Here is a 230,686-nt window from a genome sequence, read left to right as displayed (position 1 = left end):
ATCAACAACCACGTCGCCATCGAAGAGGCGCTGGGGGCCGAGACCTACGCCAGGATTCTCTACGACGCCGGCTACAAGTCCGCCTGGCACTGGTGCGAGAAGGAAGCCGAGCTGCACGGTCTCGAGGGTGTGGCGGTCTTCGAACACTACATGAAGCGCCTGTCGCAGCGCGGCTGGGGGCTGTTCATCACCGAGGCGATCGATCTCGACGCCGGCACCGCCAAGGTGCGCCTGGAACACTCCTGTTTCGTCTATCAGCTGGGCAAGACCGGCAAGAAGGAAGAGTACATGTTCACCGGCTGGTTCGCCGGCGCCATGGACCAGGTCCTCGAGGCCCGCGGCAGCAGCCTGCGCACCCGTGCCGAGCAGACCCAGAGCGGGGCCGAGGCGGGCTGCGAGGTTGGCTACTTCGAAGTGACGCCACGCTGACGGCGGCGCCGACACACCCCGCGACAGCGACCCATAATTCAAGCAATTCCGTGTACTGAAGAACTCTTGGCGGCCGCGCCCCACCCGGCGCGGTGCGAGTTCGAGGAGATGACCGGCCATGGCCCATGAAGCGCTATTCAAGCCGATTCAAATCGGCAAGCTGACGATCCGCAACCGTGTGGTCAGTACCGCCCACGCCGAGGTGCATGCCACCGACGGCGGCATGACCACCGATCGCTACGTCAAGTATTACGAAGAGAAGTCGAAAGGTGGCTGTGGTCTCTGCATCTGCGGCGGTTCCTCGCCGGTCTCCATCGACAGCCCGCAGCAGTGGTGGAGCTCGGTCAACGTCTCCACCGATCGCATCATTCCGTATTTCCAGAATCTCGCCGATGCGGTGCACAAGCATGGCGGCAAGATCATGATTCAGATCACCCACATGGGGCGGCGTTCGCGCTGGGACGGCCACAACTGGTCGACCCTGGTCTCGCCCTCCGGGATCCGTGAGCCGGTTCACCGCGCTACCTGCAAGACCATCGAAGAAGAAGAGATCTGGCGCATCATCGGTGATTTCGCCCAGGGCGCACGCCGGGTCAAGGAGGGCGGACTCGACGGCTGCGAACTCTCCGCGGTCCACCAGCACCTGATCGACCAGTTCTGGAGCCCGCGCGTCAACAAGCGTACCGACCAGTGGGGCGGCAGCTTCGAGAATCGCATGCGCTTCGGCATGGAAGTGCTCAAGGCGGTGCGTGCCGAAGTCGGTGACGATTTCTGTGTCGGCATGCGCATCTGCGGCGACGAGTTCCATCCCGATGGTCTCTCCCACGACGACATGAAGCAGATCGCCGCCTACTACGATGCCACCGGCATGGTCGACTTCTTCGGCGTGATCGGCTCCGGCTGCGATACCCACGACACCCTGGCCAACGTCATTCCCAACATGTCCTATCCGCCGGAGCCGTTTCTGCACCTGGCGGCGGGCATCAAGGAGGTGGTCTCGGTCCCGGTCATCCACGCCCAGAACATCAAGGATCCGACCCAGGCCGAGCGTATTCTCGAGGGCGGCTACGTCGACCTGGTGGGGATGACCCGGGCGCACATCGCCGACCCGCACATCATCGCCAAGATCAAGAACGGCCAGACCGACCAGATCCGTCAGTGTGTGGGCGCCAACTACTGCATCGACCGCCAGTACCAGGGCCTCGACGTGCTCTGTATCCAGAACGCGGCGACCTCGCGCGAGTACATGGGCCTGCCGCACATCATCGAGAAAACCAGCGGACCCCGTCGCCGCGTGGTGGTGGTCGGCGGCGGCCCCGGCGGCATGGAGGCGGCCCGCGTCAGCGCCGAGCGCGGCCACGACGTGACCCTGATTGAAGCCCAGCCCCAGCTCGGCGGCCAGGTCACCCTTGCTGCGCGGGCACCGCAGCGCGACCAGATCGCCGGTATCACCCGCTGGTACGAGATGGAGCTGTCGCGCCTCGGCGTCGATGTCCAGCTCGACACCCGCGCCGACGATTCGATGGTGCGCGACCTGCAGCCCGATCTGGTGGTGCTGGCCAACGGCGGTCATCCGTTCCTCGAGCAGGTGCCTGAGTGGGGCTACTCGGAAAATCCTGAGGAGAGCCTGGCGGTCAGCAGCTGGGACATCCTCAGCGGCAAGGTCGAGCCGGGTAAAAACGTGCTGGTCTATGACACCATGTGCGAGTTCAGTGGCATGTCCACCGCCGACTATCTCGCCAGCAAGGGCGCCACGGTGGAGATCGTCACCGACGACACCAAGCCCGGTGTGGCGATCGGTGGCACCACCTTCCCGACCTACTACCGCAGCCTCTATCAGCAGTCGGTGGTGATGACCGGCGACCTGGGGCTGCACAAGGTCTACCGCGAAGGTGACAAGCTGGTGGCGCTGTTCGAGAACGAGTACACCGGCGAGCACGAGGAGCGGGTGGTCGATCAGGTGGTGATCGAGAACGGCGTGCGTCCGGACGAGTCGCTCTACTATGCGCTCAAGTCGCGTTCGCGCAACCACGGCCAGATCGATGTCGAGGCGCTGTATGCGATCGCGCCCCAGCCGACCCTGGCCGAGAGCGGCGAGTTCGCGCTGTTCCGGATCGGTGACTGTGTGGCGCAGCGCAATACGCATGCGGCGATATACGATGCCTTGCGGCTGTGCATGCACTTTTAGTGCAAAGCGATTGCGCTCGCTCAGGCATTGTTGAAGTCCGGCTCGCCATGCTCATGGACAAACACGTCCACTCCGCTGGCTCGCCGTCCTTCGCCGCGCCTGAGCGTCGCTCATGACGCTTTCTCTAGCCTGGTGATCAGGGCGGTACGCGCTTTTTCGACCGCCTCTCGCCAACCCGATCCGATACGCTTTCATGGTCGGTGCGATTTCCGGAGAAGTCCGATGCTGCAGACGCTACTCCCCATTCTGATCTTTGCCGCGCTGGCGGTGGGTGCGGCGGGCGCGGTGCGCCGCATCCGGCTGTGGCGCCAGGGGCGGCGCACGCCGATGCGTTGGCATCGGCTCGTGCTGATGCCCAAGCGCTATCTCAACGACCTGCACCATGTGGTCGCCCGCGACAAGGCGATCGCGCACACCCACGTGGCCACCGCCGGGGGCTTCGTCGCTGCCATGGCGCTGGCGCTGGTGGTCCACGGCTTCGGCTGGCGCAACCCGATTCTGGGCGGGCTGCTGCTGGCGGCGAGCCTGTGCATGTTCATCGGCGCGCTGGCGGTCAACCGCCGGCGTATCGATCCGCCGGCCAAGCTCTCCAAGGGGCCGTGGCAGCGGCTGTCGAAGAGTCTGCTGGCCTACTCGGTGGGCATGTTCCTGGTCAGCCTGCCGCTGGTGGGCGTGGCGCCGACCGTACTGGGTGGCGGCGTGCTGGCGCTGATCCTGCTGGCACTGGTCGCCTGGGGCCTGGCCGAGATGCTGATCGGCATGGGCTGGGGCGGGCCGATGAAGCACGCCTTCGCCGGTACCTTCCATCTGGCCTTCCATCGCCGCCCCGAGCGGTTCGACGATCAGCACCGCGACGTGGCGCACGATGTGCATCGTGGCAGCCGCTCCACCGCGCTCTTCCCGCTCGATCTCACGGCGAAGACGCTGGGCGTGGAGAAGCCCGCCGATTTCCAGTGGGAGCAACTGCTCGGTTTCGACGCCTGCGTCCAGTGCGGCCGCTGCCAGAATGTCTGCCCGGCCTACGCCGCCGGCCAGCCGCTCAACCCCAAGAAGCTGATCCAGGACATGGTCGTGGGCATGGCCGGCGGCAGTGACGCCCGCTATGCCGGCTCCGGTTATCCCGGCATCGAGGTCGGCAAGCACCATGGTGGGCCAACTGATGCCATCGTGCCGCAGCTGGTCGAGGCGCAGACGCTGTGGGCGTGCACCACGTGCCGCGCCTGTGTCGAAGAGTGCCCGATGATGATCGAGCACGTGGATGCCATCGTCGACATGCGCCGCTTCATCACTCTGGAGCGGGGCGAGACCCCAGAGAAGGGTGCCGCGGCGATCGACAATCTGATCGCCACCGACAACCCCGGCGGGCTCGACAACGCCTCGCGCCTGGACTGGGCGGCGGACCTCGATATCCCGCGTATCCAGCAGCGCCCGGAAGGAGTCGATGTGCTGCTGTGGCTGGGCGACGGCGCCTTCGACATGCGCAACCAGCGCACCCTGCGCTCGCTGGTCAAGATCCTGCGCGCCGCCGAGGTCGACTTCGCCGTGCTGGGTGACGAAGAGCGCGACAGCGGCGACGTCGCCCGCCGACTGGGTGACGAGGCCACCTTCCAGCGCCTCGCCGAGCGCAATATCGCCACGCTGTCGCGCTACCGCTTCCAGCGCATCGTCACCGCCGACCCGCACAGCTTCCATGTGCTGGGTCGCGAGTATGGCGCCTTCGGCGGCGACTACGTGGTCAAGCACCACTCGACCTTCATTGCCGAGCTGTTCGACGCCGGCCGGCTCAGCGTCAAGGCCGCCGAGCCGGGCGAGACGGTGACCTATCACGACCCCTGCTATCTGGGCCGCTACAACGGTGAGTTCGCCGCGCCGCGCCAGGTGCTCGCCGCGCTCGGCGTCGAGGTCGCCGAGATGGAGCGCTCCGGCTACCGCTCGCGCTGCTGTGGCGGCGGTGGCGGTGCCGCGCTCTCCGACGTGCCGGGCAAGGCGCGTATCCCCGACATGCGCATGGAGGACGTGCGCGAGACCGGGGCGACCACCGTGGCCGTGGCCTGCCCCCAGTGCACCGCAATGCTCGAGGGCGTGGTCGAGCCGCGGCCCCAGGTCAAGGATCTCGCCGAGCTGGTCGCCGCCGCACTGGCCGAGCCGGCTGCGGCGCCGACCGCGCGTAACAGCACCGAAGCCCCTGAGGAGGTTCCGGCATGAGTGTCAGACGACTCGACCCGCACGCCGAACGCGCTCGGCGCAATCGGCTGCATCCGCGTCATCTCGAATTCGCACGGCCAGCTTGGCGCTGGACCAGTGCCGACGGCGTGACCCGGATCAACCCTCACGCCCTGGGCGCGATCGGCCCCAACGGCATCAAGCGCATCGACCGCAGCGGCGCCAGCGTCGAGGCGGCGGCAGGTGGTACCCAGGCCAGCGCCGAGCCGAGCCGGCGCCAGGTCACTATCGACACGCCCACGGCGTATGTCGCGGTGGTGCCGGAGTTGCCGGAAGGGCGCCTGAGCGATCACGACCGCGACTTGCTCGGACTGGCGCGCCAGCTGGCCGAGGCCCGCGGCGGTGCCGAGACGGGGGTGGCCGTGGTTGCGGTCACCTTCCAGGCCGAGGTCGCCGGGCTCGAGGAGGCCGGCGCCGACCGCCGGATCGATCTGTCGTCCCAGGTCGACGCCGACAGCTACGCGCCGGAGGCACGCCTGGCGGCGCTCGCAGCGGTGGAAACCGCACTCGCCCCGGCGCACTGGATCTTTGCCGACGACTTCCCCGGTGGTGGCGATCTCGGCCGGCGCCTGGCCGCGCGGTTGGCGCTTGCCGGCGACGCTGCGGCACGCGCGGCGCGTGCGGCGACCCGGGTGTGGCAGTTCGCCGATGGCCAGACGCTCTCCCGCGCCGGCGACCGCCAGGACATCCAGCGCGACGTGGCGCGGGTGCTGCTGGCACTGCCGGAGTGCGCCGAACCGGTCAGCGACACCCGCCATGCGGCGACGCTGCTGGATCTCGACGCCTCGGCGGGTGATGCGTCAGCGGCGCCGGGTGTCATCGACCGCGGCCGGGTCGCGGTGGACCCGCAGCAGATCCCGCTGGCCCAGGCGCCCTTCATTCTCTCCGCCGGCCGCGGTGTCAGCGACTGGGAGGGCTACCATCACGCCGCCAAGGTGCTGGGTGCCAGCGAGGGTGCCTCGCGGGTGGCCGTCGATGACGGCTACATGCCGCGCGCGCGCCAGGTCGGCGCCACCGGTACCTTCGTCAGCGCGAGCTGCTATGTCGCGGTGGGGATCTCCGGCGCGGTACAGCACCTGCAGGGCATCACCAAGTGTCAGCGGGTGGTAGCGATCAACAGCGACCCGAGCTGCGACATGGTCAAGCGTGCCGACTTCGCCATCATCGGCGATGGTGATGCGGTGCTGGCGGCGGTCTGTTCCCAGCTGGGCCAACCCCAACCCCAACCCGAGAGCGGCGACAGCCGGCACGAGGAGGTGCGCCATGACGCAGCCTGAGCGCAGCGCCAGCGCGGCCGGTGAGGCCAGGGTCGTCGCGCTGGTCTCCAGCGGCCGGCATCCGGTCTCCGGGCGCGCCGGACGGGCGCGGGAGGATGCCCGCGCGGTGGAGATGGGGCTGGCACTGGCGGGGGCCTCGCTGCATCTGGCCCACGCCGGCGATGCCGAGGATGCGGCGCTGCCGGAGTACCTGGGCATGTTCCACGGTCTCGAGGGTGCCGGCGGGCCCGGCGAGCTCTCGCTGCTGCCAATGGCCGCCGGCGACGACGCCGTGCCGCTGCTGGCGAACTGGCTCGAGGCCTATGGCGCCAACCTGGTGCTGACCGGGCAGCGCGCCGAGTGCGGCGAGGGTTCGGGCCTGCTGCCCTATCTGCTGGCCGAGCGGCTGGGCTGGGCGGTGGCCACCGGCGTCGCCGCGATCGAGCACTACGCGGGCGACCGCGTCACCGTGCTGCAGGCGCTACCCCAGGGTCAGCGACGGCGGCTCGAAGTGCGTCTGCCATGCCTGCTGTGCGTCGATGGCGTGGCACCGATGCCGCGCCAGAGCGCTTTCGGCCCGTCCCGGCGCGGGCGGGTGGAGGCGGTGGCGAATGTCACGGCCGAGCCCGATACGCTGCAGGCGGCGTGGCAGTGGCAGCCGGCCCGCGCGCGGCCCAAGCGTCTCAAAGTGGTCAAATCGACCAATGCGCGGGATCGCTTCAAGGCGGCCGCGGCCAAGTCCTCCGCGTCGGGTGGCCAGGTATTGACCGACCTCTCGCCGGAGGAGGCCGCCGAGAAGCTGATCGATTATCTGCGTCGGGAGCGCATCCTGACTGCTCCCTCTGGGGAGTAAATCGTTGAGGACAATCGGGCCAACCGATTGGTACCGGCTGGCCCGATTGTTTTCGTGATTTGGAGATACCGCTGGCTATTCAGGCTTGTCGGCACCTAGAAGAGCAGCACGAGAGAAATGGCAATCCCGGTCGCGATCATGATCATCGCGCAAAAGCCCATGATGTCACGCGCTTTCAACCCCGCGATGGCCAGCACCGGTAGCGCCCAGAATGGCTGGATGAGGTTGGTCAGCGTGTCGCCCCAGACGAAGCCCATGACCACGTCCGGAAAATAGGCGTTCAGCGACTGCGAGGCCTCGGCGAGAATGGGACCCTGGACGGCCCACTGTCCGCCGCCCGACGGAATGAAAATGTTGATGAACCCTGCCGACAGGAAACTCAAAAAAGGCAGCGTATCGGCCGATGAGATATTGACGAAAAACTGCGCAATACTACTGCCAAGTCCGGATGAATTCATCATCCCCATGATGCCGGCATAGAAGGGAAATTGGATCAGAATTCCCGATATGCCCTGGGTCGAGTCATCGAGCGCCTTGAGAAAGCTCTGAACGTTGGCGTGCAGCGCCAGACCCAGGAAAATGAGAATGAAAATGACCAGATTGAGATTGAGACCACCTCCGTTGGCGACATAGAGCGAAAGGCAGGCCGCGCCAAGTGCCGCGGATATCCAAGCCAGGGTTCTGGACCGTTCGAGGCGCTCGGCGGGGCGAAGATCTCTCGCGGAACGTGTCTCTCTTATCACTGCCTCGGTCTGTTCGACGTTCAAGGTGACGGGCTTGTCGATGCCTCGCATCAGTAGTCGGCAGGTCAGCGGCATGACGATAAGAACGGCGATCATTATCTTGATGTTTAACCAGCCGAAGATCGTTTCAGTGGTAGAAATCAGTCCGATCTGGTCTTCCAGGAAATTGCCCGGTGTGGCGATCAACAGCGGCGCCGAACCCGAGAGCCCCGCGTGGAAGGTGATAAAGCCCGCGTAGGCGCTTGCCACCAGTAGGCGGTAATCGACGCCCTCGACGCGGGCCGATAGCTGGCGGGCCAGTATGGCCCCCGCGACGAGTCCCATGCCCCAGTTGAGCCAGCAGATAATCAGCGTGGATAGGCTGACGGTGATGATGGCGCGCCCGGGCGTCTTGGCAATGCTGGCCAGGCGATCGACCAGGCGTTCGAACAGCGGCGTCTTGGCGACGGCAAAACCCGCGACCAGGATCAGTGTCATCTGCATGGCGAAGCTCAACAGATTCCAGAACCCACCCTGCCAGTAGTCCAGCATCGCCAGTGGGGTCTGACCTTCGAACGCAATACCGCAGAAGAAAACCAGTAGCGTGATGAGCAATACCAGTACGAAAGGGTCTGGCATGTAGCGGTCGAAGAGCGTCACGAACGCCTGGGTCAATGGTTTGATCATTTCTCGATCCTTGTCTCGACTACGAGAGGTTTGATTGTGGTTGTTAGAAGGGTCTTTCTGGTTGTGGCGGGTACGGCGCATTTTTTCCCGTTCATTGTTATTGGTGTCGGTATCTGCACTGTCCTCTACTAAACGGCAAGCGTGATAGGCGTCAGCGGAATGGCCTGGCAGGTGAGGCATTGATTCTCTTCGAGCTGTGTCTCCTGAAGGTGGGCGGTTTTTCCACTGACGATATGGCACAGGCAGCTTTCGCACTGGCCGACGCGGCATCCATTGGGTAGCGAAATACCATGCGCCGTCGCCGCATCGAGCAGCGAGCCCATTTCCGGTCGCCATACGAATTCGCGATCGCTACCAGCCAGCCGCACGGTCTGAGATTCGAGTCCATCGGGAATCGTGGCCGGCGATTTGAATGATTCCGCCACGATATCGAACGCCGGAATTCCCAGCGCCTGCATGGCTTTTTTCGCCGCGCGGGTGAACGCGGGGGAGCCGCAGATATAGACGAGGGGCCTGCGTGAGACCCACGATGCGACGCTCCCGAAATCAATGCGCCCGTGGTGTGAGAAATGCTCGCCGAGGCGATCCGACGCCAGCGGGGCGGAGTATGCACTCGTTCGCTTCAGACCGGGCAACTCGGCGTCCAGCGCCTTCAATCGCCGGGCAAAGGGGTGCGCCTGCGAGTTGCGACAGCCGTGCAACAGGTGGATATCGCTCGTGCTGCCCTCGCAGGCGAGCCGCGCCAACACGCTCACGAACGGCGTGATACCGATACCGGCAGCCAGAAAGATGAGCGGGCGTCCGGTGGCGAACGTGGGCGGATTGAACGCACCGCGAGGGGAACCCAGTTGCAGACGTCTACCCAACTCGAGCCGATGAATGGCCGTGGAGACCGAGGTGCCAGCCTGTGTCCCGGCGTCGCCGCCTTGACGCCGCACGCCGATGGACAAGGTAGCGGCCGGCAGCCCCGAGCCAGTCAGCGAGTAGGCGCGCGTCGGGCCGTTTTCATCAAGCCTCAACGGCACGTATTGTCCGGGGAGGAAGGCAGGCAGGGGTTGGCCGTTACAGGGTTCGAGCTCGAGCGCCACGGTATCCTCACTTTCTACACGTCTGGCCGTGACCGTAAAGTCCCGCCAGCCGCCCCAGTTTCCCGCATTGGCGCTGGTATGCGCTCGAATCTGGCAGGAGACCGCCCGCAGCGGTACCGAGCCACTGATGGGGTCGCGTGCGTGATCGCTCAATACCGCGTTGATGTTTCGGGTGCCGGGGCCTGCGACCGGAGTCGCCGGACGATTGAAGGCCTCCGAGGACTGCCACCAGCCGAATTCCGCGATGACCACGCGATCATCCAGCCGTTGGTTGAGCTTTACGCGCAGTTCCGCTTGTCCGGCGTTCGTCTCGATCACGGCCCAATCCCCCTCCTCGAGCCCACGGGAGCTGGCCAATGCCGGGCTGATCTCGACACCGGGGTCGGGGGATTTCTTGCGCAGTGAAGCGATGTGGCGGTGCGACGTATGCACGAACCAGCCTGACTTGGCCGTGGTCAAGGTGAGAGGGTATCGCGCATTGTCACTCTCGTTGGCGGCGTCGCTTTCAAGGTGAGTGGCGACCGGCGGGTAGTGCACGTCGAACAGTCGCTCAGAGTAGAGCTCCACCAGCCCGGATTCGGTGGGAAAACCCTTCAGGCGGTCTGTCGAATCCGACTGACGGTATTTGTACAGTGGCGCTTGCTGGGGAAACCGTTTGCCACCCGGACACCGGCGCAGTTGCTCGACGGAGATGCCCAGCGGTTCCAGTTGCCAGTTCCAGCCGGTTTCGATGTCGCCGTTGAAGAACGCTTCCGCGTGGCCCAACCGCGTGGCGAGTTCCAAGGCGATGTCGTAGTCGGAGCGCGCATCGAACTCACAGTCGATGGCCTTCTGGCGGAACTGGATCGTTTCCACTGCGGCCTGATCGATCTCGAAGCCGATCTTGAGCGCGTCACGCTCGGCCGGGAGGTTGACCGGTAGCACGATGTCGGCGCACTCAGCGGTCGGGTTCATGAAGATGTCGGCGTGCACGTGGAAGTCGAGAGCGTGCAGGGCGCGAAGATTGCTGGCGGCATCGGCCTGAGAGGCGACGAAATTGGTTCCGAAACTCATCAACGCTCGTATCGGATAAGGGTGAGCCTCGAGCACGGCCCGGCGGAAATCGCGGGCCGTGATCCAACCGTTGGCGGGTGGGCCGAGCGGCAGTTCGTCGAGTCCCAGCGCTTTCCTCTGCTGCGACGGTTCCAGCAGGGCATAGTCGTTGACGGAACGGGTCGGCGGCGGCGTCGGCCAGATATTGCCGCCGGGCGCGTCACAGGCGCCGGTCAAGGCGTAGAGGCTGGCGATGGCCCGCTCGATAGCGGTGGCGTTGGTATGCTGCCCTACGCCCGTCCACGCGTGATAGGCCAGGCGCGGGTTGTGCTCGAGCAGTGTATAGAACTGCTCGAGCGGATCGGGGTCGACCCAGCACATCTCCACGACATGTGACGGGGTAAACGGTTCACTGGATGCTTCCAGCAACATGAAGACCGTGGTGGCCTGAAATTTGTTGCCGTCCAGGTCGCTCAACGTCATCTGATAACGAAGCGCCAGATCGTCAGCGCTCGTATCGGCATGCCTCGGGTCGAAAGGGCGTAGCTCCCCGCTTTCGTCCACGACGACCAATGTGTCCGGTGCGGCCCCACGCCACAACGATCGTGCTCTGACCAAGTGCCCCGTGGCCCGATTCACCAGCGCGCAGGCGTTCGTCCAGCGTCTCACGAAGGCGTCGTCGTAGGTCTTCGTTGCGATCAGGTGGCGAATGGCGCCCATGGCGATGGCCGAGTCCGTACCGGGTCTGACGCGCAGCCACAAATCGGCCTGTTGCCCGGATCCGTCAGGCTTGGGGTCGATCACGACGACCTTTGCACCGCGACTGCGCGCCGCGGCAATTCTCGAGGCCTGGGCGAGCCAGGTGCGCGCCGGATTGTGACCCCACAGCACGATGACATCGGCTCGTTCGTAGTCCGCGAAGCCGATGCCTTGACCGAAAGTCAGCTTGTGGGCGTGGTCCTTGTGCCAGCCGCACACCTCCACTGCGTAGATCAGATTGGGCGACCCGAAACAGCGCACGAAACGCTCGACCCACTCGAAACTGTCGACCATGGGCGTGCCGCTGGGCGTAGTCACCGCGAAGGCGACGGATTCGGCGCCGTGCGACGTCCGAATGGTGCCCAGGCGCGTGGCGATCTCATCCAGCGCCTCCGACCAGGAAATTTCCTGCCATTGCGGTTTGGCGGTGCCTTTGGGTGACACGCGTTTGAGCGGGGCGCGCAGACGATTGGGATTCGCGACGATCTCCGGCATGGCCCGGCCCTTGGCGCAGAGCGCGCCGCCGGTGGGATGTTCTGGCGCGGGGCTGACCGAGATCATCGTGTTGTCGCGCACGAGGGTTTGTGTGCCGCAGCGTGAGCGGCACAGCGTGCAGTAGCCCTCGAGTCGTCGCTCGGCCATGGGGAATGCGACCTCTGTAGCGCATTAGAGTAATGCGCTACTAAAATGCATTGGCCCATTGGTGGTGTCAAGGCAGACGGGATAGGCTAGCCGAGGTGCAACATTCCATTCCCAATGAGCATTCCCATGCATGACAGCTTGCGCGAGCAGATCCTTAAGCAGATTCGTTCGGAAATCATCTCCGGAGAGAGTCGCCCCGGCTCGCTCTATTCGGTACCGGCATTGGCGGCGGAGCTCGACGTCTCGACGACTCCAGTGCGTGAAGCGCTACTGGAGTTGGCCAACGCGGGGCTCGTCGAACCCATTCGTAATCGTGGATTTCGGGTCTCTCAGCTAACCGTCAGCGAGTTGGAAGATATTTTCGACATGCGCGAATTGCTGGAGCTGCACGCGGCCAGGCGGATGATGGCAAACGGCTTTCAGAGCACGCGGGAGTTGAGCGGCTACGCGGACCAGATTGCGCTTGCCGTCAAGGAAGACAGCGTTCAGGACTACCTCATCGCCGACCGTCAGTTCCACAACGCCATGTTCATGGCTGCGGGCAATCACGTACTCACCAAGAGCGCGCTCGAGCTGCGTGACCGAATGCGGCTTTTCGGCATTCGCTCGAGTGCGGGGTTCGAGCGCCAACGTGAGTCGGTCGACGAGCACTACCGCATCGTCGAGCTGATCGAGGCCGGTGACGCGGAACAGTTGTGCCAGACGTTGAGAGTCCACATCTCGAGCTGGAAGCCGATCTTTTCGGCCGCGCTCGAGGCGCAGTCTCAGGGGCGGCGTCGGCAGAAACTAGGGCTCGACCGGTGATGTATCAATAATCCATCAGGTGCGGCATCCGTTCCGATAGCCGCTGGCCGCCGAGCACGACGCGCGCCGGATCGACGGCGTGAAAGCGACCGTCGCGAAAATGCTCGGCGCGGTTGGCGTCGAAGGAGACCAGCGGTATCAGGTCAGTACGGCGCGACTCCGGCAGCATCATCGGCGTCAGGTTGTCCAGAATCAGGTGAGAGCCGTCATCCTGCCGGTAGCGCAGCACGGCATGGTAGGTCGGCGTCAGGGTGTCGTCGGCGGCGAGAAAATCCAGGCGTGATGCCGGAGTGCCCGCCTGGATCAGGATCTGGTACTTGGCGATAGCGAAGTCCTCGCAGTCGCCGTAGCCGTCGCTCACCAGGCGGTCGAAGCCCTTCCAGGTATCGACCTTCTCGAACTGCTGGCGGGCGGCGTTATTGATCACGCGATTGACGAAAGCCAGCCGGCCCTCGCCCCGGCGATGGCTGGCCTGGGCCACGAACTCCTCCCGGGTGAGTGTCACGGCCGTGGCGCCGGGATCGTCCCAGTAGGTGAAGCCAGTCGCGTTGGCCGTCGTCGGCAGCACCGCAAGCAGCCAATAGGCCAGGCGCCGAAGACGGGGGAAGGGAAAAGCGATCGAGGGCATGCGTCTCCGTGAATGACACCGAACTTCGTGAAACCGACATGGCGACGTTTCGGGTATCGACGCAGCCTGTCCCGATGCGATAGATAATAGAACATGCGGCCGGCCCGAGGGCCATGCCTTGGTAGCGACTTGCACGGCAACACTGTCGAACGGGGGGTGGATCATGATGATCGTCGATCTCATCGATGGCGAGGACTTTCGTCAACGGCTGGTCTCGCTGGGGGTGCGTATCCCCGAGGAAGCGTGCCCGGAGAGCTGTGCGCGGCTGGCGGCGGGATGTCATCGCGCGCGAGGCGTCGAGGGGTTGGAGCCCGCCATTCGCGACCTGATGCAGCACACCGACGTGATGCTGCCATCCGTTCGCGAGGCGATCGAGCGTCATCTGCTGCCCGTCTTCGGTTCCTCCTGATGTCGCAGCCCCGAGCCTCGCATGGCCCGGGATGACGACGTCGTGGATCCTTGCCTACGCTGGAAAAGGCAACCGACGTGATACAGGAGTCGACGGCATGGCGATGGGAGTCTGCACCTGGACGCTCGGCATCGACGACCTCGAATTGTTGATGGACAAGGTGCTTGAGCTGGGGTTCGATGGCGTCCAGGTCGATGAGCTGTGGGAGCATGTCTCCCCGGCGGTGATCCGGGGTTCGCTGGCACGCAGGGGACTGGCGCCGATGGTCGTGGATGCTCGGCGGATCGGCCCGCAGGCCGGAGAGGCGCCGGACGTGGCGCGGGGCGTGGATGCCTATCGACAGGTCATCGATCGCGCCGCTGAACTCGAAGCGCCGGTCGTTACGCTATCGATGCTGCCGCTCTGGATTCGGGGCCGTGCCACGCCATCCAACGCTCTGGCGGCGGCGTGCCGCGAGCTGGCCGATTACGCCGCCGAGCGGGAAATTCGGTTGGTCCATGACGTCGTCAATCACGACGAGACACCGATGATTCACACACTCGACCAGGCCAATCGGCTGGTAGGCGAGGTGGCGCGGGCCAATTTCGGGCTGATGCTCGACAGCTACCACCTGCATTTCGAAGCGGTGGATCCGGTCGCGGCGATCGAATCGAGCGGCGATGCACTGGCGGTCTATCAGGTGTCGGATTCGACCCGTGGCGGTATCGGCAGCGGCGCCGTGGATTTCGAAGCGCAGTTCGATGCGCTCTTGCGGATCGGTTTCGACGGACCGGTGATTCTGGAGTGCCTGCCGCCGATGCACGATCCCGTTTCGCCGGTATCGAGCGAGGGCAACCGCCGTATTCTGGAGGACGAACTCTCGCGCTCGCGGGAGATCTGGCGTGGCTACTCCTCCTCCCGCCGTTGAGCGCCGTTACGTGCGTCAGAGCCGCCGCAATCCCCACATGAAGTAGACGCCGCCGATCAACGCGGCGATCAGGCCCGCCGGCAGTTGGTAGGGGAAAAACAGATTTCTGCCCAGCCAGTCGGCGGTCACCATGACCAGCATCCCCAGCAGACCGGCGCCGAGCAACTGATGCCTGGCGCCGTGGAATCCCATCAGCCGCGCCATGTGCGGGGCCATCAGGCCGACGAAGGAGAGCGGCCCGATGACCAGGGTCGCGGCGACGGTCAGCAGGGCGACCAATGCCAGCAGCATCAGTCGGCTGCGATCCACGTCGACGCCGAGCGCCTTGGCGGTGGGCGCGCCCAATGGCAGCAGCGTCAGCCAGCGCTGCAGAGGTAGTGTCAGCGCCAGCAGGAGGATGGCAATTGCCACGATCCAGCCGCTCGAAGTCAGGCTGGCATAGTAGGTCGACCCACCCAGCCACGAGAGCAACTGCTGTGCCCTGGGATCTTCGCTCGCTAGTACGATGGCGCGCATGGCATCCAGCAGCGATGAGATGGCGATGCCGGTCAACAGCAGCCGCTCCGGGGCGAAGCCACTGCGGCGGTTGCAGACGATCAAGACCAGTAGCGCTACCGTGGCCCCGCTGAAGCCCATGACCGAACCGCTCAGTGGCGCGATGCCGAGCGGCAGCAGCATCAGCGCGATCACGCCGATCGCGACGCCGGCACTGATGCCGAGGACCTCGGGACTGGCCATGGGGTTGCCGGTCATCCGCTGCAGCAGGGTGCCGGCGATAGCCAGCATCAGCCCCGCCGCCGCGGCCGTGGCCACTCGCGGTAGCCGCCAGTCGACGATGAGCGACAGGTCACCTATGCCTGCCACACTGGGGTGCATGGTGTGGCTGTCGAGCATGAAGCCGACAAGCAACGCCAGCGCGCAGGCGACGATCGTCAAACCCGCCAGCGCCCACAGGCGAAGGTGTGGTCGTGCCAGGCGCGGCATGGTCAGCCCGGTGCTGGGCGTCGGTCGTGATCCACCGACCCGCAGGCGCGGCAACAGCCACAGCAGCAGCGGGGCGCCCAACGCCGCCGTCATGGCGCCGGTCGGTAGCAACGAAGCGGTGAACGGAGACAGCTGCTGCACGGCGAGATCCGTCACCGCGAGCAGCAGGGCGCCCAGAATCATCGACCAGCCGAGCCGTTGGGATAGCGTGCGGGCGCCGGAGAGCCTTGCGATGGCCGGCGAGGCGAGGCCGATGAAACCGATCAGGCCGATAGCGCTGACCACGCAGGCGGTCATGAAGATTCCCAGGCCGAGGCCGGCGAAGCGCAGCTTGCGCAGCGAGATACCGAGGCTTCTGGCGCCATCCTCCTCGAGATCGAGCAGCGACAGCGGGCGTAACAGCAACAGTGCCAGCGCGACGACTATGCCCAGGCGTAGCAGCAGGAAGCGTGAGTCGTGCCAGTTGTCCTGGGCCAGTGCCCCGGACCCCCAGATGAACAGCCCCGACAGGCTCTCCTGGTGAAACAGCAGCAATGCACTGTTGATCGCGCTGAAGTAGAGACTGACCACCATCCCGGAGAGCACCACCACCATCGGCGCCAGGCGTCGCTTCCAGGAGAGCGCTAAGACCAGCAGCATCGCCACGATGCCGCCGGCCAGGGCAATCCACTCCCTCCCGGCCAGCATCCAGCTCGGCGCCCACAACGTCGCAACGACCAGCGCCAGCTGCGCACCGCTGGTGACGCCAAGCGTCGCCGGCGACGCCAGTGGATTACGCAACACCTGCTGCATCAGGCAACCCGCCAGGGCCAGTGCCGCGCCGCCCAGCAGCGCTACCAGCAGCCTCGGCACGAAGGTGTAGTGCATCACGATCTGACGGATCTGGTCATCGTCGGGGGCAACGATGGATTGCCACCAGAACCCGGAGAGATCGCCGAACCGGGTATGCAGGGTCGCGGCTGCCAGGCCGATCGCCAGCAGCAGCAGGGCGATCGCGAACCCGGCGGGGGAACGCGTGCGAAGCGTCATGGCACCTGATCCTCGACGGAAGAGGCGCGAGACGTATCGGCGGTGGCGACATCGACCAGCGAACGGGCCAAGCGCTGCAGTGAAACCAGACCGCCGTAGGGCCAGACGGGGTCGATGAAGCTCACTCGCCCCGCGCGTACCGCCGGCAGGTGCCGCCAGATCTGATTGTTGCCCAGGGCCTCTTCGACGCCGCGGGGATAGGGCTTGATGACGACAATGCGCGCCTCGGGCCTCTCCGCGAGTCGATCGATCGGGATGCTGGCGTAGCCCCAGGCGTTGGTCGGACCGGCCCAGGCATTGGTGAGGCCGGTGCGGGAGAACAGCGTGCCCACCATATTGCCCTGGCCGAACACGCGGACGTGCTGAGCATCGCTGAACTGCACCAGATAGAGGGGCGTTTTCGCTCCTCGCAGGGCCCGTGCGGCGTGTGCGAGAACGGCATCGGTTTCGGCGATCAGGGCTTCGGCCTGCGGCTGCCGGCCGGTCAGTCTCGCGATCTCGCGAGTCATTGCCAGCGTCGCCTCGTAATACGGCCGGTCGGTGTAGAAGTTATCGATCATCCTCACCGGCATCAGACGCTCCAGACGGGCGTTGTCGCGGGAGAACAGGGCGCTCGTCATCAGCAGGTCGGGCGGATCCTGAGCCAGCAGTTCGAGGTTAGGCTCGTTGCGCAGACCCATGTCCAGCGTCGAATCGGGGACCGCTGGCGCCTTGACCCAGGCGTTGTAGTTGGGGATATCCGACACCGCGTAGGGTTCGACCCCCAAGGCGATGAGGGTCTCGACGACGGTCCAGTTGGCGGCTGCGATCCGCGGCGGTTTCGAATCGGCGTCGGCCTGGGCATCCGCCTGCGCGGTGCTCATCCCCAGCAGCACGGCAATCGCAAGTGCGAGGAGAGCGGGAAAAGAGCGAACACGCGGCAAAGTGACGGTTTCCTGGCGACGGGAAAAGGTGACATGGCGCTGATCCGGCCGGCAGCGCGGCGCCGGATTCGGCTATGGGCGGTGATGGTAGATCGAATGACAATCGTTATCAATAAAGAGCGGGGCTCGGCGACTCGAGATTCTTGTACATATAAGAAGCGTTCTCATTTTTATTTTGTCAATCTGCGTATAGAATGCCGCGGAATGCCTCTATTCCTTGGACCGACGTGCGTGCCACCGGCTCTCGGTCCACTGCTTCTGTCGTCAGACCAAAACAGGTTCAATAACATGACATCAGGGAACTCTTCTTCGGGACATTGTCGTCAGGCCTTTCGTCTGATGACGTTCGTGGCCATCGGTGCTGCGCCGCTGATTTCGCCGGCATGGGCGCAGAGCCGTGGCGATACGCAGGCATTGAATACGGTAACGGTGACTAGTACTGCGCCGACCTATGGCGATACGCCGCCGCCGGCTTTTGCGGGTGGGCAGATCGCCGCAGGTGGTCGTGTCGGCCTGCTGGGTGAAAAGGATGCCATGGACATCCCCTTCAGCGTGACCAGCTACACCAGCGAACTGATCGAGAATCAGCAGTCGCAAACCCTGGGCGATACGCTGCAAAACGACGCCTCCGTCAGCGTCGGCCAGGGGTACGGCATCTACGGTGAGGCCTTCAAGATTCGCGGCTTCAATCTAACCGGCGACGACGTGGCCTACGGTGGTCTCTACGGCGTGCTTCCCCGCCAGCTCATCAACAGCGACATTGCGGAGCGGATAGAGGTGTTCAAGGGTGCCAGCGCCTTTACCTCCGGTATTCCCATCGGTGGCAACGGTGGCATCGGCGGTACCGTCAACATCGAACCCAAGCATGCCGGTAATGAACCGATGCTCAAGCTCTCCAGCGGCTATCGTTCCGACAGCTACGGTGAGGTGGGTGTCGATGCGAGCCGGCGCTTCGGTGACCAGAAACAGTGGGGCGCGCGGGTCAGTGCTGTCCGTGGCCGTGGCGATACCGCTATCGATGACGAGAGCCAGCGCGATACCTCGGTCGTCGTCGGCCTCGACTATCGTGGCGAGCGTGGACGCGTGCTGTTCGATGTCGGTCACCAGAAATCGACGCTGGAGGGTGCCCGCTCAAGTATCTACACCGGGGCGGCAACGGAAGTGCCCTCGGTGCCGGATGCTTCCTCTAACTATACGCCCGCTTTCGGAGGCTCCGCGCTCGAGACCAATTTCGGTATGGTGCGAGGGGAGTACGACCTGAACAATGAGTGGACCGCTTTTGCGGCGCTCGGCGGTAACCGCACGATCGAGAATATCGCCTCGGCGAACCCGAGACTCACCGATGACAACGGCAATGCCAGCGTCAACGATTTCGAGACTGGCAACCACATCGATAACTTCGCCAGTCAGGCAGGGGTCCGCGGTTATGTCGTTACAGGGCCGGTGAGCCACGACGTGACGCTTGGCTACTCCAGCGCTTACCGCAAGTTCGACACGGACTGGAGCTTCCTGGCGGCAGGCACGACCAATATCTACGACCCCCAGGATCTATCGCGACCAGAAGGCGACCCTTTTGTGGGAGGCAGCGTGACGCGAACCCGATCTCAAGGTGTCACCCTGAGCGATACGCTCGGCTTCCTGAATGATCGGGTATTGCTGACCCTGGGGGCCCGCTATCAGGAGCTGGAAGTCGACGAGCGCCCCAACGCTGGTGGCAATAACCGTTATGCCGACCGCCGAGTGACGCCGGCGGTGGGTGTTGTGTTCAAGGCTAATCCCAATATCTCCCTCTACGCCAACTATGTCGAGGCGCTGCAGGATGGTGGCACCGTCACCGATACCACGGCATCGAACTATGGCGAGTACCTGGGAATTGCCCACGCCAAGCAGTATGAAGTGGGGACTAAGTTCGATTATGGCAATATAGGCGGCGGCATCAGCCTGTTTCAGATCAAGCTACCGACGGCAGCCGTCGTCGATGGTGTAGGCAATCTCGATAACGAGCAGCGCAATCGTGGCATCGAGCTCAGCCTTTACGGCGAACCCCTCGATGGCCTGCGCCTGTTCAGTAGTGCGACCTGGATCGATGCCGAACTGACCAAGACCCAGGATGGCACCGAGGGTAATGATGCCACGGGCGTGCCCGAATATCGCTTCGTGCTAGGCAGCGAATGGGATATCCCGCATGTCGATCGCCTCACTGCGACGGGTCGTGTCATTCATACCGGTTCACAGTATGCCGATACCGCCAACAATCTCGAATTGGACCCGTGGACGCGACTTGACCTCGGCGTGCGCTACACCATGCCGATCGGTGGCGCGGACTGGGTGTGGCGTGCCGGTATCGATAACGTCACCGACGAGGATTACTGGGCTGGCGCTTCCACGGCCTTTGCCGGCTACTTGATCCAGGGCGAGCCGCGGACGTTCAAGCTGTCGGCAACGGTGGAATTCTAGTTCGCGGATATCATGGTCATCAGCAAAAAGGCGCCTCCCCAGGGGGGCGCCTTTTTTCATGGGGGGATAACCGGTAACGCGTGAATGGCGCGCGGTTCCAGCAGTTTAGCTATTGCGAGGCGACCTGCAGCTGGGGCGATGTCTCGACGTCGAGATTGGCCCGCAGCGTCTCGCTGTACCAGTTGACGAAATCGATCACGCCGAACTCGTAGGTCTTCGAATAGGGACCAGGCTGATAGGCGCGTGAATTGATGCCGAGCTGGTTCTCTTCGGCCAGGCGGCGGTCCTGGTCATTGGTGGCGTCCCAGACCTGGCGGAGACGCTCGGGGTCATAGTCGACGCCTTCGACGGCATCCTTGTGCACCAGCCACTTGGTGGTGACCAGGGTCTCCTGCGGGCCGAGTGGCAGCACCCGGAACACCACCGCGTGGTCGCCCATGAAGTGGTTCCACGAATTGGGCAGATGCAGGATACGCAGCGAGCCCATGTCGGCATTGGGAATCTGACCCATCAGCTTGTTGCAGCCCGGCTTGCCGTCCATGGTCATCGAGACGATGCCGTCGATCAGCGGCGTGCGGGTGAGACGGTTGCGCTTGCCGAATCGGGCGAGCTGCCACGGTACCTCGCAGGCGGTCCAGTCGGCCTGCTTGCGGGCGACCAGGTCACGGTACTCGCCGGTGGAACGGGGATCGTCGGTATCGTCGAACTCGATCAGCGAGTTGAGCAGCTCGGGATGGGCGCCGTTGCAGTGATAGCACTCGCGATTGTTCTCGAGTACCAGCTTCCAGTTGGCGCGTTCGACGATGTTCGACTCCACCGCGACCTTGACGTTATCCATGTCGTAGGGCGACAGGTAGTGTTCCAGCGATACCAGGAAATCGTCGATCGGCTCCGGGTCCTCGCTCAGGTTGACGAACACGAAGCCGCCGGCGCTCTTCACTGCCACGGGCTTGAGGCCGTAGGCGCTCATGTCGAAATCGGCACCCATGTCGCTGCCTGCGAACAGCAGCCGGCCGTCGAGCTCGTAGGTCCACTGGTGATAGGGGCAGACCAGCTTGGCGACCTTGCCCTTGTCCTTGAGACACAACCGCGACCCGCGGTGGCGGCAGACATTGTGAAAGGCCTGGATTCGATTCTCCGCACCCCTCACCACGATGATCGAGTTGCTGCCGACCTCGATCTTGAAGAAATTGCCCTTGGCGGGAATCTCGCAGCTCATGCCAGCGAATAGCCACTGTTTCTCGAACACTTCCTGCATGTCCAGCGCGAACAGTCGCGAATCGTTGTAGAACGGCTGGGGCAGCGAGAAGGTCGGGTCGCGCTGGTCCAGCATTTCCGCCACGGCGGCGCGAGTCTCGGCAAGGGAATCCTCCAGACTGTCGCGTGGAAGTGGTGACATGGTCGCATCCTCATCGATAACGGGTGTGGGTCTTCCCGAACATGTCCGCGGGAACGACCGGGTGAGATGGCTATGACGGTGTCGGTTCTTCGCTCTCGTTCCGACTTTCGGCGAGTGTCGCTCAGGTGCTGGTGATGAAATTGTCCAGCCGCGACATTCGTCGATGCCAGGCCGACCGCCAAGCACAAATGATCACCGGGGCGTCACACGTTGATACCGGGGTGGCGATGACGTCGCGCGGCTGTCACGACGAGTCAATTTTCGTGCTGGCGACGCGGTTTTGACGATGGCTGGGGGTGGTTGACATGCCTGTGTCGTTGATAGGCAAGTCGGTCCGCGTCGGCGTGCGCAGAATCCGCTGAGGATGGTAATTCACCGGAAGCGGCTGAGCGGATTGGCATTCTCGCCCTGGCCATTTCCCCGATCGAGTGCGGTGACGATGCAATTCTTCAATCCGGTCAATACCCAAACCTGGACCAACGGCCGACATCAGGTGCGGTGCGTCAAGGTGATTCAGGAAACCTGGAACGTGCGAACGTTCTGTTTCATGGCCGACCAGCCGGTGATGTTCTTCTTCAAGCCGGGGCAGTTCGTCACGCTGGAGCTAGAGATCGCCGGTCAGCCAGTGATGCGTTCCTACACGATCTCCAGTTCCCCCTCGATCCCCTACAGCTTCTCGATCACCGTCAAGCGGCTGCCAGGGGGGCAGGTCTCCAACTGGTTGCACGACAATCTCAAGATCGGTGACCCGATGGTGGTTCACGGGCCGGTCGGCGATTTCAACGTTATCGATCATCCGGCGGAAAAAGTGCTGATGCTCTCGGGCGGTGTCGGTATCACGCCGCTGATGTCGATGACGCGCTGGTTCTTCGATACCAATGCCTCCGTGGATCTCGAATTCATCCACTGTGCCCAGGCGCCCAACGACATCATCTACCACCGTGAACTGGTCCACATGTTCTCGCGGCTGCCGGAGTTCCGCCTGCATATCGTTTGCGAGCGCAGCGACGAGCTCAGCCAGGCCTGGTCCGGCTTTCGGGGCTACCTGACGAGGCAGATGCTGACGCTGATGGCGCCGGACTATCTCGAGAGGGAAGTGTTCTGCTGCGGGCCGGCGCCATTCATGAAGGCGGTGCGCCAGGTGCTGCAGGAAGACGGCTTCGACATGTCGCGCTACCACCAGGAGTCCTTCGGCGCGACGCCGTTGAGCGTCCAGGAGGATGTGCTGGAACTCGCCGAGCAGGCCGAGGCCGATGCCGAGGAAGTCGATACGTCGACGCTGATGCCAGTCGAGTTCACCGGCAGCGGCAAGAGTATCCGTGTCAGTGAGAACGACACCATCCACTCGGCTGCCGCCAAGCTTGGGCTGCATATTCCCAAGGCCTGCGGGATGGGAATCTGCGGTACCTGCCGGGTCATGAAGCTGGAAGGCGAGGTCGAGATGGAGCACAACGGCGGCATTACCGAGGAGGACGAAGCGGAAGGTTTCATTCTGTCTTGCTGTTCGAAGCCGCGGGGAAAAGTCGTCATCGATTTCTGAGCCACGGGCGACGGGCTGCAAGTGTTAGACCTTTGGACCTGACGGCTGTCGTCGCGGCGTCATTCGATGGCGTGACGAGACCGTTTCAACGTCGATGTAACTCCTAGTCTGGTCTCGCGCCTTCATGCGATGTCGTCGCCAGAGCGGCACGACACAAGGCATTCCGAGATCAGACCCAGGAGTCCACGCCATGTCTTCATCCGCCAACCGAGGCGTCGTCTTTCGCGGTGCCGGCAAGGTCGCCGTCGAGAGTATCCCCTTCCCTGAACTGGCGCTCGGCAGCCGCCAGTGCCACCACGGTGTCATTCTCAAGATCTTGACCACCAACATCTGCGGCAGCGACCAGCACATGGTGCGTGGCCGTACCACGGCACCGGAAGGGCTGGTGCTCGGTCACGAGATCACCGGCGAGGTGATCGAGTGTGGCCGGGATGTCGAGTTCATCAAGAAGGGCGACATCGTCTCGGTGCCGTTCAACGTGGCCTGTGGCCGCTGCCGCAACTGCAAGCGCGGCGATACCCATATCTGTCTGCACGTCAACGGTGACCGCGCCGGTGGCGCCTACGGCTATGTCGATATGGGCGGTTGGGTCGGCGGCCAGGCCGAGTACGTGATGGTGCCCTACGCCGACTTCCAACTGCTCGTCTTTCCCGACAAGGAGCAGGCGATGGAGAAGATCCTCGATCTCACCATGCTCTCGGACATCTTTCCCACCGGCTTCCATGGCTGCGTGACTGCCGGTGTCCAGCCGGGATCGACGGTCTATATCGCCGGTGCGGGTCCGGTCGGGCTGGCCGCCGCCGTCTCCGCCCAACTGCTGGGTGCGGCCTGCGTCATCGTCGGCGACATGAACGACAAGCGCCTCGATCAGGCGCGCAGCTTTGGGTGCGTCGGGCTCGACCTGAAGCAGGATGCCAGCATGTCGGAGCTGATCGAATCAGTCCTCGGCGTGCCGGAGGTCGACGCTGCGGTCGATGCGGTGGGATTCGAGGCTAACTGCCATGGTCACAACCATTCTCATGAGCAGCCGGCTACCGTGCTCAACGCCACCATGGAGATCACCCAGGCCGGTGGCCGGGTCGGCATCCCAGGGCTCTACGTCACCGAAGACCCGGGCGCCGAGAGCGAAGACGCCAAACACGGCAATATCTCGATGAAGTTCGGTCTCGGCTGGGCCAAGGCGATGTCTTTCCACACCGGCCAGACACCGGCCATGCGCTATCAGCGCCAGTTGATGCAGGCGATTCTTCACGACAGGGTACAGATCGGCAAGGCGGTGAACGTGCAGACCATCTCGCTCGACGAGGCGCCCCAGGGGTATGCCGACTTCGACGGCGGTGCGGCGAAGAAATTCGTGATCGATCCGCACGGCACGCTCAAATAGCCACGAGCCACGAGCCACGAGCCACGAGCCACGAGCCACGACCAGCGCCAGTTTCGGAGCGCTGTAGAAAGAGCCGGCGATGCCCCAAGGCATCGCCGGCTCTTTTTCGTTTGGCTGGGCCAGCGAAAGGCAGCAGAATCGAGTCTTTGCGATCATCCGACAGGAACCCGACCGAGACCGATGATGACAGAGCCGACCCCGAATCTGCCGCGCTGCGCCTGGGCGCAGACTCATCCACTGAATGCCGAATACCACGACGAGGAGTGGGGCGTACCGGAGTACGACAGTCGCGCGCTGTGGGAAAAGTTGATCCTCGATGGCTTCCAGGCGGGGCTCTCCTGGCTGACCATCCTCAAGAAGCGTGACGCCTTCCGCGAGGCATTCGAGGGCTTCGATCCCGTAAGGATCGCCGACTATGACGAGCATGATATCGAGCGTCTGATGGGCAACGCCGGCATCATCCGCTCGCGATCCAAGATCGAGGCGACCATCGGCAACGCCCGGGCCTACCTCGCCATGCGCGACAACGGCGAGGATTTCTCCGAGTTCCTGTGGAGCATGGTCGGCGGCAGGCCGATCCAGCGGGACTTCGAACGCGATGGCCCTGTCCCCACCCAGACGCCGCTGTCCCTGGAGATTTCCAAGGCGCTCAAGAAGCGTGGGTTCAAGTTCGCCGGTCCGGTCATCGTCTATGCCTGGATGCAGGCCGTCGGCATGATCAACGATCACGCCGACGCGTGTCATCGCCGCAAGCCGGTAGAGGCGATGGGCTGATCGCCGCTACCGGAGGGAGTTGCTTCGCGGCATGCTCAGTCCAGGCGCCCATCGAACAGCTCGCGAAACGCGGCATAGCGCTTCTCGTGCATGTCACGCGCTGCCGTATCGGGCTCGAGTACGTCCTCGCCAGGCGCGAGTGCGCGGGCTACGGCCAGCAGATCGCTATCGCGCCACGGTGCCATGGCGGCCACGGCGGCCCCCAGCAGCACGGGCTCAGGGGCGTCTGACAGCACCACGCGGCAGCCGGTGCCATCGGCGTAGAGCTTGCGCAGCAGGGGGGAGCGGTTGTGGCCGCCGCTGAGGTGGAGCGTGTCGATGGCATAACCATTGGCGTTCATGCGCTCGATGATCGCCCGCGTTCCGTAGACCAGCGCCGTCGCCGCGGCCCAGTACACCTTGATGAGGGTCTCCTTTGGGGATTCCAGCGTGAGGCCGACGATGGCGCCCCGAATGTCGGGGTCAGCCAGCGGTGAACGATTGCCGATGAAGTCCGGGCGAACGTGCAGGTCCGGTGCCGGATCGCCTGTTGCCAGCCGCTCCAGGAGCAGTTCCGAGAGAGCCCCGTGGGGATCGTCGCCAAACTCGCCACCCGCGCTGAACAGGTCGACGATATGGTCCAGCAGGGCGCCGGTCAGGCTCTGGCCGCCTTCGTTGGCGACGAATCCATCGCACAGGGCGCCCGGATAGGGGCCCCACACGCCGGGGACTTCGCGCCGTTCCGGCTGTGCACCGATATGACAGGTCGAGGTACCGGCAATCACCGCCAGCCGATGCGCCGAGTGCGCGTCGAGGCTGCGCCCCAGCGTTCCCATGGCGCCGGCGTAGGCGTCGATCATGCCCACGGCAAAAAGACAGTCGGTGGTGAGTCCGAGCTCGGCCGCGGCCCTCTCGCTCAATCGCCCCAGCGGCTCGCCCACGGCGGCGGCGCGATCGGGCAACGACAAGCGTTCGAGTACGTCCGTCATGTCGATCTGGGCGAGGAATTCCCGGTCCCAACCGCGGTTCGGCCGCGGATCGAAGGTCCATTTGCAGGCCAGCATGCAGACCGAACGGCGATCGATGCCGGTGCAGTGATAGCCCAGCCAGTCGCCCAGGTCACCGGCATAACCGATGCTGTCGTAGAGTTCCGGTCGGTTGCGCTTGAGCCACATCAGCTTGGGCATCTGCATCTCCGGCGACATCACCCCGCCGAGATTGGCCAGTGGTGCAGCCTGGGTCGCGGTACAGACCGACGCCTCGGCCGTCGCCCGATGGTCCATCCAGACGATGATGTTCCAGGGCTCGTCGCCAGGCGATAGCGCCAACGGCTCATGCTGGCGGTCGAGCAGCGCCAGCGAACAGGTCGCGCTGACCGACATGCCCTTGACCTGGGCCGGCTCGATGTCGGCCTGATTGACCGCGCGACGGGTGGCGTCGCAGACGGCTCGCCAGATATCGGTGGTGCTTTGCTCGACATGATGCTCGAGAGGGCGATGAATGGCGATCGGTGCCTTAGCTTCGCCCCGCAGTTCGCCGCGATCATCGAAGACCCCGACGCGGGCGCTGCCGGTGCCGATGTCGACGCCCAGTGAATAAACGATATGGGACATGATTGGCCTGTTCATGAGCGTTTGAGAAAGGGCATGCGCAGCGTCATCACAACGATCAGAAACGCGCCCCAGACGGCGGTGGCGAGATGCTGGCTGGCGCCCATCAGGTTCATGCCCGAGGCGATCACCTGAAGACTCATCAACCCCAGCACCAGTGGTAGCACGCGCCCGAAGCCGCCGAACGGATTGGCGCCGGCGAGGAAACAGGCCAGCACCGTGATCAGCAGATAGCTCTCGCCATGGCCCACGCGGACAGAATTGAACCGTGCCAGCATCACCATGCCGGCGATCGCGGCCAGCAACCCGGAGAGCGTGTAGAGCACGATCAGCACGCGGCGCACGTCGATTCCCGAGTATTCGGTGGCTCGCAGGTTGGAGCCGATCATGTGGATCGAGAATCCGGTACGGGTGAACTGCATGAAGTAGGCGAGCCCGCCGGCGGAGAGCAAAAAGATCAGCATCGGGACGGGGATGCCGATCAAACTGCCGCTGCCGAGCCACTGAAAGCCTGCCGGCATGCCGGAGATGCCGCCGCCGCGAGTCAGGAATTCCCCCAGCCCCTGGAGGAATATCATCGCCCCCAGCGAGACCAGAATCGGGTGGGCACCGACCCTTGCCACGATGACGCCGATCAGCAAGCCGGCTGCACTGCCGACGGCGAGCCCGGCGCCGATACCTGCGATGATGCCGATCACGCCAGCATCGCCGAGCGCGTTCTGTACCAGCCAGGCGGTGGTCAGCCCTGCGATGTTGGCGGTGAAGGTCACCGCCAGATTGAGACCGCCGGAGATGATCGGCACCAGCATGGCCAGCGAGAGCAGGCCGAGTTCCGGGAGCTGCACGGCCATCGAGCGCACATTGACCGCGCTCAAGAACCCGGGAGCCATCAAGGCGAAGAACGCGAAGCTGACGACCAGTAGCAGCGCCATGATGCCGATTTCGAGTGACTCGGCGCCGGGGCGAAAGGTACGGCGGAGGGCGGATACGGCGCTCATTGGCGTGCCTCCTTGGGAATCGCGCGACGCGGCAGCAGCTTGTCGAGATTGCTGCAGGTGATCGCGACGAGAATGATGAAACCGACGATCATGCGGAAGGCGTAGGGAGTCACGCCTAGCAGGTTGAGCCCGTTCTGCACCACGGCCAGCAGCAGCACGCCGAGCAGCGCCCCGGTCACCGAGCCGCGGCCGCCGCCGAGCGTCGCGCCACCGAGGACCACGGCTGCGAGAATCGGTAGCTCCTGGCCGATCAGCGCGTTGGGAACCACCTCCTGCACGATGTGGGCCTGCATCAGCCCGGCGACACCGGCGCACAGACCCAGCCAGCCGTAGGCGAAGGCGTGGATCACGCCGACTCGCACGCCCGAGCGTCGGGCCGCTTCCGGGCTCGAGCCGAAGCCGTAGATGGCACGGCCGAAACCGGTCCGGGTGAGGATGAATCCGGTGGCAAGGCTCATCACCACCATCACCGCGACGGGGAGATAGAGCGTCGCGCTGCCCCGTGAGGCGGGTAGGTCGATCAGTGGAACCGAATAGTAGAGCCAGTCGGGCACGTCGTAGATCGACACGCCACCGGTAAAGACCATCAGCAGGCCGAAGTAGAGGTTGAAGGTGCCGATGGTGACGATGATCGAGACAATCCGGAAACGGTGAATCAAAAAGGCGTTGACCAGGCCGAGCAGACTGCCCACGGCCATTGACAGGAGGATGCCGAACCACCAGTTGCCGCCGCCCATGTGATCCATCAGTAGCGTCATGACCACGTACTGCACCACCGAAGCCGCCACCGCGAACGAGATGTCGATGCCGCCGGCGATGAGCACCACCACCAGCCCGACGGCGAAGATCATGTTCACGGATTGGTTGTTGAGCAGGTCGAACAGGTTCTGTGTCGTCAGAAAGGTATCCGTGGTCACACCCAGGACGAGACAGAGCGCGACGATGATCGCCGCCAGCACGCCCTCGGTACCGAGGTGCAGTCTACGCATTGATGATCTCCTCGAGCGATGCCTCGGTAGTGGCGTTCGGCGTGAGCTCGCGGCTGATTCGGCCCGCCTTGAGGACCACGACGCGGTCCGAATTCATCCAGATTTCGCCCGCCTCGTCCGAGATGAGAATGATCGACATGCCCTCGTCGGCCAACTGGCGAATGATCTCGAAGATGCCCGCCTTGGCGCCGACATCGACGCCCACCGTGGGACAGTCGAGAATCAGTACATCGGGTTGGGTCGCCAGCCACTTGGCCAGCACGATCCGCTGCTGGTTGCCCCCCGAGAGGGAAGAGACCGCGAGTTCGGCGTCGCTGACCTTGGTGCCGAGACGCTGGATCCACCTGGCGGTCAGCTCGCGCAGACGTCGCGGGGAGAGAAAGCCCCTTGGCTTTTCCAGTTCGTCCAGTACCGTCACGGCGGTATTCATGTTGATCGACTGGTTCTGGACCAGTCCCAGATGCAGGCGGTCCTCGGAGACGTAGGCGATGCCGTTGCGGATCGCGTCCCGGTTGGAGCGCAGCGTCAGCGGCTTGCCGTTCTTGAGCAACTCGCCGCCGGTGGGACGATTCATGCCGAACAGAACGTGGGCGAGCTCGGTGCGTCCTGCGCCCAGCAGCCCGGTGAGGCCCAGTATCTCGCCGCGATGCAGCGTCAGGGAAACCTCCTCGAACTCGCCGGTGCGACTCAGATTGCGCAGTTCGAGCACCGGTTCGCCCGTGCAGGCGGCTTGACGCGGGGTAAGTGTCAGCTCGCGACCGGTCATCAATTGCGACAGTCGTGTCTGGGTCATGCCCTCGGTGGAATAGGTCCCGACCAGCGTGCCATTGCGCAGCACGGTCACCCGCTGACAGACCGCCAGCACCTCCGACAGGCGATGACTGACGAAGACGATGGAGATTCCCTGCGCCGAGAGCGAGCGGGTGATTTCCAGCAAGGTCTGCACTTCGTTGCGGGTCAGCGAGGCCGTGGGCTCGTCCATGAACACGATTCGAGCACCGGCGCGCAGGACGCGGCAGATCGCCACCAACTGACGCCGCGCGATGGAGAGATCCTCGACCCGGGTATCGGGGTCAAGGGGAACCCCGAGTCGCTCGATCACCTCGCGCGCCTGGTGGCGGGCGGCTCGACGCGAGAGCGGCCGAAAAGGGCTGGCCACGTAATCGTCGAAGACGATGTTCTCGGCAACGCTCAGGTGCGGGAACAGGGCCAGGTCCTGCCAGATGACATGGATCCCGAGTGCGCGGGCGTCGTGAGGGGTGATGCGGCTCACGGCGTCGGCATTGCCGAACGAGAAGGTCGCCCCCGCTTCCGGTGTATAGACGCCGTTGAGTATCTTGATCAGCGTGCTCTTGCCGCAGCCGTTCTCGCCGGCGAGACAGAGCACCTCGCCACGACGAAGCTCGAAGGAAACGTCATCGAGTACCCGGCTCTGGCCGAATACCTTGCTGACACGCTCCGCCCGTAGTGCGATGTCATCCATCGCTGTCTCTCCCGGAAGGCAAGATGAAGGAAGGCCGCGCGAATCCCGCGCGGCGATGGCGGTCGAAGCGCTTCAAAGGCCGAGTTCGGCCAGTTGGTCGACCGTCTGCTCGTTCAGCTCCAGCGGCTTGGAGGCGAACAGGGTATGACCGTCGAGGCGAACCTTGCCCAGTACCGGCAGGTCGTCACCATCGGCGATCTCGCCACCTTCGTAGAGTCTGTCGCCGAGTGCGACGAAGGCCTTGCCGGCCTCCAGCGGGCTCCACTGGAAACCGCCGGTTATGACGCCCTCGTGGACCAGGCGGCGCCCCTGGCCGGGGGAGAACAGGCCCATGACCTTGATGTCCCCGGCCAAGCCTCGCTCCTTGACGGCTCGAGCGGCACCGATGGTGCCCTGGCTACCGAACGACATGATGCCGGCCAGGTCCGGATGGGCGCGGATCAGGTCCAGGGTGGTGTTGCGGCTGTCGTCGACGCTTTCGGCGACACCGAAGCGATCGGCGGCCTGCTTCATGTCCGGGCAGTGCTGGTCGAGCCAATGTACGGCGGCATCGGCCCAAGCGTTGTGGGCTGGCACGTTGAGTCCGCCGACATAGACGGCATAGGAACCTTCGCAGCCGGTGGTATCGGCCAGCAGCTGGGCGTGCTCTTCACCCAGTTGCTGGGCAGAAATCATCTCGAAGTCGTAGTCGATGTTCTCGGAGTCGGGACTTTCATGCGTGAGGACGATGATGCCCTGGTCGCGGGCCTTCTTGAGTACCGGCTCCAGCACTTCGCGATCATTGGGGACCACACCGATGACATCCACGCCGCGAGCGATGAGATCCTCCACCGCACGCACCTGCAGCGCAGGGTCGGCGCTGGTGGGGCCGATCATGTAGGCATCGACGCCGAGCTCGTCGCCCATCTCCTCGATGCCTTGCTCCATGGCGTTGAACCAGGGAATCCCGCCGACCTTGGCCACGACCGCGATGGTGGGTTTGTCCTGAGCCTGCGCCATGCCGGCGCTGCCGATGACGCCCGCGATAACGGTCGCGGCGAGATAGAAGTTGCGTTTCATGATCGGTTCCCCGTCGTTGGTGGTCCGATAGCGCAGCCGGGTCGAGCGGTCTTGACCAAAGTCGCTTATGAATGCGCAATCGGTTGTGCAACTATTCGTTTCTGCATCGTCCAGGTCAATGCGACTTTTGATCTACCGAAGGGGAGGGCCCAAGTGTCGAGCGAGTCATCCAGAAAGCTGACGATCTACGATCTCGCCAAGCTGGCGAACTCCTCGCCGAGTACCGTCAGCGCCGTCTTGAACGGTACGTGGCAGCGCCGCCGGATCAGCCGCAAGCTGGCCAAGCGAATCCTCGAGCTGGCCGAGCGCGAAGGATACTCGACCAACATGCAGGCGCGGGCGCTGCGCCGCGATCGTTCCGGCATTCTTGGCATGATTCTGCCGCTCTACGACAACCGCTATTTCAGTTCGATTGCCCAGGTATTCGAAGCGGAGGCGCGCAGGCGAGGCATTTTCACCATCGTTTCCTGCACCAATCGCGACCCGGCGCAGGAGCGCGAGGCAGCCAGGATGATGCTGGCCTACCGCGTCGAGCATCTGATCTGTACCGGGGCAACGGACCCGGACGCCATCGCAGAAATGTGCAGTGCCGCGGGGATCGCCAGCCTCAACCTCGATCTGCCCGGCACGGCCGCGCCGTCGGTCATCTCCGCCAATCGCGAGGGTGCGCGCCGGCTGACGGATGCGCTGCTCGACCGGCTCGAAGCGCGGCGAGCCGACGCGGCGCGCGTGCTGTTCATCGGGGGGCGAGCCGAGGATCACAACACCCGGGAACGTATCGAAGGCTTCCGCCAGGCCCGTGAGAAGCGCGGTCTGGCCACAGCGCCCACGGATATCGTCACCTGTGATTATGCCGCCGAGAAGGCCCAGGCAGCGCTAGAGGCTTACGTCGATCGTGAGGGCCGGTTGCCCGCCGCGATGTTCGTCAATTCCACGATCTCGCTGGAAGGTATCGTCCGCTGGCTGCGCCTGGGGGGACATGACGTGAACGACATCATCATGGGCTGCTTCGACTGGGACCCACTGGCGGCAGCCTTCCATCCGCGCCTGATCATGATGCGCCAGGACGTTCCCACGATGATCGCGCGCCTCTTCGACTGGATCGACGTCCCGCCCGAGGATCCGGCGAGGCGGCTGGAGGTCATGCCGGAGATCGTCGGCGACCCGATGTGAGTCCGAGTCGCCGGATAGCCGCGATCTCTTCTCTTTACGTCACGTCGTTCGGTCGTGTGCTCTCGAGCGAGAGGGGCAGGGCTCTGTCGCGAATCGCAATGTCATGTCGCAAACACGCCCGATCGTGACGTCGCAGCGCATCATGCCCCCCCAGGTGGACGATACCATCGCGGAAAATCACCGCACGCCGACCGCGTGTCGCCACGGCGACGAGCGACGTAGAGAGGGTCCCCATGCAACGTTATTCCGGTTTCAGCCTGGTCAAGCACGCGCTCAGTCATCACGAGAACTGGCAGCGCCATTGGCGCAACCCTGCACCCAAGAAGCGCTACGACGTGATCATCGTCGGCGGTGGCGGCCACGGTCTGGCGACGGCCTACTACCTCGCCAAGGAGTTCGGCGTCACCAATGTGGCGGTGATCGAGAAGGGCTGGCTGGGTGGCGGCAATACCGCGCGCAACACCACCATCGTGCGCTCCAACTATCTGTGGGACGAGGCGGCACAGCTCTACAACCACTCCCTCGATCTGTGGAAGGGGCTGTCCCAGGATCTCAACTACAACGTGATGTTCTCGCAGCGCGGCGTGCTCAACCTGGCGCACACCCTGCAGGACATGCGTGACGTGCAGCGCCGGGTCAATGCCAACCGTCTCAACGGCATCGACAGCGAGGTGGTGACCCCCGAGCAGATCAAGGAGATCGAGCCGGCGCTGGATATCTCCAAGAGCGCGCGTTACCCGATCATGGGCGCCTCGTGGCAGAAGAGTGCCGGGGTCGCGCGTCACGACGCGGTGGCCTGGGGCTTCGCCCGTGGCGCCGACGCGCTGGGCGTCGATCTGTTGCAGAACACCGAGGTGACCGGCTTCAAGATCCGTGATGGTCAGGTCTACGGCGTGCACACCAACCGCGGCGACATCGAAGCGCATACGGTGGGCTGCGTGGCCGCGGGCAACTCCGGCGTGCTGGCGAAGATGGCCGGGCTCAAGCTGCCGCTGGAGTCGCACCCGCTGCAGGCGCTGGTCTCCGAGCCGCTCAAGCCGATTCTCAACACCGTCACCATGTCCAACCACGTGCACGGCTACGTCAGCCAGTCAGACAAGGGCGACCTGGTGATCGGCGCGGGGATCGACGGCTACCTGGGTTACGGCCAGCGCGGCAGCTTCCCCACCATCGAGCACACCCTGCAGGCGATCGTCGAGATGTTCCCGATGTTCTCGCGGGTGCGCATGAACCGGCAGTGGGGCGGCATCGTCGATACCTGCCCCGACGCCTGCCCGATCCTGTCCAAGACCAAGGTCAAGGGACTCTATTTCAACTGCGGCTGGGGCACCGGTGGCTTCAAGGCCACCCCCGGCTCCGGACACGTTTTTGCAGCCAGTCTGGCTAAAGGGGAAATGCACCCCATCGCGGCGCCGTTCTCCATCGATCGGTTCAATACCGGCGCCTTGATCGATGAGCATGGCGCCGCCGGCGTGGCGCACTGAGGGTACAAATGCCTGCGCGAGCGAATCGCTGCGTTACGCGGTACTCGGACATTCGCCTAATCCCGCGTTATGTCTCTTGTCCTGCGTGCCGTGTGCCTTGCGCTTCATCTCGCTCGGCAATTTGTACAGGGACTGCTCGTAACAAGTCCAAATCGGAGTAAACAACATGTTTCATATCTTCTGTCCCTACTGCCAGGAGTATCGCGAGGAAGAGGAGTTTCATCCCAGCGGTCAGGCACACCTCGTCCGGCCGGCCGATCCCGCCAGCGTGAGCGACGAGGAGTGGGGCGATTACCTGTTCTTCCGTGACAACCCGCGCGGTATCCACCACGAGATGTGGGTGCACCGCCTGGGCTGTCGCAAGTTCTTCAATATCACCCGCGACACCGCGACCTACGAGATTCTCGAGACCTATCGCATGGGCGAGCAGCCGAGCATCACCGCCGCCAACGCCGAGGTGCGCCGCGAGCAGGGCGTGCAGACCGCCGACGGCGGCTGGCAGACCGTGGGCGCACAGCCCGAGAACAGCCGGCTCAACGAGGAGACGCCGTCATGACCCAGTCCAACCGTCTCAATCAGGGCGGGCGCATCGATCGCTCGCGGCGGCTGTCGTTCACCTTCAACGGTCAGCAATACACCGGCTTCGCCGGGGACACCCTGGCCTCCGCGCTGCTGGCCAACGGCGTGGATATCGTCAACCGCAGCTTCAAGTATTCGCGTCCGCGCGGGATCACCGCCGCCGGGCCCGAAGAGCCCAACGCCATCGTCCAGCTCGGCGCCACCGAAGCCGCCCAGGTCCCCAACGTGCGCGCCACCCAGCAGGCGCTGTATGACGGTCTGGTGGCACGCGGTACCAACGGCTGGCCGAACGTGCAGCGTGACGTCATGAGCTGGGTCGGCAAGCTGGGGGGCAGCTTCATGCCGCCGGGTTTCTACTACAAGACGTTCATGGCCCCGGCCTCGATGTGGATGACCTACGAGAAGTTCATCCGCAAGGGCGCCGGCCTTGGTCGCGCGCCCACCGAAGCCGACCCGGACATCTACGACCATTTCAATCAGCACTGTGACGTGCTGGTGATCGGTGCCGGCCCCGCAGGGCTTGCCGCCGCGCTCTCCGCCGCCCGCGCCGGCGCGCGGGTGATCCTGTGCGACGAGCAGGAAGAGATGGGCGGTTCGCTGCTCGACAGCCGTGAATCGATCGACGGCGAGCCGGCCAGCGCCTGGGCCGAGCAGGCGGTCGCCGAACTCGGTGGCCTGGCCAACGTCACGCTGCTGCCGCGCACCACCGCCAACGGCTATCACGACCACAACTTCGTCACCCTGCACGAGCGGCGCACCGAGCACCTCGCCGATACCGCCGCGGGCGCCGGTCGCGAAGGTGAAGTGCGTGCACGGCTGCATCGGGTGCGTGCCGGCCGCGTGGTGCTGGCCAGTGGCAGCCACGAGCGCCCGCTGGTCTACGCCAACAACGATGTGCCCGGCAACCTGGTGGCGGGGGCGGTCTCCGTCTATATCCGCCGCTATGGCGTGGTGCCGGGGCAGCGTCTGGTGCTCTCTACCAACAACGACCACGCCTACCGCGCGGCGCTGGACTGGCAAGAGGCCGGCCGCGAGGTGGTCGCGGTGGTCGACTCGCGGGCCAAGCCGGACGGCGATCTGGTCAAGCAGGCCCGCGACGCCGGTATCCGCGTCATCACCGGCAGTGCCGTGATGGAGGCCACCGGCAGCCAGCGCGTCAGCGGTGCCAAGGTGGTGGCGATCGATACCGAACGCTTCGTGGTGACCGGCAAGGTCGAGACGCTCGAGTGCGATACCATCGCCAGCTCCGGCGGCTACAGCCCGGTGGTCCACCTGGCCTCGCACACCGGCAAGCGCCCGCAGTGGCGCGATGACCTGCTCGGCTTCGTGCCCGGCGAGGTCAAGGGTATGCACTTTGCCGGCGGCGTTCATGGGGTCTACGCCCTCGGCGAGACGCTCACCGACGGCGCCGATGTGGGAGCCGAGGCGGCGCGTGCGGCGGGCTTCGAGGAGGCTGCGGCGATCGCGGTGCCCGAGGTCGCAGTGCGCCAGGAGTCGCCGACCAGCGCGCTCTACCAGATCCCCCATGAAAAGCCGCCGCTGCGCGCGCCCAAGCAGTTCGTCGATCTGCAGAACGACGTCACCGCGGCCGCCGTCGAGCTGGCGACTCGCGAGGGCTTCGAGTCGATCGAGCACGTCAAGCGCTACACTGCGCTGGGCTTCGGCACCGACCAGGGCAAGCTGGGCAACATCAACGGCATGGCGATCGCCGCGCGCTGCCTCAATCGCTCGATTCCCGAGGTGGGGACCACGGTCTTCCGTCCCAACTATACCCCGGTCAGCTTCGGCGCCATCGTCGGCCGCCACTGCCGCGATCTGTTCGATCCCGAGCGCTATACCGCGCTGCACCAGTGGCACGTGGAGAATGGCGCCGAGTTCGAGGATGTCGGCCAGTGGAAGCGCCCCTGGTACTTCCCGCGCCGGGTCAACGGCAAGCTGGAGACGATGCACGAGGCGGTGGCACGCGAGTGCCTCGCGGTGCGCCGCGGTGTGGGTATTCTCGATGCCTCGACCCTGGGCAAGATCGACATCCAGGGGCCGGATGCGCGCGAGTTCCTGGGTCGGGTCTACACCAACAAGTGGGCCAAGCTGGCACCGGGGCGCGTGCGCTACGGCCTGATGTGCAAAGACGATGGCATGCTGATGGACGACGGTACCACCAGTTGCCTGGCTGAAAACCACTTCCTGATGACCACCACCACCGGCGGCGCCGCCGGCGTGCTGGAGTGGCTGGAACTGTGGCACCAGACCGAGTGGCCGGAGCTGCAGGTCTACTTCAACTCGGTCACCGATCACTGGGCGACCATGACCGTGACCGGTCCGGACGCGCGCAAGCTGATGTCGGAAGTGACCGATATCGACCTCGACCGTGAGCAGTTCAAGTTCATGGACTGGAAGGAGGGCAAGGTCGCCGGTGTCCCGGCGCGGGTGTTCCGTATCTCCTTCACCGGCGAGCTGGCGTTCGAGATCAACGTCCAGGCCAACTACGCCATGCACGTGTGGAAGGCGCTGTTCGCCCACGGCGAGAAGTACGACCTCACGCCCTACGGCACCGAGACCATGCACGTGCTGCGTGCCGAGAAGGGGCTGATCATCGCCGGTCAGGACACCGACGGCTCGGTGACCCCGGAGGATCTCGGCATGCACTGGGCGGTGGGTTACGACAAGCCGTTTTCGTGGATCGGCCAGCGCGCGCTGACGCGTCCGGACACCGCCCGCGAGGATCGCAAGCAGCTGGTGGGGCTCAAGCCCAAGGACCCCAAGGTGGTCCTCGAGGAGGGGGCGCAGATCGTGCTCGACCCCGAGCAGAAGATTCCCATGACCATGATGGGTCACGTCACCTCGAGCTATTACAGCCCGGTACTGGAGAGCGGCTTCGCGCTGGCGGTGCTCAAGGGCGGACGCAACCGGATGGGCGAGACCGTCTATCTGCCGATGTCCGACGGCAGTGTCCACCAGGCCGAAGTGGTGAGTACCGTCTTCATCGATCCCAAGGGAGAGCGCCAGAATGTCTGAAGCCCGTTCCGAAGCGAGTGTCGGCAACGCCGCCACTTTCGATACGCATCCGGGCGCCGACGCCGGCGTCACCCCCGAGTCGCCGCTGCAGTGGAGCCGAGTACAGGGGCGCGTCACCGAGGAAGGTGGCGCGGCCGAGCAGATCAGGGTGGTCGAACGGCCATTCCTCGGCCATCTGGTGCTGCGCGGCGGCGCCATCACCCTCGACGAGGCGGTGCGCGCCGAACTCGGCGTGAGCCTGCCGGGCAAGCCGCTGGGGCTGGTGCTCGACGCCGAGGGCAGTCGTTCGGTGCAGTGGGTCTCGCCGGACGAGTGGCTGGTGATCGTCCCCGCCGGCGAGGAGTTCGAGTTGGAGAATCGGCTGCGAGCGCGGCTGGGGGATGCCCACTTCGCCATCGTCAACGTCGGCGGCGGCCAGACTTTGCTGGAACTCTCCGGCGAGAAGGCGCGCGAGCTGCTGATGAAGTCGGTCACCTACGACGTGCACGAGCATGGGCTGCCGGTGGGCAAGGCGGTAGGCACCGTCTTCGCCAAGACCAGCGTGGTGCTGCGGCGTCCCAGCGAAGAGCGCTTCGAGCTGGTGGTGCGGCGCAGCTTTGCCGACTACTGCGTGCGCTGGCTGCGGGATGCCGGGCGCGAGTACGGGCTGCGCGTGGAATCCGCGTCGCCCTGATCATCGAGAGCCCCCGTCATGGCGGGGGCCAGGCCTGGCTGGAGCCAACATGCACTCTGAAAACAACAGCTGGATTCTGTCCGCCCAGTGCCCCAGTCGGCTGGGCACGGTGGACGTGGTGACCCGCTTCCTCAAGGAGCAGGGCTGCTATATCACCGAGCTGCACTCCTTCGACGACTACCGCGGCGGGCAGTTCTTCATCCGTGCGGCCTTTCTGCCGGAGCAGGCCGATTTCAATGGCGACGACTTCCGCGAGCAGTTCACGGCGCGGGCGTCGGCGTTCGACATGCATTTCGAGCTGACCCCGCCGGACTATCGTCTGCCGGTGGTGATCATGGTCTCCAAGACCGACCACTGCCTCAACGATCTGCTCTATCGCTATCGGACCGGGCAACTGGCGATCGATGTGCGTGCCATCGTCTCCAACCATCCGGATCTGGAGCCGTTGGCGGCGTGGCACGGGCTGCCCTATCACCATCTGCCGATCACCCCGGAGACCAAGGCGGAGCAGGAGGCCGAGGTGCGCCGGGTAGTCGAGGAGAGCGGGGCCGAGCTGGTGATCCTGGCGCGCTACATGCAGGTGCTGTCGCCTGAGCTGTGCCACCACTTCGCCGGTCGCGCGATCAATATCCACCACTCGCTGCTGCCCGGTTTCAAGGGTGCCAAGCCCTATCACCAGGCCTACGAGAAGGGCGTGAAGCTGGTTGGCGCCACCGCCCACTACATCAACGACGATCTCGATGAGGGGCCGATCATCGCCCAGGGCGTCGAGGCGGTCGACCACGCCCACTACCCGGAAGACCTGGTGGCGCGCGGGCGGGACATCGAGTGCCTGACCCTGGCGCGGGCGGTGCGCTACCATCTGCAGAAGCGCGTCTTCCTGCACGCCGGAAGAACCGTGGTATTGACGGGATGATCCGGCCTCCCGTTTGCCGTGTCGCGCGATACCTTCTATACCGATAGGCGCGAGGAAGCGGGAAGCTTCCCCGCTCTCTCCCGAGAGCGGGGTCATTCGACGTAAGGAGTCAGTCATGCGGCTATCTTCACTGGCTGGTCGGCTCGCCATCCTGTGTGTCGTTGGTGGTGTGGGATTGACCGGCGTCGCCATGGCGCAATCCGGCGATTCGCCGCCATCCGATGACGCCCATCGGAATCCGGAAATGCAAGCCGACACCCATGAGGGGCAAAACCAGGGCGCCTCCGCGCAGTACGAGATGAGCAGCGAAGAGCGTCGATCCGGTGACGACGTGGACGACGGCGATCCCGGCAACGCGGCATCACGGGCGGAACTGATGGAGGGAACGCTCCAGCACGAACGCTCGTCGGACAGTACTGCGTCTGCCCCTTGAGCTAGACGCGGCCTTCGACAGGAATCGGCGTCGGCGGGCTTGTGTCGTCCGCCACTTGCAGACACAATGCGCTCAGCACGGAAGGGGAGTATTCCGCCGCTGGCGCGTCAGGCGCCGCCGGTCGATGATTTCGTCAGCACGGGCCACATTGCCCCGGAATCATCGGTTGCCACGGCCGCTTACGGGGCCGCGGGCAGCGGGAGAGACTTTCGGTGACGTTCACCGTCTACCGGAGGTTCCTCTATGCACGTACCCGTCTGGGTCTGGCTGGCGACTGTCGCCGGCATCGCCGCACTCTTCATTTTCGATTTCTACGCCCACGTGCGTAAGCCTCACGATCCCACCTTCAAGGAAGCGGCCTGGTGGTCGGTTTTCTTCATCGCGCTGGCGATACTCTTCGGGGGCGGTCTGTGGTGGGTCTGGGGCGCGCAGCATGGCGCCGAGTATTTTGCGGGTTTCATCACCGAGAAGAGCCTGTCGGTCGACAACCTGTTCGTCTTCCTTATCATCATGGCCAAGTTCGCGGTACCGCGTGCCTACCAGCAGAAGGCGCTGTTGATCGGTATCGTGATCGCGCTGATCCTGCGCGGCATCTTCATCGCGGTCGGTGCCGCTGCCATTGCGCAGTTCAGTTGGGTTTTCTATCTCTTCGGCTTTTTCCTGCTCTACACGGCGATTCAACTGGTGCGTGAGGGCGCGGGCGGTCATGACGAGAACGAGGAGTACAAACCCAATGCCATCGTGCGCTGGATCCAGCAGCGTCTACCGGCCACCGACGAGTTCGACCGCGATCGCCTGTTGACGGTCAGGAACGGCAAGCGTCTGGTGACCCCGCTGTTCATGGTGGTGGTGGCGCTGGGGATGACCGATGTGCTGTTCGCACTGGACTCGATTCCGGCGATCTATGGGCTGACCAAGGAGCCCTATATCGTCTTTACCACCAACGCCTTTGCCCTGCTGGGCCTGCTCCAGCTCTATTTCCTGCTCGGCGGCCTGCTGACCCGGCTGGTCTATCTCAGCCTGGGGCTGTCGTTCATTCTGGCCTTCATCGGGGTCAAGCTGATCATCGAGGCGATGCATACCAACAGCCTGCCGTTCATCAACGGCGGCCAGCCGCTGCATCTGGTGCCGGAAATCCCGATCTGGCTCTCCATGTCGATCATTCTCGGCACCTTGGTCGTCACCACCGTCGCCAGCCTGATCAAGAGCCGGCACCTGAAGTCGGCGACGTCTCATCAGGAGTGACATCGCCGTAGATCCGATGCAGGAGATCCCGCATTCCCGCCATGGGAATCGCGGCTTCCGGACCGGGCGGGAACATGCCGGGGCGGAAGCCGTTATCGAGGAATCCTCGTAGCAGCGTCGGATCGTCGCTGATCACATGCAGCGGCACATCCTTGCCGGGATTGCTGCCGATGATGGCCGGGGCGGCCTGGTGGTCGCCGAGGACCATCATCAGGGCGTGATCGCCACCGGCCAGGTTCCGGCCCAGGTAGCGCCGGGCGAAGCCGGTGGCTGCCTGCAGCGAGTAGTCGATGGCTGGAGCATAGTTCCGGCGCATCGCCTCGGTGTCCTGCCACAGCGAGGCATAATCGTCGCCCGCGCCTTTCCAGCGATCGAAAACCCGACCGTCGCCGACTCTCGACCAATCCTCGATCATGTCGATGACCGGCGACCACGGGGCATGGCTGGACAACGTCGCCAGTTCGGTAAAGCTCGGCCCGTGTTGGCGTGACAGCGCATAGTCCTCGACCCGCTGCCAGGTGAACTGGTCCGGCATGCTGGCCCAGCCCATCGGGGGACCTTGATAGCCCATGCTCGCGGCGGTGTGGATTTCGTCGTAGCCGTAAAGGCCCCCTTCGGGCCAATCCCGGGTGATGCCAGGCATGATGGCGATGGTGGTGTGTCCGGTTGCCTTGAAATCGTCGATCAGGGTCGAGTGAGGGCTGTTGATCATCAGCTCGAACCGCAGCTGAGACGTGACCGGCAGGCCACTGGCGAAAGTGGCGTGATTGAGCCAGGACTGGCCGCCAAGCGTCGCGGCGGTGACACGCCCGGTGACGACCGACAGGCCGGCGGCGGCGAGTTGATGCTCTATCGTCTCCAGGCGTGGGCGAAGCTCGGCCTCGAACGGTTCGCGCTCGAGGGCCGCGACGCCGTAGGACTCGATGAAGCCCAGAATGACATCGGTGTTGGCCAAGCCGGGAAGCGCCTGGCCGTCGGGCGTCGCATAGGCGTGATCGTCGTCGTACAACTGGCGCCCGAACGTCGCCATCGCCTGGCGTGTCTCCTGGGCTCGCTGCCATTCGAACATGACGAAGCTGGCGGCGGGGTGGCCGAGCCTGTCAATCCCGGCCGGAGCGTTGCCCATGGGTACGGCATTGACGACCGCCAGGCCGATACCGCCGGTCAGGATCAGCGGCAGCGCCAGCGCGCGTGGCGTATTGCGGGCGTGGAAGCCGCGCAGCAGGCGTGCCAGCAAGAGGCCGGTGGCGAATGCGGCGAGGCCGGCGGCCGACAAGCCTGCGAGGGCCAGCGGCAGGCCAAGATTGGTGACGATCAGCTCGATCAGGATGGGGATCAGCTTGATGTCGGTGTAGAGATTCAGCGATCGACCCTGCATGGTCTGTGTCAAGGCGTCGCCGGCGGCACCGCAGACGATCGCCAGCGCGAACAGGACGACCAGTCCGGACAGCCAGCGTCGCCAGCGCGAGGGGGGTAGCAGAGCCAGCAGACCGACGATGAGCGGTGCCTCGAGCGCGATCCAGTGTCGCGGTGGAAACCCCGCCCACGGGAGTTCCGGTGTCAGCAGCAGGATGTTGAGCAACGCGAGGCCCAGCACCAGGTGCCAGCGAGGCGCCTGGGGAAAAGAAAACGTCATGGCTCGTCCTTGAGTCGGGTCGGGCGATTCGGGGTCGACATGGCTTTGACCTGCGTTCGTCGGGTGGGCGTGAAGCGAATCGGTTCATCGACCTACGCAGCGCGCAAGGTTTCGGATGGCACGTTAAACTGAATGGTCAGAATTTCGAACCCGAACCGGACCAACCAGGCGACGAGGACGATCCAACATGACAGCTGCGCGCGAGTTGATCATTGAACCATCGAACGGAAAAAAGGCCGATGCCTGTGTCATTCTGCTCCATGGGCTAGGGGCTGATGGTCATGATTTCGAGCCGCTGGTACCGGCGCTGGCATTGCCGGAATCACTGGCCGTGCGTTTCGTGCTGCCCCATGCCCCGCAACTGCCGGTGACGGTCAACGGGGGAATGACGATGTCGGCATGGTACGACATCCTCGAGATGAATCTCGGCCGCCGGGTCGACGTCGAGCAACTGCGGGCCTCCGCCGAGCGCGTCCACGGGCTGGTCGAGGACCAGGTTGCCGATGGGATCGACAGCCGGCGAATCGTGATCGCCGGCTTCTCGCAGGGGGGCGCGGTGGCCTACGAGGCGGCGCTTTCCTGCGCCCGACCGCTGGCCGGGTTGCTGGCGCTGTCGACCTACTTCGCGACCGCCGACAGCATCGATCTGGCAGACGCCAACCGCCGCCTGCCCATCGAAGTGCACCACGGCTCGGCCGATCCGGTCGTCCCCGAACCTCTGGGACGCGAGGGCGCTGGGAAGGTCGAGTCGCTGGGTTACCCGGTCAACTACCGCACCTACGAGATGGGGCACAGCCTGTGTCCCGAGCAGGCGCGCGACATCGCCGACTGGTTGGTCGCGACATTTCAATGACGAGGGTGTCATGAACAGCATGGATAGTCTGGACCAGGGGGACAACGACCGGCGTCTCTCCAGCCCCGCCGCCCGGCGCAATCGCGAGCCGATTCTCGCGGTACTGCGCTCGACGCTGCCGAGCGCAGGGCGGGTACTGGAGATCGCCAGCGGCAGTGGCGAGCATGCGGTCTATTTTGCCCGTCACCTGGCGCCCCTTTGCTGGCAGCCGACGGATTCCAGCGAGACTGCGCTGGCCTCGATCGCTGCCTGGCGGGAGAGCGAGGCGCTGGATAACCTGGCAGCGCCGGTCCGCCTGGATGTCACCGGGCGCTGGCCGGTGTTGCCGGATCTTGCGGCCATGGTCTGTATCAACCTGCTGCACATCTCGCCCTGGGCGGCCAGCGAGGCGCTGTTCGCCGCAGCCGGGCGCCAGCTTCCCGCGGGCGGCGTGCTGATCGTCTACGGTCCTTTTCGGCGCCATGGCGAGCATACTGCGCCCAGCAATGCGGCGTTCGATGACGATCTGCGGGCGCGTGACCCAAGTTGGGGGATTCGCGATCTTGAAGCGGTGGAGCGGCTGGCGGGGTACAACGGCCTGAAGCGCGACGCCGTGCACGAATTGCCGGCGAACAACCTCTGTGTCGTCTGGCGGCGCTGATGTCCGAGGCGGTCCGGCTCGAAAGCGGGAGATGTCGCCGCAATACGCCGCAACTCGACTACACTGGAGGCAGACCTTCAACGGCCGACAAGGAGTGATGCCGTGTCAGACTTCTCCGAAGAGTTTCGTATGCCCAAGGGGTGCCCTAACTGCGGCAACCACATGATGAAGGTCTCCCAGGCCAAATCCCCCGATGACCTGGTCTACTGCACGTCCTGCAACACGGAAGTCTGTGCCTGGGAGGAGGCCGAGCGGATCATGGCGGAGACCCCGCGTAGCGAGTCCGAGCAACTGATCGAGGACGTGATGAACAACAAGAAGCCGTCCACTGACGACGAGCGATAGCGGTTCGTCAGTGTATCGACGACGACACCCCGGCCACGGCCGGGGTGTTTTGCGTTGGTGGGACGAGCGGCGACAAGCGCGCTACAGCAGCTCCTCCGCCGCCAGGGCGAGCCGGGAGCGCTCGACGCTTCTCAGCGTGATATGGCCGGCATGGGGCCAGTCGCGGAAGCGTTCCACGACCGCTGCCATGCCGCAGGTATTGGCCGTCAGGTAGGGGGTGTCGATCTGGCCCACGTTGCCCAGACAGACGATCTTGGTATTGCGTCCAGCGCGCGTCACCAGCGACTTGAGCTGCTTGGGCGTGAAGTTCTGGGCCTCGTCGATGATCAGGAAGGTATCGTTGAGCGTTCGCCCACGCATGAAGGTTGGCGAGCGGATCTGTACTCGAGAGCCGATCAACTGGCGGGTCGCGCCATCGTTCCAGCTCGATGAGCCCTCGCGCTCATCGCGCAGCAGGTTGTCCATGTTGTCGTGGAAGGCGCCCATCCACGGCGACATCTTCTCTTCCTCGGTGCCCGGCAGGAAGCCGATATCTTCTCCCATCGGGATCGGCGCCCGGGTAAAGACGATGCGCTCGAACTGCTTGCCATCCAGCGTCTGCTGCAGGGCGGCGGCCAGGGTCATGAAGGTCTTGCCGGTGCCGGCACTGCCCGCCAGGGTGAGAAAGTCGATGGTCGGATCCATCAACAGGTTGAGGGCGAAGTTCTGTCGGCTGTCGTGGGCATGTACGCCCCAGACGCCGCCGTGATGGCGGTAGTTGGTCAGCAGTTGCAGGCTGGCCTTGCGCGGGCCATGACTGCGCACGATGGCCTCGAATTCGGCGCCGTTTTCGCTGTCCGATACCAGCATGCCCACGTGCCAGTCTTCGGGAATGCTGCCTTCCAGGTGGTAGAGTGTGTGGCCATCGGTCCGTTCGACCATGACCTCGACGTCCAGCGACTCCCATAGACTGCGCCCGTCGCGGCCGGCATCGGCGTAGACCTTGGCTCCCTCGATCATGGCATCGAGGTCATCGAACGCCTTGTCGTTGAGGTAGTCCTCGACCGGTACGTTCAGCGCGGTGGCCTTGACCCGCAGATTGATGTCCTTGGTCACCAGCGTGACGGAGGCATCGGGTCTTTCGTCGCGCAGACGGCAGGTCTCGGCCAGGATGCGGTTGTCGGGGGAGTTTTCCAGTGTCTCCAGCGGCGCCAGATCCTGATAGCACAGAAAGCGCAGGCGGCCGGCGGGACCACCGGTGACGCGCGGGATGGGAATGCCTTGCTGAATTTCTTCCGGTGTGACGTGGGCGGTGAGGTCGGAGAGGGTCCGGCTGATCTGTCTTGCCGTGCGCGCGATCTCGCGCATGCCATTCTTGTGTTTGTCCAGTTCTTCGAGCACCGTCATGGGGATGACGACATCGTGCTCCTCGAAATGGTAAAGGGCTGCTGGGTCGTGGATCAGGACATTGGTGTCCAGTACGTAGAGCCTGTTCGCTTTCTTGTCGATTCGCACCATCGGCAAAAGCACTCCTGTGAGTTCAAGGCTACTCGACCCTGACAGAGTGCGGTGACAGAACGGTGTCGCCCTGATTCACTCCGCCAGTGCCACTCTCGTTTGGCTGTAAAGACTGTGTCGGCTTTACCTCTCTGACGGATGAAGTCACCACCAGAATGGCCTGATGTGATCAAAAGTGCTACCCCCAATTTGAGGCATCGGGTGCAAAAAGCGGTCGTCGCTTTCATCCAGGCCATGGCGGCCGTCTCGGTCCGGTGATCGTTGCGGAATGGCGGCCACAAAAAAGCCCCGCCATGGCGGGGCTTCGAACGACAATGACGTCGACTAGATGTTGTCGTCGGTATCGTCGTTCTTCTTGACGGAGATCTGGGCGATTGCCGGTTCGTTGTCGCCGCTCTGATCCAGCTTCGCCAGCAGGTTCTCCGATTCGCGCTTGAAGGCCGCCAGGGCATCGCCTCGGAGGCTCTGGGACTCCGGCAGCTTCACGCGCATGGCGTCGACCTGGTGGTTGTTGACCAGTACCTCGTAATGCAGGTGAGGGCCGGTGACACGACCGGTGCTGCCTGAAAGCGCGATCTCTTCCCCCATCTTGACGTGTTCGCCGGGCTTGACCAGCGCCTTGCTGAGGTGCAGATAACGGGTCACGTAGCCGTTGTCATGGCGAATCACGATATAGCGGCCGGCGATTGGGTGATTGACCACCCGTTCGACGATGCCATCCGCCGGGGCGTCGATGGGCGTGCCGCTGCGCATGGCGAAGTCGGTGCCTTTATGCGGGCTGATGCGACCCGTGACCGGGTGATGACGGCGCAGGTTGAACGGTGAGCTGATGCGGTAGTGCCCCTGGAAGGGGTAACGGTCGAACGCGGGGTCGAGACTGTTGCCGTCAGGGGTGTAGAAGTGGTCGTCAGCACTGTTGCGGACCACCGTCAGATTCATGCGCTGGCCTTCGTACTCGGCGGCCAGCACCTTGGAGTCCATGGAGTGGCCGTCGATCATGTCGGACTCGACCAGGACCCGGAACTGGTCGCCCGCACGGGCGTCACGACGAAAGTCGAGCTTCTTCGAGAGCACGCTGGTGAGTTCCGACACCTCGGCGCTGGATAGCCCCGTCGACTGAGCCGAGAGTGCGAAGGAGCCGTTGACCGTGCCGCTGAACATCCGCTGGGCGGCTTCGCCGGTCTTCTCGATCGGCGAGTAGGCGAAGTCGGCCGTCTCGTCGTTACGCTGGATCAGATAGCCCTCGCGGGGATCCTTCATGACCCGTAGTGCCAGCAACTGGCCATGCTCGTCGAGCTTGTAGTCGAAACTGTGACCGACTCGCCAGCGCGTGAGGACCTTCTTGTCCGGCACCGTATTGAGGATCTGCATGACGTCACTGTACGCCAGGCCCAGCGTCCGCTCCGCGGTGAGCGCGAAGGAGTCGCCATTCTGGATGGTGTAGCTCTGCCATTCCGGAACGTAGGTCTCGCGAGCGGCGATTTCGTCGCCCAATTCCGTGTTGCCGGATGGGTCGAGAGAGTTGTCGAAGGACCAATCCTCGTAAGAGGTGCCGCCAATGCTGTCATCGTCATCGTCGGTCGCCGAGTAGGCGTCGCCTACGGGCAGTTGCACCGCCAGTTTCTTGACGCTGGGTTCGACCGTCGGTTTGATGATCGGGGAGATCGCCTGGGATGGCTGTTGGGGGGCGTCGTCGGCGCGCGCTTCGGGGACCAGATCGAGGTGCATTACCTCCAAAGGCTTGAGCTGCGCCAAGGGAATCTCTTTCGACAGATCACCGAGAGAGAAGGCATCGGAGTCCGCCTCTTCAGGCGCCGCCGAGTTGACGATCGACTGGGAAATCGTGGTCGTCGTTGCCAGGGGAAGCTGCTTTTGTGCATCTTCGGTATCACCGAAAACGCCGATAATCTTTTGCGTACCCAGCACGGTGACCATGGTGGCGACCGGCAGCAATAACACTTTGTGCGTGCGGGGCAGCGAATGGAATATTCGCAACATGAAGATGAAGGCCCGGGTAAAAAAGGATGACAAATTTAAATAAAGGCCGGGGAACGATACCCCAAGGTAGTATTAATTGCCTAGTCTGTATTTAAGTACAGTATGCGGAGCCCCGCCTCACGGACGATGTGGACAACGGCGCCGTGACTCCCCGGAGGTCGTGTCAAGACGTCGAGCGTAAGCTTGTGTAAGGTGATGGTGCATGTTGTTGCACCGATATGGTGCCGTTAAAAGTCTTGTTTTATTGGAAAATATTTTATCGTAAAACTTTTGTACGGCTTTTATTGGCCGATAAGATTGCATCAGCGGCGTCAATTTTAGCGATGAATTGGCGCGGGGAAAGTCGGAGAGTAAACGGCGATTTCTCACGCGAATGGCAAAATGTGGAAATTTAGAGAGCTCAGGTGTAGAGACCATTCCTCTGATACTGGATGTGTGGGTCAATGGGGGGAGAAGTCATGCCGAAAGTGACGTTGCTACAGTGGCAGATGCTGGCAGCGGTAGCCGATCATGGTGGATTTGCCAAGGCGGCTGATGTCGTTCATCGAAGTCCCTCGACGCTCAATCACGCGATTCACAAGATCGAGGAGCAGTTGGGCGTGGTGTTGTTCGAGCCAAAGGGCCGCCAGGTCGTTCTCACCGAAGCCGGCGGACTGCTACTGAGGCGGGCACGACAGCTGATCGAGAACGCGGGCTCGCTGGAAGACGTCGCCGAGCGCCTCTCGGGCGGGCTGGAGGCGGAAATCTCCCTTGCCGTGGATCAGATATTCCCGGCTGATCCTCTTGCGGAGACGTTGACCCGGTTCTCGGAGGCTTTTCCGCACGTGCGCGTCCAACTGCACGAAACCGTTCTCAACGGCGCTGTAGAGATGTTGTACGAGGGGCGGGCGGATCTCGCCATTTCGGCAATCGACGCTCAGGGCTTCCTGGGACAGCCGGTCGTCGACGTGGCTTTCATCGCGGTCGCCCATCCCGAGCATCCGCTGCACCGATTGCAGCGCGAACTGGATCTGAGGGATCTGGAGCGCTATCGGCAGCTGGTGACACGGGATTCCGCTGTCCGCCATCGGCTGGATGCCGGTTGGTTGAAGGCCGAGCAGCGATGGACGCTGAGTCATCTGTCCACCACCATCGACATGCTGGAGCGCGGGTTGGGTTTTGCCTGGGTGCCCGAGCCACGCATCCACATGGCGTTGCAGCAGGGTCGGCTGAAGGCGCTGCCGCTGCGCGCGGGTGGCGTGAGGCGGGTATCGCTCCAGATGATCTATCGGGATATCGATGGTGCCGGCCCGGCCACGCGCGCCCTGGCCGACGAGTTGATGGCGAGCGTGGCGGCCACCTGTCCCCGCGAGGCGTTGCCGTCGGTCCCCCATTCATCGATATAGACGAATGACTGGGCCGAGTTATTGCGCTGGATCTTCGACGGCTGGGATCTATGCTGCTCTCGGCACGTCGCGGGACATCGAATCAACAGGAGAGCGTCATGGGATTGCTGGTCGACGGGAAATGGCAGGATCGCTGGTACGACACCGAAAGCCATGGCGGAGAGTTCGTTCGCGAGTCCGCCAAGCTGCGTGATTGGATCACGCCGACCGGCGCGTCCGGGCCGGATGGCCAGCGAGGCCTGGCGGCGGAGGCCGGGCGTTACCACCTCTACGTGTCGCTGGCGTGTCCATGGGCACATCGCGCCCTGATCATGCGCAAGCTCAAGGGATTGGAGTCGCTGGTCGGTGTCTCTCACACCAGTCCCTTGATGCTGGATCAGGGTTGGTCCTATCGAGTCGACGAAGGGTCCAGCGGCGATAGCGTCAACCATGTCGATTACCATCACCAGCTCTACACCCTGACGGACCCGAACTATACGGGACGGGTGACGGTTCCCGCGTTGTGGGACCGGCGAGAGCAGCGGATCGTCAACAACGAGTCCGCGGAGATCTTGCGGATGCTGAATACGGCGTTCGACGGCCTGACCGGCAGTCGCCTGGATTTCTACCCCGACGATCTGCGCGATGTCATCGATGCCGTCAATGCCGATGTCTACGATCACGTCAACAACGGTGTCTACAAGGCGGGCTTTGCCACCGAGCAGGGCGTCTACGAAAAGCATTTCGCGGCGTTGTTCGATTGCCTCGATCGGTTGGAGTCGCGCCTCGCCGGGCAGCGCTACCTGGCGGGCGAGTGGCTGACGGAAGCTGACATCCGGTTGTTCACCACGCTGGTTCGCTTCGATGCGGTCTACCATGGCCACTTCAAGTGCAACCGGCAGCGCATCGCGGATTTTCCGAATCTGTCGAATTACCTGCGTGAGCTCTACCAGTGGCCCGGCATCAGGGACACGGTCGACTTCGACCATATCAAGCGCCACTACTATTACAGCCATCCGACGATCAACCCGACCCGCATCGTGCCTGTCGGACCTGCGCTGGCGCTGGATGCGTCGCATGACCGCGACCGGCTGACGGGGCGTGGCGTTCGCGGCGGCGAGTAAGGACTATCGCTGCCGGGTCCGGTGCCTTCCCGAGTCATTGGCGGTAGCGAAACCGCTACACTCGAGCGTGACGCTGCAGCCAGCGATCCAGCGCGTTGGCGAACGTCCGGCGATCGGCATCGGTGTAGGCATTGGGTCCCTGGGTGTGTTCCCCGCTGGCGCGCAGCGTCTCCATGAAGTCGCGCATCTGCACGCGCGACTTGATGTTGTCGAGGGTCAGGTTTTCGCCGCGGGTGGTCATGACCATTGCCCCCCGCTCGATGACCTCCTGTGCCAGAGGAAGATCGCTGGTAACGACGAGGTCGCCTTTGGTGATGGCATTGACGATCTCGTTGTCCGCGGCATCGAAGCCATGCGCCACGATGCGCGACTTGACCCAAGGTGAAGGCGGCAGCGGCAGCGCATGATTGGCCACCATCCAGGTTCGGGTATGGGTGCGCTCGGCGGCACGAATGATGATGTCGCGTGCAACGCGCGGGCAGGCGTCGGCGTCGATCCACAGGATGGGCTTGGGTGTCGGCATGGCGATGACGCTCGGTTATATGAGTGAAGGCGTGGCGCGCAGTCTACGGCGATCGCTGCCAGGCTTCATCCGAGGCAAGACCTATCCGAAGAGGCTTTTGGTAGGATTTTTACGTTCCGGTGGTGAAACGTCTACGTCGATGGTATAGTAGCGCCTCCTCGCATGTGTTGACCCCACCATCCTGCCGATATGTCTGTAATCGACGCCATCGACCCGTGAGTCGATGCCCAGCACCGGACGTATCTCGTACATGACGCACGGCCACGCCGTTTTTCGCGTCCGGATGCAACGATGGAGCGCCTGAATCGGTTGATGTATCACGCAACCGGGCGCATCAAGGTCGCCACATACGCTATCGCTTTCGAATCCGCTAGCGAGAAGCGCAATGCCTGGTGCGACCGGCATTCAGTGGTGATCACGCCACCAATGCCATGACATTTTCGCCGGTGCCCACCGGCCACTCCAAGGTGTGAAATGACCTCGACTGTTACTGCTTCGCCTAGCTTTGGCGATCTGGCTCTGTTGCCGGAAGTACTGACTGCCCTCGAAACGTTGGGCTATGAAATCCCGTCGCCGATCCAGTCGCAGACTATTCCTGCGCTGCTGGAAGGTCGCGACATGCTGGGCCAGGCGCAGACCGGCACCGGCAAGACCGCGGCGTTCGCGCTGCCTTTACTGAGCCGTCTCGATCTCGGCCGGCGTGAACCGCAAGTCCTGGTGCTGGCGCCGACCCGCGAGCTGGCGCAGCAAGTTGCCGTCTCCTTCTCTAAGTACGGCCAGAATTTGAAAGGCCTGGAAATCGCGACGCTTTGCGGTGGCCAGGATTACCGCGAGCAGCTGTCGGCGTTGAAGCGTGGCGCCCAGGTCGTCGTGGGTACACCGGGGCGGATCATCGATCACCTCGACCGTGGCAGCCTCAAGCTGGACGGCCTGTCGGCGCTGGTGCTCGACGAAGCCGACGAGATGCTGCGCATGGGCTTCATCGACGACGTCAAGCGTGTGGTCGCCGATACGCCCAAGAACGCCCAGCGCGTGTTCTTCTCGGCCACGCTGCCGAGCGAGATCGAGCGCATCGTCAACCGCTACCTGGTCGATCCGGTCAAGGTCGCGATCGAGTCCAAGGTCAGCACCGGCGAGAACATCGAACAGCGCGTGGTGCGGGTGGAAGGCCCCAGCAAGCTGGAAGCCCTGGCGCGTATCTTCGAGGTCGAGACGGTCGATGCCGCCATCGTGTTCGTGCGCACCCGTGCCGCCTGTACCACGCTGGTCGAGCAGCTCACCGCCCGCGGCGTCAACGCCGCCGGCCTCTCCGGCGATCTCGACCAGAGCCTGCGTGAGCGCACCGTGACGCGTCTCAAGCGGGGCAAGGTCGATGTGCTGGTCGCCACCGACGTGGCGGCGCGTGGTCTGGACGTCCCGCGGATCACTCACGTGATCAACTACGACCTGCCGCAGGATTCCGAAGCCTACATTCACCGTATCGGCCGTACCGGTCGTGCTGGCCGCAACGGTGTCGCTATCACGTTCGCCGGCGGTCGCGAGACTCGCAAGGTGCGCTGGGTCGAGCAGGCCACCGGTCAGGCCATGACCGAGATGCCGCTGCCCGACGAGGCCGCCATCCGCGCCCATCGCGACACGCAATTCAGTGCACGTCTGCGCGAGATGCTCGAAGCCGGTAGCGATCATCAGCGTGCGCTGATCGAGAAGCTGGTCGAAGAGGGCCACGATCCGATCGATCTGGCGGCGGCACTGGCAACGCTGGCGCGTGCCGGCGAAGCGCCGATCGGTCGCATCACCAGTGCACCTTCGCGCCGTGACAGCGGTCGCGATGGTGGTGGTAGCCGTGGTGAGCGCGGTGCTCCGCGTCGTCGCGACAGCGCGCCGCGCGAAGGCATGACTCGCTACCGGGTCTCCGTCGGCCACAAGGATGGCGTCAAGCCGGGGCAACTGGTCGGCGCGCTTGCCAACGAAGGGGGCATCGAGGGGGGGCGCATCGGCCGCATCGATATTCGCAACGCCTTCTCCGTGGTCGAGCTGCCGAGCGGACTGCCGTCCTCGATTCTGGCCAAGATGTCACGCGCCCGGGTCGGCGGACGTTCGCTGGAAATCTCGGAAGACCAGGGTGCGCCCGAGCGTGCACCGCGTCGCCGCACCGATGGCGAGGCACCGGTTCGTCGCTCGCGCGCCTGATCGGTAGACGCTGTACCGCCAGCCGAGCTTGATGCTCCGCTGGTGCCGAGACGCCGCCCACTTCGTGGGCGGCGTTTTTGTTGGTCCCACCACCAAGACGCGGTCTCGAAGGGGGACGAAAGTCGATGTTGTCACCCGGGTTCGAGGCAGGACCTAGGTCTGACAGTCGCTGTCGGTCTTTGTATGCAATACTCGTTATTGCTGAATCGTGGCACGTCCCGATTCAGGTCCACCGAAAACGTGGCGGGATCCGTTCGATGACCAAGACGCTCAAGGATCAACTCTACGAGGCGCTGCTGCGCAGTATGGCCAGTGGCCATCTGGAGCCCGGGCTGGTGCTGCTCGAGGGCAATATCGCCGATATCTTCGGGATGAGCCGTTCGCCGGTACGCCAGACCCTGGGGCGGCTGCACGACGAGGGCGTCATCAGCCGTTTCGACGGGCGGGGGTTCCTGGTGGGGCGGGCACCGGGGAGTATCGTGCGTCGCTCGTTGACGGCGGCCGATTTCCGGGCCGCGGGCGGCCGCGCCTCCGTCAAGCGAACGGACTCCTGGCGCGCGCTGGCGGAGCGGGTCGAGCACGACGTCGTCCTATGCTCGATGAAAGGCCGACTCGAGCTCAACGAGCTACAGCTGGCCAAGTCGCTGGGCGTCAGCCGCGCCACTACCTATCGCATCCTGCTGCAATTGCAGTCTCTCGGTGTCGTCGAGAAGGTCAAGTACAGCAGTTGGAACGTGGTGCCGCTCGACGACGATCGACTGCATCAACTCTACGATGCGCGCCGCCAACTGGAGCCGTTCATGATTGCGCGCGCCTGCGAGAGAATCGCCGACAAGGCGATTCAACGCTATCTGGACCGCCTGGATCAGGCCCAGTCCAGATACCCCCGTATCGAGGCCAGCCAGCTCGATGCGCTGGAGAACGACCTGCATCACGAAGCGCTGGAGCAGGGCGGCAACCCCGAGATCCTGATCATGCTTCAGCGTACCCGGCCGATCCTGTTGATCAGCAAGCATCTGCTGGGAGGCGAGATCGAACTGCCGCCGGGCGACCCTTTCTTCGCTGCGCATCGGCAGGTCTTCGAAGCGATGCAGCAGCGGCGCGCCGAGCAGGCCAGCGAAGCGCTTTACCGGCACATCAAGGATTCCGAGGCGCTGGTCCAGGAACGTCTGGCCAACTTCCGGCATGCCGGCGAGCTGAGGGAGCCGGGGTATCTGCGCTGGTTGAGCCAACGCTAGGCCACGGCTGGAAAGTCCGGCGCTCGCAATACGGCGTTGAGGACCGGCTCACTGAACGACGTCAAGAACGTCCGGAGGGCGATCGGAACGAGTCACAGGCTCACTGGTAGCCGCGCAAACTGGAACGCCAGCCCGATTCGACTTTGGCTCATGAGATCCTTGTCGTTCGCACTTCATGCAGCGGCGCTGTCCAAATCGTCGACCCTGACATGGGTCGCCGGTTTACTGACTTGGCTATGCGCGCTGGTCGACTTTTCAGGCAGAGCCTGGACGCTGGCTGGGCTGCTGGGCCGTGAAATCAGTCGACCGGCATGTCGTTTCGTCGGCGCAACTCCCGGATCAGCGCGCTGTGGTCCAACTCGCCATCGCCGTGCGCCAGCATGTCGCCGAACAGCGCATCCGCCTGGCGGCTCATGGGAAGGTCGAGCGACAGTCGAGACATTTGCGCCATTGCCGTCTGGGTGTCCTTGTATTGCCACTTCGCGGCACCGCCGGGCACGAAGCTCTCCTCCAGCATGCGCTGGCCGTGGACATCGAGGATGGTCGAATCGGCGAAACCGCCCATCAACGCCTGGCGCACCTGCGCGGGATCGGCCCCGCCACGTTCCACCAGCAGTAGCGCCTCGGCCACGGTGGCGATGGTATTGGCCACGATCATCTGGTTGGCGAGCTTGGCGAGCTGACCGCTGCCGGCGGGACCGACGTGGGTGGGGCGACCAAGGGTTGCCAGCAGCGGGCGATGGCGTTCGAAAACGGATGCCTCGCCACCGACCATGATCGCCAGCGTGCCTTCGATGGCGCCGCGTTCTCCGCCGGAGACCGGTGCGTCGAGATAGCCGACGCCATGGAGACCGGCGGCGTCCGCTTGCCCCTTGGCGGTTTCCACCGGGATCGAGCTCATCACAACCAGGCAGCTGCCGGGCCGCATCGCGGCGATGATGCCGGTCTCGCCCAACAGGATCTCGTCGCAGACGGGGCCCGCGCTAAGCATCACGATGACCACATCGGCGTCGTGGACGGCCGCCTCGGGGGATCGAGCCGCGACCACGCCGGCCGCCTGCAGCGGTGCCAGCTTGTCGGGCGTGCGGTTCCAGGCCCGGACGCGATGGCCGACATCCGCCAGGCGGGCGGCCATGGGGGCTCCCATGATGCCGGTTCCGAGGAAGCCGACGGTCTGGACATCCTCGAGGTGACGATCTTTCTTGACAGGGGAATCTTGCATGAGTCGCTTCCTGAAAGAAGAGGGCGCGTGCGGGGCCGGGTCATTCCACGGGGCGGGGCAGAATCCGGCCAGGGGAGATCAGGTAACGGGGATCCAGAAGCCGCTTCAGGCCACGCATGATGTCGTACTCGGGCTCGGACAGCGTTTCCAGGAAGGCGGTCTGCTTGAAGCGGCCGATGCCATGCTCGGCGCTGATGCTGCCATCGAAGTCGGCGACGATCTCGAACAAGCGCTCCTCCAGCTCATGCAACAGCGACGAGCGCTCGTCGGGGCCGAGCCCTGGAGGCGGCAGGATGTTGAAGTGCAGATTGCCGTCACCGATATGGCCATAGGCGATGATCGTCGCTTGCGGGCACAATGTCCCGATCTCCTCGGCGGCGCGCTCGTGGAAGGTGTTCAACGAGGAGATCGGCAGCGAGACGTCGGTGCGCAGGTGCTCGCCACGATTGCGCTGGCCTTCCAGCATGGCTTCACGAATGCGCCAGAGATTGCCGGCCTGCGCCTCGCTGGTCGCCAGCACGCCATCGGTCAACCGTCCGGTCTCGAGCCCGCGCTCGAACAGGCTCTCGATCATGCTGTCCAGATCCGCCGGTCCGCTGGCGCTGGCTTCCATCAACACGTAATAGGGCGCCGGTGCATCCAGCGGGTCGCGCAGGTCTGGGGCGGCCTCCATGGCGAGTTCGAGGCAGGTGCGCGGCACCAGTTCGAAGGCGGTCAGCAGGTCGCAACAACTGCGTCGCGCCAGCGCGTAGAGTTCGAGCACGGCCGCCACGCTGGGGCAGGCCAGCAGTGCGCTGCGGCTGACCTGAGGGCGGGGGAACAGCTTGAGGACTGCTCCGGTCACGATGCCGAGAGTGCCCTCCGCACCGATGAACAGCTGTTTCAGATCGTAGCCCGTGTTGTCCTTGTGCAGCGCTTTCATGCCGTTGTAGATCCGCCCATCCGGCAGGACCACCTCCAGTCCCAGGACCAGTTGTCGCATCATGCCGTAGCGCAGCACGTTGAGGCCGCCGGCGTTGGTCGAGACGTTGCCGCCGATCTGGCAACTGCCCTGGGCACCCAGCGAGAGCGGGAAATCGCAGTCCGCCGCCTCGGCGGCCTCCTTGACCGACTGCAGCACACAGCCGCCATCCACGCTCATGGTGAAATTGATCGGATCGACATCGCGGATCGCCGTCATCCGCTCGAGGCTGACGACCAGTTCCGGCCGCTCGCCATCGGGCAGGGCGCCGCCCACCAGACCGCTGTGTCCCCCCTGGGGCACCAGCGGGATGTCGTTTCGATGGCAATAGCTCACCACGTCGGCCACCTGGCGCGTCGTCGCCGGACGTGCCACCGCCAGGGGGGCGGCGCCACGGTAGCCCGGCCAGTCGACGCGATAGCGCTCCATGTCGTCGACGTCGGTCAACAACCCCCCCTGGCCCAGCATCGCGGCCAGCTCGTCGATCAGCGTGGCTTGAATGGTCATGCATCACCTCTCGAAACGTTATCGAAGCCACTCATCGTCGTCGAAACCGGCTGGCATCAGCGATACCAGAGGACGACCTGGGGAAAGAGCAGGAACAGCACCAGCAAGCCGATCAAGGTCAAGTAGAAGGGGAGCAGGCTCTTGACCAGGCTCTCCATGCCGACCTTGCCGACGCCGCAGCCTACGTAGAGCACCGTACCCACGGGAGGCGTTATCAGGCCGATCCCCAGGATGAACGACATCAGCACCCCGAAATAGACCGGGTCGATGCCCAGCTTGACCACTACCGGCGTCATCAGCGGCGCCAGGATCACCATCGCCGGCGTCAGGTCCATGAAGAAGCCGACAACCAGCAGGAAGCCTGACAGGATCAGCAGCAGCAGGAGCTTGTTCTCGGTGATCGCGGACAGGCTGACCACCAGTTGCTGCGGGATCATGTTGGCGGTGAGCAGCCAGGCGAGAACGCTGGCGAAGGCCAGCAGCAGCATCACTACGCCGGTCAGTTTGCCGGTGGCGATGCAGAGCTCGAAGAAACGTTTCAGCGTCAGGCTGCGGTAGATGAAGAAAGAGACCGCGAAGGCGTAGACCAGCGCGATCGCCGCGCTCTCCGTCGGGGTGAAGACGCCCGACAGGATCCCGCCGACGATGATTACCGGCAGCAGCAGTGCCAGCAGCGCTTCCTTCAACGCCGCGAACAGCTCGGGCACCGAGAATGGCTGGCCGCGGCCGTTCTTGCGCGACTGGACATAGGTGGTGACCGCCAGCCCCAGCGTGATCAGGATGCCCGGTACGATACCCGCCATGAACAGCTGCGAGATCGACGTGTTGGTGACCACGCCGAACAGGATCATCGGGATCGAGGGCGGGATGATGATGCCGACGACCGAGGCGGCCACCACGATCGCCGTTGCCAGCGGTGCGCTGTAGCGGTGCTGCTTCATCGGCTCGATCATCATGCTGCCGACGGCGGAAGCGTCGGCCACGGCCGAGCCGCTGATGCCGCCGAAGAACATCGATGTCAGCACCGCGACCTGGCCCAGGCCTCCAGCCACGAATCCGACCAGGGCGCTGGCCAGCCGCACCAGGCGGGTGGCGATGCCGCCGGCGCTCATGACCTCGCCGACCAGAATGAACAGCGGGATGGCCAGCAGCGGAAAGGAGTCCAGGCCGTTGACCGCCTGCGCCACGATCGGCGAGAGCGCGTAGCCGGACTCGAAGAAAATGAACAGGCTGATTGCCGCGAGACCGAACGAGATCGGCATGCCGATGACGATACAGATGGCCAGCCCTATCAGAATGCTCCACAGGATCATGATGTCTTGCTCCGGAACAGGGAGAACAGGGCGATGGTGTTGGCGATGATCGTCAGGATCGCCATCACCGGCATGGCGCTGTACAGGAATGTCTGGGGTATGCCCAGCATCGGCGTGGCGCTGGTATAGCCCGAGATGACGTCGTTGAAGCCCAGCAGGATGCAGATACAGACGACATAGACGATGGCGATGCTCAGCAGCACGGCGGCCTTGCGCAGCCCGGCGGGTGCCTTGTCGCGAAAGAACGTGACCGCCACGTGCTCGTTGCCGAGGCTACCCACGCCGGCGCCGAGCAGTACCAGCCAGATGAACAGCACCCGGGAGAGTTCCTCGGCCCAGGTGTAGGAATAGTTGAGAACGAAGCGACCAAAGACGTTGGCCGTGACGCAGAACACCACGCCCAGCACGAGCAGCCCGGCGGCGATTTCCAGCGTTTGGCGTAGCCAGCCCAGGAGACCCCGGGCGGAAGGCGAGTCGGCACTCATCATGACCTCCGTGATCACGCACTCGCCGCAGGCGCGAGTCGGCGCCTGCGGCGAACCGGTACTTACTGAGCCTGGGACTCAGCGCGAATACGGTCGATCAAGTCGCCGCCGATCTTGTCACGCCAGTCGTCGTAGACCGGCGCCAGATCTTCCTGGAAGGTCGCGATCTGCTCGGGCGTCAGTTCGGTGATCTGCATGCCCTGATCCTTCAGTTCCTGCTTGATCTGGTCATTGAGCGTCCGGCTGACCTGTCGCTCGTAGTCGCCCATCTGCTTGGCCGCCTCGCGCAGCAGTTGCTGATAGCTCTCCGGCAGCCGGTCCCAGAAGCGCTCGGACACCAGGGTGATGAACGGCGTGTAGACGTGGTTGGTCTCGGTAGCGTAGTGCTGCACTTCATTGAACTTGGAGGATTCGATGGTGATCCACGGGTTCTCCTGGCCGTCGACGACACCCTGCTCCAGCGCGGTGAACAGTTCGGCGAAGGACATCGGGGTCGGGTTGGCGCCGAGCGTCCGCCAGATATCCAGATGGATCGGGTTCTGCATCGTCCTGACCTTCAAGCCGTCCAGGTCCGAGGGGGACGTCACCGCCAGCTTGCTGTTGGTCAACTGACGATAGCCGTTCTCGGCCCAGCCGATCGCCACCAGTCCCTTCGTCGAGGCGTCCTTCAGCATCTGTTGACCGATATCGCCGTCCAGTACCTTGTCGGCGATTTCCGGGGTCGGGAACAGGAACGGCAGGTCGAAGACGGCGAACTGCGGGAACATGCTGACCATGGGGGAGGTGGACGGTGCCGTCATCTCCAGCGTGCCGGCCTGCAGCGCGCTGACCGACTGCAGGTCGTCGCCCAGCTGCGCGCTATGGAACGTCTGCACCTGGATATGACCGTCGCTGCGTTGCTCGACGATCTTCTTGAAATACTCCAGGCCGCGATACTGCGCACTGGACTGGGTCAGGCCGATGTTGAACTTGAGACTGTAGTCGTTGCCGTCGCCCTCGACGACATCACCGGTGACCTCCGGGATTGGCGGCATCTCGGTAGCGGCCGCGGCAGAGAGGCTGGTCAGACCGAGGACCGTCGCCATCATCAGCGTCGTCAGCCGGGAACGGGTACGTCTAGGGCGTGTCGTGTGGGGGGAGGATGTGATTGTTGTCATCTTCAGCTCCATAACGTTGTTGGCGCTTATCGCGTGAGTGGCATGAATAGCGTGAGTGACTTGCTGCATGGCGACGCCCGCGTTGGCGACGTCCGAATGCTCTGGGTGGCGGGCGTCCGGCGCACGGGGCTACTGCCAGGCGCTGCCGCCAGGAAACCGGTGGGCATCGAGCGAGCTGGCTTTCATGGTGACGCCGTAGCCGGCGGCATCGGGTAGCTGATAGCGCCCGTGATCGATCCTGACCGGGTCGATGAAATGGTCGTGCAGATGGTCGACGTACTCGAGCAGGCGGCCCTCGAGCGATCCGGAAACGGCGATGTAGTCGAACATGGAGATGTGCTGGGTATATTCGCACAGGCCCACTCCACCGCCGTGGGGACAGACCGGGATGTCATACTTCGCGGCCATCAGCAGCACCACGATCACCTCGTTGAGTCCACCCAGGCGGGCGGCATCCAACTGGCAGAAATCGATGGCGTCCGCCTGGAAGAGCTGCTTGAACATTACCCGGTTATGACAGTGTTCGCCGGTGGCGACGCCGATCGGCGACAGCCGATGACGAATCTCGGCATGTCCGAGCACGTCGTCCGGACTGGTCGGCTCCTCGATCCAGTGTGGCCGGAACTCGGCCAGCCGACGCATGTTGGCGATCGCCTCGTCGACATCCCACATCTGATTGGCGTCCATCATCAACAGGCGCTCTTCGCCGATCTCCTCGCGCAGAATGCGGGCCCGTCGTCGATCCTCCTCGATGTCGCCGCCGACCTTCTGCTTGAAGTGCTCCCAGCCATCGGCGATCGCCTGACGGCACAGCGAACGCATTTTCTCCTCGGAATAGCCCAGCCAGCCGGCCGAGGTGGTGTAGCCGGGGTAGCCGTGCTCGCGCAGGTGGGCCTCGCGTTGGGTCTTGGTCGGCGCCTGGCGGCGCAGCAGGCCGATCGCTTCTTCCGGCGTCAGCGCATCGGTCACGAAACGGAAATCGAGACAGCGGACCAACTCCTCGGGCGTCATGTCGGCCAGCAGCTTCCACACCGGTTTGCCTTCGCGCTTGGCCCACAGGTCCCAGATCGCGTTGATCATCGCCGAGCAGGCCAGGTGAATGACGCCTTTCTCCGGCCCCAGCCAGCGCAATTGACTGTCCCCGCTGGTGAGTTCCCGCCAGTACGCGCCCATGTCGGCGGTGATGTCCGACAGCGAACGCCCCTCCAGGCGCGTTGCCAGCGATTCGACGGCGGTCACGCATATCTCGTTGCCGCGGCCGATGGTGAAGGTCAGGCCGTGGCCGGTAATGCCGTCATCGGCATCGGTGTGCAGAATGACATAGGTGGCTGAATAGTCCGGCGCGGCGTTCATCGCATCCGACCCGTCCAGCTCGCGGGAGGTCGGAAAGCGAATGTCCTGCACTTCGACGCGTTGAATCGTGGGCATGCCGAGAAGATTCCTTGCCTGAGGAGTATGAGACGGAGAGTGGGTAGCCTTGACGTCTTTCAATGCCGGAAAGTCATCCTCTTTTTTGTCTTCTATTTTTCAAAAATAAAAAACATCATTTGGGAATATCCGTCGAAAGTACGAGCCATCTTTTGTTGGTCATTCGGTAGCCTAATCGGCGCTCGCGATCGGTGGCTAATCGTTTTTTTTGCAACCCCGATAACCGGGGGTTATTGTTTTTGACCAAAGGATTATATGGGGTGGTATTGATGTCCAACGATAGTCGTATTCACGTCAAGGGTTGGTTGCGAATCAAGCATCTCGTATTGCTCGTTACGCTAGACGAAAGTCGCAATCTTCACGCCACTTCTCGCCATATGAACATGAGCCAGCCTGCGGCCAGTAAGATGCTCAAGGACATCGAGACCTTCTTCGGCATGACGCTTTTCTATCGTCAGCCTCGCCACATGGAGATCACCGACGCCGGGCGGTTGCTGGTACGCTACGCCCGCAGCATCCTCAACGATACCGACCGTCTGATCGACGATCTGGTATCGCTGCGGGAGGGGGGCTACGGCAAGCTCGTCATCGGCTCGGTGCCGGGCGCGGCACCGCTGTTGCTGCCCAAGGCAATCACCTCGATCAAGGCTCGGCGTCCACAGCTGGCGGTGAGCCTGTTCGAGAACTCCAGCGACCGGCTGCTGGCGGACCTGGAGTACAAGCGGCTGGACGTGGTGATCGGGCGAGTGACGGAACACGCCCAGCATCACCTGTTCGACTTCATGCCGCTGCAGGCGGAGCCGGTCTCGATCGTGGTCAGGGCGGAGCACCCGCTGTGCCAACGTCTCCCCGGTCTCGGCGAGATCGTGCGGTGGCCCTGGGTCCTGCATCCCATGAGCAGCCCGATGCGGGGCCTGTTCGAAGTCGCTCTGGCCGAAGCCGGCGTGTCGTCGCCCCGAAACGTGGTGGAAACCACGTCGACACAGACGACGCTGCAACTGGTGAGCTCATCGGACGCCATCGCGCTGCTGCCGACATCGGTGCTCAAGACCGCGATCTCGGCGGGTAAATTCACCGCGCTGCCACTGGTGATCGGCGAGCCGCTGGGCTATTACGGTGTTCTGACCCGCAAGGGAGAAGAGATATCCGACGTGGTCGGCGAGTTCATCGATATCCTGTTGATGCGCGACGACGCCTGAACGCCGCCGGCTCGACGGCGACGCTCGTTGCGTTCTCGCGATGGGCGATGCGTTCGCGATCGATATCAGCGCTGGCCGAGATGGGCCAGCAGCGCGCGAATACCGAAAGTCCAGGGAGGGAGCCGATCGCTGCGATCGACGACATTGGTCAGCGCACCCAGCCTGGACGTCGAGATCGTCACCCGGTCGCCCACGTGGTGGGTGAAGCCCTGGCCCTCGCCATCCCGATCCTGGATCGGTGAAAACATGGTGCCGAGGAACAGCATGAAGCCATCGGGATACTGATGATGTGCACCGTAGGTCTGCGCGACCAGGTCGAGCGGATCGCGGCTGATTTCGCGCATGTCGCTCTCGCCCTCCAGCACGAAGTCGTCGTCCGCCCCCTCGATGCGTAGCGAGACCCGGGCGTTACGGACATCGTCGATACCGAAGTGCTCATCGAACAGACGAATGAAGGGGCCGATCGAGCAGGAGGCGTTGTTGTCCTTCGCCTTGCCCAGCAGCAGGGCGCTGCGGCCTTCGATATCGCGCAGGTTGACGTCGTTGCCCAGGGTCGCGCCGCGGACCTGGCCCTCGGCATCCACCGCCAGCACGATCTCCGGCTCTGGATTGTTCCATCGGGACGCGGGGTGCAGGCCGACCCGCGCACCATGGCCGACGGCCGACAGCGGCTGCGCCTTGGAGAACACCTCGGCATCGGGACCGATCCCCACTTCCATGTACTGCGACCAGCCGCCACGTGCCTGCAATTCGGTCTTGAGCGCCATCGCTTCCGCCGAGCCGGGCTCGATTCGCGACAGGTCGCCACCGATCAGCGCCTGGATCTCCTCGCGTAGTTCGGCAGCACGCTTGAGGTCGCCACCGGCCTGCTCTTCGATGACCCGTTCCAGCAGGCTGACGGCGAACGTCACGCCGCAGGCCTTGATCGCCTGCACGTCGCAGGGGGCCAGCAGGTAGGGGGGCTTCGGCGTGCCGGCCACGCTGTTGGCCAGGACCTCGTCGAGCGTGCCGATGCTGTCGCCTGGCGCTTCGCGAACGAGCCAGGTCGCGTCGTCGCGCTCCAGCAGGTCGGCCATGGTGGCGACGTGACGGGAGAGATCGACCAGCGTATCGCCGCGCAGCGCCACCGGCGCCGGCCCGGCCCTGCCGCCGGCGCTCTCCAGCCAGACGCGACCCACCAGCAGGGCGCGATCGGCATCGTCGGGCAGGCAGTGCCCGGCCTGGCGCTGCGGGGAAAGGGAGTCGGGATCGTTGAATGGGGCCATGTCGCGGTGAGCTCCTGTCGAGTCGAGAGAAAATGGGATGGCGTCAGCCGAACGCGGTACTGCCCGATAGCGATGAGTCTGCCACGGCCTCGCGCATGGCCTCCACCACGTCCGATGGCAGTGGAATACCGTTGTCCAGATAGTCCCGGCGACGGGCGAGGCCGGACTGACCCGGCAGGCGGACCGGCCGGGCGGGATCGCGCGGCCGGCTGTCGAGGCAGCGTCTGGCGAGGTGGTCGGTCTCGTCGAGGAAGGGTTCCACGCCACCGAAACGGGCCGGATCGATCACCATGACCATCACCGACGCGCCCCAGCCTTCCGGGGCGTCCTTGCGGCCATAGCCGGAAAGGGCCGAGGTCAAGGCTTCGACCATCAGCCCCAGCGCAAACCCCTTGTGACCGAAGGCGAGTTCGCCCAGGGGCAGAATGCTCCCCGCCGGGGAGGCGAAATAGTCCTCGGGGTCGTCACTGATCTCGCCGTGGCCGGTGAGAATCGCCGGGTGGTCGAGCCTGTCGCCGGCGGCACGGGTCTTGCCCACGGTGCCGTTGGTGATGGTCGACATGCTGACGTCGATCAGTAGCGGCTGTTCGCGCCCCGGGATACCGATGGCCAACGGGTTCGGCGTGTAGACCCGATCCAGGCCGCCGAACGGTGCGACCGAGGCGACCGCCGGGTCCGAGGTCAATATCAGCGGAACCAGATTGGCCTCGACCAGCGGCTGGAGGTACGCCGCCAGGCATGCGATGTGGTGCGAGCGCTTGAGACTGACCATGCCGACCCCGAAGGTACTGGCCGCGTCGCGGCAGTGATCCAGCGCGCGTTGCACCAGGTACGGACCCAGCAGGTAGTGGCCGTCGAACAGCGCCGCGACCGGGCTGTTCTCCTGGATCTCGAGCCGGCTGTGGTCGCCGCTGGCATGTCCCGCCTTGAGATCCTTGAGATAACCGTTGGCCAGCTTCACGCCATGGGTATGGTGACCGAGCAGGTCGCCCTCGACCAGAATCCGGGCGGTGGTTTCCGCCACTTCCGGCGAGGCGCCGTTCTCGGTGAAGAGCGTGGCCAGGGTAGTGCGCAGGTCGGCTGCATCGTAGCGTGTCATGAGGACCTCGGCTTGTGACTGGATGGCGGCGAGCTGCGCAGCCGGCGGACCAGCCGGATCAACGAGGGCAGCAGCCAGATCAGGATGACCAGCGCGCCGAGGGCGGCGCTGATCGGCCGTTCGAAGAAGGCCAGCAGATCGCCGTTGGATTTCAGCATCGAACTCATGAAGCTGTTCTCCAGCGTGCCGCCGAGCACCAGGCCCAGGATCGCCGGTGCCATGGGGAAGTCATTGCGGGCCAGCACGAAGGCCACCATCCCGATGATCAGCATGATCCAGATATCGGTGATCGAGTTGTTGATGGCGAAGGCGCCGACGATGCAGAAGCTCAGAATCACCGGCATCAGCAGCTTGCGCGGGGTCAGGATGAACACCTTCGAGGCGCGGATGGCGAGGTAGCCGATCGGCAGCATGATCAGGTTGGCGACGAAGAAGACCGTGAACAGCGCATAGACCTGGCCGCCGCCATTCATGAAGATCGTCGGCCCCGGATTCATGCCCTTCATGTAGAGCACGCCGATGACGATGGCGGTGATGGTGTCGCCGGGGATGCCGAATACCAGCGCCGGTACCCAGGCACCGCTGATGCCGGAGTTGTTGGCGGAGCTGGCATCGACGATGCCTTCGATATGGCCGTTGCCATATTTTTCCTTCTCCTTGGAGCGGCTCTTGCCCAGCGCGTAGGCGATCCACGCTGCGATATCCGCACCCGCACCGGGCAGCGCGCCGATCAGCGTGCCCAGCGAACTGCCGCGAAGGACGTTACGCCAGTAGGTCTTGACGTGCTTTGGCGCGCCGGCGAACACGCTGTCCTTGGCCATCACCGGGACACTGCGTGCCTCGGCCCGCGAGCCGTAGAACATCATGATCTCGTTGAGCGCGAACATGCCGATCATCACCGGGATGAAATTGATGCCGGCCATCAGGTCGGGGACGCCGAAGGTGAAGCGCGGCGCGCCACTCATCATGTCCAGGCCGACCGTGGAGAGCAGCAGGCCGACGGTCAACGACAGGAACGCTTTGACCCGGGAACCGATGGCGATGAAGATCGAGCTGCTCAGGCCCAGCAGGGCGAGCCAGAAGTATTCGAACGAGCTGAAATTGAGCGCCATTTCGGCCAGCGAGGGCGAGACGAAGACCAGCACCAGGGTGCCGAACAGCCCACCGATGACGGAGCAGACCAGGTTGGTACCCAGCGTTTCCCGAGCGCGGCCCTTCTGGGCGAGACGATAGGACTCGCCGACATAGGCGGCGGAAGCCGGGGTGCCGGGAATGTTGAGATAGGTGCCGGGTATGTCACCGGCGAAGATCGCCATGGCCGAGGTGGCCACGATGGCGGCAATGGCCGGGGTGGCATCCATGTAGAACGTGATCGGCACCAGCAGCGCTACCGCCATGGTGGCGGTCAGGCCGGGAATGGCGCCCACGAAGAGTCCAAAGATGGCCGCCGCGACGATGACCAGCATCGTCTGGACGTTGAACACCATTGCCAGGCCTTGCAGAAAGGAGTCCATGGGCAATCACCAGGCTAGGGTAGGATTTGAGACAGCAGGGTGCCTTCCGGCAGCGGAATCAGTAGATAGCGTGAGAACAGCAGATAGATCGCCGTCGCGACGACCAGCGACACGATCAGCGAGAGCCACGGTCTGGCGCCGCGCAGCAGCATCAGAATCAGCATGCTCACCGCCATGCACAAGGGCGCGCCCAGCCACTCGCTGGCGAGGATATAGAAGACGATCAGCGCACAGGGCAGCAGCGAGATCAGCAGGCCCCGATAATCGTATCGTGGTGTCTGGGCACGGGGGCCGGCGAACGCGATCCTGAGTTGGCCTACCCGGGTCAGTGCCAGCACCAGTCCGCCGATCACCATGCCCCCGCCGATCAGCGAGGGAAACAGCGAGGGGCCGAACTGGAGGGTCGGCATGGTTGGGTAGGTCTGGGCGACGGCGATGACCACGCCGCCGCCGATCACGAATGCCAGCCCGAGCAGGAAGTCTCTCATGCAGTCATCTCCCGTTCGGGTCGCTGGATCACTTGGCCAGTCCCACCTGCTCGACGATCTTGCCGAAGCGTTCGTCCTGCTCGGCCATGAACTGGCCGAAATCGTCCGCCCCGCGCCACTCGGTGCCGAAGCCCTGCTTGGCCATGAAGCTCTGGTAGGTGTCGCTGTTGTAGGCGGCCTCGATGGCCGTCTCCAGGGTCTTCACGACGTCCGGGTCCATTCCCTTGGGGCCGGCGATGCCGCGCCACTCACCGATGGTGTAATCGCTACCGATCGCCTCCTTCAGCGTGGGGACGTCGGGGAAGCTCGCGAGCCGCTCCGGCGCCATGATCGCCAGGCTCCTGGCCTTGCCAGCCTCGATCATCGAGCGGCCTTCGGGCACCGAGCTGGGCACGATGTCGATGCTGCCCGCCGCCATCTCGGTCATCGCCGGCGCGGCGCCCTGGCTGGGAATCCAGGAGACACGGTCGGCTTCCATGCCCTGGTCCAGCAGGAAGCCGGCGAAGGCCAGATGCCACACGCCGCCCTGGCCGGTGCCGGACGCGGTATAAGTTCGCGCGGGCTCGGCCCCGATCTTGTCGACCAGCGACTGGACCGAGTCGAAGGGACCATCAGCCGCCACCTGGATGCCGGCGTAGTCGTAGTTGATCTGGGCGATGGGGGTGTAGTCCTTGTAGGTCAGCTGCGTCAGCCCCTGCCAGTGCATCATGTTGATTTCGCCGGTGATCAGGCCAAGCGTGTAGCCATCGGGCTTGGCCATGGCCATGGCGGTGTGTCCCACCACGCCGCTACCGCCGGTTCGGTTGACCACGTTGACGGTCTGCCCCAGTTCCTCCTCCAGCGCGGCAGCGATGGTTCGCGCGGTCGCATCGGTGCCGCCGCCAGCCGCCCAGGGGACGATCAGCGTGATCGGCTTTTCGGGATAGTCGGCCAGCGCCGGCAGCGGCAGCAGCAGGGACAATCCCAGTAATCCAGCGAGATGACGCTTGTTGATTGATGTCTTCATGGCGTGTCTCCTTGGGGAGGGGTGTTGTTGGCGTTTTGGTTTTTTTACCGCCACGTGATCGGCCTGTCGCTCACTGAAACTATGATTTATGACCATTGGGTGCAATAAACGTATTGGCTAGACATTGGTATAACGGTCATAAATCTGCGCTGCCCAATGGATCCAGTGGCGGCATCAGTTCATGATCCAATCAGCTCTATTTTTATCTCCGTTTTCAACGTCATCGGTCAAAAAACGATAGCGGAACGGCAGCGATCCAGGACCTTCCAGGTGCAGATTACGCCGGTTAACGGCCGACGTATTTGCTCCGAAAGTCTATGTTGTACTTATTTTTTATATGTTCAACATATGCCGTTGATGATAAATGGTGGTCGTTGTGCCGCGATGGCGTGGGCCCGGACGGAAACTATGCGCGGCGTTCTGCCGCCGCCGGGCCATTGGCGACAGTGACCGATGATCGATGCGAGGAGAGTGCCGATGCGCCTGATACAGTGCCTGAACGATGACCGCCTGACCGTAGCGATGGTCGTCGACGAACATGAGGTCCAGGTCGTCGATGGCGACGAGGGCGTATACGGTCTGGCCAAGCGCGCCATCGCCGACGGCAACTCATTGACCACCGTGGTCGAGGCCGCGCTGACCGAAACCCGGCTCGACTACGCCAGATTGGTCGAGGAGCGCCGGTTGTTGCCGCCGCTGACCCATCCCGACCCGGCACACTGCCTGGTGACCGGCACCGGATTGACGCACCTGGGCAGCGCCGATACGCGCTCGGCGATGCATGCCGCTGCCATGCAGTCGTCTGATCGCGTCGACGACAGCGAGTTGACCGATTCGATGCGCATGTTTCGCATGGGTGTGGAGGCCGGCAAGCCGAGGGCGGGAGAGGTGGGCCCGCAGCCGGAGTGGTTCTACAAGGGGGATGGCGACTGCGTGGTCGCGCCGGAGACCGAGATCCCGAGCCCGTCGTTCGCCCAAGACGCGGGGGAAGAGCCGGAGCTGGCGGGTCTCTACGTAATCGGCAGGGATGGCCAGCCGTGGCGGGTCGGCTATGCCATCGGCAACGAATTCTCCGATCACGTCACCGAGCGTTTCAACTATCTGTGGCTGGCGCATTCCAAGCTGCGCGCCTGCAGTTTCGGGCCGGAACTTTTCGTTGGCGAGCTGCCCGAGCACCTCGAGGGCACCAGTCGCATCGTGCGCGACGGCCGCACCCTGTGGGAGAAGCCGTTCCTGACCGGCGAGGGCAACATGGCCCATAGCCTAGCCAATCTCGAACATCACCACTTCAAGTATCGCAACTTCCGTCGCCCGGGAGATGTCCATGTGCATTTCTTCGGCACCGCGACGCTGAGCTTCGCCGACAAGATCGTCGTCGAGCCGGGTGACCGCTACGAGATCGATCTGCCGACGCTGGGGCGACCGCTGCGCAACGTGCTCGGCAGCGAGGACGATTTCGGCTACTCGGCCGCCAAGGCGCTCTGACCGCTTCGTGACACAATGACGTGCCGGACTGGCCGCCAGGGTCGTCGCGTCGTCGAATCCCCCATGCATGACGGCGTTCCGGCGGCTGCCCGGCCGGTGGACGCCGGACCTGACCGTTCTGGAGTCCTGATCATGAGCGAACGTCCCCGCCGAACCGCCGACCAGTTGCGCTCGCGCTGGTGGTTCGACAATCCCGACCACGCCGGTACCACGGCGCTCTGCCTGGAGCGCTACATGAACTACGGCATTACGCTGGAAGAGCTCTCCTCCGGCAGGCCGATCATCGGCATTGCCCAGTCCGGCTCCGACCTGACGCCATGCAACCGGCATCACATCCAACTGGTGGAGCGGGTCAAGGCCGGCATCCGTGCGGCGGGCGGCATCCCGTTCGAGTTCCCGCTGCATCCGATCCACGAGAACGTGCGCCGGCCGACGGCCGCACTGGACCGCAATCTTGCCTACCTGGGCCTGGTCGAGGTACTGCACGGCTATCCGCTGGACGGGGTGCTGCTGACCACCGGCTGCGACAAGACCACGCCGGCCTGCCTGATGGCTGCCGCCACCGCCGATATTCCGGCGATCGTGCTCTCCGGCGGACCGATGCTCAACGGCTGGCGCGGCAAGGAAAGGGTCGGTTCGGGTACCATCGTGTGGGAGCTGCGCAAGCGCCTCGCCACCGGCGAGATCGACTACCCCGAGTTCCTGGCCAGGATCGCCGACTCGGCCCCGTCCGTGGGGCATTGCAACACCATGGGGACGGCCTCGACCATGAACTCCATGGCCGAGGCGCTGGGCATGAGCCTGCCCGGCTCGGCGATGATTCCCGCGCCCTACAAGGAGCGGCCGATGGTCGCCTATGAGACCGGCGTTAGGATCGTCGAGATGGTGTGGGAGGACCTGCGCCCGAGCGACATCCTCACCCGGGAAGCGTTCGAGAACGCCATCGTCGTCTGCTCCGCGCTGGGCGGTTCCAGCAATGCGCCCGTGCATATCAACGCCATCGCCCGGCATGCCGGGATCGAGCTCACCAACGATGACTGGCAACGCCTCGGGCATGCCATACCGCTGCTTGCCAACGTGATGCCGGCCGGTGCCTATCTCGGCGAGGAATTCTTCCGCGCCGGTGGCGTGCCGGCGGTGGTTCACGAACTTCTGACGGCAGGGCGGCTCCATGGCGACGCACTGACGGTCAACGGCCAGACGCTCCACACCAACTGCTTCGGTCGCGAGACCCAGGATGACGACGTGATCCGGCGCTACGCCGATCCGCTGGTCGAGTCGGCTGGCTTCCTCAACCTCAAGGGCAACCTGTTCGACTCCGCGCTGATGAAGACCAGCGTCATTTCGCATGACTTTCGCCGCCGCTATCTCTCCAGGCCGGAGGACCCGGAGGCATTCGAGGGCAAGGTCGCTGTCTTCGACGGCTCCGAGGACTATCACGCGCGCATCGACGACCCGGCGCTGGACATCGACGAGAACACGATCCTGGTGATGCGCGGCGCTGGCCCGGTGGGACACCCCGGAGGCGCCGAGGTGGTCAACATGCAGCCGCCGGAAGCGGTGATCAAGCGGGGTATCGACTCGCTGCCATGCCTCGGTGACGGGCGCCAGTCCGGAACCTCCGGCTCGCCCTCGATTCTCAACGCCTCACCGGAAGCGGCGACCGGTGGCGGTCTGGCTCTGCTGGAAACCGGTGATCGGATCCGTATCGATCTCAAGCGTGGCGAAGCCAATCTGCTGATCGACGACGAGGAACTGGCGGCAAGACGCGCCAGGCTCGAGGCCAGCGGCGGCTATCCCTATCGCGATCATCAGACCCCGTGGCAGGAGATCCAGCGCTCGATGGTCGAGCCGCTGGACCGCGGCATGACCCTGGCGCCGGCGACCAAGTACCGCGCCATTGCCTGGGACCTGCCGCGGGACAACCACTGACGAGCGACGAGCGACGAGCGACGAGCTAAGAGCGACGAGCCAAGAGCCAAGAGCCAAGAGCGAGGGTGAGCCTCGGGCTCTCCAGAGAGCGGCGCTAGCTTGGAAGCGCTAGAGACAGAGGTGCGTCTCGGAGCATTTCGACCAAGATAAAGCCGCGCCTACGGGCGCCGTAGTAAGCCCCCGGACAGGCGCGGCTTCGGGCGCCCTAAAAAGTCCCCGGATAGGCGCCGCCATCGAGCAGCACGTTTTGACCGGTCATGTAGGCGGCCTGCTGGCTGCAGAGGAAGGCGCAGACGTCACCGAACTCTTCGGGTTTGCCGAAGCGGCCGGCGGGGATCGCTGTGGCTCGGTCACTGGCGACATCCTCGGCGTCGCGCCCGGCCTTGCCGGCCGCTCGCTCGATGTTACCGCGCAGACGCTGGGTGTCGAAGCTCCCCGGCAACAGGTTGTTGATGGTGACATTGCGGCTGGCGAGGCGTGACTGGCGGGCCGTGCCGGCGACGAATCCGGTCAGGCCGCTACGGGCGCCGTTGGACAGCCCGAGCACGTCGATCGGCGCTTTCACCGCCGACGAGGTGATATTGACGATGCGACCGAAGCCGCGCTCCGCCATGCCGTCGACGCAGGCCTGGATCAGCGCGATGGGCGCGAGCATGTTGGCATCCAGCGCGGCGATCCAGTCGTCCCGCGACCAGTCGCGGAAATCGCCCGGGGGCGGCCCGCCGTTGTTGTTGATCAGAATATCGACCTGAGGCACGGCGGATAGCAGGGCCTGCCGAGTGGCCGGGTCGCCGATATCGCCCGCGATCGCGCGTACCTCGATCGCCGCGTTCATCCGGCGCAGCTCCTCCGCCACCGCCTCGAGAGCCTCCTGGCGGCGCGAATTGATGACCAGATTGACGCCTTCTCTCGCCAAGGCGGTGGCGCACCCTTTGCCCAACCCCTGGCTGGCGGCGCAGACGATGGCCCAGCGGCCGTTGATGCCTAGATCCATGGAACCTCCTGATCATGCGGTGAGGGTAAATTGTGCGGGCAGCCTCGAGCTATCGGTCGCCCAGCGCTTCGGGTATCTCTCCCAGTCGCGTGTCCGGCATCTCGATGCCAAGCGCGGCAGCCGTGCCCTCCAGTACCGCCACCGAGGCGAAGAAGGCGTCCCGAGGGCGACGGGTGCGAATGCACTCCATCAGCTCGCGATGGCGCTCCAGGCTCTCCTCGGGATCACTGGCGCTGACATTGGAGGTCTCCACCAGCAAGTGAATCGAGGGCTTCAGAATGTGCGAGAGCTGGGTCCAGACGATGTTGTGGGTCGCCTTGAAGATGGCGACATGAAAGGCCACGTCGCAGTCGCTGTGCAGGCGGGCGCGGTGACCGGCATCCGCGGGCTGGCGCAGATGCTGGCCCATGCCCTCGAAGGCTTCCTCGATTGCCACCAGGTCCCTCGCCGTGGCGCGCTTGGCCGCCGTCATCGCTACGTAGGGTTCGACGTCGAATCGGAACGCCAGGATCTCGCGCTGGATACCCGGAACGGGAGTGGCGAAACGGACCATCCAGTCGGTGACCTGGGGATCGAGGATATTCCATTCGGAGTAGGGGCGAACGCGGGAACCGTACCCGGAGATGCGCTCGATGATGCCGGCATCCACCAGTTGACGCAGATCACTGCGCACGGCCGAACGATTGAGCGCGAACCGTTCGCAGAGATCGATCTCCTTGGGCACGAAGTCGCCGGGCTGGTAGCGGCCGGCGAAGATCTCGCGTACCAGCGCTTCGGAGACGCTGATGCGTTTGGCAGCGGGGGGCGTTGGCTTGTCCGACACGAAGTAAAGTCTCGACTCACGGTGTCATGAAGAAATATGTTCGACATATTTCGGCGCAACGTCATCTTACCCGCCTGATCGATGGCGAAGCGACTGACAATGGCCGACATACGGCCATTGTCTTATCCGGCAGCGCCCCCGCATGGCTTTCATCGGCGCTCAAAACACCCAGTTGGGCAGTGTCAGCGAGACCGCGGGAACGAAGGTGACCACCAGCAGCAGCGCCACCAGCAGCAGCCAGTAGGGCACGATGGCGCGAATGAAGGCGCCGATCGAGACGCCGGTGATCGAGCAGGTGGTGAACATCACCGTCCCCAGCGGTGGCGTTATCGTGCCGATCGAGGCGTTGAGGATGAAGACGATGCCGAAGTGCACCGGGTCGATGCCGAACTGAGCGGCGACCGGCGCCAGCAGCGGCGACAGCACGATCAGGATGGCGTTGCCCTCGAGGAACATCCCCAGCACCAGCAGCAGCAGGTTGGCGATCAACAGGAAGGCGACCGCGCTGCCGACGCCCGAGGAGAGCATCAGCGCGATCTGCTGCGGAATCTGCTCCCAGGTGAGCACGCGGGCGAAGCCCGACGCCACGGCGATGATGAAGAGCACGTTGACCGAGGCCATCAGCGATTCGCGGGTGGCCACGGCGACGCTGCCGAGCCCCATCTGACGGTAGACGAACAGCCCCACGATCAGCGCGTAGAGCACCGCCATGGCGCCCGCCTCGGTGGGCGTGAACACGCCGATACGGATACCGCCGATCACCACTACCGGCAGCAGCAGGGCGATGATACCGGCGCGGGTCACGCTGACCCACTCGTGACGCGATACACGTTCGCGGCGCGGCTTCTGGTAGCCGAGGCGGCGGCACTGGATCGATACCAGCGCCATCATGGCGATCGCCATCAGCACCCCGGGGACGACGCCGGCCAGGAACAGCCGGCCGATCGAGACGTTGTTGACGTAGCCGTAGACGATCAGCGCGATGCCCGGCGGTATGGTCGAGGTGATCAGCGACGACGAGGCGGTGATCGCACTGGAGAACGCCTTGGGGTAGCCGGCCCTGGTCATGCTCGGCACCAGCAGCTTGGCGTTCATCGCCGCGTCGGCGATGTTGGAACCGGAGAGCCCGCCCATGAAGGTGCTCAGCAGCACGTTGGCCTGGGCCAGCCCGCCGTGCAGGCGGCGGGTCATCAGCTCGGCCAGCTTGAGCAGGCGCTCGGTGATGCCGGAGTGGTTCATGAACACGCCGGCCATGATGAAGAACGGAATCGCCAGCAGCGATATCGACTCCAGCCCGCCGGCGAGGCGCTGGATCAGCGTCACCATGGGCTGGTCGGCACCGATCAGGAAGTAGGCCAGGCTCGACGCGAACAGCGCGAAGGCGACCGGCGTGCCCAGGCAGAACAGGATGAAGAGCGCGACGAGCGCAATGCCAACGGCCATCGATATCACTCCTTGGTATTCAAGACATCGGCGGTCAGGACATCTGCGGTCGCGTCCGCTGACGCCACGTCACGGTCATCGCTGACCAGCCGCACCAGCCCGTGGTAGAGCATCATGGCGGCGCTGATGGGGATGGCGACATGGATCCAGGTGTAAGGGATCTGCAGCATCGGCGTGCTGCGAAAGCGCGAGAAGGGCAGCAGTTCCAGCCCCCAGTAGAGCATCGCCAGGGCACACAGCATGACGATGCCGACGTTGAAGAGCCGGGTATTCCAGCGACGCAGCCGGGGCGGCAGCTTGTCCCCCAGCAGGCCGATCAGGACGTGCTCGTTGCGCCGCACCAGCGCGCTGGCGCCGAGAAAGGTCGCCCACACCATCAAAAGCTGCAGGATCTCCTCGCTCCACGCCAGCGGAGACGAGAACAGGTAGCGCATGAAGACATTGGCGATGGCGACCACGAACAGCCCGAACAGCGCCAGGCTGGCGATCACCTCATCGAGCCGCATCAGGCGGTCGAGCGCCTTGAAAAGCGTTTGCATGGATTTCAACCCTTGGGGCGTGAGCGACAGCCACGTTGCAACGTTGATCAGAGCAGGATCGATTGCCGAGCGAGATGAAGCGGTTATATTCGTTCCCGACGAACAACCGCACTTCCCACATCCAGGTGGGTCGCAAGGCGCGCGGGGCGCAGACTCGTAGCGCAGCGGAGAGAACGCCCGCCGGGCGGCCCGTGAGGGCGAGTTGCCGAAGGCTACGAGTCACACGAGACATAACGGGGTGTCAGGCGAGGGCTTCGAGCCCCGCGCAACGCCGCGATTCGCTCGCGCAGGCATCGATACTAGTCGTTGATGATGTTGCTGACCTTCTGATACAGCCCTTCACTCCACTGCGGGAACGCCTTGGGAATCTCTTCCTGAGCGCGCTCGCGGAACGGGGCGGTATCCACCTCGTGGACCTGGACACCGGCATCCTCGAGTTGCTGAAGCGACTTCTCGGTCTGCTCCTCGACCAGGGTTCGCAGGTTCTGGGCCATCTCCTGACCGGTCTCGGTAAGGATCTTCTGGTCCTCGGGGCTCAACTGCTGCCAGAACGCCTCGCCGGTGACGAAGGGGGCGACGGTGTGCATGTGCGAGGTAAGGTTGAGGTTCTTCACCACTTCATAGAACTTGCCGCCGTAGAGTACCGGCAGCGGATTCTCGACGCCGTCGACCAGGCCCTGGGCCAGGGAGGGGTAGACGTCTCCCAGTGACATCGGCGTGGGCACCGCGCCCATCGCCTTGATCGCGGCGACGTACATCGGCGAGTTCTGAACCCGGATCTTGACCCCGGCCAGGTCTTCCGGCGTGGCCACCGGCTCGCGGGAGAGCAACTGGCGCACGCCGTAGACGGTGTTGGGAATCACGATGTGATAGCCGGCTTCCTCGACCTTCTGTTCCTGCTCGGCGAACCAGTCGGAATCGAAGACCTTGAGCTTGCTGTCGAAGTCCTTGGCCAGATAGGGCGCGTCCAGCACGGCGAGGTCCGGTACCGAGCTGATGAAGTTGGAGTAGGCGGTGATGGTGATCAGTGGCGAGCCGAACCGGGCCTGTTCCATCACTTCGGTTTCGCCGCCGAGCTGGCTGGCGGGAAACGCCTTCAGCGTCAACTCGCCATCACTCGCTTCCGCGACCTCTTTCGCCCAGGCCTTGACCGCCACGTCGACCGGCTCGCCCGGCTGGTTGCCGTAGGCGACGCGGATCTCGGTGGCGGCCTGGGCCACGCCCGTCAGGGCGACGGTGGAAAGGCCCGCCAGGGCGAGCGAGGCGGTCAATCGGAAGAATCGTTGAGTCAACATGAGCGTGCTCCGAGTGCTGTCGGTTGGTCGTGGTGGATCGGTCGTGTGTCTGCGGCAAGGGGCGGGGCTGTCATGGCAACGCCTCGTCGAGCCTGGGCGTGGCACGCCCCTGCAGGCGCGCCTGCCCCACCACCGGACGCAGGCGGCGCTCCAGCTTGGTTGCATGGTGCTGGGCGATGTCCGCCAGGCGGTGGTCGAGAAAGGGGTTGGCGAAGCGCTCCAGGGTGACGTCGCGGTAGCGTTCGAGCTCATCCCACGGCAGTTCGGCGGCCAGCACCGGCAGCACCTCGTCGTCGAGCAGCGCGCGCAGCGGCTCGCTCAGCTCGGGGCGTGCCATCGCCTCGCGCACGAATTCCACTGGCCGGTCGGCACGCTGCCAGCGGTCGACCAGATAGGTGTGGGCGAGATTGAGAATGTGCAGCTTGCGCAGCATCGCCGGGCGCAGGTCGTCGACGACCTCGACATCTCGATGGAGGCAGGGAATCGCCAGGCCGGGTTGGCGCTGGATGGCCCAGAGCGCGTAGGGTTCGGCGATGGCTCCCAGCGGCTCCAGCGGTGCCGAGACGATGCGATCCACCAGCGTGTCGGCCCAGACGCAGCAGTGGTCGAGCCAGTCGACGAATGCCTCGCTGTCGCGGGGGGAGCCGCCGTCGCGGCTGGCCATCGCCGTTACCAGTGATTTCAACCGGCTGGCGTTGTGCTCGATCAGCTCGCAGGGCAGGATCGTCAGGCCGTCGTTGCCGGCCTCGAAGCGCGCCCGCAGCAGCTGCGTCAATTTACCGGGAAAGCTCGCCGGCACGCTGGCAAGGCTCGAGTCGTCGCCAACCTCGTAACCGTTGTCGGCGGTGTTGGAGACGATGATACGGGCGTGCTCGACCACGTGGCGCTTGAGCACGTCCCACTGTTCGGCGGCGATCAGGCAGCCGGCGACGCTGTCGACCACCTGCTCGCGATCGATGGTCGCGCCGTCACGGCGGCCACGAATCCGCACCGGATAGCGGCGCTGCTCGGCCAGCAGGCGCGCCTTGCGCTTGCCTTCCTCCCGGGTCGAACTCTGAACCACCACGATGCGCTCGTCGCTCTCTCCGCGCTCCAGCGACTCCGAGACCAGCGCGTCGACGTGGGCGAGCAGGAAACGTCCGGTGCCAAACTGGACGATACCGGCGTCGCGGTAGTCGTTCGCGTGGCTGGTGGTCGTCATAGCGAGACCCCGCGCTTCCAGGGAATGAAGTCGTGCTGGGAGAGGCGCTGGGCGTGTGACGGGTGACGCCCCGAGGCGACCTCGATGCACAGTGTCAGCAGTGCTTCCGCCAGTTCGTCGATGCTGCGTTCGCCACGCACGATGGGGCCGGCGTCGAAGTCGATGATGTCGCGCATGCGCGCCGCCAGCTCGCTGTTGCTGGCGATCTTGAGCACCGGCGCCACCGGATTGCCGGTGGGCGTGCCGAGCCCGGTGGTGAAGAGGATCAGGTTGGCGCCGGAGCCGGCCAGGGCGGTGGTCGATTCGACATCGTTGCCCGGCGTGCAGAGCAGGCTGAGCCCGGGGCGCCGGTGGGGCTCGGTGTAGTCGAGCACGTCGACCACCGGGCCATCGCCGCCTTTCTTGGCCGCGCCGGCGGATTTCATCGCGTCGGTGATCAGGCCGTCGCGGATGTTGCCCGGCGAGGGATTCATCGAGAAATCGGCGCCCACCGCCGCGGCGTGGCGCTGATAGGCCTGCATCAGATCGCGGAAGCGTCCGGCGACATCCGTGTCGGTGCAGCGGGCAACCAGCTCGTGCTCGACCCCACAAAGCTCCGGGAACTCGGCGAGAATGCCGCTACCGCCCAGCGCCACCAGCCGATCGACCACGGCGCCCACCAGCGGATTGGCGGAGATCCCGGAAAAACCGTCGGAACCGCCGCATTCGACACCGAGGGTGAGCTTGGCCAGCGGTGCCGGCTGTCGGGTGATGCGGTTGGCCGCCGCCAGGCCGTCGAAGATCGACTGCAGCGCGTTGCGAATCAGCGCTTCCTCGCTGGGTGAGGACTGCTGATCGAAATAGTCCACCGTTCGCAACTGCTTCGGGTCGCGCTGGGCCACTGCCGCCTTGAGCATCGCGATCTGCGCCTTCTGGCAGCCGAGGCTCAGCACCGTCGCCCCTGCCACGTTGGGGTGGCAGATATAGCCGGCCAGCAACTGGCACAGCGCCTCGGCATCGTCGTCGGTGCCGCCGCAACCCAGGGTATGGGTCAGGAAGCGCACGCCATCGACATGGGGGAAGCGTCTTGGCGCCTGCGATTCGAAAGGGTCGCCGAGCGAGTCATCGGGCATCCCGTCCAGCATTTGCCGCGCCATGCGCTTGTAGCCACGGTAAGGGTCGTCGCCCAGGGCATCGGCAACGCATTGGCGCAGTACCTCGATATTGCGGTTCTCGCAGAACACCAGCGGGATCACCAGCCAGACGTTGGCGGTGCCGACGCCGCCGTCGGGGCGATGGAACCCATCGAAGGTCGTGCCCTGGAAGCGCGCCACCTCCGGCGGCGTCCAGGTCTTGCTGCCGGGCTGGACGTCATCGCTCTCCGTGGCGTGGGCGAGGTTGTCCACGCTGATGACGCCGCCCAGGGGAATGGCTCGCGTCGCCTTGCCCACGGTGACACCGTACAGGGTGACGATATCGCCCGGTGAAAGCGCCTCGAGGGTGAACTTGTGCTTGTGGCGGACATTGTCGGCGAGGGTGATATCTTGGTCGTCGATCACGACCCGGCGGCCGGCCGGCAGGTCGGTCAGCGCTACCGCCACGTTGTCGTCGGGATGGATGCGCAGGGTGATCCGGGTCGGGCCGTCGGTGCCGATGGTCTCGAGGCGTGTATCGCTCATGGTTCGGCTCTCGCGGGTTCGGCATCCAGCGTCACCATCGCCTTGACCACGCCGCTGTCGGGCGCGCACCACTGGGGCATCAACGTCGGCAGCTCCTCGAGCCGGCCGCGGTGCGTGATCAACGGTTCGGTGAGGAGGTCGCCACTGGCCATCAGCCGGGTGACGGTCTCGAAATCCTCGTGTGTGGCGTTGCGACTGCCGAGAAGGGTGAGCTCCTTCTTGTGGAACTCCGGGTCGCTGAAGCTGACGTCCGCCTTGACCACGCTGACCAGGACGTAGCGCCCGCCGTGGCCGACGAAGTCGAAGCCACGGTTCATCGCCCCGGGGTTGCCGGTGGCGTCGAACACCACGTCGGCCAAGGCGCCGTCGTTGAGCATCTCGATCTCGGCGCCGATCTCGTCGTCGAATGCGTGCCAGACGGCATCGGCACCCAAGTCGTCGCGGCACAGTGCCAGGCGGTCGCGATTGGTATCGATCATCGCCACCCGTGCACCGCAGCTCTTGGCCACCTGCAGCACGCCGATACCGATCGGCCCCGCACCGACCACCAGCACCAGTTCGTCGGCGGCGACCTGGGCGCGGCGCACGGCGTGGGCGCCGATGGCCTGGCACTCGACCAGTGCCAGCGCTTCCGCCGACAGGCCGGGCACCGGCACCAGATGGGATGCCGGGACATTTAGCCTCTCCGCCATGCCGCCGTCGCGATGGACGCCGATCACCTCGAGTCGCTGACAGCAGTTGGTGCGGCCTTGACGGCAGGCGCGGCACTCGCCGCAGTGCAGGTAGGGGATGACGTAGACCGCCTGGCCGACCAGTGACGGGTCGACGTCAGCGGCCACCGCGACCACCTCGCCGCCCAGCTCGTGGCCGAGCACGCGGGGGTAGTCGAAGTAGGGCTGATTGCCGCCGAAGGCGTGAATGTCGGTGCCGCAGATACCGATGCGACGAATCGCCACCAGCGCCTCGCCGGGCTGGCAATCGGGCACCGGTCGGTCGATGAGGCTCATCTCGTTCGGCTTCGAGCAGACGACGACTTGCATGAAAACGCTCCTTGAGGCGTCGATGACACAAGAGTAGCGGATGCATAGGCCCAAAGGTCAGGCCAATATTGACGAGCCACCCCTCCCGGCAACACCGGTCAGGGGTGGCGTTCTACCGCATCAGCTCTCGACGCAGCGCTGCTGCTGTTCGCCCAGACCCTCGATGCCCAGGCGCATGGTCTGACCCGGTTTGAGGAAGACTTTCGGGTTCTGACCCATGCCGACGCCCGGGGGCGTGCCGGTAGAGATCACGTCACCCGGTTGCAGGCTCATGAAACGGCTGAGATAGGCGATCAAATGGGCGACCCCGTAGACCATCGTCTGGGTCGAACCGTTCTGGTAGCGCTTGCCGTCGACCTCGAGCCACATGTCGAGGTTCTGCGGGTCGCTGATCTCGTCGCGGGTGACCAGCCACGGGCCGAGCGGGCCGAAGGTGTCGCATCCCTTGCCCTTGTCCCAGCTGCCGCAGCGTTCGAGCTGGTACTCGCGCTCGGAGACGTCGTTGACCACGCAGTAGCCGGCGACATGGTTCATGGCATCGGCTTCGTCGATATAGCGCCCGCCCTTGCCGATCACCACGCCCAGCTCCACTTCCCAGTCGGTCTTGGTCGAACCGCGGGGAATCTCGACGTCGTCATTGGGACCGCAGATGGCGCTGGTCCACTTGTTGAACACGACCGGCTCGGCGGGCACCTCGGCACCGGTCTCGGCGGCGTGATCGGAGTAGTTGAGACCGATGCAGATGAACTTGCCGACCCGGCCGACACAAGGGCCGAGCCGCGTATCGGCGGAGACTTCGGGCAGGTTGGCGGTATCGATCTGCGCCAGCCGGGCCAGGCCCGAGTCGGAGAGCACGTCGCCGGCAATATCGTCGATCTGGCCGGAGAGATCGCGAACGACCCCGTTGGTATCGACCAGACCGGGCTTTTCCTGACCCTTGGGGCCGTGGCGTAGCAGTTTCATGCGATCTCCTTTTCTGTATCCATAAGCGAAGGGCGTCTAATGTCGAGCTACGAGCTACGAGAGTTTCCATCAATTCGACCAGCCGCCATCGATCATCTGCACCGTGCCGGTGATGAAGGCGGCCTCGTCGCTGGCCAGGTGCGTCGCCAGCGCGGCAATCTCCTCCACCTTGCCCAGCCGGCCCATGGGTTGGCGGGCGATGAACTCGGCAAATACCTCGTCGTTGGTGCGGCCTTGTCGGCGTGCCTGCTCGGCGACCCGCTCCCGCAGGGAAGGGGAGTCGACGGTGCCGGGGCAGATCGCGTTGCAGCGGATGCCGCGGGTCATGTAGTCGGCGGCAACGGATTTGGTCAGCCCGATCACCGCGGCCTTGGTCGTGCCGTAGGCGAAGCGGTTGACCACCCCTTTGGCGCTGGAGGCGAGCGACGACATGTTGATGATGCTACCGCCGCCGTTGTCCAGCATCGCTGGCAGGGCGGCGCGGATCGTGTAGAACATGGAGTCGACGTTGAGGCGCTGGGCGAAGCGCCACTGGGTGTCGTCGCACTCGAGGATCGAGCCGCTCGGCACCGTGCCGGCGCAGTTGAACAGGATATCCAGCGGCGGCAGCGACTCGATCAGCTCCCGCACGGCTTCGCCATCGGTGACGTCCAGCGCGTGGCACTGGGCGTTGGCCAATCCTTCCAGCTTGGCAGCGTCGATGTCGGTGGCGATCACGCGGGCGCCCTCGGCCAGAAAACGCTCGACGGTGGCACGGCCGATCCCCTGGCCGGCAGCGGTAATCAGGGCGGTCTTGTGGGCGAGTCGCATGGCACTGGCTCCTGTGGCGTGATCGAGACGGTTTTTTGATTCCGGGGCCTGTGTCGGTTCTAATGTCTAAAGGCCTGACCATTGGTCCAAGTATTATCCTTTGCGGAAACGACTCGCAAATCGCCAAACGTCTAATAAGCCGCCGAAAGCCGCTGGCAGCGTTGTCATTTGCGACCAATGTCTAGGCTCTGCCTCAGAAATGGCGGCGTTCGCCGCTGCGACGTTGACACTCGGAAAGACGTCGGCCGTCAATGCTTCTAGCAGAGCCAGGCTCGTCCTGCTCATGAAACCGGGAGATCGATGGATGCCGATCCAGACCATTCGCGCACAGCGGCTCTATCGCCAGATTGCCGACCAGTTGCTGGTTTTGATCCGCCAGGGGGAGTTCCCCCCGGGCACCCTGCTGCCGCCGGAGCGCGACCTGGCGCAGCAGTTGGGAGTCAGTCGGGCGTCGGTGCGGGAGGCGCTGATCGCACTGGAGGTCATCGGCCAAGTGGAGGTGCGCGTTGGCCATGGCGTGATGGTGCTGGAGCGGCACGAGGAGGTGGGCAGTTCGGTGATGAGCGCGGCCCGGCGCCAGGAAGGGTGGGCGCTGGATCCCGAATTCGCCAGCGAGGTCGAGCTCGATCTGGACCAGGAAATCCCGCCGTTCTCGCTGTTACAGGCGAGACGCTATCTCGAGCCAGAGACGGCGGCGCTGGCGGCGCTCAACGCCAGCGACGAGGATCTCGCCGCGATGCGCGCCGCCTATGCCCGCAATGTCGAGGACAACCGGCACGGTGGCCGCAACCAGGCCGGCGACCGGCTTCTGCATATCCGTATCGCCGAGGCCTCGGGCAACGCGGCCTATGCCATGACCCTCAAGCATCTGCTCGGCCACCAGTACGGCAAGATGTTTCGCCGTCTCCAGGAACTGTTCATGGAGACCGACATGCCTCGCCAATCGCAGGATGACCACCAGCGCATCCTGGCAGCGATCGAGAGTCGCGATCCCGATGCGGCGAGGAAGGCGATGGAAGTGCACATGGACCATGTGCTGAGAGTATTCTTCGATGCATGAAGCGCGGGACGACAGGCTCCGGCGAGGTGCCTCGCCGGAGTCGTGTGCGTCCTCTCAAGTCGTCAGGGGGTCATGGCGATCGTATCTTCCGCATCCCTGCGCTGTGTCTTGGTCAACAAGAAGTAGAGCCCTCCCAGCAGCATCAGGCCAACGAAGAGCAGCGCGATCGTCGGGTTGAACCAGAGCATGGCGACGAGACAGACCAGTGCCATTAGCAGCGCGACAAGCGGCACGACCGGGTAGCCGGGCGCGCGATACCAGCGCTCGAGGTCCGGCTCGACGCGGCGCAACCGGAACAGGCTCAGCATGCTCATGACATACATGACGATGGCGCCGAACACCGCCATGGTGATCATCGCGGCAGTTAGGCTCATGCCCTGCAGGTCGAAGTGTCCGTCGCTGAGAATCGCGGCGATGCCGATGACACCGCCGGCGAGAATCGCTCGGTGGGGCGTCTGAAAACGGGAGAGCCTGGCCAGGCCACGCGGCAGGTAGCCAGCGCGGGCCAGGGCGAAGAATTGGCGCGAATAGCCCAGGATGATGCCGTGAAAGCTGGCGACTAGGCCGAACAGTCCGATCCAGACCAGCATGTGCATCCAGCGGGAGTCCTCGCCTACCACCATCCTCATCGCCCGCGGCAGCGGATCGTTGATATCGGAGAGCGTGCGCCAGTCGCCGACGCCACCAGCCATCATCATCACGCCGAAGGCAAGGATAACCAGAGTGATGATGCCGCTGATGTAGGCTCGGGGGATGGTGCGGCGGGGATCGCGAGTCTCTTCGGCAGCCATCGCCGCACCTTCGATAGCGAGGAAGAACCAGATGGCGAACGGGATGGCGGCGAAGATGCCGGACATCGCATGCCCGGTGAACTCGTGACTGCCCGCCCAGCCATTAGCGACGAAATTGGCCATGCTGAATCCCGGCGCGACCACGCCCATGAAGATGAGCAGCTCGATCACCGCCAGCGAGGTGACCAGCAGTTCGAACATCGCCGCCAGCTTCACGCCCAGGATATTGAGTGTCATGAAGATGGCGTAGGCGCCGATGGCCGCCAGCTGCGGATTCAGGGTCGGATACTGGACGTTGAGATAGGCGCCGATGGCGAGCGCGATGGCCGGCGGGGCGAACACGAACTCGATCAGCGTGGCCATTCCGGCGATCATGCCACCGAACTCACCGAAAGCGCGGCGGCTGAATGCGAATGGGCCGCCGGCGTGGGGAATGGCGGTGGTGAGCTCGGTGTAGCTGAAGATGAAACAGCTATACATTGTGGCGACCATGAGCGTTGTCACCAGGAAACCCAGGGTTCCGGCGACGCCCCACCCGTAGCTCCAGCCGAAGTACTCGCCTGAAATCACCAGCCCGACGGCGATCCCCCATAGTTGTATCGGGCCCAGTGTCGGCTTCAGCGTATTTATTGTTGTCGGCGATGACATGTCGTTCTCCGTCATGAGTGGCTGATAAAGCACTTTTGATGGGAGTGGCCTTTCACAGGCGCGAGAGTACCGTCTCCAGTCCTGTCACCAGCATCCGGCTGTGCTCTGCCTTGAACACCAGCGGCGGGCGAATCTTGAGGATGTTCGAGTGTGGGCCGATGGCGCCGATCAGTACCCCCTCGTCACGCAGACCGTTGACGATCTTGAGCGCCATCGCGGCGTCCGGCCGGCCTTCGGCATCGACGATCTCGACGCTCGCGTAAAGGCCCACGCCTCGCACGTTAGCAACAACGGGATAGCGCCTCGCGAGCGCGGCTATGCCGTCGACGATGGTCTTGCCGGCCTGACGGATCGACGGCAGTAGGTTCTCCTGTTCAATCACTTCCAGAACCGCCAGGCCAACAGCGGCGGAGACGGTATTGCCGCCAAAGGTGTTGAAGTAGCTTGATTCGCTGCCGAAGCGCTCTAGGATATGCGGCTTGACCACGGTCGCGGCCATCGGATGGCCGTTGCCCATCGGTTTGCCCAGTGTCACCAGATCTGGCACCAGTCCGTGGCGCTGGAAGCCCCACATGTGCTCCCCACTACGGCCGTAGCCGGGCTGTACCTCGTCGGCGATGTAGAGTCCACCAGCGTCGCGGATTGCCTCGACCGCCTCCTGCAAAAAGCCCGGCGGGTCGAAGAAGCCGCCGTCGCTGGTAAAGAAGGTATCGATGAGCAGCGCGGCCGGCTTGATGCCGTGACGCTGCATGTCGGCAATCGCCGCCCTGACATCGGCGGCGAAGCGCTTGCCGACCGCTTCCGGGTTGGCGGGGTCGTGGATCGGCGCAGGAATGGCGCGGGCGTCACGGTCGAGTTTGACATAGGGACCCATCGATGCAGAGAGGGCGGCGATCGACTTGGTCATGCCATGATAGCTGTAGTCGGTCACGATCATGCCGGTACCGCCGGTGTAGTCCTCGGCAATGCGCAGTGCTAGGTCGTTCGCCTCGCTGCCGGTGCAGGTGAACATCACCTGGCTGAGTGCCGGGGGCATGGTGCCGATCAGCTTCTCGGCGAAATCCAGCACGTTGTCATGCAGGTAGCGGGTATGGGTATTGAGCAGCCCTGCCTGGTGGGTCAGTGCCGCCAGCACGCGCGGATGGCAGTGTCCCACCGAGGGCACGTTGTTGTAGACGTCGAGATAGCGCCGACCGTCGGCGTCGAATACCCACACCCCTTCGCCGCGGACCAGATGCAGTGGGTCTTTGTAGAACAGTTGATAGGCCGGGCCGAGCAGCCGGCGGCGGCGCTTGATCATATCGCGCTTGTCGGCGCTCAGCGAGTCGCTGGCATTCGCGTCGAAGGCATTGGTCTTCAGCATGATGATCTCCCTGGCGAGAATGGAAGTGGTAGCGATCCAGGTAGCCGATGATGCGCGTCGGACGCTGCAAAAACTTGACCCAGGCACGGCGCCGTCTGTGTCCGAGAGTCAACATGGCCGTCCGAATCGCCGTGGTGTCACGCGAAGTCAAATGTTCGCACCGGGCGGTCAAGCCGAACGTGTGGCATTAATCGCATGCTGTCAGCGTATGCCCCGTTCAAGGAGTCAGCTCATGGCTGCCACTCAGGCCGATTCGCTGGATAACGCTTCGCTTTTTCGCCTCGCGGAAGCTGCCATTGCGCGCTATCCGAGTGCCTACCAGAGCACGCCGAGCCTGCTATGCCGCTCGGAAAACGCCACCTTCTCGTTGCACGATACCCACGGCAACCGCTATGCACTGCGCTTACATCGAGGCGGCTATCACCAGCACCAGGATATCGTCAGCGAACTTTCGTGGCTGGCGGCACTACGTGACATCGGGCTCCAGGTCCCCGAGCCCGTCACTGCCGCCGATGGTGAAACGGTGTTGACGCTGGCACTGGACGATGGCGAATCGCGTCACGCCGTTCTGTTCGGTTGGATCGAGGGCGAGATGCCGACCAACGCGGTCGATCCTCGCGCCTTTCGCCGGCTGGGAGAGATCACCGCGCAGCTCCACCGCCATAGTCGCGGCTGGCGACGCCCCTCTGGGTTCAAGCGAATCGTCTGGAATCACCAAACCATGGTGGGGGAACGGGGGCATTGGGGCCGCTGGCAGGATGCGCCCCATCTTGACCCCAAGGACTGGCCGATCATCGAACGGGCGCTGGGCCGAATCGCGGGGGAGCTGGAGCGCTACGGACAGTCGCCGGAGCGCTATGGCCTGATCCATGCGGACCTTCGACTGACCAACTTGCTGATCGAGGGTGACGACACCAAGGTCATCGACTTCGACGACTGCGGTCTCGGCTGGTACATGCACGATCTCGCCGCGGCTCTGAGTTTCGAAGAGCATCACCCAAGCGCTCTGGCCTGGGTAGATCACTGGCTCGAAGGATATCGGCAGATCGCCGATCTCGATCAGGCCGATCTCGATATCATTCCGGCGATGATCGCCCAGCGGCGTATCCAATTGCTGGCTTGGGTGGGGTCTCATGCGCAGACCCAGCAAGTGGCTGACCTGGGGCCGGATTGGGCCGACCACTCTGTGCGCCTGGTCCAGCGCTATCTCGATGGCCATCTGCCGGTGGGCGAAGGTTGAACCGAGCCGATGGCTGTTGCACCAGTTGCGTGCATGCAAAGGAGCCACAACGGCTTGGAGATCTGCTGCGAGGGCGCCAAGCCCTTTGAGGCCTCACGCTGGTATGAAACTTGCTGAGCCAAAGACAAGTGCCACTTCAGCAGGTAACCATCATGGATCTTTCTTTCCTGCCGGATCAGGGGGGCGCGGTGACTGGCGGCGGCAATCAAGGCGTGCTCTCGGCGGCCGCCACGGGGTTGTGTGATTTCATCGACCTCCATGGTGGCGATCCCGATCGGGTGCTCGGTCATAGTGGTGTCGATCCCGAGCGTCTATCGCAGCCGACGCTCAGCCTCCATCTCTCCAGTTATTGCCAGGTGATGGAGAACGCGGCCCGCGATTCGCAGTGCGATAACTTCGGGCTCTACTACGGGCAGCAGTTCAAGCCGCAGGCGCTTGGCTTGATCGGCTATATCGGATTGTGCTCGCCCACGCTGGGGGCGGCGTTACGCAACTGGGTGACAGCTTTTCCCTATCATCAGCACGATACATTGATCCAGCTGGTGGAAACCGACGACTGCTGGCGACTCGACTACCAGGTGCGTCACGGTCGGATTCTATGCCGTCGTCAGGATGCAGAGCTGACGATGGGCATGGTCCTGAATCTCATACGGCATGGCGCCGGGGCAGCCTGGGCACCCAGAGCGGTTACGTTCGAACATCCTCGCCCCGAACAGTGGCACGACCACTGCAAATCCTTCGACACGCAGGTCTACTTCGACCATCCCGTCAATTCGATGCTGATTCCCAAGCGCGACCTCGATCGGCCCATGCCGGACAGCGATCCGCTACTACTTACCGTGATCCAGGACGTCATTCGCCGTCTCGACGGACAGCGAACGGCGCAAGGGCTGGCTGACCGCGTACGCGATCAGGTGCGTCAGGTATTGTCCCAAGGAGAACCGACCCTGGAGACGGCTGCCTATCGGCTGGATCTCTCTGGTTGGTCGCTACAACGACGCCTCCAGCGCGAGGGGGTGAGCTTCACCCAGCTCGTGGACGGCGTTCGGCGGGAGCTGGCCGCTCACTATCTACGCCAGCCCCATCTGAGTATTTCCGAGATGGCGCTGCTGCTGGGATTCTCGGAGGTTAGTGCGTTCTCTCGTGCCTTCCGGCGCTGGCATGGTGTCAGTCCGCGACAGTGGCGTCAGCGAACCGATTGAGGCGTCATGCCGGTGCCGGCCAGCCGCCCTGGCGAATCACCGGGCAGCCGGCCACGTCACGATTGTAGAGGTAGAGCCAGGCCGGGCCGAATGCAGTGGCATGGACGGCGCGGTCGTAGTCACCGGATTGCGGTCGTCTTACCCGGTAGTCCTCCAGGCGATCGAGGCGCTTCAGGCCGACTGCGTCAACGCGAAACACTTCGATCTCCACCCCTCGGGAAGGCTCGGCCTTGGCTCCCGGATAGGGGCCGATATCGTAGAGTGTCGCCGTGGTGATGACGTCCTCGCCGACGAATTCGGCACCGTCGAGCCAGTGATGGTTGCGCAGCCCACGTTTCAACGTGCCGTAGACAGCCACCAGCGCGGTGCGGCGGACGGCGAGGGCAGGTGTATGCATGAATCCGGTCTCCTGGTCCGGTACGAGCGAGTGACGACAGCGCTCAGCGTGCCATCCGCTCGCCCAGCCGTTGCATGAAGCGATCGCCGGCCTCGAGCTGGTCGATCTCGATATATTCGTCGGGCTGGTGAGCCTGTTCGATGCTTCCCGGGCCGCACACGATGGTCGGCAGGCCGACGCGCTGGAACTGCCCTCCCTCGGTGGCGTAGGCGACGCCGCCGGTGTCGACGCTCGGATCGTCTAGACACTCGCGGCAGAGGGCGAGGGCAGGGGCGTTGTCGCGATCGGCGAGCGCCGGCACGGTATCGACCAATTGCTCGGTGACGATGCTGAGCTCCGGTGCGCGCTCTCGCAGCTCGGCTTCCAGCGCCTTGGCGTAGCGTTCGAAACGGGCGAAGAGCGCCTCGAAGCCATCGCTGGGCAAGTGGCGGATCTCCCAGTCGAACTGGCAGTGCCGCGCCATGATGTTGATCGCGGTGCCGCCCTCGATCAGCCCGACATGCAGGCTCGAGTGCTGGACGTTGAAGACGTGTTCCAGCGCCCCTTCGTCGACCAGCTCCTGCATGATCGCCTCGATCTTCGTCACCAGCCTGGCGGCCACATGGATCGCCGACATCCCTTGATTGATCTGGCTGGAGTGCGACTCCCTGCCGGTCACCGTGGTGCGCAGGGTGGTGATTCCCTTCTGCGCCACGATCGGTTGCATCGAGGTGGGCTCGCCGATGATCACCGCGCCGGGCAACGGTTCATCTGCCATCAGCCGTTCGATCATCGCCGGTGCGCCGAGGCAGCCGATCTCCTCATCGTAGGAGAAGGCCAGATAGATCGGTCGCGCAAGATCGAGGGCCTGCCAGGCGGGCACCTGCGCCAGGGCGCAGGCGAGAAATCCCTTCATGTCGCAGCTGCCGCGCCCATAGAGCCGGCCGTCCTGCCTCTCCGTCAGGATGAACGGGTCGCTGTTCCACGGTTGACCGTCGACCGGCACCACATCGGTATGACCGGAAAGCACCACCCCGCCTTCCACCGCTGGACCGATGCGTGCCAGCAGGTTGGACTTGCTGCCATCGACGTTGGTGATGCGCTGGGCCGGCACGCGGTGAGCGGCGAGATAGCGCTCGACGAAATCGATCAGCTCGAGATTCGAATGACGGGAGACGGTGTCGAAGCCGATCAGGGAGGCCAGCAGGTCGCGGGAGGTCGTCATCGCATGCTCCGTTCATCGGTGTGGGCCACGGTTCGGTGGGTGGGTCCACAGGATAGCGGCTATCCTTCCTCGGCAACAAACTCCCCAAGCCGTGGGGCGACCGCTGCCGCGGCACTCAACCTGGGGGCCGTACGTTCGAACGTTTCGCTGCTCGCGGCGTAAAAAATGCAATGTCCCGGCCGTAGCATCGCGCACCGGCGCGGGCTAGCCTGAATAGCGTTTCGTCGCGAAACCCCTGTTCCTCAAGGAGTGTTCTCATGAGCAAAGTGCTGGTGTTGTATTACTCGAGCTATGGCCATATCGAGACCATGGCCAAGGCGGTGGCGGACGGTGCCGAAAGCGTCGGTGGCACCCAGGTGGACGTACGCCGGGTGCCCGAGCTGGTCCCCGAAGAAGTAGCCGAGCAGTCGGGTTACAAGACCGACCAGCACGCCCCGCTGATCGAGAGCCCCGACACGCTGGCCGACTACGACGCGATCATCGTCGGCACGCCGACCCGGTTCGGCAACATGGCCTCACAGATGCGCAACTTCTGGGATATGACCGGGGGGCTCTGGGCGCAGGGCAAGCTGATCGGCAAGATCGGTAGCGCCTTCGTCTCCACCGCGACCCAGCACGGCGGCCAGGAGACCACGCTGACCTCGATCCATACCACGCTGATGCATCACGGCATGGTGATCGCCGGCGTGCCCTACAGCTGCGCCGAGCTCTCCAACATGGACGAGATCACCGGCGGCACGCCCTATGGCGCGACCACGCTGGCCAACCCCGACGGCAGCCGCACACCCAGCGAGAACGAGCTGGCGATCGCTCGCTTCCAGGGCAAGCACGTCGCCGAACTGGTGGCCAAGCTGGGCGGCTGAGGCCGGTTGGCGACGGCCTTGCCCCCGGCCGACCAACGAAAGCCGCTGATCTCATCGAGGTCAGCGGCTTTTTCCTGGGCGATAGTCGAACTCGTGGAAGTCCGCCGCGAGGCCGGCCCCGGAGAGATCCTGGGCGCAGAGGCCGACGAAGGTGCCGGTGAAACGGATGTAGTCCGGATCGTCGTCGCAGAGATGGGAGATGTCGAGTGGTTCGCCGATCGGCTGCCAGTCGATGGCGTCGGCGTGTCGACCCGGATTGCCCTGCGCATCGCCCGGCGCATGAAAGAAACGCAGACTTTCACGCTCCAGGCGCGCCATCAGGCGTACGTCACCCGCCATCAGAGGGACATCGGCGGTCAGCGGTTCGTCATAGACGCCGTGGCGCGAGACGACGATGCCGAGGCAACGGCCCAGCGTCTCCTCCCGGGTCACCCTCAGATAGACGTAATCCTGGGTGTCGTAGTAGAGGATCAGCCCCGCCATCTGCTGGAAATGCTCGGGCTGGAAGGACAGGCGTGTCTCGACTTCCACCTCGAGATGGGTCAGGCGCCTGGCCAGCAGGCTCTGCCGGTGGGTCGACTGCATCGACTCGCCGCCCTTGAGTCGCAGACAGCCCGGGCGCTCGCTCAGCGACAGCCAGGTGTCGTCGAACGGCCTGCGCAGACTCTGCCAGTAGCGGTGGAGGCCAGGGCCCTCGAAAGTATCGTGATCCGGCTCAGCGAGGGGAGCCTGCCAGTGAAGGTCCGGGCCGGCCACCCGGTGGCTGGGATAGGGGCCGCCATCGATGCGAAGCCAGTCGTCCTCCGTCCAGACGCAGCGCTGCAGGGCGGTTTCGCGCCCCAGTATGCAGCGCCCGGCGACGACCGGACGGGCGCAGAGGTGGGCGCAGTACCACTCGCCTTCGGCGGTTTCCACCAGACTGCCATGGCCGGCCTTCTGGAGCTGATCGGTCGCCTCCGGATTCGAGGTGAGCACCGGGTTGGTCGGGTCGACCTCGTAGGGACCGGTTAACTCACGCGAGCGGGCCACCGTCATGGCATGGCCGTAACCGGTCCCGCCCTCGGCGGTGACCAGGTAGTAGTAGCCGTTTCGCCGATAGAGGTGCGGGGCTTCGGTGACGCCCAAAGACGTCCCCCGAAAGATATTGTGCACGGGGCCGGTGAGTCGCTGGCGTTCGGTGTCGTAGCGCTGCAGAGCGATACCGGCGAAAGCGTTCCGGCCCTTGCGGAAATCCCAGATCATGTTGAGCAACCAGCTACTGCCGTCATCGTCGTGGAACAGCGAGGGATCGAAGCCGCTACTGTTGAGGGAGACCGGTTCCGACCAGGGCCCCTCGATTCGCTCGGTGCTGACCAGGTAGTTGTGGGTGTCCTTGAACGCGCCCCGGCGACTCTTGACGTCGGTGTAGATCAGATGGAAGCGGCCATGCGCGTAGCTCAGGCAAGGGGCCCACACGCCGCCGGAATCGATATCACCGATCATGTCCAACTGCGAGCGCCGGTCGAGGGGCGATGGCAACTGGCGCCACTGGGTCAGATCCCGAGAGTGATAGAGCGCGACGCCGGGAAACCATTCGAAGGTCGAGGTGGCGATGTAGTAGTCGTCGCCGACCCGGAGTATCGACGGGTCCGGATGAAAGCCGGGCAGGATGGGATTGGCGATGAGGGACATGCGATCTCCTGTCGCGACGGGTTTCAGCGTTTGGCGGCGAGATCGGCGACGATGGCCGGATAGCGCTTGTCGAGGTCGTAGAACAGCATCAGCACGATCATCAGCGCGCAAAGGCCCATCGGCAGATAGACGAACAGCGCCTGGATCGCGAACAGTGCGGCGTCGCTCTGTTCGCCGCCACCGCCGACATAGCCGCCGAACGCCAGTATCCATCCCAGCAGTGCCGTCCCCAGCCCGCTGCCGATCTTGATGCCCATGCTGCCACCGCTGTAGACCATGCCCTCGTTGCGGATCCCGGTCTTCCACTCCCCGTACTCGATGGTGTCGCCCAGCAGCGCGAACATGCTGCCGTTGATCGGTGCCTTGCCGAGCCCGCGGATGATGGTGCCGGCGACGATCAGGTAGACATTGCCGAGGTCGATCAGCATGACGCCGTAGCCGACCAGGGTGATGAGCTCGCCGACGATGATCGCGTTGCGCTTGCCGTAGCGCTTGGTGATCGGCGCCACGAACGCCATGCCTGCCAGGATGAAGACGATGTAGGCGGTAGTGATGACGCCCACCAGCCAGGTGTCGTTGAGCAGGTACTGGGCGTAGTAGACGACCGCCCCGGAATTGAGCGCGTTGAAGATATAGGTGATCAGGATGAACAGCGTGGCCAGTGCCCAGTAGCGATTCTTGCCGAGGGTGAGCAGGCTCTGCTTCAGGGGGACCGGCGCCTGGCGCCGTTTCTCGTCGGCAGGCTGGACCCGCTCGCGGGTGCTCTTGAAGGTGAACAGGAACAGCCCCGTGCCGATGGCGCCGAAGATCGCGAAGGTGACGATCCATCCCGCCTGGCCGCCGCCGAACAGCGTGGCGACCGGCAGCGTCAGGTTGCTGACGAGGAGCACGCCGACCAGCGCCAGACTCATGCGAAAGACGTTGAGCAGCGAGCGCTGATACTGGTCCTGGGTGATCAGCGAGTTGAGCGTGCCGTAGGGTACGTTGAGACCGGTATAGACCAGGCATACCAGGTTGTAGGTCACCGCGATGTAGACCGTCTGCCAGAAGGGCGAGACATCGGGCACCGCGAACAGCAGCACCGCCGAGATCGCGAACGGCACCGCCAGCCACAGCAGCCAGGGCCTGGCCTTGCCGTGTCGCGAGGTGGTCTTGTCGATCACGTAGCCCATGGCGATGTCCGAGACGCCGTCGAACACCCGCGAAAACAGCATGATCGAGCCGATGATACCGGCGGCGACGCCGATCACGTCGGTGTAGTAGTAGACGATGAAGATGCTCATCGCCTGCCAGATGAAATTGCTGGCCAAGTCCCCGCAGCCGTAGCCGATCCGCTCCATCAGCGGCACGGTGGCGGCAGGGTCGTGAGCTGACCGTGGGGTTGTCTCCGTGTTGCTTGTCTCTGGGGCGCTTGTCGCCAGCGTGCTTGTCTCGCTCGTCATTGTCACCTCGCTACCTGCGATGGTCGTCGCGGCTCTCGACCGGGCCGCGACGACCCTCCTCTTTGCGTGAATTGTCGCCTTACTCGTAGGCCATCTCCTCGAGTTCCTTGCCGTTGGTTTCGCGGACGAAGCGGGCGACGAAGAGGGCCGAGATCAACGCGCAGAGGGCGTAGAAGCCGTAGGCACCGGTCAGGCCGATCGACGCCAGCATGATCGGGAAGGTCATGGTGATGGCAAAGTTGGCGACCCACTGGAACAGACCGGCGATGGCCAGGCCCGAGCCGCGTACCTGATTGGGGAACATCTCGCCGAGCATGACCCACATCACCGGGCCCCAGGAGACGTTGAAGAAGAAGACGTAGACGTTGGCAGCGATCAGCGCGAGAACGCCGTTGCCCGGGGAGAGCGCCAAGCTGCCATTGACCATGTCGGCGGTGGAGAAGGCGTAGACCAGCAGCGCCAGGGTGACCGTCATTCCCACGGAGCCGCCCCACAGCAGCGGCTTGCGCCCGATCCGGTCGATCAGGCCGATGGTAACCAGGCAGGCGGCGATGCTGACGGCACCACTGATCACGTTGATCATCAGCGCATCGCTCTCGGAAAAACCGACCGCCTGCCACAGCACGGCGCCGTAGTAGAACACCACGTTGATCCCCACCAGCTGCTGGAACACCGCCAGGCCGATGCCGATCCAGACCAGTTTCAGCACCTTGCCGGTCTGCGGGTTGATCAGATCGGAGAGCCGTGGCTGGTGACGACTGGAGAGCGAGGCGCGGATATCGGCCAGACGCTTGTGGGTACCCGCTTCGTCGTAGACCAGGCGGAGGACCCGCTCGGCCTTGTCGTGGCGTCCGGCGCTGACCAGAAATCGGGGGCTTTCCGGAATGAACATCAGTGCGATCAGGAAGATGCCCGCCGGGATCAGCTCCATCCAGAACATGCAGCGCCACGCCTCGAAGCCGAACCACAGCGGCGCGGTGGAGCTGCCGGCGACATTGGCCAGGATGTAGTTGTTGAGAAAGGAGAAGAACAGCCCGCCGATGATCGCCACCTGTTGGATGGTCGCCAGTCGACCGCGCAGGTGGGACGGGGCGATCTCGCTGATGTAGGCCGGCGACATCACGCTGGCCGCGCCCACCGCCAGGCCGCCCAGGACACGATAGATCACGAACTCCAGCGATCCCCCGGCGATGCCGGACCCCCAGGCGCTGATGATGAAGAAGACGGCGGATACCAGCAGCAGCGTGCGGCGGCCGAACCGGTCCGCCAGGCGCCCGGCGAAGAAAGCGCCGACGGCGCAGCCGAGCAGCATCGAGGCGACATTGAAACCGGTGCCGACGCTCTGCGACTGGAAGGCTTGCTGGAGACCATCGACGGTACCGTTGATGACGCCGCTGTCGAATCCGAACAAAAAGCCGCCGATGGCGGCGACGCAACAGGTGAGCAGAACCACGACAGGGCGTTGTGAAGCAACTTGAGTTGGCATTGTGAAGCTCCGTTGGTGTGTCGAGGACGGTGCTGGAAGGCTCGCGATCAGAGCCAGCCGGCGTCGACCCAGTAGTTGTGCGCGGTGCAGGCCGCTGCGTCATCCGAGGAGAGGAACAGCACCATGGCGGCCACGTGATGGGGATGGATCCGCACCTTGAGCTTCTGCTCGGCGACGATCTGGGCTTCATCCTCGGGGGTGTACCAGCGAGACTGGCGCGGTGTCTTGACGTTGCCGGGGATCACGCAGTTGACGCGGATTCCGTCGCTGCCCAGCTCGCTCGCCAGGGCCCGGGTCATTCCCTCGATGCCGGCCTTGGCGGTTTCGTAGAGCAGCATGCCGGGCTGGCCCAGGTGCCAACTGATCGAGCCCAGATTGACGATCACGCCCTGCCCACGGCGGCGCATGGCAGGAGCGACCTCGCGGGCGGCCAGCGCCAGGTGGCGCAGATTGACGTTCATGCGGTCATTCCAGTACTCGGGCGTGACGTCCTCGAGCCGGTGGCGGTCGTCGTTGGCGGCGTTGTTGACCAGCACATCGACCTCGCCGATGCCGGCCAGCGTCGCGATCAACGCCTCGGCATCGGTGAGGTCGCAGCGATGAAAATGGACCCGCTCGCCCAGCTCCTCCGCCAGCGCCTCGGCGTCATCGAGGATATCGATGAAATGAACCTGGGCTTGCTGTGCGGCGAAGGCGCGTACGAGGCCCGCCCCGATGCCGGAACCGCCGCCGGTGACGACGACGCGCTTGCTGGCGAGACTGGGGTAGATGGCTGACTGCATGACGTCTCTCGATGGTTAGTAAATACTATTAACTAAGTGTTGCGGCAGCATGCGCGCTCGGCGGACCCGCTGCCATTGGTCATTGGTGTTAAGACTTAGGTCGTGACGAGAGGGGCACCTTCGGTGGGAGTCGACCGGCTTTGGTATAGTCGCGGCATCCACCGCCACCCGACGTTGCCATCAGCCAATGCACAATGCGTTCACGCCGCACACCTCCGGCGATCTCAACTACCTCAAGAGCCTCAACCGCAGCACGATCCTGAGTACCGTGCGCCGCAGCCCCGGCTTGTCGCGGGCGGATATCGCGCTGCGAACCGGTCTCACCAAGGCCACGGTGGGCAGTGTGGTGCAGGCGCTGGCCGAGCGGGGGTGGCTGCGCGAAGGGGAGCTCCACTCGCGTGGTGGGGGGCGGCCGGGGCGGGCGCTCTACCTGGATGGCGAGCGCCACTACATGCTGGGGGCCGAGGTCGGGGTCAAGGGGCTGCGGCTGGTCGCATGCAATCTGCTTGGGGTCGTCCTGGCGAGCATTCATCAGGAGGAGCCGCCCACCGATCCTGCCACGACCGCGAAGCGGCTGGCGGCGCTGCTGGTGCAACTGCGCCAGGCGCCCGACATCGTGGAACGTCGCTGCCTCGGGTTAGGGGTCGCGGTGCCGGGCCCCGTCTCGCCCAAGGCGCCGATTCTCAGTCTGGCGCCCAATCTGGGCTGGGTGGACATCGACTTCCTGGCGCTGCTGCGCGAGCAGCCGGATCTGCCGGACGGGGTATGGCTGCTGGACAACGAGGCCAACGCCGCCGCCTTCGGCGAGTTCTATTTCTTCGAGGGCGTTCCCCCTGAGTCGATCGCCTATATCAGCGCCGGTAGCGGTATCGGCTGTGGCGTGGTCAGCGGCGAGCACTTTCCGCTGGTGCCACGGGGCCATCAGGGGCTGGTCGGGGAGATCGGGCATACCGTGATACAGCCGGGAGGCGCGCTTTGCCACTGCGGCAATCACGGTTGTGCGGAGACGCTGGTCAGTGGGTGGGCGCTACGCGAGGCGCTGCACGTCGACATCGACGCCAGTCTCAGCAACGCGGTTCAGACCCGGGCCGGGGATGGCGAGGTCCAGGCCGTGATGAAACGAGCCGGCGAAGCGCTCGGCCTGCTGATGCTCAACCTGCATCACACGCTCAATCCGTCGATGCTGATTCTGGGCGGGTCGCTGATGAAACTGGGCGAGAGCCTGACCGGGCCGGCGCTGGCCTACTTCGGTACTCACCAGAACGATCTGCTCCGGCAGTCCCAGACGGTGCCCGTCAAGGTGATCGGCGACAGCACCTACGTGGCTGCCAGAGGCGCCGCCGCCCAGGTCATGGCCCGGGCGGCGATCGAGGTCTGAGCCGGATCAGAGCAGCCCGAGCAGGTAGGCGAAGGCCAGCATCACCAGGCTGAAGAGCCACAGCAGGAAGAAGGAGTAGCGGATATGGCGGCCCATCTCCGCGCCGGCAAGGCCGAGCGCCAGCCACATGGCGGGAGAGAACGGGCTGATCATCTTGCCGACGTTGTTGCCGATCGTCATGGCGTAGACCACGCTGTCGGCGGCGACGCCCTGGGTCGACGCGACCTGCTCGACCACCGGCAGCAGCGCGAAATAGTAGGCGTCGGTGCTGGTCAGCATGTCCAGCGGCACGCCGAAGACACCGATCACCAGATGCAGATAGGGCACCATGGAGTGGGGCAGTACCTGGGCCAGGTCGGTGGCGATCGACTCGAGCATGCCGGTACCGGAAAGGATCCCCAGGAAGGCGCCGGCAGCACTGATGATCGACGCCATCAGCAGGGCGCCGGGCGCGTGCGCCTTGATGCGCTCCATCTGCTGTCTGGGCTTGGGGTAGTTGGCCAGCAGTACGACGCCGAGGGCCAGCATGAACATGTAGGCGGGTGGCATGATGCCGGAGGCCAGCACGCCGATGGTGACCACGGCGATGGCCAGGTTGAGCCAGAACCTTGGCGGTAGTGCCTTGCCGTTCTCGGCATCGGCCACGACGTTGTCCGGCGAGGCCTGGGCGTCCTGGGTGGGTAACCGCTTGATCCGGCCCTGTTCTCGCAGGCCGAGGAGCGCGGCGAAGATCATCAGGATGACGAAGCCAGCGATCTGCACCGGCAGCATGGCACGCCACAGCTCGGTGGGGCTGATACCGGTCACGGCGGCGGCGCGGCCGATCGGACCCGCCCACGGGACGAGGTTCATGATGCCGATGCTCGCCGAGACGATCAGCAGCAGCAGGTAAGGGCTCATGCGCAAGCGCTGATAGAGCGGCAGCAGCGCGGGGATGGAGATCAGGAAGGTGGACGCGCCGGAACCATCGAGATGGGCAATGGTGCCGATCACGCCGGTGCCCATGGCGACGGCGATCACATTGCCGCGAGTGAGTGCCACCACGCGGTTGATCAAGGGGTCGAACAGGCCGACATCCTGGAGCACGCCGAAGAAGAGGATGGCGAAGATGAACATCACCGCCACGTTGGCGACATCCTGCAGTCCCGACTCGAAGAACCCGGCAATGTCCGTCGGCCCGAAGCCGGCGATCAGCGCGCCGATCAGCGGCACCATCGACAGCGCAATGATCGGCGTGACCCGCTCGGTCAACAGTAGCGCCACAATGGCGATGATGATGCCAAGGCCAATGATCGTGAGCAAGAATCACCTCCGCAAGATGGCATGCCTGACCGGAAATGGTTCGGCATGAAATAACGATGCGGCGGGATGGTAGGCAGAGCCTTTTCTTCCAGGCAACTCTTACAAAAATGTAAAAATTACTGATTTGTAAGGATTTTGTGGCTTTTATGGTGAGCCGATGCGGCGGGAATTATTGGCAATCGTTGTTGTAATTCCTGAGGAATTCAGCGCTGGGTGATGTGATCGAGACGCCATGAACCTTTCCGATCGGAAAGGTTCATGGCGTCCATTCGTCATCGATCTATAGACCAAAGTCTAATCACGTGGTGATCGGTCGTGCCGGCCGGGAAATGGCGTTCATGCGCGCCGAATCACGAGCTGACTGGCACCGTTGCCCTTGGGTTCGACTCGAATCTGCAGCGGGATCCGCTCGTGCATCTCCTGCACGTGGGAGATCACCCCGACCCGGCGGCCCTGGGCCTGCAGGCCATCGAGGGCATCCATCGCCAGCGCCAGCGACGCCGGGTCGAGGCTGCCGAAGCCCTCGTCGATGAACAGCGACTCGATCGCCAGCTGGTGCGAGGCCATCGAGGCGAGCCCCAGCGCCAGCGCCAGCGACACCAGGAAGGTCTCGCCGCCGGAGAGCGAGTGCACCGAGCGCCGCTCGTCGGCCATGTCGCCGTCGATCACCAGAATGCCCAGCTCGCTGCCGCCACGCGCCAGACGGTAGCGCGGCGTCAGGGCCTGCAGGTGCTGGTTGGCGTGGGTCAACAGGTGGTCGAGATTGTAGGCCTGGGCGATCCGCCGGAAACGCTTGCCATCGGCGCTGCCGATCAGGCCGTTGATCCGCTCCCAGCGCTGCACCTCCTGCGCCGCCGCCTCGCGCGCCTGGGCACCCTCGCGCTGGGCCTGGCGACGGCGGTCATCTTCGCGCAGGCGGTGCTGGGCAGCGTCCCGGGTTTCCTGACGTTCGTCGCGCTGGCGGATCAACGCCTGCGCGGTCTCGCGTTGGGTGGTCAGACGCACCGATAGCGCATGGGTGCTCGTCTCGTCGAGCAACCGCGCCGTGTCCGCTTCTGGCAGCAACCGACGGCGCTGATCTCGTAGCGCCTCCCGGCGCTCCTCGCGCTTGATGCTCGCGGCGTTTCGCTCGCGTTCCTGCTGCGCCAGGGTATCGCGAAGCTGGCGGTGATCGTCTTCGCTGGCGGCCAGCAAGCTATCGATGCGTTCATCGTCTAGCTTCGGCCGCGCCGCACGCCAGGCCTGCCAGGCGCCATCGAGAGCGGCGAATTCCGTCTGTGCCTCGGTCTGGCGCTGCTCGAGGTCCGCCACGCGTTGAGTCGACTGCGTGTGCGCCTGGGTCAGGTTCTGCCAACGCGTCTGGCACGTTTCCAGAGCCGCCTCCGCATGCTCTCGGCTCCGTTCCAGGGCGGTTTGCCAGTCGTTGACCGACGCATGTTGACCCAGTCGAGCCGACAGTTGCCGCGAGATCTCGTCGTACGCCTGCCGAAGCGCGGGCAGTGAGGCTTCCAGCGCTTGCCGGCGTTCGAGGCTCAATGATCGACGCTCCTCCAGCCGGCCGAGTTCCAGCGAGAGCTGCTGCCATTCGGCCTCCAGCGGCTGGAGGGCGCGTTCGGCTTCATCGAGCGCACCTAGCTGATCGCTGGCCTCGCGCCACTGCTGGGTGAGCTGCTGCTGGCGTGACTCGAGCCAGTGATCGGCGTTCCCGCTCTGGCGCAGGGCGGATGCGGCGCTGTGGGCATCGATGACCTGCTCGGCATGCTCGAGCTGGCGCGCCACGGTCTCGAGATGGCTTTCCCGCTCTTGCAGGCCCTGGCGGCAGGCGCGGTAGTCTGCGCTGCACTGGTGATAGACCTGATGAGCGTTCTCGACTTTGCGGCGTTGATCGGCGAGTTGCGACTGCTCCTGGCGCTCGATCGCCTCGATCAGTGTGGCGTCGGGTCGAGATGGCGGCGAATGGCGGTATGGGTGATCGATGCCGCCGCAAACCGGGCAGGGCTGGTCATCGCTCAACTGCTGTCGCAGTCGATCGACCGCATCGCTGCGGGCGGCGTTGGCACCTTCTATCTGCTGGCGGACCGCAGTCTCCTCGGCCTCGGCAGCGGTGAGCTGCACCTTCGCGCGCTTGCCCTGGGTTTCCAGATCCGCCAGTCGCTGGCGTTCGCTCTGGAGCTGGTGCCGCGTGGTGCTGTGCTCCTGGCGCAGGCGCTCACCCTCGCGCCAGTCCTGCTGAAGGGTCTGAAGGGCCTGCAGATCATGCTGGGCCCGATCGCGCCGATCATTCAGGGCGCTGCGGGTGTGATGAGCGATCTGGCGTGAATCCGCGCCTTCGCGCTCGCCGAGAAGGCCAACGAGCGTCGCACGCTGTCGCTGCAGCCGCTGTTCGAGTGGCTGGCGGGACGCCACCAGTTGCCGGTGGCGTTCGTCGTCGGTCTTGCTCGTCTCGGCGAGCTGGCGGTGTTCCTGCTGCTGCTGCTCCAGTCGTTGTCGCTGGTTTTCGAGATCGGCCGCCAGCCGACGGGCCTGTTCCAGTTCGGGCTGCGCGGCCTGATAGGCGTTTCTCGCCTGCTCACGCGCGTCTCGTGCCGCTTTCAACTGTGGCTCGAGCATGCGCCGTTCGGTATCGCACGCTTCCAACTGGCGTCGTTCGTCTGCCAGTGTCTGCCGGCGGGTGGTCAGCGACCGTTCCAGCGCCTGACGACGTTCGGCACGCTCGCGCCAAGGCGCCAGGTCGTCGAGTTGCGCCAGTCGGTCTCGCTGCGGTTGGCTCTGCTGCCACGCCTGTTCGACTCGATGCCATTCCGAATCGGCCTGCTGCCACGCCTGATGAAGCTGGGCATCGCGTTCGAGTTCGACGCCCTGGGCTTGATGGCGGTTCAGCTCCGCCTGCAGCTTGGCCAGCGCCTGCTCCTCGTCCCGGGCCTGGCGTTCGAGTTCAGCACGGGTCTCGGCGTCCACTGGCAGGGCGTCGGCGAGCCTGGCCTCGATGGCATCCAGACTGGTTCTGGCATCTCGCACCCGCTGGTAGGCGGCCTTGGATATCTCGGAGTAGTGCTGGGTGTCGGTGAGCCGTTCGAGCAGTTCGCTGCGCTCATTGTCGTCCGCCTTGAGAAAGGCGGCAAACTCGCTCTGGGCCAGCAACACGGCGCGGGTGAACTGGTCTAACTTCAGGCCCAGGCGTTCGGGCAGCAGCTTCTCGAATTCCCGGGTCTGGGCGGTGAGCAGCTGGTTGGCATCCAGGTCGGTCAACGCTTGCTCGGCTTTCTGCAGGCTGCCGTCGACCTTGTCGCGGGCCCGTCGCACCGACCAGCGGGCGCGGTAGCGACGCCCGTCGCGACCGACGAAATCGACCTCGGCGAAGCCGCTGGCGCAGCCGCGCCGCAGCAGGGTGCGGGCGTCGGCGGTGGTCAGGGTGTCGGTATTGACGTCGGCGATCTGGGAATCCCGCCGTGGCGCCTGGCGCAGTCGCGGCGTGCTGCCGTAGAGCGCCAGACACAGAGCGTCGAGCAGGGTGCTCTTGCCGGCGCCGGTGGGGCCGGTGATGGCGAACAGCCCCTGGTCGGCGAGGGGCGAGACGGTGAAGTCGAGCTCGTGGCGACCGGCCAGCGAGGCCAGGTTCTCCAGCCGGATGGCGAGTATCTTCATGCGTCGACCTCGCTGTCCTGAACCTGTTGCAGCAGGGCGGCGAAATCGGCCAGCACGTCTTCCGGTGGCGTGTTGCCGTAACGACTCTGCCAGGTCCGCGTGAAGATCTCCTGCGGAGTCAGGCTGTCGAGATCGACGTTGGCGACGTCGTCGTCGGCCCCGCCGGCGTCGGGATAGCGGCTGTGAATGCGCAGCAGCCGCAGCGGCTTGTCGCCGATCGCCGCTTCGATCCGTGCGCGCAGGTCGGGGCGCGGCGCCTCGAGATCGACCCGGATCTCCAGCCACGGCCAGCGCTCACGCGGCAGGTCGTCATTGGCTCCCAGCGCCTCGAGCGCGCTCTCGATCTCCTCGAGGCTGCCCGGGCCGATGCGCTCCAGCGCCACGTGGCGGGGGATCGGCAAGCTCTCGATGGCCTCGAGTGCGTCGCCGTCCAGGCTCACTTCGAGCACCTGGTGCGGGTAGTGGCTCTCGCTGAAATCGAGCGGCAGCGGCGAACCGCTGTAGCGGATACGAGGCTCGCCCACCTGCTGTGGCCGGTGCAGATGGCCCAGCGCCACATAGGCGATCGAGGGCGGAAAGAGCGCGGCGGAGATCGCCTCCTCGCCGCCGATCACGATCGGCCGCTCGCTCGCCTCGGAGACGGCCGCGCCCTGCAGATGGGCGTGGCTCATCGCCACCAGCGCCTGGCCCGGTTCGCGGCGGGCCGCGGCGGCTTTGACCAGCTCGCGGTGGACGCGGGCGATGCCGTCGCGATAGTCATCGATATCGCCGCCGGTGACCTCGGCCGGACGCAGAAAGGGCAGCGCCAGGCACCAGGCGCGAATCGCCCCCGTGGCGTCGGGCAGCGGCACCAGCAGGTGGTCACTGTCGAGAGTGCCGTCGTCAAGCCAATGCACTCGCCCCAGGGCATGGGTCTTGAGGCTTTTCATCAGCGGCGCCGGCAACTCGATGCGCGAGCCGCTGTCGTGGTTGCCGGCGATCATCACGATCTCCAGCGTCGGCAGGGCGGCATGGGCGGCGACGATGAAGTCGTAGAGGAGCTCCTGGGCGCGCAGCGAGGGGTTGACCACATCGAACACGTCGCCGGCGATCAGCAGCGCATCGGGCCGGCGCTCGACGAGTGTCGCCAGCAGCCAGTCGAGAAAGGCGCGCTGTTCGACATGGCGCTCCTGGCCGTGGAAGGACTGGCCCAGATGCCAGTCGGCGGTGTGGAAGAATTTCACGATGCGGCGCCTTGTGACGTCTGAAAGAGTGAAGCGGCAAAAACGACGCCAAGTGTAACGCGACGATCGCCGTGGAGAAGATCGGCAGCGGAAAAGAACGACCCTGGGACAGATCGGAGGCGCGGCGCATTGGAGAGACGCGGGCGCCGTGACTAGGCTTCTGGACGTCGACAGCACGGGAGGGCAAGACGGCGATGGCACTACATGATTGGAATCTGACGCCGGAAGCGGCGATCGCCTTGCAGAAGCGACTGGCACCGAGCGTCAGGCGCGAGGATACGCTGGGCGAGGTGGGCCTGATCGCCGGCATGGACATCGGTTTCGAGCAGGGCGGGGAGACCACCCGCGCGGCGCTGGTGCTGCTCGAGTGGCCGTCGCTCGCGCTGGTGGAACAGGTGGTGCATCGCGAGCCGACGCGCATGCCCTACGTGCCGGGGCTGCTGTCGTTTCGCGAGATACCGGCGGCGCTGGGAGCGTTCGCGCAGTTGTCGCAGCGCCCGGGTCTGATCATGGTCGACGGCCAGGGCATCGCCCATCCGCGCCGTCTGGGCATCGCCTCGCACCTGGGGCTGTGGCTCGATCTGCCGACCATCGGCGTGGGCAAGAGCCGGCTGTGCGGCCAGTTCGGCGAGGTGCCGTCAAGCAAGGGCGAGTGGACGCCGTTGACCGACCGGCGGCGCGAAGAGGACCCAAGCGACGTCAGCGTCGATGCGCGCGGCCGAGTTACCATTGGCGCGGTGCTGCGCTCCAGGGAGGGGGTAAAGCCGCTGTTCGTGTCGCCGGGGCACCGTCTCTCATTGCCCACCGCCGTCGACTGGGTGGTGCGCTGCCTGGGCCGGACCAAGCTGCCGGAGCCGACCCGGCTGGCGGATCGGCTGGCATCGAGGAGGGGTGAAGTGGCGGCCAGCGGGCAGCTATCGCTGTAACCGTGCTGTCAGGCTAGACGATATCCAGCGACACCGGCTCCCGGGGCGCCGGGAAGGCGTCGTCGAGCCGGGTGAGATCGTCATCGTCGAGCTCGATGTTCAAGGCGGCGGCATTGGCGTCGACGTGCGCCAGGGTCGACGCCTTGGGGATGGCGACGACCGATCTTGGCCCCTCTCGGTGGCTGCCGATGGGACGAATGGTCCAGGCCAGCAGGATCTGTGCGGCACTGGCACCATGCTTGTCGGCGATCTCGTTGACCACCGTGGAGGAGAGCAGTTTGGCGCGCAGTCGACCGCCCTGGGCAAGCGGACAGTAGGCCATTACCGGGATATGGTGATCCTGCATCCAGGGAATCACGTCGACCTCGATGCCGCGGGAACCGAGGTGGTAGAGCACCTGATTGGTCGCGCAGTCGCCAGCGGCTGGCATTGCCTCCATGGCCCTGAGGTTGCCGGCATCGAAGTTGGAGACGCCGAACCGGCGGATCTTGCCCTGATCGCGCAGCCGCTCGAACGCCTCGAACGTCTCCTCCAGGGGAATGCTGCCGGGCCAGTGCAGCAGGTAGAGATCGAGCGTCTCGATCCCCAGTCGCTCGAGGCTACCTTCGCAAGCGGCGATGGCGCTGTCCCGGCCGGCGTTCCAGGGGTAGACCTTGGAGACCACGAAGGCGTCGTCGCGACGATCGCGTATCGCCTCGCCGACGACCTCCTCGGCACCGCCATCGCCATACATCTCGGCCGTATCGATCAGCGTCAGGCCCAGGTCCAGGCCATGCCGTAACGCTGCCACCTCCTGCCGGCGCGGCACCCGATTTTCGCCCATGTACCAGGTTCCCTGGCCGACCGCCGGCAAGGCGATCGATGGGGCGTTCCGGCATTCGGGCAATTCGATCCGTGGTGTCTGCCGTGGCATGGAAAACTCCCTGTCGGTTAAGGCACTACTGTTATGCTGGTCGCCACTCGCGAGTTTCGCAAACCCCTTTGTCGACAACCGTGTAACGTTGCTCGACTGGTGTGACCCGTCCGTTGGTTTCCTGTGAACGCGTTCGCGGTAAGGGTGAACGTCTCGCGGCCATCGTCCACCGGTTTCAGGAGAATCGCCATCGAACCGTCTGCGCTCATTCGAACCCGAACCTGGGTCGAATCCTTCGTCGTTGCCCACGACATCTGTCCCTTTGCCGGGCGCGAGATGCGTCGGGATGCCATCCGCTACGCGTTGGCCGAGGCCAGCGACCTGGAAGGGTTGCTCCACGAGCTCGTGGCCGAGTGCCGGCGTCTCGACGCGGACACCCGCCTTGCCACCACACTGCTGATCGCGCCGGTGGGCATGGACGACTTCGACGACTACCTGGACTGGCTCGAGCTGGCCGAGCGATTGCTGGAGGAACTGGGCTATGTCGGCATCTATCAGTTGGCCAGTTTCCACCCGGACTATGTGTTCGAGGGCGTGGCGGCGGACGACCCCGCCAACGCGACCAACCGTTCTCCCTGTCCGATGCTGCACATCCTGCGGGAAGCCGAGCTAGAGCAGGCGATCGCGCACCATGCCGATCCCGAGGGTATTCCCGAGCGCAACATGACGCTGTTGCGGGCCCCGGACTCGCGAGCCCTGGCGCGATCCCGAGAGTTGCTGGACCGATTGGCCGGCGAGCCCGGCGAATAGGCTATGCTGATCGGTGGCGCAGATGTCGTCTGATATCGCGCTCACGGTTTTCCATCGTTCCGTCTTTGAATCGTTCCTTTCGGAGAGACCATCATGCAGAGCGTGACGCGAGGCGGCGTGGCCGTCGAGGTTGGCGGTGATTTCCCCACCGTCGGCGACAGCGCCCCCGACTTTACCCTGACCAATGCCGAGCTCGAGGAGGTGTCGCTGGCGGACTTCTCCGGCCGATGCAAGGTGCTCAATATCATTCCCAGCGTCGATACCAAGACCTGCGCGATGTCCACGCGCAAGTTCAACGAGTACGCCAGCGGGCTCGACAACACCGTGGTACTGGTGGTGTCGGCGGACCTGCCGTTCGCGCAGAGCCGATTCTGTGGCGCCGAGGGGCTGGATCGCGTCGTCACGCTTTCCAGTTTCCGTCATCCCGAGTTCCGCGAAAACTACGGTGTCGCGCTGCAGAGCGGTTCCATGGCCGGACTGTGCGCCCGCGCGGTGATCGTGCTGGACGAGCAGGACACGGTCGTGCACGCCGAACTGGTCAGCGAGATCAAGAACGAACCCGACTACGATGCAGCGCTGACGGCCCTGAAGGGGTGAAGGGGAAACGGCGGGAGGGATGACCTCCGAGCAATGTGGTCTACACTGATCGTCGCCCATCCACTGCGATGGTCGATTGCATCGAAACGTCACATCAAACCAGAAGGAGCTGACGATGACGATCAAGAAATCCGGATCCGCCGAATGGAAGGGTAGCCTGAAGAAGGGCAAGGGTGTCGTTTCCACCGAGAGTGGCGCGCTCAAGCAGAATCCCTATGGTTTCAATACCCGTTTCGAGGGCCAGCCGGGTACCAACCCTGAAGAGCTGATCGCCTCCGCCCATGCCAGCTGTTTCTCCATGGCGCTGTCGATGATGCTGGGTGAGGAGGGCATCGAGCCCGATAGCATCAAGACCGACGCGACCGTGATCATGGAGCAGGACGACAGCGGCTTCACCATCACCGAAGTCCAGCTCAAGACCGTGGCCAAGATTCCAGGTGCCGAGCAGGCGACCTTCGACAGCGCTGCCCAGAAGGCCAAGGAAGGGTGCCCGATCTCCAAATTGCTGAATGCCAAGATCTCGCTGGATGCCAAGCTGGAAAGCTGAGCCCCGGCGATGGGAAGAACCGGCCCACGAGGCCGGTTTTTTTGCGCCGGGTCGGCCCGCCCTCCGAGCGGCGGCGCTGACGGAACCGGCAAAGTCTGGTAATGTCGTGGCCCCTTCATGCGCCGGGCGGCATCCTCTGTCGAGCATCCGTGACGCACGTTGGCTACCGGACAACTGCACGTTTCAACGCCTCAGAAAAAGAACACGGCCATGGCTAACGCACCTCAATACGATGCGGCTCCGTCGCGTCCCTTGTCACGCGGTGACATCAAGATTCTGTCGCTATCCGCCCTGGGTGGCGCGCTGGAGTTCTACGACTTCATCATTTTCGTCTACTTTGCCACCGTGATCGGGCACCTGTTCTTCCCGCCCGAAATGCCGGAGTGGCTGCGCATGGTCCAGACCTACGGCATCTTCGCCGCCGGCTATCTGGCGCGGCCGCTGGGCGGCATCATCATGGCGCACTTCGGTGACCTGCTGGGCCGCAAGCGGATGTTCACGCTGTCGATCTTCCTGATGTCGGTACCGACGCTGCTGATCGGCTGCCTGCCGACCTACGACAGCATCGGCTACCTGGCGCCACTGCTGCTGGTGTTGATGCGGATCCTGCAGGGCGCGGCGGTGGGCGGCGAGGTCCCCGGCGCCTGGGTGTTCGTGACCGAGCACGTCTCGCGCAAGGACGTGGGCCTGGCCTGTGGCACGCTGGCTTCCGGGCTGGTCGCCGGCATCCTGATCGGGTCGGTGATCTCGGCGTTTCTGAAGTCGTACTACACGCCGGAGGAGATGAACGCCTACGGCTGGCGGGTGCCGTTCCTGATCGGAGGCGTGTTCGGCTTTCTGGCGGTCTATCTGCGCCGTTACCTGGAAGAGACGCCGGTGTTCGCCGAGATGCGCGCCAAGAAAGCGCTCTCCGAGGGCTTGCCGGTCAAGCGCGTGCTCAGCCGCCATCTGGACAGCGTCGTGCTGTCGATGGCGGTGACCTGGATTCTCACCGGCGCGGTGGTGGTGGTGGTGCTGATGACGCCGAGCCTGCTGCAGACGCTCTACGGCATCGACGCCTCGCTGGCCAATGTCTGGGCCATCGTCTGCGTGATCATCGGCTGCGTGGTCTCGGGCTGGTGCTGCGATCGCCTCGGCAGCGGGATCACGATCATCGCTTGGAGCCTGCTGCTGGGCGTAGGCTACTGGGTGATGATGCACACGGTGCCGACCAGCCCCGAACAACTGACGCCGCTCTACTGCCTGGCCGGTTTCGGCGTCGGCATCGTCGGCGTGGTACCCACCATTGCGGTCAAGTCGTTCCCGGCAGCGGTGCGGTTCTCGGGCCTGTCGTTCTCCTACAACGTCGCCTACGCGATCTTCGGGGGATTTACCCCGGTGGTGGTGTCGACGTTGATGGCCAGTCATCCCGCCGCGCCGGCCTACTATATCGCCGCCCTGGCGGCGCTCGGCGTGGTGATCGGCCTGTTCCTGCTGCGCGCGCCAAGCGGGCAGCGTCTGGCGTTGATGCAGAACTGATTTCGCGGCGGTCTCGCGCTTGACCGGCCAGCGCCACCCGGGGCCGGAAACCCGGTGGCAGCGACGACCGCCTGTCGACCGATAATCAAGATGGCGCCACCCGCGGGTGGCGTATTTCGTGGAAGAAACCGTGGCCCATACACCGCTATCCGACAATGCTACCGGCGCGAGCGCCAGCCGGCCTCTATCGCGAGACGACGTCAAGACGCTGTCGCTTTCCGCGCTCGGTGGTGCGCTGGAGTTCTACGACTTCATCATCTTCGTCTACTTCGCCACGGTGATCGGGCAACTGTTCTTCCCGCCGGACATGCCTGAATGGCTGCGCCAGACCCAGACATTCGGCATCTTCGCCGCCGGCTATCTGGTGCGCCCCCTGGGCGGCATCGTGATGGCCCATTTCGGCGACCTGCTGGGGCGCAAGCGGATGTTCACGTTGTCGATCTTCATGATGGCATTGCCGACGCTGGCGATCGGCTGCCTGCCGACCTATCAGGCCATCGGCTATCTGGCGCCGCTGCTGCTGGTGCTGTTGCGCATGCTCCAGGGGGCGGCGGTGGGCGGCGAAGTGCCTGGTGCCTGGGTATTCGTCACCGAGCATGTCCAGCGTCGTCATGTCGGGCTTGCCTGCGGCACGCTGTCGGCGGGGTTGGCGGCGGGCATCCTGATCGGTTCGCTGGTGTCGGCGGCAATGAAATCGCACTATTCGGCTGGCGAGCTGGCCGAGGGGGCATGGCGAATTCCGTTCGTGATCGGCGGGGGATTCGGATTGATCGCGGTCTACCTGCGCCGCTGGTTGCGCGAGACCCCGGTCTTCGCCGAGATGCGCGAGCGTCGGGCGCTCGCCGCCGAGCTGCCGGTCAAGGCGGTGCTTCGCGATCACCTGGGCGGCGTACTGCTGGCCATGGCTGTCAGCTGGATCCTGACCGCGGCCATCGTCGTGGTGATGTTGATGACGCCGCCCCTGCTGGCGGTGCAGTACGCCGGGCTGGACGCTTCGCTGGCCAATGTGGTGGCGATCCTGTGTCTGATCGTGGGCTGCGTGGTCGCCGGCTGGTGCGCCGACCGTTTCGGCAGCGGCCCGACCCTGATCGGCTGGAGCGTGCTGCTGGGCGCGAGCTACTGGCTGATGATGAGCGTCGTCGGCCAGCGCCCGGACCAGTTGATGCCGCTCTACGCCCTGGCCGGCTTCGCGGTGGGAATTACCGGTGCCATCCCGGCGGTGGCGGTCAAGGCGTTCCCGGCAGCGGTCCGGTTCAGCGGGCTGTCGTTCTCCTACAACGTCGCCTACGCGATATTCGGCGGCTTCACACCGATCATCGTCACCACGCTGATGCGCTGGTACCCGATGTCGCCGGCGATCTACGTCGCCGCGCTATCGGTCATGGGTATCCTCATCGGCCTGTTTCTGCTGCGCACCCGTGCCGGGCGCCGGCTGGCGATCATGCCGTGCTGACGCTTTGCCGAGGCTCTCAGCTTTTCTATAGCGCGATCAATTTTCCACTGTCGCCGGCTTACTCTTCGAGGCCGCATCCACCAGTGCCCGGATCAGCCGTTGTTGCGAGCGGCTGAACAGCAGGAACTCCGGATGCCACTGCACGCCGATGAGAAAGGGGTGGCGGTCGCTTTCGATCGCCTGCACCAGGTCGTCGCGGTCATGGGCGACCACCTTCAGCCCGTCCCCCGGCCGATCCACCGCCTGATGGTGAAGGCTGTTCACGTGGCAGTAGCGGCGGTTGAGAATGTCGGCCAACTGGCTGAACGGTTCGATCTCGATGCGCTTGCGCGGCAGCACCATGCGCCGGTTTCTGATGTGACGATAGGTCGTCTGGATGTCCTCGATCAGGCTGCCACCGCAGTGGATGTTGATGATCTGGGCGCCACGGCAGATACCCAGGATCGGTATCCGTTGCGGTAGATAGCGGGCCAGCAGTTCGAGTTCGAGCTCGTCGCGAGCGGGATCGATGCGCACGTCGAGTTGCATCTCGCCGCCATAGCGCTGGGCGCCGATATCGTCGCCCCCGCCGATGATCAGGCCGTCCACCGGGCGCTGCAGCGGGCGGGCGGGCGAAATGCGCAGCGGCCTGCCCCCGGCGCGCCAGACCGAGAGCCAGTCGCACCACCAGGCCAGGAAACTCTTGTGGTCCGAGGTTGTGATACCGATCAGCGGTCGGCCGGTCATCCGGGGCGACCCGGCTCGTCGTGTGCGGCCGGGTCTGGCGCGCGACCAGGCCATCAATGGCGCATCCAGTGGCGCAGCGAGTCCAGCCAGCGGCTCAGGGTCGGCTGGGCGAGATGCACGCGGTAGGCGGCGCTGCGCTCCGCCAGGCGGACCGGATCGGCGGCCAGGCGCTCGACTTCGGCCCAGCGATTCCATTCGACGCTTACGCCCCACTCGGGATCGGAGAGCGAGGCATTGGGAAGGCGGTAGTGATAGGTCGGCCGGGGTTTGACCAGCGTCTCCCGGAGCAGCGCGTTGGGGTGGCCGGGCATCAGCCAGGCGAACAGTGGCAGCAGATCCAGCTCCCGGTTGCGGGTCGGATTGGCGACCAGGTAGTCGTCGACCAGCGTCGGCAGCGTGGGAGCATAGTCCTGCGCCAGTATCCGGCGGGTGTAGTCGCTGTGGAACGGCCGGGTGTGCGGCAGCATGTCCCGCGTCACGTCCACGACGATCTCGTCGCGCAGCCAGTCGGCGAGTATGAGATAAGCGCGCAGATAGGCGATCACGCTCTCGACGTCGGGGGAGGGGATTTCCGGGTTGAGGTGGAGGCCGAAGCCATACAGCAGGCTGGCATCGGTGCCTTCCGCCCCATGTCGGCGCAGCGCCGCGAACAACTCGTCCAGGCGCTCCAGTTCGTGCCAGGGGATCGGCGGGCAGACAATCTCCGTTGGCACCAGGCCCGCTACCATGTCGCCGAGCCATTCGCGGGTGCGGCTGTGCAGGCTGGCACGCAGGTGCTCGCCGATGCCGGGCGGCTGGCCATCGACGGCGCGGGCGCGATCGAGCAAGCGCTCGTCGGGGTGAACGTACTTGCTGTCCAGTTCGACATGGAAGACGCCCCATGGGGTTCCGGTGACCTGAAGGCGATGCGCGCTGTGCTGCTCGACTCGACCGCCGAACGTCATCTCGACCAGGCGCGCTGCCTGGATGGGGCCGATACCGGCGAACTCGATCTCGACACCGACCCGACGCGGCTGACCGTCGGCATTGGTGGTGTACGTTGGCGCGGTGAGAGTCACGGTAGGCTCCTTGCCGATTGCTGTCGCCCTCAGGCTGTCGTCTGGATGAGCGTCGGATGCGCGCCGGAAGACACGGCAACGGCGTTGGCAGAGCGGTGATTCGGTGGATTAAGCCTAGCAGTCCTGGCGGGGGATGACATTCATCCCCAGTGGGTCAGGATGACGCCGCCGAGAATCAGCCCGCCGGCGAGCAGCCGCTCGCGACGCAACGGCTCCTTCAACCAGATCACGCCGATGGCGATGGCGAACAGCACGCTGGTCTCGCGCAAGGCCGCGACCAGTGCGATCGGTGCCTGGGTCATGGCCCAGATGGTGATGCCGTAGGCGCCTAGGGAGAGCGCGCCGCCGATCAGGCCGACCCGCCAGTAACGGCCCAGGTCGGGTAGCGTTCGAACGCCGCGCATGGCCACCAGTGCCAGCAGCATGCCGAAGCCGTCGAGCAGGAACAGCCAGATCACATAGCCGATCGCGTCGCCGTTGGCGCGAGCGCCGCTGCCATCGGCCAGGGTGTAGCCGGCGATGAAGGCGGAGGTCGTCAGGGCGTTGACCAGCGAGGCGCGTTCCAGGCGTGGCCCCTTGCCGCCTCGGAAGGCCATGCACAGGATGCCGAGGACCAGCACCGCGATTCCCGCATAGCCGATCCACGAGGGGTTCTCGCTGAGCGCGAAGACGCCGATCAGCGTCACCAGCAGGGGCGCGCAGCCCCTGGCGATCGGGTAGATCTGGCCGAGATCGCCGACCCGGTAGGCGCGGGCCAGGAAGATGTTGTAGCCGATATGCAGAACCGCCGATACCGCCAGCCAGGGCCAGGCTTCCGCCCGCGGCAGCGGCACGAAGGCGACCCCGGCGAGGGCGATCACGGCACAGGCGACCTGAATCAGCGAGATGCTCAGCAACCGGTCGAGTCCGACTTTGACCAGCGCATTCCAACTGGCATGCATCAGGGCGCCGGCCAGCACGGCGAGGAAGACGGGCGTCGTCAACGTGAATCCTTAAGCACAGCGAGTCCGTGGGGTAATGACGGTACGCTCGTCATTCGATTGTCACATCTTGCCACAGGCTTCAGGTGATCGTCGCCCTGCGCCACGGTAGGATGGCACGACCACGGATCGGTGCTCATCGGTCCCCGTCGCCCCGTGAATCCCGGAGAACGGATGTTCAGCGTCCTGCATGCCAATCATCTCGAAGACCTGCACGACCTGGCACTGGCGCTGATCAAGCGCCATCGGCTGCCGCCACTGACCCCGGAGACTTTCCTGGTGCAGTCCAACGGCATGGCCCAGTGGTTGCGCCTGTCGCTGGCCGAAGCCGATGGCATCGCCGCTTCGGTGGATTTCCCGCTGCCCTCGAGCTTCGTCTGGCGTGCCTATCGCGCGGTGCTCGAACAGGCCGGAGGGGAGGGCGAGGGGCAGTCGATTCCGCTGCACTCGCCGTTCGACAAGCGACCGCTGGCGTGGCGCATCTTCCGACTGCTGGAGGGCGCGGTCGCCACGGCGCCGGTCGTTTTCGCGCCGCTCGCCCACTACCTGGGAACCGGCCCGGAAGGTACGGTGCCAGACGATGCACGAGAGGAGTCCGGCAACGAGGCCCGCGCGACGGCAGGCACCGAGCGCCTGGCGGCCGAGCAGGCGGAGCGCAAGCGCTGGCAACTGGCGGTCCGTCTGGCAGACCTGTTCGACCATTATCTCAACTACCGCCCGGACTGGCTGGCGGCATGGGAAGCAGGGGAGGACTCGCCCCGGGACCTGCCCGCCGATCAGCGCTGGCAGCCAGCGCTGTGGCGGGCGCTGATCGATGACGCCGGACCCGACGAGCGGGCGTTTCACCGCGCCAACCTGCACGGCCGTTTCCTGCACGCCGCCAGGCGACTGCGGCGCTGCCCCAAGGGGTTGCCGCCGAGGATCTTCGTCTTCGGCATCTCGGCGCTGCCGTCGCAGACGCTGGAGGCCCTGCATGCGCTCTCCGGTGTCATCGATGTCTTTCTGATGATCACCAACCCCTGCCGTCACTACTGGGGCGATATCGTCTCCGACCGCGAGGCGATCAAGCGCGCCGGGCGGCTCTCCGCCGGGGCGGTGGCGCGCCAGCAGGCTCGCCACCCCGAAGCGCCCTGGCTCGAAGCGCTGGACGAGCAGGCGCTGCATCTCCAGGCCAACCCGCTACTGGCTGCCTGGGGCGCCCAGGGGCGCGATTTCATCGTCGGCCTCTACGAGTTCGAGAGCCAGGATGGCGGTTTCGACGTCGAGACCGATCTCTTTCGCGACCCGGCGGCGGACGATGAGTCGGATGCCGAACGAGCGCCGCTGCTCAACCAGTTGCAGCAGGACATCCTCGATCTCAGGCATCCGGGAGAGCGAGCCCGGGAGGGCGGTAAACGCACGATTGCGGTGGACGACGCCTCGCTGTCGCTGTTCAGCGTGCACTCGCCGCTGCGCGAGGTGGAAGTGCTGCACGACCGGCTGCTGGCGGCCTTCGACGAGGCCAGCGCCCGGGGGGCGCCGCTACGACCGCGGGACATCCTGGTGATGGTACCGGAGATCGACGTCTACGCCCCCTATATTGAGGCGGTCTTCGGCCGATTGCCCGCCGACGATCCGCGCCATATCCCCTTCACCATCGCCGATCAGATTGCCAGTGAGGCGCATCCGATGATGGTGCTGATCCTGGCGCTGCTGGAACTGCCCGAACGGCGGCTGGGGGTGAGTGAACTGCTCGACGCGCTCGATGTGCCGGCGTTTCGGGCCCGTTTCGCCATCGATGAAGCCGAACTGCCGCGCCTGCGGCGATGGCTTTCGGAGAGCGGCGTGCGCTGGGGGCTTTCGGGTGCGCATCGCCAGACGCTTGGGTTCCCGGCGCTGCATGAGAACAGTTGGGCGTTTGGGCTCGAACGCATGCTGCTGGGCTATTCAACCGGCCCGCTGCCGCCGGGGCCCACCGGTCCGCTGCCGCCGGGCGGGGGCCACGGGTCGATACCCACTGACGCCGCCTGGCAGTTCGATGCCATCGTACCCTACGACGAGGTGGGCGGGTTGGAGGCGGACCTGGCGGGCCGGCTTGCCGAGCTGATGCAGGTCGTGGCCGCCCAGTGCGAGGCCCTGAGCGGGGCCGCCACGCCGGGCGACTGGCTGATGCGACTGCGATCGCTGATGGAGGCGCTGTTCGCGCCGACCGCACTGGACGAGCACGATGTGCTGGCGCGGGTGGACCAGGCGTTGGGCCGCTGGCAGCAGAGCTGCGAGCTGGCCTCGTTCTCGCAGCCGATCGGCCTGGCGGTGGTGCGTGACGCCCTCAGAGCCGAGCTCGACGACGGCGGCCTGGCCCAGCGCTTCCTCGCCGGCAAGGTCAATTTCGCCACGCTGATGCCGATGCGCGCCATCCCGTTCCGGCAGGTCTACCTGCTGGGGATGAACGACGGCGCCTATCCTCGAACCCGCCAGCCCCAGGATTTCGACCTGATGGCACAGCGCCCGCGCCCGGGGGATCGCTCGCGCCGCGACGATGACCGCTACCTGCTGCTCGAGGCGCTGCTCTCCGCCCGCGAGCGGCTGACACTTTCCTGGGTCGGCTTCGACCAGCGCGACAACACGCCGCGACCGCCCTCGGTGCTGATCGGCGAGCTGCTGGATACGCTCGAGCAGGGCTGGCGTCCGGCCGGCCATCCGGGTGATCGCCCGGCGGTGGACGACGAGACGGCGCTGGCGGCACGGCTGATCGAGGCCCACCCGCTGCAACCGTTCTCGCGACGCTACTTCCAGGCCGACGATCCACGCTACACCTTCGATGCCAGTTGGGCACCATTGCACGACACCCGCGACGATACCGAACGGGACACCGGGCAGAACGTCACCGAGCCGGCTCCGCCCCAGCCGCCGGGCGAAGCGCTGGGGCTGGCCGACCTGCAGCGACTGCTGCGCCGGCCCTGGAGTGTCTATCTCGGCCGCCTGGGCGTGCGATTCCAGGATGCTGAAGTCCCCGACGAGGATAGCGAGCCTTTCGTCCTCGATGCGCTGGAGGATCACACCGTCAAGCGCGAGCTGCTGGACGCCGGGCGCCGTGGCGAACCGCTGGCGCAGATGGCGGACCGGCTGCGTCTGACGGGACGGCTGCCGGCGGCCGGTTTCGGCCTGGCCTCCATCGAGCCGACATTGAAACGCCTGGAGACGCAACTGGAGACCTGGCGGCGATTGACCGCGACCGCCAGCGAGCGGGAACCGCCACTGCTGCGTTTCGACGCAACGGCTACCGACGGCGTGCCGCCGCTGGCGCTGGAGGCACGCGTCGAAGGACTGTTCACGGACGAGCAGGGCGGCTGGCAATTGCTGACGCTGGAAACCAGCCATTTCGGTCACTTCAAGCCCGAGGGCGACGGCCCGTGGAAGAAGCTCGGCAAGCCGCATCGACTCCATGCCGGCTATCTGCGCTGGCTGCTGGTCAATGCGGCTGGCGAGTCGTCGTGTCACTGGACGGCAATCTTCGAGGATCGCTGTCTCGATTTCCCGCCGCTGGAACGGCTCGACGCGAGGCGGCGGCTGACGGCGTGGTTGGCGAGCTGGTGGCGGGCCTGGTACAAGCCGCTGCCGGCCTCGGGGGAGCTGGTCCGCACGCTGTGGGGCCAGTGCCATGCCGAGACGCTGCAAGCCCTGGCAGCGGGAGAGGCGCCCGAACCGGCATTGCGGGAACGTCTCGGCGCGGACTACGAGGCCGGCAACTACCAGGTCGCGGCGCTGGTCCAGCGGGAGGGCGGCCTGGGCCAGCTCTGGCGTGACTTCGAGGCGTTCGAGGCGGCCGGCGGCGTGGCCGAGAGCGTTCGCCACTACCAGCCGCTGCTGGAGGCGATGCGGCAGGCGTCGCAGCGCATTCATCTCTCGGGGGCCGACTCATGACCGACAGCCGCGACCGTGCCGATGCCGCGATGGACGAGGGGGTCGTCCCGCTGGTGCTCGACGGCCTGCCGTTGACCGGGCGACATCTGATCGAGGCCAGTGCCGGCACCGGCAAGACCTTCACCCTGGCGGCACTCTACGTTCGGCTGGTGCTGGGGCCGCTACCCGGGCGCGAGACGGTGGATTTCCCGTGTCCGTTGACGCCGCCGGAAATTCTGGTGGTGACCTTCACCGAGGCCGCCACCGCCGAGCTGCGTGGGCGTATCCGCGCGCGCCTCAAGCAGGCGCGCAACTGGCTGCTGGCCAGCCCCGAGGACCGCGCCGACCCGGTGTTGGCGACCCTGCTGGTACCGCTGGCGGCGGCGGGAGAGGCCGCCTGCCGGGGTGGAGCCAAGCGGTTGGACCAGGCCGCGCGGCTGATGGACGAGGCGGCGATCTTCACCATTCACGGCTTCTGCCAACGGATGCTGACCCGCCACGCCTTCGACGCCGGGGCGCGGTTCTCCGCCGAACTGCTGCAGGACGGACAGACGCTGTTGGCCCGAACGGTGGAAGATTACTGGCGCTGTGAGTTCTATCCGCTCGACGAGCGCTGGCAGCGTCAGATCCGCTCGCGCTGGAGCGGACCGGATGCCCTGTCGACCGCGTTGCGGCCATTGCTGAAGGATGGCGAGCCACAGCCGTTGTGGGTGGACGGCGTGGCGGTATCGGCGCCGGCATCGCTGGCGGCACTGCTCGGCGGCTTCGAGCGTGAGATGGAGCGCCGCCAGGCGATCGAGTCCGCCCTGCGCGCGCACTGGGATGAGGAGACGATCCGCCAGACGCTGCAGGCGGCGTTCGACGCCGACGCGCTGAAGAAGAACAGCTACAAGCCGGAAGAGCTCGAGGCCCGCCTTGCCGGTTTCCGGAGCTGGCTCGAACAGGAGACCTTCGACAAGGCGGACGATGTCACCGACAGCAGCGGGCGTTTCTGGCTCGGCCAGGAGAAGCTGGCGGGGGCGACGAAGAAGAACGCGGCGGTGCCCGAGCATCCGTTCTTCGGTTGGCTGGATCGACTCGCCGAGGCCGGCACGCCATTCGATGCGATTGCCTCCCAGGTGCTGGTGCATGCCCGCGACCGAATCGCGAGGGCGTTCGCGGAGGAGAAACGGCGCCGCGGACTATGGGAGTTCTCGGACCTGCTCAACGATCTCGACGCCGCCCTGGCGCCGGGCAGTAACGGTGGCGATGCCGGGCTGCGGTTGGCGGCGCGCATCCGCCAGGAACTGCCGGTGGCGCTGATCGACGAGTTCCAGGATACCGACCCGGTCCAGTACCGGATCTTCTCGCGGATCTATCGGGCGCCGGAGAGCGACCCGGCCACCACCGCGCTGCTGATGATCGGCGATCCCAAGCAGGCGATCTACGCCTTTCGCGGTGCCGACATCCACACCTACCTGCGCGCGCGTCGGGCGACACCGAGCCGCTTCACGCTGATGCGCAACTTCCGCTCGACGCGGCCCATGGTCGAGGCCACCAACGCGCTGTTCCAGCGTCACCCGCAACCCTTCGGTAGCGACGAGATACCGTTCGTGGCGATCGGCTCCCAGCCCAAGCCAACGCGCTTGGTCGACCGCGATGGCGGGCCGGTGGCCGCGCTGGGGGTGTGGTGGCCGGATACCGAGCGCTACAGCCAGGGCGATTATCAGGCGACGATGGCGGCGGCCACCCGGGCCGAGGTCCAGCGGTTGCTGGAGGGCGAGTGGCGCTTCGCCGGCGACTCCGGCGAGCGGGCGGTCCAGCCGGCCGATATCGCCATCCTGGTACGTAACGGGCCGGAAGCGCTCAAGGTGCGACGGGCGCTCGCCGACGGCGGGATCCGCAGCGTCTATCTCAGCGAGAAGTCGAGCGTGTTCGACACCCCGCAGGCGTTCGAGCTGTTGCAGCTGTTCGAGGCAGTGGCCCAGCCGCGCCAGGATGCCCGGCTCAAGGCGGCACTGGCGACCCAGTTGCTCAACGATTCGCCGCGGGCCCTGGAAGCGCTGCTGGCTGACGAGCTGGCGTGGGAGCGCGAGGTCGAGCGCTTCGGCGACTATCATCGCCAATGGCAACGGCGTGGCGTGCTGCCCATGTTGCGCAGGGTGATGCAGGATTTCCGCGTCGCCGAACGGCTGGCCCAGCGCGTCGACGGCGAGCGGGCGTTGACCGACCTGCTCCATCTCGGTGAGCTGGCCCAGAACGCCCAGCAGCGGCTCGACGGCGAGCAGGCGCTGTTGCGCTGGTGGCACCGGGCGCTGCAGGAGGGCGTCGCGACACTGGACAGCCAGGCGCTCAGCCAGCGTCTGGAGAGCGACGAGGATCTGGTCCGGGTGGTCACCGTGCACAAGTCCAAGGGCCTCGAATATCCCATCGTCCTGCTGCCGTTCGTCTGCTCCCACCGGCCGGCGGAGCCGGATCGCCGGACCGGACTGCTGGCGTTGAGGCCGCCCGGGGGCGAGGGTAGCGTGCTGGTGGCCGCCCCCGATGACGACCACAAGCGAGAGGCCGAGCTGGCGCGTCTCGACGAGGATGTCCGCCTGCTCTACGTCGCCTTGACCCGTGCCGTCTACGCCTGTCGCCTGGGGGTCGCCCATGTCGCTCGCGGGCGGGGCCAGGGCGGCTGCCTGCACGAGACTGCGCTGGGGCGGTTGCTGGGCAGCGCGCAGGCGGACGATGGTTCGGCGCTGCTGGATCGGCTGCGGCAGGGCGAGCGCGACGGCTGGCTGGCGATCGAGCCGCTGCCCGAACTGCCGGATCACCGGCTACGAACGACGATGGCCGCCCCGGAAACCAAACCGGCGCGGATCTTCGACGGCAAGATCGACGATGACTGGTGGATCGCCTCCTACACCGCGCTGATTGCGGACGCCCGTCGCGCCGTGGGCGAGGAGGAGACATGGGACGGCGACACTACCGGCGATGGCGGGGGCGAGGATGCCGTCGCGGCCAGCGAGGATCTGCCGGCGACGCTGGACATCGAGGTCAGCCGCGAGCGGGATCCGGTGCCGCGACCCAGTATCCGCGCGCTGTTCGATTTCCCGCGGGGGCCGCGCCCGGGAACCTTCCTGCACGGCTTGCTGGAAACGCTCGACTTCGATCGCCTGGACGACCCCGGCTATGCCGTAGCGCTGCGCCGGGAGATCGGCCGCCGTCTGGCGACCAGCGGGTTCGATGCCGAGTGGTCGCCGCTGCTGGAGACGTTGCTGCTGGAGCGGCTGCGCTCGCCGCTGATGACCGTCGACGGCCACTCGGTGCGTCTCGATCGCCTCGAGTCATGGCGGCCCGAGCTCGATTTCTGGCTGCCGGCATCGGCGGCCTGGAGCGAGCCGCTTGACCGCCTCGTCTCACGGCTCGAGCCGCTTCCCGGCCGGCGCCCCCGGCTGGCGCCGCGCAAGCTCAACGGCATGCTCAAGGGCTATATCGACCTTGTCTTCGAGTCGGGAGGGCGCTGGTACGTCCTCGACTGGAAATCCAATCATCTGGGCGATACGCCGGACGACTACCAGGGCGAGCGCCTGGCCGCGGCGATGGTGGATCACCGCTACGACCTGCAGTACGTGCTCTACGTGCTGGCGCTGCACCGCCTGCTCGAGTCGCGGCTCGAGGATTACGACTACGACCGGCACATGGGCGGCGCCTGCTACGTCTTCCTGCGGGGACTTTCCGAGGCGTCGTCCTCCAAGGCGCCGCTCTCCAATGCGCCCGAAGATGCGCCTGAGTCTGCCATGGCGGCCCAAGACGCGTTCGAGTCTGGCATGGCGTCCGAAGTCGCGCCCGGGGTATTCCACCGGCGCCCGTCGCGGGCGCTGATCGAGGCGCTGGACGCGTGGCTCCAGGGTGACGCCGGGCCGGCCGGCGCGTTGCTGCGACAATCCAAGGAGATTCCGGCATGAACCGCCGACCGTCGACGACGCCTTCGAATCGGAACGCGCACCCCGGCTCGCCGGGCGAGGGCCAGTTCTCGCTGGCCCTGGATGGTGACGATACCGCGGCGTCGCCGACCGTCGCTGCGCTCACCCGCGAGACCCTGTTGGCGGCGCTGTCGCTGTGGGTGGCGCTGGGCTGGCTGCGCCAGCTCGACCGCCACTTCGCGCTCTTCCTGCTCGAACGCGATCCCGCCGCCGATCCGCTGGTCGGCCTCGCTGCGGCGCTGGTCAGCCATCAGGTGGGCCGGGGCCATGTCTGCCTGTCGCTGGCCCGGGTGCTGGACGCGCCGCGCTCCGCGCTGTCGTTGCCGCCTCTGGAGAACACGGACGAGCACGCGTCGTCGGAGGCGGTGGTGCTGCCGGAATCCCTGCTCGACCCGGTCACGCCGGCGCAATGGCTTGCCGCGTTGATCGAATCCTCCACCGTTGCCGAGGCGACGGCGGCAGAGGGGCTCGCCACGCCGCTGGTCGTGGACGGCGACCGGGTCTACCTGCGCCGATACTGGCAGGCCGAGAGCGGGGTGGCGGCGCGGCTTCGACAGCGCCTGGGGCCACCACTGGCGGTTGCCGAGGAGCTGGCCGGGCGGCTGCAGGCCCTGTTCGCCGACAATCGGCGCGAGGAGGGCGAACCCGACTGGCAGCGCGTGGCGTGCGCCCTGGCGTTGCGGCAGCGGCTGACGATCATCTCCGGCGGGCCCGGGACCGGCAAGACCACCACCGTGACTCGACTGCTGGCGCTGCTGCAGGAGCAGTCGTTGTCGGGTGACGGCGAGCCGCTCCGGATACGGCTCGCCGCGCCCACCGGCAAGGCGGCCGCTCGGCTATCGGAATCGATCGCGGGAGCGGTCGGCCGCCTGGAGGTCTCCGATGTCGTGCGCGCCGCCATACCCCAGGAGGCGCAGACGCTCCACCGGCTGCTGGGGGCGCGCCCGGACACGCGCCATTTTCGCCATCATGGCGAGGCACCGTTGAGCCTCGACTTGCTCGTCGTGGATGAGGCCTCGATGGTCGATCTCGAGATGATGGCGGCGCTGCTCGACGCGATGCCGGCGAAGGCCCGCCTGATCCTGCTCGGCGACAAGGATCAACTGGCTTCGGTGGAGGCAGGTTCGGTGCTGGGCGATCTGTGCGCGGGGGCCGGCGACGCTGGATACTCCGAGGCGACGCGCGACTATCTTCGGTCGATCGCGGGCGAGTCGTTGCCCGTGGCCGCCGTGACCAACCCGCTGGCCGATCACGTGGCCATGCTGCGCCGGAGCTTTCGTTTCCGGGCGGACAGCGGCATCGGGGCGCTCGCCAGGGCGGCCAACGCCGGCGATGGCCGTGACTTCACGCGACTGCTGGCCGCGGGTTTCCAGGATGTGGAGACGCTGGATATCGACACGGCGGCATTCGAGCGAGCCGTGGTGACAGGCTACCGTCCGCTGTTCGAGGCGCTGCGCGGCGGGGCGGACGTGGCATCGATTCTCGCCCTGCAGGGCCGCTTCCAGGTGCTGTGCGCGCTGCGCCGCGGGCCCTGGGGCGTCGAGGGGTTGAACGACCGTATCGCCCGGGCGTTATGGCAGCAGGGCTGGATCTCGCGCACCGAAGGGTGGTTCGCCGGGCGCCCGGTGATGGTGACTCACAACGACCCCCAGTTGGGTCTCTACAACGGCGATCTGGGGCTGACGTTGGCCGATGACGCCGGCCGACTGCGGGTCTGTTTCCCGCAGGGCGACGGTATCCGCCAGGTACTGCCGTCGCGGCTGGATGCCGCGGCGACGGCATTCGCGATGACCGTGCACAAATCCCAGGGATCGGAGTTCGAGCACGTCCTGTTCGCGTTACCGGCGCGGGCCAATCCGATCGTCACCCGGGAGCTGATCTACACTGGCATCACGCGAGCCCGCTCGCGGCTGACGCTGGCGCAGGGCGGCAACCACGAGCGGACGTTACGCGAGGCGATCGCCCGGCGGGTGGTCAGGGATAGCGCAATCGCGGAACGGCTGCTGGGCTCGCCGGCGCCATCGACGTCAAGCGGTTCGTCAGGGAGTGAAACATGAGTGTCCACAAATGGCAGGAGCTGACCACGACGGAGATGGCCGAACTGGTCGACGCGGGGACGGTGGCGGTGCTGCCGCTGGCGGCGATCGAGCAGCACGGTGCGCATCTGCCGCTCTCCACCGACCTGGACATCGGGCTGGGCCTGCTCGAGGCGGCAACGACAAGGCTCGCGCCGGATCGGAACGTGATCCTGCTGCCGCCGCTGGCGCTGGGTTCGAGCCTCGAACACGCCGGATTCTCCGGCACGTTGAGCCTACTGCCGGAGACGGCGATCGCGGTGATCGAGGCGCTGGGCGAGGCGGTTCAGCGCGCCGGCATCCGCCGGCTGGTGCTGTTCAACAGCCACGGCGGCAACAAGGCAGTCATCGACCTTGCCGCGCTCAAGCTGCGCGCAAGGCACGCCATGCTGGTGGTCAAGGCCAACTACTTCCGCTTCGCGCCCCCGGCGCAGGCGCTTCCCGCCGAGGAGCTCCGCCATGGTTTGCATGGTGGTGCGCTGGAGACGTCGATGATGCTGCATCTCGCTCCGGACAGGGTTCGTGTCGCCCGGCTGGCCGACGCGGTCTCCGAGGGTCGGATCCGCGAACAGGCTGGATCGACCCTGGGGCCCGAGGGGGACGCTGGCTACGCTTGGCTGGCGCAGGATCTTCACGCCAGCGGGGTGACCGGCAACGCGACCCTGGCCGACGCCGAGACCGGCCGTCGGCTGGTCGACCATTTCGGCATCCGGCTGGCGCAGGTGATCGAGGAGGCGGGGACATTCGATCTCGCTACCTTGCGCCACCGCCATCCGGCGTCGGGATGACGCTTAGCGCGCCACCGGGCGCCTGAGAGGCGTGGACGATTTACCCTCGCCGTCGTCAAGCACCTCTTCCAGCCAGTGGCCGGCGCGCTTGGCCTTGGCATCCAGATAGCGTCGGTTCTGCTTGGTCAGCTTGCCGTAGATGCCGCGACGGTTGACCACCTCGACGCCGCCCTGGTCCATGGCGGCGATCTTCTCGGGATTGTTGGTCAACAGTTCGATCCGCGCGATCTCGAGCTGCTCGAGCATCTCCAGCGCGACTTCGTAGGTTCGCTCGTCCTCGCCGAACCCGAGTACCTGGTCGGCGTCGACCGTATCCAGGCCGCCATCCTGCAGGGTGTAGGCGCGCAGCTTGTTGGCCAGCCCGATGCCCCGACCCTCCTGGGCGAGATAGAGCAGGACGCCGCCGCCGCGTTCGTCGATGGTGCGCACGCTCTCGCGCAGCTGCTCGCCGCAGTCGCAGCGCAAACTGCCGAAGAGGTCACCGGTGAGGCAGGCCGAATGAAGACGCACCGGCACCGCATCGCTCCATTCGGCGCGATCGCCGATCACGATCGCGATGTGCTCGCGCATGCCGTCGGCCTCCCGGAACATGACGAAGGTGGCGCGCTCGGCGTGGGACAGCGGGATCTCCGCGTCACTGGTGCGTTTGAGGAAACGCGACCGGCTCCCGGCGTAGGCGTCGATCTGCTCGGCGGCGACCGCCAGTACCGTACCCTCCGCGACCAGCGCCTCGACCTGGGCGCGTTGCGCCTGGCTGACCTCGGCGACCACGGCCGCGGGGATCAGTAGGCCGATTCGCATCAGATCCAGCGCCGCCTCGCTCGCCGGGGCGGCGGCGACGGGCTGGCGATCCACGGGCAGCCGCCGCGTTTCGTCGCTGGCCCAGGCGACGATGGCTTGGGCACCATCGTCGGGGTCGACGGGTACCAGCCCTACGCGGGGGCCGAAGTCGATGCCCAGCCGCGCCAGGCGATGGCGGGTCAGCGCCAGGGCGGCCGAGTTGCCGGCGAGCGCCGGCAATGCCGTCAGTGCCTCGTCGTCGCAGCCCTCGAGCGGGTGGACCACCACGTCGCCGCTGGCGGCCCGCACGAGCACCGGGAGGCCGCGCCGCAGATCGAATATCGCGCGCTCTACCTGTCGCATGATCGTCTCCTTATCCTGTCGTCCATGATCAGTCTCATCTGTGATCGCTATCCGTGATCGGCACCCGAGGCCCGGGGTGGGGGACCGGCGAGGGGAGTCGGAATGATGGCGCCCACCGCCGAACGCACTCCGCGCCAAGGTCGATCTTTGCTACGCTGTGATGCCGTCTGGCCAAGGAATGACCGTGACTGCCTCGTCCGATAACCCCACTCACGCCGTGACTCCCACCGTGCCCGTCGCCCTGGCCTGGCGCTGGCTTCGCCAAGTGGCGGCCCTGACCCGTGACGACTCGTTCGACGGGACCGTCGTCGATGGGCATCGTCGCCTGGAAGTCGACGCCGGCGGCGGCTGGCGCTGCAGCCATCCGGTCGACGAGGAGGCTGCGCAACTGTTGTCGATCTGGTTGCCGTGGTGCACGACCTCGGTGCGCCGGGGGCCGTGCGTCATCGCCCAGTTGGGCCAGAGCCTGGATGGCCGTATCGCGACGGTCACCGGTGCTTCCCACTACGTGACCGGAAAGCAGAGCCTGGTCCATCTGCATCGAATGCGGGCGCTGGTCGACGCGGTCGTCGTCGGTGCTGGTACGGTCGACGCCGACGACCCGCAGTTGACCGTGCGCCATGTCGAGGGCGACAACCCGCTGCGGGTGGTGCTCGACCCCCGGGGGCGGGTACCGGCCGATCGCCACGTCTTCTGCCAGCCGGCGGCGCCGACCTGGCATCTCGTCAACGAGGGCGTCGGGGGCCACGGGCTCGCGACGCATGTCAGCGTCACGCCGTTGCCGCCGGAGGCGGCGGGCTTCGATCCCTCGAGGGTTCTGGCGTTGCTGGCCGAGCAGGGTCATCGTCGGATCCTGATCGAAGGCGGCGGGCTGACGATTTCCCGCTTTCTCGAGGCGGACTGTCTCGACCGATTGCACAGTGTCGTCGCGCCCATGCTGATCGGGTCCGGCCGTCCGGCGCTGACGCTGCCGGAGATCAAGACGCTGGACATGGCGCTGCGGCCAGCCTGTCGCCATTTCTGCCTTGGCCGGGATATGTTGTTCGATCTCGACCTGCGTGACCGAACGCCAGCGGTGTCCTGATCTCATCCGGGATTGCCCTCCGATACCAGCTTGCGGCGAAGCGAGACTGCCCGGTTCCCCCGACGGTCCCACAACAGCACTCCCAATCCCGGCAGGCTGGCGGCGAGTACGAGCAGGCCGTAGGCCACGGACAGCGCGACGCCCTCTTGGGCCGGGAGGCCAGCCAGGGGCCAGATCACCGCGGCGGCGCCTTCCCGTAGCCCCCAACCCGCGACGGTCAAGGGGATCGCCATGGCCATCAGTAGGGGCGGGATCAGCGGCAGCAACTGCCAGAGCGGCCGCTGAAGGCCGAGGGCCTGGGCGGCGCAGAGAAAGACGGCGACGTAGGTGGCGATGACCAGCAGCGAGCTGACCAGCTGGGCGGGCCATACCGACGCCGTCAGCAACGCCCGCCTGATGTCCCGGCCGAAGGTTGCCAGGGCCCGCCCGCGTCGCCGCCTCGAGACGCCGACGATGATGCCGACCAGTAGCAGTGCCGCCAGCAGCAGCCATGCCAGGGTCGTCGCCCAGGTTTGCCATGCCTGAACGATGCCGTGGCGTAGCGCCGGCGAGAGCGAGACGGCGGTGACCGCCACCAGCAGCAGCGCCACCTGGCCGGAGGCGCGCTCGATGATCACGGCGCGTAGCGCTGGTCCCGAGGGCGATGGCTGGTCGCCACTGGCGTTTGTCGGGGTATTGCCGTGGCGCCAGGCCCGAGCCGCGTCCCCCAGGACGCCGCCCGGCAGGACCTGATTCAGGAAGGTGGCCAGGTAGTACTCGCGGATGGCCGTGGGCCACCGTAGCGCGATGCCGACCCGATGCGCGGTCATTCTCCAGCGCCAGGCCGAAATCGCGATCTGGGGGAGGCCAAGCAGGACCGCGAGCGCAACCCAGGCCGGCGATAGCGCCATGAGCCTCTCCAGCAACTGGCCGGTATCCAGTCTCCACGCCAGTACGCCCAGCAGTGCCAGCGTCACGGCCAGCCGTAGCCACGGCGACAACCACCGATTCACGCTCGCGCTCCTGGGGGCGTTGCGTCGGACGGGGTCGCCAGCAGGTCCCGATGACCCACGGTCAACGTCACTTGGCCACGCCGCAGGCCGTCGAGATGGTGGCCATGCCACTGGTCGACACGATCCCGCTGCTGCGGCAGTTGCTCGTGAAGCGCCTTGCGCCAGCCGGCCATTAGCGCTTCGGTGAGAGGCTGCGACTCCGGCCCGAGTCGCCAGGGGGTGGCGGCTTCACGGATATGGTAGCCGCGACGGTGGAAGCTCTCGCGAAGTCTGCGGGGGGCTTCGCCGCCCACCGCCGGGCCACCCCCCTTGTCGCGATGTTGATGGGCCTGGAGCGCGGCGAGCATGAAGCGATCGTCATCGTCTTCAAGCGCACTGCCGCTGGCGTCGTGGAAACGGATCAGGCCATCGATACTGAGCGCGAACAGTACCGCGCAGCCGCTACGCTGGCAGGCATCGGCCAATGCCTCGATGGCATCGGCCGTCAGCAGGTCGAATAGCGCCGAGGCGGTGACCAGATCGGCGCCTTCCAGGTGGTGCTGCCAGGCCACCGTCAGGCTCATTTGGTTGGTCTCGAGATGGATCGGTTGGTCGTCGGCACTCGCCAGCGACTCGCAGCGCTGTCGGGCCTGAGCCAGCAGCCCGGCGTCGTGATCGATCAGCCGCCACCGCTGGGCGCCCTGCAGGCGGGGTGCGAGGTAGCGCAGGTTGGAGCCGCTGCCGCAACCCAGGTCAACCAGGGTGCGTCGTGTCCTGAACGACCGCGGGTCCCCCGGCTGGTTCGTTGCGGCGCGGCGCATCAGCCATTGATCTGCGGCGTGGGTGAGCTGGGCATCTCTTGCCCTGTGATCGGCGGGCTCCCTCAGCGTCAGCCATTGATCGCTGAACAGCGCGTCGGTGGCGGGGGGCGTCGAGGTCGGCATCAGCGCATTGCCTCTCTCGTGTCCGAGCGCTTCAGGGCCTGACCGAAGGCGGCGGCGGCGGCGTGCCAGTCGGTCAGGGTATCGCGACACGCGCTGGCCCCTTCCCGGTAGCGCTGGTAGGTCTCCGTGTCTTGCAGCATGCGTTCGAGCGCATGACGCAGCGCCACCACGTCTCCCGGTGCCACCTTGATACCGGCGCCGTCGGGCAGCGTATGGGCCAGGGCGCCGCCCGTCGTGGTGACGACCGGCAAGCCATGGGCGAGCGCTTCGGTGACTACCATGCCGTAGCCTTCGTAGTGCGAGGGCAGCACGAAGAGATCGGCTTGCCGGTAATGCTCGGACAGGCGCTCGGCGGGCTGCGAGCCCAGTAACCGGATACGTTCGCCCAACCCGTGTTCGTCGATGGCCTTGCGCACCTTGGCGACGTAGGTGTCGGCTCGGTCCAGCGCGCCGATCAGATCGCACTGCCACGGCAGCGAGGTCAGGCCCGCCAGCGCTTCGACCAGCAGATCCTGGCCCTTGCGCGGCGTCACCGTGGCGATACACAGCAGGCGAGGCGTGCCGCTGCCATCGCCGCTCGCCAGGGGGCCGGGCTCGACGCCAGGCTCGATGACCGCGATCTTCTCGGCCGGCACCTGGAAGTCGCGAAGCCGCCGGGCGGTGAAGACGCTGGTGACGATGACGCTCCCGGCCGCGGCCAAGGCGCGGGTCTCGCTGATGCGGAAGCGCTGCTGCTCCGGGGCGCCCAGGCCGGTTTCGTCGGCGAGAGGGTGGTGCACCAGCGCGGTGATCGACAGCCGCGACGCGTGACGCTCGACGATGGCCGGTAGCCCGCCCATGGCAAGCCCGTCGATCACGGCCCGGCTGCCGTCCGCCAGTGCGGTCAAGGCGCTGTCCAGGGCGTGGGCGGCGACGGCATCCGGTTCGGGAAAGCGTCCCTCGAGCCCGACGACGTCGACGTTCCAGCCGGTGGCGCGCAGCGCCTCGGCGATGCGCGCATCGTAGACGTAGCCGCCGGTCAACTGGCCGGGGTCGCCGGCGACGATCAGCGTGAAGTCGCTCATAACCCCCCTTCGTAGCTCGCCCAGGCCACGTGGGACTCGTGCAGGGTCACGGTCAGGGCGGTGAGATGGCGGCCGCCGTCACCCAGCTCGCCCTCGCGGATGGCGTGGGAGAGTCGGTCGAAGACGACCTTGGCCATGAATTCGGTGGTGGTGTTGCGGCCCTTGAATTCGCCGATCTCGTCGAGGTTGCCCAAGGTGAATTCACCGAGCACGCGCTTCAGCGTCTCGCTGGCCAAACCGATATCGACGACGAGATCGTCCTGGTCGAGCTCGGGGCGCTTGAAGGTGGCGTCGACCACGTACGTCGCGCCGTGAAGCTTCTGCGCCGGGCCGAAGGTCTCGCTGTTGAAGCTGTGAGCGATCATCATGTGATCGCGAACGGTCAAGCTGAACATTCCTCTCGCTCCTTGCTGAGTCGGCCGTATGGGGCCGTTGCCGAATTTGCGTCTTGCTGTCCCTGGCGAACCGGCCTGGCGAAGCGTGCGATGACCGGGCTGGCACCATGAGGTACGTCGCGTCAGCCGTAGCGGATGCGCTGGCAGAGCGTATCGTCGTCACGCTGGCTCAGTCGCTTGAGCGTTTCGGGCAGATCCCGGAAATGGCTCTCTCCACTGATCAGCACGTCCAGACAGTCGTGATCGAGCAGCGCCAGTGCCAGCGCCAGTCGCCGCTGGTGATTCCAGCGAGGGCGGTGTCCGGGCGATACGCTGCCGACCTGACTGGAGCGCAGCGTCAAGCGGCGGGCGTGAAATGCCTCGCCGAGTGGCAGGTTGACCTCGCGGCTGCCGTACCAGCTCATTTCCAGCACGGTGGCCTCGAACCCCGCCAGTGAGAGGGCACTTTGCAGGCCGGCGTCCGATGCGCTGGCGTGCACGACCAGATCCTGTTCGGCCTCGGCGGTTTCGGGGGTGTGGAAGTCCACCCCCAGTGCTTCGCCGAGGAAGCGCTTGCGCTCGTCGATATCGATCAACTGGACGCGCGTCCCGGGCAATCGGGCGCAGAGCCAGGCCACCAGGGCGCCGACGACGCCAGCGCCGACGACGCTGATTCGGTCGCCGATTCCCGGCGCCGCGTCCCACAGGGCGTTGAGCGCCGTTTCCATGTTGGCGCCGAGTATCGCGCGCTGCGGGGGCACGCCGGGTGGCAGCGGCACGACGTCGTCGACGCCGACCCGGTAGTGGGTCTGGTGAGGGTGAAGGCAATAGACATAGCGCCCGTGCCAGTCATGCGCTCCCTGCTCGACGACGCCGACATTGGAGTAGCCGTACTTGACCGGGCCGGGGAACTCGCCGCTTTGAAAGGGCGCCCGCATCCGCTGGTATTCACTCGCCGGTACCTGGCCATTGAAGACCAGCGTCTCGCTGCCCCGGCTGATGGCGGAGTAGCAGGTGCGGATCATCAAGTCACCGCTGACACTCAGCTCGGCCTGGCGAATTTCGCCGTTGCCGTTGCCGAGAGACCAGAAGGCGTGAGCGTAAGGCGTCGTCATTGCGGTATCCGTTCCTTGGGGCAGATCGGGTGGCGGTTCATCGTCCTGCTGAGAGTATGGCAGAGTATGGCGAATTGGAATTGTACAAATGGTGTACAAGAATAAAATGATGAATAAGATTTCTTCGCTTCGATGGCGGCGTCGAAGGGCCGCCGAGGCGAAGTGCATGGCCTGGAAGTCGGCCATCTCTCGGCGTTGCTGGCCCCGTCGATCGCCACGATGACCCGCCATTCTCGCAAATCGGTCGAATTGCATCCAAACTTGTACCGGTAGCGTATCGATTGGAGAAGGGCATCGCGCTCTGGCGTCACGACAGGTCGGGGCGCGAGCCATCATCAGGGAGGAGGTCGCCGATGCGACACTCATCGACACGTATCTCGGCAGCGGCTTCCCGGCGGGGAAGATCCCTGCGCGGCTGGGTCGAGATGGGCGCGGGGCTCGCACTGGTCGGCCTGCTCACCGAGTGGGTGCACTGGGCATTCTCGGCACCATCGGGCCTGCGTCTCACGGCCGGCGGCATCTACCTGGCGATCGCCACGGCAGTGCTCTGGGCCTGGCCAGCCTCGCGGCAGGGGCTCGGCTGGGCGAACCGTGTCACCCTGCTCCGAGCGGTGCTGATCGCGGTCGTCGCCGGCGTCGTGGTCTATCCGGATTTCATCCAGCGCCACGCCGAAGGTATCGCAGCGTTGTCGTTGCTGGCATTGGCCCTCGACGGCATCGATGGTTGGGTGGCGCGACGGACTGGGTCGTCGAGCGCCTTCGGCGCGCGATTCGACATGGAGCTGGATGCGTTTTTCATCGTCGTGCTGTGCGTGGCATTGATCGCCCTGGACAAGGTGGGGGCCTGGATTCTGGTCATCGGACTGGCCCGCTATGCGTTCCTGATCGCTGGGTTCTACACGCCGTGGCTCAATCGCACCCTGCCAGAGAGCTATTTTCGCAAGACGGTCTGCGTCTGGCAGGTGTCGACGCTGATGGTCTGCCTGCTTCCCTTCGTCGAACCGTCATGGGCGACCGCTTTTACGCTGGTCGCGGCACTATTGCTGGTCCTTTCGTTCGGCCGCGACATCGTCTGGCTCTGGCGTCGTCGTCCTGCCGGAGACATCGAGCTGTGAGCGGCGTCGCCGTCTCGCGCGATTTTTGGGTCGATTTCCCCGCAAGGAGTTCGTCATGAGACGCGCTTGGTTGAATCTTCTCCCCGCACTGGCGCTGCTCGCGTCGTCGCCGGCAAGCGCCGAGCCGCAGCGCTTCGATATCGATCCCGAACATTTCTCCATCGCGTTCATGGTGGATCATCTGGGTTACGAGAACCTGCTTGGGCAGTTCCTGAAGGGCGAGGGCACCTTCGTCTACGATCGCGAGGCGCAGCGGTTGGTCTCGGCGGAGGTCACGATCCAGGCCGCCAGCGTCTTCACCAATCTCGACGCTCGTGACGAGCATCTGCGGGGGCACGACTTTCTGGATGCGGACCATCACCCGCGGATACATTTCGTAGCCACGGATTTCGAGCCCTCCTCCCCGACGACCGGTACGCTGAATGGCAAGCTCGCGCTGCTGGGGCGCACCGAGCCGGTCACGCTGGACGTCACGTTGAACCGGGATGCGGTCTATCCGTTCGGGCACAGGCGGCCCACGCTGGGATTGTCGGTTCGGGGCGCTCTCGATCGTAGTGACTGGGGGATGGATTATGGCGTCGACAACGGTATGGTCGGTGATCATGTGACGCTGATCTTCGAGCTGGAAGCGATCCAGCGGGATGCCCTCTCCCGCTGACGTGAGGGTTTCACGATCTCGTCACTACCGACCCAACCATTGTCAAGGATTGTCATGGCGCAGGAAGCCTTCACCCTCGTCGGCGAGCGAATCGAACCGGGCACGCGCCGGCAGGTCGATGTCCCGGTGGCCAAGCTCTATACCCACGCGCCTATGCATATTCCGGTAGAGGTGGTCCACGGTCGCCAGCCTGGCCCGGTGTTGCTTGTCTGCGGCGCGATTCACGGCGACGAGCTCAATGGTGTCGAAATCGTGCGCCGGCTGTTGCGGCTGCCGAACTTGTCGCGATTGCGCGGGACGCTGATCGCCGTGCCCGTCGTCAATGTCTTCGGCTTCGTCCAGCAGTCGCGATACCTGCCGGACCGGCGCGATCTCAATCGCTGCTTCCCGGGGAGTGAGGGCGGATCGCTAGGCTCTCGCATCGCCGCACTGATGCGGGAGGAGATGGTCGATCGGGCCACCCACATCATCGACTTGCACACCGGTGCCATTCACCGCACTAACCTGCCCCAGATTCGTTCCCAACTGCGCCAGAACCGCGAAACCCATGCCATGGCCGAGGCGTTCGGCGTGCCGGTAATCCTCAACGCGGAGCTGCGCGAGGGGAGCCTGCGCGAGTACGCCCAGAATCGTGGCGTTCCCGTGCTTACCTACGAGGCTGGCGAGGCGCTGCGCTTCGACGAGTGGGCGATCGCGCCCGGCGTGAGGGGAATCCGGCGTGTGATGCGCCTGATCGGCATGCTGCCGGCCGACAGCCGCCGGCGTACGCCACCTCCCGCCGAAGTGGCCAACGGTTCGAGCTGGGCCAGGGCGCCGATCGACGGCATTCTGAGGCCGCGCGTCAGACTGGGTGCGCGGGTCGCCAAGCATCAGTCGCTGGGCGTGGTGGCCGATCCCTTCGGCAACGATGAAGCGCCGGTCGTGGCCAACGCTGATGGCATCGTCATCGGCATGAGCAACCTGCCGCTGGTCAACGAGGGCGAGGCGCTGTTTCACGTCGCCCGTTACCAGGAGATCGACGATGTCGAGAACGCGGTGGAGAGCTTCCAGTCGCGTTACGAGACGACCGGCTTCTAGGCGCGCTCTCGGGCTGGCTCGGCCAGCCCACGCTCGTCGACCAGGCCGATAGCGTCGTCGTAGACGCTGATACCGGCGCCCTCCTTGTGGGCGCTTTCCGAAAGGTAGCGTCGGAAACGCCTGCCGCCGGCACAGCCCTGGAACAGCCCCAGCAGATGCCGGGTGATATGGTTGAGCTTGACGCCTTCAGCCAGCCGTTCCATCACGTAGGGACGAAAGGCCCGCGCCGCCTCGTGGCGGCTGGTGGCCGGGGGCTCGACACCGTAGAGGGTGCTGTCGACGTCGGCCAGCAGCCACGGATTCTGGTAGGCCTCCCGACCGATCATCACGCTATCCGCGCCAGCGTCCAGATGCCCCCTGCAGGCTTCCAGCGTCTTGATACCGCCATTGATCCCGATATGCAGTTCGGGATGCTGTGCCTTGAGCCGATAGATGCGGGGATAGTTGAGTGGCGGGACGTCGCGATTCTCCTTGGGAGACAGCCCCTGGAGCCACGCCTTGCGGGCGTGCACGATGAAGGTGTCGCAGCCGGCGCCAGCGACCCGATCGATGAAGCGCTCGAGATCGGCATCCTCGTCCTGGTCGTCGATCCCGATGCGGCATTTCACCGTAACGGGAATCGATACCGCGCGGCGCATGGCGGCGACGGCGTCGGCCACCTTGTCGGGATAACCCATCAGGCAGGCGCCGATCAGATTGTTCTGCACCCGATCGCTCGGACAGCCCACGTTCAGGTTGACCTCGTCGTAGCCCCACGCCTCGGCGATGGCCGCGCATTCGGCCAGTTCACCGGGATCGCTGCCACCCAATTGCAGCGCCAGCGGATGCTCGACAGCGTCATATCCCAGGAAACGCTCCCGCGGCGAGCCATGCAGAATCGCGCCGGTGGTGACCATCTCCGTATACAGTAGCGTGCGGCGAGTCAGACAGCGGGCGAAGGCACGATAGTCCCGGGTGGTCCAGTCCATCATGGGCGCGACGGAGAAGGTCCTGTCCAACGCAGGCCGTGTGGTTGTAGCGTTCCCACGGTTTGTGGCGTGTTCGGTCATGGCCATAACTGGTTGTGTTTACATTGGTTTTGCCGCGTTTTACGTGTCGTGTAGTCACAAACCTGGCACCGTGCGGCGACCGGATTTGTCACATGTCGGGAGGGGCTGTGGCCACCATCGTCGAGCGGCGGAAAAAGGACGGCAGTTTCTCATACCTGGCTCGGATCCGCATCGCCCGCCGAGGGAGAGAGGATGATACAGAATCGCGGACCTTCCCGCGCAAGGCGATGGCCGAAGAATGGGCCAAGCGCCGAGAGCTGGAGCTCAGCGCGCCGGGCGACTTCCGGTGGCGTGGGGCGGTAGCGCGCCATTGCAGGGAAGAGAGGGCTTCCGTGACAGCGAAGTCCTTCTCGATGCGGTGCGCCGACATAGATGAATCCGGCCCAAGGCTGTAGTCAGGCGACCCGGTGTTCGGGGAGTGCGGGTAGCGTCGTTCATGGTGGTGCCGCCAGGTTCTCCCGAAAGGATATTTCGAGCGGGCTTCACTGGATCATCACGGGCTTGACCTCAAGTAAAGTCGAGGAATTACGCTGCGCTCGTCGTTCAGAGGAGCTCCATCATGTCAGCTATCGTTCCACTCTCCGGCCAGGCGATGGCCAGCGTCGATCTATCAGCCTATTTGAAGCGTATCGGACTCTCGGGTGCCTTGCCCCCGACGCTGGGGACTCTACGCTCCATCATGGCCCATCACATGGCCTCCATTCCCTTCGAGGCTATCGATGTATTGCTGGGGCGGGAGATCTCGCTCGATCCGACCGCCATCGATGACAAGATGCTTCGTCGACAACGGGGAGGTTACTGTTTCGAACACACCAGCCTGCTGCAGCGTGTGCTGCAAGCGCTGGGGTATTCGGTGGAAATCCATCTGGCCCGGGTATGGGTCGGCCACGAGCTGGAAGGCCCTGCCCCGGCCGCGACACATGCATCCTTGAAAGTGGTAGTGGACGACGCCCTGTGGTTGGTGGATGTCGGTTTCGGCAGTTTCATGCCCAATGAGCCGCTCGTCTGGCAGCCGGAGCGTCCCCAGCAGTATGCCCACGGTGCTTATCGGCTGCGCAAGACGATGAGCGGCTTCATGGTCGAGTCGCATCATGATCACGTCTGGCAGGCCCTGTACGAAGTTCTCGATTTTCCCTGGGAGCCCATCGATTGCCAGATGGCCAACCACTATGTATCCCGCTACCCGGAATCACACTTTCGCAGCCGGTTGATGGTGGCCATGACCACACCTGAAGCGCGTTACACCTTGGCTAGCAATCGGTTGAAGGTGGCGCGGGTGACGGGAGAGGTCGAAGAGCGCTACCTCACGGTCGAGGAGATGGTCGACACCCTTGGCGAACGATTCGGGTTGAACGTCGAGTCCTGCTGGATTCCGGTACTGGAGCGCATCGCCGCTTCTGCACAGGCCCAGGACGAAGCCGCATCTTCATGAGCAAGGAGGAGGATAACCGCGCCAGGCGTCGTCTCTGGATGGACCATCACGTCAGCCGCGCGAGAGGCCAGTGCTGGTGTGCGCGGCGCTCATGGCGGCCTATCGATTTCGGCGATAGTCGCTTTCGAGGTCTTCGATTCGCATGCTAACTGTCTCGTTCCCATAATGTCATCAACGGTCAAGGCCCAGTGGCCAACCGAAGAAAGAAAACGAAAAAACATCATTGGAGAACGAATCATGAAAACTTCCATTCTCGCGGCAATCGCACTGGCCATCGCGCTGCCCACGGCCGCTCAGGCCAATAGCGCTCAGGCCGAAGAGGCCTTTGCCAGCCAGCAGCAAGCACTGAACACACAGCAGACTTCCGAGTTCCAGACGCTGCCGACCCAGTACCGAATCAATCCGGTCGATGGTGGCCACAGCGACGCCGCCGACGAGGCCTTGACCTATGTCTCCGCCAGTACCATGCGTGCTACCAATATCCCGGCGGGTAACGACGGCTTGGTCGGCGGCGGGCAAAGCGTGGCGGCCGCTCAGGCGCTGCAGAGTGTTGGCCAGCCAACGGATCGCGGCCATGTCGAAATGACGTTTGCCAGCATCGACTGAGCGCCACGCAGGATCGCAGTCACAGAACATTCTGTCTCGCGCCCCGAGAGTCCGGGGCGCCTTCGTGAGACCTCCCGTCGTCGCCAATCTCCCTGGTCCTTCGCCTGACCAGGGTTTTTTTCTGCCCCGCCGGCCTGGTTTCAATGCGCCGTCGAGCGGTCGTGCGGCATTACCGGGCGAGGGATCGGGTGGCGGTGGCCTTGGCCGGAAGCGACTTGCGGGTCGACGTTCAGGCCAGGCACAGCGATTCCGAGGCGCACGGCGCCAAGTCCAGGGCGTCGGGCTCAAGTCATCGGGGTGCTGGCCGATAGAACAGTCACCAGACGGTCTGAGGCGCGAGTTCATTGCCGGTAACCGGGCGGATGTCGATGCGATTCGGATTCGCTATTGGTTCGTGTCGCTTCCCTGCGACAACTTCGACCCGGTGCATATGGCGACTCTTTCCGTGTGCCACCGGGTCGCTTTTTCTTCCGCACTTCGTCCTGCCACGCTGACCAGAAGGCGGTCGATGGGCGCGTTCTCATGGCAGGAAAACCGACAGTCTGACTACGTTACCGGGTTACCGGTCCGGCTCGGGTAATCATACGGGGAGGGGCGAAGCAACTCGAACGAGGGAAGATGACTATCGGTTGATAATCGGCAGCGAGTCGGAAGATGGTGCCCGGAGTCGGGCTCGAACCGACACGGTGTTGCCACCGAGGGATTTTAAATCCCTTGCGTCTACCAATTTCGCCATCCGGGCTGGACGTATTCGGCCACTTTTTTTCCGGGGCCTTGGCCCAGGCTGAGCGCCGTTGGCCGACATGACGATCGAATCATGAAGGATTCACCGCCAAGAAGAAGTGGAGGCTGGAGTCGGAATCGAACCGGCGTACACGGAGTTGCAGTCCGCTGCATAACCACTCTGCCATCCAGCCTTTCGTCGATTCACTGCAGATATGTCTTCCGATCTGTCATTACCATGACAATTCGCGTCGAATCGGCAGGATCGAGATTCGTGTTTGGAGCGGGAAAGGAGATCGACCGGGCTGGCGTTCCAGCTCCCGACCTTCGCTTACCGTTTCCATGACACTTCGTGTTTGGAGCGGGAAAGGAGATTCGAACTCCCGACCCTCGCCTTGGCAAGGCAATGCTCTACCACTGAGCTATTCCCGCTGAACACGCCGTCGCATTATAAGGATAAGTGCGTACCTGTCAAACGCTTATGTCACTTTTCGCTTATAGCGAGCGGGTGAGTTCCGGCCACGCCGCCCTGAGATACTGGATCATCGACCACAGGGTCAGACTGGCCGCTGCATAGAGCAGCACGATGCCGATGTTGGCGATCGGAGAGAGCGGCGGGAAGCCCAGAAGCAGCAGCAGCGAGATCATCTGCAGCGTGGTCTTCGACTTGCCGATCCAGGAGACGGCTACCCGCTTGCGCTGCCCGATCTCCGCCATCCACTCGCGCAGCGCGGATATGACGATCTCGCGACCGATGATGACCAGTGCCGGCAGCGTCAGCCAGAACGCCTCGTAGCGCTCGATCAGCAGCGCCAGGGCGACGGCGACCATGACCTTGTCCGCGACGGGATCCAGAAAAGCGCCGAACGGCGTGCTCTGGTCCCAGCGCCTGGCGAGGTAACCGTCCAGCCAGTCGGTGATGGCCGCCAGCCCGAACAGGGCTGCCGTCACCAGCAGGCTCCAGGCGTAGGGCAAGTAGAACAACACCACCATTAGCGGGATGAACACGATTCTTGCCAGAGTGAGCATATTGGGAATGTTCATCGTGCCGCTAGCGTCCTTACTGGGAGATGAGAGTCGGGCATTTTACGCCTGCTGTGTGCGCTCATCCATGGAGCGCCTGATGTATGGTGGCCGCCATCTGCTCGTTGATGCCCGGAACGCGGGAAAGGTCGTCCCGGGTTGCCTTGCGCACGCCCTGCAGGCCGCCGAAGAAGCGTAACAGTTCTCGGCGACGTTTCGGGCCGACGCCGGGAATATCCTGCAGCGATGAGGTCCGACGTTGCTTGTCACGGCGCTGACGGTGGCCGGTAATCGCGAAGCGGTGGGCCTCGTCGCGGATGTGCTGGATCAGGTGCAGTGCCGGTGAACTGGTATCGAGGTTGAGGGTGCGGTCCACCGTCTCGATGAACAGCGTCTCCAGGCCGGCCTTCCGGGTCGTCCCCTTGGCGACGCCGATCAACGCGACGCCGACGACTTCCAGCTCGGCCAACACCTCCCGCGCCATGTTCAACTGGCCCTTGCCACCATCGACGATCAGGATGTCGGGCAGCTTGCCTTCACCTTTCTGCAGTCGCTTGAAGCGTCGGGTCAAGGCCTGGCGCATCGCCGCATAATCATCGCCCGCGGCCACCCCTTCGATATTGAAGCGTCGATAGTCGGATTTGGCCGGACCGTTCTGGTCGAACACGACACAGGACGCCACGGTCGCTTCGCCGTGGCTGTGGCTGATATCGAAACACTCGAGCCGGGCGGGGGCGACCGGGATATCCAGCGCCTGGCGCAGCGACTCGAAACGCTTGCCCAACTGGCTGCGGTTGGCAAGCTGGGTCGCCAAGTGCTGCTCGGCATTGGTGATGGCCAGCCGGCGCCACTGGGCGCGGTGGCCCCGTACCTGAGACGCGACCCGAATGCGCCGACCGGCATGTTCGCTCAATGCCGATTGCAGCAACTCGCTATCGGTCAACGGGTGGGAGGCGATGATCTCGAGCGGGATCTCCTTGGACTGGCCGAGATAGAACTGGCTGACGAACTCGCTGAGCAGCTCCTCGGCCCCCAGGTCCAGGCCATTGTCGGGCTGGTGATGACGCGCGCCCATCATGCGACCCTGGCGAATCGACAGGACACTGATACAGAGCCCGCCGGGTTGCTCGGCCAGGGCAAAAATGTCGGCATCGCCATCGGCGTTATCGACGAACTGCTTTTCCTGCAGCCGGCGCAATTGCTGGATCTGGTCGCGCAAGCGGGCCGCTTCCTCGAAGTCGAGTGCATCGCTGGCGCGTTCCATGCTTGCGGTCAGTTGCTGAGTCACCTGCTCGCTGCGTCCCTCGAGGCACATCACGGCATGCTCGATATCCTGGCGGTAGTCGGCTTCGCTGATGTAATCGACACAGGGTGCGCTGCAACGTTTGATCTGGTATTGCAGGCACGGTCGGTGCCGGTGCGCGAACACGCTATCCTCGCAGTTGCGGATGCGAAATATCTTCTGCATCAGCGAGAGGCTCTCGCGCACTGCGGTCGAGCTCGGGTAAGGGCCGAGATAACGGCCGTCGCGTCGCTTCTGGCGAACGCGCTTGAACTCGAGTGCAGGGTAAGCGTGGCGATCGGTAACGAAGACGTAAGGGTAGGACTTATCGTCGCGCAACAGAATGTTATAGGGTGGCCGCAGCTCCTTGATCAGGGTCTGCTCCAGCAGCAGGGCTTCGGTCTCGCTGCGTGTGACCGTGATCTGGATGTCCTGAATGCGTGCCACGAGCGCCTGGGTCTTGGCATTCAAGGCGCCGCGGAAGTAACTGGCGAGTCGCGGCTTCAGGCGTTTGGCCTTGCCGACATAGAGCACGTTGGCCTGTTCGTCGAGCATGCGATAGACGCCCGGCGACTCCGAGACCGATTTCAGGAAGTGCTTGGCGTCGAAGCGCAATGGGGTATCGATCGAGAGTTCACTCATGCCCCGAGTATATCAAAGTCCCGTGCGAGCACGGTGGGCTCCCTGCATTTTCAGCGCGCTCGATTGGTGTTCACGATTTGGGTTCGAAACCATCCAGCAGGCCATGCCGAAGGCCGAGGTGCGTCAACTCCACATCGGACTGCACTTTCAGCTTGTCGAATATCCGGTAGCGGTAGGTATTCACCGTCTTGGGGCTCAGGCAGAGCTGTTCCGAGATACGGCTGACCTTGTGACAGTGAATGATCATGGTCGCGATCTGCAGTTCGCGGTGGGAGAGCTGGTCGAACGGGCTCTGGCGGCCCTCACTGCGGGCCAGCACCACGCGTTGGGCGATGTCCGGGCTGATGAAGCGCTTTCCCTCCGCGACCCGGCGCACGGCCTCGATCATCAGATCCAGTTCGGTGCCCTTGCTGATGAAGCCGGTCACGCCGGAATCTATCAGACGCTGCGCCGTGCTCTCCTCGACATGCCCCGTCAGTACGATGATTCGGGTGTCGGGCTGGGTCTTGAGGAGTTTCAGAATGGTCTCCAGACCGCCGATTCCCGGCATCCGAATGTCAACCATTGCAATATCCGGCATGTGTTCCCGGCAGCTCTGTAACGCACTTTCTCCGCTGTCGGCTTCGGCAACGACCTCGATGTCGGGTTCGCTGGCCATGACGCGCGCGATACTCGTGCGAACCAGATGGTGATCGTCGGCTACTAATACCCTGATCAAGATGACTCCTGAATTCCCGCTGCCCCTGAAGGTCCTGCCATCGGCTGCTGTGCCAGCAGCCGGCGAGCCTTGTTTATGATTGGTAATGCGCTCTCGTTCAACCAGCCGGCGAACGCTCGAGCAACCTCAACATCTTCATCATCGGAGCTTGTCCGTTACGGATGGAGGTTTCACGTCTGCGCTGTCAAGTAGTGTGACATGTTCTTGGACCAAATACTCCATGTTCGACGGTGAATTTGCGACCGGCAAAGTCTTGCGTCGACCCGCTTCCAAGGCGGTCGCCGCGACATCGATGCGGTTGCCTCGCGAGGAACGGGGCTTGACCTGAAGGGAGGGGGCTTTTATAGTGCGTCGCGTCCATCAGGGCAGCATGTTTTTGGGGCCTTAGCTCAGCTGGGAGAGCGCAACACTGGCAGTGTTGAGGTCAGCGGTTCGATCCCGCTAGGCTCCACCATATTCTTCATGAAAAAGCCGCTTTCACCTTGGTGAAAGCGGCTTTTTCATGCCCGAAACCGCGATGCCCCATCCGATTCCTGACCGATGCCCCGATGGGCTGCCGTCTCTCCTCCTCCCCCTCGGGAATGAATTGGTCCGCTTGATGACGGGTCCTTATCCATTTGATGGCGCGTGCCTCTCGCACAATGTGCTAGGTGGCCAGCTGGTGCCGGTGACCGCTTCCGATTGGCCGCGATGGTTCTGGGGGGGAGTATGCGAGAGTTCGTTTTCGATGTCGTGATCCGGCCGACGGCAACGTCCCGACGACGCTGGGAGGCATTGGTGCCCGCATTGCCTGGTCTGGTGGTCGAAGCTTCGTCCGATATGGAAGCCTTCGAAGAAATCCAGGCGCGGCTCGTTCCTTTCCTGGCCGAACGGCTCGCCAAGGGCGAGGGGATACCAAGGCAGTCCCGAGTCGGCCACTACATGGACCGCTACGGCCTGGTTTTCTGGCAGTTCCTGCGAGTCCGTCTGGGCCCAAGGCGGTCGGGCCAGTCAGCGGTCGATCCCATCTTTCCCGACATCGACGACTTGTTGATGGATCTCGAGATGGGTGCCCTCGAGGAGTAACCCTCTATCCGGATGGCGAGCGTCGCCTCTGGATGAGATGTCGCGGCGTCGAGGTGGCGGTAGGCCCGGCCACGATGCCCGGCAGGGCGGCGTTGACAGTGATCGGCGCTCCACGGCACTATACGGCCCATGAACATGAATCCGACGCACAGACCGAACCAGTGGTGGTGGCGCCTTTGATCCAAGGGCGGCATGCCGACGTCTGTAGAAAATGCCGTCCCTCGGGGCGGCATTTTTCGTTTGTCTGCTGCGCTTCGTGGGGTTTGGCATAGGTGGAATGATCGACTTGGGTAATCACCTGGGTAAGCAATCACGACCTTTACTCGATCTAGTATGAATATCAGGAGCTTGCACCATGTCAGTCCTCATGATCGACAATTACGACAGCTTCACCTTCAACATCGTCCAGTACCTGGGAGAGTTGGGGGCGAATGTCGTGACCGTGCGCAACGACGAGACGGATATTGCCGGTCTCGAACGGCATGAGCCGAGCCATCTGGTGGTATCGCCCGGTCCGTGCACGCCCAATGAAGCCGGGATCGCAATGGAGGCGATCCGCCACTTTGCCGGCAGGATTCCGATATTGGGTGTCTGCCTGGGGCACCAGGCCATCGGCCAGGTCTACGGCGGCGATGTGGTGCGCGCGCCGCAGGTGATGCATGGCAAGACGTCCCGCATTCGTCACCACGGTGAAGGGGTTTTCGAGGGCCTCGAGGATCCGCTCGAGGTGACCCGGTATCACTCGCTGGTAGTGGATGCCACGACGCTGCCCGACTGTCTCGAAGTCACGGCCTGGGTCGGCGACGACGATCCGACGCCAGGACTGATCATGGGCTTGAAGCACAAGACGCTGGATATCGAAGGGGTGCAGTTTCATCCCGAATCGATTCTGTCTCGCCAAGGTCACGAGCTGCTGGCGAATTTCCTCAAACGACGCGGCTAACTGGAACAGGCGAGGAGCCAACATGCAAATGCGGGATGCCATCGGCGCGGTCATGCGTCGCCAGGACCTCAGCTACGAGGATACTCACGCCATCATGCAGGCGATCATGACGGGGGAGGCCACCGAAGCGCAGATCGGCGGCTTCCTGATCGGGCTGGCGATGAAAGGCGAAACCGCCGACGAGATCACGGCGGCGGCGCAGGTCATGCGCGAGCTGATGCAGCCGGTATCGATCGATTGTGACAACGTCGTCGATATCGTCGGCACCGGGGGCGATGGCGCCAATCTCTTCAACGTCTCCACCGCATCCAGTTTCGTCGTCGCGGCTGCCGGCGGCCACGTCGCCAAGCACGGCAATCGCGGTGTTTCGTCTTCAGCCGGCAGTGCGGATCTGTTCGACGTTGCGGGGATCTATCTCGATCTCGATGCCGCGACCATCGCCCGCTGTATCGAGCAGGTGGGCGTCGGATTCATGTTCGCGCCGCGTCACCATCAGGCGATGCGTCACGCCATCGCCCCGCGTCGCGAGATGGGCGTGCGCACGGTCTTCAACATTCTCGGGCCGTTGACCAATCCGGCGGGCGCACCCAATCAGTTGCTGGGTGTCTACGCGCCCCATCTCGTGCCGCTGGTGGCGCAATCGCTACGCAAGCTGGGCAGCCGCCACGTGCTTGTCGTTCATGCCGAGGATGGTCTGGACGAAATCTCGGTAGCGGCGCCGACCCGGGTAGCCGAACTTCGCGATGGCGAGATCCACGAATACACGATCACGCCCGAGTCGCTGGGCATCGAGCGTCAATCGCTCGAGTCGCTGAAGGTCGTGACCGCCGAAGATAGCCTCAAGCTGGTCAAGGAGGCGCTGGTTGGCAAGGGCGTGGCCGGCGATATCGTCGCGCTCAACGCGGGGGCGGCGCTGTTTGCCGCTGGCATTGCCGATTCGCTGAAAGAGGGCGTGTTGATGGCCCAGGACGCCCAGGCTTCCAAACTGCCGCTGGAGAAGCTCAAGGAGCTTTCCGATTTCACTCGCGTCTTCGCCGAGTGAGTCCTCGCCGAACAAGTCCAACAGGAACCGCTACATGACCGATGTCGCCGATAGTGAACTGCCGACCATCCTGGCCAAGATACTGGCCCGCAAGCGCGAGGAGATTGCCGAGCGCCGGCCCGTCGTCAGCGAGCAGGCGTGGCTCGAGCGGGCGAAATCCCAGGCTGCGCCCCGCGGTTTCGTGGCCGCCCTCAATGCCTGTATCGAGGGCGGTGACCCCGCCGTCATCGCCGAAATCAAGAAGGCGTCGCCCTCCAAGGGCATCATACGCGAAGACTTTCGACCCGCTGATATCGCGGCCGACTACGCGGCGGCAGGTGCGAGCTGTCTGTCGGTACTGACGGACGCCGACTATTTTCAGGGTCACGAGGATGACTTGATTGCCGTGCGCGATGCTTGCGAGCTGCCGGTGATCCGCAAGGATTTCATCATCGACAGCTACCAGATCGCGGAAGCCCGGGGCATTGGTGCCGACTGTATCCTGTTGATCGTGGCGGCGCTGAGCGATGGGCAGCTCAAGGATCTCCACCAGCAGGCAACGGCGCTGGGCATGGACGTGCTGGTGGAGGTGCACGACATCTTCGAACTCGAGCGGGCGCTGATGCTGGATCTGCCGCTGGTGGGCATCAACAACCGCGATCTGCGCACGTTCGAGACCTCGCTGAATACCACCTTCGAACTGCTGAAGCGGATCCCCCAGGGCGTCACGGTCGTCACCGAGTCCGGCATCCACAGCCGTGATGATGTCGAACGAATGCGGGAGTTCGACGTCAACGCCTTCCTGGTGGGCGAGGCGTTCATGCGTGAGGAAGAGCCCGGCAGCGCACTGCGCCGGATGTTTTTCTAGTCGCTGGCGACGTCGTCGCCGGCATTCGAGCGCCGCTCTCCATGACCGGGGAGCGGCGCTTTGCGTTGGTTGGGAACCAACGACCGGCCTCGGGCCGCCACCGGTCGGGAGCGATCAGAACTCGGGCGAGTCGGGGAAGATCAGGCTGATCAGGGTGTCGCCCGCCTTCGGATTGAGCGGTTTGGCCGAGGTAGCGATGCGAATGCGGCCGCTGGCGGAAAGCGTGAACAGTGTCAGCAGCCGGTCCTGATGGATGCGGCGATAATCCTCGATGTCGAAGTTGTCGCTGATCCTGGCGTGGCGCATTACCGCGCCCTGGCCGATCAGGCTGGAGAGGCGGGTGAAGGTGGTGTGGCCATCGAACAGCAGTGGCAGGTGGGCCAACGCCTGCTGATGGTGGCGACGGGCGTTGCGGGAGGATTCCACCGCCAGCCGGAAGACGTTGCCGTGACCGAGAATATGTTCGAAGTGCAGTGCGGCGAGGTTGTTGAGCTCGCGGTAGGGCGACAGCGGGAGTAGATGGCCGATGCCCGTCAGCCCCAGATGCTGGGCAGCATGCTCCGACAGCGGGTTGCCGTAGTAGGTTGAGAGGCTGGCCATCCGCGCCTCCTGGATCGCATCCCAGTTGTGGTCGCACAGTCGCACCGCGAAGCCGGCTTCCTGCAGGGCGCTGCCGAAGGCCCGCGCCACCGGATTGGCGCCGATGATCAAGAAGCCCGACGCCGTCGGTGCGTCCACCTTCAGAAACCGAGCCAGCGGACGCGAGAACAGGCTCTGCACCACGACGGTACTGATGATCACCAGAAAGGTGATCGGGACCAGCAACTCGGCACCCGGCACTTCCAGCGCCTCGAGCCGGATCGCGAACAGCGAGGCCACCGCCGCGGCGACGATGCCGCGAGGAGAGAGCCAAGCCAGCAGTGCCTTCTCCCGCCAGCTGAGCGAACTGCCCCAGGTGCAGACCCATACCGCCAGCGGTCGCGCGACCCATACCAGAACGACCAGGAACGCCCACGCCTCCCATGACAGCAGGCCCAGTTGCGCCAGGCTCAGCCGCGCGGCCAGCAGGATGAACAGTCCCGAGATGAGCAGGATCGACAGCGTCTCCTTGAACTCCAGGATCGGCTGCGTCGGCACCCCCCGCATATTGGCCATCCATACGCCCATGACGGTGACGGTCAGCAGGCCGGACTCGTGGAACAGCAGGTTCGAGGCGGTGAACAGCGTCAGCATGATCATCAGGGTACCGAAGCTGTGCAGGCGTTGTGGCAGCCAGTAATGGCGCAGCACGCTGCCCCATAGATAGCCGCCCGCCGTCCCCAGGCCGAAGCCGATCACCGCAGTCTGGGCGAAACTCACCAAGGTGTGGGTCGCTGCGCCATTGGAGAGTCCCAGCGCGACGAACTCATAGACGAGGACCGCGCCAATGGCGCCGATCGGGTCGATCAGGATGCCTTCCCAGCGCAGGATCTGGCTGACGTGCTCACGGGCGCGCAGCGACTGGAGCAGCGGCAGGACCACCGTCGGCCCGGTCACGACCAGTAGCGCGCCCAGGACGCTGGCCATCTCCCAGGAGAGCCCGAGGATCAGGTGCGCGGCCACGATGGCCAGCAGCGCGGTGATCAACGCACCCCAGGTCACCAGCCGGCTGACGGTGCGGCCGTGACCCCGCAGCTCCCGGAAGTCGAGGGTCAATGCGCCCTCGAACAGGATCACCGCGACCGCCAGGGAGACCAGCGGAAACAGCAGGTCGCCGAGCACCGCATCCGGATCGAGTACCCCGGTTATCGGCCCGGCGGCGATACCGGCGATCAGCAGCGGCAGGATGGCCGGCACCCGGATCTGCCAGGCGAGCCATTGGCAGCCCAGCGCCAGCAGGCCGATGCCGGTCAGGGCAAGGGCGGCGTTTTCCATGGGGTCTCTCCGGTGCGTGGCAAAAGGCGCGCAGACTAGCGGCGGCACTGCATGGATGCAATGCCGAATCGTGAGCCGGAGAGGTTTCAGGGTGTGGCGAGTTGTCGCCGGGCCCAGGCGACGATGTCCGCCTGCGCCATGGCGCCCGCCTGGCGCGCGATCTCGCGGCCGCCGCGGAACAGGATCAGCGTCGGGATGCTGCGAATGCCGAAGCGCGATGCAATGTCGGTGGCCGCTTCGGTATCCAGCTTGGCCAGGCGCAGGTGGGGCTCGAGCTCGCCCGCGGCCTTGGCGAATCCCGGCGCCATCGCCTTGCAGGGGCCGCACCAGTCGGCCCAGAAATCGACCAGCAGCGGCAGATCGCTGCGCGACAGGTGACGATCGAAGTTGGTGGAGTCCAGTGCCAGTGGCTCGCCGGTGAACAGCGCGTCGTGGCACTGCCCGCAGCGAGGGGCCTCCGTCAGGCGCGCGCTGGCGACCCGATTGACCGCATGACAGTGGGGGCAGACGAGGTGAAGCGTGTCGGACATGTAACGGGCTCCGGATGAAAGGATTGCCGCCGAGCCAGGAGGAAGCGGAGCGCGGTGGCGCGGATGATCGGCGGCCGTTGCGTCATGCGGTTGCAGGGTACCGCTTCAGACGGTTTCGTGGCCGTTGATTCGGGGCGATATCGAATGGGTCGGGTCGACAACCTCGTTGCGTTCACGTGCCGCAACCTCAGCGCAGCGTGATCAGTCGGCCGCCATAGCCGATGAAGACGGCGCCAGCGCAGCGTTCGATCCAATGCCGTGTGCGCCGATACAGGGCGCGCAGGCGCGGCGTTGTGGAGGCCAGTGCGATCAAGCTGTACCAGCACACGGAGACTGTCAGCATCGCGGCGATACAGACGATGCCCATCCACATCGGTGCATGGGCCGGCAGCGTCGAGGCGAACAGGCTGCTCACGAACAGCGCCGTCTTGGGATTCGAAGCGCCGGTGAGCAACCCCCGGCGATAGACCTGGCCATCGAGTAGCACGGGATGCCGATGGGGCGCGTCATCGCCTGGGCCGCGGAAGCTATGCAGAATCAGTCGGCCGCCGAGAAATAGCAGATAGGCACCGCCGATCAGCTTGAGCGTGAGGTAGAGCCACGGCGCCAGCGCAAACAGCAGCGCAATGCCGAAGTAGCCGAATAGTCCCCAGGCGAGGGTTCCCGAGGCGAGCCCGGCAACGGCAATCATCGCCGCCCGGCGCCCGTGGACGATCCCCGTCTGCAATGTCAGGAAGAAGTTAGGCCCCGGGGTGACGGCTGCCACTGTCCAGATGGCGATGAAATTGATCAGGATCCAACTGCTCGACATGAAGCGCGCTCCTATCTAGAACGTGAAGCGACGGGCCAGAACGTGAAGCGACAGGCCAGAACGTGAAGCGACCGGGCATGAGTTGGCCAAGTATGGCACGAGATCAATGCCCGCACGCATTCGCCAATGGCTCATCCGCCCGGTCTCGTCGTCACGAGACGGCGCCGGCGATCCTGACGCGCTTCAGCAACGCCTGCAGTGGATGGGGCAACGCCTGTTCGGAGAGCCGCTTGACCTGGCTGCGACAGGAGTAGCCCGTCGCCAGCAGGCGATCCGTGTTGGCACGATCCTCGACCGGTTCGCGCCACGAGAGATCGTAGATCGTCTCCGAAGTCTGGCGATGACGCGCCTCGTGGCCATAGGTGCCGGACATGCCGCAGCAGCCGGTGTCGACCAGCTCCAGCGAGAGGCCGAAGCGCTCGAACAACTGCTGCCAGCCCTTGGGGCTGCCCGGGGCATTGGTCTTCTCGGTGCAGTGACTCAGCAGGCGATAGCCGGGATCGGCCTGATCGATGCGCTCGCTGTTCCAGCCCTGGGGCAGGACCGATCGCCCCAGCGATAGCAACCACTCCTGCAGCAATAGCACCTCCGGCACCGCCTGCGGCCCAAGCATCTTGACGTACTCCTGGCGATAGGTGAGCGTCATCGCCGGATCGATGCCTACCAGTGGTACGCCGAAGCGCGACAGCGCGCGGAGCCGGGCGGCCTGCTGCTCGGCGACCCGCTCGAAGCGGCCGAGAAATCCCTGCACGTGCAGCGGCTTGCCGTTGGGCCCGAACGGCGCCACGAACACGCGGATATCGAGTCGTGCCAGCAGTTCGACGACATCCATCACCAGCCGAGACTCGAAATGGCTGGTGAAGGCGTCCTGCACCAGCACCACGCTGCGGCTTTTCTGGGTCGCCGTGAGCCGACCCAGCGTCAGCGGCGTGGCTTCGGCAATGCCCCAGGCGTCGAGCGTCTTGTCGAGTCTGGCGCGGGAGAGTCTCGGGCTGTCGACGATGCCGACTCTCCTGGCCAGGAAGCGGTCGACCAGCCGGTTGCCGAGCAGCGCATTGTAGAGCGGCGCCACCGGCCGAAGGTGCGGCACCACGAACTCGAGCCCACCGATCAGGTAGTCGCGCAGCGGGCGCCCGTAGCGGCTGTGGTAGCTTTCGAGAAAGCGGGCGCGGAAGTCGGGCACGTCGACCTTGATCGGACACTGACCGGCGCAGGACTTGCACGCCAGGCAACCGGCCATGGCGTCGTAGACCTCATGCGAGAAGTCGGTCTCGCCCCGCTGCCGGGCGATCGCCCGCCTGATCTTGCCGGGCTGGGCCAGCAGCCAGGCGCCGAGGCGGCCGCGGCGCTGGGCCCGGCTCACCTCTGTCACGTCCACCCCGGCTTCGCCCTGGCGGCGCAGCCACTCGCGCATCAGGCTGGCACGGCCCTTCGGTGAATGCACCCGCTCGCGGGTCGCCTTCCACGACGGGCACATGGCATCGGCGGGATCGTAGTTGTAGCAGGCGCCGTTGCCGTTGCAGAAGACCGCGCTGGCGTTCTCCTGCCACACCCGCTCGTCGATCTGGCGGTCCAGCTCGCCGCGGGTGGTCACACCGTCGATGGTCAGTAGCCCGGGGTCGTGACCATCGACGATGCCGGTAGCGCCTTCCGCCAGCGGGGTCGCGATCTTGCCCGGATTGAACTGGTTGCACGGGTCGAAGGCGCCCTTGACCCGCTGCAGCGCCGGATAGAGCTCGCCGAAGAAGCGCGGCGAGTACTCGGAGCGTATCCCCTTGCCGTGCTCGCCCCACAGCAGCCCGCCATAACGCTGGGTGAGTGCAGCCACCTCGTCGGAGATCTCGCGGATCAGGCGCGCCTGATCCGGATCCTTCATGTCGATGGCCGGGCGCACGTGGAGCACGCCGGCGTCGACATGGCCGAACATGCCGTACGCCAGGCCGCGCGCGTCCAGCAATTGGCGGAACTCGGCGATATAGTCGGCCAGGGATTCCGGCGGTACCGCCGTGTCTTCCACGAACGGGATCGGACGCTGCTCACCGCGGGCATTGCCGAGCAACCCCACCGCCCGTTTGCGCATGGCATAGACCCGGCTGATCTGCGGACGGCCCTCGGCCAGGGTGTAACCGAGCCGCTCGACGCTGGTGTCCGCGCCCAGGTGATCGGTGAAGGCCCGCACCCGCTCGGCCAGCCGGGCCGGGTCGTCGTCGTTGAACTCGACCAGGTTGATGCCGCGAATCGGCGTCTCGCGCTCGCCATTGTCAGCGACGGCGGCAGGGAAGAACTCCGCCACGCTATCCCAGACGAAATCCTCCATCGCGAGCGTCAGCACGCGGTCGTCGATCGTCTCTATCGAGGTCGGATCGCCTTCCGACATCAGCGCCTTGGCATCGCGCAGCGCCTCCATGAAACCCGCGTAGCGCACGTTGACCAGGGTCGAATGCCGGGGTAACGGCAGGACATTGAGCGTGGCCTCGTTGAGCAGCGCCAATGAACCTTCCGACCCGCACAGCACGCTGTTGAGGTCGAAGTGCCCCTGGCCGTCGGTGAGATGGGCCAGGTCGTAGCCGGTCAGGCAGCGATTGAGCGGCGGGAAGATGGCGTCGATCCGCTCGCGCTCGGTCTCGGCGATGCCGCTGACCACGCGATGGAGCTCGCCGACCCGATCATCGCGCTGGCACATGGCGGTCAGTGCGGCGGCGTCCAGCGGTCGGCTCTCGAACCGTTCGCCACCGAGTACCACGATATCGAGCGCGAGGACGTGGTCCCGGGTCTTGCCGTATTCGCAACTGCCCTGGCCGCTGGCATCGGTGGAGATCATGCCGCCGAGGGTGGCGCGGTTGGAGGTAGAGAGCTCCGGGGCGAAGAACAGCCCGTGGGGCTTGAGTGCGGCGTTGAGCTGATCCTTGACCACGCCGGCCTGGACGCGTACGCGGCGGTTCTCGACGTCGATCTCGACGATCCGATTCATGTAGCGGGAGACATCCACCACCAGGCCGTCGGTCAGCGACTGGCCGTTGGTACCGGTGCCGCCCCCGCGGGGCGCGAGCGCGATGTCGCGATACGTCTCCTGGGCCATGAGTCGGGCGATCCGCTGGAGATCGGCGGCATCGCGAGGATAAAGGACGGCCATTGGCAGACGCTGATAGATCGAGTTGTCGGTAGCCAGTACGGTACGGTTGGCGGCATCGTCGGCGATATCGCCGACGAAGCCGGCCGTCGCCAGCTCGGCGAGGAATCGGCGATAGCGCGCTGGCAGCGTCAGCTCGGCGCTGGCCGGGTCAAGGCGTGTCATCATTGTCATGCATCAAGCCATCACGTCGGGCCGGTCAGACGGCCGTCATCGGAGGGTGATCCATCCGACGGGTTATCGATTGCCGGTGCCGCGGGCATGGCGGGAACCGTTTCATGGCGTCACGGGCGCTCGGGGGGCAACAGTTTAGCGTGCCAGGCCGCGATGTGACACGAATCCCTGGAGGCGCATGGTGCCGGGGAGGGGTTTTCCCTACAATATTCCCCTCGCCAAGAATGACCATCAACACGTTCGTCTGTTGCCGTGCGTCTTCGGTCGATTCCTGTCGTCACGGTCCTCGATTTCAACCAACGGAATTTCGTCATGCTCGATCCCAAGCTGTTGCGCAGCGATCCGCAGTTAGTCGCCCAGCGCCTGGCCCTGCGGGGCTTCACTCTCGACATCGCGCAGCTCGAGTCGCTCGAGTCCCGCCGTCGCGAGCTGCAGACGCGGACCGAGCAGTTGCAGAACGAGCGTAACGTGCGTTCCAAGTCGATCGGCAAGGCCAAGGCCGCCGGCGAGGACATTCAGCCACTGCTGGCGGAGGTGGGGCAACTCGGCGACGACCTCGATGCCGCCAAGCGCGAACTCGGCGAGGTGCAGCAGGCCTGGGACGACCTGGTCGCGGGGCTGCCCAACCTGCCCCATGAAGATGTGCCGCAGGGCGCGGACGAGAGCGACAACGTCGAGCTGCATCGCTGGGGTGCCCCACGCGAGTTCGATTTCGAGGTGCGCGACCACGTCGATCTCGGGGCCCGGTTCGGTTATCTCGACTTCGAGCTGGCGACCAAGCTGACCGGCTCGCGTTTCGCCGTGATGCGCGGGCCGATCGCCCGGCTGCATCGGGCGCTGGCGCAGTTCATGCTCGACACCCAGACCCGGGACCACGGCTACGAAGAGTGCTACGTGCCCTATATGGTCAATGCCGAGACGCTGACCGGAACGGGCCAGTTGCCCAAGTTCGGCGAGGACTTGTTCAAGCTCGGCGACAGCGACTACTACCTGATTCCCACCGCCGAGGTGCCGCTGACCAACTTCGTCCGCGACGAGATTCTCGAGCATGATGCGCTGCCGCTGAAGCTGACCGCCCATACGCCATGCTTCCGGAGCGAGGCGGGTGCCTACGGTCGGGATACGCGTGGGATGATTCGCCAGCATCAGTTCGACAAGGTCGAAATGGTGCAGGTGGTCGACCCCGAGACCAGCTACGAGGCATTGGAGGCGATGCGCGGTCACGCCGAGGCAATCCTGCAGGCGCTGGAGTTGCCGTATCGGGTAGTGACCCTGTGTACTGGCGACATGGGGGCCAGCGCGACCAAGACCTACGATCTTGAAGTGTGGTTGCCGAGCCAGCAGACCTATCGCGAGATCTCCTCGGTCTCCAACTGCGAGGATTTCCAGGCGCGGCGGATGCAGGCGCGCTTCCGCCGCCCCGGCCAGAAGAAGCCGCAGCTGGTACACACCCTGAATGGCTCCGGGCTGGCGGTCGGGCGTTGCCTGCTGGCGGTGCTGGAAAATTACCAGAATGCCGACGGCAGCGTGGACGTGCCGGCGGCGCTGTCGCCCTACATGGGCGGTTTGACGCGTCTCAACGTCGAGTAGATGCAGCGTGTGCCCGGGTCGGTGAAGGGCGACCCGGGCACGTTTGGTTATAACCCTAAACAAAAGCGTTCCTTCGTTTGCCGGTGTCGTGCTCTTACACTTTTGCTATAAGCGTGATGTGATTTTCGGCTTTTCGATCTAAGGCCGGCCCTTCCCACTCCAATGACGGCTCGATTCGTGACCGATTCCCTGACTCTGCAGTACGACCCGTCGCAGCTCGACGTGCACCTGATCGGTGGCGGCAGCGAGACGCTGGCGCTGGCCCAGCGTGTCGCCGGGCTGATGCCGCGGGTGACCGTGCATGCCGGCTCGACGATGCCGGCGTTGGCGGCCCTTTGCCGGAGCCAGGGCTGGGCGGTGCGCAACGACGAGCCGCTGCCGGGGGCTGGCCAGTTATGGCTCGTGGCCAGTGGCGACGCCGCGCGCGATCGCCAGGTGGCCGCGCGGGCGCGGGAGTCCGGCGTGGCGGTCTTCGTACCGTCGCACCCGGCGCTTTGCAGCGTGCGCCTGCCGCCACGGGTAACCACCCGGGATGTGGCCGAGAACGCGGCAGGGCTGGCGCCGGGGAGCTGGCGACGCGGCCACGTCTCGCTGGTCGGGGCCGGCCCGGGGGATCCGGAGCTGCTGACGCTGAAAGCGCTGAAGCAGTTGCAGCAGGCGGATATCGTCATCCACGACCGGCTGGTCAGCCAGGAAATCCTGGCCCTGGCCAGGCCCGATGCCAAGCGTTTCTACGTCGGCAAGGCGCGGTCCCGGCACAGTGTGCCCCAGGAGGGCATCAACCAGGCGCTGGTCGATTGGGCCAGGGCGGGTAACCGGGTGGTTCGGCTGAAGGGCGGCGATCCGTTCATCTTCGGCCGTGGCGGGGAAGAACTCGAGGCGCTGGTCGCCGCCGGGGTCGAATTCGATGTCGTGCCGGGGATCACCGCCGCTTCCGGCTGTGCGGCCTATGCCGGTCTGCCGCTGACCCATCGCGACCACGCCCAGTCGGTACGTTTCGTCACCGGTCATCTCAAGAACGGCAGTTGCGATCTCGACTGGCCGGCGCTGGCTCGGGGCGGTCAGACCCTGGTCTTCTACATGGGCCTGGGTGCGCTGGAGCTGATTCGCGCACGGCTGGTGGCACACGGGCTGGACGCGGCCACGCCGCTGGCACTGATCGAGCAGGGCACGACGGCCAACCAGCGGGTGCATCTGGGCACGCTGGCACGACTCCCCGAGAGTCTCGCCGATCATCAACCCCGCCCGCCGACGTTGATCGTCGTCGGCAGCGTGGTCGCGTTGGCCTCGCGTCTCGACTGGTTCAAGCCGACCGATAGTGGCAGCCTGGGCTGGGTCGAGGGCAAGCACCCCACACCGCTCTCCCGGGCCGACAGCGCCTGAAGCCAGCCACCGTCGGCGACCGTTGATCCCGGCCCTCGGCGTTCATGGGGCGGGATGGCTGGCGTCCTCTCTCTCGGTCGACACCGTTGACGTTTCCATCGATAGATCAACCGGATAGCGGTCAGACCGTCGTTGACGCCATCTTGCGGCGCTTCGACAATGAGAGCTCGCGACGGGGAGAGGCGCATGAACGTTGAGCAGTTGGATATCCGTGGCCACATGGCGCAGTTCGCGCCGTTCGACGATCTTCCCGATGCGCTGCTCGATCGCATCGCCGGAGAGGTCGAAATCCGCTATTTCCAGGCCGGCAGCGAACTGCTGGTCAAGGACCAGCCGGTCGAAGCGCTGTGGTACATCCGCAGCGGGGCGGTGGAGATGTACCAGCGCAGCGGCCGGCTGTTCAATCGCCTGAGCGAAGGCGACATCTTCGGTTACTCGGATCTGCTGCGGAGCAACCGCCGGGTGCGCTATCCGGTCAGCGCGATCGAGGACACGCTGATCTATTTCATCCCCGGTGATGTGTTCGAGGCGATCTGCGAGGAGGACGACGACTTCGCCGAGTTCGTCGAGACCGGTGGCCAGCGTCTCAAGGTGACGGTGGAGCAGCAGCGCGACGACAGCGGCCTGATGACGACCCGGGTGCGCAAGCTGATCAGCCGGCAGCCACAGATGGTCGAAGCCTCCATGTCCCTGCAGCAGGCGGCCCTGCAGATGCGCGATGCCAATGTCACCTGCGTGCTGGTGGTCGATGTCACCGAGACCCATTCCGCCTATACCTTCACCGGCCCCGACGGCCGCCACTGGCAGCTCAACGGCATTCTGACCGACCGCGATTTCTGCACTCGCGTGCTGGCAGAAGGCAAGTCGGCCCAGACCCCGGTGGGCGAGGTCATGTCGCGGAAAGTCATCGTCGTCCAGTCCGATGAATCGGTTTACGAAGCAATGCTGTGCATGTTACGCAATCAGGTTCACCATCTGCCGGTACTGCACCGTCGTCAGCCGGTCGGCGTGCTGCACCTCTCCGATATCGTTCGCCACGAGACCCACAGCAGCCTGTTCCTGGTCAACAACATCTTCGTTCAGAACACGCCCGAGCAACTGGCACGGCTGGCGCCGGAGGTGGGTACGGGGTTCGTGCGCATGGTCGCCGACGGCGCCAACTCCGAGATGGTCTGCCGGGCGCTGGCGACGATCGGGCGGGCGTTCACGCAGCGCCTGATCGAACTGGCGGAAGCCGAGCTGGGCCCGGCACCGGTACCCTATTGCTTTATGGTACTGGGGTCGATGGCGCGGGAGGAGCCCACCATCAATGCCGACCAGGACAACGCGCTGGTTCTCCATGACGACTACGATCCCGAGCGACACGGAGAGTATTTCGAGGCGCTGGCGAGGCTTGTCTGCGATGGCCTCGACGCCTGCGGCTATCCGTACTGCAAGGGCGACGTGATGGCGACCAATCCGCGCTGGCGAAAACCGCTACAGGTTTGGAAACGCTATTTCACCGAGTGGATGGACGAGCCGAATGGCGAGCGACTGCTGCACAGCTCCATCTTCTTCGACCTGGCGCCAGTGCATGGCGAGACGCCCATGGTCGAAGCGTTGCAGGACCTGATCGCCGAACTGGCGCCACAGCGACCGATCTTTCTGGCCGCATTGGCGCGCAACGCCAAGAATCGCACGCCGCCGCTGGGATTCTTTCGACAGTTCGTCATGGAGCAGGATGGTGAACATCGCAAGTCGATCAACCTCAAGCGCCGGGGAACCGCGCCGCTGACCGACCTGGTGCGGGTGCATGCGCTGGCCTGCGGCTCCAAGGCGCAGAACAGCTTTGCCCGCCTCGATGACATTGCCCAGACCAAACTGCTGGCCGACGGCGTCACCGAGCGTCTGCGCTACGCCTTCGAGTTCATGTCGATGGTGCGTATTCGCCATCAGGCCGATGCGGTCGAGCGGGGCGTCGAGCCCGACAATAGCGTCGACCCCGAAAACATCGGCAGCCGGGAACGGCACCATCTGAAGGATGCCTTCGAGGCGATCAGCAACGCCCAGAAATTTCTCTCCTTCCGCTACACCATGCCATCCAGGTCGGGCTCCTCCAGGACGGGCGGTGGCTCCGAAGAGCAGCGGGGCCACCGATGACGTTACGTGCCGGCGCCAGAAGGCCGTCCCAGCCGACCTGGCCGGATTACATGGCCTCCCGCGCACAGCAGGCTCGCGAATCCCGGCTGGCCGATTTCTTCACCCGGGGGACGCTCGACCCGGATACCCCGATCGGCGAGGCCCCGCTGGTCGCGATGGACTTCGAGACCACTGGCCTGGATAGCAGCCGCCACGACATTGTCAGCGTCGGGGTGATGCCGTTCACCCTGTCCCGGATCCGCCCGGCGGACGGCCGCTACTGGGTGCTGTCACCGCGTCGCAAGCTCAGCGATGAATCGGTGGCCTTTCACCACATCACCCATGCCGAGGTGGCGGATGCTCCCGATTTCGCGGCGATCATCGATGAGCTGCTGGACTCGCTCGCTGGCCGGCTGGTCGTCGTGCACTATCGTCAGTTGGAGCGCACGTTCCTCGACGCGGCGGTACGCGAGCGGTTGGGCGAAGGCCTGCTGATGCCGATGATCGATACCATGTCGCTGGAAGCGCGGATTCACCGCCAGTCGTGGTGGGCAAGGCTGCGTCGCTGGGCGGGACGGCCGATGGCGTCGATTCGGTTGCACGAAAGTCGCCAGCGCTATCATCTCCCGGCGTACACCGGGCACCATGCGCTGGTCGATTCGCTGGCAACGGCGGAGCTGTTGCAGGCGCAGATTCTTTACCATTACGACTGGGAGACCCCGGTCGGTGCGCTTTGGCGTTGACCCGGGCCGGGCGCGACGGGGCCAATGGCGGATGCAAAAAAGGGCGGCTCTCTGAGCCGCCCTTGTTCGTGATCGATCTTCCGGGGAAGAGGTCGTCAGCCGCGAGGCTCGGACCGCAAGCCCTGGATGATGGCGTAGCACGCGGCCAGCAGAACGATCGTGAACGGCAGACCGGTGGTGATGACCGCCGCCTGCAGTGCCGTCAAGCCGCCACCCAGCAGCAGCGCAATGGCGATCGCGCCCTCGATCAAGGCCCAGAACACGCGCTGCGGTGTCGGTGCGTCGACCTTGCCGCCGGCAGTGATCGAATCGATGACCAGCGAACCGGAGTCGGACGAGGTGATGAAGAACACCATGACCAGAATGATGCCGACGAACGACGTGATGGAGGTCAACGGCAACTGGCCCAGCATGGTGAACAACTGCAGCGGCAATTCTGCGTTCTTGACACCCTCGAAGCCGTCGCTGACCAGCTGGTTGATGGCGGTATCGCCGAATGCGGTCATCCACAGCACGGAGACGACGGTCGGCACCAGCAGTACGGCGATCAGGAATTCACGGACGGTGCGGCCGCGGCTGACACGAGCGATGAACATGCCGACGAACGGTGACCAGGAGATCCACCAGGCCCAGTAGAAGGCCGTCCATCCATGCACGAAGTTGCTGTCTTCACGGCCGAACGGGTTGGAAAGCGCCGGCAGGTTCTTGAGGTACGACCCCATGTTCTCGACGAAACCGGTGGCGATCAGCAGGGTCGGGCCGACGAAGATCACGAACAGCAGCAGCAGGAACGCGAGCGCCATGTTGATCTGGGACAGGCGTTGTACGCCCTTGTCGACACCCAGCATGACCGACATCAGTGCTACCAGGGTGATGCCGATGATCAGCAGCACCATGGTGACATCGTTGTTGGGTGTACCGAAAAGATAGTTGAGGCCGGCGGACGCCTGCGACGCGCCCAGGCCCAAGGATGTCGCCAGGCCGAACAAGGTCGCGAATACGGCCAGGATATCGATGATGTGTCCCGGCCAGCCCCAGATCCGCTCACCCAGAATGGGGTAGAAGATCGAGCGCATGGTCAGCGGCAGGCCCTTGTTGAAGGAGAACAACGCCAGCGACAGGGCGACCACCGCGTAAATCCCCCACGGGTGCAGGCCCCAATGGAAAATCGTGGCGGCCATGGCCAGCGATTGCGCTGCCGCCTGGTCACCCTGGGCACCCCCCAGCGGCGCCCACGAGTCGCCGGAGATGGAGGTGTCAAAGTGGGTCATGGGCTCGGAGACGCCATAGAACATCAGCCCGATACCCATGCCCGCCGCGAACAGCATGGCGAACCAGCCGGCATAGCTGAAGTCGGGCTTGGCGTGCAGGCCGCCGATCCTGACCTTGCCCAGCGGGGTGAAGATCAGCACCACCGACAGCAGCACGAAGATGTTGGCGGCGAACAGAAACAGCCAGCTCAAGTTGTCGGTCAGGAAGCTCTTCGCTCCGTTGAAGATCGGACCCATCTGTTCCGGCAATGCCAGCGTGATGATGACGAAGAACAGAATCAGCAGGGAAGAGACCGAAAAGACCTTGCCATGCAGATCGACGTTGAGACCAAACTTGCTGGTCTGAATATTGTCCTGGCCAATCACGTAATCGGTATCGATGAGATTGGCGGGACCTTCGGGCGCCGGTATGCCTTCCTGCGGCGCATCCGGCTGATTGTTGGCGTCTTGAGCCACTAGCCGTCTCCCTTGTTTGATGAGTCAGTTCGAGGTCGCCCTCGTGTGGCGACGATTCTCTTGCGCTCCCTTGCGTCGTCCGGGCGTCTTGCCAGGCTGTGCCACCCGGTCGAGGCAGAGCACATAGTCTGGCGTATCCGCGGGAACACGCAAGTTCCCCAATTATCCTGAATCAAGTTGGTGCTTCCAACCGTCTCGGCGAGAATCCGCAAGTTTCCCCGCCGGTATCGCGACAGTAGCCTTTTTCTATTTCTGATTCTGTTCTGGCGACGACGCGAGGAGTAGACCAAGGTCAGAGTGAAACGCGCTGGCACTATCGCCTATAGTCGCAGCAGCATTTAAACGAATGTTTGAATTCTTGAGGGGGTCGAATGGCAGACTATCGTGCGCCGCTCATGGACATGCGGTTCGTCCGTGAAGAGGTGTTCCGGGCCGAGCAGGAGTGGCAGTCCATGTCGGCGACCGCCGATTTCAATGCCGAACTCGCCGATGCCGTCATTGAGGAAGCCGCTCGTCTGGTCGAAGCAGAACTGTTTCCGCTCAATCAGCGTGGAGACCACGAAGGCTGCGTGATGTCGGATGGCGCGGTGACCACACCGGGCGGTTTTCGCCAGGCTTTCGCGGAGCTGGCGCGGGGCGGATGGTGCGGGCTCGGCGGCAATCCTGCCCATGGTGGACAGGGCCTGCCCAAACTGTTGACCCAGTCCTTCGACGAACTGCTCTACGCCAGCAATACCGGCTTCGCGTTATACCTGACGCTCAACAACGGTGCCGGCCTGTTGCTCGACGCCTATGCCGACGACGCGGTCAAGTCCCGCTATCTTCCGCGGCTCTACGCCGGTGAGTGGCTGGGCACCATGTGCCTGACCGAACCGCACTGCGGCACCGATCTCGGGTTGATCAAGACGCGGGCAGTGCCGAGCGACAACGGCCGTTACTCGGTGACCGGCAGCAAGATCTGGATCACCGGCGGTGAGCACGATCTGACCGACAATATCGTCCACCTGGTGCTGGCCAAATTGCCGAATGCGCCGCCGGGCGCCAAGGGCATCTCGCTGTTCCTGGTTCCCAAGCGCCAGGTGCTCGAAGACGGTTCACTGGGAGAGGCGAACGGCGTGGTCTGTGGCGGACTCGAGCACAAGATGGGCATCAACGGCAGTGCGACCTGCGTGATGCATTTCGAAGGTGCCGAGGGCGTGCTGATCGGTGAACCCCATCAGGGGCTGGCGGCGATGTTCACGATGATGAATTACGAGCGGCTCTCGATCGGCATACAGGGTCTGGGCCTGGGCGACGTCGCCTACCAGAGCGCCATCGCCTTCGCCCGCGAGCGTCGCCAGAGCCGGGGCCCGGGTGGTGCCGCCGAGCCCGATCAGGCCGCCGATCCGATCCTGGTTCATCCCGACGTGCGACGCATGGCACTCAACGCCCGTGCCTGGAACGAGGGCGGCCGGCTGTTTGCCGCCTGTGTCGCCCGTGAACTCGATCGTGCCAAGTATCACGCCGATCGCGAGGTTCGCGAGGCGGCCGAGGAGCTGGTCGCGTTGCTCACCCCGGTGGCCAAGGCGTTTCTGACCGACCGGGGCTTTGCGACCACGGTCGAGGCGCAGCAGATCTTTGGCGGCAGCGGTTACTGCGTCGAATGGGGCGCCGAGCAGTACGTGCGTGATGCGCGAATCGCGATGATCTACGAGGGCACCAACGGCATTCAGGCCATGGATCTGATCGGCCGCAAGCTGACGCGCAACCAGGGGGCTTATGTCGAGCGTCTTGCCGATCGGATCAGAACGGATCTCGAGAACGATGATATCGATGCGCCTGACGTGCATCCGTTCCGGGAGGCGCTCGAGCGTGAGTTGATCCGGCTCGAGCGAGTCACCGCAGCGGTGATCGATGCCGCCAGCAAGGACGCGGCGGCGGCTGGGGCGGCCGCCAATGACTACCTGCACTTGCTCGGCTACGCGGTCTACACCTGGCTGTGGTGGAAGGCGGCTTGCGCGGCACAGCGCGGCCTGACCCGACAAGGGTCGTCCGGTGAGGATTTCTATCGGGCGAAGTTGATCGTGGGGCAGCATTTTCTGACTCGCCAGCTACCCCATTCCGAGGCGTTGGAGCGCCAGATAGCGTCGGGGCCGTCGGGGCTGATGGCGCTGGAACGGGGCTGGTTCTGACGTCACCTGGGTGGTCGACCCTGCCTATCGGGCCAAGCTGCACCAACGCAGAGCGACACCTGCTCGCGCGCGAGTTTCATGCGCAGCAATGGTGCGATCCGAGGCGCTCGAGGGGGCCTGGCGCACCTTTTGCGGAAATCATCCCGGGTTCTTCGATCTTTTTTTGCACCAAATCGTTGCCGTTGACCGAAGTTCTCGCTCTTTTTCCTGGTTTTTGTATACAAGGTTGAGGTGGTGAAAGTTTAGGGCACGAAAAATGCATGGGGTTTTCCGATCGATGGCTACGCCGTCACGGGCGAGCATTCCCGATCATCAGGGGATCATGACCAGGAGAATCCGATGACAACAACATCCCTTCGCAAGTTGATTGCCGGTTCCAGCATCGCGCTGGGGCTGGCCGGTTTCGGTACCGCCGCGGTGGCCCAGGACGAGGGCCCGATCCGGGTCGGCATCCTGCACTCGCTCTCCGGCACCATGGCGATCAGCGAGTCGACGCTGAAAGACGAGATGCTGATGCTGATCGCCAAGCAGAACGACGCCGGTGGGCTGCTGGGTCGCAAGCTCGAACCGGTGGTCATGGATCCGGCCTCGGACTGGTCGCTCTATGCCGAGCAGGCGCGCGACATGCTGACCGGCGACGATCGCGTCGACGTCATCTTCGGCAACTGGACGTCGGCGTCTCGCAAGGCGGTGCTGCCGGTGGTCGAGGAGCTCAACGGGCTGCTGTTCTATCCGGTGCAGTACGAGGGCGAGGAGTCCTCCGAGAACATCTTCTACACCGGCGCGGCGCCCAACCAGCAGGCGATCCCGGCGGTGGACTACCTGATGAGCCAGGGCGTGGAGCGTTGGGCACTGCTGGGCACCGACTACGTCTACCCGCGGACCACCAACAAGATCCTCGAAGCCTACCTCAAGGCCAATGGCGTCGCCGATGACGACATCATGGTCAATTACACGCCGTTCGGTTTCAGTGACTGGCAGTCGATCGTCTCGCAGGTCAAGGACTTCGGTAGCCAGGGCAAGAAGACCGCGGTGGTTTCCACCATCAACGGTGATGCCAACGTGCCGTTCTACAACGAACTCGCCAACCAGGGCATCTCCGCGGGCGACATTCCCGTGGTCGCGTTCTCGGTCGGCGAGCAGGAACTGACCGGTATCGATACCGCGCCGCTGGTCGGCCACATGGCGGCGTGGAACTACTTCATGAGCGTCGACAGCGACGCCAACTACGACTTCATCGACGACTGGGTTGCCTACACCGGCAACGATCAGGCGGTGACCAACGATCCCATGGAAGCGCATTTCATCGGCTTCAACATGTGGGCGCAGGCGGTCGAGAAGGCCGGCACCACCGATGTCGACGCGGTCAAGGATTCGATCATCGGCGTGACCGTGCCCAACCTGTCCGGTGGGGCTTCGACCATGATGCCCAACCACCACATCACCAAGCCGGTGATGATCGGCGAGATCCAGGATGACGGTCAGTTCAGCGTGGTCTGGCAGACGCCGACGACGGTTGCCGGCGATGCCTGGTCCGACTACCTGCCGGAATCCAAGAACCTGATCAGCGATTGGCGGGCGCCGCTGCGCTGCGGCAAGCTCGATGTCGAGTCGATGACCTGCGAAGACGGTCCCGGCGCGGAATAAGCCAGCTGGATCGATGCCGGCGCCCGACAGGGCGCCGGTGTCGCTCGCCTGGCCGGATGATAGACCGCGTTGAGGATGATCCTATGAGCACCACCGCATGAGCACCTTCAAAGAACAACCCGCCCGCGCACCCTTACGCGGGCGGAACATAAAACTGCTGCTGTGCCTGTTGATGGCATGGAGCCTGAGCTTCATCAGCCAGAGTGTCTTTGCAGCCACGTCGAGCGAGCCACGAGCGCTGCTGGAGGCACTCGATACCGGTAACTTCCAGGCCAAGGGCGTTGCCGCTCAGGCCATTGCCGACAGCGATGCCGAGCAGAAAACGCGCTGGTTGCAGGCGTTGCTCGATGGGCGCCTGGGTAAGGAGCGTCGCGGCGAGCGCTTCTATATCGTCACCGATGACAGCGGTCGCGAATGGCCGATCATCGATGCCATCACCTTCGAGGATGCGGGCACCGGCACCCGGCGCACCGTGGATATCTTCAAGATCAACAACGATCTGCGCACGCAGATCGAAGGGCTGCTCGCCTCGCTGTCATTGAGCGCGGGCGATGAAGCGTCGCGTCTGGCGGCGGCGCGCCAATTGATCGGCGAGATCGAGGCGGATAACGCGGCCAGCGTGCGCCAGATGCGCAACGAGGAAGAGAGCGACGCCGTTCGCCAGCCGCTCGATGTTGCGCTGGCGTTATACGACGTGCAACAGGGCGATGCCGAGGCGCTCGACACGCTGCGCGGCAATCTCGATACGCGGATACGCAATACGCTGGTGCCGATCGCCGCAGGCGACTCGCCCCTGGCGGCCGAGGCGCGATCGGTGCTTGACGGCATCGAGAGCAAGCGCGTCTGGTACGACCGTGCGCAGACGCTGTTCTTCGGCCTGAGCGCCGGCTCGATTCTGGTGCTGGCGGCCATCGGCCTGGCAATCACCTTCGGCGTCATGGGTGTGATCAACATGGCCCACGGCGAGCTGATCATGATCGGCGCCTACACCACCTGGCTGATCCAGCAGGCGCTGCCCGGCCAGCCCGGGTTGGCGCTAGCGCTCGCCATCCCCGGCGGGTTTCTGGTCGCCGGGGCGTTCGGCGTGGTGATCGAGCGCACCGTGATCCGCTTTCTGAAGGGCCGCCCGCTGGAGACGCTGCTGGCGACATTCGGCCTCAGCCTGATCCTGCAGCAACTGGTCCGCAGCGTGTTCTCGCCGCTCAACCGCCGAGTGACCTCGCCGGAGTGGATGCAGGGCGCCTGGCAGATCAACGAGGCGCTCGCCTTTACGCTCAACCGGCTTGGCGTGCTGCTGTTCTGCCTGGCCGTGTTCGCCGCGCTGTGGGCGTTGATGCGCTTCACCCGCCTCGGGCTGGAAGTGCGCGCGGTTACCCAGAACCGTGCCATGGCGAGGGCGATGGGCGTGCGCGCTACGCGTGTCGACATGCTCACGTTCGGCCTCGGCGCGGGTGTCGCGGGGCTCGCCGGCGTGGCGCTGTCGCAGTTGACCAACGTCGGCCCCAACCTGGGCCAGAGTTACATCGTCGACTCCTTCCTGGTCGTCGTCTTCGGCGGCGTCGGCAACTTGTGGGGAACACTGGTGGCGGGCATGTCGCTGGGGGTGATCAATCAGGTACTGCAGCCCTGGGTCGGCGCGGTGCTGGCCAAGATCATCGTGCTGGTCGGCGTGATCCTGTTCATCCAGAAGCGCCCGCAGGGCATCTTCGCACCCAAGGGGCGGACCTCATGACGACCCAAGCCACCTTGTCTGGCCGCGACCGGTCGCGCCAGGCGTTCCTTTCCCGCTCGACGCTGGTGACCAGCCTGGTGCTGATCGTCGGCATGCTGCTCGTGCTGGTGCTCAACGCCCTGCCGGCGTCGAACGCGCTGCACGTCAGCGGGGCGACCGTCGCGCTGCTGGGCAAATATTTCACCTATATGCTGCTGGCACTCGCCGTGGACCTGATCTGGGGCTATCTCGGTATTCTGAGCCTTGGCCATGGCGCCTTCTTCGCCCTGGGCGGTTACGCCATGGGGCTCTACCTCAATGCACAGACCTCAGCACTGCCGGGCTGGCAGGCGATGATGACCTACTTCCCGGTAGCGGCGCTCATGGTCCTGCTGGCGCCGGGTCTGCTGGCGCTGGCCTTCGGCTGGCTGGCGTTTCGCTCCCGGGTCACCGGCGTCTACTTCTCGATCATTACCCAGGCGCTGACGTTCGCGCTGATGCTCGCGTTCAATCGCAACGAGATGGGGCTTGGCGGCAGTACCGGCCTCACTCGTTTCTACGAGCTCATGGGTTTTTCCCTGAGCAGCGAAGGTATGACCGTGGCGTTGTTCGTGGCCTCCGGCGTTGCCGTGTTGCTGGCGTTCTGGCTGTGCCGGGCGATCACCGTCTCGCGGCTGGGCCGGGTCAGTCTGGCGACGCGCGACGCCGAAGCGCGAATGCGTTTCATCGGCTATCGGGTCGATCACGTCAAGCTGGCGCTGTTCGTGGTCTCGGCGATGATCGCCGGCGTTGCCGGGGCGCTCTATGTGCCGCAGGTCGGCATCATCAACCCCAGCACCTTCGCCCCGCTGTTCTCCATCGAGGTCGTGGTGTGGGTTGCCCTGGGCGGCCGGGCGACGCTCTACGGCGCGCTGCTCGGGGCGCTGGTGGTCAACTATCTGAAGACGGTGCTGACGGGGGCGATGCCGGACGCCTGGCTGTTCATTCTTGGCGCGCTGTTCGTGCTGGTGACGATGGTGTTGCCTCAGGGCATCGCCGGGGTGATCGCGAAGTGGCGGGGTCGGCGGCGCGCAGCGGTGCGGCCTGGGCAGAGGGAGGCAAGCGCATGAGCGGTTTGGAGAGTGCCCGCTTCGGCAGACTGCGCGAGCTGGCCCGGCCAGACCGGGTGTTCGACTTCATGGCCCCGGCCCAGTCGCCGGTGGACGTGCGTCACGGACCGATCCTCTATCTCGAGGACGTCAGCGTCAGTTTCGATGGCTTCCAGGCCATCAACGGCTTGAATCTGACCATCGACGATGGCGAGCTGCGCTGCATCATCGGCCCGAACGGGGCCGGCAAGACGACGATGATGGACATCATCACCGGCAAGACACGTCCCGACACTGGCCAGGTCTGGTTCGGCAGCCGCCACAACCTGCTGGCCCTGGACGAGCCGCAGATCGCCAATCTCGGCATCGGCCGCAAGTTCCAGAAACCGACGGTCTTCGAGGCGCTCGACGTGACCGAGAACCTGGAGCTGGCGATGGCGGGTGAGCGGCGAGTCTGGAAGACGCTGCTGGCGCGACTCGATCACGAAGGGCAGGCGCGAATCGACGAGGTGCTCGAGACGATCGGACTGAATGATGAGCGTTATCGCCTTGCCGGCGTGCTCTCCCATGGCCAGAAACAGTGGCTCGAGATCGGCATGTTGCTGATGCAGCGACCGCGTCTACTGCTGGTGGACGAGCCCGTGGCCGGCATGACCGAGCCGGAAATGCACCGTACCGCCGAGCTGCTGACGCGCCTTGCCGGCCAGCAGTCGGTGGTCGTGGTCGAGCACGACATGGGCTTTGTGCGTTCGATCGCGCGGCAGGTCACGGTGCTGCATCAGGGGAGTGTCCTGGCCGAGGGCTCCATGGATGCGGTGTCGAGCGACCCGCGGGTGATCGAGGTCTATCTCGGTGGTGACGAGGAGTCGGCCTGATGCTGAGCGTGGAAAATCTGAACCAGTACTATGGCGAAAGTCATATACTGCGCGATCTCACCCTGGACGTGCCCACGGGTCGCTGTACCTGCGTGATGGGGCGCAATGGAGTCGGCAAGACGACGCTGTTGAAGACGATCATGGGCGAGGTTGCCGCCCGTGACGGCAGCGTTCGCTTCGACGGCGAGGATCTATTCAAACGCCGGCCCGAGGCCCGCGCGGGCCTCGGCATCGGCTATGTGCCCCAGGGTCGCCAGATATTCGCCACCCTGAGCGTGGAGGAGAATCTCAAGGTCGGGCTGCCATCGCGGCGCGTTCGTGGCCGGGAGAGAAGAGCCGGCAAGATTCCCGAGCGCATCTACGAGCTATTTCCGGTGCTCAAGGAGATGCGCTATCGTCGAGGTGGCGATCTTTCCGGCGGGCAGCAGCAGCAACTGGCGATCGGGCGGGCGCTGGTGCTCGACCCCCGTCTGCTGATCCTCGACGAGCCGGGTGAGGGTATCCAGCCCAACATCGTCGCTCAGATCGGGGAGGTCATGCGCCAGCTGAATCGCGAGGACGGCCTGACGGTGCTGCTGGTCGAGCAGAAATTGCCGTTCGCGCGTCGCTACGCCGATGGCTTCGTGATCATGGACCGGGGGCAGAAGGTGGCCGAGGGAGATATCGGATCATTGAGCGACGACCTGATCAAACGGCATCTGACGGTATGACGGCGGAGATCCCCAGGCCATTGCAGCGCCCGATGTCACTGGCGCCGGCGGATTCCGGGCACCGGTTCGATGCCGGGCGCCGCTGGGACGCCTCGCTGTCGTTGGCGTTCGCGTCGCGTCCGCATGGCCGGGAAGACGCGGCACGAACGCGGTTGGTCCGGGCACGGCACCATGGGCCGCTACGGGTCCAGCGGCCGTTCTACCCGGAGCCGCAACAGGTCGGCCAAGTCGACCCCTGTCACGTCTATCTGCTGCATCCGCCAGGGGGGCTGGTCAGTGGCGATGCACTGACGGTCGATGTCAGGGTCGAACCTTCTGCCCATGCCGTGCTCACCACGCCAGCGGCGACCAAGCTCTACCGGGCGGATAGCCACGCCGTCGCTTGGTCGCAGACCAATCGATTCGCTGTCGAGGACGAGGGTCTTCTCGAGTGGCTGCCCCAGGAGACCATCGGTTTCGATGGCTCGCGAGGCGAGCAGCTTACCGAGATCGCCTTGCAGGGCAACGCCCGCTGTCTGGGGTGGGAAATCATGGCGTTGGGACGCCCGGCGAGCCAGTTGCCGTTCGAGAGCGGTCGCATCGAGCAGCGCTTTCGACTGACCCGGGATGGCCTGCCGCTGTGGCTCGAGCGCCAGCCGCTGGATCCGGCGCACCGGCGATTCGTCGGGCGTTGGGGGCAGGGCGGCGCGACTGTCCAGGCCACGCTGTGGGCGGCGGGCGTGGAGGATGCGGGTGGGGCGGTTGATGCCCTCAGAGCGGCGCTGCCGGCGCGCCCGAACTGGGCGGTGACGCAACGTCACGGTGTGCTGCTGCTGCGCTATCTGGGCAGTTCCCGCAACGAAGCCTGGGACCTGTGCTGCGCTGCCTGGCACGTGCTTCGACCCTTGCTGGCCGGTCGGGGGGCTTGCGAGCCACGCATCTGGCGGACGTGACCACCCCGCGGAGAACCCCGCCCGCGGCACCTTGAAGCCGGCGCTTGGCCGGCGGCAGGGCTGAAAGACCGAACTTTGAACAACGCGCAAGAGCCAGGGAGCCGTCGCGATGGAATTGACCCCGAGAGACAAAGACAAGCTGATGCTGTTCAGCGCCGCTCAACTGGCCGAGCGACGGCGTGCCCGTGGACTCAAGCTCAACTACCCGGAAGCGATGGCGCTGATCAGTTTCGAGATTCTGGAAGGTGCGCGGGATGGCAGAAGCGTGGCCGACCTGATGGGGTACGGACGCGAAATACTGACGCGGGAAGACGTCATGGACGGAGTGGCCGACATGATTCACGAGGTGCAGGTCGAGGCGACATTCCCGGACGGCACCAAGCTCGTCACGGTTCACGATCCCATCGTCTGACGCGGCGCTTCCGGGCCGGACGGTGTCGGCGCGGTTTCGCACGCTGCAGGTCGGCCAATGCCGACGGCCTTGCTTGTGCCGTCCGGGGTGCCGTCCCGGCGAAGAACAATCGACAACAAGGGAAAATCGATGATTCCCGGTGAAACGCAGATTCAGGATGGCGAGATCGAGCTCAATGCGGGTCTCGAGACGATCACGCTGGCGGTGGCCAATACCGGTGACCGGCCGGTTCAGGTCGGTTCCCACTACCACTTCGCGGAGACCAACCCGGCGCTGGTCTTCGACCGTGTTATTGCGCGTGGCCATCGCCTCGATGTGCCAGCCGGCTCGGCGATTCGCTTCGAGCCGGGGCAGAGTCGCGAGGTGACCCTGGTGGCGTATGCCGGCGCGCGTCGGATCTACGGCTTCCGCGGCGAGGTGATGGGGGCGCTGCCCACCGCCGCGCCTGGGTGGCCCGATGACAGTGGCGATCAAGGGGGAGCGAACTGATGGTGACGATTACCCGTCAGGCGTATGCGGACATGTACGGACCTACCGTCGGCGATCGCGTGCGCCTGGGCGATACCGAACTGTGGATCGAGGTCGAGCGCGACGCGACGGTCTACGGCGACGAGGTCAAGTTCGGCGGTGGCAAGGTCATTCGGGACGGGATGGGCCAGAGCCAGCGCGTGGATGACAGTGTCATGGATACCGTCATCACCAATGCGCTGATTCTCGACTGGTGGGGGGTGGTGAAGGCGGATGTCGGCCTGCAGCAAGGCCGGATCGCCGCGATCGGCAAGGCCGGCAATCCGGACGTCCAGCCTGGCGTGGACATCGTCATCGGGCCAGGCACGGAGATCATCGCGGGGGAGGGCAAGATTCTCACCGCCGGCGGTATCGACGCGCACATCCACTTCATCTGTCCGCAGCAGGTCGAAGAAGCCTTGATGAGCGGCATCACCACCATGCTCGGCGGCGGTACCGGCCCGGCGACCGGCACCAATGCCACCACCTGTACCCCGGGTGAGTGGCATCTCGCCAGGATGTTGCAGGCGATCGACACCCTGCCGATGAATATCGGCCTGCTCGGCAAGGGCAACGCCAGCCTGCCGGAAGCGCTGGAAGCGCAGATCGTCGCCGGAGCGATCGGGCTCAAGTTGCACGAGGACTGGGGCACGACGCCAGCGTCGATCGACAACTGCCTGAGCGTGGCGGAGCGCTACGACATCCAGGTCGCGATTCATACCGACACGCTCAACGAGTCCGGTTTCGTCGAGGATACGATCGCCGCGTTCAAGGAGCGCGGCATTCACACCTATCACACCGAAGGTGCCGGCGGCGGTCACGCCCCCGACATCATCACCGCCTGCTCGAAGGATTACGTGCTGCCGTCGTCGACCAATCCGACCCGGCCTTACACGGTCAATACCATCGACGAGCATCTCGACATGCTGATGGTGTGTCACCATCTCGATCCGAACATTCCGGAAGACGTGGCATTTGCCGATTCCCGCATTCGTCGCGAGACCATCGCCGCCGAGGATATCCTCCACGACATGGGCGTGATCTCGATGATCTCGTCGGACTCCCAGGCCATGGGGCGGGTGGGCGAGGTGGTCTGCCGTACCTGGCAGACCGCACACAAGATGAAGGTGCAGCGCGGCCTGCTACCGGAAGACGCGGCGCTGGGCGCGGACAATTTCCGTGCCCGCCGCTATATCGCCAAGTACACCATCAATCCGGCATTGACCCACGGCATCGCTCACGAGGTGGGCTCGGTGGAAGTCGGCAAACTGGCCGATCTGGTGCTGTGGAGCCCGGCGTTCTTCGGCGTCAAGCCGGCGCTGATCGTCAAGGGCGGCATGATCGCGGCGGCGCCGATGGGGGATGCCAACGCGTCTATCCCCACGCCGCAGCCGGTGCATTACCGGCCGATGTTCGGCGCCTTTGGCAAGGCGGCCAGCGCGACCCGCTTCAGCTTCGTCAGCCAGGCAGCGCTGGAGGCTGGGATCAAGGAGCGCCTGGGCCTGGAGAGCATGCTGTCGGCGGTCAAGAACGTGCGGGGCGTTCGCAAGTCGGACATGAAACTCAACGATGCATGTCCGCACCTGGAGGTCGATCCGCAAACCTACGAGGTGCGCGCCGACGGCGAGCTCTTGACCTGTGAGCCGGCGTTCGAGTTACCGCTGACCCAGCGTTATCATCTTTTTTGATTCGACTATTCATCCGCCGGCCGGGCTTGTTTTCGGTTATCTATGTCGAGGTCATCTCGAGTCCGGTATCGGCCATCACGAGGCAGATAGACATGTGGAAATTGATTGAACGGCTGGAGGCGACGTCCGACGCTATCGCCGTCGACAGCGTGACATTGCCGTTCGAGCTACGAATGCGCGGCCGGCTCAAGGCGACCAGCGACCGTGGTCACGAGATCGGTATTTTCCTCGATCGCGGCCCGGTGCTGCGCGACGGGGCGTTACTGCGTGCCGAAAGCGGCGAGGTGATCGAAGTTCTCGCTGCCGCAGAACCGGTGGTGACGGCGAAGGTGCCGCTCGGACTGGCGTTGGCGAGGCTCTGCTACCACCTGGGCAATCGCCACGTCCAATTGGCGATCGGCACGGCCGGAGAGTGTGGCTGGGTGCGATTTCCGCCGGATCATGTGCTGGAAACCCTGGCGGTAAGACTGGGAGCGACGCTTGAGCATCATCAGGCGCCGTTCGATCCCGAGCCAGGCGCGTATGCCGAGGGGGAGGGGGCTCGCCATGGACACGCTCACGGCCATTCTCACGGCCACGACCATCCCCACGATCACGGCGCTGTCGGGAATCTCGGTCAGGTCTATGACTTCCAGCAGCACCTCTCCCACCGCCACGGCCAAAAGCATGAGCATTGAGGCTTGATGGCCGAGTCGGTCCGCGACCCGCTGGCACTGCTGGGGCTGATGCAACTGATCAGTCCGGCGTTGCCGATCGGTGCCTTCGCCTGGTCACAGGGGTTGGAGAGTGCCTTCGAGCTTGATTGGGTGCGTGACGAGGAGAGCCTTGGCGAGTGGTTGTCGGGCGTGCTCGACGATGGTCTCGCACGTTGCGAGTTGCCGGTGCTGGGCAGGTTGCAGGACGCCTGGGGAAGTGGCGACCGCGAGACGCTGCAGGTCTGGAACGACTGGCTTCGGGCCAATCGGGAAACCCGGGAACTGGCGGACGAGGACGTGCGTCTGGGGCAGGCACTCGCACGCCTGCTGGGGGATCTGGAGCTGCTGCCCGAAGATGGCTGGCTGCCCCGGCGTCCGGCGTACGTCACCCTGTTTGCCTGGGTGGCGCATCGACGAGGGGTCGGCGTCGAGGATGCCCAACTCGGCTTCGCATGGGCTTGGCTCGAGAACCAGCTGGCCGCTGCCTGCAAGGCGCTGCCGCTAGGCCAGACAGCGGCACAGCGGCTGGTCGAGCGACTGCGGCCCGAACTGGTGAGCGCCGTCGAGACCGCCAACCGTCTGCACGACGGGGCGCTCGGTCCCATCCTGCCGGGGCTGGCCCTGGCGAGTGCGCTGCACGAAACACAGTATTCGCGTCTGTTTCGCAGTTGAGATATTGGAAGGAGAGGAAAGCGATGAAGCATTGTCTACGCGTGGGGGTCGGCGGGCCGGTGGGTTCCGGCAAGACGGCACTTCTCAAGCAGCTCTGCCTGGCGCTGCGGGAACACTACGATATCGCGGTGGTGACCAACGACATTTACACCCGGGAAGATGCCGACTTCCTGTTGCGTCATGATGCACTGGCCGCCGACCGTATCATCGGCGTCGAAACCGGCGGCTGTCCCCATACGGCGATCCGCGAGGATGCCTCGATGAATCTCGCGGCGATCGACGACCTGCACGCCCTTCATCCCGATCTGGAACTGGTGCTGGTAGAGTCCGGTGGCGACAACCTGGCTGCCACTTTCAGCCCCGAGCTTTCGGATCTGACGCTCTACGTCATCGACGTCTCGGCTGGCGACAAGATTCCGCGCAAGGGCGGCCCCGGGATCACCAAGTCGGATCTGCTGATCATCAACAAGATCGACATCGCCGATTACGTCCATGCCTCTCTCGAGGTCATGGAGCGCGATGCCAAGAAAATGCGCGGCGAGCGTCCCTTCGTCTTCACCAATCTGCATGACGGGATCGGCGTCGAGACCATCGTCCGTTTCATCCTCGACCAAGGGATGCTGCCGGAGCGGCGCGGTGAAGAACGACGCGCCATTCAGGACCAGCAACTGCTGACAGCCAACTGATCCCTCATCCGTTACCTGCAAGGAGATTCGTCATGACGTCATCCACTCCCCCGGCGCGTAGCCTGGCCTGGCTCTCCGCACCACTCTTGCTGCTGGTCGGCTCCGCGGCCATGGCGCATCCCGGTGCGCTACCGCACACCCATGGCGGTAGCTTCCTGTCCGGGTTGATGCACCCATTGACGGGGCTCGACCATCTGCTTGCCATGCTGGCGATCGGCTTGTGGAGTTGCCGCCAGTCCTCGACGTTGCGCCGTGCCATGCCGCTGCTGATTGCCCTGGGCATGATCGCCGGGGCGGGACTGGCCTGGGCTGGCGTGCCGCTGCTAGGCGTCGAGTTCGGTATCGCCTCCAGCGTGCTGCTGGCGGGCGTGATGCTGGCCTGTCTGGTCAAGCTGCCCACCGCGGTCGGTGGCACCCTGGTCTTTGCCTTCATTCTGCTGCATGGCCATGCTCACGGCAGCGAGCTGGCACCCGGGGCATCGGCACTGCTCTACGCCGTTGGCTTCGTCATTGCCAGCGTCGCTATCACGCTGATCGGCCGTCTGGTCGGCAACTGGCTGATGCAGCGCGACAGCCGCTGGCTTCGCGGTATCGGTGCCGTCATCGCCGCGGCGGGTGGGGCGCTGTTGTTGGGGTGAGGCCGCAAGGGGATCTGCATCCGTTTTCAGAGCTGCGGCGTATACAGGGATAGACGGCCACAACCGTCATACAGGGCCTGCTCACACTATCTGTCGCGAGTGCGAACAGGCCCCAGGGAAGACCCAGGAGCGCGACGCCGCGTTCGATCATGGAAACCTGCAGGAGCCTCTTATGAACCTCTCCACCCGCCGCCGTTTCGGCATCGCTACCGGTTTGATATTGGCCGTGCTGAGTGGTGCAGCCATGGCGCAGACCGCCATGGACGATAGTGCGCCCAACAGCAGCAGCGATCAGATGGGAATGGCGAGCAAGGATAGCGCCAATCGCGATGCGATGGTGAATGGTATGCCGTCATCGTCGCAGAAGTCCGCCCATGGTTCTTCCATGGATGACAGTGCGCCCAACAGCAGCAGCGATCAGATGGGGATGGCGAGCAAGGACAGCGCCAATCGTGACGGGATGGTGAAAGGCATGCCCCGTCAGGGCGACGCCGCCCCCACGCCCCCGACGATGGACAACAGTGCCCCCCTGAGCGGCAGCGATCAGGACGGCGCCGCTGGCAAGGACTCTGTCAATCGCGAACCTCTCAATACGGGGCCGGCTCAATAAGCGGGAACCAGAGTTCGTGCGATGACCCCGTCTCGTTCTCTCTAGATAGGTTTATCGATCGTTTGAGACCGCCACGGCGGTCTTTTTTGTGGCCCGCCATCCCTGGCGGCCACCCTTCGGGCCGCCCGAGGCGTCAAAAACCGCTCCCGACGGTTTTTTGTGCGCCACTGTTGGTGGCTTGCCGGCCCCAGCAGCGGGTCGGTCAGGTTCCGCTCCGGGGGTGCCTGACCCGACGATAGCCAGCATTGATGAAACAGTAGCCACCGTACGCCATCAGGCCGACCGCGGCGGCGCCCAGAAGCCAGTCGCCGAAGGGTTGATGGGCCAACAGGTTGAGCGCGGCGCCCAGGCCTTGGGCATCGCTGGGCGACAGGCGCCAGGCTGCCAGTGCGATCAGACTGCCTATCAGGACGAATGTGACGCCACGGGCCGCGAGACCGAGGCGCGCGATCGCCTCGAGCAGTGGCAGCGGCGGGTTGGGCCGGCTGTCCAGGTGCCAGTTCTTGCGATAGGAACGCCGCCAGGCGCGCACCATCTGGTGGATGCCGACGCCGACGAAGACGACGCCGAGCGCGACCAGCAGCCAGCGTCCGCCGGGGACGCCCAGGACCCGTTCGGTATTCTGGGAGGTCCCGCCGCCCTGGGACTGGGCCAGGCTCTGAAAGACCAGGGTGGCACACTGCCACGCCAGGGTGGCATACAAGCCGCCACTGACCGCGAATCCCAGGCGCTGTGCCCATCCTCTCCAGTCGTTGCCCTTGCGCTCCGTGTCCCAGATCGCCTGGCCCAGGCGCCACAAAACATAGGCGATGAGCCCCAGGCCCAGCAGCGCCAGTAGCGCACGCCCGAAAGGCCACAACGCGATCTTGCGAATGACGTCCGAAGCGCCGCTCTCGCTGCCCCCCAGGCCGATCGCCGTCAGCAGCGCCAGCCAGCCGATGGTGAGGTAGATCATGCCCTTGGCTATATAGCCTGCCGAAGCCGTGTGTCGCAATCCATCCCGTAGGCTAACGTGGTTTCGCTTCATGCTGTTCCTTGTGATTGGCCGGATACTAGCCTAGAAGAGAAAGCGGTTTCGCGACACGTCGCCGGGGGAAGCCGTTGCCCGGGGCGGGCCGATCAGCTCTTGTTTGCCGCCAGGATCTTGCGCAGGAATTGCTGGGTGCGTCCGTCCTTGGGACGGCTGAACAGCTCTGAGGGAGGCGCCTGCTCGATGATGCTGCCCTGATCCATGAACACCACCCGATCGGCGACCTCGCGAGCGAACTGCATCTCGTGAGTGACGACGATCATTGTCTGGTGCTCGGCCGCAAGCTGTTTCATCAGCCCAAGTACCTCTTCCACCCACTGCGGGTCCAGCGAGGATGTCGGTTCATCGAACAGGATGACATCGGCATTGGCGGCCATCGCCCGGCCGATGCCCACGCGCTGCTGCTGTCCGCCGGAAAGCGCGGCGGGATAGGCGTCGGCCTTGTCGGCCAGCCCGATGCGCCCGAGAATTTCCCTTGCCCTGGCGTACGCCTCGCGCTTGGCGATCCCATCGACCACGATCATGCCTTCGGCGATATTCTGGAGAGCGGTCTTGTTGGCGAAGAGAGCGTAGTTCTGGAATACGAAGGCGGTACGCCGCCGCAGGGCAAGAATCTGGTCACGCGTCGCGGTCGTGGCATCGAGGTTGAGATCGCCGACGGTCAATTGGCCGGCATCGGGCGTCTCCAGGAAATTGATGCAGCGCAGCAGCGTGGATTTACCGGTTCCCGAGGGGCCGACGATCACGATGATCTCGCCGCGCTCGAGCTGAAGATCGATATCGTTGAAGACGACGTGATTGCCAAACTGCTTGCGGATGCCCTTGAGTTCGATCATCGCTGATACGCCCGGTTGAGTCGTTGTTCCAGCCATTTCTGGACCCAGGAAAGTGCCTCGACCACGATCCAGTAGATGACTGCCACGACCAGAAAAGCCTCGAAGTAGAGAAAGCTGCCGGCGGCTTCCTTCTGGGTGGCACCCATGAGTTCGGTGACGCCGAGCGTGAAGGCCAGCGAGGTCGATTTGATCATGTCGATGAAATAGTTCATCAACGTCGGCGTTGCCACCCGAGTCGCCTGGGGCAGCACGATTCGACGCATCAGTTGTGCCCGGGTCATTCCGATCGATAGCGCGGCTTCGGTCTGGCTACGATCGATCCCCACGATAGCCGCACGGATCGACTCTGCCATGTAGGCCGAAAAGTGGAGGGTCAGTCCAAGAATGGTGGCGGTAACGCCGTTGATCGCGACGAGGAACGTCAACACCTGCGGTAGCCCGTAATAGAACAGGAACAGTTGCACCAGCAGCGGCGTACCGCGGAAGAACGAAATGAACAGCAGTGCGAAGGCGTTGAGGCCCGGCACGCGACTGACCCGGATGACTGCCAACAGGCAGGCGAGCACGAGCGCACAGGCCATTCCGGCCGCCGCCATCTCCAGCGTCAGTGGCAGGTAACTGAGAAGAATGGGCACCAAGCCCAGCATGTAGTCGATATCGAGTGCGTGCATAGTGCTTGGCGCTCCGCGCTTGGCGACCTCAGATAACGGAAAAGCCCATGGCGCCGGTCAGCGCCATGGGCCATCGAAGCGAAACGGCGATCAGGGCTGGGTAATGTCGGACCCAAACCACTTCTCCGAAATGTCGCTCAACTTGCCGCTGTCACGTAACTGGGCGAGGGCGTCGTCGATTCTGCTCTTCAACGCCTTGCCGGCCTCGTCGTCGCGGAAGGGGTAGGCGTTTTCGATCTGGGAAAAGGGTTGACCCGCCAACTGCAGGGGTAGCGGCTTGTCCTTGATCACCTGGGTGGCGCTGACGCGATCCATGACGAAGGCATCGGCACGGCCCAGGGCGACATCCTGCTCGATGTTGGAGTCGTAGGTCTTGATGTCGATATCATCGGCGTATGGCAGCTCGTTCAGCAACTGCTCGTAATTGGAACCGAGGTTTACCGCGACCGTCTTGCCTTTGAGGTCCTCGACTCCATGGATGGCGTCGTTGCCCTTGCGGACCACCACCTGGGCGCCGTCGTAGACGTAGGGCTGGCTGAAGAGATACTTCTTCTGGCGATCCGGCGTAATGGTGATCTGGTTGGCAATGGTATCGATGCGGTTGGAGTCCAGCATGCCGGCCAGGCCGGAGAAGCTGGCCGTGACGAACTCGACGTCGTCGCCGGTGATCTCACCGATCGCCTTCATGAGGTCGACCTCGAACCCCTTGAGCTGATCGTGCTCGACGTAGGTGAAAGGGTAGTAACCTCCCGACATGCCCACTCTCAAGGTATCCGCCTGTGCCAGGGTTGCACCGGTAAGCCCCAGCGCGAGAGACAGTGTGGCCAGCCGAAGAGACGCCATTGAAATCGATCGTATTGTCATGAGCGAAAAGATTCCCGGAAACGGTGGTAGGGAGCCGGCTTTGCACGGGCCGAATTTGGCTACAGGATAGCGCAATTCCGAAATTGGTAATAAGAAAAATAATTTATATATCCTTTTGTTTTGCGCTATCGCTGGCTTGTGGGAACCGTGTCAATCGACGGATGGCGCGTTCATGTAAGCGAGGGGAGCTGAATTCCGCTCAATGAGCGAGGTCAATCTATACTTGGCTTTGCCGTTTGTACTGTATTGATCTAACATTTGCGCGATTCTTTCTGTGAAGGCTGCCGCAGGGACGTGACCAAGGGATGTGCGCTTCGCGTTGGTTAGCGGCATGGGCCAGGGAACGGGCCGACAGGCTCAGGAGCGCGGAAAGTTTCGGCGCATGACCGTCAGCGATGTCATGCGGCCTCTTTCGCCTCCGGCGTTGGGGGTCATGGCGCAGGGGGTAAGTGTCTCGGGAAAGCCGGCGTCCTTCCGTCGGCTTCCCGCCTCGATTTCGATATCAGACGAGTGCTTCTTTCGCTGCGCGGACACAGGACGCGACGTCGGCCCTTCCTCTCGCTCGACTCCAGCATCAATCACCTTGATCACCTTCACCCTGAATGGGCCCTGTTGAAAAAGCTTGACGGGTCGACAACTCTTGTATAACTTTGACTTCGTTAGCTGACTTACCGCACCCAAGGATGGGTCAAAGGATGCCAGAGGTGAGTCGGAGTCGCAGTCAGGGACGACTGTCAGCCCGTTGGATTCAGGAAGATGAAGACGGGGCTCAAGCAGTACCGTGAACTCGCTCCGTCAGGATGACGAAGAAAGGGCAGGATGCCCGGGTTCGGCGGTTGATTTAAAGGCGGGCCGAGAGGCCCGCCTTTCGTGTTTCTGGCCCACTGGTCAAATCGATGGCGCTGGTGCCACAAACTGGGTTATATCGCCGCCCAGGTTTCTCGCCTACATTGGCGCCTTTGCGACCCCAGCAGGCAGGAGCCGATCCCGACCATGGAATGGTTGTCGGAACACAGCAAGGCGATAACCGCCGTCACCAGCATATTGACGCTATTCGTGTGGTTCTTCTACGCCCAGATCCTCTATCGAAACTTTGCCCGGACCCGGCGTCCTCGCATCATCATCAACCGCGGCCATGGCAACGATCTGACGTCGCTGTGCCTGATCAGCAACATGAGTTCCGAGCCGATCTTTCTCGAACACATCATCGTGACGCTACACACCAGTCGAGGATCGTTGACCCAGGACATGATCGACTGTGAAGGCGATCATCACTCGGATGACCAGGCGTCGCCAGGCCCATCGAGTACGGCCTCCGGAGAAGGGGGGGAGAGGATGGAGTCGACGAGCCAGGGCCCCATGCCTTGCGGAAGCTTCAGCCACGTCGGCACCTTCGAGACCATCTTGCAGCGCTTGTGCCGGGCCCACGACCTGACGCTCGAGCACAATCGCCCCACGGACGACATCGTTTTCCACTCTCTCGATATTCGCGTCGTCGCGATCTACGGCAGTGAGGACCATCCCATCGGGGCCGAGCGTCGCTTCCGTCTTCACATGACGGACGACAAGGCCTGCACGCTGGCTCCCGTATCGGTCGATACCAAACGCTACGCCAGTCGGCTTCAGCGCTGGCGCGTCAGGCAGTGGGTTCGTCGGCTCGACGGCTGAGTCGTTGCTGGTGTTTCGAGGGCGATCGACCGCGCGCTGCCGCAATGGGGCATGCGTTCACCGCACCATCCTGGCTGAACCGGGGTTGGGTCGGATCCGTTCGGAAAATATAGGCTATTGATTTTGGGGCTATTCGATGGTGCGGATGGGGAGACTCGAACTCCCACACCTTTCGGCACTAGAACCTAAATCTAGCGTGTCTACCAATTCCACCACATCCGCATTCTGACAGGCGCGCTCATTGTACTGTCGCCTTGATCGATGTCAATCGTTGCGCCCTGGGCAGCGATCGGCGGTCGCCGATCGCTTCAGTTTTCAACGCCGTGGTCGACATGATGACTGAAAGGGGCGAGGAAACGTCGATGCTGCGATGCCTGGAGATCATGTGGCCGCTGACCCGCAAGTCACTGGGCGGGATCGGCGCGCAACTGAAGAGAGCGCTGCCGGGCTACTGCGCTTTCTGCAGCGCCGCCGCCGAGGAGGGGCTGCCCTGGTGCTCCGACTGTTTCTCTGACATGCCTTGGAATCAGGGGGCCTGTGAACTCTGCGCCGAGCCGCTGCCGACCACGCGCGCCGGGACACTTCGTCCGCGCCAGTGTGGGCGATGCCTGAAACGTCGGCCGCAGCAGACCTCGTCATGGGTGCCGCTGCGTTACGAGTCGCGGGTGACGCGTCTGGTTCGGCGCTACAAGTTCGCGGCGGACCCGCGGGCAGGAGAGGTACTGGTACAGTTGATGCTGGCATCGCTGGATCGAGCTCCCGAGCTGGGCAGCGCCATGATCGGTGTGCCGGGTCAGCATGAGCGCACGCGAGAGCGCGGGTTCGATCACACCGCCTGGTTGACCGGACGCCTGGCGGCACGATTGGCGCTACCAGTCATCGCGGCCGAGCGGGTTCGGGAGGCGCCCTCTCAGCGGGGATTGGATCGACGCTCCCGACGGCGCAACGTGATGCGCGCGTTCGTCGTCAATCGACCGCTGCCAGCCGCGGTTACCATCGTCGATGATGTCATGACGACCGGCGCCACGCTGGATTCGCTGGCCAGCGCCTGTCGAGACGCGGGTGCCGAAAGGGTCACGGCGCTGGCTTTCGCCCGTACTCCCTCGTCGCGAATCTGATAGCATGCGCGCAAGCCTGTCGCTGCTAGCCGAGGTTCGTATGAGCGCTGAATCCCCGCACCCGTTCGAGAGGCTGACGCCACAGCTCGTGGTCGAGGCCGTCGAGTCTCTCGGACTCTGGCTGCCCGGCGAGCCATTCGCCCTCAACAGCTATGAGAACCGGGTCTATTCGCTGACCGATGACGACCGTCGGCGCTGGGTGGTGAAGTTCTACCGGCCGGCGCGCTGGAGCGACGAGCAGATTCTCGAAGAGCACGCTTTCCTCCTGGCGCTCGCAGCGGCGTCGGTCTCGGTCGGTGCCCCCTGGGAAAGCGCCGAGGGCAAGACTCTGCATCATTTCGAGGGTTTTCGCTTCGCGCTGTTTGCGCATGTGGTCGGCCAGGCGCCGGAGCTCGACAATCCCTCCCATCTGTTTGCGCTCGGCGAGCTGATTGGCCGGGTTCACGAGGTCGGTGCCCGCGAGCCTTTCCGCCACCGCCTGCGGCTCGACCTGAATGCCATGGTCGACGAAAGCCGGCGCCGTGTCCTCGAGGCTCGCTGGCTGGATACGCGGCAGCGGCGCCTCTACGGCCAGGTCATCGACGCCCTGGAACCGCTGATGGCGGACCACGCCTGGCCCGATAGCGCGCTTCAGCGGGTTCACGGCGATTGCCACCTCGGCAATATGCTGGGCCGGGACGAACGATTCTCTCTGGTCGACTTCGACGACTGTCTGATGGCGCCGGCGGTACAGGATCTCTGGATGCTGCTGACCGCGCAGTCGCCAGGGGAGTGGCAGATGCAGCTGTCCGAGATCATCGAGGGCTACGAGATGAGCCGGGAATTCGATCGGCGCCAGCTCGACTGGATCGAGACCCTGCGCACGCTGCGTCTGATTCGGCATAGCGCCTGGGTGACGGCGCGCTGGGAGGATCCCGCCTTTCCCAGGGCGTTTCCTTACGTCGCGGAGGGCGGATACTGGGATCAGCACATCCGTCATCTGGAGCAGCAGCGCGTGGCACTCGATTCGCCGCGCTGGCTCGCCTGAACCGGCCATTAGTCGGTGCCGAGATAGTGGTGTCGGTGCAGTTTCGCTAGAATCGGCCTTCACCGAGAGTGAGGCCGGGGCGGTCGCGGCGGCGAGCGCGTTTGATCGATGATAACGATAGACAAGGCAGCAACATGACAGAGCAACTGGCAGGCCATTATCACGGTATTCTGGAAAAGCTGGGGGAGGATCCCCAGCGTGAAGGCCTGCGCGACACCCCGATGCGTGCCGCCAAGGCGATGCAGTTCTTGACCCAGGGTTACAACCAATCGCTGGAGGAACTGGTCAACGGTGCCGTTTTTGCCTCCGACACGGACGAAATGGTGCTGGTGAAGGACATCGAGATGTACTCGATGTGCGAGCATCACGTGCTGCCTTTCATCGGCAAGTGCCATATTGCCTACCTGCCCCAGGGCAAAGTGCTGGGGCTGTCGAAATTCGCGCGAATCGTCGACATGTACGCGCGTCGCCTGCAGATTCAGGAGCACCTGACCCGACAGATCGCGGAAGCGGTGATGCAGGTGACCCAGGCGCGCGGTGTCGGCGTGGTGATCGAAGCCCAGCACATGTGCATGATGATGCGAGGGGTCGAAAAGCAGAACTCCAGCATGAAGACATCGGTGATGTTGGGTAGCTTTCGCAAGAACCAGACCACGCGCCAAGAGTTCCTGATGCTGGTCAACGGCCGCTGAGGACCAGTTTGCCTGACCCCGCGCTGGCTTCCGGCAATCGGTTCCGCATGGATAGAAAGGACAGCAGGATGGATGGTCGCCTTTCCCATTTCGACGATGAAGCGCAGCTCGGAGAGATCGAGTCCCGCGATGGCAAGCGCTACCCCTTCGACTTCTCACAATGGCGCGGTCGTGGCCTACCGAGCGCTGGAACACCAGTACGCTTCGAACTGCGCGACGGTCGCGCCATTCAGGTGTTCAATCGCCCCGAGACCCAGCGACGCGCCAGCACCACCCGTGATGTCGATGGCAAGACCCGGCGCAAGGTGCTGTCGCACTGGGCGTTGGCCGCTTTCGTGGTGGCCGCCGCCGGAGTGAGCGCGGGGCGCTATGCGCCGGTGGTGGAAGCGGTGGCGATCGTGCTGGCGTGGCTGGGCCTGCGCCACGTGCATCGCGAACCCCAGCGCTTGACCGGGCAGTGGCTGAACGGTATCGCCATCGTGGTGGCCGTGGCAGTGACACTGTGGTCCCAGTGGTGGTGAGCGCGCTCGCTTCGCGTTGGTGAGTGGCATCCGGCGTGGGAGCGGCTCGCCCCGGCGTTCGGCAATGAAGGGGTGTGAATGCGACTGGCACGAGTGCCGTTAACGCGCCATCCTGTCCAGTAGAACCGTGGCGGCTGATCCGTTTTTCGTTGTTACCGGCGCCAGCGCCATGACCGACCGTGTGGCACGCCGATCCTTGGCAACGGTCGAGCGGATAGGGGGCATGCCCGCTACCGGCAAGCACATCCAGGAAGGAGTGAATCATGCAATCCGTTAAAGAGAGTGCGCTGTTCAGGCCCTTTGCCTACATCGACGGCAACTGGGTCGCTGCCGACAGCGGCGAGCAGATCGATGTCGATAATCCTGCCAACGGCGAGATTCTCGGGCGCATGCCGCGCCTGGGGAGAGCCGAGACCGAGCGCGCTATCGAGGCCGCCGAGGCGGCGCTGCCGGGCTGGCGCAATCACACGGCGTTGGAGCGTGCCGATATCCTGATGAAGTGGTACGAGCTGATGCTCGAGCACAAGGATGAGCTGGCCGCGATCATGACCGCCGAGCAAGGCAAACCGGTCAAGGAGGCGGCGGGGGAGATCGTCTACGCCGCGAGCTTCATGCGCTGGTTCGCCGAGGAAGCGCGGCGTATCTACGGCGACACCATCCCGGCGGCCAGCAGCCAGCAGCGTATCGTGGTGACCAAGCAGCCGGTGGGCGTGGTCGGAGCGATCACACCGTGGAACTTCCCCTCCTCGATGATCACGCGCAAGGCCGCGGCGGCGCTCGCCGCCGGTTGCACCATCGTGATCAAACCGGCTAGCCAGACGCCGTTCTCGGCCACCGCGCTGGCGGCGCTGGCCGAGCAGGCGGGGGTGCCGCGGGGCGTGTTCAACGTGGTGCCGGGCAAGGCCAGCGAGATCGCCAAGGCGATGACCGAATCGCCGGTGGTGCGCAAGGTCACCTTCACCGGCTCCACCGAGGTCGGTAGTTCGCTGATGGCCGGCGCCGCCCAGCACATTCAGAAGATTTCGCTGGAGCTCGGCGGCAACGCACCGTTCCTGGTGTTCGAGGACGCCGACCTGGACGCCGCGGTCGAGGGGGCTATCGCCTCCAAGTTCCGCAATGCCGGCCAGACCTGCGTCTGCACCAACCGTTTCCTGGTCCAGTCCAGCGTGATCAATGCGTTCAGCGAGAAGCTCGCGGCGGCGATGAACAGTGAACTGAAGGTCGGAGACGGTTTCGAGGAAGGGGTCAACATCGGCCCGCTGATCGACGACGATGCCGTGGCCAAGGTGACCGACCACATCAAGGACGCCACCGACAAGGGCGCCCAACTGCTGCTCGGCGGTCACGAGCACTCCCTCGGCGGGCGCTTCTTCTCGCCGACGCTGATCAGCCATGCGACGCCGGAGATGAAGGTGGCGAGCGAGGAGACCTTCGGCCCGCTGGCGGCGGTGTTCCCGTTCGAGACCGAAGAGGAAGCGGTGCGCCTGGCCAATGACACCCAGTTCGGGCTGGCCTCGTACTTCTATTCGCGGGATCTGGGGCGTGTCTGGCGGGTGGCGGAAGCGCTCGAGTACGGCATGGTCGGCATCAACACCGGGCTGATCTCCAATGCCAGCGCGCCTTTCGGTGGCGTCAAGGCGTCCGGGCTGGGGCGTGAAGGCTCCAAGTACGGTCTCGACGAATATCTCGAGGTCAAGTATCTGTGCATCGACCTGGGTCAGGCGCAGGCATGATTCACCCGGGCGGCTGAGGTCTGCCGCCCGGCATCGAAAAAGCCCACGACAGACGCTGTCGTGGGCTTTTTTTGCGTGACCGGGGGAGCCGTACTCAGTGGCGGAAGTGACGCATACCGGTGAACACCATCGCGATGCCTGCCTCGTTGGCCGCGGCGATCACTTCCTCGTCGCGCATCGATCCACCGGGCTGGATGACGGCGGTGATGCCGGCGGCGGCGGCGTTGTCCAGGCCGTCGCGGAAGGGGAAGAACGCATCCGATGCCATGACCGAGCCGGTCACCGCCAGGCCCGCCTGCTCGGCCTTGATGGCCGCGATACGCGCTGAGTTGACGCGGCTCATCTGGCCGGCGCCAACGCCGACGGTCTGGCGGTTCCTGGCGTAGACGATCGCATTGGACTTGACGAACTTGGCGACTTTCCAAGCGAACACCAGGTCGTTCAGCTCCTGTTCGGTGGGGGCGCGTCGGGTGACGACCTTGAGGTCATCCGCGCCGATCATGCCGGTGTCCCGGCTCTGCACCAGCAGACCGCCGTTGACGCGCTTGTAGTCCCATCCGTCGCCAGTCTTCGGGGGCAGCTCCCCGCACTCGAGCAGGCGCACATTGGTCTTGCTGGCGACTGCCTCGCGCGCCTCGGCAGAGATGCGCGGTGCAATGATCACCTCGACGAACTGGCGGGCGACGATGGCGCTGGCGGTATCGCCATCCAGCTCTCGGTTGAAGGCGATGATGCCGCCGAAAGCGGACTCGCTGTCGGTCTCGAAGGCCAGGTCGTAGGCCTTGCGGATACCACCGTCGTCTTCCGGAACCACCGCCACGCCGCACGGGTTGGCGTGCTTGACGATCACGCAGGCCGGTTTGGTGAACGACTTGACGCACTCCAGCGCGGCGTCGGTATCGGCGACATTGTTGAAGGAGAGCGCCTTGCCCTGGAGCTGGCTGGCGGTGGCGATGCTGGCCTCGCTGCTCTCCGGCTCGACGTAGAAGGCGGCCTTCTGATGCGGATTCTCGCCGTAGCGCATGCCCTGTTTCTTGGCGAACTGCAGCGACAGCGTGCGCGGGAAGTCTGGCTCGCCGCTGCCCACGCGCTGGCCGAAATAGTTGGCGATGGCGGCGTCGTAGGCGGCAGTGTGCTCGAACGCCTTGATCGCCAGGTCGAAGCGGGTCTTGTGGCTGACGCCGCCGTCGTGGCTGGCCATATCCTTCAGCACGCGCGAATAGTCCGCCGCGCTGACCACGATCGTGGTGTGCTCGTGGTTCTTGGCGCAAGCCCGAACCATCGTCGGTCCGCCGATGTCGATGTTCTCGACGGCGTCTTCCAGGGTGCAGTCCGGATTGGCCACGGTCTGCGCGAAGGGATAGAGGTTGACGACCACCATGTCGATCGGGTCGATGCCATGCTCCGCCATGACCGCGTCATCCTGGCCGCGACGTCCGAGAATGCCACCGTGAATCTTGGGATGCAGCGTCTTGACGCGCCCATCCATGATCTCCGGAAAGCCGGTGTGCTCGGAGACTTCGACGACCGCGATACCGTTCTCTTGCAGCAGACGATAGGTACCGCCGGTCGACAGCAGCTCGACACCAAGCGAGGTCAGCTCGCGAGCGAATTCGACGACGCCGGTCTTGTCGGACACGCTGAGCAGGGCGCGACGGACGGCGCGGGGGGCGGTAGAAGCAGGGGGTTGAGACATGCCAGTCCACTCTTGTGCGATGAGACGGCAGGCGCAGCCAGGAGACTCTCGAGTCGGCGGCGGCGTCGCGCGTCCGGGTGGCGCTTCGCTCGGGCGAAGCGAGAGAGAATTTACATCAGATCGTACTGCTTGAGCTTCTTGCGCAACGTGCCGCGATTGAGGCCGAGCAGCTCGGCGGCGCGGGTCTGATTGCCTTCGACGTTGCGCATCACGACTTCGAGGAGCGGTGCCTCGACCTCCGCCAGCACCATCCCGTAGAGGTTGGATACGGATTCACCCTCAAGATGGGAGAAGTAGCGCTCCATGACGCGCTCGACGCACTCTCGGAGTGTCGTGTGAGACAGCGCATCGGGCATCTGGAGGGAGTCGGCCTCCGCGGTTGACTCACCATCGAGAGCTAAAGGTTGCCGGCTATTCATGCTGCGTGGATTCCGTTACCGATCGCGGCGGCATCACCGCGAAAGAGTTCATGAAGAAACTCGAATTGTTGTTCGGCCTGCTCGAGACGATTGAAGCGGGAGCGGTATGTCCGGCTGGGATCGTGGGAGGCGAGATACCAGCCGACGTGCTTGCGAGCTACCCGGACGCCGAGATAGTCGCCATAGTGCTCGTGCAGCGCACGCAGATGGCGTCCCATGGTGCTGGCGATCTCGTCCGCACTCGGTGGGGCATGCTCACGGCCGGTGCGCAGGTAGTGCTCGATCTCCCGGAACAGCCACGGGTTGCCCTGGGCGCCTCGCCCGACCATCACGGCATCGGCACCGGTGTAGGCGAGCACTTCGGCAGCGCGCTGCGGCGTGGTCACGTCGCCGTTGGCGAAGACCGGTATCGATACGCGCTGCTTGATCGCGGCGATGGTGTCGTACTCCGCGGCGCCGGTATAGCGCTGCTCGCGGGTTCGGCCATGGACGGCAAGGGCCGCGATGCCTGCGTCCTCGGCGAGGCTGGCGACACGCTCCGCATTGCGGGTCTCGGCACACCAGCCGGTACGGATCTTCAGCGTGACCGGGATGTCCACCGCCGCGACCACGGCTTCGAGAATATCGGCTACCAGGCGTTCGTCTCGCAGCAGCGCGGATCCCGCCGCCTTGTTGCAGACCTTCTTGGCCGGGCAACCCATGTTGATGTCGATGATCTCGGCGCCGGCGTTGGCATTGAGCCGTGCCGCTTCGGCGAGCATCTGCGGGTCGCCGCCGGCGATCTGCACCGATCTCGGCCCCGGCTCGCCGCGATGGATCATGCGCTGCCGGGATTTCCGGGTGTGCCAGAGCCGGCTGTCGGCGGTGACCATTTCGGACACCACGAGACCCGCCCCCAGTTCGCGACAGAGCTGGCGAAATGGGCGGTCGGTCACCCCGGCCATGGGGGCCAGGATCACGCGATTGGGCAGCGTGTGATGGCCGATGCGGGGTAACGGGCGATCGGTCTGCGGTGACACGGAATCACGCATCGTTACAGGGGCTCAGGCAAAACGGGGAGGCTATGATACCGGTCACCCCGGGTTTGTTGAAGCGCTGTTTGCCGACTCACGACCTAAGCCGCAAGGCGCGCCTGGAGTGTATGAACGAGGTTCAGGTCAGGCCGCCCGGGCATGAAATCGAGCAGCGAGGGGCTTGCGGTGGACCGGACAAGCGTCGTTCAGGCCGCGCGATGCCCAGTGAGCAGAACCCAGCCTTCTCGTTCGCGAGGCTCGTCCATCAGCAGGCCCTGGGCCCGGTAGGCGTCCAGCACGGTATCCGCCTGGGAGGCCAGAATGCCGGAGAGGGCAAGATGGCCACCGGATTTGACCCGCTTGGCGATCGTTGCCGCCATGTCGACCAGCGGGCCGGCGAGGATATTGGCGACGACCACGTCGAACTGGCCCTGTCCGATCCTTTCCGGATAGTCCAGGATCAGGCGGGACTCATCGATCCGGTTGCGTTCGGCGTTGTCCCGGCTCGCCTGCAGCGCCTGGGGATCGATATCGACACCGACGGCGGTGTCGGCACCGAGCTTGAGCGCGGCGATCGCCAGAATGCCGGAACCGCAGCCGTAGTCCAGCACCTGTCGCTGCGCGAGTTCCTGGGCGTCGAGCCAGCCGAGGCACAGCGCCGTGGTGGGGTGCGTACCGGTGCCGAAAGCGAGGCCGGGATCGAGCAGCAGGTTGACGGCATCGGGGTCCGGGGCCTGGTGCCAACTGGGTACGATCCACAACCGGTGACCCATTTGCAGGGGCTCGAAGCCATCCATCCACTCACGCTCCCAGTCGCGATCGGCCAACAGTTCGTACTCGATCTGCGGGGCGGGGTCGTCGGGGGCCCCCTCGGACCAGGCGCGCTGGACGCGCTCGATCATCGCCTCGACGCCAGGAAGATCGTCGTAGAGGCCGGTCAGCACGGTCTCGCGCCATAGCGGCGTGGTTCCCCGGTCGGGCTCGAAGAGCGGCTCGTCGTGAGCGTCCTGCAGGGTGATCGCGCTGGCACCCTCGGCGAGCAGCAGCTCTTCCAGCCACTCGGCCTGCTCGGGGGCGATGGATGCCTTGAGTTGTAGCCACGCCATGGGGCGCTCTCCGGAATGATGGTGGTGACGAAAACGGGGCGGGCTATCGCTGGATAGACCGCCCCGCCGGGATGGCTCGGGTTCAGCTTAGCCCGAGCTTTTTCTCCAGATAGTGGATGTTGACGCCCCCGCGCTGGAAGGCGCTATCGCGAACCAGGTCCTTCTGCAGATCGATATTGGTCTTGATGCCCTCGACCAGCAGTTCATCGAGTGCGTTTCGCATCCTGACCAGGGCGATATCCCGATCCGCGCCCCAGGTGATCAGCTTGCCGATCAGCGAATCGTAGTAGGGCGGTACGCTGTAGCCGGTATAGATGTGGGAGTCCATGCGCACGCCCAGGCCGCCGGGCGGATGATAGAGGTCGATCTTGCCGGGGGAGGGCATGAAGGTGCGTGAGTCCTCGGCATTGATGCGACACTCGAACGCATGGCCGCGCAGCTCGACATCGGACTGCTTGATCGACAGCGGCTGACCGCAGGCGATACGCAACTGTTCCTTGACGATATCGACGCCAGTGACCATCTCCGTCACCGGATGCTCCACCTGGACCCGGGTATTCATCTCGATGAAGAAGAACTCGCCGTTCTCGTAGAGAAACTCGAACGTCCCCGCGCCCCGGTAATTGATCTCGATGCAGGCATCGGTGCACGACTTCAGCACCTTGGCGCGAGCCTCGGGATCCAGGTGCGGTGCCGGCGCTTCCTCGAGCACCTTCTGGTGACGACGCTGGAGAGAGCAGTCACGGTCGTAGAGGTGGATGGCATTGCCCTGGCCGTCAGCCAGCACCTGTACCTCGACGTGGCGGGGGTTCTCTAGGAACTTCTCCATGTAGACGGTGCCGTCGCCGAATGCCGCCGCCGCCTCCGACCGGGTCACGCTGGCTGCCTTGGCGACCTCGTCGTCGTTGCGTACGACGCGCATGCCGCGGCCGCCACCGCCGGCTGCCGCCTTGATGATCACCGGGTAGCCGATACGACCGGCGATGCGGCGAATCTCGGCGTCGTCGTCCGGCAGCGGCCCGTCGGAGCCTGGCACCGTCGGCACGCCGGCAGCCTTCATGGCGTTGATCGCGCTGACCTTGTCACCCATGAGGCGGATGGTTTCCGCCCGCGGCCCGACGAAGGTGAAGCCGGAGCGTTCGACCTGCTCGGCGAAGTTGGCGTTCTCGGACAGAAAGCCGTAACCGGGATGAATGGCGCTCGAATCGGTGACTTCCGCCGCACTGATCAGGGCGGGAATATTGAGATAGGACTGAGCCGAGGCGGCAGGGCCGATACAGACGGCCTCGTCTGCCAGGCGCACATGCATCAGTTCCCGATCGGCCTTGGAATGAACCGCGACGGTCTTGATCCCCAGTTCCTTGCAGGCGCGCAGGACACGGAGGGCGATCTCGCCGCGGTTGGCGATGAGTACCTTGTCCAACATGATGGTTTCGCTCGTGTGGCCTTAGTTGATGATGATCATCGGCTGGTCGAACTCGACCGGCTCGCCATCCTCGACCAGGATCGCTTCGATCACGCCATCCTTGTCGGCTTCGATCTGGTTCATCATCTTCATCGCTTCGACGATACACACGGTATCGCCCTTCTTGACGCTCTGGCCGACCTCGACGAACGCCTTGGCGCCCGGTGCCGGCGACCGATAGAAGGTCCCGACCATGGGGGAGGTCACGGCATGGCCTGTGGGTTGCACGGGGCCCGGCTCTGCGGGGTCCGGTGCCGGCGTGGTCGCCTGGCCGGGTCCCTGGGCCGACGGTGCCATGGTCTGCGGCATGACCATCGGCTGCTGCATGGCACCGAAGCCATTGGGATGACGGCTGATGCGAACCGACTCTTCGCCTTCCTGGATTTCGATTTCGCTGATGTTGGACTCTTCCAGGAGTTCGATGAGTTTCTTGACCTTGCGTATATCCATGGCGATGTCTCGGCTTGGTTGAATGTGAAAGTTGAAGGTGACGGCTGATGGCGACGGTGTCGTTCAGCAAGTATTCACTGGCGTAAAGGTAGTCAGCTACGGCCTAGCTGCGAGAGTGCGGCTTCCAACGCGAGGGTGTAGCTCTCGGCACCAAATCCGGCAATGACGCCTCGGGCGACATCGGTGAAATAGGAGTGGGCGCGGAAAGGCTCGCGTGCATGCACGTTGGAGAGATGCAGTTCGATGAACGGGATATCGACGCCGGTCAGCGCATCGCGCAACGCCACGCTGGTGTGCGTGAAGGCGGCCGGATTGAGCAGGATGAAATCGATGTTCTCCTGCCGGGCGCGGTGCACGCGCTCGACCAGTTCGTGTTCGGCGTTGGATTGCAGCCACTCGAGTTGATGCCCGGCGCTGAGGGCTCGTTCGGTCAGGCGCACCCGGATATCCTCCAGCGTGGTCGTGCCATAAACCGACGGCTCGCGAGTGCCGAGCAGATTCAGGTTGGGACCATTGAGAACCAGGAGTCTAGCCATGACCGTCCTTGCGCTGTTAACCCGTTCATGAATTGCCGAGATCGCGTCACTTTGCTGCAAGATGGCGTCGTCGGCGCACCGTTTTTCGTTGGTGTCGAAGTTTGCCGAAAAAGACCGAGAGTGTCCACCCTGACCACCGAACGATGTTCGGTAACCTACGGCACGAGCCACGAGCCACGAGCTAGGAGCCATGCGGCGGGCCGACAGGCCCGATGTCCCGCACCCGTTGCTGTACCGCCTCCAGGTGGCTGGCCAGGGCCGGGGCATCGATCTCGCCCTGGATGCGGGCGTCGCGGAGCTCCTTCCCGCCGGCGAAGAACAGCAGCCCCGGCGGCCCGAACAGGCCGTAGTGGTCGAGCAGGTCCCGGCTGGCGGCAACATTCCGGGTGACATCGGCGCGAATCAGCATGAAGTCGGCCAGGCGATCGGCCACCGGTGACGCGGGGAACACCCTCTGCTCCATCACCTTGCACGAGATGCACCAGTCGGCGCTGACATCGACCATGACCGGGCGGCCCGCGGCTCGGGCCGATGCCAGCGCCGCCTCGAGCCGATCGAGATCGTCGACGGTCTGGAAGGCAGGGCGCGCCACCTTGTCAGCCGCCTGGGCATCCGTTCCGGCCAGGGGCTGCAACGGGTCGCCGCCGCCCTGGGCGGCGCCCCATATCATCGCCGTGCCCCAGACCAGCAGCGCCCAGCCCGCCGCCTGGCGTGCTCGTGGCCAGCCGGCAGTGGCTCTCATGTCCAGTGCGCCGAGTGCCAGCGCGCATCCCAGCGTCAACGCGCCCCACAGCAGCAGGCCGACAGGACCCGGCAGCAGGCGCTCGATCAGCCAGATGGCGACGCCGAGCAGCATCACACCGAACACCGCCTTGACGCCCTGCATCCAGGCCCCGGTACGCGGCAACCACTGTCCACCGAAGGTACCGACCAGAATCAGCGGTGCGCCCATCCCTAGCGCGAGTGCCAGCAGCGCCAATGCGCCGCCCAGCGTCTCGCCGGTGGTCGAGATGAAGACTAGCGCGCCGGCCAGCGGCGCGGAAACGCACGGCGACACCACCAGTACCGATAGGGCGCCGGCCGCTGCCAGTCCCGCCGGGCCGCTACGCTGGAGCCGGTTCTGCCAGGCGTCGACCCGCTGGCCGATCGCGCTGGGCAGGCGCAGGTCGAAAGCACCGAACATCGCGATCGCGAACAGCGCGAACAGCAACGCAAAGGGGATCAAGACCCAGCCTGACTGGAGCCGGGCCTGCAGGTTGAGCGAGGCGCCGAAAATACCCATCAGGGTGCCGAGCAGGGTGAAGGTCACGGCCATGCCGGCAACATAGCTCGCCGACAGCGCCAGTGCGCGCCCGCGACGGGCGTTCTGGCCCACGATGATGGCGGTCAGGATCGGCAGCATGGGTAGTACGCAGGGGGTGAACGTCAGCCCCAGTCCGGCGAGGAAGAACAGACCCAGCGCACTCAAGCCGATGCCCGTGTCGAGCAGCGACCGGAACCGGCCGTCGGCACTGGCATTGGAGAGTGTCGGCGCGTCGCTGGCGGAAGGAACCGGGGTCGAGCGGACGCTATCGGGGGCGCGGGCCGGGTTGGAGAGTGGCGCGTCGTCGCCGGATGCCGAGAACGGGTCGTTGGCAGCCCGTTCGATCGGCGACGCCTTGGCGTCACGGGTCGCGTCGGTATATGCCGCTGGCGGCGGGCCGGCCTTGGCCTCCAGCGTCCAGTGTTCGGGGGGGTAACAGAGCCCGGCGTCGGCGCAGCCCTGGAAGGTGAGGGTGACGGGGATCGAGCCTCGGGTATCGGCGGTATCCTCGATCTTCGACAGCGGCGCGCTGATCTCGACCTGGTCGTGGAAGACCTGCACATCGCCCAGGTACGGATCATGCTTGAACTCTCCCGGCGGCAGCTCGAGCGTGCCCAGCGTCACGCCGGGCTGGCGGCTCTCCAGCGCAAGGCGGTGGCGATAGAGATAGTGGCCGGGTTCATTGCGGATGCCGACGTAGACGCGTTCATCGTCATGCCAGGCGTAAGCGTGGAATGCCTGGTCGACGGCAAGAAATTGCGCATTGCCCTGGGCGAACAAGGGCTGGCGCTCCCGTTGAAGGCCATCGGCGTGGGCGGCGCCCAGCGATGCCGACAGGCAGCAGCAAAACAGCAAAATCAACCGGTAGAAACGCGACATGCTCTGATGGGTATCCCGACGACGATTGAGGCTTGGCCCTGACGGGCTGGGCGTTGGCGACAAAGCCGCGTGAAACGACGCGTCTTTCGATCGCTGGGTAACGAAAAAGTGCCATCGATCGCGCCGTAGGGCCAGGCCCGGCATGCAGCGAAAGGCGGGCTGCGCGTGACGGGGAGCATGATAGGATAGAATCACATCGTCTCCCAACCCCATTCCGGTCGGGCCTGGCTGCCGCAGATGGCCTTTCTCGACACGTTTTCCAACCTCTCGAAATGACAAGGATCGTCCATGGCTCTATTTCGCAGGAACAAGGCGCCGCTGTCGCGTACCGAGGTTCTCGAAACGCCCCAGTACGGCTGGATCTGGAAGCCGCTGGTGGCGCTGGTCGTCATCTACCTGCTGGCTTGTATCGTGCTTGGCATCTGGTGGAGCTGGACGCCTGCGCCCACGGATCCGAGACAGGCGGTAGAGATGCAGCGTGGCTTCCCCCAGAGCGTGGATACCGGCGGAGAGGAGCAACCGGTACCGCCGGGCGAAGCCTTGTTGGCCACCAATATCTCGATTCTCGATACGCTGCTCCAAAAGCCTGGCGGCTACTTGCGCAACGACGTCATGCCTCCGGGACTGTGGCTCGACAACATGCCCAGTTGGGAAGCGGGCGTCACCCGGCAGGTCCGCGACGCGGTCGCCATGCTGGGCGGTGCCTTGAGCGTCGGCAATGCGCCGTTGAACCAGGCCAACGAGTCGCTTGGCGGCGATCTCGACAGCTGGCGCTGGCCGGCGTCCGAGACCCTGCTGAAATCGGCGCGCAATAACCTGGGAGAAGCCTTCACCGCACGGGAAAACAGCGCCGGGCCGGACGCCCCGACCCAGGACGCGGCCGCCTCGACCGAGCCGGCCGCAGCGCCCGATTCCGCCGCGCTGGCCGAGTGGCTGGGCCAAGTCCAGCAGCGGTTGCAGACGCAGACCCAGCACCTGGCCGCCAACGTCGGTCAGTCGCCGAGTGGCGATCAGCAGACCGATAGCACGCCCTGGCTTCGAATCGACAACGTGTTCTTCGAAGCACGAGGCACCACCTGGGCGCTGGCGCAACTGCTGCAGGCTGCCAGGATCGACTATGCCGACGTGATCGATAGCAGCGGTGTCGGTGGGGATTTCGACCAACTCGTCGCGGAGCTGGAGAGCTCTCAGGCCCGCGTCTGGAGCCCAGTGATCCTCAACGGTTCCGGATTTGGGCTGTTCGCCAATCATTCGCTGATGATGGCCAACTACACGGTGCGGGCCTCCCAGCTCGTCGAGAAGATCCGCAATCAGCTCTGAGCGTCACACTCCAGAATCTGCACTACAACGCGAAACGCCGCCCCGGGATTGATGCCGGAGCGGCGTTTTGTCGTCGGTGCCGCCAACGGAGCCGGCGGCTGGGCCGGGGGGGCGTGATGCTTACTCGTTCTCGTAGGCGCTGACGGCTTTCTCGATCGCCTTGCGGGCGGCGTCGGCGCCGTCCCAGGAGTCGATTTTGACCCATTTGCCTTTCTCGAGATCCTTGTAGTTCTCGAAGAAGTGGGCGATCTGCTGACGCAGCAGCTCCGGCAGGTCGGTGACCTCGTGCACGTCGTCGTAGAGCGCGCTCAGCTTCTCGTGAGGCACGCAAACCAGCTTGGCGTCCTCGCCGGCTTCGTCCGACATGTTGAGCACCCCCACCGGGCGAGCGCGGATCACGCTACCGGGCTGGACCGGGTAGGGCGTGACCACCAGCGCGTCGAGGGGGTCGCCATCATCGGCCAGCGTGTTCGGGATGAAACCGTAGTTGGCCGGATAGAACATCGGCGTGGCCATGAAGCGGTCGACCACCAGCGCGTCCATCTCCTTGTCGATTTCATATTTGATCGGCGCATGGTTGGCGGGAATCTCGATCGCCACGTACACGTCGTTGGGGAGATCCTTTCCGGCGGGAATCTTGTCGAAACTCATCGTTGAGTCCTTGCGGTTTGCAGGTTGAACACCAGCGGGCGAAAATCCGGGGAATTATACGAATAGGCTAGGCCGATTACCAACCCGGGCCAAGAACCGCCATCCGAAAACCTCGACGCGGAAACGCCGATGTCATCGGAGGTGTCGGTCTCGGGGCAGGAGCATCCGTCGCCTTTCGTCGATCAATCGGGAGAAAGCCGTTGTCGAAAAGCTCACTGTCGTTGACCTACGGTCAGGCCTTTGTCGCACCGGATCTGCATCGTCATCGTAGCTCGATGTCGGTTCAGATTCCCCAGGGCGAGCAACTGGTCTCCAAGGGTGGCTGTGCGCTGATCAGCGACTCCACCTGGCGCAACTCGATCGCCAAGCAGGCCGGCGATCTCAGTGTGCGGGGGTTCCTCGCCGACTACTACTCGACTCCCGAGCACTGGGACATCAAGACCTCCGCGACCCGCGTACTGCGTGCCCTGAACAGTTGGTGTCACAGTCAGAGCGGTTATATCGAAGGGGGGAGTTACATCTGCTCGCTGTCGGCGATGATCTTTCATCAGCATGACGCTCACCTGTTCCACATGGGCGATACCCTGGTCTACCGCATCCGGGGCGCGGAGTTCGAGCAACTGACCCGGGATCACGTCACCGACCTGGGCGGATATCGCTATCCCTCCCGGGCGCTGGGGATGGATGGCCACGTGGACATCGACTACTCGACCTTTTCGCTCAAGCAGGGCGATCTGTTCCTGTTCATGACCCAGGCGGTCCGCGGCACCCTGGTACCGTCGGAGTACGTGCAACTGATCCGGGCCGACGTCAGCGATCTGGACGCCGCCTGCGAGCGGCTCGCCGAGGCGGCCAATCAGCGGGCGATCGAGCGGGGCTACAACGCCAACCAGTTCTGTTTCCAGCTGGTGCGTGTCGACCGGCTCCCGGACGACGAACCGGACGAACCGCCGCGCGTCTATCACCATCTGCCGGTGCCGCCGGAGCTGGCCCAAGGCGAACGGCTCGACGGCCTGGAGGTCGTCGACGTGCTCTCCCGAACCGCCAAGGCGCGACTCTACCGGGTGCGCGACGTGCGCACCGGCCGCGACATGGTGATGAAGGCGCCCAGCCCCGAGCTCTCCACGCGCAACGTCTATCTCGAGCACTTCGGCTTGCAGCAGTGGGTCGTCGAAAGGGTCAACTCGCCGTTCGTGGTCAAGGTGATGGAGCCGGCTCGGCCACGACGTTATCTCTACTATTTGATGAGCTACGTCGATGGCGAGACGCTGACCGAATGGCTGGGACGACACCCCCAGGCCAGTCTCGAGCAGCGTCTCGAGATCGCGCGGCAACTGGTCAAGGCCGTGCAGGCGCTACACCGCCACGACGTGTTGCATCAGCACATTCATCCCGACAACATCCTGATCGACCGGCATGGCAACCTGCTGCTGACCGATTTCGGAGCCTGCCACAAACGTGAGGGCGACGCCCAGGGCGAGGCACGTCAACTGGCGCGTCAGGTCGGGCTGAACGAACACAGCGCGCCGGAATATGCGCTGGATACCGAGGTCGGTCGGCGCAGCGACCAGTATTCATTGGCTTCCACCATCTACTGGATGCTCACCGGCCATCTGCCATACACCCTCCTGCCCAACCATCTGCGTAGCCATACCGATCTGGAGCAGATGACCTATCGGCGCGCGCAATTGAGCAACCCGGCGATCAGCGGTGATCTCGACGATGCGCTGCGGCGCTCCCTTGATCCGCTACGGGCGCTGAGGTTCCGCAGGATCACGGAGCTTGCCTACCATCTCCGTCCCGCGCCGAAAGGCGACGAGGAGGGGAGGCGGCCGTGGCGGGAGCCGGCTAACGTATGGCAGGCCATTGCCACTGTGCTACTGCTGCTGCTGATCCTGTCCTGGTGGCTGAAGTAGCCGCTCTCGATTCGTCGGGCGACGAGGTCAGAACGCGGGGGACAATGGCCGCCCGCAAAGAGAGAGGGCGCCGTAATGGCGCCCTCGACGATGGCATGCAGTGGTGGCCTGTCTCGTCCGTTACGGCATTCCCAGCCAGTTCGGCAGACCGAGCGAGAGGAAGGGCACGTAGGTCACCAGCAGCAGGAAGCCGAGCAGCAGGAACAGCCACGGCGTTGCCGCCCGTATCGTGCGTGTCAGCGGCATGCCGGTGACGGCCGATGCCACGAACAGGTTCAGGCCCACCGGTGGCGTCACCAGGCCGATCTCCATGTTGACCACCATGATGATGCCGAAGTGGATCGGGTCGATGCCCAACTGGGCGGCGACCGGGAACAGGATCGGGGCCAGGATCAGAATGATCGCCGACGGCTCCATGAACGACCCCGCCACCAGCAGCACGATATTCACCACCAGCAGGAAGGTGATCGGCGAGAAACCCTGCTCGACGACCCACGCCGTAATGGTCTGCGGGATCTGCTCCGTGGTCAGGACATGGGCGAACAGCATCGCGTTGGCGATGATGAACATCAGCACCACCGAGAGCTTGGCGGCGTCGAGCAGCACGCCGGGGCACTGCCTGAGGGTGATGTCGCGATAGACGAACAGCGCGACGAAACCGGCATAGACCGCGGCCACGGCAGCGGCTTCGGTGGGCGTGAAGAACCCGCCGTAGATGCCGCCCAGCACGATCACGATGGTCAGCAATCCCCAGCTCGCCTTGCGGGCGGTGGCGAGGAACTCGCCGATCGACGGCCGCGGCAGGGCCGGCATCTTCTTGATCCGCGCGACGATGTAGATCGCAACCATCAGGATCAGGCCCAGCAACAGGCCGGGTACGATACCCGCAACGAAGATCTTGCCGACGGAACTTTCGGTGACCGTGGCGTAGACCACCATCACGATCGAGGGGGGGATCAGGATGCCCAGGGTACCGGCGTTGCAGACGATGCCGGTAGCGAAGTCCTTGGTGTAGCCGGACCGCGCCATCCCGGCGATCACCACCGAGCCGACGGCGGCGACCGTGGCCGGAGACGAACCGGAAAGGGCCGCGAACATCACGCAGGCGAGCACCGAGGCGATCGCCAGACCGCCGCGAATATGGCCGACGCAGGCATTGGCGAAATTGATCAGGCGTTTCGCTACGCCACCGCTGGTCATGAAGGCGCCGGCGAGGATGAAGAACGGGATCGCCAGCAGGGTGTAGTGTTCGGAGGTCTCGAACAACTTGATCGCCAGCGAGCTCAGCGAATCCTGGCTGAACAGCATGATGGTCAGCGAGCTGGCGATGCCCAGCGAAAACGCGATCGGCACATTGATGAAGAGCAGGCCGAAGAGCACCACGAACAGAAAGGCGATGGTCATGTCGGCTTCTCCTCGGTACCGGCCTCGTCCTGGAGTTTCAGGGCGTCGGTGGATTCGTTGCTCAGTTCCATGGTGATCTGCTGGCCGCGCAGCATCCGGATCAGGACTTCGATCAGGCGTATCAGCACCAGGGTGAAACCGATCGGCACGATGATCGTGATGTGCCACTGCAGAACCCCGTACTGGTCCAGGTCCTCGGCACCGATGCCGGCACGCATCAGCGCCATGACCCAGCTGTAGCTGGAGATGGCGAACAGTGCGGTATAGGCGATGCAGATCAGGCAGGTGAGAATGCCCACGCCGCGTCGTGCACGCTCCGGCATTAGCCTGACGAGCAGGTCGACGCCGATGTTGGCGCCGATGCGCACGATATAGGCGATACCCAGGAAGATCAGCCAGGCGAAGCACGCCTTGGTCAAGGCGATGCTCCAGGTCATCTCCTGGGCCAGATCGATGATGAAATCACCGATCGCGAAGAGCGGCGTTTCCGCGAACGGGAACAGGTCCGCTGCATCGTAGAAGACGGTATAGAGGTTGTTGACCATCACGTAGCTGAAGGTCACCAGGGTCATGAGGGCGAGGAGGAAGGCCACCAGGCCCTCCTCCAGATGCGCCCAGGCACGCAGGAAACGTGTCATGGTCGGCTCGGTTACTGGGTGGTTTCAGACTGGGTGGCGTCGGACTGATTGGCGCTCTGGGCAGCCTCGATCAGGTCTTCACCGATGTCGCCCTGGAACTTCTTCCACACCGGGCGAACCGCTTCGCGCCAGTCTTCACGCTCTTCCGGCGTCAACTGGATGATCTCGCTGGTGCCGGCATCGATGATCGACTGCTTGGCTTGCTGGTTGAGATCGTAGGCCTGCTGGTTCACCTTCTGGGTGACGTCGGCGAGAATCTCTTCCAGTTGGCTGCGGATATCGTCCGGCAGTCCGTTCCAGAAGTCGGCGTTGGTGATCACCATGTAGTCGATGATGCCGTGGTTGGACTCGGTGATGTAGGGCTGCACTTCGTGCATCTTCTGGCTATAGATGTTCGACCAGGTGTTCTCCTGGCCGTTGACCACCCCGGTCTGCAGCGCCTGGTACACCTCGCCGAAACTCATCTTGCGGGGAACGGCGCGAAGCTCCTTGAACTGCTCGTCGAGCACGTCGGAAGCCTGCACGCGGAACTTGAGGCCTCGGGCATCCTTGGGTTCGCGTAGCGGCTTGTTGGCAGAGAGCTGCTTCATGCCGTTGTGCCAGTAGGCCAGCCCCTGGATGTTGCGATCCTGCATCGAGTCGAGCAGGCCCTGGCCGGCGTCGGAGTGCTGGAAGCGGTCGACGGCATCGATGTCGTCGAACAGGAACGGGAGGTCGTAGAGCTGCAGGCTGGGGCTGTACTGCTCGAACTTGGCGAGCGAGGGGGCCAGCATCTGCACGTCGCCGAGCAGCAATGCTTCCATCTCCTTGCCATCGCCGTAGAGCGATGAGTTGGGATAGACCTCGACCTTGACGCGGTCGCCGAGCTTCTCCTTCACTTCCTCGGCGAACATCTTCGCGCCCTGACCCTTGGGCGTGTTCTCGGCCACCACGTGGGAGAACTTGATGACGATGGGATCCTGCGCCTGAGCAGTCGCAACGCCACCCATCAGGATGGCAACTCCGATTGCGCCAACCACTGTTTTTGGATTGATGAGGGACATGGCATTTCACTCCTGAGTTTGTTCTGTCGTCTTGGCGTCTGTGATAACGCCTTATTGGCGATGCCAGGCGGAGTATGCGGATAATTATCTCGATTCGTATATTCAACCTTCGGTGGGACTCGGCACCATCGGGGCGGTAAAGATAACGCCTTTCTCTGGTTTAAAAAGTTTAAAAAGTCGTAGCTGTGATGTGGGATGTAGCCGGGTTTGACGCGATGTCAAAAACAAAAAAATTATTGAATTCAAATGATAATGGTATTTTTCTGAATTTATTGAAGTGCGGTTCATGGTCCGTCGTCGATGGAATTCCACACTCAATCGTCGTGGCGGGATCGCGGCTATTCCGGCAAGTTGCCGCGGCAGCCAAACTCGAGGTCACAGAAGTTAACGTGAATCATCGTCGCCAGGAAAACGGTATCGCATGAGCTGGCGGCGCGATGGTAATGCCCGCCGCCAACGGTTCTGGTCCTGGTCTTTCAGCCCCGATCGGCGCTGGCGACGAGCCGTCGGGCCCGGGCCATGACCGGTGCGTCGATCATCTGGCCGTCTATTTGCCCGGCTCCGGCGTCCTGCTCGGCCGCTGCGATCACGCGCTTTGCCCAGGCCAACTGGTCGGCGGTAGGCAGGAACGTATCGTTGACCAGCGTGACCTGGCTCGGGTGAATACAGAGCATGCCGCCAAAGCCCATCTCGACGGCCCGTCTGGCGGCGCGCTGGATGACGCCCATGTCGCGGAATTCGGGATGCACGGTCTCGATGGGGGCCGCGAGCCCGGCCAGACGCGACTGCAGGATGATCTGATAGCGTGCCTGGTTCAGCATCCAATCCCCCCCTTCGCTACCCGGCTCGATGCCAAGATCCAGACTGAGGTCCAGCGCGCCGAAGCTCAACTGGACGACACCGTCGACTTGCGCCAGCTTATCCAGATGGTCGAGGCCCTTGGCGCTCTCGATCAGCGGAATCATCGGATAGCCGAGTGCCTCCACCTGAGCCAGACTCCGGGTGCTTTCCGCTTTGGGCACGACGAGCCCGGCGATGCCCGTTTGATCCCGGCAGAGCGCGAGATCCTCGAGAAAGTCAGCGGTGTCCGCGGCATTGATCCGGACCCAGACGGCGCCCGGCGATGCCGTCTCGAGAAAATCACTTAACGCCTGACGGGCCATCGGTCTCGCTGCTGGCGCGACGGCATCCTCCAGATCGACGATAACGATGTCGGCGCCGCTGGCCAGCGCCTTGGGAATGCGTTCGGGGCGATTGGCCGGCACGAACAGGGCCGAGCGAGGTGGAGTGGTCAAGGGCATGAGCCGGTTCCTTGCGGTGACGAATGCGTGGTGGATGAATGGCTGCGTGAGCGAGGGATGCCCAGCGTCAGCCGGTCTCCGGGGAGTACCCGTCAGATCGTACCGGCCTGACGCAGGCTGTTCACCTCCTCGTCGGGGTAGCCCAGTTGCTTGAGGATAGTCGCGCTGTGTTCGCCCAGTGCGGGGACCGCGTCCATGCGTGGCTCGTAAGCCGCGTTGCGGCCAGGCGGCAACGCGGCCGGTACCTGTCCGCCAGGGGTGATCACGTCGCGCCAGCGATCTCTCGCGGCCAACTGCGGATGGTTCCACACACCGGCCATGTCGTTGACGTGGGCGTTGGCGATCTGGGCGTTTTCCAGTCGCGCTATCACCTGCTCCGCCGTGAGGTCGACGAAGACCGCGTCGATCAGCTCGCGCAGGGCGGCGCGATTGGCCGAACGCTTGAAGTTGGCATCGAAGCGTTCATCCGCGGCCAACGCGGGCTGTTCCATCACCTTCTCGCAGAACAGCTGCCACTCCCGCTCGTTCTGCAGGCCGAGCATGACCGTACCGCCGTCGCCGGTCGGGAAGGGGCCATAGGGATAGATCGTGGAGTGGGACGCGCCGGCACGAGGTGGGGGGGTCGCGCCGTCGAAGGCGTAATACATCGGGTAACCCATCCACTCGACCAGGCTCTCCAGCATCGAGACGTCGATGTGCGAGCCCTCGCCGGTCCGCCCGCGAAGCAGCAGCGCAGAAAGGATGTTGCTGTAGGCGTACATGCCGGCGGCGATATCGGCGACCGAACAGCCTGCCTTGGCCATGGCATCGGGTTCCGGGCCGCCGGTGACGGAGAGAAATCCTGCCTCGCTCTGGATCAGCAGGTCGTACGCCTTCTTGGTCTCGTAGGGGCCGCCTTCACCGTAGCCGGAGATGTCGCACACGATCAGCTTGGGGAAGCGCGCGTGCAACGTATCGAAGCCGAGCCCCATTCGGGCCGCGGCCCCGGGCGCCAGATTCTGCACCAGCACATCCGCCTCGCCGAGCAGATCGTCGAGTATCGGCGCCGCAGCCTCGTGCTTGAGATTGAGGGTCAGGCTCTCCTTCGAACGGTTGGTCCAGACGAAGTGCGACGACAGGCCGTGAACTCGCTCGTCGTAGCCGCGGGCGAAATCGCCGACACCGGGGCGTTCGACCTTGATCACCCTAGCCCCCTGGTCCGCGAGCTGGCGGGTGCAGAAGGGCGCGGCGATGGCGTGTTCCAGGCTGACGACGGTGATGCCATCCAGCGGACGAGGTGGTTGAGCAGTCATGAGGGGTCCTGTGCGCGAAATGGAAATTCGATGCCGACGGGTCGCCGGCTCATAGCAGCGGCTCGAGGCGCGCCACCGAGGGCAGGTTCCAGGCGTGGGCGATCAGCCTGACGACTTCGTCATCACTGGCGGCACCCGAGAAGATCACGAGACGGCGGAACTTCGCCTCCAGCTCGTCCCGGCTCAGGGTGTTGCCCGGATCGCCCTTGGGTTCATCGATGGCCGCGCTCAAGCGACGACCGTCGCGGGTCGTGACCTCGACCCGCCCCAGCCAACGCCGGGGGTAGGCCTCATCCACTTCCGGGTCCAGCACCATCGACACACGCTGGCGGAAACTGGCCACTGCCTCGTCTTGCAGGGCCTGATCCCGGAAGCTGGCCAGGCTGGCATCGCCATGAACCGCGATTAACCCAAGCACGCTCCCCATCGAAAACTTGGCCTGATGGATGGTGCGCGGGTCGACCACTGGTCCGAGCACGTCGATCGCCGCCTGGTGGACTCTCGCCGTGACGGTCTCGATGGCGTCGTGGGTCAGTGCCTCCCGTTGCATCAATGCCAGCAGGGCATCCGCCGCCGGATGCGTATGGCGACAGGAGGCGTGGAACTTGAACGAGGTTTCGGTCAGCGCCCAGCGCTCGCCGAGTCGGTCCGTCAGCCGGCTCGGGTCGGCATCGGTCGACATTCCCGCAGCCATTCCCTGCGGACCTTCGAGAATATGCCTGGCACCTGTCAGACCGCTTTGGGTCATGTAGGCGGCAAGAATACCGTCGGAAGCTGCCTTGGCGGTGTGCAGCTGCTTGGAGTCGGCGGCGTCGCGCAGAAATTCCCACAGCCCCGCCGCCTGGGTGCCGGCGTTGCCGAGCAGGTTCACGAAACCGTCGGTGTCGAGTTCCATCAGCTTGCCCGCTGCGACAGCGGCGGCCAGCGTCCCGGCGGTGCCGGTGGTATGAAAGACACGGTAATGCGAGCGGCCCAGAAATTCGCCGATTCGAATTCCCGCTTCGTAACCGGCGACGGCGGCAGTAATGAGATCCCGGCCACTGCTGCCCAGATCCTGGGCGGTCGCCAGCGCGGCGGGAAAGACCACGGTGGCGGGGTGCAGCACTGAGCTGTTGTGCAGATCGTCCTGCTCGACCACATGCGAGGCGGCCGCGTTGACCAGCGCGGCGAAATGCGGCGACGTCATGCGCCGGTCGGTCAATTGCTGGCAGCCGCCGTCGCTCGGTCCCATGAGTTGGCTGTACTGCTCGAATAACGGAATCGGTGCGTGGTTCTTGCCGGCCAGCGCCGAGCCCAGCCAGTCCAGGTAGTAGGCCTGGCAGCGCTCGACGACGTCTTGCGGGATGTGGGCGTAGCGGAGCTCTGCCAGAAAGCCTGCCAGTTCTCGCGTTCGATCATGGGCCAGGTCAGTCATCGCGAGATTCCTCCATGCGATTGGCGATCTCGATCAGGTTTTTGTCGGGATCGCGAAGGTAGATGGAACGGATCGGCCCGGTGGCGCCGGTCCGATCCACCGGGCCTTCGATGATCGTGATCTCTTCGCCCTCGAGGTGGCTGATCACCTGCTCCAGCGGTGTGTCGCTGAGGAAGCAGAGATCCGCCGAGCCAGGCGTGGGGCAGTTTGCCTTGGGCTCGAATTCCCGGCCGTGACGATGCAGGTTGATCTTCTGCTCGCCGAAGCCCAGGGCGATCCGGCCTTCGCCGAAGACAACCCGCTCCATGCCGAGCGCACGGCCGTAGAAATCGCAGGTCGCATCGATATCGGCGACCGTCAGCACCAGATGATCCAGCTGTGAGATCTTCATGGGTAACCTCAGAACGAGCGTGGCAGGTCGAGCAAGTGCTCGGCGACGTAGGAGAGGATGAGGTTGGTGGAGATCGGGGCGACCTGGTAGAGGCGAGTCTCGCGGAACTTGCGCTCGACGTCGTACTCGGTGGCGAAGCCGAACCCGCCGTGGGTCTGCAGGCAGACATTGGCCGCCTCCCACGAGGCCTTTGCCGCCAGGTACTTCGCCATGTTGGCGCTGGCCCCGGCCGGCAGTCCCGCATCGAACTCCTGGCAGGCGCGCCAGCGCATCAGGTCGGCGGCTTCCACCTCGATATGGGCCTCTGCGATGGGAAACTGCACGCCCTGGTTCTGGCCGATCGGGCGATCGAAGACGATGCGCTCGTTGGCATAACGGCTGGCCTTGTCGATGAACCAACGGCCGTCGCCGATGCACTCCGCCGCGATCAGGGTGCGCTCGGCATTGAGGCCGTCGAGGATGTAGCGGAAGCCCTTGCCTTCCTCGCCGATCAGGCTATCCGCCGGCAGTTCGAGATTGTCGAAGAACAGCTCGTTGGTTTCGTGGCCGACCATGTTGTCGATCGGCTGGACCGTCATGCCATTGCCGATTGCTTGATGCAGGTCGACCAGGAAGATCGACATCCCCTCGGACTTGCGCTTGACCTCGGCCAACGGCGTCGTGCGCGCCAGCAGGATCATCAGATCAGAGTGTTGAATCCGCGAGATCCACACCTTCTGGCCGTTGATCACGTACTTGTCGCCGCGCTTGACGGCGGTGGTCTTGATCTTGGTGGTGTCGGTGCCGGTGGTGGGCTCGGTGACACCCATCGACTGCAGGCGAAGCTCCCCGCTGGCCAGCTTGGGCAGGGTGGCGGCTTTCTGCGCCTCGCTGCCATGCTTGAGCAGCGTCGCCATGTTGTACATCTGGCCGTGAACGAAGCCGGCATTGCCGCCGCAGCGATTGACCTCTTCCAGAATCACGCTGGCTTCCGCCAAACCCAGGCCCGAGCCGCCGAAAGCCTCGGGGATCATCGCACCGAGCCAGCCGGCTTCGGTCAGTTCGGTGACGAACTGCTCCGGGAAGCCCTGGGCCTTGTCGATGTCGCGCCAGTATTCGCCATCATATTGCTGGCACAGGCTACGAACGCCGTCGCGGATCGCTTCCAGCGCCTCGTGGTCGATGGGGTTGAGGCTCATGCTCGAGACTCCTGATCTTCAATGTCGTGGAATTCAACCGTGGCGCGATGAGCCGGCCCGTCGTCGTTGCCGGCGGTCAGCTCGGCCTTGCCGTGGGCAGTAATCCGACCGGTCGTCCGAAACGGCTTGTCGGCGATCAGCGGACGCAGGCCGCGATAGCGCATGCTGGTTGGGCGCGCCTGAGGATTCGCATCGCAGAACGCCTGCAGTTGCAGCGTCGCGATCAGCGGGCCATGGACTACCAGCCCCGGATAACCCTCGGTCCCGGTGACATACGGCCAGTCGTAATGAATCCGGTGGCCGTTGAAAGTGACCGCCGAGTAGCGAAACAGCAGCACCGGGTCGGGGTCGAGCGTCTGCGACCAGTCGGCTTCCGGCATCGGCTCGTCGAGCGACAGTTTCGGCGGGGAAGGCTGGCGGTAGACGATATCCTGGGCTTCGCGGATGGCGAGCTCGCCAGCCTGGGAGTAGTCGTGCTGTACCGTCACGAACAGCAGCGAGCCGGTGCGGCCATGCTTCTCCTGAATATCGGTCACGGTGGAGACGCGCTGTGCCTCGATACCCACTTTCAATGGAGTGAGAAACTCGACGCGGCCACCGGCCCACATCCGGTTGCGGTCGTCCGCCGGCGGCAGGAAACCGCCACGGGTCGGATGACCGTCACCGCCGAGCTGCGCGCCGGGGAGCGGATTCTGGAAAAACGCCCAATGCCACAAGGGGGGCAGGGGGTCGCCCGGTTCTGGGCAGGGTCTGCTGAACGTCGCCGCGACCCTGGCAACCAGGGCGCTATCGAGACGATCCGTGCTCTGCTCGCGGTTGCCTAGCCACCGCTGGAGCGTCTCTTGGGGCAGGTTATCGGGCATGACGCGATTTACCAATCTGGGAAGGTATTGCCAGCATGGCCGGACTCGATATCGGGGGAAATCTGTCTTTCGTGGCAGGGGGCTTTGGTTTCGCTGAATACGACTTTGGTGGATGACCGTCGCCTGCCAAATGGCAAGCGTCCCCGATGGCACACGGCCGCCAGGGACGCTAGCGTCTCGCTATGCTGCTGACTCAGCTCAGCGCGTAAGCGAACTCCCCCTGGTCGTCGAGGCTGACCGTCAGTTTCTCTATCGCCTCTCCATTGGCCATCTTGTCCAGTACCTGGGCGGCGACGGTTGGCATCAGGCTGCCGGAGAGGATGTTGTCGATATTGCGTGCGCCGCTGTCGCTGTCGGTGCAGCGCTCGGCGACGGCTTCGATGATTGCCGGGTCGTACTCGAACTCGGCGCGATGGTTGTATTCGAAGCGGTGCTTGATGCGGTCGAGCTTGAGCCGAACGATGTTGTGCAGAATCTCTTTCTGCACCGGGTAGTAGGGGATGATGTTCAACCGGCCCAGGAACGCTGGCTTGAACACCGCGTTGAGCTGATCGCGCAGGCTTTCGACGATCGCATCCGGCGCGGGCAGGGACTCGACGCCCAGGCACTGCTGCATGATGTCGTCGGTGCCGACGTTGGAGGTGAGCAGGATCACGGTATTGCGGAAGTTGATTTCGCGGCCTTCGCCATCATCCAGCACGCCCTTGTCGAACACCTGGAAGAACAGCTCCAGCACGTCCGGGTGGGCTTTCTCGACTTCGTCCAGCAGCACCACGCTATAGGGCTTGCGGCGCACTGCTTCGGTCAGCACGCCCCCCTCGCCGTAGCCGACGTAGCCGGGGGGCGAGCCCTTGAGGCTGGAGACGGTGTGCGCTTCCTGGTACTCGGACATGTTGATGGTGATGACGTTGCGCTCGCCACCGTAGAGGGTGTCGGCCAGCGATAGCGCGGTTTCTGTCTTGCCGACGCCGCTGGGGCCGAGTAGCAGAAAGACGCCGATCGGCTTGTTGGGGTCCTCCATCCGCGCGCGTGAAATGGCGATGCGCTTGCCGATCTCGGCCAGGGCGTGGTCCTGGCCCAGCACGCGCTCGCCAAGCAGCTCCGGCAGGCGCTGTACGGTGGCGATCTCGTCGCGCATCATCTTGCCGAGTGGAATGCCGGTCCAGTTGGAGATCACCTCGGCAATCACGTTGCCGTCGACATGGCCGTGCACCAGAGAATGCTCACCCTGAATCGCGGCCAGTTCGCGCCGGACCTCGCCGATCTGCCGGCTCAACGCGTCGGTATCGCCGTCCTGCTGGCCGGCCTCGATGGATTCGCGTTCCGCTTCCAATCCCTTGAGGCGCGTCACGACTTCCTGCTCGCGCTCCCAGCGCGCGCTGAGATCGTCGATCTCGCCGCGTGTCGCGGTGAGCTGTTCGTCGAGCGCAGTGAGGGTTTCCGCGTGATCGCTGCCTTCACGCTGTTCGCGCTGGAGAACGGCGATTTCGCTGTTGAGGTTGTCGACGCGACGGTGGGCGTCCTCCAGCGCCGCCGGCTGCGAGGATTGCGCCAGGGCGACCCGGGCGCAGGCGGTATCGAGCACGCTGACGGCCTTGTCCGGCAGTTGGCGGCCGGTGATGTAGCGGTGCGACAGGCGAACGGCCTGGACGATGGCGTCGTCGAGAATGGTCACCTTGTGGTGATCCTGCATGCGTTCGTTCAGGCCGCGCAGCATGTTGATGGCCACTGGTTCGGCCGGCTCCTCGACCTTGACCACCTGGAATCGCCGGGCCAGCGCCGCATCCTTCTCGAAGTACTTCTTGTACTCCGCCCAGGTGGTGGCGGCAATGGTGCGCAGTTCGCCGCGCGCCAGCGCCGGCTTGAGCAGATTGGCAGCATCGCCTTGGCCGGCCTGGCCACCACTGCCGATCAGGGTGTGGGCTTCATCGATGAACAGGATGATCGGATGCAGGCTGCGCTTGGTCTCCTCGATCACGTTCTTGAGTCGGCTCTCGAACTCGCCCTTGACCCCGGCGCCGGCTTGCAGGAGCCCCAGATCGAGGGTGCGCAGCTCGACGTTCTTGAGCGGCGGTGGCACATCGCCGTTGACGATGCGCAGTGCCAGACCTTCCACCACGGCGGTCTTGCCGACACCCGCTTCGCCGGTAAGGATCGGGTTGTTCTGGCGGCGCCGGGTGAGGATGTCCACCATCTGGCGCACTTCCTCCTCGCGGCCGAGCACCGGGTCGATGCGACCGGCGCGGGCATTGCCGGTCAGGTCGATGGTGTACTGGTCCAGCGCCGGGGTCTTGCTCTTGCCGGGGCGGCCGCCACCGGGCTTGGTGTCCGGGGACTGGCCGGCGCTCGGGCTCTGGCCACTGGCGTTCGTTCCCTCGCCGAGCGGGCGCACGTGCTGATCTTCGCTGCTGCCGCCGATCAGGTCGTCGAGATGCGCCTGCAGGTCGTCGACGTTGATCCGCTCGAGTTCACGGGCGCCATCCAGCAATACCCGACGTAGTTCGTCGTCCTTGAGCAGCGCCAGCAGCAGGTGGCCGCCGCGAATCTGGGCCTCGCCGTGATCGATCGAGGCGATCACCCAGGCGCGCTCGATCAGCCGGGTAATGCGTGGCGACAGGGCGGGCGTTCGGGTGTTGCCGGTCTTGAAGGTGGAGACCGTCTCCTCGAGCTGCGTCGCCAGGCGATCGAGCGACACGTCGTAGTGCCGGGCGATGCGCAGGAAGTCGTTGTCGTCGCTGTCGAGCAGCTTGAGCAGCAGGTGCTCGATATCGACGTCGTACTGGCGCTCGGCCAGGCACAGTGCCGCTGCGCCTTCGGTGGCTTCGCGGCAGGGATCGTTGAGCTTGTCGAAAAGGGATTTGAGACTCACGCCGTGGCTCCGTCGTAGGGAATGTCGAAGAGTGCATGGCCGTGGGAGGCGGCCGGTCGGTCGGAGGGTTGGAGCCAACCCAGCCGCCCCAGGTTGATACTGCCGCCCGCACCCAGTTGGGGGGCGGGAATGCTGTGCCTGTCGAGAATCAACTCGATTTCGAAGTCGAGTTCGATGCCGGCGTAGAAACGCACCAGCTTGACCAGCTTCCGGTGCGCTTCGGTGTCCGGCAGTAGCGAGCGGTAGGCGCTCAGGCTCAGCGGCCCGAACGAGACGCGAAAGGCGGATTGATAGTCACGCACCCGGGTGCCGGCCACGGCGCTCTCTCCGAGCCTGGCGTTGGCCTGGCCGAGGCGGGTGTACTGCGCCGGATCAAGGCGTATCCAGCGGCCAGCGAACGAATCGACCCGGCAGGGCAGCTGGAAGGTGTACTCCAGAATCGACTGCAGGTTGCTCGGATTGCGCGGCCGCTGCGACCACAGCCCGGAAAACCAGCTGAACAGGTCACGGCGCAATGAGCCGGGCGCGTCGTCGCGGGCGAGACTTTTCTCCAGCGTGGTGGGCGTGAAGCCCACCAGGTGCAGCAGCCAGTTTTCGAAATCCGCGCTGCCCTTGCGCTCGTATTCGATATGGAAGCGATACTTCTGCCACGCCTCGTAGAACAGCGCCGTCATCCGGTGCGAGAAGAAGTCCATGAACGCATGGGCGGCATCGTCGCGCTTCTCGATATGGCGGTTGATCAGCAGTTCGGTATAGGGGCGCGGCAGGACCCCGGACGGCCCCACCAGTCCCATGAACGTGACCTGGATCTCGCTCAGCGGATCGCCGCTGGCAGAACGGACCTTGTCGCTCTCGAAGGAGAGGTCGCTGATCTCGCTGGGCGGGAAGTTCAGCGACAGCAGCGAGCGAAATCGCAGCGGATCCTGGTGGGGGCGGTTTTCGGGGTCGATACGTCCGGTGCGGCTGTAGTGCAGCCGCAGCAGGCGCACGAGCTGGAAGAACCCGAATCGCCAGGGCTCGGCGCGGGCCTGATCGATCAGACCAGGGGCTGAGTACCGGTTCTCGGCTTCCATTGGGCGACTCGCTGTTCGCGCTGACGAGAGCGCAGGGTGAGTTGGGTGAAACTGTTGAGGCTGCAGTACTGGCCGAAAAAGTGGTCCAGCACCATGCCGAACAGGTAGATGCCGCTGCCGGTGAACTGGCTTTCGTCGAGCTCCAGGGTGATGCCGGTGCCGCGCACGAAGGCGGGGCGCGGATGACCGATGCGCGTCATCACCGGTTCGCTCGCGATCGAGGCGATGCCGTTGATCTGCTTGCGGATCGCCGAAGCCTGGCGATAGTTGTAGAGCATCAGCAGCTCCATCAGCGCCTCGCGGCCGTCGGAAACCAGCGACAAATGGTTGAGCGACAGGTGCGAGACCAGGCGCCAGATCAGGCCCTTGCCCATGGGCGGGCGTACCGGGGCCGTCGGTTTGCGCAGGCAGCGGATCTGCTGCACCACCTGCTCACGCTCGAGGGTGAAATCCCCTTGCGGATGGCCGAAGGTCATCAACTGCGGGAGGTCGCGATTGCTGCAGGTGAGCTTGAGGCTCAGGGTGTCGCTGCTGGCGTCGAGCATCTCCAGTTCGCGATCGACCACCCTCAGGCGCATTTCGGTGCCCGGGTCGCGGGCATTTTCCGAGGCGACCCGTCGCGCGATCCAGTAACTCTGGCGAGCCTGCTTTTCGCTGTCCCGCGGTTCGAAGAAAGGCAGGCAGGGCGCCACCTCGTCCTGCATCGCGGTGCGAATGACCCGGGTGACCTCGTCGATCGACACGATCTCGGTGGAGCGGGAATGGCGTACGTCCGGCACCACCGGATATTCATGGCGCGTGTGGCTGAGCTTGATCGGCTCGGCCTGCTGCGGGAACAGGTTGACAACCGGGGTGCAGCCGAGGCGGAAATTGTGACGTCCCACGGTCTGCGCCAGCCGAGCGAGACGCTCGTGCTGATCGTAGTCGCGAAACAGGAAGTGAATCTGGACCTGGGTCACCGGCTTGCCGGCAAGAGGGCGAGCCAGCCCGTTCAGGTCGAAGAACAGGAACTTCTCGGGGAAGGTGAAGTACTCGTGAAGCAGGCGGTAGCCCAGGAACGACCGCTCGGAGTAGTCGATCAGGCCTTCGTCGTGACCGAAGCCGACGGGGGTGATGGCATCCGGCGCCAGCCCGATTTCACGCTGCTGGCCGGCATCGACGAAACTGACCGAGATCCGCGCCACGTTGTTGAACAGCAACTCGTAGAGCGGGTGCATGAGAGTCCCTTCCCCGTCGAGGAAGAATCTCAGGCGATCCATGCCCAGCTTGCCGAAATCGGTATTGCCGAGACTCTCGAGCGACAAGGTCAGCTTGGCGACGTTGTCATTGCCGTGAGCATTGAACGACGAGCGCTCCAGTCGGCTCAGTTCAGCGCCGCTCACCGCCACCGGCCAGACATCCACCGGGTAGCAGGTACGGAAGCGGCAGAAGGAGTCCTCCACCGGGCGCGAGTGCAGCGCGGTATGGCGGGGCAGGTGATACGCGCCGGTCAGGGAGGTCTGTGCCCCTGGGTCGAACTCGACGATCGACAGTGCCGGTGTCGGACGCAGGTAGTGCGGGTAGAGCACGTCGAGAAACGCCTCGACGATCTCGGGAAAGTCGTCGTCGAGCTTCTTGTGTACCCGGGCGCTGAGGAAGGCGAAGGACTCGATCATCCGCTCGGCGTGGGGATCCTCGCAGTAGTCCCCCTCGAGCAGCAGCCGCGAGGCGATTTTCGGATACCGTTGAGCGAACTCCTGACCTAGAAAACGCAGGTGAGAGAGTTCCTTCTCGTAGTAGGGCAGCAGGTCGTCGAGCATCAGATCAGGTTCTGCACCTTGTATTGGCGAGTGTTGACTTGCAGTACTGCATCGAAGGCCACGCGCTGACTCGCTTCGCTCAGCGACAGCACGGCTTCGATGCGGAACTGGAGAATACGGTCGTGGCTGTCCTGGTTGAGCAGCTGCACGCGCACGCTGCTGAAGCGCTTGTCGCCCTGTTCGATGGTGCGTTCGAGCTGGCGTTGGATCAGCCGGCGATCCTCGGTGCTGCGGACGCCACGGCTGATGAAGTCCGGCAGGCCGTAGTCGAGCAGGGTGCCCTGCAGTGACGGCCAGCCATCGAGCCCGTCGGCCACCAGCTCCCGGCGGGTATTGACCAGGAGTTCGAGATCGCGCACCACCGAGTTCTTGTAGTCGGCCAGCGAGCAGCGATGGCCGGGTTGCGCCTCGGTCGAGTGCTGCGGCTCGTCGTCGAGTAGACGGTCGAGCAGGGTCGGAACCATCTGCAAGGGTTCGCTCATTTCATCCTCATCTCACGATGGATCGTGGCGGCACCGTCCCGCGCGCCGTGCTTCCTGGACATCGCCTCGGATTCGCCGGCGGGCACCGGTACTTGACCGATGCCCGTCTTCGGTCGTGCGGATCAGGAGCCGCGGGTCGATTGCGGCAGTTCTGAGACCAGGCGCAGCGATGCGGTCAGCTCATCGAGCTGGTAGTGCGGCCGCAGGAAGGTGACCGCCTTGTAGGCGCCGGGCTTGCCGGGGACCTCGGCGACTTCCACGCGCGCTTCGCGCAGCGGGTACTTGGCCTTGGCTTCCTGGCCGGCGTTGTCGTCCAGCAGCACGTACTGCGACAGCCATTCGTTGAGGTAATCCTCCACGTTCTGGCGCGACGCGAAACTGCCGACCTTGTCGCGCATGATCGCCTTCATGAAGTGAGCGATACGCGAGGTGGCGAAGATGTACTGCAGCTGCGAGGAGAGCCGAGCATTGGCGTTGGCCACATCGGTGTTGTACTGCTTGGGCAACTGGGCGGACTGGGTGCCGAAGAAGGCGGCGTAGTCGGTGCCCTTGCAGTGCACCAGCGGGATGAAGCCCAGGTCGGAAAGCTCCTTCTCGCGGCGGTCGGTGATCGAGATCTCGGTGGGGCACTTCAATGCCACCTCGCCGTCATCGGTCTGGAAGGTGTGGGTCGGCAGGTCTTCGACCAGGCCGCCGCCCTCGACGCCACGAATCGCCACGCACCAGCCGTACTTGGAGAACGCATCGGTGACCCGCGCGCCCATGGTATAGGCGGCGTTCATCCACAGGTACTTGTTGTGGTCGCGGCCGTCGACGCTCTCGGTGAAGTTGAACTCCTCCACCGGCGTGGTTTCCTCGCCGTAGGGCAGGCGGCCGAGCACGTGGGGCAGCGTCAGGCCCACATAGCGGGCATCTTCCGAATTGCGGAAGGACTTCCACTTGGCGTATTCGACGGTATCGAAGATCTTGGAAAGATCCCGCGGCCCGGTCATGTCGGTGAACGAATCCCAGCCGAACAGTTCCGGCGAGGCCGAAGAGATGAAAGGCGCATGCGCCGCCGCCGCCACATGGGAAACCTGCTCCAGCAGGTACATGTCCTGCGGATGGCGGCCGAACTCGTAGTCGCCGATCATCATGCCGAACGGGGCGCCGCCGAAGGTGCCGTACTCTTCCTCGTAGACCTTCTTGAACAGCGCGCTCTGGTCGAACTCGGAGGCCGACTTGAGATCCTTGACCAGGTCCTTCTTGGACGCGTTCAACATGTGGATCTTCATGTTGGTGCTGGTCTCGGACTGATCCGTCAGATACTTGAGGCCGCGCCAGGACGCTTCTAGCTGCTGGAATTCGCTGGCGTGCATGACCTCGTTCAATTGATCCGAGAGCAGCGAGTCGATCTCGGCGATACGCGAGTCGAGCACCGCGATCAGGTCCTTGCTCGGGGTGACTTCTCCCTCCAGCACCTGATTGACCAGCTCGTCGATCAGGTCACGGGTACGGGTGCGCTCGGTCTCCGAGCGAGCCACGCGGCTCTCGGAGATGATGCTGTCCAGCAGTGAAGTCTCCGGTGCGAAGACTTCCTGGGTTTCGGTCTGTGACGTGTTGTCGGTCTGATTGTCGGCCATGAAAGACTCCCGTTATTCCTTGTCGCTCTGCGGTTTCGCAGCGGCTTCACGACCCAGCTCTTCACCCAGGGCCTGGAGTTTGTCGGTGTTCTGCAGCACGTCCATCAACAGCTCTTCGAGCTTGTCGTTGCCACCCATCTTGTTGCGCAGATCGGCCAGCTTGTTGCGAACCTCCAGCAGCTTGCGCAGCGGCTCGACCTGACGCACGACTTCCTGCGGCTCGAAATCCTCCATGCGCTTGAAGTTGAGCTCGACCGGCAACTGCGAGCCGTCATTGGCGAGAGTGTTGTCGACGCGGTAGCTCAAGCGCGGCTTGACACCCTTCATGACGCTGTCGAAGTTGTCGCGGTCGACATTGACGAACTTGCGATCCTTCAGCCGCGGCAGCGGCTCGAGCGGGTTGCCGGAATAGTCACCCATGACGCCGACCACGAACGGCAGTTCTTTCTTCTCGATGCTGTCGCCGATCTCGACGTCGTAGGTCAGGTGAACTCGCGGTGCCCTCACGCGCGACAGCTTGTGTTGAGTGCTTTCGTTCTTGGCCATGAAAGGATCCTCCCTTGAGATGGCGGCTTCGTTGGGGTTCGAATGGGTCGTGCTGGATTGCGCCTAGCGGTCAGGCGGACGGCGCCTCCCTGACAGCGGATATCAGTTGCTCCCGCAAATCGTCCTGCATGGCATTGATCGCATCTTCGTAGATCAGCTCTTCGAAGCTGCGACTGCCGGAGATTTCGGTGCTGTGGCGGATCACGTCGTCTGCCGGCAGGGTCGAGGCGACCGGCGAGCTGATGACACAGAAAGGGAGCTCGCCGAAATCGTCCAGTTGCTGGAAGCCAACCGGGAAGCGCAGCCCTTTGAAAAGGCGACCCAGGCCGGCGGCGCGGCTGAAGCAGTGAAACAGCATCAGGTAGTGCACCACGAACCGGTGCAGCTCCGAGCCACTGCGATTGGGGTCGCGGACGACCTGACGAAAGCGGCTCAAGTCGAATGACGAGTAACCCACCACCCAGCGCGCAGGGCTGGTCACGCGCACGGTGCTGCCGCCCGGCAAGGCGTGGTCGTACTCGAGCGGGAAAAGCTCAGGCGTGGAGTTGATGATGTTGAGCGGTACTTCGAGCTCGTTCATCAGGTTGAACGGACGCTGCGCCGCATGCTTGTCGAACAGGGTGCGAAACTCCTTGAAGTGATGCTGAGTCTCCCGGCCGCTACCGCGAGGCGCTCCCTGCAGGTACTCGCCGAACAGCGGCTGGGGTCGCACCAGTGGCGCCAGGGTCGTGAGATAGTCCCCCGCCTGCGCCTTGAGCAAATCCGACACCACTCGCGTCTGTTTGCGCGAACGGATGAAGCTATCAACATCGAAGGACTGCGTCATGATCGATTCCCGGTGCGACGTCATATCGTCGAGATGGACCTGGCCTCGATTGGGTTATCGAGGCCACTCGTATCATTCCATTGGACATCGGCTCGCGACCCATTGTGCCGAGGACGCCGAAAGACTCAATAGATTAACGATCGAGATTCTACCCAGTAACAGAAATCGCAAAGTATTGTATCGGAGAATCGAGACGGTGCTCCGAGGTTATCTGCTATTAATGTTGTAGGCGATCTCTTACATCCCGTGTAATTAAAGGTTATCTCGTCACTCTAGCACGAGTCGCGATTCAATTGTTCTCATCCGTCGCTGCCGCGGGATATAGATCCGGGGTCAACACTTCGAGGGCGACGCTCTTGCCCTCGTCATCGATTGCCGGCGTGCCCTGATCCGTCAGCGGCTGCAGATTGCCGTTGTCCTTTCTGACGTAGGCGCGCGCTTCTCCCACCTCCGGACTAAGCACATAAAGCTGCCGTTCGAAATCGTTAATATCCTGATTTATAGACCATTTTCCCCAAGTGGAGTTGACTCTTTCTCCCCCGGGCGCGTCGATCTTGACCTCATGCAGGTAGAAGCTTTGGGGCGCCCCGGTGATGGCGTCACGCTGCAATATCAGGTCGGTGTCGATCCCGCGGCAGTCATTGCAGGGCAGGGTGCCCTCGAAGCGTTCGGTAGCCTTGACGTAATTGACCTGGGATTGAGGGCCGGCTGCGCAAGCACTCAACAACAGGCAGGCGGCTACCGGCACCCATTTGGCGGACTGTGCTTTCATGTGTCGATCCCAAACTTTTTGTAAATAAATGTTTCTGAGTAAGCTAATGTTAAATTCGACGCTTATTATAGCCATTAAATCTGGTAGGGTGTGTGGCGCACGAGACAAATTGATGCCGAATCTTGTTCGGTGTTCAGATTTCGTGAGCTTTCTCGGGACTAAATAATAGAGTGAATAGAGACGGCAATGATGGCGTCCGTACGCGTTTTGGTAGTGAGTTTATGCATGGCTCTGCTGGCAGGTTGCGGTGTTGCCGATCGTGTTGGCAACCGCTTCGGAGATACCTGGGCGGGGGATCTGTTCGGCAACCAGGAGCGGGTGCGAGTCACCATCGATAGTGACGAATCGGTCAACCCGGATGTCAATGGCGAGCCCTTGTCCGTCGTCGTCAGAATCTACCAACTGAGCGAGCAGGCTCCCTTCGCCACGGCCTCGCCACGTCAGCTGTGGAGCGAGGGCGAGAGCGTGCTGGGAAACACTCTGCTGTCCCAGCGCGAGCTGACCCTGCTGCCGGGTGAGCAGAAGGTGGATGTCGCCGCCCTGGCACCTAACGCCCAGTTCGTCGGTGTTGCCGCCTTTTTCCGAAATGTCGTCAGCGACAACTGGCATGTGGTCTTCGACGGCGAAGAGCTCAGGAACGACGGCCTGTTGAGCGCCTCGGAAGGTGTCCGGCTACGTCTCCTCGATGATCGCGTCGAAGTCGAGCGTGGTCACGATCTGCTCGGCAAGTAATCCTTCCGGCGTTGTGCCGGTAGTCGGTGGAGCTTGTGATTCGGAGGGCGACCGCATGGCGGGCGTCAGTATTCAGAGGCACGGGACAGGGACGTGAGCAAACACAACCGCATCATGTGGTCGGAAGGGATGTTCCTTCTGCCCCAGCATTTTCAGTACCAGGACGAATTCCATCAGCGCCAGCAGGCCGAGTCGCGCCAGGTCCAGCACCCGTTCCAGTGGGGGGTGCAGGAGATCGCCTTCGACGAAGGGGCGCTCGAGCAGGGGACATTACGGTTGAGCCGCCTCAAGCTGGTTTTCCCCGATGGCACCTTGCTCGATGCCCCCCAGCACGATCCACTTCCGCCGGGGCGAAGCCTCGACGAGCTGGCTCGCAATGGAGAGGTCAAGATATTCGCCGCATTGCGCACGCTCGAACCGTGGTCGCCGAGTTATCTCGACCAGGACGCCCCGCGCCACGGCGGGCGTCGTTACGTCCAGCGCTTCGAGACGCGACCCGATCTCAACGAGGGCTCGCTGGAGAACGAGCTGGGCACGCTCGAACTCAACGCGACCCTGTTGATGGAGGGGGATAGCCTGGATGGCTTCACCCATTGCCCGATCGCGCTGCTCAAGCGCAACGCCGCCGGGGGCTTCAATCTCGAAAGCGAACGTTTCATGCCACCGGCGCTGCATATCGATTCCGTCTCGCTGCCTTTTGATATCGCCAATCGCCTGATCGGCATGCTTCAGGCGCGGAGTGAGGCGCTTTCCGGCCGTCGCCGCGAGCGTGCCGACCAGGTGGCGGAGTTCGGCTCTAGTGATGTCACGCTGTTCTGGCTGCTTTACACCATCAATCGGGCCTATCCGCAGCTGGCGCACCTGCTGGCGCATCCGCGACTGCATCCCGAAACGCTCTATCGCTTTCTGGCCGAATTCGCCGCTAGCCTGATGACGTTCTCCATGTCCCACAAGCTGGGAGACATCCCGGACTACGATCATCGTGATCCGGCGCCGGCCTTGCTGGGGCTGGAAAGCGTGGTACGGGAATTGCTCGAGATCGTGGTGCCCAACCAGTACATTCCGATCCCTCTCGAGCAGACGCGACCTTCCTACTATGTCGGGCGGCTCAATGACGCTCGGCTCAAGAGCGCCGACTTCTACATCAGCGTCCACGCCGACATGCCCGGTGCGCAGATCCTCGAACTGGTGCCGCGCGCCTTCAAGGTCGGATCGCCGGAGGACATCGAGGTGGTGGTCAATACCGCGATGCCGGGCGGTACGTTGACGCATGCCTCCCGCATGCCCAGCGCGATTCCGGTGCGGCTGGACAACCACTATTTCGCGCTCGAACCCCATGGCGCCGTTTACGAACGCATGATGGACGCCCAGGCGATCGCCTTTTACGTCCCCAGCGGATTCAAGAATCTCAGCATTGAACTGATGGCGGTAATGAAATGACCGAAGCCCTTGCTCATCCCTCCGAGATCGCCGAGCCGCAAACGCTCAAGACACTGTCGCGTGACTTCATCTCCATGGTCCTGATGGTGCGCCGCGGTCAGCAGGCCGAAAGCGTCGAGCGCTTCCTCGAACGTGTCGATCAGTGGCTGCGTGAATTCGAGGAGAAGGCCAGGGCCGAGAATTACAGTGCCGATGCGGTGAAGGACGCCCAATACGCACTTTGCGCCTTCCTCGACGAGAGCGTGCTCAAGGGGGGGGTGGGCAACATTCGCGAGCATGTCGAGCTGCACCCGTTCCAGTACCGCTATTTCGGTGTGCATCTTGCCGGCGAGGGCTTCTACGACCGTCTCGACAGTCTGCGCAGCGACGTGCGCGCCAACCTGGACGTGCTCGAGGTCTATCACCTCTGTCTCGCGCTCGGTTTCGAGGGCAAGTACAGCCTGGAGAACCGGGATCAGTTGCGTTACATCGCCAATACGCTAGGGCAGGACATCGCGCGTTATCGACAGCAGAGCGACGAGCGCAACGAAAGCTGGAAGCTGCCGGATCAGGTGGGCCAGCTGTTGCGCTACGAGATCCCGTTGTGGGTCTACCTGCTGGGGATCGTGCTGGTCTGCCTGATCGTCTACGGCGGGCTGCGCTGGTGGCTGGGCAGCGAGACCGATTCGCTGATCGAGCAGATTCGGCAGCTTTTCAATTCCACCCGCTGACGAGCGAGTTTGATGATGCGTTTTCTTCGATTCCTGCGCTCGCTGAAAGGCTTCTGGCCGCTCTCCATCGTGCTGCTGTTGATGGGTCTGGCACTTTGCGTACTGATCCTGCCGCTGCTGACGCAAGAGCGCGAGCTCATCTTCATTGCCATGGCGCTGGTGACCGCAGTGTGGCTGCTGGTCGTGGTCATGCGTCAATATCATCGCATCCGCGCCGAGCGCAGTATCGAGAACCTGGTCGAGCTCGAGGTGCATCGCGAAGCGGCCGAAAGCGAGTCCGGCGATTACCAGATCCTCAGCGACCGCCTCAAGCACGCCATGGCGATGCAGCGCGCGGCGCGTTCGGTGGATGGCGGCAAGGCATCGCTCTACGAACTGCCGTGGTATCTGGTGATCGGCATGGCGGCTTCCGGCAAGACCTCTCTGCTGACTCGTTCGTCGCTGGCGGCGACCATGGCCGGCGGCAGCAACCTCTCCGCGGTCAGCGGCACACAGCACTGTGACTGGTACTTCAGTCGCGAGGCGGTGATGGTCGATACCGCCGGACGCTACCTCGTCGAGGATCGGCCGGCCAGCGAGTTCGCCGATTTCCTCAAGACCCTGCGCAAGCAGCGTCGCAAGCCGGCGATCAACGGGTTGGTGCTGGTCGTCAGCCTGCCCGAACTGCTCGAGCAATCGCGGCAGGAGGCCCATGCCCTTGCCGAGCAACTGGTGAGTCGGGTGGTGGAATATCGCCGTTGCCTAGGGATCAATCCCCCCGTCTACCTCTTCTTCAGCAAGACGGACCTGTTGCCCGGCTTTACCCGCACCTTCGAGGCGCTTGACGCCACCGAACGCCAGCGTCCTTGGGGACTGACCTTCTCTCTGGAGGAGTTGCGCCGCGAGGGTGTGATCAGCGCTTTCCAGCGGCGCTTCCCGAAGTTGGTCTCGACACTGCGTCAACGCGTCGACCGGCGAGTGATCGAAGAGGGTACCGAGGCAGACAGTGAACTGCTGCGCTTCCCAGACTACTTCGCCGAACTGCTTGGCGTCCTGAGCGACTTCCTCGAGCAATTCGATATCCCGCAGCAGGGCGAGCAGGCGCCGGTATTGCGAGGCCTCTATTTCACCAGCGCCTTGCAGACCGGGCCGGCGCTGCCCGCGTTGCTGGACGACCAGACTCGCGCCGAGTTCGCGTTGGCGCCGGGCGAGACCGGCGCGACTGCAGCGCGTGGCGGAGAGAAGAGCTACTTCATCACCGACACCTTTCGCGAGGTGGTCTTTCCCGACCGCAACCTGAGTCTCTACTACTCGCAACGGGGCGAGCGGCGCACCCTGCCGACATTCATGATCGGCGCCCTGGGCGTGCTGGGCCTTGCCGCCATCGCCGCTCAGGGCTGGTCGGCCTACAACAACAAGTTGTGGGTCGATCATATCCAGCATCGTCTGGACGAGATCATGGCAGGCAACAGCACCGGCCGCCTGAAGCCTCACGAGCGCCGTGAGCTGCTTGGGGATCTGGAGCAGCAGCTGGCCGCCATCGAGCGGCATCGAGAGAACGGCGTGCCCCTCAAGCTGGATCTGGGGCTCTACCAGGGTGAAGCCCTGCGAGAGCCGCTGAAGCAGGCCTGGTCGGACCTGCTGCGGGAGGATGTCCTCCAGCCGCTGGCGTGGAAACTGACCCGGCAGCTGCGCTCTCTGGACAGTTTCGATACGCCGGGTGGTGACATCGATACCACTGGCGCCGAGGTCGAGCCGCCGGCCGATACCGGACAGGATGCCGGCGCGATGGAAGAGCGCGGTCAGGCGATCGGTCGCGACGCCATGGATCGGATGCGTGAGCGTTCCACCTCGCGGCCGACGCTGGGCAGCGTGCCGACCAGCGCCTCGGAACTGGGCAGTCGTGCCCGCGGCGAACTGCGCTCGCGAACCACGGACAGTGCCCGGGATGCCTGGTACTCCGCGCGCAGCAACGCGGAGACCGAACTCGAAGAAGGGTTGCGTGAACGCACCAGTACGCTGGGTAGCGCCGTGGGTAATGGCGATGGCGACGAGTCGACGCTGGCGCTTTCCGGTGAACGAGGGCCCTCGCTGTCCGAGGAGATGCTGACCCGGTTGAGCCAGGAGGACGTCGAGCAACTGATCGAGAGCTACTCCTCGCTCAAGCTCTACCTGATTCTGACCGATCCGGCGGCACACCAGGATCAGGGCGACTTCGTGGCGTCGGCGTTGCCGCGGCTGTGGCAGGAGACGGCGCGTCGCCGCGGGCTGTCACGCTCCCGTGAGAGCATCATGGACAACGCCGCGCTCTACGTTCACTACCTGCAGCAAGGGACGGCACCGGCGCTCGAGCGGGATGACAGCCTGGTCGCCGATAGTCGTGAGCGTCTCAACGCCTTCCTGATCGACAGCAGCCTGGTGGACCGCGAGTACCTGCGCTATCAGCTCGACGTCGAGGAGCGCTACGATCCGCTGACGCTGTCCAGAATGGCGCCGGAGATGTCCGGCCGGCTGTTCTACTCCAGCCGCGCGGTACCTGCCTTCTATACCCGTCAGGTCTGGGACGAGTATCTTCGCCCGGCGATCATTCAGACCGTCTCCGGCGATCTGCAGCGCGAGTCCGACTGGGTTCTCGATGACGAGGACGTCGACGATGCCGTCCAGTCCAAGGCGCGTTTCGTCAGCCAGTTGATGGCGCGCTACAAGCGCGATTACGCCATCGCCTGGGAGCGCTTTCTTGGCAACACCCATGTCTCCCGTTTCGATACGCTCGACCAGGCCAGTGACCGGCTGGCCGCGTTGAGCGACCTGCAGGGTTCGCCGCTGCGACAGGTGCTGGAGGCGGTCAAGGCCAACACCGGCTGGGATGACCCCAAGGCGAGCGACGAAGAAGGCCAGGCGGCCGGCAAGGCCCAGGACCAGAGCTTCTGGGGCCGCGTGATGAGTGTCTTCGATGGCAGTGGCGGCAATGGACCGGCGGTGGATCTGGCGACGTTGCCGCGAATCAACGATGGTGCGCTGGCGCGTCACTTCCGGCCGGTGACGCGAATGCTCTCGGCGGACGAGGCGACGGGGAGCGACAACTCCGTGCTCAACCAGTACCTGCTCGACCTGCGTCAGCTCAAGGTCCGGGTCGACAACGTCCGCAGCGCCCAGGACGTGGGGCGTAGCAGCAAGTCACTGATCATGGCCACGCTCTCGGGCCAGCCTACCGAGATCAACGGGCTGCGCAACTTCGTGGCCTCCCGGGTGGATACCTCGCGGGCGCCGCTGGTGCAGGCGCTGGAGCCACTGTTCCGGGTGCCGGTCGAAGACACCTGGGCCGCGCTCAACGAACCTGCCAGGAATCAACTCAACGCCGCCTGGGATGACAAGATCGTCACTCCCTGGGATCAGATGGTGGCCGGCCGGTATCCGGTCAGCGACTCGGTCAATGAAGCCTCGGTGCGGGACCTGGAGTATTTCATCGACCCGGATCAGGGGGCACTTTCCCAGTTCCGCCAGAACGAAATCGGCGATCTCGCCGGCTCTGGCAGTGGACAGCGCTCGCCGATGGTCGATCCGCGCATGCTCTCCAGTATCGATGACGCGACGGCGCTGGGCCGCGTCATCGACAGCCTCTCGGATCTGCGCAACGGCTTCGAGCTGCAGATGAACCCGACGGTGGGGCTGACCGATATCATCCTGACGCTCGATGGCCAGCGGCTGCATTACCGCAACAATACCCAGTCCTGGGAGCGGCTGACCTGGCCGGGCAATGGCGAATCCTTCGGTGCGCGCATGGATATCATCAATCGAAACGGTCAGCGTCACACCGTCTTCGATTACCCCAACCGGTGGGGATTCCTGCGCATGATCGAGAGCGCCCATATCACCTCGATCGACAGCGCTCGTCAGCGCTTCAGCTGGCGAACCTACATGGGGACCGTGAGCTTTGACGTCCGTAACTTCGGTGGCGTGCAGATATCGGATCTAAAGCGGATCAAGTCTCTGAACATCCCATCGATGGGTCGGTAACGACAGGGTGGCGAAGGAGTGGCACAGGCGATGAGGAAGGGGTCCGAATGATCGGCTGCTTTGGCAAGATTCCCTCGAAAGCCGATTTCGTGGGGGTAAACGCCGCCGGCACGGTGATCCAGGAGCTCGACCAGTGGCTGCAGAGCGCGCTGGTTCGATTTCTGGATCACGAAGACTGGATGCATCGATTCGACGCGTTGCCGGTCTGCTTCTTTCACTATCACGCGCGCAACGGCAGCGATGTGATGGGCGCGATGATCAGTTCCGCCGATGCTTCCGGGCGCCGTTATCCGTTTTTCATCTTTCAGCTGTTGAAAGGAGAAGGGAGGCCATCGGTGCTGCCGTTCCTGCACACGCTGGGCGAGATCTTCGCCGGCCAGGCGCGGCAGATCCTGACCGATTCGGTACACGGTCAGACACCGATCGACCCGGCCGTCGCGATCAAGGAGATGCGGCTCTGGAACGACCAGGACCTGGCGCTTTATCAGCGTATCCACGAGCGATTCCTGCAGGACTACAGCTTCGACGACATCGCTCGGGCGCTGGAGTGGGGCTGGCCGGAATTCATCGCCGGCGCTTGCCTGCATCGTCTGCACTACGCGCTGGAGAGCTGGGAAGCGGGCAGCACGCTGGCGGTGCTGCTGCCGCTGCCTGCCGAGCGCGGGCTGAAACGCCCGGTGGCGGACCTGTGGCAGCAGTGGCTGGGCAGCGCCTGCCGGGGCGGGGCGCCGGTCATGAGTCTGCTGATCGACGACTTCATGCGCCCGCGCCTGCTGCTGATGCCTGCCTGGCATAGCGCGGAGGCGTTTTTTGAAGTGCTCTCGAATCCCGATGACCGTCGCCTTTGCATTGACGTGCTGGCGCCGTTCGCCGACGACGAACCACATCCGGGGACCTTGCCGCTGCCGGACACCCGGCTGAACCTGGCCGATTTCATGACTCGTTTTCCAAGCGGCCATCAGGCGCCGTGAGCGAGCTAGATTGAGCAGATGTGCTAATGAAACGTATGAAACTCGCCTATCTGAAATACGCCTTCTTCAAGTACCAGCCTTATATCCTGGGGCTGCTGTTCTTCGCCGCCATCTTCCTGGTCTGGCGGCTGGGCGTAGCATTCGGTTTTTCGTCCCTGGCCAGCCTGCTGGCGGGGATCGTCCTGTTCCTGCTGGTATCGGCGATCTACGTACTGCTGCTCTACCGTGGCATAGGCCAGAAGCGCAATCTGGAACACCTGCTGATGGAGGATGCCGATGCCGCCGTGCTGGATGCCAGTCCGCAGGATCGGGAAGAGATCAGCCTGCTGCGCGAGCGGCTGCTCAAGACCATCGAGCGTCTGAAGAAAAGCGGTCGTGGGAAGGGCAGTAACGGCAAGGACGCGCTCTATGCACTGCCGTGGTACATGGTCGTGGGCCAGCCGGCGGCCGGCAAGAGCACAATGGTCTATCAGTCTGGTCTCAATTTTCCCTTCGCCGAACGGGAAAATGCGCGTGTCGCCGGTATGGGCGGGACCCGTCACTGCGACTGGTTCTTCAGTTCCGACGCCATCCTGCTGGATACCGCGGGCCGGTACATGAACAGCGAAGAGGAGGCCGGCAAGTGGAAAGGGTTCCTGTCGCTGCTGAAGCAGCATCGGCGGCGCTGCCCGCTCAACGGCCTGATCGTCGCGGTCAATATCAGCGACGTCGTCCAGGTCAGCGACGCCCAGCGCAATAATCTGGCTCGGCGCCTGCGGGAACGGATCCAGGAAGCGCGGGAGCATCTGGAAGCGCGCTTGCCGATCTATCTGGTGTTCACCAAGTGCGATCTGATCGAAGGGTTCACGACGTTCTTCGAGCGTCTCGATCCGCAGCGCCAGAGTGACGTGCTGGGGCATACGTTCCCGCACCAGCAGCCCAGCGACGTGAACTGGAGCCAGCAGTTCGACGCCGCTCTGGAGGCACTCTGCCGACACTGGCAGCGGATGGGAGACGATGAAATCGTCCAGCGGGATATCGTCGATACGCGGCGGGACGTCGCTGCGTTTCGGTTCCCCCTCGAACTGGCCGCCCTGCGCGAGCCGCTGGCCCGGTTCGTCGAAGCGCTGACCAACGCCAATCCTTACCAGAGTGCGCCCTTGCTGCGCGGCTTCTATTTCGTCAGCGCGCTGCAAGGGGGAGACGTCATCGAGGGCGAGCACGCCGGCCGTGTCGGCCGTCATTTTTCCCTGGCCCGGCCCGACGCGCTGGCCGGCGAGCAGACCCAGCACCCGTTCTTCATCGCCAACCTGTTTCGCAAGGTCATCATCGCCGACCAACATCTTGCCGGGCTCTATGCGAGCGACGTCCGAGGCCGTCGCCGCAAGCTGCGCTGGACGCTGGTCGCGGGGCTGATCGGCGCCCTCTGCTGCGGGCTATGGATCACCTCCGCCATGCGCAACCACAGCGAGATCGAGGCGATGTCGGGAACCTTCGCCGACGCCGTCGAACAAGATGACCGCCATCCGTCACAGTACGCGCGATGGTCGAGCCTGGATGCGCTCAGAGAGTGGGGCAGCCACTACTATCAGCGTCGCCATGGCGAGGGTGTGCCCTGGTCCATGGGCTGGGGGCTCTATCAGGGAGATCGAATCGAGCCGGCCATTCGCGAGCGCTACTTCGATCAACTGCAGCCGGTGATGCTGGAGCCGGTGGAGCAGAACCTGACGCGCTCCCTGTTCACCCTGACCACCATCGATGTCTATCGTCGCAACAGCGACGAACTGCACGCCGTCGAGGGGCCGGAGACCGTCGCGCCCTACGCACGGCCCCGTGACAACAGCGCGGAGTCGCTGGCCAAGTTCGGCCGCTCCACCCTCGATACCTATCTGATGATGTCCGACATCGATCGTGGCGACATCGACTCGGACACGCTCCGGGCCCGATTGCCGGCGTTCTGGTATCCCGCGATCCAGCAACGGACCGGTACCGAGATCGACGAGGACCAGGCGGACTATCGCTACGCCGGGCGCCAGCTCGACTTCTACAGTCGACAGGTCCATGAGAGCGATGTGCCGCGAATCTCCGCCAACGCCTTCCTGGTCTCCAGCAGTCGCAATTACATCGACAGTCTTCTGGAGCAGACGTTGACCAGCTCCGAGACCATCGTGCTGGAGTCCGACACGCTCTTCGCTTTCGGGCGCGGCGACTACGCCGGATTGCAGACCGCGGGCCAGAAGGAACTGGACGAGCTGGCCGAGCGGCTGCTCAACACGCAGGACCTGGGACAGATTCTGATCACCGGCCACGCCGACCCGATCGGCAACGAGCGGGCCAACCAGCAGCTCTCGCTGCAGCGCGCCATGACGATCCGTCAGTACCTGATCGGCAAAGGGGTCCCCGCGGGGCTGATCGAAGCCAAGGGGGCGGGGAGCGAGCGTCCGTTGGTGACCTGCGATCGCAGCCAACCGCGTGCGCAGCTGATCGACTGCCTGGCGCCCAATCGCCGGGTCGAGATCGAGGTCAGGAAGCAGGAGTGAGCGATATTACCGTCAGTCGTGGATGTCTAATTGTAACAAATTGAATCAAGTGTATTTAAATGTGTTCATTGCCTTTAAAGTTTAAGAAGTCCCTATATAATCTGGGTTAATCGACATATTGTGAGGAATTGCATCGGTAAGCGTCATTTAGAAACATATCGGTGATGTAGGAAATTGGCTGTTAATGGTGTCGTCGATTTCCTACAAACAGGGTCTTTAGATGACGGGAAAACCCTGTCGTAAAACGACAGTGTTGGTCGATTGGGTGCTATTTCTTTAACAGAAACAGTCGGTTGATTCGGTCATGGATATCTTTCGCCTTCATGGCGCAGGGCGATAGATTGGCAAAGAGATGCCGCTCGTGAGCATGGGCCTAGGCCGATCTTATTCATGAGGGTGTCTTCCTGTAGGTGAAAAACTAGGAGAACTCAGCAAAATGGCTTTTGACGCATATCTCAAAATCGATGGTATCCCCGGTGAAAGTCTGGATGACAAGCACCCGGATTGGATCGAACTGAAGAGCTTCGACTTTGGTGCCAGTCAAGCGACTTCTGCAACGGCTAGCTCATCCGGTGGCGCTTCTGCAGAACGCGTCAACCTGAGCGAATTCCGTATTCAGAAGTTCGTCGACAAGGCCTCTGCCAAGCTGTTCGAATCCTGCTGCAAGGGGCAGCACATCAAGGAAGTGGTGCTGCACGTCAACCGCGCGGGTGGCGACAAGGTCCGCTACATGGAGATCAAGCTCGAGGAAGTGATCGTCTCTTCCACCGAGATGGAAGGTACTTCCACCTCGACTGGCTTCGAGCAGAGCGAGAACGAAGATCGTCACGATCTGCCGTACGAGACCGTCAAGTTCAACTACGCGCGGATCAAGATCACCTACACCCAGCAGAAACGTTCCGATGGCCAGGGTGGCGGTAATGTCGCAGGTGGCTGGGATCGCACGCGCAACAAGGTCTACGCCTGATCTTGTGCCTACCGCCCTCCGGGGCGGTTCAATGACATACCCACCGGCCGTGGCGGCGGAAGGTGGGTATGTTGCCGGTCGGCCTGATCCTGGCGATGTCTCGCGCGTTGGGTTGGGAGGTCTGGCCGGCTGCAACCGAAGTGCCGTTGGTTGACCCAGGCAGGGCGAGCCCTTTCTGCGTGAGCCAATGCCGTCGCTGGCTGGATGACGCCGGAGTTCACCGCGACGCGAAACGATCACGAGGTCGAAGCTATGGATCAACTCGGCGAACTTTCCATCGATGCGCTCCTTTCGCCCATCGAAGGCGGTAGCCATGCCGGTGGGGAGGATCTGACCTTCTCGCTGCTGTTCGACCAGATCAAGGAGGCGCGCCGCGCTGACCCCACCTACCTGCCCCAGGGTGAATGGCAGACCGAACTCAAGCAGTCCGATTGGGGCCAGGTGATCAACCTCACCAGCGAGGCGCTGATCGCGCAGAGCAAGGATCTCCAGCTCGCCGGCTGGTTGTGCGAGGGGCTGGCGCACCGCGAGGGCTTCGACGGTATCGCCTTCGGTCTGACCCTCGAAGCCCGCTTGCTCGACGAGTACTGGGAGACCCTCTATCCCGAACTCGACGAGGATGACCTCGAAGAGCGCTCGGCACGCCTCAGTTGGCTGGGCGATACGCTGATCGGCGTGGTGCGCACGCTGCCGTTGCTCGACAGTGATGGCTACGGGCTGGCCGACTACGACGAGTCGCGCCAGGTCGAGAACCAGGCGCGCAACGACCCCGATGCCATGGATCGCGCCCTCAGCGATGGCAAGATCAACGACGAGATCTTCCAGCGCTCGGTGGTGCTCACCAGTACCGACTTCCTGCAGCAGCGCCACGCCGTGATTGCCGCCACCCTGGTGGCGCTGGAGCAGCTGGACGATATCGGCGACCAGCGCTTCGGCCGCGACGCGCCGAGCTTCGCCGGGTTGCAGAAAGTGCTGGTGCAGTGCCGTGACCTGACCGAAAAACTGCTGCGCGAGCGCGGGGCCGACGTCTCTGCCAGCGCCGATGCCGAGGCTGCCGCCGAGGTGAAGGCGGAAGAGCCCGCCGCGACCCGGGTCGAGCCGAGTCTGTCGGCCCCCGCGGCGGCCGAACCGGCGGGTGCGCTGCGCACCAAGCCCCAGAGTCGCGACGAAGCGTTCGAGATGCTCAACGGCGTGGCGCGCTACTTCAAGGAGCGCGAGCCCCACAGTCCGGTGCCTTACCTGATCGAGCGGGCGGTGAAGTGGGGCCGCATGCCGCTCGAAGAGTGGCTCAAGGACGTGATCAAGGACAACGGCGTCATCGACAACATCCGCGACACCCTGGGTACACAGCCCAAGGATGATGACTATTGACCATGTCTCGAGCCTCGATTTTCGATCTGCTTCACCAGCGCCAACAGCCTCCGGAGCCGGTTGAAGAGATCAGCTCTGCCCGTAGCGACTACCGCGTCGACAGACTGCGGCTCCTTGACTGCGTGGCGTTGACCGCATCCGGCTTCGTGGGTGCCGGCGCAGTGCCCGCCGTACAGTCGCCAGCGCTTTCTCCCTCGCTCCATGGTCCGGACGGTTTTCGTCTGCTGGTACACCGGGTCGCCGATGTCACGCCTATCCAGGAGCCCCGGCTAAGCCGTCTGGAAGCCAAGGCATTACGGCTTCATGAACTGATACAGACGATCGTGATCGAAGCGCTGATGATGCTCGAGGCGCTACCGGAAGAAGCCGCCTTCGATGTGGTACTGACGGCGCCACTGCGTTCACCTGAAGCGACCGCCATCGTCGTCGAGCGTCTGCGGGCCGCCATCGTCGAGACACAATATGCTTCGGCGCTGGGGGAAATACGTCACACCGCGCGAGGCGGCGACCCGCACACCGTAGTGGACGTTGGCGATAACGGCGGTATGCCCTATGTCCTGTGGATCAGTGCGGACTCTCTGCTCAACGAGGCGGACGTCGCCGCGTTGCAGCATCGTCGGGTCCTGGATCGCTCCTCGAACAGCCCGGGACTTTACGCGGGAGAAGCGGTCGCGGCGCTGCTGATCCAGCGGCTGCTGCCCGAAGATGCCGACTTCGATGCCGGTTGGCGAATCGATACCGGTATCGTCCGTGATCATCCCGCCCGGTCGGCTCAACGTGATCATGCCAAGCGCCAGACGTTGCTCGCGCTGTTGAAGGACGCCTGGCCTGCGTCTGACGCGGCCTCGGACGCTGATGAGGCCAGGGGGGCGGATACGCCTGTCGACGGCGCGAGCACTGCCCCGGCACGGGTCGTCATCGATGCCATGGGGCTGCCCGGCAGGGCAGTGGAGATCGGCAGTGCGTTGATCGAGCGCTGGCCGGAGATCGACATGATCGACGATGGCGCGGGGGTCGATCAGTTCTGTGGCTGGCCCGGCGAGGCGGTGACGGCGATGGCGCTGGTACTGGCGATGGCACCGCTCTCGCCGCTGGACAGCGCGGTCGTGATCCGCGTGGAAGACGAGACCCGCTCAACGGTATGGAGCTTGCGATCCTGCGCGGCCGAAACCGCGCAGGGCGAAGATCATTCGTGACCGCTGTCACCGTTGTGTGACGAGATCAGCGAGGCGCCGCAAGCGGTCTTGTGGCCATGCAGGGCAACCGGCTTGCCGTTGATCTTCATGGTCGGATGACCCTCGACGATGGCGTTGGTGCTGCCGTGACCATCTTTCGGGCAGGTGACCTTGTCGCCGAGACAGGCAACCGGTTTGCCGTCGATCAGATAGTTGCTCTGTGCGGTAATGACTTTGCCACCGTGGCTGGTGGCGTCACCGAGTACAACGATGCCTTTCATCGATCCGGGCTTCCTGGCAAGTGTGAGAGGTCGAGTCCGGCCAAGCGGGCTCATCAACGAGCGTTAATTTAGCCATCGACACCGTGGCGGTACAAGCAGCGGGTGGTGTGATGGCGGAGAGGTCAAGATGGCAGAGACGACACTGGATAGCTTACTCGACACCTTCGATA

The 230,686-nt window shown here is 64.4% G+C and carries 188 protein-coding genes and 5 tRNA genes (1 of these 193 cut by a window edge); 92 read left to right on the top strand and 101 right to left on the bottom strand.

Annotated features, from left to right (window positions below):
• From DOM54_RS00975 to DOM54_RS00955, 5 genes are all read left to right on the top strand, one after another.
• A protein-coding gene (locus DOM54_RS00975) for a DUF5943 domain-containing protein (protein ID WP_110714563.1) crosses the window boundary here: on the top strand, nucleotides 1–429 show its 3' portion. It extends 102 nt beyond the left edge of the window; 429 of the gene's 531 nt are visible here — the last part of the coding sequence; its start codon lies off the left edge, out of view; the stop codon is at nucleotides 427–429.
• A 118-nt stretch (nucleotides 430–547) separates the two neighbouring features.
• Nucleotides 548–2,617, top strand: a complete 2,070-nt coding sequence (dgcA, locus tag DOM54_RS00970; RefSeq protein WP_110714562.1) for a dimethylglycine demethylation protein DgcA — start codon at nucleotides 548–550, stop codon at nucleotides 2,615–2,617.
• 222 nt (nucleotides 2,618–2,839) lie between these two features.
• A complete protein-coding gene (locus DOM54_RS00965) occupies nucleotides 2,840–4,822 on the top strand; it encodes a (Fe-S)-binding protein (protein ID WP_110714561.1) in 1,983 nt (660 codons plus the stop codon).
• The gene (locus DOM54_RS00960; RefSeq protein WP_110714560.1) at nucleotides 4,819–6,117 is read left to right on the top strand and encodes an electron transfer flavoprotein subunit alpha/FixB family protein; all 1,299 of its coding nucleotides are present in this window, start codon (nucleotides 4,819–4,821) and stop codon (nucleotides 6,115–6,117) included. The genes DOM54_RS00965 and DOM54_RS00960 overlap by 4 nt, the downstream gene beginning before the upstream one ends.
• Nucleotides 6,104–6,949 carry an electron transfer flavoprotein subunit beta gene (locus tag DOM54_RS00955; RefSeq protein ID WP_110714559.1) on the top strand — a complete coding sequence of 282 codons (846 nt, stop codon included), beginning with the start codon at nucleotides 6,104–6,106 and terminating at the stop codon, nucleotides 6,947–6,949. The genes DOM54_RS00960 and DOM54_RS00955 overlap by 14 nt, the downstream gene beginning before the upstream one ends.
• A gap of 95 nt (nucleotides 6,950–7,044) precedes the next feature.
• Here the strand turns inward: DOM54_RS00955 and DOM54_RS00950 are convergent, their stop codons facing one another.
• Both DOM54_RS00950 and DOM54_RS00945 read right to left on the bottom strand, forming a co-directional pair.
• Nucleotides 7,045–8,538: a short-chain fatty acid transporter gene (locus DOM54_RS00950; protein ID WP_240613719.1), complete on the bottom strand. Its 1,494-nt coding sequence runs from the start codon at nucleotides 8,536–8,538 to the stop codon at nucleotides 7,045–7,047.
• Nucleotides 8,487–11,879 (bottom strand): molybdopterin-dependent oxidoreductase, encoded by a 3,393-nt coding sequence (locus DOM54_RS00945; RefSeq protein WP_110714557.1) that lies wholly within the window; start codon nucleotides 11,877–11,879, stop codon nucleotides 8,487–8,489. Before DOM54_RS00945 ends, DOM54_RS00950 begins: the two co-directional genes overlap by 52 nt.
• Before the next feature lie 126 nt (nucleotides 11,880–12,005).
• On the opposite strand from DOM54_RS00945, the gene DOM54_RS00940 reads away from it, so the two are divergent.
• Nucleotides 12,006–12,683, top strand: coding sequence for a GntR family transcriptional regulator (locus DOM54_RS00940; RefSeq protein ID WP_206018970.1), 678 nt, complete (start codon nucleotides 12,006–12,008; stop codon nucleotides 12,681–12,683).
• Between the two features lie 4 nt (nucleotides 12,684–12,687).
• On the opposite strand, the gene DOM54_RS00935 is transcribed toward DOM54_RS00940, so the two are convergent.
• The gene (locus DOM54_RS00935) at nucleotides 12,688–13,311 is read right to left on the bottom strand and encodes a transglutaminase-like cysteine peptidase (protein WP_162619735.1); all 624 of its coding nucleotides are present in this window, start codon (nucleotides 13,309–13,311) and stop codon (nucleotides 12,688–12,690) included.
• Between the two features lie 163 nt (nucleotides 13,312–13,474).
• Between DOM54_RS00935 and DOM54_RS00930 the strand changes: the two genes are divergently transcribed.
• Nucleotides 13,475–13,720, top strand: a complete 246-nt coding sequence (locus tag DOM54_RS00930) for a hypothetical protein (RefSeq protein ID WP_110714554.1) — start codon at nucleotides 13,475–13,477, stop codon at nucleotides 13,718–13,720.
• A 97-nt stretch (nucleotides 13,721–13,817) separates the two neighbouring features.
• Nucleotides 13,818–14,627, top strand: a complete 810-nt coding sequence (locus DOM54_RS00925) for a sugar phosphate isomerase/epimerase family protein (protein WP_162619734.1) — start codon at nucleotides 13,818–13,820, stop codon at nucleotides 14,625–14,627.
• A 15-nt stretch (nucleotides 14,628–14,642) separates the two neighbouring features.
• Here DOM54_RS00925 and fhuB read toward each other — a convergent pair whose 3' ends face one another.
• Both fhuB and DOM54_RS00915 read right to left on the bottom strand, forming a co-directional pair.
• The gene (fhuB, locus tag DOM54_RS00920; protein WP_110714552.1) at nucleotides 14,643–16,640 is read right to left on the bottom strand and encodes a Fe(3+)-hydroxamate ABC transporter permease FhuB; all 1,998 of its coding nucleotides are present in this window, start codon (nucleotides 16,638–16,640) and stop codon (nucleotides 14,643–14,645) included.
• A complete protein-coding gene (locus tag DOM54_RS00915) occupies nucleotides 16,637–17,563 on the bottom strand; it encodes an ABC transporter substrate-binding protein (RefSeq protein WP_110714551.1) in 927 nt (308 codons plus the stop codon). Before DOM54_RS00915 ends, fhuB begins: the two co-directional genes overlap by 4 nt.
• Before the next feature lie 288 nt (nucleotides 17,564–17,851).
• On the opposite strand from DOM54_RS00915, the gene DOM54_RS00910 reads away from it, so the two are divergent.
• Nucleotides 17,852–20,020 carry a TonB-dependent receptor gene (locus DOM54_RS00910; protein WP_110714550.1) on the top strand — a complete coding sequence of 723 codons (2,169 nt, stop codon included), beginning with the start codon at nucleotides 17,852–17,854 and terminating at the stop codon, nucleotides 20,018–20,020.
• A gap of 109 nt (nucleotides 20,021–20,129) precedes the next feature.
• Here DOM54_RS00910 and DOM54_RS00905 read toward each other — a convergent pair whose 3' ends face one another.
• On the bottom strand, nucleotides 20,130–21,419 hold the full coding sequence (locus DOM54_RS00905; RefSeq protein ID WP_110714549.1) for an aromatic ring-hydroxylating oxygenase subunit alpha: 1,290 nt from the start codon (nucleotides 21,417–21,419) through the stop codon (nucleotides 20,130–20,132).
• A 439-nt stretch (nucleotides 21,420–21,858) separates the two neighbouring features.
• Between DOM54_RS00905 and DOM54_RS00900 the strand changes: the two genes are divergently transcribed.
• From DOM54_RS00900 to DOM54_RS00890, 3 genes are all read left to right on the top strand, one after another.
• Nucleotides 21,859–22,959, top strand: a complete 1,101-nt coding sequence (locus DOM54_RS00900; RefSeq protein ID WP_281430347.1) for an FAD-binding oxidoreductase — start codon at nucleotides 21,859–21,861, stop codon at nucleotides 22,957–22,959.
• 190 nt (nucleotides 22,960–23,149) lie between these two features.
• Nucleotides 23,150–24,343, top strand: a complete 1,194-nt coding sequence (gene fdhA / locus DOM54_RS00895) for a formaldehyde dehydrogenase, glutathione-independent (RefSeq protein ID WP_110598401.1) — start codon at nucleotides 23,150–23,152, stop codon at nucleotides 24,341–24,343.
• A 183-nt stretch (nucleotides 24,344–24,526) separates the two neighbouring features.
• Nucleotides 24,527–25,117, top strand: a complete 591-nt coding sequence (locus tag DOM54_RS00890; RefSeq protein WP_110714613.1) for a DNA-3-methyladenine glycosylase I — start codon at nucleotides 24,527–24,529, stop codon at nucleotides 25,115–25,117.
• Nucleotides 25,118–25,152: 35 nt separating this feature from the next.
• Here DOM54_RS00890 and DOM54_RS00885 read toward each other — a convergent pair whose 3' ends face one another.
• The 5 genes from DOM54_RS00885 to DOM54_RS00865 form a co-directional block, all read right to left on the bottom strand.
• Nucleotides 25,153–26,709 (bottom strand): FGGY-family carbohydrate kinase, encoded by a 1,557-nt coding sequence (locus tag DOM54_RS00885; RefSeq protein ID WP_110714547.1) that lies wholly within the window; start codon nucleotides 26,707–26,709, stop codon nucleotides 25,153–25,155.
• A gap of 11 nt (nucleotides 26,710–26,720) precedes the next feature.
• Complete coding sequence (locus tag DOM54_RS00880; RefSeq protein ID WP_035471896.1) at nucleotides 26,721–27,704, bottom strand: ABC transporter permease; 984 nt, start codon at nucleotides 27,702–27,704, stop codon at nucleotides 26,721–26,723.
• Complete coding sequence (locus DOM54_RS00875) at nucleotides 27,701–28,693, bottom strand: ABC transporter permease (protein ID WP_110714546.1); 993 nt, start codon at nucleotides 28,691–28,693, stop codon at nucleotides 27,701–27,703. Before DOM54_RS00875 ends, DOM54_RS00880 begins: the two co-directional genes overlap by 4 nt.
• Nucleotides 28,686–30,176 carry a sugar ABC transporter ATP-binding protein gene (locus DOM54_RS00870; RefSeq protein ID WP_110714545.1) on the bottom strand — a complete coding sequence of 497 codons (1,491 nt, stop codon included), beginning with the start codon at nucleotides 30,174–30,176 and terminating at the stop codon, nucleotides 28,686–28,688. The genes DOM54_RS00875 and DOM54_RS00870 overlap by 8 nt, the downstream gene beginning before the upstream one ends.
• A gap of 72 nt (nucleotides 30,177–30,248) precedes the next feature.
• The gene (locus DOM54_RS00865) at nucleotides 30,249–31,235 is read right to left on the bottom strand and encodes a substrate-binding domain-containing protein (RefSeq protein WP_110714544.1); all 987 of its coding nucleotides are present in this window, start codon (nucleotides 31,233–31,235) and stop codon (nucleotides 30,249–30,251) included.
• A 153-nt stretch (nucleotides 31,236–31,388) separates the two neighbouring features.
• Between DOM54_RS00865 and DOM54_RS00860 the strand changes: the two genes are divergently transcribed.
• The 8 genes from DOM54_RS00860 to DOM54_RS00820 all read left to right on the top strand — a co-directional run bounded on the left by DOM54_RS00860 (nucleotide 31,389) and on the right by DOM54_RS00820 (nucleotide 40,753).
• On the top strand, nucleotides 31,389–32,408 hold the full coding sequence (locus tag DOM54_RS00860) for a substrate-binding domain-containing protein (protein WP_110714543.1): 1,020 nt from the start codon (nucleotides 31,389–31,391) through the stop codon (nucleotides 32,406–32,408).
• A gap of 233 nt (nucleotides 32,409–32,641) precedes the next feature.
• Complete coding sequence (locus tag DOM54_RS00850) at nucleotides 32,642–33,892, top strand: sarcosine oxidase subunit beta family protein (RefSeq protein ID WP_110714541.1); 1,251 nt, start codon at nucleotides 32,642–32,644, stop codon at nucleotides 33,890–33,892.
• 166 nt (nucleotides 33,893–34,058) lie between these two features.
• Nucleotides 34,059–34,448 carry a sarcosine oxidase subunit delta gene (locus DOM54_RS00845; RefSeq protein WP_106418260.1) on the top strand — a complete coding sequence of 130 codons (390 nt, stop codon included), beginning with the start codon at nucleotides 34,059–34,061 and terminating at the stop codon, nucleotides 34,446–34,448.
• Nucleotides 34,445–37,486 (top strand): sarcosine oxidase subunit alpha family protein, encoded by a 3,042-nt coding sequence (locus tag DOM54_RS00840; RefSeq protein ID WP_110714540.1) that lies wholly within the window; start codon nucleotides 34,445–34,447, stop codon nucleotides 37,484–37,486. The genes DOM54_RS00845 and DOM54_RS00840 overlap by 4 nt, the downstream gene beginning before the upstream one ends.
• Complete coding sequence (locus DOM54_RS00835) at nucleotides 37,479–38,159, top strand: sarcosine oxidase subunit gamma (protein WP_110714539.1); 681 nt, start codon at nucleotides 37,479–37,481, stop codon at nucleotides 38,157–38,159. Before DOM54_RS00840 ends, DOM54_RS00835 begins: the two co-directional genes overlap by 8 nt.
• 49 nt (nucleotides 38,160–38,208) lie before the next feature.
• Nucleotides 38,209–39,075 (top strand): formyltetrahydrofolate deformylase, encoded by an 867-nt coding sequence (gene purU / locus DOM54_RS00830; protein WP_110714538.1) that lies wholly within the window; start codon nucleotides 38,209–38,211, stop codon nucleotides 39,073–39,075.
• Between the two features lie 115 nt (nucleotides 39,076–39,190).
• Entirely contained in the window at nucleotides 39,191–39,508 is a 318-nt protein-coding gene (locus DOM54_RS00825) for a hypothetical protein (protein WP_110714537.1), read from the top strand.
• 243 nt (nucleotides 39,509–39,751) lie between these two features.
• Nucleotides 39,752–40,753: a TerC family protein gene (locus DOM54_RS00820; protein WP_110714536.1), complete on the top strand. Its 1,002-nt coding sequence runs from the start codon at nucleotides 39,752–39,754 to the stop codon at nucleotides 40,751–40,753.
• Here the strand turns inward: DOM54_RS00820 and DOM54_RS00815 are convergent.
• Nucleotides 40,710–42,389 carry an LTA synthase family protein gene (locus DOM54_RS00815; protein WP_110714535.1) on the bottom strand — a complete coding sequence of 560 codons (1,680 nt, stop codon included), beginning with the start codon at nucleotides 42,387–42,389 and terminating at the stop codon, nucleotides 40,710–40,712. The genes DOM54_RS00820 and DOM54_RS00815 overlap by 44 nt on opposite strands.
• A 187-nt stretch (nucleotides 42,390–42,576) precedes the next feature.
• On the opposite strand from DOM54_RS00815, the gene DOM54_RS00810 reads away from it, so the two are divergent.
• From DOM54_RS00810 to DOM54_RS00800, 3 genes are all read left to right on the top strand, one after another.
• Nucleotides 42,577–43,242, top strand: a complete 666-nt coding sequence (locus tag DOM54_RS00810) for an alpha/beta hydrolase (RefSeq protein WP_110714534.1) — start codon at nucleotides 42,577–42,579, stop codon at nucleotides 43,240–43,242.
• Nucleotides 43,243–43,252: 10 nt separating this feature from the next.
• Entirely contained in the window at nucleotides 43,253–43,882 is a 630-nt protein-coding gene (locus DOM54_RS00805; RefSeq protein WP_110714533.1) for a DUF938 domain-containing protein, read from the top strand.
• Between the two features lie 102 nt (nucleotides 43,883–43,984).
• Entirely contained in the window at nucleotides 43,985–44,227 is a 243-nt protein-coding gene (locus DOM54_RS00800) for a hypothetical protein (RefSeq protein ID WP_110714532.1), read from the top strand.
• An 81-nt stretch (nucleotides 44,228–44,308) separates the two neighbouring features.
• Here the strand turns inward: DOM54_RS00800 and DOM54_RS00795 are convergent, their stop codons facing one another.
• Together DOM54_RS00795 and DOM54_RS00790 are read right to left on the bottom strand one after the other, a co-directional pair.
• Entirely contained in the window at nucleotides 44,309–45,724 is a 1,416-nt protein-coding gene (locus tag DOM54_RS00795; RefSeq protein ID WP_110714531.1) for a PhoH family protein, read from the bottom strand.
• Nucleotides 45,725–46,048: 324 nt separating this feature from the next.
• On the bottom strand, nucleotides 46,049–47,722 hold the full coding sequence (locus tag DOM54_RS00790; protein WP_110714530.1) for a peptidoglycan DD-metalloendopeptidase family protein: 1,674 nt from the start codon (nucleotides 47,720–47,722) through the stop codon (nucleotides 46,049–46,051).
• A 458-nt stretch (nucleotides 47,723–48,180) separates the two neighbouring features.
• Between DOM54_RS00790 and DOM54_RS00785 the strand changes: the two genes are divergently transcribed.
• Together DOM54_RS00785 and DOM54_RS00780 are read left to right on the top strand one after the other, a co-directional pair.
• Complete coding sequence (locus DOM54_RS00785; RefSeq protein ID WP_110714529.1) at nucleotides 48,181–49,107, top strand: LysR family transcriptional regulator; 927 nt, start codon at nucleotides 48,181–48,183, stop codon at nucleotides 49,105–49,107.
• 98 nt (nucleotides 49,108–49,205) lie between these two features.
• Complete coding sequence (locus DOM54_RS00780) at nucleotides 49,206–50,210, top strand: glutathione S-transferase family protein (RefSeq protein WP_110714528.1); 1,005 nt, start codon at nucleotides 49,206–49,208, stop codon at nucleotides 50,208–50,210.
• Nucleotides 50,211–50,265: 55 nt separating this feature from the next.
• On the opposite strand, the gene DOM54_RS00775 is transcribed toward DOM54_RS00780, so the two are convergent.
• A complete protein-coding gene (locus DOM54_RS00775; protein WP_110714527.1) occupies nucleotides 50,266–50,733 on the bottom strand; it encodes a YaiI/YqxD family protein in 468 nt (155 codons plus the stop codon).
• A 474-nt stretch (nucleotides 50,734–51,207) separates the two neighbouring features.
• On the opposite strand from DOM54_RS00775, the gene DOM54_RS00770 reads away from it, so the two are divergent.
• A complete protein-coding gene (locus tag DOM54_RS00770; protein ID WP_110714526.1) occupies nucleotides 51,208–52,923 on the top strand; it encodes a DEAD/DEAH box helicase in 1,716 nt (571 codons plus the stop codon).
• Between the two features lie 257 nt (nucleotides 52,924–53,180).
• On the top strand, nucleotides 53,181–54,161 hold the full coding sequence (locus DOM54_RS00765; RefSeq protein WP_110714525.1) for a GntR family transcriptional regulator: 981 nt from the start codon (nucleotides 53,181–53,183) through the stop codon (nucleotides 54,159–54,161).
• Between the two features lie 298 nt (nucleotides 54,162–54,459).
• Here DOM54_RS00765 and DOM54_RS00760 read toward each other — a convergent pair whose 3' ends face one another.
• The 6 genes from DOM54_RS00760 to DOM54_RS00735 form a co-directional block, all read right to left on the bottom strand.
• The gene (locus tag DOM54_RS00760) at nucleotides 54,460–55,383 is read right to left on the bottom strand and encodes an NAD(P)-dependent oxidoreductase (RefSeq protein WP_110714524.1); all 924 of its coding nucleotides are present in this window, start codon (nucleotides 55,381–55,383) and stop codon (nucleotides 54,460–54,462) included.
• 40 nt (nucleotides 55,384–55,423) lie between these two features.
• Nucleotides 55,424–56,851 (bottom strand): FAD-binding oxidoreductase, encoded by a 1,428-nt coding sequence (locus DOM54_RS00755; protein WP_110714523.1) that lies wholly within the window; start codon nucleotides 56,849–56,851, stop codon nucleotides 55,424–55,426.
• A gap of 56 nt (nucleotides 56,852–56,907) precedes the next feature.
• A complete protein-coding gene (locus DOM54_RS00750; RefSeq protein ID WP_110714522.1) occupies nucleotides 56,908–58,164 on the bottom strand; it encodes a TRAP transporter large permease in 1,257 nt (418 codons plus the stop codon).
• Nucleotides 58,161–58,649: a TRAP transporter small permease gene (locus DOM54_RS00745; protein WP_110714521.1), complete on the bottom strand. Its 489-nt coding sequence runs from the start codon at nucleotides 58,647–58,649 to the stop codon at nucleotides 58,161–58,163. Before DOM54_RS00745 ends, DOM54_RS00750 begins: the two co-directional genes overlap by 4 nt.
• Before the next feature lie 62 nt (nucleotides 58,650–58,711).
• Nucleotides 58,712–59,806: a TRAP transporter substrate-binding protein gene (locus DOM54_RS00740; RefSeq protein ID WP_110714520.1), complete on the bottom strand. Its 1,095-nt coding sequence runs from the start codon at nucleotides 59,804–59,806 to the stop codon at nucleotides 58,712–58,714.
• A gap of 129 nt (nucleotides 59,807–59,935) precedes the next feature.
• On the bottom strand, nucleotides 59,936–61,234 hold the full coding sequence (locus tag DOM54_RS00735) for an L-fuconate dehydratase (protein WP_110714519.1): 1,299 nt from the start codon (nucleotides 61,232–61,234) through the stop codon (nucleotides 59,936–59,938).
• 269 nt (nucleotides 61,235–61,503) lie between these two features.
• On the opposite strand from DOM54_RS00735, the gene DOM54_RS00730 reads away from it, so the two are divergent.
• A complete protein-coding gene (locus DOM54_RS00730; protein ID WP_110714518.1) occupies nucleotides 61,504–62,433 on the top strand; it encodes a LysR substrate-binding domain-containing protein in 930 nt (309 codons plus the stop codon).
• 65 nt (nucleotides 62,434–62,498) lie between these two features.
• Here DOM54_RS00730 and DOM54_RS00725 read toward each other — a convergent pair whose 3' ends face one another.
• The 5 genes from DOM54_RS00725 to DOM54_RS00705 are packed head-to-tail and all read right to left on the bottom strand — an operon-like array spanning nucleotide 62,499 to nucleotide 67,805.
• Nucleotides 62,499–63,698, bottom strand: a complete 1,200-nt coding sequence (locus tag DOM54_RS00725; protein WP_110714517.1) for a fumarylacetoacetate hydrolase family protein — start codon at nucleotides 63,696–63,698, stop codon at nucleotides 62,499–62,501.
• Nucleotides 63,699–63,741: 43 nt separating this feature from the next.
• Nucleotides 63,742–64,797, bottom strand: a complete 1,056-nt coding sequence (locus DOM54_RS00720) for an Ldh family oxidoreductase (protein WP_110714516.1) — start codon at nucleotides 64,795–64,797, stop codon at nucleotides 63,742–63,744.
• Complete coding sequence (locus DOM54_RS00715; protein WP_110714515.1) at nucleotides 64,794–66,311, bottom strand: tripartite tricarboxylate transporter permease; 1,518 nt, start codon at nucleotides 66,309–66,311, stop codon at nucleotides 64,794–64,796. The genes DOM54_RS00720 and DOM54_RS00715 overlap by 4 nt, the downstream gene beginning before the upstream one ends.
• A gap of 14 nt (nucleotides 66,312–66,325) precedes the next feature.
• Complete coding sequence (locus DOM54_RS00710) at nucleotides 66,326–66,799, bottom strand: tripartite tricarboxylate transporter TctB family protein (RefSeq protein ID WP_110598368.1); 474 nt, start codon at nucleotides 66,797–66,799, stop codon at nucleotides 66,326–66,328.
• 28 nt (nucleotides 66,800–66,827) lie between these two features.
• Nucleotides 66,828–67,805 (bottom strand): tripartite tricarboxylate transporter substrate binding protein, encoded by a 978-nt coding sequence (locus tag DOM54_RS00705; protein WP_110714514.1) that lies wholly within the window; start codon nucleotides 67,803–67,805, stop codon nucleotides 66,828–66,830.
• 477 nt (nucleotides 67,806–68,282) lie between these two features.
• Here DOM54_RS00705 and araD1 point away from each other — a divergent pair, with 477 nt between their 5' ends.
• Both araD1 and DOM54_RS00695 read left to right on the top strand, forming a co-directional pair.
• Nucleotides 68,283–69,290 (top strand): AraD1 family protein, encoded by a 1,008-nt coding sequence (gene araD1, locus DOM54_RS00700; RefSeq protein WP_110714513.1) that lies wholly within the window; start codon nucleotides 68,283–68,285, stop codon nucleotides 69,288–69,290.
• 132 nt (nucleotides 69,291–69,422) lie between these two features.
• A complete protein-coding gene (locus DOM54_RS00695) occupies nucleotides 69,423–71,222 on the top strand; it encodes an IlvD/Edd family dehydratase (protein WP_110714512.1) in 1,800 nt (599 codons plus the stop codon).
• 205 nt (nucleotides 71,223–71,427) lie between these two features.
• Here DOM54_RS00695 and DOM54_RS00690 read toward each other — a convergent pair whose 3' ends face one another.
• The 10 genes from DOM54_RS00690 to DOM54_RS00645 form a co-directional block, all read right to left on the bottom strand.
• Nucleotides 71,428–72,216, bottom strand: coding sequence for an SDR family oxidoreductase (locus tag DOM54_RS00690; RefSeq protein ID WP_110714511.1), 789 nt, complete (start codon nucleotides 72,214–72,216; stop codon nucleotides 71,428–71,430).
• A 49-nt stretch (nucleotides 72,217–72,265) separates the two neighbouring features.
• Nucleotides 72,266–73,039, bottom strand: a complete 774-nt coding sequence (locus tag DOM54_RS00685; protein WP_110714510.1) for a FadR/GntR family transcriptional regulator — start codon at nucleotides 73,037–73,039, stop codon at nucleotides 72,266–72,268.
• A gap of 159 nt (nucleotides 73,040–73,198) precedes the next feature.
• The gene (locus tag DOM54_RS00680) at nucleotides 73,199–74,482 is read right to left on the bottom strand and encodes a TRAP transporter large permease (protein WP_110714509.1); all 1,284 of its coding nucleotides are present in this window, start codon (nucleotides 74,480–74,482) and stop codon (nucleotides 73,199–73,201) included.
• Nucleotides 74,483–74,487: 5 nt separating this feature from the next.
• A complete protein-coding gene (locus tag DOM54_RS00675; RefSeq protein WP_110714508.1) occupies nucleotides 74,488–75,021 on the bottom strand; it encodes a TRAP transporter small permease in 534 nt (177 codons plus the stop codon).
• Between the two features lie 299 nt (nucleotides 75,022–75,320).
• Nucleotides 75,321–76,316 (bottom strand): C4-dicarboxylate TRAP transporter substrate-binding protein, encoded by a 996-nt coding sequence (locus DOM54_RS00670; protein WP_110714507.1) that lies wholly within the window; start codon nucleotides 76,314–76,316, stop codon nucleotides 75,321–75,323.
• Nucleotides 76,317–76,386: 70 nt separating this feature from the next.
• A complete protein-coding gene (locus tag DOM54_RS00665; RefSeq protein ID WP_110714506.1) occupies nucleotides 76,387–77,517 on the bottom strand; it encodes a mannitol dehydrogenase family protein in 1,131 nt (376 codons plus the stop codon).
• Nucleotides 77,514–79,175, bottom strand: a complete 1,662-nt coding sequence (locus DOM54_RS00660; protein ID WP_110714505.1) for a UxaA family hydrolase — start codon at nucleotides 79,173–79,175, stop codon at nucleotides 77,514–77,516. Before DOM54_RS00660 ends, DOM54_RS00665 begins: the two co-directional genes overlap by 4 nt.
• Nucleotides 79,172–80,215: a zinc-binding alcohol dehydrogenase family protein gene (locus DOM54_RS00655; protein ID WP_110714504.1), complete on the bottom strand. Its 1,044-nt coding sequence runs from the start codon at nucleotides 80,213–80,215 to the stop codon at nucleotides 79,172–79,174. The genes DOM54_RS00660 and DOM54_RS00655 overlap by 4 nt, the downstream gene beginning before the upstream one ends.
• A 120-nt stretch (nucleotides 80,216–80,335) precedes the next feature.
• Nucleotides 80,336–81,178: an ureidoglycolate lyase gene (locus DOM54_RS00650; RefSeq protein WP_110714503.1), complete on the bottom strand. Its 843-nt coding sequence runs from the start codon at nucleotides 81,176–81,178 to the stop codon at nucleotides 80,336–80,338.
• Between the two features lie 69 nt (nucleotides 81,179–81,247).
• Nucleotides 81,248–81,988, bottom strand: coding sequence for an SDR family oxidoreductase (locus DOM54_RS00645; RefSeq protein ID WP_110714502.1), 741 nt, complete (start codon nucleotides 81,986–81,988; stop codon nucleotides 81,248–81,250).
• Nucleotides 81,989–82,292: 304 nt separating this feature from the next.
• Between DOM54_RS00645 and DOM54_RS00640 the strand changes: the two genes are divergently transcribed.
• Nucleotides 82,293–83,048 carry a FadR/GntR family transcriptional regulator gene (locus tag DOM54_RS00640; protein ID WP_110714501.1) on the top strand — a complete coding sequence of 252 codons (756 nt, stop codon included), beginning with the start codon at nucleotides 82,293–82,295 and terminating at the stop codon, nucleotides 83,046–83,048.
• Nucleotides 83,049–83,110: 62 nt separating this feature from the next.
• On the opposite strand, the gene eat is transcribed toward DOM54_RS00640, so the two are convergent.
• Together eat and DOM54_RS00630 are read right to left on the bottom strand one after the other, a co-directional pair.
• Nucleotides 83,111–84,487 (bottom strand): ethanolamine permease, encoded by a 1,377-nt coding sequence (eat, locus tag DOM54_RS00635; RefSeq protein WP_110714500.1) that lies wholly within the window; start codon nucleotides 84,485–84,487, stop codon nucleotides 83,111–83,113.
• 52 nt (nucleotides 84,488–84,539) lie between these two features.
• A complete protein-coding gene (locus DOM54_RS00630) occupies nucleotides 84,540–85,850 on the bottom strand; it encodes an aspartate aminotransferase family protein (protein ID WP_110714499.1) in 1,311 nt (436 codons plus the stop codon).
• 232 nt (nucleotides 85,851–86,082) lie between these two features.
• On the opposite strand from DOM54_RS00630, the gene DOM54_RS00625 reads away from it, so the two are divergent.
• Both DOM54_RS00625 and qhpR read left to right on the top strand, forming a co-directional pair.
• Entirely contained in the window at nucleotides 86,083–87,090 is a 1,008-nt protein-coding gene (locus DOM54_RS00625) for a phosphotransferase enzyme family protein (protein ID WP_110714498.1), read from the top strand.
• A 152-nt stretch (nucleotides 87,091–87,242) separates the two neighbouring features.
• Nucleotides 87,243–88,292, top strand: a complete 1,050-nt coding sequence (qhpR, locus tag DOM54_RS00620) for an AraC-like transcriptional regulator QhpR (protein ID WP_110714497.1) — start codon at nucleotides 87,243–87,245, stop codon at nucleotides 88,290–88,292.
• 4 nt (nucleotides 88,293–88,296) lie between these two features.
• On the opposite strand, the gene DOM54_RS00615 is transcribed toward qhpR, so the two are convergent.
• Nucleotides 88,297–88,689 (bottom strand): gamma-glutamylcyclotransferase family protein, encoded by a 393-nt coding sequence (locus DOM54_RS00615; RefSeq protein WP_110714496.1) that lies wholly within the window; start codon nucleotides 88,687–88,689, stop codon nucleotides 88,297–88,299.
• 43 nt (nucleotides 88,690–88,732) lie between these two features.
• Nucleotides 88,733–89,893 (bottom strand): acetylornithine deacetylase, encoded by a 1,161-nt coding sequence (gene argE / locus DOM54_RS00610; protein ID WP_110714495.1) that lies wholly within the window; start codon nucleotides 89,891–89,893, stop codon nucleotides 88,733–88,735.
• 257 nt (nucleotides 89,894–90,150) lie between these two features.
• On the opposite strand from argE, the gene wrbA reads away from it, so the two are divergent.
• Complete coding sequence (gene wrbA, locus DOM54_RS00605; RefSeq protein ID WP_110714494.1) at nucleotides 90,151–90,756, top strand: NAD(P)H:quinone oxidoreductase; 606 nt, start codon at nucleotides 90,151–90,153, stop codon at nucleotides 90,754–90,756.
• A gap of 60 nt (nucleotides 90,757–90,816) precedes the next feature.
• On the opposite strand, the gene DOM54_RS00600 is transcribed toward wrbA, so the two are convergent.
• The 4 genes from DOM54_RS00600 to xylB form a co-directional block, all read right to left on the bottom strand.
• Entirely contained in the window at nucleotides 90,817–92,427 is a 1,611-nt protein-coding gene (locus tag DOM54_RS00600) for a glycoside hydrolase family 43 protein (RefSeq protein WP_110714493.1), read from the bottom strand.
• Between the two features lie 23 nt (nucleotides 92,428–92,450).
• A complete protein-coding gene (locus DOM54_RS00595; RefSeq protein WP_110714492.1) occupies nucleotides 92,451–93,869 on the bottom strand; it encodes an MFS transporter in 1,419 nt (472 codons plus the stop codon).
• Between the two features lie 79 nt (nucleotides 93,870–93,948).
• A complete protein-coding gene (locus DOM54_RS00590; protein WP_276309654.1) occupies nucleotides 93,949–95,403 on the bottom strand; it encodes a sugar porter family MFS transporter in 1,455 nt (484 codons plus the stop codon).
• The gene (gene xylB / locus DOM54_RS00585; protein WP_110714490.1) at nucleotides 95,403–96,137 is read right to left on the bottom strand and encodes a D-xylose 1-dehydrogenase; all 735 of its coding nucleotides are present in this window, start codon (nucleotides 96,135–96,137) and stop codon (nucleotides 95,403–95,405) included. Before xylB ends, DOM54_RS00590 begins: the two co-directional genes overlap by 1 nt.
• Nucleotides 96,138–96,324: 187 nt before the next feature.
• Between xylB and DOM54_RS00580 the strand changes: the two genes are divergently transcribed.
• Nucleotides 96,325–97,515, top strand: coding sequence for an ROK family transcriptional regulator (locus DOM54_RS00580; protein WP_110714489.1), 1,191 nt, complete (start codon nucleotides 96,325–96,327; stop codon nucleotides 97,513–97,515).
• A gap of 6 nt (nucleotides 97,516–97,521) precedes the next feature.
• Here the strand turns inward: DOM54_RS00580 and DOM54_RS00575 are convergent, their stop codons facing one another.
• From DOM54_RS00575 to DOM54_RS00565, 3 genes are all read right to left on the bottom strand, one after another.
• Nucleotides 97,522–98,817 (bottom strand): CitMHS family transporter, encoded by a 1,296-nt coding sequence (locus DOM54_RS00575; protein ID WP_110714488.1) that lies wholly within the window; start codon nucleotides 98,815–98,817, stop codon nucleotides 97,522–97,524.
• A 336-nt stretch (nucleotides 98,818–99,153) separates the two neighbouring features.
• Nucleotides 99,154–102,462: an AAA family ATPase gene (locus tag DOM54_RS00570; RefSeq protein WP_110714487.1), complete on the bottom strand. Its 3,309-nt coding sequence runs from the start codon at nucleotides 102,460–102,462 to the stop codon at nucleotides 99,154–99,156.
• Nucleotides 102,459–103,685, bottom strand: coding sequence for an exonuclease SbcCD subunit D C-terminal domain-containing protein (locus tag DOM54_RS00565; RefSeq protein ID WP_110714486.1), 1,227 nt, complete (start codon nucleotides 103,683–103,685; stop codon nucleotides 102,459–102,461). The genes DOM54_RS00570 and DOM54_RS00565 overlap by 4 nt, the downstream gene beginning before the upstream one ends.
• 194 nt (nucleotides 103,686–103,879) lie before the next feature.
• On the opposite strand from DOM54_RS00565, the gene nfi reads away from it, so the two are divergent.
• On the top strand, nucleotides 103,880–104,611 hold the full coding sequence (nfi, locus tag DOM54_RS00560; protein WP_110714485.1) for a deoxyribonuclease V: 732 nt from the start codon (nucleotides 103,880–103,882) through the stop codon (nucleotides 104,609–104,611).
• Nucleotides 104,612–104,624: 13 nt separating this feature from the next.
• Here the strand turns inward: nfi and DOM54_RS00555 are convergent, their stop codons facing one another.
• Nucleotides 104,625–105,524 carry an aldo/keto reductase gene (locus DOM54_RS00555; protein WP_110714484.1) on the bottom strand — a complete coding sequence of 300 codons (900 nt, stop codon included), beginning with the start codon at nucleotides 105,522–105,524 and terminating at the stop codon, nucleotides 104,625–104,627.
• 144 nt (nucleotides 105,525–105,668) lie between these two features.
• Between DOM54_RS00555 and DOM54_RS00550 the strand changes: the two genes are divergently transcribed.
• The 5 genes from DOM54_RS00550 (at nucleotide 105,669) to DOM54_RS00530 (ending at nucleotide 110,389) form a co-directional block, all read left to right on the top strand.
• Nucleotides 105,669–106,274: a DUF1415 domain-containing protein gene (locus DOM54_RS00550; protein WP_240613718.1), complete on the top strand. Its 606-nt coding sequence runs from the start codon at nucleotides 105,669–105,671 to the stop codon at nucleotides 106,272–106,274.
• A 93-nt stretch (nucleotides 106,275–106,367) separates the two neighbouring features.
• Nucleotides 106,368–106,871 carry a thiol peroxidase gene (gene tpx / locus DOM54_RS00545; protein ID WP_110714483.1) on the top strand — a complete coding sequence of 168 codons (504 nt, stop codon included), beginning with the start codon at nucleotides 106,368–106,370 and terminating at the stop codon, nucleotides 106,869–106,871.
• Nucleotides 106,872–106,986: 115 nt separating this feature from the next.
• On the top strand, nucleotides 106,987–107,418 hold the full coding sequence (locus DOM54_RS00540) for an OsmC family protein (protein WP_110714482.1): 432 nt from the start codon (nucleotides 106,987–106,989) through the stop codon (nucleotides 107,416–107,418).
• Between the two features lie 210 nt (nucleotides 107,419–107,628).
• A complete protein-coding gene (locus DOM54_RS00535; protein WP_110714481.1) occupies nucleotides 107,629–108,936 on the top strand; it encodes an MFS transporter in 1,308 nt (435 codons plus the stop codon).
• Between the two features lie 130 nt (nucleotides 108,937–109,066).
• A complete protein-coding gene (locus tag DOM54_RS00530) occupies nucleotides 109,067–110,389 on the top strand; it encodes an MFS transporter (RefSeq protein WP_110714611.1) in 1,323 nt (440 codons plus the stop codon).
• A gap of 36 nt (nucleotides 110,390–110,425) precedes the next feature.
• On the opposite strand, the gene DOM54_RS00525 is transcribed toward DOM54_RS00530, so the two are convergent.
• The 3 genes from DOM54_RS00525 to DOM54_RS00515 all read right to left on the bottom strand — a co-directional run bounded on the left by DOM54_RS00525 (nucleotide 110,426) and on the right by DOM54_RS00515 (nucleotide 113,156).
• Nucleotides 110,426–111,115 (bottom strand): gamma-glutamyl-gamma-aminobutyrate hydrolase family protein, encoded by a 690-nt coding sequence (locus DOM54_RS00525; protein WP_110714480.1) that lies wholly within the window; start codon nucleotides 111,113–111,115, stop codon nucleotides 110,426–110,428.
• 53 nt (nucleotides 111,116–111,168) lie between these two features.
• Nucleotides 111,169–112,173, bottom strand: coding sequence for an amidoligase family protein (locus DOM54_RS00520; protein WP_110714479.1), 1,005 nt, complete (start codon nucleotides 112,171–112,173; stop codon nucleotides 111,169–111,171).
• Nucleotides 112,174–112,313: 140 nt separating this feature from the next.
• Nucleotides 112,314–113,156 (bottom strand): EamA family transporter, encoded by an 843-nt coding sequence (locus DOM54_RS00515; RefSeq protein WP_110714478.1) that lies wholly within the window; start codon nucleotides 113,154–113,156, stop codon nucleotides 112,314–112,316.
• A 171-nt stretch (nucleotides 113,157–113,327) separates the two neighbouring features.
• Between DOM54_RS00515 and recC the strand changes: the two genes are divergently transcribed.
• The 4 genes from recC to DOM54_RS00495 are packed head-to-tail and all read left to right on the top strand — an operon-like array spanning nucleotide 113,328 to nucleotide 123,848.
• Nucleotides 113,328–117,056 (top strand): exodeoxyribonuclease V subunit gamma, encoded by a 3,729-nt coding sequence (recC, locus tag DOM54_RS00510; RefSeq protein ID WP_110714477.1) that lies wholly within the window; start codon nucleotides 113,328–113,330, stop codon nucleotides 117,054–117,056.
• On the top strand, nucleotides 117,053–120,967 hold the full coding sequence (gene recB / locus DOM54_RS00505) for an exodeoxyribonuclease V subunit beta (protein ID WP_110714476.1): 3,915 nt from the start codon (nucleotides 117,053–117,055) through the stop codon (nucleotides 120,965–120,967). Before recC ends, recB begins: the two co-directional genes overlap by 4 nt.
• The gene (recD, locus tag DOM54_RS00500; RefSeq protein WP_110714475.1) at nucleotides 120,964–123,042 is read left to right on the top strand and encodes an exodeoxyribonuclease V subunit alpha; all 2,079 of its coding nucleotides are present in this window, start codon (nucleotides 120,964–120,966) and stop codon (nucleotides 123,040–123,042) included. Before recB ends, recD begins: the two co-directional genes overlap by 4 nt.
• A complete protein-coding gene (locus DOM54_RS00495) occupies nucleotides 123,039–123,848 on the top strand; it encodes a creatininase family protein (RefSeq protein WP_110714474.1) in 810 nt (269 codons plus the stop codon). The genes recD and DOM54_RS00495 overlap by 4 nt, the downstream gene beginning before the upstream one ends.
• 3 nt (nucleotides 123,849–123,851) lie before the next feature.
• On the opposite strand, the gene ribA is transcribed toward DOM54_RS00495, so the two are convergent.
• Nucleotides 123,852–124,991 carry a GTP cyclohydrolase II RibA gene (ribA, locus tag DOM54_RS00490; RefSeq protein WP_110714473.1) on the bottom strand — a complete coding sequence of 380 codons (1,140 nt, stop codon included), beginning with the start codon at nucleotides 124,989–124,991 and terminating at the stop codon, nucleotides 123,852–123,854.
• A gap of 184 nt (nucleotides 124,992–125,175) precedes the next feature.
• Here ribA and DOM54_RS00485 point away from each other — a divergent pair, with 184 nt between their 5' ends.
• Entirely contained in the window at nucleotides 125,176–126,075 is a 900-nt protein-coding gene (locus DOM54_RS00485) for a RibD family protein (RefSeq protein ID WP_240613717.1), read from the top strand.
• A gap of 2 nt (nucleotides 126,076–126,077) precedes the next feature.
• Here DOM54_RS00485 and DOM54_RS00480 read toward each other — a convergent pair whose 3' ends face one another.
• The 5 genes from DOM54_RS00480 to DOM54_RS00460 all read right to left on the bottom strand — a co-directional run bounded on the left by DOM54_RS00480 (nucleotide 126,078) and on the right by DOM54_RS00460 (nucleotide 130,543).
• Entirely contained in the window at nucleotides 126,078–127,067 is a 990-nt protein-coding gene (locus DOM54_RS00480; RefSeq protein ID WP_162619733.1) for a lysylphosphatidylglycerol synthase transmembrane domain-containing protein, read from the bottom strand.
• Nucleotides 127,064–127,990, bottom strand: coding sequence for a class I SAM-dependent methyltransferase (locus DOM54_RS00475; protein WP_110714470.1), 927 nt, complete (start codon nucleotides 127,988–127,990; stop codon nucleotides 127,064–127,066). The genes DOM54_RS00480 and DOM54_RS00475 overlap by 4 nt, the downstream gene beginning before the upstream one ends.
• Nucleotides 127,990–129,054, bottom strand: a complete 1,065-nt coding sequence (locus DOM54_RS00470; RefSeq protein WP_110714469.1) for a glycosyltransferase family 4 protein — start codon at nucleotides 129,052–129,054, stop codon at nucleotides 127,990–127,992. Before DOM54_RS00470 ends, DOM54_RS00475 begins: the two co-directional genes overlap by 1 nt.
• Nucleotides 129,051–129,449, bottom strand: a complete 399-nt coding sequence (locus DOM54_RS00465; protein WP_110598314.1) for a 6-pyruvoyl trahydropterin synthase family protein — start codon at nucleotides 129,447–129,449, stop codon at nucleotides 129,051–129,053. Before DOM54_RS00465 ends, DOM54_RS00470 begins: the two co-directional genes overlap by 4 nt.
• A 122-nt stretch (nucleotides 129,450–129,571) precedes the next feature.
• Nucleotides 129,572–130,543 carry a zinc-dependent alcohol dehydrogenase gene (locus DOM54_RS00460; RefSeq protein ID WP_110714468.1) on the bottom strand — a complete coding sequence of 324 codons (972 nt, stop codon included), beginning with the start codon at nucleotides 130,541–130,543 and terminating at the stop codon, nucleotides 129,572–129,574.
• 353 nt (nucleotides 130,544–130,896) lie between these two features.
• Here DOM54_RS00460 and DOM54_RS00455 point away from each other — a divergent pair, with 353 nt between their 5' ends.
• From DOM54_RS00455 to DOM54_RS00445, 3 genes are read left to right on the top strand one after another with little or no spacing between them, the layout of a single operon-like run.
• Complete coding sequence (locus tag DOM54_RS00455) at nucleotides 130,897–131,658, top strand: CDP-alcohol phosphatidyltransferase family protein (protein ID WP_110714467.1); 762 nt, start codon at nucleotides 130,897–130,899, stop codon at nucleotides 131,656–131,658.
• 55 nt (nucleotides 131,659–131,713) lie between these two features.
• Nucleotides 131,714–132,316, top strand: a complete 603-nt coding sequence (locus tag DOM54_RS00450; protein ID WP_110714466.1) for a YceI family protein — start codon at nucleotides 131,714–131,716, stop codon at nucleotides 132,314–132,316.
• A 54-nt stretch (nucleotides 132,317–132,370) separates the two neighbouring features.
• Nucleotides 132,371–133,393, top strand: a complete 1,023-nt coding sequence (locus DOM54_RS00445) for a succinylglutamate desuccinylase/aspartoacylase family protein (protein WP_110714465.1) — start codon at nucleotides 132,371–132,373, stop codon at nucleotides 133,391–133,393.
• Here the strand turns inward: DOM54_RS00445 and dusA are convergent.
• Nucleotides 133,390–134,442 carry a tRNA dihydrouridine(20/20a) synthase DusA gene (gene dusA / locus DOM54_RS00440; RefSeq protein WP_110714610.1) on the bottom strand — a complete coding sequence of 351 codons (1,053 nt, stop codon included), beginning with the start codon at nucleotides 134,440–134,442 and terminating at the stop codon, nucleotides 133,390–133,392. The genes DOM54_RS00445 and dusA overlap by 4 nt on opposite strands.
• Before the next feature lie 559 nt (nucleotides 134,443–135,001).
• On the opposite strand from dusA, the gene DOM54_RS00430 reads away from it, so the two are divergent.
• On the top strand, nucleotides 135,002–135,874 hold the full coding sequence (locus DOM54_RS00430) for an arylamine N-acetyltransferase family protein (RefSeq protein WP_110714463.1): 873 nt from the start codon (nucleotides 135,002–135,004) through the stop codon (nucleotides 135,872–135,874).
• Between the two features lie 237 nt (nucleotides 135,875–136,111).
• The gene (locus tag DOM54_RS00425; protein ID WP_110714462.1) at nucleotides 136,112–136,480 is read left to right on the top strand and encodes a hypothetical protein; all 369 of its coding nucleotides are present in this window, start codon (nucleotides 136,112–136,114) and stop codon (nucleotides 136,478–136,480) included.
• Nucleotides 136,481–137,135: 655 nt separating this feature from the next.
• Here DOM54_RS00425 and DOM54_RS00420 read toward each other — a convergent pair.
• From DOM54_RS00420 to DOM54_RS00395, 6 genes are all read right to left on the bottom strand, one after another.
• A tRNA-Leu gene (locus DOM54_RS00420) sits at nucleotides 137,136–137,222 on the bottom strand.
• A gap of 101 nt (nucleotides 137,223–137,323) precedes the next feature.
• Nucleotides 137,324–137,397, bottom strand: a tRNA-Cys gene (locus DOM54_RS00415).
• 163 nt (nucleotides 137,398–137,560) lie between these two features.
• Nucleotides 137,561–137,635 (bottom strand) — tRNA-Gly (locus tag DOM54_RS00410).
• A 63-nt stretch (nucleotides 137,636–137,698) separates the two neighbouring features.
• Entirely contained in the window at nucleotides 137,699–138,247 is a 549-nt protein-coding gene (gene pgsA, locus DOM54_RS00405) for a CDP-diacylglycerol--glycerol-3-phosphate 3-phosphatidyltransferase (protein WP_110598305.1), read from the bottom strand.
• A 61-nt stretch (nucleotides 138,248–138,308) separates the two neighbouring features.
• A complete protein-coding gene (gene uvrC / locus DOM54_RS00400; RefSeq protein WP_110714609.1) occupies nucleotides 138,309–140,123 on the bottom strand; it encodes an excinuclease ABC subunit UvrC in 1,815 nt (604 codons plus the stop codon).
• 97 nt (nucleotides 140,124–140,220) lie between these two features.
• Nucleotides 140,221–140,868 carry a response regulator gene (locus tag DOM54_RS00395; RefSeq protein ID WP_110714461.1) on the bottom strand — a complete coding sequence of 216 codons (648 nt, stop codon included), beginning with the start codon at nucleotides 140,866–140,868 and terminating at the stop codon, nucleotides 140,221–140,223.
• A 378-nt stretch (nucleotides 140,869–141,246) separates the two neighbouring features.
• Here DOM54_RS00395 and DOM54_RS00390 point away from each other — a divergent pair.
• The 5 genes from DOM54_RS00390 to trpC all read left to right on the top strand — a co-directional run bounded on the left by DOM54_RS00390 (nucleotide 141,247) and on the right by trpC (nucleotide 144,765).
• Nucleotides 141,247–141,322 (top strand) — tRNA-Ala (locus DOM54_RS00390).
• Nucleotides 141,323–141,576: 254 nt separating this feature from the next.
• Nucleotides 141,577–141,933, top strand: a complete 357-nt coding sequence (locus DOM54_RS00385) for a hypothetical protein (RefSeq protein WP_162619732.1) — start codon at nucleotides 141,577–141,579, stop codon at nucleotides 141,931–141,933.
• 355 nt (nucleotides 141,934–142,288) lie between these two features.
• Nucleotides 142,289–142,876: an anthranilate synthase component II gene (locus DOM54_RS00380; protein WP_110714459.1), complete on the top strand. Its 588-nt coding sequence runs from the start codon at nucleotides 142,289–142,291 to the stop codon at nucleotides 142,874–142,876.
• Between the two features lie 22 nt (nucleotides 142,877–142,898).
• The gene (gene trpD, locus DOM54_RS00375; protein ID WP_110714458.1) at nucleotides 142,899–143,918 is read left to right on the top strand and encodes an anthranilate phosphoribosyltransferase; all 1,020 of its coding nucleotides are present in this window, start codon (nucleotides 142,899–142,901) and stop codon (nucleotides 143,916–143,918) included.
• 34 nt (nucleotides 143,919–143,952) lie between these two features.
• Nucleotides 143,953–144,765: an indole-3-glycerol phosphate synthase TrpC gene (trpC, locus tag DOM54_RS00370; protein ID WP_110714457.1), complete on the top strand. Its 813-nt coding sequence runs from the start codon at nucleotides 143,953–143,955 to the stop codon at nucleotides 144,763–144,765.
• A gap of 114 nt (nucleotides 144,766–144,879) precedes the next feature.
• Here the strand turns inward: trpC and DOM54_RS00365 are convergent, their stop codons facing one another.
• The 4 genes from DOM54_RS00365 to ydiJ form a co-directional block, all read right to left on the bottom strand.
• The gene (locus tag DOM54_RS00365; protein WP_110714456.1) at nucleotides 144,880–146,679 is read right to left on the bottom strand and encodes a cation:proton antiporter; all 1,800 of its coding nucleotides are present in this window, start codon (nucleotides 146,677–146,679) and stop codon (nucleotides 144,880–144,882) included.
• 86 nt (nucleotides 146,680–146,765) lie between these two features.
• Nucleotides 146,766–147,209: a thioredoxin TrxC gene (trxC, locus tag DOM54_RS00360; RefSeq protein WP_110714455.1), complete on the bottom strand. Its 444-nt coding sequence runs from the start codon at nucleotides 147,207–147,209 to the stop codon at nucleotides 146,766–146,768.
• A gap of 187 nt (nucleotides 147,210–147,396) precedes the next feature.
• Complete coding sequence (locus DOM54_RS00355; RefSeq protein WP_110714454.1) at nucleotides 147,397–148,020, bottom strand: LysE family translocator; 624 nt, start codon at nucleotides 148,018–148,020, stop codon at nucleotides 147,397–147,399.
• 151 nt (nucleotides 148,021–148,171) lie between these two features.
• Nucleotides 148,172–151,318: a D-2-hydroxyglutarate dehydrogenase YdiJ gene (gene ydiJ, locus DOM54_RS00350; RefSeq protein WP_110714453.1), complete on the bottom strand. Its 3,147-nt coding sequence runs from the start codon at nucleotides 151,316–151,318 to the stop codon at nucleotides 148,172–148,174.
• A gap of 318 nt (nucleotides 151,319–151,636) precedes the next feature.
• On the opposite strand from ydiJ, the gene serS reads away from it, so the two are divergent.
• From serS to DOM54_RS00330, 4 genes are all read left to right on the top strand, one after another.
• Nucleotides 151,637–152,914: a serine--tRNA ligase gene (gene serS / locus DOM54_RS00345; protein WP_110714452.1), complete on the top strand. Its 1,278-nt coding sequence runs from the start codon at nucleotides 151,637–151,639 to the stop codon at nucleotides 152,912–152,914.
• A gap of 555 nt (nucleotides 152,915–153,469) precedes the next feature.
• Nucleotides 153,470–154,297 carry a uroporphyrinogen-III C-methyltransferase gene (gene cobA / locus DOM54_RS00340; RefSeq protein ID WP_338067001.1) on the top strand — a complete coding sequence of 276 codons (828 nt, stop codon included), beginning with the start codon at nucleotides 153,470–153,472 and terminating at the stop codon, nucleotides 154,295–154,297.
• Between the two features lie 186 nt (nucleotides 154,298–154,483).
• Nucleotides 154,484–156,436, top strand: coding sequence for a DUF294 nucleotidyltransferase-like domain-containing protein (locus tag DOM54_RS00335; RefSeq protein ID WP_110714450.1), 1,953 nt, complete (start codon nucleotides 154,484–154,486; stop codon nucleotides 156,434–156,436).
• A complete protein-coding gene (locus DOM54_RS00330; protein ID WP_110714449.1) occupies nucleotides 156,433–157,158 on the top strand; it encodes a 3'-5' exonuclease in 726 nt (241 codons plus the stop codon). The genes DOM54_RS00335 and DOM54_RS00330 overlap by 4 nt, the downstream gene beginning before the upstream one ends.
• Nucleotides 157,159–157,253: 95 nt before the next feature.
• Here the strand turns inward: DOM54_RS00330 and DOM54_RS00325 are convergent, their stop codons facing one another.
• Entirely contained in the window at nucleotides 157,254–158,885 is a 1,632-nt protein-coding gene (locus tag DOM54_RS00325) for a BCCT family transporter (protein WP_110714448.1), read from the bottom strand.
• 371 nt (nucleotides 158,886–159,256) lie between these two features.
• Here DOM54_RS00325 and DOM54_RS00320 point away from each other — a divergent pair, with 371 nt between their 5' ends.
• From DOM54_RS00320 to DOM54_RS00250, 15 genes are all read left to right on the top strand, one after another.
• Nucleotides 159,257–161,056, top strand: a complete 1,800-nt coding sequence (locus DOM54_RS00320) for an acyl-CoA dehydrogenase C-terminal domain-containing protein (RefSeq protein ID WP_110714447.1) — start codon at nucleotides 159,257–159,259, stop codon at nucleotides 161,054–161,056.
• A gap of 339 nt (nucleotides 161,057–161,395) precedes the next feature.
• Nucleotides 161,396–162,703 (top strand): urea ABC transporter substrate-binding protein, encoded by a 1,308-nt coding sequence (urtA, locus tag DOM54_RS00315; RefSeq protein ID WP_110714446.1) that lies wholly within the window; start codon nucleotides 161,396–161,398, stop codon nucleotides 162,701–162,703.
• Nucleotides 162,704–162,800: 97 nt separating this feature from the next.
• A complete protein-coding gene (urtB, locus tag DOM54_RS00310; protein WP_110714445.1) occupies nucleotides 162,801–164,435 on the top strand; it encodes an urea ABC transporter permease subunit UrtB in 1,635 nt (544 codons plus the stop codon).
• Nucleotides 164,432–165,523, top strand: a complete 1,092-nt coding sequence (gene urtC / locus DOM54_RS00305; RefSeq protein WP_110714444.1) for an urea ABC transporter permease subunit UrtC — start codon at nucleotides 164,432–164,434, stop codon at nucleotides 165,521–165,523. The genes urtB and urtC overlap by 4 nt, the downstream gene beginning before the upstream one ends.
• A complete protein-coding gene (gene urtD / locus DOM54_RS00300; protein ID WP_110714443.1) occupies nucleotides 165,520–166,377 on the top strand; it encodes an urea ABC transporter ATP-binding protein UrtD in 858 nt (285 codons plus the stop codon). Before urtC ends, urtD begins: the two co-directional genes overlap by 4 nt.
• Complete coding sequence (gene urtE, locus DOM54_RS00295; protein WP_110714442.1) at nucleotides 166,377–167,087, top strand: urea ABC transporter ATP-binding subunit UrtE; 711 nt, start codon at nucleotides 166,377–166,379, stop codon at nucleotides 167,085–167,087. Before urtD ends, urtE begins: the two co-directional genes overlap by 1 nt.
• Nucleotides 167,084–168,019 carry an urease accessory protein UreD gene (locus tag DOM54_RS00290; RefSeq protein WP_110714441.1) on the top strand — a complete coding sequence of 312 codons (936 nt, stop codon included), beginning with the start codon at nucleotides 167,084–167,086 and terminating at the stop codon, nucleotides 168,017–168,019. The genes urtE and DOM54_RS00290 overlap by 4 nt, the downstream gene beginning before the upstream one ends.
• 109 nt (nucleotides 168,020–168,128) lie before the next feature.
• The gene (locus DOM54_RS00285) at nucleotides 168,129–168,431 is read left to right on the top strand and encodes an urease subunit gamma (RefSeq protein ID WP_110708571.1); all 303 of its coding nucleotides are present in this window, start codon (nucleotides 168,129–168,131) and stop codon (nucleotides 168,429–168,431) included.
• Nucleotides 168,432–168,560: 129 nt separating this feature from the next.
• Complete coding sequence (locus tag DOM54_RS00280) at nucleotides 168,561–168,920, top strand: urease subunit beta (protein ID WP_110714440.1); 360 nt, start codon at nucleotides 168,561–168,563, stop codon at nucleotides 168,918–168,920.
• A complete protein-coding gene (gene ureC / locus DOM54_RS00275; RefSeq protein WP_206018968.1) occupies nucleotides 168,920–170,626 on the top strand; it encodes an urease subunit alpha in 1,707 nt (568 codons plus the stop codon). Before DOM54_RS00280 ends, ureC begins: the two co-directional genes overlap by 1 nt.
• Nucleotides 170,627–170,718: 92 nt before the next feature.
• Nucleotides 170,719–171,303, top strand: a complete 585-nt coding sequence (gene ureE / locus DOM54_RS00270; RefSeq protein ID WP_110714439.1) for an urease accessory protein UreE — start codon at nucleotides 170,719–170,721, stop codon at nucleotides 171,301–171,303.
• A 6-nt stretch (nucleotides 171,304–171,309) separates the two neighbouring features.
• Nucleotides 171,310–171,993, top strand: a complete 684-nt coding sequence (locus tag DOM54_RS00265; RefSeq protein ID WP_110714438.1) for an urease accessory protein UreF — start codon at nucleotides 171,310–171,312, stop codon at nucleotides 171,991–171,993.
• A gap of 23 nt (nucleotides 171,994–172,016) precedes the next feature.
• A complete protein-coding gene (gene ureG / locus DOM54_RS00260; RefSeq protein WP_110714437.1) occupies nucleotides 172,017–172,679 on the top strand; it encodes an urease accessory protein UreG in 663 nt (220 codons plus the stop codon).
• A 32-nt stretch (nucleotides 172,680–172,711) separates the two neighbouring features.
• Nucleotides 172,712–173,317, top strand: coding sequence for a HupE/UreJ family protein (locus tag DOM54_RS00255; RefSeq protein WP_110714436.1), 606 nt, complete (start codon nucleotides 172,712–172,714; stop codon nucleotides 173,315–173,317).
• A 172-nt stretch (nucleotides 173,318–173,489) separates the two neighbouring features.
• Entirely contained in the window at nucleotides 173,490–173,927 is a 438-nt protein-coding gene (locus tag DOM54_RS00250) for a hypothetical protein (RefSeq protein WP_110714435.1), read from the top strand.
• 202 nt (nucleotides 173,928–174,129) lie between these two features.
• Here DOM54_RS00250 and DOM54_RS00245 read toward each other — a convergent pair whose 3' ends face one another.
• The 4 genes from DOM54_RS00245 to DOM54_RS00230 form a co-directional block, all read right to left on the bottom strand.
• Nucleotides 174,130–174,954 carry a DUF1206 domain-containing protein gene (locus DOM54_RS00245; protein WP_110714434.1) on the bottom strand — a complete coding sequence of 275 codons (825 nt, stop codon included), beginning with the start codon at nucleotides 174,952–174,954 and terminating at the stop codon, nucleotides 174,130–174,132.
• Nucleotides 174,955–175,046: 92 nt separating this feature from the next.
• Nucleotides 175,047–175,793 carry an amino acid ABC transporter ATP-binding protein gene (locus DOM54_RS00240; RefSeq protein WP_110714433.1) on the bottom strand — a complete coding sequence of 249 codons (747 nt, stop codon included), beginning with the start codon at nucleotides 175,791–175,793 and terminating at the stop codon, nucleotides 175,047–175,049.
• Nucleotides 175,790–176,464, bottom strand: a complete 675-nt coding sequence (locus DOM54_RS00235; protein WP_110598273.1) for an amino acid ABC transporter permease — start codon at nucleotides 176,462–176,464, stop codon at nucleotides 175,790–175,792. Before DOM54_RS00235 ends, DOM54_RS00240 begins: the two co-directional genes overlap by 4 nt.
• A gap of 90 nt (nucleotides 176,465–176,554) precedes the next feature.
• Complete coding sequence (locus DOM54_RS00230) at nucleotides 176,555–177,307, bottom strand: amino acid ABC transporter substrate-binding protein (protein WP_110714432.1); 753 nt, start codon at nucleotides 177,305–177,307, stop codon at nucleotides 176,555–176,557.
• A gap of 1,014 nt (nucleotides 177,308–178,321) precedes the next feature.
• Between DOM54_RS00230 and DOM54_RS00225 the strand changes: the two genes are divergently transcribed.
• Complete coding sequence (locus DOM54_RS00225; RefSeq protein WP_110714431.1) at nucleotides 178,322–178,996, top strand: hypothetical protein; 675 nt, start codon at nucleotides 178,322–178,324, stop codon at nucleotides 178,994–178,996.
• 137 nt (nucleotides 178,997–179,133) lie between these two features.
• Here DOM54_RS00225 and DOM54_RS00220 read toward each other — a convergent pair.
• Nucleotides 179,134–179,218, bottom strand: a tRNA-Leu gene (locus DOM54_RS00220).
• Between the two features lie 140 nt (nucleotides 179,219–179,358).
• Here DOM54_RS00220 and DOM54_RS00215 point away from each other — a divergent pair.
• From DOM54_RS00215 to DOM54_RS00195, 5 genes are all read left to right on the top strand, one after another.
• Nucleotides 179,359–180,114, top strand: a complete 756-nt coding sequence (locus tag DOM54_RS00215) for a double zinc ribbon domain-containing protein (protein ID WP_240613715.1) — start codon at nucleotides 179,359–179,361, stop codon at nucleotides 180,112–180,114.
• Nucleotides 180,115–180,154: 40 nt separating this feature from the next.
• Nucleotides 180,155–181,141 carry a serine/threonine protein kinase gene (locus DOM54_RS00210; RefSeq protein ID WP_110714606.1) on the top strand — a complete coding sequence of 329 codons (987 nt, stop codon included), beginning with the start codon at nucleotides 180,155–180,157 and terminating at the stop codon, nucleotides 181,139–181,141.
• A gap of 134 nt (nucleotides 181,142–181,275) precedes the next feature.
• Nucleotides 181,276–181,833, top strand: coding sequence for a GTP cyclohydrolase I FolE (folE, locus tag DOM54_RS00205; protein WP_110714430.1), 558 nt, complete (start codon nucleotides 181,276–181,278; stop codon nucleotides 181,831–181,833).
• 68 nt (nucleotides 181,834–181,901) lie between these two features.
• On the top strand, nucleotides 181,902–182,354 hold the full coding sequence (locus DOM54_RS00200; protein ID WP_110714429.1) for a hypothetical protein: 453 nt from the start codon (nucleotides 181,902–181,904) through the stop codon (nucleotides 182,352–182,354).
• A gap of 263 nt (nucleotides 182,355–182,617) precedes the next feature.
• Nucleotides 182,618–184,087, top strand: coding sequence for an NAD-dependent succinate-semialdehyde dehydrogenase (locus tag DOM54_RS00195; RefSeq protein ID WP_110714428.1), 1,470 nt, complete (start codon nucleotides 182,618–182,620; stop codon nucleotides 184,085–184,087).
• Between the two features lie 94 nt (nucleotides 184,088–184,181).
• Here DOM54_RS00195 and purH read toward each other — a convergent pair whose 3' ends face one another.
• The 8 genes from purH to dsbD form a co-directional block, all read right to left on the bottom strand.
• Nucleotides 184,182–185,783, bottom strand: coding sequence for a bifunctional phosphoribosylaminoimidazolecarboxamide formyltransferase/IMP cyclohydrolase (gene purH / locus DOM54_RS00190; RefSeq protein WP_110714427.1), 1,602 nt, complete (start codon nucleotides 185,781–185,783; stop codon nucleotides 184,182–184,184).
• Nucleotides 185,784–185,893: 110 nt separating this feature from the next.
• Entirely contained in the window at nucleotides 185,894–186,202 is a 309-nt protein-coding gene (fis, locus tag DOM54_RS00185; RefSeq protein WP_476748602.1) for a DNA-binding transcriptional regulator Fis, read from the bottom strand.
• Nucleotides 186,199–187,233 carry a tRNA dihydrouridine synthase DusB gene (dusB, locus tag DOM54_RS00180; RefSeq protein ID WP_110714426.1) on the bottom strand — a complete coding sequence of 345 codons (1,035 nt, stop codon included), beginning with the start codon at nucleotides 187,231–187,233 and terminating at the stop codon, nucleotides 186,199–186,201. The genes fis and dusB overlap by 4 nt, the downstream gene beginning before the upstream one ends.
• A 188-nt stretch (nucleotides 187,234–187,421) precedes the next feature.
• Nucleotides 187,422–188,321: a 50S ribosomal protein L11 methyltransferase gene (gene prmA, locus DOM54_RS00175; RefSeq protein ID WP_110714425.1), complete on the bottom strand. Its 900-nt coding sequence runs from the start codon at nucleotides 188,319–188,321 to the stop codon at nucleotides 187,422–187,424.
• Nucleotides 188,322–188,403: 82 nt separating this feature from the next.
• The gene (accC, locus tag DOM54_RS00170) at nucleotides 188,404–189,747 is read right to left on the bottom strand and encodes an acetyl-CoA carboxylase biotin carboxylase subunit (protein ID WP_110708586.1); all 1,344 of its coding nucleotides are present in this window, start codon (nucleotides 189,745–189,747) and stop codon (nucleotides 188,404–188,406) included.
• A 21-nt stretch (nucleotides 189,748–189,768) separates the two neighbouring features.
• On the bottom strand, nucleotides 189,769–190,236 hold the full coding sequence (gene accB, locus DOM54_RS00165) for an acetyl-CoA carboxylase biotin carboxyl carrier protein (protein ID WP_110714424.1): 468 nt from the start codon (nucleotides 190,234–190,236) through the stop codon (nucleotides 189,769–189,771).
• 92 nt (nucleotides 190,237–190,328) lie between these two features.
• On the bottom strand, nucleotides 190,329–190,772 hold the full coding sequence (aroQ, locus tag DOM54_RS00160; RefSeq protein ID WP_110714423.1) for a type II 3-dehydroquinate dehydratase: 444 nt from the start codon (nucleotides 190,770–190,772) through the stop codon (nucleotides 190,329–190,331).
• 181 nt (nucleotides 190,773–190,953) lie between these two features.
• Nucleotides 190,954–192,954: a protein-disulfide reductase DsbD gene (gene dsbD, locus DOM54_RS00155; protein WP_110714422.1), complete on the bottom strand. Its 2,001-nt coding sequence runs from the start codon at nucleotides 192,952–192,954 to the stop codon at nucleotides 190,954–190,956.
• Between the two features lie 288 nt (nucleotides 192,955–193,242).
• Between dsbD and DOM54_RS00150 the strand changes: the two genes are divergently transcribed.
• Entirely contained in the window at nucleotides 193,243–194,274 is a 1,032-nt protein-coding gene (locus DOM54_RS00150; protein WP_110714421.1) for a DUF2333 family protein, read from the top strand.
• A gap of 120 nt (nucleotides 194,275–194,394) precedes the next feature.
• Here the strand turns inward: DOM54_RS00150 and ppa are convergent, their stop codons facing one another.
• Entirely contained in the window at nucleotides 194,395–194,925 is a 531-nt protein-coding gene (ppa, locus tag DOM54_RS00145) for an inorganic diphosphatase (RefSeq protein WP_110598259.1), read from the bottom strand.
• Between the two features lie 200 nt (nucleotides 194,926–195,125).
• Here ppa and DOM54_RS00140 point away from each other — a divergent pair, with 200 nt between their 5' ends.
• Nucleotides 195,126–196,841, top strand: a complete 1,716-nt coding sequence (locus tag DOM54_RS00140; RefSeq protein ID WP_110714420.1) for a bifunctional protein-serine/threonine kinase/phosphatase — start codon at nucleotides 195,126–195,128, stop codon at nucleotides 196,839–196,841.
• A 120-nt stretch (nucleotides 196,842–196,961) separates the two neighbouring features.
• Here the strand turns inward: DOM54_RS00140 and DOM54_RS00135 are convergent, their stop codons facing one another.
• The 17 genes from DOM54_RS00135 to DOM54_RS00055 all read right to left on the bottom strand — a co-directional run bounded on the left by DOM54_RS00135 (nucleotide 196,962) and on the right by DOM54_RS00055 (nucleotide 216,354).
• A complete protein-coding gene (locus DOM54_RS00135) occupies nucleotides 196,962–198,245 on the bottom strand; it encodes a TRAP transporter large permease (RefSeq protein WP_110714419.1) in 1,284 nt (427 codons plus the stop codon).
• Nucleotides 198,242–198,883, bottom strand: a complete 642-nt coding sequence (locus tag DOM54_RS00130) for a TRAP transporter small permease (RefSeq protein ID WP_110714418.1) — start codon at nucleotides 198,881–198,883, stop codon at nucleotides 198,242–198,244. The genes DOM54_RS00135 and DOM54_RS00130 overlap by 4 nt, the downstream gene beginning before the upstream one ends.
• 11 nt (nucleotides 198,884–198,894) lie before the next feature.
• Nucleotides 198,895–199,872 (bottom strand): DctP family TRAP transporter solute-binding subunit, encoded by a 978-nt coding sequence (locus DOM54_RS00125; RefSeq protein WP_206018973.1) that lies wholly within the window; start codon nucleotides 199,870–199,872, stop codon nucleotides 198,895–198,897.
• 530 nt (nucleotides 199,873–200,402) lie between these two features.
• A complete protein-coding gene (locus tag DOM54_RS00120) occupies nucleotides 200,403–201,227 on the bottom strand; it encodes an HpcH/HpaI aldolase/citrate lyase family protein (RefSeq protein WP_110714416.1) in 825 nt (274 codons plus the stop codon).
• A 92-nt stretch (nucleotides 201,228–201,319) separates the two neighbouring features.
• Nucleotides 201,320–202,519, bottom strand: coding sequence for a CaiB/BaiF CoA transferase family protein (locus DOM54_RS00115; protein ID WP_110714415.1), 1,200 nt, complete (start codon nucleotides 202,517–202,519; stop codon nucleotides 201,320–201,322).
• Between the two features lie 49 nt (nucleotides 202,520–202,568).
• Complete coding sequence (locus DOM54_RS00110) at nucleotides 202,569–203,933, bottom strand: MmgE/PrpD family protein (protein WP_110714414.1); 1,365 nt, start codon at nucleotides 203,931–203,933, stop codon at nucleotides 202,569–202,571.
• A complete protein-coding gene (locus tag DOM54_RS00105; protein WP_110714413.1) occupies nucleotides 203,926–204,324 on the bottom strand; it encodes a VOC family protein in 399 nt (132 codons plus the stop codon). Before DOM54_RS00105 ends, DOM54_RS00110 begins: the two co-directional genes overlap by 8 nt.
• Nucleotides 204,325–204,332: 8 nt before the next feature.
• The gene (locus tag DOM54_RS00100) at nucleotides 204,333–205,502 is read right to left on the bottom strand and encodes an acyl-CoA dehydrogenase family protein (RefSeq protein WP_110714412.1); all 1,170 of its coding nucleotides are present in this window, start codon (nucleotides 205,500–205,502) and stop codon (nucleotides 204,333–204,335) included.
• Entirely contained in the window at nucleotides 205,499–206,365 is an 867-nt protein-coding gene (locus DOM54_RS00095) for an HTD2 family dehydratase (RefSeq protein WP_110714411.1), read from the bottom strand. The genes DOM54_RS00100 and DOM54_RS00095 overlap by 4 nt, the downstream gene beginning before the upstream one ends.
• Nucleotides 206,366–206,558: 193 nt before the next feature.
• Nucleotides 206,559–209,234 carry a type VI secretion system ATPase TssH gene (gene tssH / locus DOM54_RS00090; RefSeq protein ID WP_110714410.1) on the bottom strand — a complete coding sequence of 892 codons (2,676 nt, stop codon included), beginning with the start codon at nucleotides 209,232–209,234 and terminating at the stop codon, nucleotides 206,559–206,561.
• Entirely contained in the window at nucleotides 209,231–210,307 is a 1,077-nt protein-coding gene (gene tssG / locus DOM54_RS00085; RefSeq protein WP_110714409.1) for a type VI secretion system baseplate subunit TssG, read from the bottom strand. Before tssG ends, tssH begins: the two co-directional genes overlap by 4 nt.
• A complete protein-coding gene (tssF, locus tag DOM54_RS00080; RefSeq protein WP_110714408.1) occupies nucleotides 210,271–212,106 on the bottom strand; it encodes a type VI secretion system baseplate subunit TssF in 1,836 nt (611 codons plus the stop codon). The genes tssG and tssF overlap by 37 nt, the downstream gene beginning before the upstream one ends.
• Nucleotides 212,106–212,588: a type VI secretion system baseplate subunit TssE gene (gene tssE, locus DOM54_RS00075; RefSeq protein WP_110714407.1), complete on the bottom strand. Its 483-nt coding sequence runs from the start codon at nucleotides 212,586–212,588 to the stop codon at nucleotides 212,106–212,108. The genes tssF and tssE overlap by 1 nt, the downstream gene beginning before the upstream one ends.
• A 122-nt stretch (nucleotides 212,589–212,710) precedes the next feature.
• Nucleotides 212,711–214,210 carry a type VI secretion system contractile sheath large subunit gene (gene tssC / locus DOM54_RS00070; protein WP_110598245.1) on the bottom strand — a complete coding sequence of 500 codons (1,500 nt, stop codon included), beginning with the start codon at nucleotides 214,208–214,210 and terminating at the stop codon, nucleotides 212,711–212,713.
• Between the two features lie 12 nt (nucleotides 214,211–214,222).
• A complete protein-coding gene (gene tssB, locus DOM54_RS00065; RefSeq protein WP_110598244.1) occupies nucleotides 214,223–214,756 on the bottom strand; it encodes a type VI secretion system contractile sheath small subunit in 534 nt (177 codons plus the stop codon).
• A gap of 70 nt (nucleotides 214,757–214,826) precedes the next feature.
• Nucleotides 214,827–215,582, bottom strand: a complete 756-nt coding sequence (locus tag DOM54_RS00060) for a hypothetical protein (protein WP_110714605.1) — start codon at nucleotides 215,580–215,582, stop codon at nucleotides 214,827–214,829.
• Between the two features lie 289 nt (nucleotides 215,583–215,871).
• Nucleotides 215,872–216,354 (bottom strand): copper resistance protein NlpE N-terminal domain-containing protein, encoded by a 483-nt coding sequence (locus DOM54_RS00055; RefSeq protein ID WP_162619731.1) that lies wholly within the window; start codon nucleotides 216,352–216,354, stop codon nucleotides 215,872–215,874.
• A 186-nt stretch (nucleotides 216,355–216,540) separates the two neighbouring features.
• Here DOM54_RS00055 and tssJ point away from each other — a divergent pair, with 186 nt between their 5' ends.
• From tssJ to DOM54_RS00010, 9 genes are all read left to right on the top strand, one after another.
• Complete coding sequence (gene tssJ, locus DOM54_RS00050) at nucleotides 216,541–217,086, top strand: type VI secretion system lipoprotein TssJ (RefSeq protein ID WP_110714405.1); 546 nt, start codon at nucleotides 216,541–216,543, stop codon at nucleotides 217,084–217,086.
• 93 nt (nucleotides 217,087–217,179) lie between these two features.
• Nucleotides 217,180–218,526 carry a type VI secretion system baseplate subunit TssK gene (gene tssK, locus DOM54_RS00045; RefSeq protein ID WP_110714404.1) on the top strand — a complete coding sequence of 449 codons (1,347 nt, stop codon included), beginning with the start codon at nucleotides 217,180–217,182 and terminating at the stop codon, nucleotides 218,524–218,526.
• Nucleotides 218,523–219,236 carry a type IVB secretion system protein IcmH/DotU gene (gene icmH / locus DOM54_RS00040; protein ID WP_110598239.1) on the top strand — a complete coding sequence of 238 codons (714 nt, stop codon included), beginning with the start codon at nucleotides 218,523–218,525 and terminating at the stop codon, nucleotides 219,234–219,236. The genes tssK and icmH overlap by 4 nt, the downstream gene beginning before the upstream one ends.
• A 12-nt stretch (nucleotides 219,237–219,248) precedes the next feature.
• Entirely contained in the window at nucleotides 219,249–223,232 is a 3,984-nt protein-coding gene (locus DOM54_RS00035) for a type VI secretion protein IcmF/TssM N-terminal domain-containing protein (protein WP_240613713.1), read from the top strand.
• A gap of 47 nt (nucleotides 223,233–223,279) precedes the next feature.
• On the top strand, nucleotides 223,280–224,203 hold the full coding sequence (gene tagF / locus DOM54_RS00030; protein WP_110714403.1) for a type VI secretion system-associated protein TagF: 924 nt from the start codon (nucleotides 223,280–223,282) through the stop codon (nucleotides 224,201–224,203).
• Nucleotides 224,204–224,229: 26 nt separating this feature from the next.
• Nucleotides 224,230–226,722, top strand: coding sequence for a type VI secretion system membrane subunit TssM (gene tssM, locus DOM54_RS00025; protein WP_110714402.1), 2,493 nt, complete (start codon nucleotides 224,230–224,232; stop codon nucleotides 226,720–226,722).
• 436 nt (nucleotides 226,723–227,158) lie between these two features.
• Complete coding sequence (locus DOM54_RS00020) at nucleotides 227,159–227,689, top strand: Hcp family type VI secretion system effector (RefSeq protein ID WP_110714401.1); 531 nt, start codon at nucleotides 227,159–227,161, stop codon at nucleotides 227,687–227,689.
• Nucleotides 227,690–227,941: 252 nt separating this feature from the next.
• Entirely contained in the window at nucleotides 227,942–229,060 is a 1,119-nt protein-coding gene (gene tssA / locus DOM54_RS00015) for a type VI secretion system protein TssA (RefSeq protein ID WP_110714603.1), read from the top strand.
• 2 nt (nucleotides 229,061–229,062) lie between these two features.
• Entirely contained in the window at nucleotides 229,063–230,256 is a 1,194-nt protein-coding gene (locus tag DOM54_RS00010) for a hypothetical protein (RefSeq protein WP_110714400.1), read from the top strand.
• Here DOM54_RS00010 and DOM54_RS00005 read toward each other — a convergent pair.
• The gene (locus tag DOM54_RS00005; RefSeq protein ID WP_110598232.1) at nucleotides 230,247–230,516 is read right to left on the bottom strand and encodes a PAAR domain-containing protein; all 270 of its coding nucleotides are present in this window, start codon (nucleotides 230,514–230,516) and stop codon (nucleotides 230,247–230,249) included. The two genes, DOM54_RS00010 and DOM54_RS00005, sit on opposite strands and share 10 nt — an antisense overlap.
• Nucleotides 230,517–230,686 lie beyond the last annotated feature (170 nt).

Origin of the sequence: Salinicola acroporae (genome assembly GCF_003206615.1) — a bacterium.
Taxonomy (GTDB): domain Bacteria; phylum Pseudomonadota; class Gammaproteobacteria; order Pseudomonadales; family Halomonadaceae; genus Salinicola; species Salinicola acroporae.
Note: the sequence above shows the minus strand (reverse complement) of the source record. Positions and strands in the feature narration are given on the sequence as shown.

Coding starts and splice junctions, on each gene's coding strand:
- DOM54_RS00715 (WP_110714515.1), bottom strand. CDS start 66,311: ATGGACTCCTTTCTGCAAGGCCTGGCAATGGTGTTCAACGTCCAGACG.
- urtA (WP_110714446.1), top strand. CDS start 161,396: ATGACAACAACATCCCTTCGCAAGTTGATTGCCGGTTCCAGCATCGCG.
- DOM54_RS00215 (WP_240613715.1), top strand. CDS start 179,359: ATGCTGCGATGCCTGGAGATCATGTGGCCGCTGACCCGCAAGTCACTG.
- fhuB (WP_110714552.1), bottom strand. CDS start 16,640: ATGACGCTTCGCACGCGTTCCCCCGCCGGGTTCGCGATCGCCCTGCTG.
- tssE (WP_110714407.1), bottom strand. CDS start 212,588: ATGAGCGAACCCTTGCAGATGGTTCCGACCCTGCTCGACCGTCTACTC.
- DOM54_RS00955 (WP_110714559.1), top strand. CDS start 6,104: ATGACGCAGCCTGAGCGCAGCGCCAGCGCGGCCGGTGAGGCCAGGGTC.
- tpx (WP_110714483.1), top strand. CDS start 106,368: ATGCAGAGCGTGACGCGAGGCGGCGTGGCCGTCGAGGTTGGCGGTGAT.
- DOM54_RS00940 (WP_206018970.1), top strand. CDS start 12,006: ATGCATGACAGCTTGCGCGAGCAGATCCTTAAGCAGATTCGTTCGGAA.
- urtE (WP_110714442.1), top strand. CDS start 166,377: ATGCTGAGCGTGGAAAATCTGAACCAGTACTATGGCGAAAGTCATATA.
- DOM54_RS00965 (WP_110714561.1), top strand. CDS start 2,840: ATGCTGCAGACGCTACTCCCCATTCTGATCTTTGCCGCGCTGGCGGTG.
- aroQ (WP_110714423.1), bottom strand. CDS start 190,772: ATGGCTAGACTCCTGGTTCTCAATGGTCCCAACCTGAATCTGCTCGGC.
- DOM54_RS00750 (WP_110714522.1), bottom strand. CDS start 58,164: ATGATCCTGTGGAGCATTCTGATAGGGCTGGCCATCTGTATCGTCATC.
- ureG (WP_110714437.1), top strand. CDS start 172,017: ATGAAGCATTGTCTACGCGTGGGGGTCGGCGGGCCGGTGGGTTCCGGC.
- DOM54_RS00580 (WP_110714489.1), top strand. CDS start 96,325: ATGCACAATGCGTTCACGCCGCACACCTCCGGCGATCTCAACTACCTC.
- folE (WP_110714430.1), top strand. CDS start 181,276: ATGACAGAGCAACTGGCAGGCCATTATCACGGTATTCTGGAAAAGCTG.
- accB (WP_110714424.1), bottom strand. CDS start 190,236: ATGGATATACGCAAGGTCAAGAAACTCATCGAACTCCTGGAAGAGTCC.
- DOM54_RS00240 (WP_110714433.1), bottom strand. CDS start 175,793: ATGATCGAACTCAAGGGCATCCGCAAGCAGTTTGGCAATCACGTCGTC.
- tssB (WP_110598244.1), bottom strand. CDS start 214,756: ATGGCCAAGAACGAAAGCACTCAACACAAGCTGTCGCGCGTGAGGGCA.
- ppa (WP_110598259.1), bottom strand. CDS start 194,925: ATGAGTTTCGACAAGATTCCCGCCGGAAAGGATCTCCCCAACGACGTG.
- DOM54_RS00600 (WP_110714493.1), bottom strand. CDS start 92,427: ATGTCCCTCATCGCCAATCCCATCCTGCCCGGCTTTCATCCGGACCCG.
- DOM54_RS00450 (WP_110714466.1), top strand. CDS start 131,714: ATGAGACGCGCTTGGTTGAATCTTCTCCCCGCACTGGCGCTGCTCGCG.
- dsbD (WP_110714422.1), bottom strand. CDS start 192,954: ATGTCGCGTTTCTACCGGTTGATTTTGCTGTTTTGCTGCTGCCTGTCG.
- tssC (WP_110598245.1), bottom strand. CDS start 214,210: ATGGCCGACAATCAGACCGACAACACGTCACAGACCGAAACCCAGGAA.
- DOM54_RS00035 (WP_240613713.1), top strand. CDS start 219,249: ATGATGCGTTTTCTTCGATTCCTGCGCTCGCTGAAAGGCTTCTGGCCG.
- dusB (WP_110714426.1), bottom strand. CDS start 187,233: ATGCGTGATTCCGTGTCACCGCAGACCGATCGCCCGTTACCCCGCATC.
- DOM54_RS00680 (WP_110714509.1), bottom strand. CDS start 74,482: ATGGCCGTTGGCATTGCGCTCGTCGCGCTCTTCATCCTGTTCTGCCTG.
- DOM54_RS00265 (WP_110714438.1), top strand. CDS start 171,310: ATGGCCGAGTCGGTCCGCGACCCGCTGGCACTGCTGGGGCTGATGCAA.
- DOM54_RS00465 (WP_110598314.1), bottom strand. CDS start 129,449: ATGTTCAGCTTGACCGTTCGCGATCACATGATGATCGCTCACAGCTTC.
- DOM54_RS00905 (WP_110714549.1), bottom strand. CDS start 21,419: ATGTCACCACTTCCACGCGACAGTCTGGAGGATTCCCTTGCCGAGACT.
- DOM54_RS00945 (WP_110714557.1), bottom strand. CDS start 11,879: ATGGCCGAGCGACGACTCGAGGGCTACTGCACGCTGTGCCGCTCACGC.
- DOM54_RS00780 (WP_110714528.1), top strand. CDS start 49,206: ATGGGATTGCTGGTCGACGGGAAATGGCAGGATCGCTGGTACGACACC.
- DOM54_RS00210 (WP_110714606.1), top strand. CDS start 180,155: ATGAGCGCTGAATCCCCGCACCCGTTCGAGAGGCTGACGCCACAGCTC.
- eat (WP_110714500.1), bottom strand. CDS start 84,487: ATGTCATCGCCGACAACAATAAATACGCTGAAGCCGACACTGGGCCCG.
- DOM54_RS00095 (WP_110714411.1), bottom strand. CDS start 206,365: ATGCCCGATAACCTGCCCCAAGAGACGCTCCAGCGGTGGCTAGGCAAC.
- DOM54_RS00835 (WP_110714539.1), top strand. CDS start 37,479: ATGTCTGAAGCCCGTTCCGAAGCGAGTGTCGGCAACGCCGCCACTTTC.
- tssG (WP_110714409.1), bottom strand. CDS start 210,307: ATGGAAGCCGAGAACCGGTACTCAGCCCCTGGTCTGATCGATCAGGCC.
- xylB (WP_110714490.1), bottom strand. CDS start 96,137: ATGCAGTCAGCCATCTACCCCAGTCTCGCCAGCAAGCGCGTCGTCGTC.
- DOM54_RS00765 (WP_110714525.1), top strand. CDS start 53,181: ATGACCAAGACGCTCAAGGATCAACTCTACGAGGCGCTGCTGCGCAGT.
- DOM54_RS00925 (WP_162619734.1), top strand. CDS start 13,818: ATGGCGATGGGAGTCTGCACCTGGACGCTCGGCATCGACGACCTCGAA.
- DOM54_RS00670 (WP_110714507.1), bottom strand. CDS start 76,316: ATGTTGACTCAACGATTCTTCCGATTGACCGCCTCGCTCGCCCTGGCG.
- DOM54_RS00815 (WP_110714535.1), bottom strand. CDS start 42,389: ATGACGTTTTCTTTTCCCCAGGCGCCTCGCTGGCACCTGGTGCTGGGC.
- DOM54_RS00690 (WP_110714511.1), bottom strand. CDS start 72,216: ATGGATCTAGGCATCAACGGCCGCTGGGCCATCGTCTGCGCCGCCAGC.
- DOM54_RS00740 (WP_110714520.1), bottom strand. CDS start 59,806: ATGACAACAATCACATCCTCCCCCCACACGACACGCCCTAGACGTACC.
- DOM54_RS00760 (WP_110714524.1), bottom strand. CDS start 55,383: ATGCAAGATTCCCCTGTCAAGAAAGATCGTCACCTCGAGGATGTCCAG.
- DOM54_RS00910 (WP_110714550.1), top strand. CDS start 17,852: ATGACATCAGGGAACTCTTCTTCGGGACATTGTCGTCAGGCCTTTCGT.
- DOM54_RS00705 (WP_110714514.1), bottom strand. CDS start 67,805: ATGAAGACATCAATCAACAAGCGTCATCTCGCTGGATTACTGGGATTG.
- DOM54_RS00380 (WP_110714459.1), top strand. CDS start 142,289: ATGTCAGTCCTCATGATCGACAATTACGACAGCTTCACCTTCAACATC.
- dgcA (WP_110714562.1), top strand. CDS start 548: ATGGCCCATGAAGCGCTATTCAAGCCGATTCAAATCGGCAAGCTGACG.
- tssA (WP_110714603.1), top strand. CDS start 227,942: ATGGATCAACTCGGCGAACTTTCCATCGATGCGCTCCTTTCGCCCATC.
- trpC (WP_110714457.1), top strand. CDS start 143,953: ATGACCGATGTCGCCGATAGTGAACTGCCGACCATCCTGGCCAAGATA.
- DOM54_RS00535 (WP_110714481.1), top strand. CDS start 107,629: ATGGCTAACGCACCTCAATACGATGCGGCTCCGTCGCGTCCCTTGTCA.
- DOM54_RS00660 (WP_110714505.1), bottom strand. CDS start 79,175: ATGAGCGATACACGCCTCGAGACCATCGGCACCGACGGCCCGACCCGG.
- DOM54_RS00870 (WP_110714545.1), bottom strand. CDS start 30,176: ATGGATGACATCGCACTACGGGCGGAGCGTGTCAGCAAGGTATTCGGC.
- ydiJ (WP_110714453.1), bottom strand. CDS start 151,318: ATGATGACACGCCTTGACCCGGCCAGCGCCGAGCTGACGCTGCCAGCG.
- DOM54_RS00385 (WP_162619732.1), top strand. CDS start 141,577: ATGCGAGAGTTCGTTTTCGATGTCGTGATCCGGCCGACGGCAACGTCC.
- DOM54_RS00865 (WP_110714544.1), bottom strand. CDS start 31,235: ATGAAACGCAACTTCTATCTCGCCGCGACCGTTATCGCGGGCGTCATC.
- DOM54_RS00960 (WP_110714560.1), top strand. CDS start 4,819: ATGAGTGTCAGACGACTCGACCCGCACGCCGAACGCGCTCGGCGCAAT.
- trpD (WP_110714458.1), top strand. CDS start 142,899: ATGCAAATGCGGGATGCCATCGGCGCGGTCATGCGTCGCCAGGACCTC.
- DOM54_RS00540 (WP_110714482.1), top strand. CDS start 106,987: ATGACGATCAAGAAATCCGGATCCGCCGAATGGAAGGGTAGCCTGAAG.
- DOM54_RS00770 (WP_110714526.1), top strand. CDS start 51,208: ATGACCTCGACTGTTACTGCTTCGCCTAGCTTTGGCGATCTGGCTCTG.
- DOM54_RS00755 (WP_110714523.1), bottom strand. CDS start 56,851: ATGACCATTCAAGCCACGCTGATCGACGAGCTGGCCGCGATGCTGGGC.
- icmH (WP_110598239.1), top strand. CDS start 218,523: ATGACCGAAGCCCTTGCTCATCCCTCCGAGATCGCCGAGCCGCAAACG.
- DOM54_RS00775 (WP_110714527.1), bottom strand. CDS start 50,733: ATGCCGACACCCAAGCCCATCCTGTGGATCGACGCCGACGCCTGCCCG.
- DOM54_RS00230 (WP_110714432.1), bottom strand. CDS start 177,307: ATGGCGTCTCTTCGGCTGGCCACACTGTCTCTCGCGCTGGGGCTTACC.
- ureE (WP_110714439.1), top strand. CDS start 170,719: ATGTGGAAATTGATTGAACGGCTGGAGGCGACGTCCGACGCTATCGCC.
- purH (WP_110714427.1), bottom strand. CDS start 185,783: ATGTCTCAACCCCCTGCTTCTACCGCCCCCCGCGCCGTCCGTCGCGCC.
- wrbA (WP_110714494.1), top strand. CDS start 90,151: ATGAGCAAAGTGCTGGTGTTGTATTACTCGAGCTATGGCCATATCGAG.
- urtB (WP_110714445.1), top strand. CDS start 162,801: ATGAGCACCTTCAAAGAACAACCCGCCCGCGCACCCTTACGCGGGCGG.
- DOM54_RS00135 (WP_110714419.1), bottom strand. CDS start 198,245: ATGACCATCGCCTTTCTGTTCGTGGTGCTCTTCGGCCTGCTCTTCATC.
- DOM54_RS00250 (WP_110714435.1), top strand. CDS start 173,490: ATGAACCTCTCCACCCGCCGCCGTTTCGGCATCGCTACCGGTTTGATA.
- DOM54_RS00665 (WP_110714506.1), bottom strand. CDS start 77,517: ATGACGACCACCAGCCACGCGAACGACTACCGCGACGCCGGTATCGTC.
- DOM54_RS00900 (WP_281430347.1), top strand. CDS start 21,859: ATGCAATTCTTCAATCCGGTCAATACCCAAACCTGGACCAACGGCCGA.
- DOM54_RS00785 (WP_110714529.1), top strand. CDS start 48,181: ATGCCGAAAGTGACGTTGCTACAGTGGCAGATGCTGGCAGCGGTAGCC.
- DOM54_RS00115 (WP_110714415.1), bottom strand. CDS start 202,519: ATGACTGCTCAACCACCTCGTCCGCTGGATGGCATCACCGTCGTCAGC.
- DOM54_RS00730 (WP_110714518.1), top strand. CDS start 61,504: ATGTCCAACGATAGTCGTATTCACGTCAAGGGTTGGTTGCGAATCAAG.
- DOM54_RS00890 (WP_110714613.1), top strand. CDS start 24,527: ATGACAGAGCCGACCCCGAATCTGCCGCGCTGCGCCTGGGCGCAGACT.
- accC (WP_110708586.1), bottom strand. CDS start 189,747: ATGTTGGACAAGGTACTCATCGCCAACCGCGGCGAGATCGCCCTCCGT.
- tssM (WP_110714402.1), top strand. CDS start 224,230: ATGAAACGTATGAAACTCGCCTATCTGAAATACGCCTTCTTCAAGTAC.
- DOM54_RS00885 (WP_110714547.1), bottom strand. CDS start 26,709: ATGTCCCATATCGTTTATTCACTGGGCGTCGACATCGGCACCGGCAGC.
- DOM54_RS00810 (WP_110714534.1), top strand. CDS start 42,577: ATGACAGCTGCGCGCGAGTTGATCATTGAACCATCGAACGGAAAAAAG.
- DOM54_RS00570 (WP_110714487.1), bottom strand. CDS start 102,462: ATGAAGATACTCGCCATCCGGCTGGAGAACCTGGCCTCGCTGGCCGGT.
- qhpR (WP_110714497.1), top strand. CDS start 87,243: ATGGATCTTTCTTTCCTGCCGGATCAGGGGGGCGCGGTGACTGGCGGC.
- DOM54_RS00875 (WP_110714546.1), bottom strand. CDS start 28,693: ATGCGTAGACTGCACCTCGGTACCGAGGGCGTGCTGGCGGCGATCATC.
- urtD (WP_110714443.1), top strand. CDS start 165,520: ATGAGCGGTTTGGAGAGTGCCCGCTTCGGCAGACTGCGCGAGCTGGCC.
- DOM54_RS00365 (WP_110714456.1), bottom strand. CDS start 146,679: ATGGAAAACGCCGCCCTTGCCCTGACCGGCATCGGCCTGCTGGCGCTG.
- DOM54_RS00805 (WP_110714533.1), top strand. CDS start 43,253: ATGAACAGCATGGATAGTCTGGACCAGGGGGACAACGACCGGCGTCTC.
- purU (WP_110714538.1), top strand. CDS start 38,209: ATGCACTCTGAAAACAACAGCTGGATTCTGTCCGCCCAGTGCCCCAGT.
- DOM54_RS00225 (WP_110714431.1), top strand. CDS start 178,322: ATGGAATGGTTGTCGGAACACAGCAAGGCGATAACCGCCGTCACCAGC.
- tagF (WP_110714403.1), top strand. CDS start 223,280: ATGATCGGCTGCTTTGGCAAGATTCCCTCGAAAGCCGATTTCGTGGGG.
- trxC (WP_110714455.1), bottom strand. CDS start 147,209: ATGTCCGACACGCTTCACCTCGTCTGCCCCCACTGTCATGCGGTCAAT.
- DOM54_RS00280 (WP_110714440.1), top strand. CDS start 168,561: ATGATTCCCGGTGAAACGCAGATTCAGGATGGCGAGATCGAGCTCAAT.
- ureC (WP_206018968.1), top strand. CDS start 168,920: ATGGTGACGATTACCCGTCAGGCGTATGCGGACATGTACGGACCTACC.
- DOM54_RS00625 (WP_110714498.1), top strand. CDS start 86,083: ATGGCTGCCACTCAGGCCGATTCGCTGGATAACGCTTCGCTTTTTCGC.
- DOM54_RS00645 (WP_110714502.1), bottom strand. CDS start 81,988: ATGCGACTCGCCCACAAGACCGCCCTGATTACCGCTGCCGGCCAGGGG.
- DOM54_RS00055 (WP_162619731.1), bottom strand. CDS start 216,354: ATGAAAGCACAGTCCGCCAAATGGGTGCCGGTAGCCGCCTGCCTGTTG.
- DOM54_RS00335 (WP_110714450.1), top strand. CDS start 154,484: ATGAACGTTGAGCAGTTGGATATCCGTGGCCACATGGCGCAGTTCGCG.
- DOM54_RS00430 (WP_110714463.1), top strand. CDS start 135,002: ATGTCAGCTATCGTTCCACTCTCCGGCCAGGCGATGGCCAGCGTCGAT.
- fis (WP_476748602.1), bottom strand. CDS start 186,202: ATGAATAGCCGGCAACCTTTAGCTCTCGATGGTGAGTCAACCGCGGAG.
- DOM54_RS00845 (WP_106418260.1), top strand. CDS start 34,059: ATGTTTCATATCTTCTGTCCCTACTGCCAGGAGTATCGCGAGGAAGAG.
- DOM54_RS00285 (WP_110708571.1), top strand. CDS start 168,129: ATGGAATTGACCCCGAGAGACAAAGACAAGCTGATGCTGTTCAGCGCC.
- DOM54_RS00245 (WP_110714434.1), bottom strand. CDS start 174,954: ATGAAGCGAAACCACGTTAGCCTACGGGATGGATTGCGACACACGGCT.
- DOM54_RS00630 (WP_110714499.1), bottom strand. CDS start 85,850: ATGCTGAAGACCAATGCCTTCGACGCGAATGCCAGCGACTCGCTGAGC.
- DOM54_RS00125 (WP_206018973.1), bottom strand. CDS start 199,872: ATGGGTGGCGTTGCGACTGCTCAGGCGCAGGATCCCATCGTCATCAAG.
- DOM54_RS00840 (WP_110714540.1), top strand. CDS start 34,445: ATGACCCAGTCCAACCGTCTCAATCAGGGCGGGCGCATCGATCGCTCG.
- DOM54_RS00555 (WP_110714484.1), bottom strand. CDS start 105,524: ATGCCACGGCAGACACCACGGATCGAATTGCCCGAATGCCGGAACGCC.
- DOM54_RS00655 (WP_110714504.1), bottom strand. CDS start 80,215: ATGCAAGTCGTCGTCTGCTCGAAGCCGAACGAGATGAGCCTCATCGAC.
- DOM54_RS00650 (WP_110714503.1), bottom strand. CDS start 81,178: ATGAAACTGCTACGCCACGGCCCCAAGGGTCAGGAAAAGCCCGGTCTG.
- DOM54_RS00445 (WP_110714465.1), top strand. CDS start 132,371: ATGGCGCAGGAAGCCTTCACCCTCGTCGGCGAGCGAATCGAACCGGGC.
- DOM54_RS00005 (WP_110598232.1), bottom strand. CDS start 230,516: ATGAAAGGCATCGTTGTACTCGGTGACGCCACCAGCCACGGTGGCAAA.
- recC (WP_110714477.1), top strand. CDS start 113,328: ATGTTCAGCGTCCTGCATGCCAATCATCTCGAAGACCTGCACGACCTG.
- DOM54_RS00120 (WP_110714416.1), bottom strand. CDS start 201,227: ATGCCCTTGACCACTCCACCTCGCTCGGCCCTGTTCGTGCCGGCCAAT.
- nfi (WP_110714485.1), top strand. CDS start 103,880: ATGGCACTACATGATTGGAATCTGACGCCGGAAGCGGCGATCGCCTTG.
- DOM54_RS00745 (WP_110714521.1), bottom strand. CDS start 58,649: ATGAGTGCCGACTCGCCTTCCGCCCGGGGTCTCCTGGGCTGGCTACGC.
- DOM54_RS00290 (WP_110714441.1), top strand. CDS start 167,084: ATGACGGCGGAGATCCCCAGGCCATTGCAGCGCCCGATGTCACTGGCG.
- DOM54_RS00475 (WP_110714470.1), bottom strand. CDS start 127,990: ATGCCGACCTCGACGCCCCCCGCCACCGACGCGCTGTTCAGCGATCAA.
- DOM54_RS00790 (WP_110714530.1), bottom strand. CDS start 47,722: ATGTTGCGAATATTCCATTCGCTGCCCCGCACGCACAAAGTGTTATTG.
- DOM54_RS00615 (WP_110714496.1), bottom strand. CDS start 88,689: ATGCATACACCTGCCCTCGCCGTCCGCCGCACCGCGCTGGTGGCTGTC.
- DOM54_RS00525 (WP_110714480.1), bottom strand. CDS start 111,115: ATGACCGGCCGACCGCTGATCGGTATCACAACCTCGGACCACAAGAGT.
- DOM54_RS00105 (WP_110714413.1), bottom strand. CDS start 204,324: ATGAAGATCTCACAGCTGGATCATCTGGTGCTGACGGTCGCCGATATC.
- DOM54_RS00495 (WP_110714474.1), top strand. CDS start 123,039: ATGAGTGTCCACAAATGGCAGGAGCTGACCACGACGGAGATGGCCGAA.
- DOM54_RS00255 (WP_110714436.1), top strand. CDS start 172,712: ATGACGTCATCCACTCCCCCGGCGCGTAGCCTGGCCTGGCTCTCCGCA.
- serS (WP_110714452.1), top strand. CDS start 151,637: ATGCTCGATCCCAAGCTGTTGCGCAGCGATCCGCAGTTAGTCGCCCAG.
- DOM54_RS00425 (WP_110714462.1), top strand. CDS start 136,112: ATGAAAACTTCCATTCTCGCGGCAATCGCACTGGCCATCGCGCTGCCC.
- DOM54_RS00455 (WP_110714467.1), top strand. CDS start 130,897: ATGCGACACTCATCGACACGTATCTCGGCAGCGGCTTCCCGGCGGGGA.
- DOM54_RS00675 (WP_110714508.1), bottom strand. CDS start 75,021: ATGCAAACGCTTTTCAAGGCGCTCGACCGCCTGATGCGGCTCGATGAG.
- DOM54_RS00235 (WP_110598273.1), bottom strand. CDS start 176,464: ATGCACGCACTCGATATCGACTACATGCTGGGCTTGGTGCCCATTCTT.
- ribA (WP_110714473.1), bottom strand. CDS start 124,991: ATGCGACAGGTAGAGCGCGCGATATTCGATCTGCGGCGCGGCCTCCCG.
- DOM54_RS00130 (WP_110714418.1), bottom strand. CDS start 198,883: ATGACACGTTTCCTGCGTGCCTGGGCGCATCTGGAGGAGGGCCTGGTG.
- dusA (WP_110714610.1), bottom strand. CDS start 134,442: ATGACCGAACACGCCACAAACCGTGGGAACGCTACAACCACACGGCCT.
- argE (WP_110714495.1), bottom strand. CDS start 89,893: ATGACGACCTCCCGCGACCTGCTGGCCTCCCTGATCGGCTTCGACACC.
- DOM54_RS00640 (WP_110714501.1), top strand. CDS start 82,293: ATGCCGATCCAGACCATTCGCGCACAGCGGCTCTATCGCCAGATTGCC.
- tssF (WP_110714408.1), bottom strand. CDS start 212,106: ATGCTCGACGACCTGCTGCCCTACTACGAGAAGGAACTCTCTCACCTG.
- DOM54_RS00330 (WP_110714449.1), top strand. CDS start 156,433: ATGACGTTACGTGCCGGCGCCAGAAGGCCGTCCCAGCCGACCTGGCCG.
- DOM54_RS00695 (WP_110714512.1), top strand. CDS start 69,423: ATGAGCGAACGTCCCCGCCGAACCGCCGACCAGTTGCGCTCGCGCTGG.
- DOM54_RS00020 (WP_110714401.1), top strand. CDS start 227,159: ATGGCTTTTGACGCATATCTCAAAATCGATGGTATCCCCGGTGAAAGT.
- DOM54_RS00195 (WP_110714428.1), top strand. CDS start 182,618: ATGCAATCCGTTAAAGAGAGTGCGCTGTTCAGGCCCTTTGCCTACATC.
- DOM54_RS00735 (WP_110714519.1), bottom strand. CDS start 61,234: ATGCCCACGATTCAACGCGTCGAAGTGCAGGACATTCGCTTTCCGACC.
- DOM54_RS00060 (WP_110714605.1), bottom strand. CDS start 215,582: ATGACGCAGTCCTTCGATGTTGATAGCTTCATCCGTTCGCGCAAACAG.
- DOM54_RS00710 (WP_110598368.1), bottom strand. CDS start 66,799: ATGAGAGACTTCCTGCTCGGGCTGGCATTCGTGATCGGCGGCGGCGTG.
- DOM54_RS00950 (WP_240613719.1), bottom strand. CDS start 8,538: ATGCCTCACCTGCCAGGCCATTCCGCTGACGCCTATCACGCTTGCCGT.
- DOM54_RS00150 (WP_110714421.1), top strand. CDS start 193,243: ATGGCTCTATTTCGCAGGAACAAGGCGCCGCTGTCGCGTACCGAGGTT.
- DOM54_RS00355 (WP_110714454.1), bottom strand. CDS start 148,020: ATGTCGAGCAGTTGGATCCTGATCAATTTCATCGCCATCTGGACAGTG.
- fdhA (WP_110598401.1), top strand. CDS start 23,150: ATGTCTTCATCCGCCAACCGAGGCGTCGTCTTTCGCGGTGCCGGCAAG.
- DOM54_RS00110 (WP_110714414.1), bottom strand. CDS start 203,933: ATGACTGACCTGGCCCATGATCGAACGCGAGAACTGGCAGGCTTTCTG.
- DOM54_RS00010 (WP_110714400.1), top strand. CDS start 229,063: ATGTCTCGAGCCTCGATTTTCGATCTGCTTCACCAGCGCCAACAGCCT.
- prmA (WP_110714425.1), bottom strand. CDS start 188,321: ATGGCGTGGCTACAACTCAAGGCATCCATCGCCCCCGAGCAGGCCGAG.
- DOM54_RS00820 (WP_110714536.1), top strand. CDS start 39,752: ATGCACGTACCCGTCTGGGTCTGGCTGGCGACTGTCGCCGGCATCGCC.
- DOM54_RS00320 (WP_110714447.1), top strand. CDS start 159,257: ATGGCAGACTATCGTGCGCCGCTCATGGACATGCGGTTCGTCCGTGAA.
- araD1 (WP_110714513.1), top strand. CDS start 68,283: ATGCGCCTGATACAGTGCCTGAACGATGACCGCCTGACCGTAGCGATG.
- recB (WP_110714476.1), top strand. CDS start 117,053: ATGACCGACAGCCGCGACCGTGCCGATGCCGCGATGGACGAGGGGGTC.
- DOM54_RS00460 (WP_110714468.1), bottom strand. CDS start 130,543: ATGACGACGCCTTACGCTCACGCCTTCTGGTCTCTCGGCAACGGCAAC.
- DOM54_RS00470 (WP_110714469.1), bottom strand. CDS start 129,054: ATGAGCGACTTCACGCTGATCGTCGCCGGCGACCCCGGCCAGTTGACC.
- DOM54_RS00100 (WP_110714412.1), bottom strand. CDS start 205,502: ATGAGCCTCAACCCCATCGACCACGAGGCGCTGGAAGCGATCCGCGAC.
- DOM54_RS00595 (WP_110714492.1), bottom strand. CDS start 93,869: ATGACGAGCGAGACAAGCACGCTGGCGACAAGCGCCCCAGAGACAAGC.
- urtC (WP_110714444.1), top strand. CDS start 164,432: ATGACGACCCAAGCCACCTTGTCTGGCCGCGACCGGTCGCGCCAGGCG.
- DOM54_RS00725 (WP_110714517.1), bottom strand. CDS start 63,698: ATGGCCCCATTCAACGATCCCGACTCCCTTTCCCCGCAGCGCCAGGCC.
- DOM54_RS00825 (WP_110714537.1), top strand. CDS start 39,191: ATGCGGCTATCTTCACTGGCTGGTCGGCTCGCCATCCTGTGTGTCGTT.
- DOM54_RS00935 (WP_162619735.1), bottom strand. CDS start 13,311: ATGCCCTCGATCGCTTTTCCCTTCCCCCGTCTTCGGCGCCTGGCCTAT.
- recD (WP_110714475.1), top strand. CDS start 120,964: ATGAACCGCCGACCGTCGACGACGCCTTCGAATCGGAACGCGCACCCC.
- DOM54_RS00930 (WP_110714554.1), top strand. CDS start 13,475: ATGATGATCGTCGATCTCATCGATGGCGAGGACTTTCGTCAACGGCTG.
- DOM54_RS00200 (WP_110714429.1), top strand. CDS start 181,902: ATGGATGGTCGCCTTTCCCATTTCGACGATGAAGCGCAGCTCGGAGAG.
- DOM54_RS00720 (WP_110714516.1), bottom strand. CDS start 64,797: ATGACACGCTACGATGCAGCCGACCTGCGCACTACCCTGGCCACGCTC.
- DOM54_RS00795 (WP_110714531.1), bottom strand. CDS start 45,724: ATGGTGCGAATCGACAAGAAAGCGAACAGGCTCTACGTACTGGACACC.
- DOM54_RS00880 (WP_035471896.1), bottom strand. CDS start 27,704: ATGAGCGCCGTATCCGCCCTCCGCCGTACCTTTCGCCCCGGCGCCGAG.
- tssJ (WP_110714405.1), top strand. CDS start 216,541: ATGATGGCGTCCGTACGCGTTTTGGTAGTGAGTTTATGCATGGCTCTG.
- DOM54_RS00850 (WP_110714541.1), top strand. CDS start 32,642: ATGCAACGTTATTCCGGTTTCAGCCTGGTCAAGCACGCGCTCAGTCAT.
- pgsA (WP_110598305.1), bottom strand. CDS start 138,247: ATGAACATTCCCAATATGCTCACTCTGGCAAGAATCGTGTTCATCCCG.